The sequence below is a fragment of the Rathayibacter sp. AY1F6 genome (assembly GCF_002932035.1).
Lineage (GTDB): Bacteria > Actinomycetota > Actinomycetes > Actinomycetales > Microbacteriaceae > Rathayibacter.
Genome location: NZ_PSVD01000002.1, coordinates 55678 through 282871 on the forward strand (window position 1 = coordinate 55678; position 227194 = coordinate 282871).

The window sequence follows — 227194 nt, forward strand, 5'->3', positions numbered from 1 at the left end:
ACCGGCGGACTCGTGCACGCCAGCATCCCGGTGGCGCCGCTCTACCAGGTGCCGTTCGCGCGCGACCTGCGGAGGGCGACCGGTGCGCTGGTCGGCGCCGTGGGACTCATCACCACGGCGGAGCAGGCGGAGGGCGTGGTCGCGAACGGCGACGCCGACGTCGTGCTGCTCGCCCGCGAGCTGCTGCGCGACCCGAACGCTCCGGTGCGGATGGCGCACGAGCTCGGCGCGGACCTGCCGGTGCCCCCGCAGTACACCCGGGCCTGGCGCTGAGCCTTCAACCGCGAGATGCCACCTGTGTGCACGCCTCGCGGCGTGTCATGTGCACAAGTGGCATCTCGCGGAGGAGAGCGGTCGGGCCCCCCGGAGGAGAGCGTCAGCTCTCGGAGGGCTCCTCGGGAGCGTCCTCCTCGGGGTTGAAGTGCGAGTCTCCGGAGACCCCCACCGCCAGCCCGTCCTCGGAGTGCGGGATGGTCTCGTCGTCGCCGAGACCGTTCGCCTTCTTCTCGCCCTCGGACGAGGTGGCTGCGTCGGTCACGGCTCAGGCCTCGACGTCGCCGCGCCAGGCACCGTCGGGGGTGCCCTGCTTCTCGATGTACTCCTTGAAGTTGTTCAGGTCCTTCTTCACAGCGTGGCTGCCGGCGCCGACGAGCGAGCCGAGCGTCTCGAGGAAGCCCTTCGGCTCCCAGTCGAGCTGCACGGTGACGCGGGTCTCGGTGTCGGAGAGCTTGTGGAAGGTGACGACGCCCGCGTGGTCGGTCTCGCCGCCGGTGCTGTTCCACGCGACGCGCTCGTCGGGGTGCTGCTCGGTGATGTTCGCCTCGAACTCGCGCTCGACGGGGCCGACCTTCACCTTCCAGACGGTGAGGGTGTCGGTGACCTGCTGGATCGACTCGACCTCGTCGAGGAAGCGCGGGAACTCCTCGAACTGGGTCCACTGGTTGTAGGCGACGGACACGGGGACGTTGACGTCGACGGTCTCGATGATCTGCGGCACGGTGGTGCTCCTTGCTGTCTCACTCGGTGTGCGGCGTTCCGCTGCTGCGGTCGTCACGCTCGACGTTAGGCGGGAGCCGCCTGGGAGCGCACCGGGTTGCGGACTGACCCGAACGTGGTAAGCAGAGGCGGTGCTGCGGTGCGCGCGCCGGGACGGCTCCGTCGGGTGCCGAGACGCCGCCGTGCGCGCCGGGACGTCCGCGGGAGGGCGGCGTCCGGACGGCACGGCGGCGTCTCGGGAGCGGCAGGCCGGAGCAGGCCGTGGTCAGCGGTCCTGCGGGTCCCCGCCGAGCTGGCCGATGGCGGGGAGGGGGCCGCCGTCGTCGGCGCCGGTGCGACGCCAGCGGGCGATGGCGTTGCCCAGGTGGTAGATCACGAGGGCGGCGCCGGCGCCGAGGACGATGCCGCCGAGCTCGAAGCCACCGGAGGAGAACGAGAAGCCGGCGATGGCGATCACGAGGGAGACCGCGGCGGTGTACTGGTTGACCGGGCGCGAGAAGTCGACGCGGTTGTCGATCCAGATCTTGATGCCGATCACGCCGATCAGGCCGTAGAGCGCGGTGGTCGCGCCGCCCAGGACTCCGGCCGGGATCGAGTTGAAGACGGCGCCGACCTTGGGCGAGAGGCTGAGCAGGATCGCGGTGACGCCGGCGACCCAGTAGGCGGCCGTCGAGTACACGCGGGTGGCCGCCATCACTCCGATGTTCTCGCCGTAGGTCGTGGTGCCGGAGCCGCCGAAGGCGCCGGAGAGGGTGGTCGCCACACCGTCCGCGATCAGGGCCCGGCCGGTGCTGGCGTTGGCGGAGGCGTCGGTCATCGTCGCGACGCCGCGGACGTGTCCGACGTTCTCGGCGATGAGGACGAGCACGACCGGCAGGAACATCGCGATGCCCGACCACGTGGATCCGGAGGCGAAGTCGGGGAAGGTGAACGGCGGCAGCCCGAACCAGTCGGCCGCACCGACCGCGGAGTAGTCGATCTCGTTCCGGAGCAGGGCGACGACGTAGCCGATGACCACGCCGAGGAAGATCGAGACGCGGCCGAGGAAGCCGCGGAGGAACACGCTCGACAGGATGATCGCGGCGAGCGTGATCGTCCCGGTGATCGGTGCCTGCTTGAAGCTGAGGTACGCGGTCGGAGCCAGGTTGAACCCGATCAGGGCCACGATCGCGCCGGCGACGACCGGCGGCATCAGCCTGTCGATCCAGCCGAGGCCGACGACCTGCACGAGGACGCCGACGGCGGCCAGGAGGAGGCCCACGGCGACGACTCCGGCGAGCGCCGACCCCGTCCCTCCGACGGCGGTCGCGGCCGTGACGGGCGCGATGAACGCGAAGCTCGAGCCGAGGTAGCTGGGGAGCCGGTTGCGCGTGATCAAGAGGAACAGCAGCGTCCCGACTCCGGAGAAGAGCAGGGTCGTGGCGACCGGGAACCCGGTGAGCACGGGCACGAGGAACGTCGCTCCGAACATGGCGACGACGTGCTGGATGCCGATGGCGATCGTCGCCGGCCAGGCGAGCCGCTCGCCGGGGGCGACGACGGCGCCGGGCTCGACGGTGCGGCCGTCTCCGTGCAGGGTCCAGATGGGCATGGGGCTCCTCGGCGGGGAAGGGAGGCGGGGGTCGACGTTCACAGTAGCGAGGGGTCTGGCCGTGCCGCGGCACCCGACCTACGATCGGGCCATGGACGGAGCGCGGCGTCTCGGCGAGAAGGAGTTCTCCGCGCACCTCGCCGAGCGGGTCGCGCGGATCCGCGGGTCGTTCGGCGACCTCCCGCTCTGGGCGGTCTCGGGCTGGAACGGTCCGCGGCTGCTGGCGGAGTGGACGCTGACGGGCGGCCCGCGGGGGCTCTCGTTCCTCGCCGACGACGCGGTCCCGGGCGGGCCGGGGCCCTCCGTCGAGATCCGCACGACCCTCGGCGATCCGCGGCACGACGTCGCGCTGCTCTGCTGCCGGGAGGAGGCGCCCGTCTCGTTCGTGCAGCCGGAGGCGCTGCCCGCTCCCACGCGGATCGCGGAGATCCCGGTCGACGGGGCTCCGGAGCCCTTCGAGGTGTGGGAGGGAGCCGGGGCCGTGCGCGCGGCCGCCTGGGTGCGGGGGCACGTCCTCACGCTGGAGTGCCGCGGAGTCGACCTGGACGCTCTCGCGTTGAACGAGGTGGACGACATCGAGCCGTTCGTGGCCGGCTGGCTGGAGTTCGTGGGCACCTCGCGGCGTTGAGCGCCGACCCGCGCTCCCGCGGTGCTGGGAGAGCGCGGAGTCCCGCCCGGCGCGCCGGTGAAAGATGTGCGCCGATCCCGGACAGGAGGGAGCATGAGGCACATGCCAGCTCCCCTCGCGGGTCCCGACCGGTTCGCCGCGGTCGCCGCCGCGGTCGCCGATCCCGTCCGCCGCTACCTCTGGCGGCGCACCGACTCCGCCACCGCCGACGACGTGCTCGCCGCGACGCTCTCGGCGCTCTGGCGCCGCAGCGCCGACGTCCCCGAGGACGACCCGGTGCCGTGGGCGATCGGCGTCGCCCGGCTCCAGCTGCAGAACGCCCGGCGGATGCAGCGCCGGCAGGTCATGCTCGCCCAGCGGATCGCGGTCGTCGATCCGCCCCAGGTGCACATCGACGAGGGCGAGGCGTCGGGCGCGGAGGAGACCGTGCGCCTCGTGCTCGCCCGGATGCGCGAGCAGGACGCCGAGCTGCTGCGCCTCTGGGCGTGGGAGGAGCTCGACGTCCGCGGGATCGCCGCGGTCCTCGGAGTCACGGCGAACGCCGTCTCGATCCGCCTCCATCGCGCGCGGCGCCGCTTCGCCGAGCTCTACGACTCCACCGACCCGCACGCGCCCGAAGGGGGACTCCGATGACCGGAACCGACGACGAGGACGTCCGCCGCCTCCTCCGCACGGTCGACCCCGCGCGGAGCCTCCCCGCGCTCGACCGCGACGAGCTCGCCGAGCAGATCGCCGCCGCGACGGGTGAGGGCACGCGGACGGTGCACTCCCGCCGCCGGTCCCCCTGGCTGATCGTGGGAGTCGGCGCGCTGAGCGCCGGGGCCGCCGCCTCCCTCCTGCTGCCCTTCGCGCTCGGCGTGGGCGGGGGCAGCACCTCGACGCTGATCCTGCCGAGCACGGACGGGCCGATGGCCGCGTGCTCGCCGGTGACGGCCGCCGCGCTGGCCCCCGCTCAGCTCGCGTTCCGGGCCGAGGTCCGCTCGATCGACGGGAGCACCGTCACCCTGCACGTGCTCGAGCGCTACGCGGGCGAGGTCGGCGACGGCGTCACGGTCACCCAAGGCAGGGAGACGGCGGTGGACGGGGCCCCCATCGTCTTCGAGACCGGGGTCGACTACCTGGTCGCGGCCGACGGCGACACGATCCTGACCTGCGGCCTCAGCGGCGAGAGCTCCCCCGAGCTCGCGGCGCTGTACCAGGAGGCGTTCTCGCGGCAGTAGGCGGAGGCGGGTAGCGGCCCGGGCGAGCGGTGGCAAGGGCCTCCCCGATCGGGGGGAGCGGCGCGCAGGCTGGGGCATGGGCCTCCCGGCCCTCCCCCTCCGGTCGCCCGGCGGCGCCCGCGGGCCCTCGGCGACACCGCCCCGCCCGCCCCGCAGGAGGCCCGCATGCCGGTGTTCCGGCTCCTCGAACCGCTCCACGCCGCCGGTGTCGCGCTCGCCGACCTCGCGAGCGATCGGCTCCGCCTCCACGGCGACGGCTCCGACGTCCGCATCACCGCGGTGACCGTCGCGCACACCGAGGCGGGCCCCGGCGCCCTCTTCGCCGCGCTCCCCGGGAGGAGGAGCCACGGCGCCCGGTTCGCGGCCGACGCAGCGGCAGCGGGAGCTGTCGCCGTGCTCACCGACGCGGGCGGGCTCGACGAGGCCCGCGCCTCCGGACTGCCCGTCCTCCTCAGCGACGACCCCCGCACGGCTCTCGGCCCGGTCGCCGCGCAGGTGTACGGCACGAGGAGCGGACCGGTGCTCCTCGGCGTGACCGGCACCAACGGCAAGACCAGCACCGTGCACCTCCTCGACGCGGTGCTCCGGCAGCTGGGCGTCGTCTCGGGGCTGAGCTCCACCGCCGAGCGCCGCAGCGCCGACCACGTCGTCGCCAGCCGCCTCACCACGCCCGAGGCCTCCGAGCTGCACGCGCTCCTGGCCCGGATGGCGGAGGACGGCGTCGAGGCGGCGGCGATCGAGGTCAGCGCTCAGGCGCTCGTGCGCTCGCGGATGGAGGGGATCGTGCTCGACGTCGCCGGCTTCACCAACCTCAGCCACGACCACCTCGACGACTTCGGCGACCTGGACGAGTACCTCCGCGCCAAGCAGCGCCTGTTCACGCCCGAGCGGAGCCGCCGCGGCGTCGTGGTCGTCGACACCGAGGCGGGGCGCCGGGTCGCCCGCGAGGCCTCCGTCCCGGTCGTCACGCTCTCGGCCGGGGACGGAGCCGACTGGCGGATCGACGTGCTCGAGACCGCGGTCGACCGCACCCGCTTCCGGCTCACCGCCCGCGACGGCTGGTCGACGACCACCTCCGTCCCGCTCCTCGGACGCCACATGGCCTCGAACGCGGCGCTCGCGCTGGTGATGCTGATCGAGGCGGGCCACGCGCGCGACCGGGTGGCCGCAGCGGTCGGCTCCGGGATCGACGTCACCGTGCCCGGGCGGACGCTGCTCGTGTCCGGCGCCGACGGGCCGCGGGTGTTCCTCGACTTCTCGCACACACCCGACTCGGTCGCGCGCACTGTCGACGCCCTCCGCGAGGTGACGCCCGGCCGCGTGCTCGTCCTCCTCGGCGCCGACGGCGACCGCGACCCGAGCAAGCGCGCGCCGATGGGCCGGGCCGCCGCCGAGCGCGCCGACCTGGTGATCGTCACCGACCACCACCCGCGCTTCGAGGACCCCGCGCGGATCCGCCGCGCCCTGGTCGACGGCGCCCGCCGCGTCGAGCGCTGCGAGGTGCTCGAGATCGCGGAGCCGGCCGACGCCGTCCGCGCCGCGCTGCACCGGGCCGGCCCGTCCGACTCCGTCCTCTGGGTCGGCCCCGGCGACACCGACTACCGCGTGGTCGGCGCCGACGACCTCCCCTACTCCCCCCGCGCCGACACGGCCCGCGCGCTGGCCGAGGCCGGCTGGAGCGTCGACCTGCTTGACTGACCGGGTGTTCTCGACCCTCCCGGTGCGCCGCGTGCAGGCCCGACCCGAGCACCCCGCCGACCTCGCGCGGTGGCCCGCGACGCTCGCGCCCGTGCGGCAAGTGCTCGCCGAGGGCTGGGATCTCGGCCAGGTGACGGTGATCACCGGCGAGAACGGCTCGGGCAAGTCGACGCTGCTCGAGGCGGTCGCCCTCGCCTACGGGCTGAACGCGGAGGGCGGATCCACGGGTGCGATGCACTCCTCCCGCGCCTCGGAGTCGGACCTGGCCGAGCACCTCCAGCTGGTCCGCGGGGCCGGGGCGTCCAAGCGCGGCTTCTTCCTCCGCGCTGAGACGATGCACGGCTTCTTCAGCTACCTGGGGGAGGTGGGGATCGACGGCGGATACCACGAGCGGAGCCACGGCGAGTCGTTCCTCGACATCGTGGCGAACCGCTCCCGGATCAGCGGGCTGTGGCTCCTCGACGAGCCGGAGTCGGCCCTCTCGGTGTCGGGCTGCCTCGCCCTGATCGGGCAGCTGCGCGATCTGGTCGCCGGCGGCTCGCAGGTCGTCCTCTCCACGCACTCGCCGATCCTCGCGGCCCTCCCCGGAGCCGACCTCTACGAGCTCGACGAGACGGGCCTGCGCCTTTGCCGCTACGACGACCTCGACCTGGTGCGGACCTGGCGCGGCTTCCTCGACCAGCCGGCCCGCTTCCTGCGCCGGCTGGAGTAGGTCGGCGGGCGCTCGGCCGCGCCGGAACGGGCCGTTCGTGTTCGCCACGAAGGGAGGTACGTCGGCAGGCCGCCCCGATCTCGCGCATCCCGAGCCGCCCGGGCGAAGCCCTCCTCCGGCACGAGCACTGTCAGGCCGCGGAGGCCGCCGTCGGCCGGGCGACCCGGGGCGCCCAGCCCACCGCGATCGCGGCGCCGGCGAGCGCGAGCTGTCCGAGCGGCGGCAGGACGGCCGAGACCAGGGAGCCGTCGCCGCCGGACGTGACGAAGGTGTCGGCGACCGACATCCCGAAGCCGAACCCGGCGAAGAAGCGGAAGACGACGGCGCCGGCGACCAGGGCGAGCATGAGCACCGCGATCCGCCGCGGAGTGAGCGGCGACCTCCGGCCGACGAGGGCGCCGACCGTCACGACGATCGCGGCGGCCGTCCAGAACGCAGCCCACCCGGTGACCCAGATCGCGTGGGAGCCGAACTCGAAGCCGTCGCGCTCGGACATGGTGGCGTAGATCTCCGCCAGGGCCACGCCGGGGACCTTCGCCTGCGGATTCCAGACCAGCAGATCCACCGCGCCCACCACCGTGACAGCCGCCACGAGCGCGAGGCCCGCGAGGGCGACGGGGAGGCGCTGAGCGCGGGTCGCCGTCCGCGGTGCGAGGGCGATGGTCCGCGAGCCGCCGAGGACGATCGCCCCGCAGACGAGTCCGGCGAGGGAGACGGGCAGGCCGACGAGGGCGAGGGGTCCGGGGAGGAGGAGGCCGGCCGCGGTGAGCACCGGGCCGACGACGGCGGCGACCAGGGAGATCCGCGCGAGCACCGTGCGGGCCGACGCCGCGGCGCCGAGGAGGTGGACCGCGCCGAGGACCGCGACCGCGACGGCGGCGACGAGCACCGCGGTCTGCACGGCGCCGACGGCGGCGAGGGCGGTGTCGGAGGCGGCACCCGGCTCGGGGACGATCCCGCCGCCGGTCAGCGCGATGCCGCTCAGCATGAGCGCGGCCGCGGCGAAGAGCGCGAGTCCGCGGCGGGCGAGGCGGCGCGGAAGCGTGCCCCGCGCTTCGCCGGTGTGCGCGGGCAGGTCGCGGTCGACGCTCACCAGCAGGGCGAGCGCTCCGAGGACGACGCCGCGCCGGGGCAGTCCCAGCTCGGCGGCCCCGGCCAGGTCCGCCCGCCACTCCTCGAGGTAGCGCTCGCGGGCGAGCGGGGGCAGCAGCAGCGACAGGAGCCGCAGGAGCGCGCTCACGCGGTCGCCTCCGCCGCTCGCGGCGCCGTCCGCGCGGTCGACCTCATCCGCTCGACGGCGGCCCGGGCTGCCGGGGCGCCCTCCGCGGTCAGCTCGTAGAGCCGGCGACGCGGGCCGCTCCGCTCGCTCGCGGCCTCCCACTCCGAGACCACCCAGCCCGCTCCCTCGAGCCGCTCCAGGATCGGGTAGACGCTGCCCGCCGGTCGCCCGGTGGCCTTGATCACGACCATGCCCCAGGTCGGGCCGTCGGCATCGAGGAGGGTCCGGAGGACGTCCGCCGTGGCGGGCGTGAGGCGAGGGAGTGGCTGCACACGGATGACGCTACCTATGTAGAGATAGCGGGGTCAATCGGATCGCCTCCGTGCGTACGGGCGATACCACTCCACTCCCCGGCCGCGGTCGGGCCCTCAGTCGTGCGACGACTTCGCCGCCCCCGTCCGAGGAGGACCGGAGTCGGTTCCGGCCCCGCTTCCCTGATCGGCGGGATCGGCGCCTTGAAACTCCGATGACCAGGGCGGGATCAGCTGCCGCATCACCCTTCACGGCGGGGTGGTCGCCGAGCAGATCAGCACAGGCGCGTCCGCCTCGGCGATCCCCACGGCGACCCCGCAGCAGCCGCGGACACTGCCGCTAGCCGGACCCCGCGCGCAGAACGTCGGCCGAGAGCAGCCGCCCTCCACCCTCGGGGGACGGCGGGCACTCTCGGCCGACGGTCTGCGCGCGAGCGCGGGGACTACTTGCGGAACATCCGCGCCGTGGTCTCGAAGAGGCCCTTCACGGGGCGCTGCTGCTCGCCCTGCTGGGCGCCGAGGACGATGATGACGGCGGTCAGCACGGGGATGGCCCACTGGGTGACCTTCTGCACGCGGAGGGCCGTGGTCAGCTCCTGCGAGTTCCGCTCCGACGCCTCGGTCACGCCGGGGGCGCCCTCGTCGGCGTGCTTGGCCTGCGTCACTCCGGCGACCGCGGCGATCACCGAGGCGGCACCGGCGAGCCCGGTCACGACGGTCTTGACGACGGTGTTCGTGCGGCTCTCCTGCTGGTTGGCCAGGCGGGTCTTATTGGCGAGGACGAGTCCGATACCGCCGACGCCGTGGGCGGCGATCGCGGCGAGCTGCACAGGGGTCCAGCGGGCCCAGCCGTTCGAGGAGAGGCGGAGGCGCTCCGCCGGGTCGGACGAGGTGGACGCGGCGCCGTTCAGGCCGACGGCGCCCATGAGCGAGCCGCCGAACCAGGCGGCGGCTCCGAGGTCGTGGAGACTGCGGACGAGGGTGTTGCGGGAGGGCATGTGGGCCTCTTCTCTGCCGGCGGCGGACGCCGGCGGTGGTCGGCTGGTGCGGACTCCTCCGACGCTACGCGCGCCCTGGAACCGCGCACGGGGCTTGACCTCTCCCCCTCCGACACGCTCCGCTGGAGGTCACCGACCGACCCGGACCGACCGACCCGAGGAGCCCCGCGATGCCCACCGACGACGAGAAGCGGACGACCCGCGACGAGTTCCACGACGCCGTGAACATGACCGCGAAGGAGCTCGAGGAGTGGCTCGGCACCGACGAGTCGAAGGAGGTCGGCCAGAAGCCGGAGGGCGGCGGCGAGTCCGTCGGCCACGAGAGCGGGCGCCGCATCGTCGACCTGCTCGGCACGAAGCAGGCCGACCTGAGCGACGACGACTACGCCCACATGACGAAGGTCGTCGGCTACGTGCACCGGCACGCGAAGCAGCGTCCCTCGGGCGATGTCACCGAGACGAAGTGGCGCTACTCCCTGATGAACTGGGGCAACGACCCGCTGAAGGGCTGACCCGGTCCGAGAGCTGCGCTCAGCACATCCCGAAGAGGTTGCAGAGGGCGCCGCGGTCCTGGATCGACTCCATGCCGCCCGGCTTCTGCACCTTCGGCAGCTCGTAGGAGGCGGCGACCGTCTGCACGCCGGCGGACGAGGCGGCCTGCACGGGAGCGGCGGCAGGAGCAGCGGCGGGAGCGAGGACGGCTCCGAGGGCGAGTGCGGCGGCGGCGAGGATCGGGGCCATGGTCGTTCTCCTGTGATCGAGGGGTGCGATCGGCTCGACCGCTCCACCAGCATGGCGACGCCCCGTCGCACCGCTCCTGTACGAAAGACCAGTCCGCCCTTGTACGGAAGGCCGACGGGGCTCGGGGGAGGCTTCGGTACCCTGGTCCCGTGGTGGGGACGACGCGGTGGACGAACGACGTGCGGACGCTGCCCGGCGGGTGGATCACCCGGTCCCTCCTGCTCGGCTCCTTCACGCTCCTCGTCGTCATCGACCTGATGGGCGGCAGCGTCGACCTCACGTCGGTCCGCGGCTGGATCGAGCTGGCGCTCCCCTACCTGCCGCTCCTGGCGCTGCTCGCCGGCGCGATCCCCGCGGCGGTCTCGCTCTACCTCGTCTACGCCGTCGTCCTGATGCTCGGCGCCCCGCCGCTGCTGCTCGCGGCGCTGATCTTCCCGACCATCGTGGTGGTCGGCTTCGTCACCTTCCTCCTCCCCTGGCGCGCGGGGCTCGTCTTCGTGCTCGGCACCCTCGTCCTCCTGCCCGCGGTGCTGCTCGTCGACCGCGCCATGGGCACGGCCGTCTACGTCCTGGGCGCGTTCGTCCTCTTCGGCGGCACCGCCGGGCTGGGCCTGAACGCCTTCCGGGGCCGCAGCGAGCGGAGCGAGCGCCGGGCCGACCGCATCCAGGAGGAGCAGGCGCGGATCCGCAACGAGGAGCGGACCCGGCTCGCGCACGAGCTGCACGACATCGTCGCGCACGAGGTGACCATCATCGCCATGCAGGCCCGCCGCGCGACCTCGGTCGAGGACCCGGCCAAGACCGAGCGCATCCTCGAGAGCATCGGCGACGCGGCGCAGCAGGCGCTGCAGGATCTGCGGAGCCTCGTGACGCTCCTCCAGGACGAGGACGAGGCAGGCGCTCCCGCCCGCGGCGACTCCGACCTGCTCGGGACCCCGGAGGTCTCGGGCGCCACGACCACCGCCGTCGGCTTCGTCCACGACGTGCGGAACGTCGCCGACGCGATCGAGCGCGCGGGCTTCCGAGTCCGCCTCGACGTGGCGGGCTCCGTGGCGCAGGTGCCCGCGAGCCTCCGCCAGGTGCTGCGGCGCACGGTCCGGGAGCTGGGCACGAACGTGCTCAAGCACGGCGACACCGCCGGTGAGGTGCAGCTCCGGCTCGAGGTGTCGGGGGGCGAGGTGCAGCTGAGCTCCTCCAACGCGATCGCCTCCGCGGCTCCGATCGTCTCCTCGCACCTCGGGATCGAGGCGATGTCGGCCCGCTGCGCCGTCTTCGGCGGGCGGCTGGATGCGGGAGCCCGCGGCGGCCGCTGGACTACGACCATGACCATCCCCCTCGAGGGCCGGGCGTCCGGTGCGCTCGTCGCGGGGGCGACCGACGAAGGACGAGAGCGATGACCCGCGTGCTGCTGGTGGACGACGAATCGATGACCCGCGAGATCCTCCGCGACTACCTCTCGCAGGACCCGGCGATCGAGGTGGTGGGCGAGGCCTCCGACGGGAGGATCGCGGTGCAGCAGGCGGCGACGCTCCAGCCCGACCTGATCCTGATGGACATGCAGATGCCGGTCATGAACGGCGTCGCCGCGACCGAGCGGATCCACGCCGAGCACCCGGGCATCGCGATCCTCGGGCTCAGCACGTTCACCACGGACCGCTACGTCGTCGACCTGCTCCGCGCGGGCGCCTCCGGCTACCTGGTCAAGGATACGAAGCCGCGGGAGATCATCGCGGCGGTGCACGCGGTGCTCGCGGGCGAGTCCGTGCTCTCCGCCGAGGTCACGCGCCACGTGGTGAAGGGGCTCGAGGAGTCGGTGCCGGCGGAGACGGTGCCGGACCCCGATCTGCTCGAGGCGCTCACCGAGAAGGAGCTCGAGGTGATCCGCCTGCTCGCCCGCGGGATGAGCAACCGCGAGATGGCGCAGGAGCTGTTCGTCACCGAGTCGACCGTGAAGGCGCGGTTCGTGAAGGTGATGGAGAAGCTGGGCGTGCGCGACCGGGTGCAGATCCTGGTCTCGGCGATCGAGCACGGGCTCGTCGACCTGGGGACGCGTCCCGGCCGGAGCTGATCGAGCCCGCCGGATTCAGCCCCAGCCGACCACGTCGGCGACGGGCCGCACGAGCCCCGCGACCGCCCGCTCGAGCGCACTCTCGTCGACCGCGGCGAGCGCCGGCTCCGGATCGAGCACCAGGGCGCCGCCCCAGCCCATCACCTCGTACTCCACCAGGGTGCGCGCGAGAGTCTCGGGCGACCGCCAGGCGCGGAGGAGGTTCGCCCGCGCGAACGCGTGCGCGGCGCGTGCTCCCTCCCCGTGCGCGGCGCGGCCGTCGAGGACGGTGCGCAGCACGGTCTCGAGGGTCGGGATGCCCTGGCCGGCCGGGGAGACGACCTGCCAGGTGAGGGAGGGGCGGCTCGAGCGCAGGCCCCGCGCGACCTGGGCGACCGCATCGCCGCCGGCGGAGCGCAGTGCGGCGGGGACGAGCGGTTCGGCCCCCGCGGTGAGGCGGCACAGCGCCAGGAATGTCGCGGCGTGGCCGACCTCGCCGGACGGGTCCGCGCCGGTGACGATCGTGCTCTCGTAGCCCTGCTCGCGGGACTGGTGCAGAGCGCTCGGCAGCGGAGCCGCGGCGGGCACGGAGACGGGCCGGGACGTCTCGCAGACGGCGCGTTCGGGCCCGACCACGGCGAGCACCGGATCCCCGGCTCCCTGGGCGCGCTCGAGCGTCAGGGCGGTCCAGGCCGCAGCGCCCTCCGGAGGGAGCACCGCGGTGAGGCTCTGCGCCCCGGCCGTCGCCGTCCACGCGAGCGAGACCGCTCCGGGGGGAACGGCCGAGCGGAGGCGGGCAGCGCGGTCGGGCCCGTCGTCTCCGGCCGGGTCGCGCCAGCCGAGGGCGACGACGGCGAAGCGGGAGCGCTCGTCGACGACGGCGAGCGGGGGTGCGGCGGTCATGGGCTCCTCCTTCCGGGACGGGTGGAGGCGGCGGGAACGCCCAGTGCGGCGAAGGGCTGCTCGGCGAGGCGGGCCGCGGCGTCCGCGAGCAGCGGGCGCGGCGGCCGCGCGGCGAGGGAGTCGACGAGCTCGCCCGCGAAGCCGGGCGCACCGCGCAGCAGGGCATCCCGGGCGACGGTGCGGGCCAGACGCTCGTCGTCGTGCACCAGCCGCTCCGCACGCAGCACCGCGCGGTGCCGGGCGTGCTCGAGAGCGGAGTCGTCGCTCACCGCGAGGGCGCGGAGGCGGTGCCACGGATCGACGGGCACGGCGGTGTCGTCGACCAGCACGAAGAGGTCGTCGGCGACGGTGTCGCCCGGGCCGAAGAGTCCGGCGCTCGCGTCGAGTCCGGCCTGCGCAGCGAGCGCCTCGGCGGCGATCAGGTCGCCGAGCAGCTCGTCGGAGACGCGGGTCGACGGCGCGGCGGCGGTCGCGGCGAGCCGGCGGGCGGCGGGCTCGGCGCGGTACTCGGGGCGGGCCGTCCCAGGTGGGACGGCGATCGGTCCTGCCGCGCGATCGGGCGTCTCCGCGAGGGCCGCGACCAGGCGGTCCAGGAGCCGGGCGGGGTCGTCGGCCGTGACGCCGACCAGCACGGAGCCAGCCGGGCGGTAGTGGCGCCTGTGCAGCGCGCGCAGGACGGGCTCGGTCGCGCGGCCCTCGAGGTCGAGGTCGCCGCTGCCGTCGTGCGCGTTCGGGGCGTCGGCCCAGTAGCGGGCGGTCAGGTGCGGCCACGGCAGCACGCCGCCCGGAGCGGGGGCGAGGCGCGCGGCCCGCTCAGAGGCGACCGCGCGGATCTGCTCCGCGATCTGCTCCGGCCGGAAGGCGGGGCGGAAGACCTGCTCGACGAGCCGCTCCGCGATCACGGCGGCCGACCCGGGAGAACCCGTCTCGAAGAACTCGGAGTAGTCGAGGTGCGTGTGACCGCCGAGGACGCCGCCGCTCTCGGCGACGCGGGTCTGCCGGACGAGACCGGCGACCCCCTCACTGTCCTGGTAGACGAGGTGCTCGATCAGGTGCAGCATCCCCTCCTCGCCGTCGCGCTCGTGGCGCATGCCGGCGGGCACGGCGAGGGCGACCGAGTCGTTGCGGACCTCCGGCCGGTGCACGACGAGCGCGCGGGCGCCGGAGGGCAGGGCGGCGGACAGGGTCGGGACGTCGCGGGCGCTCATTCCGCCCGCTCCCCCAGCTGTGCGGCGGACAGGCGCAGCAGCAGCCGCGCCTGATCGCTGCTGGCGCCCCCGGAGCGGTGCCAGTCGACGGCGTGCTGGGCCAGCCGGAACGCGGTGCCGACGCGCAGCAGCTCGGCGTCGTGGTCCTCCTCGAGCGAGAGTCCGCGGCGGAGCGCGTCGAGGGCCGGGCGGAGCGCGGGGTGGAAGGCGTGCAGCTCTGCGAGCTCCCCGAGCACCCAGGCGGCGTCCCAGACCGGGTCGGCGAGCCCGACGTCCTCGCCCGTGAGCAGAGCGACGCGGGTCCCGTCGACGACGAGGTGGGCGAGGCCGGGGTGGCCGTGGACCACGACCGCGGCCGGCGAGGCGACGACCGCCTCCGCCCAGTCGGCGAGCTCGAGGAGACCGCCGGCGCCGAGCTCCTCGGCGGCGGGCGCCCAGCCACCGGCGAGCCAGCCGCGGGCGCGCTGCAGCGGACGCGGAGGGAGCGGCTCCCCGGCGGGCCGGGCGCCGTGGAGCGCGTCCAGCGCACCCTTCCACTCGCGGCCGACGGAGACGAGCGCCTCCTCCGACAGCTCGTGGAGGAGCGCGGGCAGCAGGGCGCGGGCGGTGGTGCGGTAGCGGCGGATCGACGGGTCGGCGCCTCCCGGCACGATCCGGGGATCGGGCGCTGCGAGGCGGACGGGCACCGGCGAGAACGGCAGCGGCGCCTGCTCTCCGAGGCGGCGGGTCCAGACGGTGGTCCCGTCGGGTCCGGCCGAGAGCTCGGTGACGAGCAGCCCGGTGACGAGGGCCCGCGGAGGGGCGGTGGTGCTCACGCCGACCTCGCCTCCTCCGCGGCAGCCGGTGCCGTGCGCAGCGACTCCAGGTGGCGCAGCACCGCGGGGAACGCGGGCGGCACCCAGGCGAGCGCCGTGTCGCTGGACTCGCTCGGCCCGGGCACGGGGTCGATGACGGTGAAGTTGGCCGGCTCGCGCAGCAGCGCGAGGGTGGACTCGACGACCGGGTTGCCGAGCGCCCGCGGCGGGAGCGACGGAGCGATGCACACCGGCGCCTCCGTCGTGAGGGCCGCGAGCAGCGATGGGGAGTCGGTGATGCCGTGCGCGAGGCGCGAGGCGTAGTCGAGGGTGGCCGGGTAGATCAGGATGAGGTCGGCCCACTCGGCGAGGTCGACGTGGGCGACGACGATCTCGTCGTCCCAGCGGTCGTCCTGGATCCGGCCGCGCAGTCGCGACTCCAGGTTGTGCCGGGTGGTGAAGCGGTAGGCCGAGTCGCGGACGAGCACGCGGAACTCGGTCGCCGGAGCGGCGGCGCGCGCCCACTGGATCCAGTAGGGCATGACCTGGGTCATGGCGGAGCCGGTCAGGACGAGGGCCACCCGGGAGTAGCCGAAGCGGCCGAGCGAGAGGTCGGAGAGTGCGGCGCTCTGCGCACCGGGCGGGGTGGTCATGGCGGTCTCCTCAGAGGGCGGCGGGCGGGAGGGCGGATCGGGTCGCGGCCGGCGGTGAGGACGGCGGCGGACGGGCGGACCGTGCCCGCGGAAAGGGCGGACGGGGATGGGCGGACCGTGCCCGCGGAAAGGGCGGACGGGGACGGGCGGACCGTGCCCGCGGAAAGGGCGGACGGGGATGGGCGGACGGCACGAGCGGACGGCACGCGCCCGGGAGGGGCCGGGGCGACGCGGTCGAGGACCGGTCGCCCCGTGCCCGTCAGCACCCTGCGGTGAGGGTGACGCCGATGATGACGCCGGCGCAGAACGGGGTGGTGGCGGGCGCCTCGGAGGCGGCGTCGGTGCCGATCTCGTCGGCGGCGGTGAAGGTGTCGTGGGCGGTGGCGAGCTCGGCGAGGTCGGCGGGCTGGACGGTCTGGGCGGTGATGGTCGACATGGTGTTCTCCTTGGATGAGTGGTGGCGGCGGATCCGCCGGGTCGTGCGGGGAGTGGTGCGGGTGGTCCGGCCGGAGGGCCGGGGAGCGGGTGCTGCGGGAGCACCCGGGCGGGAGGAGGGCCGGGTCAGCAGCCCGCGCCGAGGGTGGCGCCGACGATGATGCCGACGCACAGGGGCGTGGTGGCGGGCGCCTCGGTCGCGGCGTCCGAGCCGAGCTCGTCGACGGTGGCGAAGGTGTCGTGCGCTCCCGCGAGGGCGGTGAGGTCGGCGGACTGGGCGTCGGTGGAGATGGTGGTCATGATGTGTCCCTTTCGTGGAGTACCTCGGGCTGAGGTGGTGGTCCCCTCGGGATCGAGGGGAGGTTCGTGGGGCCCTAGCGGGCGGTGAGTCCCGGGCGGTCCGGGTCGATGCGCGCGGCGCGGGCGGCGTCGGCCCAGGCGTCGGCGGCGGGGATCGTCTCGGCCGAGGAGCGCAGGATCGCTTCGGCGAGGACGCGGGAGCGGTGCTGGCCGAAGCTCAGTCCGCGGTAGGAGGAGCGCTCGTCGGCCGGGTCCTCGGCGTAGGCGAGGCCGTCGGCGAGCCTCTCGGCGAAGGCCGAGACGGCGGTGCGGGGCGAGGGCCGGGCATCGAGCAGCGGAGTGATCCTCCGGGCGACGTCGTCGGCGGAGTCGGCGGGCAGGTAGACGACGAGGGCGTCGGAGCGGGGGAAGGCCCGCGGGTCCGAGAGCGCCTTGGCCTGGTGGCGGGCTCCGGTGGCGGCGAGCGCCTCCAGGAGCGGGCCCCACAGGGCGAGCGCGTCCTCCGCCGAGTCGGCGACGAGCGAGAGGCGCACGACCCGGTCGGCGGGATCGAGTCCCATCGGGCCGAGGGCGAGGAGGTAGCCGGGAGTGGTGCGGGTGCGCCAGCTCGGCAGCCGGACGCCGGCGACGGCCCCGTCGGCGGAGCGGACGAGATCGACCTCGGGCACGAGGACCCGGACGCGGCCCAGCTCGACGACCCGGCGCTCCTCCCCCTGCACGGTGGCGGAGCCGAGCACCCCGGAGGGAGCGGGCTGCAGGACCGTGCGGTGCGGGATCGCGTCGATCAGCCGGGGGGCGAGGTCCTGGCCGTCGCCTCCGGCGGTCTCGCCGAGCAGCGGGTTCCGGAGGTGCAGGTGGGTGTAGACGGTGGCGGCGAGTCGGGCCCGCAGCTCGATCGGCCCGGTGGCCTCGATCACGGTCCCGTCGACCTCGGCCCGCAGCCGGGCGGCGTCGACGCTGATCACGGCCTCGTCGAGGACGGAGCGGGTGGTGAGGGCGGTCATCGCGGGCTCCTGTCGAATCCGAGGGCGGTGGAGTAGGCGGAGGGGGCGAGCAGGACGCGGCGGCCGATGCCGGCGGCGGCCCGCTCGATCCCGGGGAGGCGGGAGACCATCGAGGCCCGGGCGAGGGTGCGGTCGACGAGGTGCCAGCCCAGGTGGGCGGTGGCGCGGACGGCGAGGGCGTCGTCCGCGCCGGCGGTCTCGGCGGCGTAGGCGAGCCACATCCGCCGGATCCTCGGGACCAGTGCCGCCATCCGCTCCGCGATGCGGGCGTCCGCGGCCGCGGTGTCGAAGGCGAGGGGAGGAGCGGAGGCGCCCTCCCGGGTGGTCACGGTGTCGAGCACCGCGCGGTGGATCCACTCCCCCGCCAGCGTGCCGAGGTCGCGGGCCGGATCCCCGATCCCGAACTCCTCCCAGTCGAGCAGCTGGAGGCGCCCGTCGCGGAGGTGGAACTGGTCGAGGCGGAGGTCGCCGTGGATCGGGGCCGTGCGGTTGCCGCTCTCCCACTCGCGGAGATCCTCCGTGGCCGAGACGAGCTGCTCGTCGTGCTGCAGGTCGCCCCAGAAGGCGAGCTCGGCGAGGGTGAGGTCGACGTAGCGGGTGTGCGGGATGCCGACGCGCAGCATCTCGACGGGAGGGCTGGGGTGCGAGGTCGCGGTGAGGCCCGCCACCGGGCCGGCGTGCAGCCGGGCCAGGAGCCGGCCGGCCTGTTCGGGGAAGTCCGCGGGGACGCGCTCCTCCACGAGCAGGAGGGCCAGGCTGGTGCCGGGGCAGTGCTCGAACACCAGCAGGGAGTCGTCCTCGTCGGCCGCCAGCAGGCGGGGTCCGGCCGGGGCGTGCTCGGGGCTCCGGGCGACGAAGCCGGCGAAGTCCCTGGAGCGGCGGAAGGCCGCGGGGCCCGCCGTCCGGGGCGAGACGTGCTTGACGAAGACGCGGGCGCCGTCGTCGAGGGTCATCGTCCACGACGCGTTCCGGCCGGCGAAGGCGGGGCGGTCGATCGCGGCGACGCGGTGGCGTCCGCCGCCGAGCAGCCGCTCGGTCGAGGCCGCCGCCCGGAGGGCCGCCGGATCCGCGGGGCGGTGCCCGGGGGTCGCGGGGCGGAGCCCGGGAGTCGCGAGGAGAGTCACGATCGTGTCCTTCGGTCGGTCGAGCGGATCAGAAGAGGTAGGTGACGACGAGGTAGGCGCCGCCCGCTCCCCCGACGAGGAGGGCGGTGTTGACGAGCAGCTTCTTGAGGGGCGAGGGGCGGGTCGAGGCGGTGCGCGAGGTGGTCATGGTGGTGTCCTTCCGAGGGGTGGTGGTGGTGGATATCGGGAGCCGGGCCTAGGAGGCGTCGGCGGCCTTGAGGGAGGCGCGGAGCGAGACGCGGGAGCCGGTGCGGAGCGCGTTGTTGCGGTAGACGCGGACGACCAGGCGGAACAGCAGCGGCACCGTGATCGCGGCGACGACGGCGGCGATCACCATCTCGGGGGTGCCGACCGAGTCGAGGCCGAAGCGCATCGGCATCAGGTAGGAGGAGAAGAGGGGGACGAAGGAGAGCGCGTGCACCCAGGCCTCGTCGAGGTTCGCCGGCACCACGTAGAGCGCGATGATCAGCAGCGCCATCTGCACGACGGAGAGCGGCATGGCGGCGGTGCCCAGGTCCTCCTGCCTCGACACGGTCGAGGCGAGCAGGGTGCTGAGGAGCGCGAAGAGCACGTAGCCCTGCAGGAACCAGACGAGGAACCAGACCAGGCTCGGGCCGAGCTCGATCTCGAGGACCGACCACCCGCCGACCACGCTGAACCCGCCGACGACGGCGCCGCCGATCACGAGCAGCTGGGCCAGGGTCACCAGGCCGACGCCGATCATCTTCCCGGCGAGCAGCGGGGCGACGCCGATCTTCGTCAGCAGGATCTCGACGATCCGGGACGACTTCTCCTCGACCACCCCCGAGGCCAGACTCGACGAGGAGTAGACCATCGCGGCGAGCAGGGCGCTGATCATCGCGGTCGCGAACAGGATCCGGGTGTCGAGGACCACGGTCCCCGCCTCCCTCGTCGCGTCGACCAGGAACCAGCCGCCGATCCCGGCGCCGAGGCCGGCGATCGCGGCCAGCGCGAGGGTCGCGGTGAGGATCGTGCGGTTCCCGGTGCGGGTCAGGATCTCGCGGCGGACGATCGTCGCGGCTCCCCGGGCCGGCGTCGGAGGAGCGGAGCTCTCGGCGGTCCGGGCGTGGGCGGCGCGGGGGTGCGTGGTGGTCATCGTCCTGCTCCTTGGATCTCGAGGCGGCGCTCGGCCGCAGGGGTGGAGGCGGCGGTGAGCCGCTCGGACAGCAGCTCGGTCAGCGAGCGCTGCGCGGTGCGGATGCTCCGGAGGCCGCCGTGGCGGGTGAGGGTCGCGAGCACCTGCTCGGGGACGTCCCGGCCGCTGCCCTCGATCGAGACGAGCAGCGACTCCGGCTCACCGGGGACCGGCTCGGCCGACAGTCCCGGTGTGACGCCGAGCTCGGCGACGAGCCGCTCGTCCAGGGGGCGGGAGAACTGCAGCTGCCAGCGGCTGCGGCCGTCGTCCTGCAGCTCGGCCACCGCTCCGCTCGCGGTCACACGGCCGGAGTCGAGCACGCAGACGGTGTCGCAGAGGCGCTCGACCAGGTCGAGCTGGTGGGAGGAGAAGAGCACGCCGACGCCGCGGGCGGACTGCTGCCGGATCAGGCCGGCCATCGTCTCCACGGCGACCGGGTCGAGCCCCGAGAAGGGCTCGTCCAGCACCAGGAGCGACGGATCGCCCACCAGGGACACGGCCAGCTGCACGCGCTGCTGGTTGCCGAGCGAGAGGTCCTGCACCAGCGTGTCGGCCCGCTCGGCCAGGCCCAGCGCGTCGATCACCTCCTCGGCGGTCTCACGGGCTCCCCGGGCGTCGTGCCCCTCGAGCAGAGCGAAGTGGATCACCTGCTCGCGGACCCGCATCTGCGGGTAGAGGCCGCGCTCCTCCGGCATGTAGCCGATCGAGCGGCGGTCCTCGGCGGTGATCGGCGCGCCGTCCCAGGTGATGGTCCCCGTGTCGGGGGTGAGCAGGCCCAGGATCAGCCGCATCGTCGTGGTCTTGCCGGCGCCGTTGCCGCCGATGAAGCCGACGATCTCGCCGCGGCCCACGGACAGGTCCACGTCGTGCAGGACCCGGTGGCCGCCGAATGCACGGCTCACGCCGCTGAGCTGAAGCCCTCGCATGTCATCTCCTCGAAGTCGTTTCTCTTGACTCCTCAGACGCTACGGACGCTCTCGCGACGGGCTCCTGTACTTCGGTACAGCGCCGAGGTGGCCGAAAGTGCAGGTCCCGGATCACCGGACGTGCAGGTCCCGAGGCGGCCGCGCGTGCAGGTCCGGGGGCGGCCCGGGTGCGGGCCGCCGGCGTCCCGAGCACGACGGATGCCCCCGTGCTCGTCCGGTCGGCGACCGGAGCGCACAGGGGCGTCCGTGGAGGAGGAGGAGCGGGGTCAGGCCGTCGCGCAGCTCCCGTCGACCTCGCCGATGACGCCGTCCGTCACCGACACGACCGCGCAGTTCGGGTAGCCCCGCTGCGGCCGGTGCGCGGGGTCGAGCGCGCGGAGGATGCTCCCCAGCACCGCTCCATGGGTCACGACCAGCACGTCCCCGTGCTCCGCCGCCGGCGCGAACCGCGCGATCGCGGCCTCCACGCGGGCGCGCACGGTGGCACCGCTGTCGGCCCGGCCGGAGGGGTCGTGGCGGTGGATCGCGTCGAGCACCGAGTCGAGCCCGGCGTCGGTCATCCGCGGCCAGTCGGCGGAGGAGGGCACGTAGGAGTAGCCGTGGTCGGCGAACACCGGCTCCCAGAGCGAGGCGTTCGGCTGCCCCTCGAAGGCGCCGAAGTGCCACTCGCGGAGCTCGACCATCGGCTCGGCCTCGAGCGACGGGTGCCCGGCGAGCGCCGCCGCCGCCGTGGTGCGGGTGCGGGTGAGGTCGCTCGTGAACGCCGCGACGAGCGGCACGCCGCGCATCCGCTCGCCGAGGGCCGCCGCCTGGCGCTCGCCGCGCTCGGTCAGCGGCGAGTCGCACCAGCCCTGCAGCTGGCCGGCGACGTTGAAGAGGGTCTCGGCGTGGCGGACGAGGTGGATCGTGCCGGTCACGGGCGCGCGCTCGCGGGCGTCGTCGGGCGGGCGGAGGTGGTGCGGTGCATGCGGTTCTCCGGGGTCAGCGCGCTACTCCGGAGCGGCGCGCGCGATGTGGAGGGCCAGGAAGGCGACCTCCTCGTTGGGCAGGGCGGCCTGGTACTCGGCCGCCACGAAGGAGCGGACCCGCTCGGCGGAGGCGATCGCGCGCGGGTAGCGGGCGCTGAGGCTGGTGAAGAGGAAGTCGTCCTCGCTCTCGAGCAGGCCGCCCGAGAAGAAGCGCTCGGCGAAGTACTGCAGGTGCGCCACGAAGCGGGCGGAGCGGAGGTCGTCGCGGTCGAGCGCGGCTCCGCTGGAGTGCTGGATGATCGCGGTCACCGAGCGGATGAGCTGCACGATCCGGAGCGAGTCGATCCCGACCTTGCCGAGCTCCGCGTTGGCGAGGTGGAACGCGACGTTCGCGGCCTCGTCGGCGGGCAGCTCCACGTCCAGGCGCTCGCGCATCCGCTCGACCGCCCGCTCCCCCACCGCGTACTGCACGGGGTAGACCGTCCGCATCTCCCAGGCCAGCCGGTTGGCGACCGAGAGCCCGCGCCGCTGCCGCTCCACCGCGAAGTGCAGGTGGTCGGTGAGCGCGAGGTACACGTGCGGGTCGAGCTTCAGCCCCTCCTCCTCCGCGTCGGCGACGACGGCGCGGGTGAGCTCGACGAACTCCGGCGGGATCTGCGCCAGCAGCTCGACGAGGTTGCGCTGATCCGAGTCGTCCAGCGCCACGAACACCTGGTCGACGCTCGAGGGCTCGATCGCCTCGCCGGCCTTCGCTCCGAAGCCGATCCCCCTGCCCAGGAGCACGCGCTCGACGCCGCGCTCGTCGACGACGAGGACGACGCTCGAGTTGAGCACCTTCTTGATGGTCTGCATGCGTGTCTCCATCGACGGCCGCGTCAGGGCTGGGGTGGGGGTGGCGGGGCCTCTGCCCGGAGAGCCGGACGGCGCCTCCGGGCAGAGGAGGATCATCCCAGATCCGCGCCGTTGGAGGCGATGACCTTCTGGTACCAGAAGAACGAGTCCTTCCGGTAGCGCTCGGTGCTGCCGTGGCCGAGGTCGTCCATGTCGACGTAGACGAACCCGTAGCGCTTCGAGATCTGCGAGCTGGAGGCGCTGATCAGGTCGATCGGTGCCCAGCTCACGTAGCCGAGCAGCTCCACGCCCTCGTCCACCGCCTGGATCATCTGCTCGAAGTGCGCGCGGAAGTAGTCGATCCGGTACGGGTCGTGGACCCGGCCGTCCTCGGTCAGCTCGTCGCGCATCCCGAGCCCGTTCTCGACGATGAACAGCGGCTTGCCGTAGCGGTCGTAGAGGTCGATCAGCGAGATCCGCAGCCCGATGGGGTCGATCTGCCAGCCCCACTCGCTCGACTCGAGGAACGGGTTCTTGACGCCGAGGACCGTGTTGCCGGGGGTGCGCTCGGCGTCGGGGCGGACCGACTCCGTCATCGACATGTAGTAGCTGAACGAGATGAAGTCGACCGGGTGCTCGCGCAGCAGCTCGACGTCGCCCGCCTCGAACGGGATCTCGACCCCGCGGCTCTCGAGCGCCCGCAGCGCCAGGCGCGGGTAGGCGCCGCCCGCCTGGACGTCGGTGCAGAGGTAGAGCATCCGCTCCTTCGCCTGCGTCGCCGCGACGTCGTCGGGGTGGCAGGTGTTGGGGTAGGTGGTCAGCATCGTGAGCATGCAGCCCATCCGCGACTCGGGCCACAGCTCCTTCAGCGTCCTCGTGACCGAGGCGGAGGCGACGAACTGGTGGTGCAGCGCCGTGTAGCAGGCCTGCTCCACGCTGCCCTCGACGGTCTCCTCGATGATCCCGCCCGAGGTGAACGGGTGGCGGATGATGCCGTCGATCTCGTTGAAGGTCAGCCACATGTCGACGAGATGGCCGAAGCGCTCGAAGCAGGTCCGGGCGAAGCGCTCGAACAGCCCGATCGTGCGGCGGTCGACCCAGCCGTTGTGCTTCAGCGCGAGCGCGAGCGGCGGGTCGTAGTGCGAGAGCGTGACCAGCGGCTCGATCCCGAGGCGCCGCATCTCGGTGAAGAGGGCGAGGTAGTAGGCGATGCCCTCCTCGAGCGGCTCCGCCTCATCCCCCGTCGGGTAGAGGCGGGTCCAGGCGATCGAGACGCGGAGGGTGGTGAAGCCCATCTCGGCGAACAGCGCGAGGTCGCCGGGGTAGCGGTGGTAGAAGTCGATGCCGCGGCGCTTGGGGTAGTACTCGGTGTCGTCGTCGGACATCGCCGCCGTGATGCTCTCCACCGTGTTGCGGTGGTGGATCGCGTACTCCTTCGGGTCCGCCTTCGGCTTGTAGGAGGCGACGTCGCTGACCGCCGGGCCGCGCCCGCCCTCGCGCCACGCGCCCTCGACCTGGTTGGCGGCGAGGGCGCCGCCCCATCGGAATCCGTCAGGAAGCGCCATCGGCGAGCTCCTTCTCTTTCTGCGTCACGGTCATGATCCGGTCGCCGGCGGTGATCCGCTCGGCGGCCTCGACGAGCACGGTGTACTCGGCGGAGTTGGTCACGAGCACCGGGGTCGTGGTGTCGTAGCCGGCCGCGGTGATCGCGGCCAGGTCGGCGGTGAGGAGCAGCTGCCCGGCCTCGACCCGGTCGCCGACCGCGACGTGCGCCTCGAACGGCGCGCCGTCCAGCTGCACCGTGTCGATGCCGACGTGGATGAGCACCTCGACGCCGTCCGCGCGGCGCAGCCCCACGGCGTGGCGAGAGGAGAGCAGCGCGATGACCTCGCCCGCGAACGGCGCCCGGACGGCTCCGTCCGTGGGGCGGATCGCCAGCCCCTCGCCGAGCACGCCGGCCGAGAACACGGGGTCCGGCACCTCCGAGAGGGGGATGACGGAGCCGGCGAGTGGCGCCTGCAGCGCGAGCGGGCTCCCGGCGGCGGCCGCCACGTCGCCGAGCGCCTGGACGCTGGCGGAGGCGTCGTCGCGCCAGATGACGAAGGAGACGACGAACGAGACGGCGACCGAGATCAGCAGGCCGATCACGGCGTTGAGCAGGTTCCAGGGGTTCAGCCCGTCGATGAACATCGAGATGCTCGCGACGCCGGGGCTGACCAGCGCGAACGCGGCGACCTGCGTGGCGCCGATGTAGGCGCCTCCGACGACGCTGCCCGTGATGACGGAGACCAGGGCGCGCTTGTTCTGCAGCGTGACGCCGTAGAGCGCCGGCTCGGTGATCCCGAAGAGGGCCGAGAGGCCGCCCGAGAAGGCGGTGGCGCGGAGGGTCGCGCTCTTGGTGCGCAGGGCGATCGCGAGGCTGGAGCCCGCCTCCGCCGCGTTATGGGCGAGCGAGGAGGCGAGGTAGAAGGTGTCCTTGCCCGCGCTGGCCATCGTCGCGATGGTCGGCGGGATGAACGCCTTGTGCATGCCGACCGAGATGATCAGCGGGAGCACGCCGGCCAGCAGCGCGACGGCCACCCAGCCGAGCGCCCCGTAGAGGCCGATCATCGCGCCGGTGAGCATCGAGCCGAGCCAGTAGCCGAGAGGGCCGAGCAGGAAGATCGTGGCCGGAGCGACGATCACGAGGCACATCAGCGGCACGTAGAACGTGCGGATCGGGCCCCACGAGTGCTTCGTGAAGAAGCGCTCGACGACCGAGAGCAGCAGCACGGCCAGGATCGCCGGGAACACCTGGGCGTTGTAGGCGATGACCGGCACCGGGATGCCGAAGAGCGCGACGCCGCCCTCCTGGTTGAGCAGCGTCGTGAACGCCGGGAAGACCAGGACGCCGACGAGCCCGAGCGCGAGCGGCCGGTTCACGTCGAGCTTCTTCGCGCTCGTGTAGGCGACGAGCAGCGGCAGGAAGCCGAACACCGCGTCCGGGATGGCGGACAGCAGCTTGAAGTTGTCGGAGGCCGGGTCGAGCCAGCCCAGCGCCGAGGCGAGGACGAGGAACGACTTGAAGATGCCGGCGCCCGCGATGGCCGGGATGATCGGCGTGAAGACGCTGACCACGAAGTCCATGATCGTCGCGCCGAGGCGCTTGAGGGACCGCGGCTGCTTCGCCTGCTCCACGGATGCGGTGGTGCCGCCGCGCAGCTTCTCGACCGCCGCGTACATCTCGCTGACGCCGCTGCCGACGATGACCTGCGTCTGCGGGCCTGTGACGACGCCGATCACGCCGGGCACCGCCTTCAGCGCCTCGACGTCGGCCTTCGCGTCGTCCGCCAGCGCGAACCGCAGACGGGTCGAGCAGTGCTGCAGCTTCGCCACGTTGGCGGCGCCGCCGACGTGCTCGAGGATCGCCTTCGCGCTCTCCTGGGTACTCATCGGTACTCCTCCGGGTGTGTGGGGACGCGCGCTTCCCTGCGCTGTGCTGCCCGGCCGTCCGTCGCCGTCCCCGCCCCCTCCGGCACCGTCATCGGTGCTCCGGCGGAGCGTCAGGAGGCGTCCGGGCACAAAAAAAGGACCCGACGACGCTCATTACGCGTTTCGTCGGATCCTGCCTGCACGACCAGTCACATGTCCGAGAGCGAACGTAACACGGGGGTGGGTGGGGCGTCAAAGAGGGGGGTGCGCACGGCCATCGCGTATAGGGCGGTCGTTGCACCGGTGTCGGCATGATGGACACGTGGACACTCTCGACGTCGTTGCGGCGGTCATCAGCGATCGCGGCCGTATTCTCGCCTGCCGTCGGCGGGCGGACAAGGCGGCGGGCGGGCTCTGGGAATTTCCCGGCGGCAAGAGAGAACCTGGCGAAACGGCTGAAGGCGCCCTCGAGAGGGAGATCCGCGAGGAGCTGAGCGTGGAGATCGAGGTCGGCCCCAAGCTGACGTCAGACGAAACGGAGGTCGGCGCTCTCACCATTCGGTTGCACTGCTTCCGAGCCGTGGTTCGTGGCCCACGCCCCACGGAGAGCACCGACCACGACCAACTCCTCTGGCTCCTTCCGAGCGAACTCCCCGGACTGGAGTGGGCCCACCCCGATCTGCCGGCCGTTCGGCTTCTTTCCTCTACGGATCGATGAGGTCGAAGCCCTCGTCAGACCTGAACGCTGTGATGATCGAGAGGCTGCGGATGAGATCCAGCATGTCCTCTTCCGGGCGACCGGGAAGCAGGATGACGGGGACTGCCGCGTAGCCCTCGCGCTGCGCAAGATGGGCATAGTCGAGCACCTGCCCGATGGCCATGCGGACGAAGGACCGGGCGGTCGACTTCTTGGCTTCGACAATCCAGCCGCTCGATCGGACGTAGAGGTCCGGCTCGACCCGTGAGCTGCCGACCGGGAGCGTCAGACGACTGGGCGGCGTGCCGTTCTCGGTCAGCCAGAGCCCAAAGTCGGACTGCAGCTCGAACTCGATTCGGGAGACGACCCGGTCATCGAGAGGGCTGACATCCGCACCCGCGATGACGATGTCGGAGTGCTCGGGAGGCGTCCAGTCGCCGAGCGAGGCGGCGGACTCCTGTGTGCCACCGTAGGTCGGCAGCCGAGTGATGTCCGCCGCAAGCGGCAGGAGAGTGAAGATGATGCCGCGTCGCTGCGTCCCTTCGGTGTCCGGGATGATCTCCCACCGGTAGGTCGGAGTCCCTGTCGTGAAGGCACCGATATAGGTCACGCTCGTTCCCTGCACCGTGAACAGCCGAAGCACCCGCCCATCCTGCGCCGCGTCCCGGAGAGCCTTGTTGCCGCGAAGAAAAACCTGGTCACCGACCTGCCCTTCTCCCGTGTAGGAGTAGGACCCGTCCTCGCGAAGTCCCTCGAACCGGTCGTAGCCGTATCGAGCTCCCTTCGCCGGATCGGTGAAGATGAAGATTTCACGGAGCGCTCGCGGCGTCACGATCCCCTGCTGCTGCTGCCCTCCGTAGGCGCGGTGAATATCACGCCGGAGGACCTGGTCGCCCACTTCCAAGGTGAACCGACGCTCGGTGGTGTCTCTTCGAAGCAGACGGGAGCGGACAGCCTCCGCCTGCTCTTCGGTCAGATCCCACCGAGATTCCTCAGCGGGAAGAGTTCCGTAGGAGGAGCGGAGGAGGCTTCGGATTCGACGCTGGGAAACGCCCAGTTCAAGCGAGAGTGTGGCGGGAGTAACGGGAGGCATCTCATGAGACTAAGAATGCTCGACGTACCTTCTGTCGAGATGCACTCGTGTTAGCGACAGAGTTGCTCATTTTGCGGCTGTGCCGGCCGTTCTGCCGCTTGTGTCCCAGAAAAGAGGTCACAAAAAACATCTTTGCTCACTATCCGGAGGGAAGCGAGAAACGCTCATCCGGTCGCATCTGGCGTTATTGCGGCGTCGAAACGACCCTCCGTCGGAGGAAATATGTTCTCCCCCTCACTCCTTCGCACCCCGCCAGCACCGCCTCCGCCGCCGCCCGGTCGCGAATGTCGATACCGAGCCGGTACTCGCTCAGCACTCCCACGAACTGCTCCACGTACCCGCAGCGCAGCTCCGCGGCCGGCGGCAGCCACTCCCCCGGACCGGCGTCGCTCTTCGCGCGGTTGGTCTGCTCGGAGGCGGCGACGAGGTTCGCGGGGTCATTCGCGAAGGCGAGGCGCTGGTACTAAGCCAACTTGTCCTCTTTCAGTTCCCGCCTCACATGCGCAATAAGAGGAATCTGGCTTTAAACGCTCCGGACGTTACCATCGAACCTGAAATGGAGGAACGTCCTTAGGATCCGGTTGTCGACTTCTTTAAAATAAAAAACGCCTCTTTGCGAATAGATTCAGCGTCTTGTAGGAGACCCCTTTGCTCCACTAAGTCAGAAAAACGAGTCAACGCCTCGCTTAATGCCGCTCCATAACGCCTCGGCATACGCGTGTAAAGACCTCGGTAAATAGCGACAGCCCTGCGAAGACTGATCTGCGCATCGTCCAAATCCTCTAGTTGCTGGGCGATTTCCCCTCTTTTAACCAACACCTGCGCCAACTCCGGATCGTACTCAAGAGGCGACCCCGCGGCAAGTTTCTCCAACAAAGAAACTACTTCTCTAGATAATTCGAGACTACGACTCCGCAGTCCAAGCTTCTCGAAGACAGCAATAGCGGATCTTAGAACTCTCGCCGACTCTTCATCAGAAATAGATCCAGATGAACGCAACCTTTCTAAAGCTTCTTCGGCTGCAGAAACTGCTAACTTCTCCTCACCCGACTCCCCACGCAAAAAACTAAGCCGTAGAAGAGCATCCGCAAGCGCGAGCAAATTTTGATCGCTTTCATCGACTTCTCGAAGGAGCGTGACAACTTCGAGACAATCAACGATGGCCGCGTGAAAGTCTCCGCCCTGAATCAATGCGTCACTACGGAAGTTCAGAGCAGAAGCCAACGCCAGGGCTGAGCCCGCTTTCGCGCCATTTGTTGCTCTAACCATTTCGATACTTTGCGACGCGTGCTCAATAGCGAGCGAAAGTTCACCACCATCGAGCTCGGCAGCCGCGAGCCGAAGAATTATGCCCGCGAAGGTCCCAACGTCCTTCTCACTAAGGATGTCAGAATATTTTCTTACAAATTCCGAAGCTGACTGGAGAGTTTTTACTTCAGATGCGGTGTCTCCAAGCAGAGAGTGAATTCTAGCAAGTTCAACGACCGCATTGCTCACTGCTTCAATAGAGGCAGTGTCCCGAATTTCTTTTCCGGTCTCAGCAGAGGCGTCATCCCTCGAGCTGACAGCGTCCATATAAAGCCCTAGCGCCTCGTTTGCAAGCTTCTCACTCTCCGCCAGGTTGCCGACTGCACGATAAGCGACGGCAGAAGCGAGTAAAGCATCAGCTAAACGCTTCTGATACGATCCTACATAAACCGCCTCGAGAAGGCGAAACTCGGCCGCTGCTTTTGCCGCAAGAAGCGCGCTGCGGTGCCATTTTGCTTGACTTGCAGAATTGATACTGGCGTTGTAAAGGCTGGTTGCGAGATAGGTTCTAGCGGCATGTGTCTTCGTTGGTGGAACGCCGGAAAGCACCTCAATTGCCTCCTCGAGGACCTCCAGAGCGTCGCGTACTTTGCCTCCCACGGTCAGCGTTGCACCTAAACGAGAGAGCGAAGCGCCTAACTTATCTACGTATTGGCCTTCAAAACGTGTTTGGGCTTCACGCCATGCCCCAACGGCTTGCCTCGACGCTTCTATAGCAACGTCGAGATCTCCATACTTGGCCTGCTCGATACTCCGAAGGTCAGCTTCTCGCGCGGCCCTCAGAAGACGGTAGTCGTCTCGCCTGTCCTCTACTGAACGATGTCTTGGTTGCTTTATAAATGGATCGCCGCTCCCGGTCAGTCGTTTGTCATAATCGGCGCTCATTCTTTGAGCATCAAGCTTCGATCTGAACGCGTCATTACGAAGAAAAAAGCTTTTATTGTTGTCCGCTTGCAGATTCCCGGAATCCAGAGCGAAGCTAATTAGATCATCGACCGTGTTACCGAGGACCGATTCAGCAAACCTTACGTAATCGGCATGAAGTGACGACGCATTAAATACGGACGTTCGACCCATCGCGAGAAATTCGCCACGAGCAAGTGATGCATCGGTGTGCAACATGAAGGTCGGCAGCTGTCTGAGCGTTTGATTTAGTGGAAATGCTGGTTGAGTCATAAACGTCTGGATTCTTTCCAGCATCGTTGCCTCGGCTGGCGTGGCTTCGAAATCCCCGATGCCCACTCGTCTTCCAAGAACGCGACTAACCACTAAGTTAAGGTTCAGAGGGCCGCCGTTCGATGCTCCGCGTAAGGTAGACAGCGACCTGAGAATCGTTCTTGTACCATCAAGTTGCTCAAGATTATCGAGCGTCAGCGCAACGACGTCATCCGCGAGGACACGAGTCGTTACTGCGTTTGTGTTCGTTATGCCGGTTCGGCTATCTATCAGTAACAGGTCGGGTGCAAAGAGGTCTTCTATCTCGTTTTTAAGCCTCAATAAAAGGTCGATTGCGATATCCTCTTCGAAGATTCCGTTCCGCTGAAGATCTCGCATTTCACGAAGGTATTGCTGAGTCTCCGGGCGACCAGCTGGGAGCATATGCAACTCGCCCCCGGGATTGATCGGAGACGGGATTGCAATATTGACAAAGAATTCTGATAAGTTTGGCGAATAGCGGCTAGTTGTGCGATTTAGCCATGTTGCAAGGCCTTCGGACCGGCTGCTTTTTCGAAGGAGTTTGTACGAAAGACCTGGAGCTTCAAGGTCTAGGTCCACTGCTGCAACCTTTAGCCCAAGACGAGCAGCAAGTATGGCCATGTTTGCGATTAACAGCGTCCGCCCGGTACCGCCTTTGTAGGAGTAGAACGTTATTGTCCGCATGGCTTTACGCTAGAACCATTCTCTCTTTTGCACGAATGTGTTCCCGTGATCTCGGGCCCAGCCGTTGCGTAGAGCGCACTGGTACAACCTCATCGCTCTGGTCGAATAAGAGGTCTGTCATCAATGCTTTTACACGACTCGCACACGGCTCATGCCTCTTGACCACTGGCGCATTGAGCCATAAGTCGATGAGAATATCCAATGCTTCTCTCCAATCGTCCTGAATCTCTTCGAGCGCGAATTGAATGAATCGTTCGGCGTCCTCTAAGGTGAACGAGCCCATGTCAACGTCATAGGTGGCGCTGATCTCCACTGCTGCAGAGTTTTTAATATCCTCATGCTGATCCCAAGTATTGAACGGGACATCAAGCGCAAGCCACGAGTATTTTTGGACAGCCTCGTCCGCAGCCTCCGCCGTCACCTCGTATAGGTCCTCAACGCCGGTGGCCGGGACCATCCAATACTTGCTCTTGCTGTCCTGAATTATCGAGCTCTCTCCACCGAGAGGCATAGCCCGGATGCGATAGTCCATCAATATCCTCAATCGGCGAAAACGTCTAGCGATGAGACGAATCTTTTTGCAGCGTCAAACGCGACAAGTTCGTTACGCTCGACCAACGACAGCTGATCGGCTGAACCTTTCCGTAGCGACTTTCGTGCTTTCCTTTGCAACGCGGTTATCTTTCGTTCATAGTCTTTAGAAATTCGAATAGAGGACACATCGGATTGATCGACGGCACCAGCGACAATTACCTCGATGTAGTTATCGGGGGCGCAAATCAACTGAACCCACTCCACTTGATGATCCTCTTGAACTATTGCGTGCTTCAGCTCCACGGCCAGGTCAGCACGTCCCGCCCACTGGGCGATTGTTTCGGCAAGCTTCTCGTGTAATAAGGTTAGATCATCTTCAACGTACAGTTTGAGTGAGTCGCCAGGTGTCACGGCGACTGATCTTCCGCCCCCCTGAGGATTCGCGACAACAACGCAATAAGGTCCGTATTGTCCCTGCGTGCCAAGATTACCTGCGTTCAGCGCGAAGTAGATAAATTCGACCCCTCTGACGCAGGCCTGCTCGAACGTCTCGCGTCGAGCGTAGTAGCCTTTTTGGGTTTCTCGAAATTTTTCTAAACCTTCCGCCTCGTTACCCGCGACAGAAATTTGAAAAGCCCGCCCATCGACTATGCGACCAATTTTTTCAAAATGTGCCAATTTAAATGCATCAACATTACTACTCGCTTGAGAAGCTTGTAAGAAAGTATGAAATTCGGCTATTCGGCCAGTTTTATCTTGGGCTATCGTGGCAGCCGCTTTTGCCCGCAAGTTGGCTTGGTTCGCGTCAGCAAGGTTTTGCAGATCTAGCAAAGTGTTTCCTACCGCTTCTCAGATCGGCCTACATATTATTTGCTGCCCCTGCATGTCACGGCCTTCCGAAGCCACTCAGGTGTTAGCCCCGGCTTCAGGCCCGGATCGCGCCGCGGCGGGACCACCCCGGGGTCACAACCGTACTGCCGCACCTTGAGAATGACCATGGTCGGTGCGACGACGCAGTGCCGCGAGCGCTCCGGCGTCGGACACTGCTACTGATCGTTCCGCCATGGCTGTCGCAGCTAAGGTCGGCCTTCCGGTGCAGGAGAAAAACGCTGGCCACGGCACGCCTCATCGATCGGCCATTTCCGCAGCTGTCCTTGTGTCCTGAGTCCTCACTCCCCGCACCCCACCAACACCGCTTCCGCCGCCGCACGATCCCGAGCGTCGATCCCCAGCCCGTACTCGCTCAGCACTCCCACCAACTGCTCCACGTACCCGCAGCGCAGCTCCGCAGCCGGTGGCAGCCACTCCCCCGGGCCGGCGTCGCTCTTCGCGCGGTTCGTCTGCTCGGAGGCGGCGACGAGGTTCGCGGGGTCGTTCGCGAAGGCGAGGCGCTGGTCGTCCGTCCACGACCAGGCGCCGTGGTGCCAGGCCCAGCCGAGGGCGACGACGTGGTCGATCTGCACGAGGCGGGACGTGTCGGTCCCGGAGACGAAGGCGACCGAGGTGCCGTCGTAGGGGTCGATCAGGGTGCCGGTGAGGACCTTGCAGTCGCGGGTGCCGGGCTTGAACACGGGGGCGAGCAGGTCACGGCCGAGGACGTCGTTGCGGGTGTCGCAGCCGTTGCGGTCGACGTCCGACCACGCCTGTCCGAAGAGGTCGCGGTCGTAGGGGACGGCGGCGGGGCCCTCGACCGAGGGGAGAGCGGCCAGCGTCGCGAGGGACGGAGCGGACGGCTCCGTTTCCGGAGCGGACGGCTCGACGTCCGCCGAGGGGCTGCTCGGCGCGGGAGCAGCCGGACTGCTCGACGCCGCAGAAGCACCGGCCGAGGAGGACACCGCCTCCGGTCCGCCTCCTCCCGCCGTGTCCGACAGTGCGACGGCTGCGGCGGCGAGCGCCGCGGCCCCCAGCAGAGCGAGGATCGCGCCGGCCCGTCGACGAGGGCGCCGGCGCACGGGGGACGTAGGCCAGTGGCGCATGATCGACCCCTCCTGCCACGAGACCCGCGATGCGGTCGACGCGACGCGCCTCCTCAGTATGCGGAGTGACCCGCTCCGGGCTCGACGGTCGGGCGGAGCGTCGGGAACGGGGCGGCCGCGCGGAGCGACGGCGTCGACGGCCGGGATCGAGCCTCCCGGAGGCCACCTCGTCGCGCCCGCATCGGCGACCCGCGCCTGCTTGACTGCTCCCATGGAGATCTTCATCGGAGTGGTCGGCCTGCTCGGCGGGCTGGTCATCGCCGGGCTCGCGGTCGTCGCGGTGGTCATCGGACGGCGGCGGGCGGTGCCGGCATCGCTGGTCGACGTCGAGGTGCGGCTGACGCACGCCGGGGACGACTGGTGGCGGGTGGGCGCGCGGGTGCGCAACTCCGGCCGGTCGCTCGTGCCGGTGACGAGCTACACCGACGGGCGGCCGATCGCGGTCGATCTCGGCGGGGCCGTGTCGGCGGAGTGGTACGGGTCGGCTCCCCGGTCGGACGCGTGGCGGATCGATCCGGCGGTCGGGCTCCTCCTCGGACCCGTCGCGCTGGAGCGCGGGGCCGACCTGGAGGCGACGATCGTCGTGCGCGGGCGGCCGCAGGTGCGGATCGACGCGCCGCTGCGCTACGTGCCGGTGCGGGAGAACGTGATCGAGTCGCAGACGCCGGACGCCGCTCCGGTCTGGGGCGTGTCCGAGTCCGCGGCCGCTCCGGCAGCAGCGCCGGCGTCGGCTCCCCCTGCGCCGATCCGTCCGCGTCAGCAGCGTCCGATGGACGCCGACCCGTCACGTCCCGAGCGTGAGAGCGTCCTCCGCGGCGGCTTCGGAGTGTGGGCGGCCATGATCGCGGGGGGCGCAGGAGCCGTCGGCGTCGCGATCGGGATCGCCCTCGAGCTGGCCGGCGTCGAGGCGTCGGGGCTGGGAGGCGCGGGCATCATCCTGATCGCGGCCGGCTTCCTCGGCCTGGTCGGCACCCTCGTGATCCGGCTGCTGCGCCGCTGGCTTGAGCCGCCGGCCCTCTGGCGGACGCCTGCGCAGCGCCTCCGCCGTCCCGGTACGATCACCGTCCTCATCCTGAGCTACGCCGGGCTGGCGCTGTTCTGCACCGAGTTCGCGGCGCAGTCATTGACGGGCGACACGACCTGGGTGGCCGGTGTCGCCGTGCTGATGCTGATCGCCGCGCTGATCGGCATGGGACTCGTCGGGTTCCTCCGCCTGGTGGTCCTGCTCGGCGTGCGCCGCGCCTCCCGGGAGACCCCGTGACCCGTGAGGTCGTCGTCATCGGAGCCGGCCTGGTCGGAGCGGCGACAGCCCGCGCCCTCACCGAGCGCGGCGATCGCGTGGTGCTCGTCGAGCAGTTCGAGCGGGGCCACGACCGCGGCTCATCCCACGGCGAGACGCGCATCTTCCGCCGCGGCTACCTCGAGGACGCCTACCGCGCCCTCACCGGACGGGCCGGGCGCGCCTGGGCACGGCTGGAGGCCGAGACCGGCCGCCGCCTGCTGCACCCGGTCGGCGCGATCGACCACGGCGACCCCGCCGTCCTGGCCGCCGTCGAGGCTGTCCTCCTGCGCGACGGGATCACCGTGGTGCGGATCGGGGCGGACGAGGCGCAGCGGCGCTGGCCGGGACTCCGCTTCGAGACCGACGTCCTGCTGCACCCCGAGGGCGGACGCCTCGACGCGGCGGCCGCGATCGACGCGATGCTCGACTCCGCCCTCGGACGCGGCGCCGTCCTCCGGACGCGGACGCGCGTGCTGGGCATCGAGGAGCGCGCCGACGACGTGCGCGTGCTGACCACCGACGGCGCTCTCGACGCCGACGCGGTCGTCGTGGCCGGCGGATCCTGGACGCCGCCGCTCGTGAACGGCCTCGTCCGCGCGGCCGGCCGACGCCTCCCTCCGCTGCGCGTCACGCAGGAGCAGCCCGCGCACTTCGCGACGGACCTGCCCCTCGACTCGTGGCCGAGCTTCGCCCACCATCGCGCCGGCCTGCCCGTCGTCTACGGGCTCGCGACGCCCGGAGTCGGGGTGAAGGTGGGCGAGCACAGCACCGGTGTCGTCGTCGATCCGGACGAGCGCACCTTCGAGCCCGAGCCCCGAGCGCTCGCCCGCCTCGTCGGCTACGTCGCGGAGTGGATCCCGGGCGCGGACGCGGCGAGCGCCGCTCCGATCAGCTGCCTCTACGACAGCACGCCCGACGAGGACTTCGTGCTCGACCGCGTGGGCCGCGTGACTCTGGCGACCGGGTTCTCGGGGCACGGCTTCACGTTCGGCCCGGTCCTGGGCGAGCTGCTCGCGGACCTCGTCGCCGGCGGAGCGGCGCGGGAGCGGTTCCAGCTGCTGTCGGCGTGAGGGGCGGGTGCGTCCGGAGGAGCGGCTTCCGACCGGGGATGAGCGGGTGCTCCCGGGAGGCGGATTCCGATCGAGCAGCGGATGCTCAGTGGCCTGCGGGGCCCGTTCCGCGCTGCTCGCGGCCGTCCGGGTCGAGGAGCACGGCGTCGTCCCAGCCGTTCGCCGCCTCCGTCGTACGGGCCTTCGCCGGCGAACGCCGCGCGACCGCGACGATGATCAGCGCCCCCAGCATCACCAGGGCGGCGGTCTGGAGCGGCGGCGCGACCATCGCGAGCGCCTGCCGCACGTAGAGCTCCGGCGGGACCGTGATCGAGTCGCCCTGGTACTGGTTCGGCAGCAGGAGGACCACGACCGGGAGCGCGAGCACTGCGGCCCAGAGGACGACGGTGACCGCGATCGCGGCGGCCCAGAGCAGGCGGACCCGCGTCATCGGCGGGGAGCCCTCAGCAGCGGCACCACAACCGCCAGGCCGAGCGCGATCAGGCCGACGGTGAGGAACGGTCCGATCGCGTTGTCGCTGAGCACGCGGAGGTACTGCTCGGGCCCGAAGGCGCTCTGCGACGGCGAGTAGTCGTACCAGCTGTGGGAGCTGTTCCAGAGGGCGAGGAGTCCGACGAGGACGCTCACGGCGCCGACGACCGCCAGGGTTCCGGCGATGCGGCGAGTGGAGACAGCGGGGCGGGGATCGGCCTCGGGCGCGTCGCGGCGGTCACCGGAGTCGGGTGCCGCGTCGCCGGGAGCGGAGTCGGGTTCGGTGGGGAGCGGGACGGTCGGCTCGGTCGGGAGTGGGACAGTCGGCTCCGCGGGTCGGGGCGCGGTCGGCTCCGCGGGTGTCGGGACGGCCCGCACCGCCGCTCTCGCGCGCTCAGGAGCGGTCCGTCGGCCGGAGACTCGGGAGCCCGTCGGGCCGTCGACCGATCGCACGTCCTCCTGATCGGGAGCGGACGCGCCGCCTCTCCGGCCGGCCGATCGCCCGATGCCCGAGGTCCCGCCCGACAGGAACGGGGAGCGGAGGCGCTCCTCGCCGCTGCCGCGCCGCTCGGCCTCGCGTCCGTCGTAGCCGCGCTGGAAGCCCGCGTGGTAGCGCGGGTCGGTGCCGCCCTCGTCCGTCCCGCCGCTCTCGCGTGGGGAGCCGTCCGCTCCGGTGCTCCGCGCCATGCCGTCCCCCGCTTTGTGCAGTCGGGCCATCATGTCGCACCTCGCCCGCTGCGGGGAGGTGCCGGACGGAGCTCGGGGTGCGGTCGGCGGAGGCGGGGGTTCAGCGCCCGGCCGCGGTGGTGCGCGACGGGAGGCTGACGATCCCCGCTCCGACGAGCAGCAGGCCGATCGTCACCGCCGTCAGCGCCGGCCAGCCTCCGGCTCCGACGGCCAGGCCGAGGAGCCAGCCGCCGACGGCCGAGCCCGCGTAGAAGGCGATCGTGTAGACCGCGCCGGCGTGCCCGCGGAGTGCCGGAGCCGCGCGCGCTCCCGTCCAGGCGGCGCCGGTCGCGTGCAGGGCGAAGAAGCCGGCCGTGAAGACGAGGAGTCCCGCGATCACCACGGCGACGTTCTCGGCGAGCATCACCAGCAGTCCGACGATCATCAGGGCGACGCCGATCCGCATGACGAGGCGGGGACCGATCCGCGGCCCCCATCTCCCCGCGAGCCGGGAGGAGACGGTTCCCGCGAGGTAGGCGGCGAAGAGGAGGGAGACGAGCGCGGGCGCCAGCGCGAACGGCGGCGCCTCGAGCCGGAACGCCAGGTAGTTGTAGACCGCGACGAACACGCCGACCGCGAGGAACGTCTGCAGCGCGATCGCGACGAGCATCGGATCGCGGAGCACCTGCGCCGTCTTCCCTCGCCAGCCGCCGGGGGCCGCCTCGCGCGCGCCGCCGCCCCGGGGCGCGAGCACGGCGAAGACGATCGCCGCCGCCGCGCAGACGGCCGTCACGACGAGCAGTGCGCCGCGCCATCCGAGCGCCGCCGCGAGCGGTCCGGCGAGCAGTCGTCCGGCGGCACCGCCGATCGTGGTCCCGGAGACGTAGGCGGTCGCGGCGGCCGTCGCTCCGGCGCCTCCGACCCGGTCGTGGATCGCCGCGACGGCGAGCGCCGGGACTGCACCCAGTGCCGCTCCCCCGAGGAAGCGCAGGACGAGGAGGAGCTCGAAGGTCGGGGCGACGCAGGCGAGTAGCGCCAGGACCACGGACGTGAGGACCGCGATCCGCATGGATTCGAGCCGTCCGATGCGCTCGGCCACCGAGGCCCACGGCAGCACCGAGAGCGCCAGCCCGAGGGTCGCGGCCGAGACGGTGAGCGCGGCGTCGGACGGGGCGAGGGCCCATTCCCGCGCGAGCTGCGGGAGGACGCTCTGCACTGCGTAGAGCTCGGCGAAGGTCGCGACTCCGGCGGCGAGGAGGGCGATGGTCAGCCTCCGCTGCGAGAAGGGTGCCGCTGCGCGCATCGGTCGGAGGCGTGCGGCGGTGCTCATGATTCCGACGGTAGACCGCCTACGGTTGCATGACTAATGTCCTTTCTCGTACTGTTCATGCGTTCTGGTCATGTCCGGATCTAGGGTGGTGGCGTGTCCGACGACTGGCCCGCGACCCTCCGCCTCCTGCCCCTGCTCGTCGCGGTCGCCCAGACAGGGAGCGTCACGGTGGCGGCCGCCGAGCTCGGGATCCCGCAGCCGACCGCGAGCCGGTCGCTCGCCCGGCTGTCCGCCCTGGTCGGCACCCCCCTGGTCCGCCGGGAGGGACGCGGGGTGGTGCTGACGGAGGCGGGGACCCGTCTCGCCGAGGTCGCTCAGGACGGCATGTCGGTGATCCGCGCCGGGCTCGCGGAGGTGCGGCAGGCGGGCGACGTGGAGCACGGCCGGATCGACCTCGCCTTCCAGACGCTCCTCGGGGAGAGCTTCGTGCCGGATGTGATCCGCCGGTTCCGCCGCCGCTGGCCGCAGGTCGGCTTCGGGCTCCGGCACGGCTCCCGAGCGCTCTGCCTGCGGGCCGTGGCGGAGGGCGAGTCCGAGCTGGCGATCGTCGCGGATCCGCCCGATCTCCCCGGCACCACCACGACGACTCTCTACTCGGAGCCTCTCCTCGCGGTCGTGGACCCTCGTCATCCGCTGGCCTCGCGCCGCTCGGTCACGGTCGAGGACCTCCGCGGCCTCGACCTGATCATGCTGGCGCCCGGCTACGGCCTCCACGAGTCGGCCCGGCGCCTGCTCGCCGTGGACGGCCGCGACCCGGTGCCGGCGTTCGAGGTCGGCGACTACCGCGCCGCCCGAGGACTCGCGGCGGCCGGCCTCGGACTCACGATCCTGCCGCCGAGCCCGTCCTCGGTCGACGACGACGTCCGCGAGATCCCGATCGACGATCCGGGCGCGAGCCGTGAGATCGGTGTGCTCGCCCGAGACACCGGGAACCCGGTCGTCCCCGAGTTCCTGCGGGCCCTGCACGCCGCGGCGGCCGCCCGGCGCCGGTGACCGCTGCTCGGCTCTGCTGTCAAGCACAGGAAGCGGAGGCCCTTCGTGCAGCAAGCTTCGAGAGGATCCCCCGCACCGCCAGCGACACCCCCCTCCCCCCGCTCCTGCACCACGTCACCGAGGACGGCCCCGGTCATGATCCTTCTCCGCACTCACGCCAACCGCTGGACCGCGCGCGCCCGCCGCAGCGGCGTCGTCCTCGGCATCATCACCCTGGTCTCCGATCTCCCCCGCCCGGCCTACCGGACGGTCCGCCTCGACCCGACGAGCGGCGAGCGCTTCCTGCTCCGCGACACCGCCGAGCTCGAGGAGGCCTTCGCCGTGCTCCTCGCCGGGCTCGAGCGCTCGCGCATCGCGGCCTCGGCATCCCCAGCCGAGTCGGCTCCCCCGTGCGCCCCGGTCGACGCGCCCGTCGCAGTCGAGGACGACCTCGAGGAAGCCGCCTGACCTGACGGCGTCCTTGCGGGGAGACCCTCACCGCGCATCAGGTGCCGAGCTCTCCGCCCGCCTCCTTCACACTCGACGTGTCGGATCGACGTGCCGTGACACCTCGACCGGCGGATCCGTCCTCGGCAGGTCCCGCGGACCGATGACCCGTCGGAGCCGGGCCGACCTGCGCGACCGCAGGAGAGCCCGGCGCCAGCGCGGATCGGTGCGGGCTCGGAGGTGGGGGTCGAGCGGGCGGAAGCCTCCCGCGGTCCGCTCCTCGATCAGCACGATCGTCGCGGTCGCGAGGTGCAGTCTCCGGACCGGCTCCCTCTCGGGATGCGGATGCCCGGAGCGCGTGCGGAGCTGCTGCTCCAGCTGCTCCGGGTCGGCGGACCACCAGGTGCTGACGCCGACGCGTCCATCGGGGAGAGGGAAGCGCTCGGTGATGCGGTACGGGAGGCCGTGCTCGGTCATGCAGTAGTGCCTTTCGAGGAGAAGGTCCGGGAGCCCGGGCCGCGCTGCAGCGGCCCGGGCTCCGGTTCACGAGGTGCGGGTCGAGCGACGGCGCAGCGCCGTCAGGGCGCCGCCGGCCAGGAGCAGAGCGCCGGCTCCGGCCGCGAGGGGCCCGGCCGCCGCTCCCGTCGAGGCGAGGACCGTCGGCACGAGTCCGACCGGAGGCACCGCCACCTGGGCGCAGCTGGCTCCGCCGTCGTCCGCGCACGGGTGCAGGACGGTCGTCGGATCGAAGCCCTCCGGGACCTCGGTCAGGCGCGCCCGGTTGGGGATGATCCACGCGTCCACGCCGTCGGCGACCCGTCCGGTCACGGTGAACGTCGTCGACGCTCCCGGTGCCAGAGACAGGTTCTCGACAGTCAGGTCGGACGACGCCGGGCCGCCGTCCCGGGAGATCGTGACGTCGCTCAGGTGCGCGAGCTCGGGGATGTCGGTGAGGGTCACCCCGTCCGCCGGCCGAGCCCCCTCGTTGGCGACCACGATCCTGAACCCGGCACGCCCGCCGTGGTCGACCTGATTCCCGATCGCCATCTTCTCGATGGAGAGCCTTCCCTCGACGGGCGGCACTGGGATCTCGGCGCAGGACGAGGTCGCATCGTCAGCGCAGGCGTTCTCGACCGTCGGCGGGTCGAAGCCCTCGGGCTGGTGGGTGATCGAGACGCGGTTGGGCAGGGTCGCGGCGTCGTACCCGTCGGCGACCCGGCCGCTGACGTGCAGCGACACCTGGCCGCCGGCGGGGATGTCGAGACCTGTGACGGGCTCCGTGGCCGGCTGCGTTCCTCCGGCGCCGTTCTCGATGGTCGCCTCGAGCAGGTGGTCGAGCGTCGGGACGTCGGTCACGGTCACGTCCGTCGCGTCGACCGTTCCGGTGTTCGCCACGACGATGTCGAAGCCCGCCGTGCCGCCGTGCTCGGCGCTCGCCTGGGACGCGGTCTTCCGGATCAGGAGCGACCCCTCGCCGATGTCGTGCGGGACGGTGGCGCAGGGGTTCGCGTCGGTCCCCGTGCCGGACGAGGCGGGAGCGAAGGGCGCATCGGCGAGGCAGGCCGTGTTCGTCAGCGCACGGTCCCCCTCGCCGGTCACGATCACGTCGAAGGTCAGCTCGGCCGTCGCCCCGACCGGCAGGCTGCCGGCCGCCCAGGAGATGCGGCCCGTCTCCGCGTCGATCGTGGCCGTGCCCTGCGAGGTGCGGAGGGAGTCGGCGTCGAGCTCGGCGTCGTCGAGCACGCCCTTGTCGAGGTAGTCGATGACGGCGGCGTCGGAGTAGTCCCCTGTCCCGTCCGAGGTCAGCGTCACCCGGTAGGGCACGCGGGCGCCGCGGAGCAGCGGAGTGGCGGAGTCGACCGACGAGGTCTTCGCGATGCTCACGTGCGGCGCGAGCGGATCGAGGCGTGCGACCGCGACCGCACCGTCCGAGCCGTAGGCCCAGTCGTCGATCGCCCGCAGGTCGCCGTAGGAGCCGTGCACCGAGTCGTTGGCGTTGGGGACGCGGCCGCGCCCGGAGTCGTCGCCCTCCCAGCGGTGCACCCCGCCGGACGAGTCGGTGCCGCCGTCGCCGGACGTCACCGCGGAGGTGCCGGAGTACCGCTCCGAGTTCGATCCGGCGAGGAGCGAGTCGTCCCAGTGCACCGTCGACGGGTCGTCGCCGCCGCCGGTCGACCTCACGACGGACACGCCGCCGGCGGACGTCTCGGCGTCGACCCGCGTGAAGTGGAACTCGTTCGTGCGGCCGATGGAGGCGCGGAAGGTGACGTCGGGGTCGGTCACGTCGACGGTCCCGCCCTTCGCGTCCCGTCCGTCCCAGTCGACCGAGAAGGGACCGGTCGTCCCCGCGATCCGGGTGAGGTGCACGTCGCGCTCGCTGTCGTAGGAGCCGTCCCCGTCCGCATCGACGTCCACGACGACGGTGCCCGGCTGCGTCCCCAGGACGCCCGTGAGCGTGCCCGCGTCGGAGCCCGCGGACGACCGCCGGAAGGCGAGGCCCTCGATCGTCGGCGCGCGGTAAGCCGGAGCGATCGACTCCGGCAGGTCGGACGACGGCGGGTCCAGGAAGAGCTTGTAGGTCTGCAGGCCGTCGATCCCGGAGCGTCCGGACGCCTGCACGTACTGAGCCCCGATCCCGCCCGCCTCGCTCGACTGCGGCATGGGGACCGAGAGGTAGGACGGATCGGACGACCCGACCTTCACGTTGCCCTTGTTCGTGGCCTGGACCGTCGAGGCGACTCCGTCGTAGCCGCGCAGCCCCAGCTCGTAGCGGGCGCCCGTCTCCGTGACGGCGTGAAGCGTGAAGGAGGAGCGCCGCTCCTCGGGCGAGGAGTAGGACTCCTTCGCCCCGGACTGGATCGCATAGGAGTCGGACCACACCCGGCCCGCGACCGCCGCGCCCCGCGCGTCCTGGACGCCGATGCTCCAGACGAGGTTCACCGGCGCCGTCACGTCGTCGTCGGACACCCGGATCTGGAAGACGCCGGTCTCGTCCGCCACGAACGAGCCGCCGGCGGACACCGAGGGCGCCGCTCCGGGCGCGAAGTCCTGCTCGTCGAGGACGGCTCCGCCCGGAGCCGTCACCCGGGCGGTACCGCCGCCGGTCTCGCCCTCGCCGGTCCCCGAGCCCGCCTGGAGCGGGTGGAGGTCCACCCGGAGCGTCTCGCCCTTCTGGACCCAGGCCGAGACGGTCGTCACGCCGGCGTTCGTCGCGCCTCCCTGCAGGAGGGTGTTCTCGATCGTCGTGTGAGGACCGTCGGCGGCGAGGGCGGGCGGCGGCGCGAGGCCTCCGCCCAGCAGCCCGCTCACGAGCACGCAGCCCGCCGTCGTGCCGACCAGCGCTCGCGCCGTCCGCGCTCGGGGTCGTCCGCGCTCGTCCCGCCCCGACTGTTCCGTTCGACTCATCCGATGTCCTCTCCTCTGCCGACCGAGCGCACTGCGTCGGCGGCGACCGTTCAGCCCCACGGAAGGAGAGTATTGCTCGGTTCGACGTCACCGCGGCCGGTACGGCTGCATCCGTGGAGAACGGCGCGAGATGGGCGCTGTGGAGGAGGAAACGGCGCGCGAGAAGAGCCGAGCGGCATGCTCGCGACGGGTGATCGCAGAGCCTGCGAGGAGTGATCGCGAGCACGGGCGCGGACTGATCGCGGATGCGGGCGGAAGACGGTCGGCGCCGTCGACGGCGCGAAGAGGCGTCCTGCGAGGTGGAGAACCGGCTGTTCCGTCGCCCTGCGCTCTCCGGGAGGCCGACGCCGACAGCCACCGGAACGAGCGACCGTTAAAACGAGAACGGCCCGCCGAAGCGGGCCGTTCTGCTCTGTCTCAACCAGAGTGCGCCCGGAGGGATTCGAACCCCCAACCTTCTGATCCGTAGTCAGATGCTCTATCCGTTGAGCTACGGGCGCAGTCCATCGCGTGGGCCAGAGGCGCACGCAACGAGGTACGACTATACATGCCGGGAGCCCCCTCCGCGAATCGGCGGTGGCGGCGCAGACGGCTCCCTCTCGGGACGCCGCCGTAGCCACCAGAACCCAGGCTCCGTCGCGGTGTCCCGGAGCGCCTCGCAGAGCCTCCGACCGGCGGACGCCGCTGCTCCCCCTCACGGCGTACCGTGGGCTCATGGAGGCCGCCGCGATCGAGCTCGTGGGCTTCGTCGTCTCTCCGCTGCACCGCTACGAGGGCCGCCCCGCCGATGGCCCGGTGCCGTCCGAGGGGAACGAGCAGCCCGAGCGGATCGAGATCCGCGCAGGCCTCGGCATCGTCGGCGACCGCTTCTTCGCCCAGCGCGCGCACCGCCCCGCGGCGATCACGCTCTTCGCGGTCGAGACCCTCGAGCACATCGCCGCCGAGCTCGGCGCAGGGCCCTTCGACCCCGCCGACGCCCGCCGCAACATCATCGTCCGCGGCGCCGACGTCGATGCGCTCGCCGGCCGCACGTTCGCGATCGAGCAGGGCGGGGAGCGGATCGAGTTCCAGGGCGGACGACCGGCCAACCCCTGCGCCTGGATGGACGTCGTGCTCGCCCCCGGGGCGTTCCGGGCGATGCGGAGGCGCGGCGGCGTCCGCACCGCCCCCCTGACGAACGGCGTCCTCCACACCGGGCCGGCCCGCCTGATCCTCCACAGGTCGGACGACATGCTGATCTGAGCCCGGCGGCGAGCGCCTAGGCTCGCAGCGACCGACTCCCCCGATCGAAGGAGGCCCCGTGCTCCGCCCGAGCGACCTCCTCCCCACTCTCGCGACGACTCTCCGGCGCGGGGTCCGCGACGTCTTCGCGACCACGCGCTCCCGGGGGCGGGATCCGCACCGCCGCACCCGCAGCACCGACGTCTCGGTCCAGCGGGTGCACCACCGAGACGTCTGGGCGCGGGTGAGCACAGTGGGGCGCGACGGCGAGCGCACGTTCGTCCTCGTGCCGGGGATCGGAGTCGCGGCCACCTACTTCGAGCGCCTCGCGCCCGCGCTCAACGAGTTCGGTCCGGTGCACGCTCTCGACCTGCCGGGCTTCGGCGGCGTGCCGCACCCGATCGACGCGCGGCGAATGAACATCGGCGACTACGCCGAGCTGGTCGGCGCCGTCATCGACGAGCTCGGCCTCGACGATCCCGTCGTCCTCGGCCACTCGATGGGGACGCAGGTCGTGGCCGAGCTCGCCGCCCGCCGTCCGGAGCTGACCACCATCGTCCTGCTCGGACCCGTGATGAACCGGCACGAGCGCCGCCTCCCGACCGCCGCGCTCCGCTTCGCCCAGTCGAGCGTCCGCGAGCCCCTCAAGGTCGCGATCCTCGCCGCGGGCGCCTACCTCCTCTGCGGACCGCGCTGGTTCTCCCGCGTGCTGCCCGAGATGATGCACTACCGGATCGAGGAGACCGTCCCCCGGATCCGCGCGTCCGCCCTCGTCATCCGCGGCGAGTTCGACCGGCTCGTTCCGCGCGAGTGGGCGGAGGAGATCGCCCGGTCGATGCCGCACGCGCGGGCCTGGGAGATCCCCGACGCCTCCCACTCCGTGATGCACGCGCACGCGGAGGAGGTCGCCCGCCTCTGCGTCGAGCACGCGCGGGCGCCGCAGCCCGACCGGGACGAGGCCGCCCTCCGCCGCTACCCCGACTCGGAGGTCGACCACTCCGAGGAGGACGCGCCCACCGAGGACCCGATCGGCGCTCTCCGGGGACGCATCACCGAGCTGGCCGGGATCCTCGTGGACGACGACTCCCTCATCGCCGAGGGCAAGACCCTCCACGCCGAGGCGAGCGATCCCGAGGCACTGCACCAGGTCGCTGCCGACCCGGGCGACGGCGAGCTCGTCGAGGGCGGCGGACCGAGGAAGGACGGCGAGCAGGACGGCTGACCACCACAGGCCACCACGACCCGCACGTCGCGCGGCGTGAGACGCCGAGCGCAGCAAGAGCAGCCCTCCCGCCGACGCCACTCGGCGCCCGCCCGTCAGGACTCCGCGCCGACGATCTCCTCGCGGATGCGCCGCAGGTCCTCGGCGAGCGCCCCCAGCAGGATCCAGTGCTGCGGATGCGGGGTCGCGATCACGAGCGGCGCGGTGAGAGCGGGCAGCTCGTCCGTGATCGCCTCCGGCTCGGGAACGTCGACCGACGACTGCACGAGGAGCCGCAGATCGTGGGCGGCCCGGTGCAGCTGGACGGCGATGTCGGCGATCGTCGGCTCCCCGACGAGCTCGTCGTCGTAGAGGTCGTGCACGGTCCGCGTCATGCCGCGGACCCGGGTCACGATGCGCCCCAGCCGCGGGACGACGGAGTCGAGGGCCAGCAGCCGGTCCCGGTGGGCGGAGCGGCGCGGGTTGAGGCGGAGGGACTCCTCGCCGGTCGCGATCGCCTCCTCCGCCTTGCTCTGCATGGTCTGCAGCAGCCGGGCGTTGATGAGCAGCTCGTCGAGCCGACGTCGCGGGACGGGGGCCTGGAGGGCATCGCCTAGGTCGTCGAGGGCGGCGGCGAGCTGAGCGGTGAGGTCTCCGATCGCCCGCTCGGCCGGTGCCAGCACGACCGGAGGGACGATGAGCACGTTGATGACGACTCCCACCGCCGCGCCCAGCAGGGTCTCGAAGATGCGGTCGAGCGCGTAGTTCGGCGTGACCGAGCCCACCGAGAGCACGAGCATCGCGCTGATCGGGATCTGCACCGCGGAGGCGGGGGTCAGGCGCACGGCCCACCCGACGGCGATCGCGGCCACGATCGCGAGGAGAACGATGATGCTCTCGCCGCCGAGCACCGTGCCGATCACGGATCCGACGATCACGCCGATGATGACGCCGACCGAGCGCTCGAGGGCCTTGGAGAACGACTGGTTGATGCTCGGCGCGACGACGAGGAGCGCGGCGATCGCGCCGAAGACGGGCAGCGTCCCCGGGAAGACGACGCCGGCGAGGAGCCAGGTGACGACCGTGGCCGCCGCCGTCTTGACCAGCTGCAGCACCGGCGGCCGCGTCGGCACGGTGAAGCTCGAGGTCAGGCGCATGGGACCACGGTAGCGAGCACCCGCTGCCTCGCGGTCCCCGCGCGCATCACCGGCTCGCGGCCGCCTCGACGCTCGCGAGCACCGCGCGGAGCGAGCGCGACGCCTCCGCCCGCAGATCGGCGGGCACCCCCGAGAGCAGCACCCGCTCGGCGTCGAGCACCTCGGGGAAGGCCCGGTCGACCAGCTCCTCCCCCTCGCGAGTCAGCGTGATGAGCGAGCCGCGCCCGTCCGCCGGGTTCGCGGCGCGCCGCACCAGGCCCCGCCGCTCCAGCGAGTGCACGCGCTTGGTGATCGCGGGAGCGGAGGCGAGGGCGATCGTCCGGAGGGTCGTCGGCGACTGCGGAGCGCCGGCGCGACGCAGCGTGGAGAGCACGTCGAACTCGCCGCGGGTCAGCCCATGGGCGGAGAGCAGCTCCTCCGTCGCCCGGACGATCAGCGCGGAGGCGCGGATCAGCCGCCCGACGACGTCGACGGCGGAGGTGTCGAGCTCGGGCCGCAGCACCGCCCAGCCCGCCCTGATCTCGTCGACCGCGTCGCCCGGCTGGCTTTCAGACTGATTCACACGTAAAGTATATCTGCTTCACCCGTGAAACACTTCTCCGGCCGCCGCCGCTCGGACCCCGATCAGAGGACCCGATGGCCGCCACCCCCGTTCTGCCCCACCCCCGCGAGCTCCTCGCCTTCGGCCCGCACGCCGGCGCCCATCGCGTCGCCCTGCGCGCCGGCGTCTCGATCGCCGTCCCGCTGCTCGTCCTCTGGGCGCTCGGCCGCACCGATCTCGCCCTCTACGCGACCTTCGGCGCCTTCACGGCCCTCTACGGTCGCCAGCACACGCACCGGCCGCGCCTGCTGATGCAGCTGTCGGCAGCCGCGTTCCTCGTCACCACCGTGACCCTCGGCACCGTCGTCTCCCTCTCTCCTCACCGCGACTGGCTGATCATCCCCGTCGTGGTCGCCGTGACCGTCGCGGCCGCCTACCTCAGCGACGCCCTGCACTGGCACCCGCCCGGCCCGCTGTTCCCGGTGTTCGCCGTCACGGCGTGCGCGTCCGTCCCGTCCGAGCCCTCGCGGATCCCGCTCGCCGTCGCTCTCGCCGCGGGCTCCGCCGCCTTCTCGCTCGTCGTCGGCCTGAGCGGTCTCGCGCTCCCCCGCGCACGCCGCCTCGCCCCGACGCCGTGGCGCACCTCGTTCCGCGCGGCGGCGGCCCGTCCGGCGACGCGCGCCGCCCTGCTCCGCTTCGGGGCCGTCGTCCTGGTGGCAGGCACCATCCCGACCGCGACGGGCCTGGGCCACCCCTACTGGGCGATGGTCTCCGCCGTCGCAGCCGTCTCGGGAGCGGACGCGGGCGCCCGCCTCGTGCGCGCGGGCCACCGGATGCTCGGCACGATCGTCGGAGTGCTGATCGCGGCCGCGCTCCTGGCCCTGCCGCTCTCCCCGCTCACCGTGATCGTGGTGGTGGTGCTCCTCCAGATGACCGCCGAGCTCGTCGTCGGCCGCAACTACGGCCTGACCCTCGCCTTCGTCACTCCGCTCGCGATCCTCATGGTCGAGCTCGCGCATCCCGTCGACGAGCTCGTGCTGCTGCGCGACCGGGCGCTCGAGACCGCGCTGGGCGTGCTCGTCGGAGTCGTGGCGACGCTCCTGACCCACGCCGCCTCGCAGCGCTCGCGCTCCCGCTCCTAGGCCCAGGAGGATGGACCGCACGATCCCCGCTGTGCTTGCCGAGATCACGGCGGCCGTCGCCGAGGTGCGCGACGTCGCACGGTCGCAGCAGGACGGCGCGCGGGCCCGCGTCGCGGACCGGCTCGACGAGCTGTTCGCCGGAGCGACGACCCGCAGAGAGGTGCGGGCGGCGGCCGCCGACGCGCTCGGGCTCTGGGGCGGGGCGGGCTCCTTCTCGGACGTCGGCTCGGCCGAGGCCGACCACGCGGTCACGCGCCTGTACCGGGCCCTGCGCGCCGGCCGCTCCTGGCTGCTCCGCGCCGGCTGACCCGGACTCGCGCTCGGCCTGGGAACGAGAAAGGCCCCCTGCTCCCGTGCAAGCGGGGCCCTTTCAATGGCGGTACCCGTGGTGATTGAACACCCGGTGGACCCAAGCGAATGGCCTCACTTCGCGACACGTCATCGCCAACGGCACGTTACCGCTAGCTCCCGTCGGGTCGCCTCGCCTCCGCACTCACCTTTCCACCTGCGCGGAGAAATTTACCTTTTTGCTATACCCTGATCACGCCTCATTGAGACATCTGGATGGGGCTTGCACGGCAACGGTGCAGCGCCGTATCTGTTCGGCGCGAGGCAAGTAGCGCAGGGAGGATCGACGAAAGTATGAAAATTACCTCAATCTCAATATCAAATTTCAAAGCAATTAAAAACACCTCTATCAATTTTCATCCGACCATGAACGTTCTGGTAGGCGCGAATGGGTCGGGGAAGAGTTCCGTACTTCAAGCATTGCATTGGATTTTCCAATCGGGCCGTAACGTAAACGTTGAACCCCGAGCTGTTGGACTTGCGTCCACGCTTTCCGAACAGGACGCGATCTTCATGCCTTCGCCGGACTATCGGAGCGCAGGGCACGGGAGTGAGTATGGAAATAATCAAGGCAAACCACAACTCGACCTCAGCGTGGAAGCCTTACACGAGGACGGGACAGCCCTTTCGGCCGACTTATGGTTAAAGTCTGCCCGCAACGAGGGGATCTCGGTCCACATCCCTACGGGCAATCGAATTACGGCTGCGATCCGTGACCGCGGGCGCGAGTTCAGTGCTTACATTCCCGGTGTAGCGGGGATCCCTCTCATCGAGGAGAAGCGCTCGAAGCTCTTGGTGCACCGTTCCGCCGCCGCTGGCGATGCAAACACTGTGCTGCGGAATATGCTCGCCTTGCTAGAGCAGGTAACTGTGAAAGGCCAGAACGGTCTTGCAGTGGTGGAAGAGCTGGTTTCGCAAGTCATGGGCGAATTTTCACTGAAAGTCGAATTTAATGAGGAGAAGCATACCCGCATCGTCGCATCCTTCCGGACCGGAGAGATGAAAAAGACAGATGACCGCTTATACCGACCGCTCGAGCTAGCTGGCATTGGATATCTTCAGGTACTTCAGATTTTTGCCTACCTTGTCTACTTTCAGCCCGTTCTACTTTTGGTCGACGAACCCGACGCACACCTGTACCCGGTCGCGCAGGAACGACTAGTTCGGGTACTTGCAGCGGCAGCAGAGCGCTTCGACTCTCAGGTTCTCCTCTCCACCCACAGCCCGTCCATCGTTCGGTCACTACCAAAAGAATCCAAGGTCACTTGGATGGAGAACGGATCCGTCCATCCGGAGGGGAACGACGAAGGCCGTCGGCTTATGGGCTGGGGTCTGCTCGATCGTAGGGTCTTGGTTTTGACGGAAGACACAGGCACTGAAATGCTTCAACGAATTATCGCTCAGTGGCCCGATATAGAACGCTTCGTAGCAATCTGGCCCTTCCATGGTTCAGCGAAACTTCCGCCACCCGAAACTCTAACTGGACTAAGGAGCCTTCTGGGGAGTGATGTGAAGCTCCTCGTTCATCGAGATCGAGACTTCATGATGCCCCTCGAGGTTGATAAGATTGTCGCCCCTTACGCAGCCCAGGACCACACACTTTGGCCTACCAAGTATTCAGACATCGAGGCCTATTGGATGAGCAACGAGGTCGTAGCTCGCCACTTCGGCTTGACGGATCTTGAGGCGGAGACTTTGCTACAAGACGCTATTAATAAAGCGAACACGGACGGCGTAGCGCTCAAGAAGATGCGAAATAAACGTAGTGAAGCGTTACTAGTTGTAAACAGCAAGGGGTCACTACCTCACTACAGCGACACGGATGTAATCACGGAATATTCAATAGATGGCCCTCAATTCACGGTCCTCGGAAAAACGATGATGGCAGGACTACGCGATCTTACTCAAAGTCGCGGTCTCTTGCAGAGCGCGCAATTCGGAAAGGTAATTCCATCATCTCTTGGCGCTCCTCTCGCAGCGGATCTGAAAAAACTACTCGAAGATCTTCTAGCTTGATAGCCGGCTAATCTAGGGAAGACCAACAGTCGCGCAACGCCAGTCGAATCTTCACTTGCTGTTCGGCGAGAACGGCAAGGAGAGGCTTTGCTGGCGATTTTCGCGCGAGTGGCGAAGGGAAACCGATGTCATAGGCCTCGTCCGAGTGCGGCAGCAAATGCACTTGCCCCGGTATCAACGTCAACGTAAAAATTCGTAGAGCTATCGAGTATTACTGCCGATGACGATTGAGTAAGCATCCGCCGAGTTCAATGTACCGACGCGCCAGCGCTGGTTGCGAAGGGGTTAGGGCCGTCAGGGACGTACGTCATCCACTCCCGCAGGCCCTCCGACCACCTGAGTCGCCCCATCGAGCCAGCCGGCAACGGCGCGCAAAAGCGCTCGCCGAGCCACCGAACGCGGAGACGGTCGTCGTCACGTACCGCGCGCATGTGCTTAGTCAATGTCGTGTCGTGCGGTACTACTTTGAGGAAATTGGCATCCCCGATACGGCGTGGATGCTCGCCAGCGACCCCGACACCAAAACAGCTATCGCCGCTTTTGTGCACAAAGCCGAGCTGCAGATGATGGTCCGCGACCGCCGACAGCCCTTCCGTCCGCACCTTTTCGCGTCGTCATCCTCGACAGTCGGTTAAGACCCGATCGCCGTCGACGCTATTGGTTCGTCGTCCGCATCCGCCGACGATGCAGCACTAGCCCGATAGAAGGGAACGTCCCACACCGACGGTGGCCGCTCGCCGCAACCGCGGGAGCTCGACCACTCGATGACGGCGATGACTGCCGGTAAACCGCATCACCGCTAGGCCACGGCCTCCGAGGAAGGTGCCCGACAAGTCTCTTCCTGCGATCAGCGGCGCTCTGAAGCGGCCTCATATTGCGGTTGCCTGCACGTGCGATTAAAACTCAGTTATTGCTAGGTCGCCGATCAGTCGCCAAGAAAAGCGAAAGAGCCTCAGATGCCCGTCATGACGGGATCTGAGGCTCTTCTCGTTGGCGGTACCGGTGGGATTTGAACCCACGGTGGACGCAAGCCCACACATGTTTTCGAGACATGCTCCTTCGGCCGCTCGGACACGGTACCGGGGTCGAGTGTACGCGACGGCCGGAAGTCGCGCCAATCGAGAGGACGGGCCGCCGTCAGGCGGGGAGGAGGAAGCCGAGCACGCGGTCCCACTCCGGGATCGCGAGCAGGTGGCCGCGGCCGGGCACGACCTCGAGGCGGGAGTCGGGCAGTCGGGCGGCGTACCACTCGGCATGGCGGCGGCCGGCGACCGCGTCCTCGGCGCCGTAGAGGAGGAGCGCGGGCGGCTCGGCGGACTCGACGGCGAAGCCCCACTCCTGCACGCCGTAGCCGATGAGGTCGGCGGCCATGCCGAGGGCGCCCTGGGCGACGGCGCGCTCGAGCATGCGCGAGAGGCGCTCGCGGACGCCGGGGGTCTCGAGCACCGCGGTGTCGGCGTCGCCGGAGCCGAGCATCCCGAGCAGGGCGTCCGGGGCGGGGGTCGGGCCGAAGGCGCCCTCGAGGGTGCGGGTGAGCGAGCGGACGGCCTCGTCGAGCGGGAGGTCGGCCAGGCGGGCGAGCTCGGCGCGATTCTCGTCGCCGACCCACGGCACGGCGCTGTCGGGAGCGGGCGTGCCGATCACGGCGACGCGCTCCACGAGGCCGGGGTAGTTCGCGGCGAGCGCGAGGGCCGCGCGGCCTCCCGCCGACCAGCCGGCGACGCTGACGGAGGCGATGCCGACGGTCGCGAGGTACTCGGCGATGTCGGCGGCGGCCTGCTCGGGGCTGGCGCCGACGCCCGCTCCGGCGGGGTCGAGGTCGGTCAGGAGGGAGGAGGCGCCGTAGCCCGGGCGGTCGAACGAGAGCAGGCGCACCCCGTGGCGCGCGGTCGCCTCCGGGTCGGGGTCGAAGTCCGAGGAGCCGGGAGCGGGATGCGCCAGGACGACGACCCGCTCGGCGCCCTCGGGGCCGGACCAGCTGACTCCGAGCGGGCGGCCGGACTTGAGGACGTGCACTGTCGAGGGCATGTCCCCCAGTCTCCCGCAGACGTCCGACGCCGACGGGGCGGCGCTCGGAGCGGCGTCGTCTTCCGTGGCGCGATCCTCCGCCTCCGCTCCCCCGCGACGACGCTCCTCGACAGACGGCTTCCACGCGACCTCTCCCCCGGTCTGGCGCGCCCCGCTCCCGGCGTCGGTGGTCGACGGTACTGTCGAAGACACGTTCGAACGAGCGGCGGTGTCGGGGGTCCCCCGTAGCGTCGCGCTCGTCCCCCTCCTCCGCCCCGAAAGGACCTCATGGCCTCCTCGAAGACGCGCACCGCCCCGTACCGCTGCTCGGAGTGCGGGTGGACGACCGCGAAGTGGGTAGGCCGCTGCGGCGAGTGCCAGCAGTGGGGCTCCGTGATCGAGAGCACCGAGCGCACCGGCCTCGTCCGCGCGGTCGCCGCTGTGGCTCCGGCCGCCGGCCGCATCGCGCGGCCCATCACCGAGATCGAGACTACGTCGGCGGCGCACCGCCCCACCGGCGTGGGCGAGCTCGACCGCGTGCTCGGCGGCGGGATCGTCTCCGGTGCGGTCGTGCTCCTCTCGGGAGAGCCCGGCGTGGGCAAGTCGACCCTCCTGCTCGAGGTCGCGAGCCGCGCCGCCGCCGAGGGCCAGCGGGTCCTCTACGTCAGCGCGGAGGAGTCGGCCGCGCAGGTGCGCATGCGGGCTGAGCGCACCGGCGCGATGCACGACAGCCTCTTCCTCGCGGCCGAGACCGACCTCGCCACCGTGCTCGGCCAGATCGACGAGGTCCGGCCGGACCTGCTCATCGTCGACTCGGTGCAGACGGTCGCGAGCGACACCGTCGACGGCCTGCCCGGCGGTCCCAGCCAGGTCCGCGAGGTCGCCGCGACCCTCATCCGCGTCTGCAAGGAGCGGGCGCTCCCCCTCGTGCTCGTCGGACACGTCACGAAGGACGGCTCCATCGCGGGGCCGCGCCTGCTCGAGCACCTGGTCGACGTGGTCTGCCACTTCGAGGGCGACCGGCAGACGGCGCTGCGCTTCGTCCGCTCGCTCAAGAACCGCTTCGGCCCGACGGACGAGGTCGGCTGCTTCGAGATGACCGCCGAGGGCATCGCCGAGATCCCCGACCCGAGCGGTCTGTTCCTCAGCCGCACCCGCTTCCCCACCCCGGGCATCTGCGTCACGGTCGCGATGGAGGGACGCCGCGCACTCCCCGTCGAGATCCAGGCGCTCGTGATCGCGAACGACGGCGAGCACCCCCGCCGCGTCACGAACGGAGTCGACGCGTCCCGGGTCGCGATGATCCTCGCGGTCCTCGAGCGGCAGGCGGGCATCCCCCTGCGGCGCTGCGACGTCTACGTGTCGACCGTCGGCGGCGTGAAGCTCATGGAGCCGGCGGCGGACCTGGCGATCGCGGTCGCCATCGCCTCCGCCCACGCCTACACGCCGCTGCGGCCCGGGATCGCCGCGTTCGGCGAGATCAGCCTCTCGGGAGACATCCGGCCCGCCTCCGGAGCGAAGCAGCGCGCCTCCGAAGCGACACGACTCGGGCACTCCTCGCACCTCGACTCCAGCGCCTTCACCCTCTCGAGCGCGATCACCCACGCGCTCGTCCCCGTTCCCGAGCGCATCCGTCCGGAGCGGGTGCCCACGCACTGACGGCCGCGTCCCCGGCACGCTGCACACGCACCCGTCCACCGCTCGGAGCCGCCGGCGCCCCCGTCCACCGCATGGTCGAGGATCGCCACCGGAGGCGAACACGGGCTCGATGGGCACTGCCCGACAGCTCCGCCCGACCACGCGCGCGTCCGCTCCGCCGCGGCCGCCCGTCGCAGCCTGCCCCTAGACGCCGCCCCCGCCGCCGCCTCCGCCGCCCCCGCCCGAGCTGCCACCGCCACCCGCGCCGCCGCTCGAGGAGCTCGACGAGGATCCGACGTAACTCGACGTCGACGACGAGAACGAGGACACGCTGCCGGCGAAGGCCGCCGCGTGGAAGCCGTTCGGTCCGGAGTACCAGACCGGCTCCTCGCCGGTGCGCTCGTAGGCCGACGCGAGCTCCGCCGACCACTCCTTCTCGAGACCGAAGAGCACGGCCCACGGCAGCAGGCGCTCCGTCACCTCGACCACCTCGACCGGTCCGACCGTGCGCCGATCCGCCCCGCGGGGCGACTGCAGCATCGCGATCCGGTCGGCCTCGGCCAGGCGGATGTACAGCTCGAGCCCGCGCAGATGGTCGCGCAGCTCCGCGCCCGCGGCCGTCAGCGGCACCCTCGAGACCAGGATCGTCCCGACGACGGCCGCGACGATCGCGACGAGCATCAGCACGAGCGGGAGCGCTCCGCCGAAGGAGCGGGTCATCAGGAGGATCGCGCCCAGGAAAGCGGCCATGACACCCAGCAGCAGCGGGACGATCACGAGCACGCTGCCGCCGATCGTCCCGGCCTTCTTCAGTCCCGCCTCGGTCACCCGGTTGCCCAGCGCGGTCCGGAACTGTCCGACGGCCTTGCCGAACTCCTTGTCCTTGCCGGAGAGCTCACGCACCGTCCCCGGCACCCGGCCGAGGGCGATGTCGAGGAACTCACGGTCGTCGGAGGCGAGGGGCCGCGGGCGTCCCGCGCGACGCGTCGGCGTCGTCGCAGGGTCGAGCACCCGCACGGCGTACTCCTGCTTCCGCCCCTCCCCCGTCTCCTCGATGCGCACGAAACCGCGGACGGCGGCGTCCAGGAGTCCGGCCGCGGGGGCCTTCGACGTCTTCCGCAGCAGCGCGGCGGAGAGGAACAGCCCCTCCGCGGGCGGATCGTACTCGGCGACGACGGTCGGGCGGCCGGGAGCGTCGCGGAGCACGGTCCGGCGGCGGTGCACGGCGAGCGCGAGGCCGATCAGGACCGCGGCGAGGCCGCCCAGCTGCACCCAGGACCAGCCGGAGGCGAGGTAGCGGTCGTCGCGCGGCGTGAAGGTCCCGGGAGCGAAGCCGATCGCCACGGTCACGTTCTCCCCCGGAGCCAGCGACTCCCCCGACGCCGTGACGACCGCGCCGTCGCGGCCGATCGGGCAGGGCGTCGTCGAGCCCTCCGGCCCCCGGTAGCAGCTGACGGTCCCCGTCGCGGCGGAGGCCAGCGAACCGGCGAGCTCGACGCGCACGTCGTAGCGGTCGAAGGACTGGCGCCAGCCCGTGCCGTTGACGTCCCAGTAGAACTCGTCCTCGCCGCTGCGCGTGCCGGATCCAGGCAGGGTCGTGTTGTGCTGCGTGTAGGTGAAGACATAGGTCTGGCTGCCGCTGACGAACTCGTCCGCCGCGCTGGTGACCAGGAGGAAGCCGTCCTCGCGCTCGGTGTCGACCGGCCGCGACGCCCCGTCGCCGTCGGTGACGGACACCAGGTCGACGTCGGTCGGGTGCCCCTCGTAGTCGAGCGGGATCGCGCGCTGCATGCCGCGGTTCTGCGACGGCGGGAACTCGGCGACGAAGGTCTCGACAGTGGTCAGCGTCGAGCGGCCCTCCTCGTCGCGGTCGAGGCGGAAGTCGGCCGAGTACTCCGAGAACCGGAAGCCGTCCACATCCGCGCGCACGACACCCGCGACGGGCTGCGCAGCCGCGACGGGCTGCGGAGCCGCCACGGCCTGCGCCGCCGCCCCACCGACCAGCAGCGGGACCGCGAGGGCCACGGCCGCCGCGCGCCGCGCGACCACCCCCGCCCGGCCGGTCGAGGCGGACAGGATCGTGCCGAGCAGCCCCCACATGCCTGCGATGCTACGCGCCGACGCACGCCCGGCACGTCCCCCGGGCGGACTACTGGAGCAGGAACTGCGTGGGCGAGCCCGAGGGGATGCCGGCGACCGACACCGACAGGTTGTAGGCGGCGCCGCCCGCCTCGACCGCCTCGCGTCCGCCGGAGCAGGTGTCGGCGGAGGAGCGGGTGCGGTCCCACGTCAGCGCGCTGCCCATCACCGAGCGGCCCGCCTGGAGGAGCACCGGCAGATCGGCCGCGCCGGTCTGGCAGTCCGTGGAGGTCCAGATCTGCTCGGAGCCGCTCGTGATCGTGAAGACCTGCTTGCTCGTGCCCGCGTCGATCACGCAGTCGGTGCTCGAGATGTTGGCCAGCGAGAGCGAGAGCTGCGGATCCTCGCCGGGCGCGTAGCTCGTGGCGTCCGTGACCGCGGTGACGGCGACGGAGTCGGCCGTGCAGGCGGGTGCGGCGCCGGGCGTCGCACGGGGCGAGGTGGTCGGGTAGAGCGTCGGCAGCACGACGGTCGGCGTGGGGCTCGACGCGGCGTCGGAGCCGGTCATCCGCGGGAGCAGCGACAGCACCACCGCCAGGCCCGCGACGATGACGACCAGCGCGAGCAGCACTCCGGCGCGGCGTCGCCGGTAGACCCGGGAGGGCAGGCGGCGGGGCGGCGGAGTCACCGGGACAGGCTACGACGTGGCGGCGGTCAGAGCGTCTTCAGCATGCGGGTGTTGCCCAGCGTGTTCGGCTTCACCCGTGCGAGATCGAGGAACTCGGCGACTCCCTCGTCGGGAGAGCGGAGCAGCTCGGCGTAGATCTCGGGGTCGACGACCTTCTCGCCGATCGGCTCGAAGCCGTGGCGGGCGAAGAAGTCGACCTCGAAGGTGAGGCAGAACAGGCGCTTCAGGCCGAGCTCGCGCGCGTCGTTCTCGAGGCGCTCCAGGATGTGGTGGCCCACACCCCTCCCGAGCCAGTCCTGCGCGACCGCGAGGGTGCGCACCTCCGCGATGTCGTCCCACATCACATGCAGCGCACCGCAGCCGATCGCCGTCCCGTGGCCGTCCTCGGCGATGCGGAACTCCTGCACGGCGCCGTAGAGCACCACGCGGTCCTTGCCCAGGAGGATGCGCTCGTTCACGAGCGGCTCGCTCAGCTCCTGGATGAAGGGGACATCGCTCGTGCGCGCGCGGCGCACCGGGTACTTCCAATCGGCCATTCGACAAGCCTAGGCCGCACCGGGCGCGGGATCCTGCGAGCAGGCGCCCACCCCCGGACGACGACGTGCCCGCCCCCTCGCGAGAGGGGACGGGCACGGGGTCGTTCGGCAGCCTGCTACGACATCAGGTCGGGCGTCGCCGGGCCGGCCGTGGCTGCTCCGGTGGACGCGCCGGCGCTGATCGAGATCAGACGCGGGGTCGTGGTGAAGACGAACCTGTTGTCGGCGAAGTCCACGTGGATGTGGTCTCCGGCGCCGAGCTCGCCGTGCAGTATCCGCTCGGACAGCTGGTCCTCGATCTCGCGCTGGATCGCGCGGCGCAGGGGGCGCGCACCGAGGGCCGGGTCGAACCCGACCTCGATCAGGCGCTCCTTGGCCGGCTGCGTCAGCTCCACCGTCATGTCACGGTCGAGCAGGCGGTCGCCCAGGCGCTTGATGAAGAGGTCGACGATCTGGAGCAGCTCGGGCTTCGACAGCTGCGGGAAGACGATGACGTCGTCCACGCGGTTGAGGAACTCGGGCTTGAAGTGCTTCTTGAGCTCCTCGTTGACCTTGCCGCGCATGCGGTCGTAGCCGGTGGCGTTGTCGCCCTCGATCTGGAACCCGACGGGACCACCGGCGATGTCACGAGCACCGAGGTTGGTGGTCATGATGATGACGGTGTTCTTGAAGTCGACGACACGGCCCTGGCCGTCGGTCAGTCGACCCTCCTCCAGGATCTGGAGAAGCGAGTTGAAGATGTCCGGGTGCGCCTTCTCGATCTCGTCGAAGAGGACCACGCTGAACGGCTTGCGGCGCACCTTCTCGGTGAGCTGGCCGCCCTCCTCGAAGCCGACGAACCCGGGAGGGGCGCCGAACAGCCGCGAGACGGTGTGCTTCTCGCCGTACTCCGACATGTCGAGCGAGATCATCGCGTTCTCGTCGTCGAAGAGGAACTCGGCGAGCGCCTTGGCCAGCTCGGTCTTCCCGACGCCCGTGGGGCCGGCGAAGATGAACGAGCCCGAGGGGCGCTTGGGGTCCTTGAGGCCCGCGCGGGTGCGGCGGATCGTCCGCGAGAGGGCCGCGATGGCCTCCTCCTGGCCGATGACGCGCTGGTGCAGGGCCTTCTCCATGAAGACGAGCCGCGAGGACTCCTCCTCCGTGAGCTTGAAGACCGGGATGCCCGTCGCCTGGGCGAGGACCTCGGCGATCAGGCCCTCGTCGACCACGCCGGTGGCCTTGACGTCGCCCGACTTCCACTGCTTCTCGAGGCGCAGGCGCTCACCGAGCAGCTGCTTCTCCTCGTCGCGGAGCGACGCGGCCTTCTCGAAGTCCTGGTCCTCGATCGCGGCCTCCTTGGCGGAGCGGACCACGGCGATGCGGTCGTCGAAGTCGCGCAGCTCCGGCGGCGCCGAGAGGATCGACAGGCGCAGGCGTGCGCCGGCCTCGTCGATCAGGTCGATCGCCTTGTCGGGGAGGAAGCGGTCGCTGATGTAGCGGTCGGCCAGGTTGGCCGCCGAGACGATCGCGCCGTCGGTGATGGACACCTTGTGGTGCGCCTCGTAGCGGTCGCGCAGCCCCTTGAGGATGTTGATCGTGTGGGGCAGCGACGGCTCCGCGACCTGGATCGGCTGGAAGCGGCGCTCGAGAGCGGCGTCCTTCTCGAAGTGCTTGCGGTACTCGTCGAGCGTGGTCGCCCCGATGGTCTGCAGCTCGCCGCGGGCGAGCAGCGGCTTGAGGATCGAGGCGGCGTCGATCGCGCCCTCAGCGGCCCCTGCGCCGACGAGGGTGTGGATCTCGTCGATGAAGGTGATGATGTCGCCGCGGGTGCGGATCTCCTTCGTGACCTTCTTCAGGCGCTCCTCGAAGTCACCGCGGTAGCGGGACCCGGCGATGAGTGAGCCGAGGTCGAGCGTGTAGAGCTGCTTGTCCTTCAGCGTCTCGGGCACGTCGCCGCGCACGATCGCCTGGGCGAGGCCCTCGACGACAGCGGTCTTGCCGACGCCGGGCTCGCCGATCAGGACGGGGTTGTTCTTGGAGCGGCGGGAGAGGATCTGCATGACCCGCTCGATCTCCTTCTCGCGCCCGATGACCGGGTCGAGCTTGTTGTCGCGCGCCGCCTGGGTGAGGTTGCGGCCGAACTGGTCGAGGATCTGCGATCCCCCCTGAGGCTGCTGCTGCTCACCGCCCACGGCGACCTGCTCCTTGCCCTGGTAGCCGGAGAGCAGCTGGATGACCTGCTGGCGCACGCGGTTCAGGTCGGCACCGAGCTTGACCAGCACCTGAGCGGCGACGCCCTCGCCCTCGCGGATGAGGCCGAGCAGGATGTGCTCGGTCCCGATGTAGTTGTGGCCGAGCTGCAGCGCTTCGCGCAGGGACAGCTCGAGGACCTTCTTCGCCCGAGGCGTGAAGGGGATGTGGCCGGTCGGCTGCTGCTGCCCCTGGCCGATGATGTCCTGCACCTGCTCGCGCACAGCGTCGAGCGAGATCCCGAGGGACTCGAGCGCCTTGGCGGCCACTCCCTCGCCCTCGTGGATCAGGCCGAGCAGGATGTGCTCCGTGCCGATGTAGTTGTGATTGAGCATCTTGGCCTCTTCCTGGGCCAGGACGACGACGCGCCGCGCGCGATCGGTGAATCTCTCGAACATGCTGTCACTCCCTACAGAACCCGCAGGGGTGGGCTCCGATACGTCGACTGTAACCAGCGCTCCCCCCGGTGAGCAGGCCTGTTCGCCCTGGGCGTGCACGCGATCCGGGAGGGGTGCGGGCGGCGGTCCCGTCCACCGGTCCATGCGAAGGCATACACTTCCCGCATGAGCAACCTGGAGGAGCATCCCGACGAGCTCCCCGTCGCCGCGGAGCCGGTCCCTCGCGAGTCCGGCGCGGTCGAGATCCTGGCGGCGCGGCTCGTCCCGCTCGGCGGTCCACGTGCGATCGAGGTGCGCCGCACCCTCCCCCAGCGCTCGCGCTCGACGATCGGCGCATGGTGCTTCGCCGACCACTACGGCCCGGTTCGGCTCGGCGAGGAGGCCGGGATGGACGTCCCGCCGCACCCGCACACCGGCCTGCAGACCGTGAGCTGGCTCTTCGAGGGCGAGATCGAGCACCGCGACAGCGTCGGCAGCCTCGCCGTGGTGCGCCCGGGCGAGCTCAACCTGATGACGGCCGGACGCGGCATCTCGCACTCGGAGGTCTCGACCGGGGGCGCGCCCGTTCTGCACGGGGTGCAGCTCTGGGTCGCGCTGCCCGAGGAGGCGCGGCTCGTCGATCCGTTCTTCGAGCACCACCGCGGCGTGCCCGTGGAGCTGCCCGGCGCGCTGGTGCGCGTCTTCGTCGGAGGGATGCTCGGCGCGTCGGTGCCCGCGAGCGCCTTCACTCCGCTGGTCGCCGCGCAGATCGACCTCGAGCCGGGTGCCCGGGTCGAGCTGCCGGTCGAGGAGTCGTGGGAGTACGGCGTGCTCGTCGACGCCGGCCCGGTGGCGGTCGAGGGCGCGGACGTCCCGCGCTCGGACCTCGCCTACTTGGCGCCCGGCCGCTCGCACCTGATGCTGACCGCCGGGGACGCGGGCGCCCGCGTGGTGCTGCTCGGCGGCGAGCCGTTCGCCGAGGAGCTGGTGATGTGGTGGAACTTCGTCGGCCGCAGCCACGACGACGTGGCGGCCGCCCGCGCGCGCTGGCAGTCCGACGTGATCGCCGGGGCGGATCCCGCGGGACCGTTCGGCACCGTCGACGGGTACGGCGGACGCGCGCTCCCCGCGCCCGTGCTGCCGACCGTGCGCCTGAAGCCGCGCCGCCGGGCCTGAGCCGAGACCGTCAGGCCGAGGCGCTCCGAGGCAGGGCCCACGACGCGGGAGCGCGGAAGTCGCGATGATCCCGCTCGACCACCGCGACTCCCGCGCTCCCACCGGCGCGTCAGGACGCGTCCGGCTCCTTCTTCGCGGCGGCCTTCGCCGCGGCCTCGCGATCGGTGGCCTCGGCCGTCTCGCGGAAGGCGCGGCGCGGATCCTGCAGCGCGCTCATCGGCGAGAGGTCGCGCGGAGTGACGGCGTCGACGAGCCAGCCCGTGATGATCCGCCACTTGCGGTCCAGAGTCGGCATCGCCGCTCCGTGGTAGGCGCGGTGCGCGAGCCAGGCGGGGAGGCCGCGCAGCTTCACGCCCTTGATCAGGCCCGCGCCCTTGCCGATGCCGTACTCGGCGACGGTCCCGACGGAGGCGTGGCGGTACTCCTCCACGGTGCCTCCGGTGAGGTCGGCGATGATGTTGCGCGCCAGGAGCTTGGCCTGCCGGACCGCGTTCTGCGCGTTCGGCGGGTAGTACGCGGGCTGCTTCTCACTGGTGAGGTCCGGCACCTGCGCGCCGTCGCCGGCCGCCCAGGCGCCGCCCACCGGCTCGCCGTCCTCGCGGATGACCCGCAGGCGCGCATCCGCCATGACGTGGCCCTTCGGCCCGCGGGGCGCGTCGGTCGCGTCGAGGATCGGGTTCGGCTTCACGCCGGCGGTCCACACGATCGTGGCCGTCGGGATGCGCTCGCCCGAGGAGAGCTCCACGACGCCGTCCTCGCAGGAGGGCATCGTCGTCTTCAGGTGCACGTGCACGCCGCGCGAGCGGAGGTGGTCGAGCGTCCACTTCGAGAGCTCGGGACCGACCTCGGGGGCGACCCGGTCCAGCGCCTCGACGAGGTGCCAGGTGACGTCGCCCATCGAGAGGGAGGGCTGTGCGGCGAGGGTCTTGCGGCTGAGGTCGAGCAGCTCGCTCAGCGCCTCGACGCCGGTGTAGCCGCCGCCGACGAATACGAAGGTGAGCAGGCGCCGGCGCTCGGCGGGATCGGTGGTGAGCGCCGCCTTCGCGATGTTCTCGATGACGCGGTCGCGCAGGTGCGCCGCCTCCTCCACCGTCTTGAAGCCGATGCCGTGCTCGGCGAGACCCGGTGTGGGGAACGTGCGGGTGACGGCTCCGAGCGCGAAGACGACCTGGTCGAACTCGATCGTGCGGGTGGAGCCGTCCATCGCGGCGACGGTGGCGCTGCGCTCGGCGAGGCTCACGCCGGTGATCGCGCCGCGGATCACGCGGGTGCGCTTGAGCGCGGAGACCAGCGGCACCGTGACGTGGCGCGGCTGGACGTGCCCGCCGGCGACCTCGGGCAGCAGCGGCTGGTAGGTCATGTAGGGGTTCGGCTCGACGACGGTGACGTCGATCGGCGCCTCCCCCCGTCTCTTCTCGAGGCCCCAGGCCGTGTACAGGCCGACGTAGCCGCCGCCGAGGATGAGGATGCGCGTCGTACGGGATGCCGTCATGTCCGTTCCCTTCTCGAACCCGGCGCCGGGCAGGCGGAACCGGATGGTGCTGAGGACGCTCCGACGCTACGCGGGGCGCGGCGGCCCGCACAGGGACTTGCGCGACGAATCGGTCCCGCGCTTCCTCCACCTGCGGGCGGACGGGAGCCGCGCTACTGCAGCGCCGAGGTGAGCCGCGCCAGGTTGTCGAGCAGGGTCGAGCGGAGCGGCTGCTGCCGCCACTCGCGGAGGGTCAGCTCACGGGAGTGCTCGCGGTAGTCCTGCTGCACCTGGCGCAGATCCTCGACGAACTCCGAGCCGCGCACCATGAGCGAGACCTCGAGGTTGAGCGTGAAGGAGCGCATGTCCATGTTGCTCGAGCCGATCACGGCGACGTCGTCGTCGATCGTGAAGTGCTTCGCGTGCAGGATGGTCGGCTTGCGGTACATCCAGATGCGCACGCCCGCGGTCAGCAGCGTCTCGTAGTACGAGCGCTGGGCGTGGTAGACCACGGCCTGGTCGCCGATCTCGGAGACGAAGAGCTCCACGTGCACGCCCCGCCGGGTCGCCGTCGTGATCGCGTAGAGCATCGCCTCGTCTGGCACGAAGTACGGGCTGGTGATGATGATCGACTTCTGCGCCGAGTAGAGCAGCGTCAGGAACAGCCGCAGGTTGTTCTCGCCCTCGAACCCCGGCCCGCTCGGCACCACCTGGCAGTCGATCGTGTCGCGCTGCTGCAGCGCCTCCATCGGCTCCGACTCCCGCAGGAGCAGCTCGTCGGTCTCGCTGTACCAGTCGGTGATGAAGATGGCGTTGATGCCCTGCACCACCGGCCCCTCGAGGCGCACCATCAGGTCGTGCCAGTGCAGGCCGCGACGGATGTTGCCGCGCTTGTTGTAGCTGGAGTCGACGACGTTCTGCGAGCCCATGAAGGCCGCGTTGCCGTCGACGATCAGCAGCTTGCGGTGGTTGCGCAGGTCCGGCCGCTGGTACTGCCCGCGCCACGGCCGCACGGGGAGCATGTACGACCACGAGGCGCCCGCCCGCTCGAGGGCGCGCAGCCGGCGGTGGGTGCCGCTGTAGTAGCCGGGCACGCGGATAGACGCGATGTGGTCGAGGAGGATCCGCACCCGCACCCCGCGGGCCACCGCGCGGTCGAGCGCGTCGAAGAAGGGCGCGGTGGTCGAGTCGGCGGCGAGGATGTAGAACTCGCAGTGCACGTACCGGCGGGCGCGATCGATCTCGGCGGCCATCGCGCGGATGGTCTGCTCGTAGTCGCCCTGGAGGCGCGCGTCGTTCCCGCCGACCAGCGGCATCGCGCCGAGGTTGCGGTTGAGGGTGACCACCGACTCCAGCCACTGCGGCCACGGGTGCTCCCGGGCGACGCGGTCGATGCCGTCGGTCGACTCCAGGATGAACCGGTTGATCTCCTGCTGCTTCCGGCGGCGCTTGCGCGGCAGCCGGTAGCTCCCGATGAAGAGGAACAGCAGGATGCCGACGTACGGGATCAGGAAGATCGCCATCAGCCAGGCGAGGCCGGTGGTCGGACGGCGGTTCCGCGGCACGACGATCACGGCGATCACGCGGACCACGAGCTCGACGACGACGGCCGCGATCGGGAGGATCACGGCCCAGTCGGGTGCGGGCACCGCGCCTCCTCGTTCGTCGTGCGGAGCCGCTCAGCGGGCGCGGGAGGCACCCGCGCGGCGGCGGTGGTCAGGAGGCGTCGCGGGGAGGCAGGCCGCGGCGCTCGCGCTCGCGGGCCTCGATGCGGTCGTACGCGCGGCGCTCGTTGCGGTCCGAGCGGATGAGGGCGCGCATCACGAACCAGAAGATGGCTCCGACCGTGATCGTCGGCACGAGGGCCCACAGCCCCTGGTTCCACAGCTCCCAGTCCATGCGGCGATCCTACCCGCGGCACCGGCGCGGGAGCCGTGAGCCCGGAGGCCCGTGCGCCCAGCGGCCTTCGCGGGCGCTGGGCGCTACTGGCTCTCGACCGACTTGTTCAACGCCGCGGCGTCGGAGTTGAGGCCCTCCAGCTCCGAGCGCAGGCCGTCGTACACGGCGATGTCCGCGTCGATGGCGGCCCGGGTGGCGTCGACGGCCTGGCTGCGGGCGAGCAGATCGGCGCGCTCCGTCTCGAACTCGGCCGTCGATCCGAAGTCGCCGCTGTCGGCGCGCGAGTTGAAGTCGTCGATCTCGACGTTGAGCGCGTCGTACTCGGCGTTGTTCGCGTCGACCCGCGCCGTGAGGTCGGCGTACATCGTCTCGATCCGGGAGACCAGGTCCTCGATGCGGTTCTCGAGATCGGTGAAGACCGCCTCGTAGCGGGCGTTCAGGCCCACGACGACGGAGCGGTCGTCGAAGAACTCGGCGTAGTGCGCCTCGAGCGCCGGCGGCAGGTCGGCCACCTCGGTCCCCAGGATCGAGTGCAGCTCGTTGACGCGCTCGCCGAGGCCGCCGGTGCGGTACAGCTCGAGGCGCTCGGCGATCGTGCCGTCCTGCGGGAGGGTCTCGTACGCGGCCTCGAGCTCGTCGCCCAGCTCGGCCTGCTCCTCCGCGTCGAGCCGCACCCACGCGGCGTGCAGCATCTCGTGGGCCGCCGTGACGTCGCGGATCCCGTCGAGGTCGGGATTGGCGACGTCCGAGATGTAGATGCTGGTGCCGGTGTAGCAGCCGAGGACGATGTCGTCGGAGGCGCCGTAGCCGCAGAGGTCGTTGAAGCCGGCGGTCGGCTCGACCGACGGGCTCGACGCGTAGTAGAGGGCGCGGCCGCGGTCGGACATGGCGGTCCGCTCCGCGAAGCCGGCGATCGTGGGGTCGGGCGTGAACGCCTCGGCCGCCCGCCGGTCGGCCAGCGCGGTGCCGACGTCGCCGGAGGAGGTGAGGACGCTCGCGGCGACCGCGGTCCCCACTCCGAACTGCGCGATCGTGAGGACGCCCGCCGCGACGGCCGCGACGATGCTCGATGCCCTGACCATGTCTCCCCCTCGGCTCCCGCGACCCTACTTGACGAGCGGGAACAGGATCGTCTCGCGGATCCCGAGGCCGGTGATCGCCATCAGGAGGCGGTCGATGCCCATGCCCATGCCGCCGGTGGGGGGCATGCCGTGCTCGAGGGCGCGGAGGAAGTCCTCGTCCAGGCGCATCGCCTCGTCGTCGCCGGCGGCGGCCTGGCGGGCCTGCTCGACGAAGCGCTCGCGCTGCACGACCGGGTCGATCAGCTCGGAGTAGCCGGTGGCCAGCTCGAAGCCGCGGACGTAGAGGTCCCACTTCTCGACGACGCCCGGGATGCTGCGGTGCGCGCGCACGAGCGGCGAGGTGTCGACGGGGAAGTCCATCACGAAGGTCGGACGCGTCAGGCCGCCCTTCACGAAGTGCTCCCACAGCTCCTCGACGTACTTGCCGTGCGTGGGGACGTGCACCTCGACGCCCTCGCGCGCGGCGAGGGTCTCGAGCTCGGCGAGCTCCGTCTCCGGCGTGATCGCGATGCCGGCCGCGAGCGACAGGCTCTCGTACATCGAGATGCGGTCCCACCGGCCGCCGAGGTCGAACTCGGTGCCGTCGGCCCAGGTGACCACGTGCGAGCCCGCGACGGCCTGCGCCGCGTTCTGGATCAGCTCCTGGGTGAGGTCGGCGATCGAGTTGTAGTCGCCGTACGCCTGGTAGGCCTCGAGCATCGCGAACTCGGGCGAGTGGGTGGAGTCGGCGCCCTCGTTGCGGAAGTTGCGGTTGATCTCGAAGACCCGGTCGATGCCGCCGACGACCGCCCGCTTGAGGTAGAGCTCGGGCGCGATGCGCAGGTACAGCTCGGTGTCGAACGCGTTCGAGTGCGTGGCGAAGGGGCGGGCGGAGGCGCCGCCGTGCATCACCTGCAGCATCGGGGTCTCGACCTCGAGGAACTCGTGCGAGGCGAAGGTGTCGCGGAGGGAGGCGTTCACGCGGGCGCGGGTGACGACCGTCTCGCGGGCCTGGGGGCGCACGATCAGGTCGAGGTAGCGCTGGCGCATCCGGGTCTCGTCGCCGAGCTCGTTGTGCAGGTTCGGCAGCGGCAGGATCGCCTTCGCGGCGATCGTCCACTCCGACACCCACACGCTCAGCTCGCCGCGCTTGCTCGAGACGACCTCGCCCTCGACGAAGAGGTGGTCGCCCAGGTCGACGAGCTCCTTCCACGCCGCGAGCGACTCCTCGCCCACGTCGCCGAGCGAGACCATGGCCTGGATCCGCTCGCCGTCGCCGGCCTGCAGCGTCGCGAAGCAGAGCTTGCCCGTGTTGCGCTGGAACACCACGCGGCCCGCGAGGCCGACGCGCTCGCCGGTCTTCATGTCCGGCTCGATGCCCTCGTGGCGCGCCCGGACGGCCGCGATGGTGTCGGTGACTCCGACCGCGACGGGGTAGGCGCCGGCGCCGAGGTCGTCGCCTGCGAGCTCGAGCAGGCGCTCGCGCTTGGCGAGGCGGACGGCCTTCTGCTCGGAGGCCTCCTGCTGCGCGGCCCGCTCGGCGGCGGCCTGCTCGGCGTCGGACTGCTCGGCGGCGGGGGTCGTGGTCTCGGGGGCGTCAGGGGTGTCGGCCATGAGGGGTCGCGGTGCTTTCGGTTCGGGGCGGACGGCCGCGATCAGGCGAGCAGGATCGGGGCGTTGTCGAGGAGGCGGGTGGTGCCGACGATCGCGGCGACGAGCACGAGTGCCGGGCCGCGGTGGTCGGCGTCGACCGGGAGGAGCGTCGCGGGATCCACGACGACGAGGTAGTCCAGCTTAACGAGCGGCTCGGCGTGCGCGACGGCCTCGGCGGCCTCGATCGCCGCGGCGGCACCGCGGTCCGCGGCTCCCGTGGCGGCCGCGAGGAGGCGCGGGAGCACGAGGCCCGCGTGGCGCTGGTCCTTGTCGAGGTAGCGGTTGCGGCTGGAGCGGGCGAGCCCGTCCTCCTCCCGCACGATGCCGACGCCCTCGATCGCGACGGGCAGGTCGAGGTCGCGGACCATGCGGCGCACGAGGAACAGCTGCTGGGCGTCCTTCTGCCCGAAGACCGCGACGTCCGGCTGCGCGATGCTCAGGAGCTTGGCGACGACGGTGAGCATCCCGTCGAAGTGGCCCGGCCGCGCGCGCCCCTCGTAGAGGCCGCCGACCTCGCCCGCGACGACCCTCGTGGAGGACGGCCCGTCGGGGTACATCTCGGCGACTCCCGGAGCGAAGAGGAGGTCGGCCCCGGCCGCGTCGAGCAGGGCGGTGTCGCCCTCGAGGTCGCGCGGGTAGCGGTCCAGGTCCTCGGTCGGACCGAACTGCAGCGGATTGACGAACACCGACACGACGACGACGTCGGCCAGCTCGCGCGCCCGCTCGACGAGGGCGAGGTGCCCGGCGTGCAGGGCGCCCATCGTCGGCACGAGCGCGATGCGCCGACCGGCCCGCCGCGCCTCCTGCAGCCGCTCGCGGAGGTCGCCGATGCGGTGGACGGTGCTGATCACCCGACGATGCTACCGGCGGTCCCGCGGCCGCCGGGGCCCTCGGCACCGGGACGCCGTGCTCCTCCGCGAGGCACCGCCTCCCGAGCGGCGTCCCACCCGGGGAGCGGCGTCACGAGCGGCACCGCGCGTCAGCCCGCCGCGCGGCGCAGGGCGTCGTCGACGGAGGAGCGGACGAGGCTGGAGAGGAAGAAGCCCGGCTTCTCGACGCCGATGCCCGCCAGCAGGCCCGCCGCCTGGTCGACGATCGCGGTCGAGAAGGTCGTGGCGGTCGAGACGGCCTCCGCGTAGGCGGCGCGGTCCGACTCCGCCACGGTCACCGGCTCCCCGCCCATCTCGACCACCAGCGCCTGCGCGATCGGCAGCACCGGGCCCGGCGCCGACACGGCGAAGTAGGTCTCGGCGAGGCGCGCCAGGTCGAGGCTGGTGCCGCCGAAGGCCATCGCCGGGTGGACTGCCAGGGGGATGACCCCGGAGGCGAGCGCCGGCGCGAGCACCCCGTAGCCGTGCTCGGGTGCCGTGTGCAGCACCAGCTGGCCGGGCTGCCACGCTCCGGTCGCGGCGAGACCCGCGACCAGGGCGGCGATCTCGCTCCCGGGGACGGCGACGATCACCAGCTCGCTGCGCTCGATGAGCTCGGGGATCGCGAGCACGGGGACTCCGGGGAGCAGCGCGTCGGCGCGCTCGCGGCCGCTCTCGCTGGTGGTGGCGATACCGATCACGGCGTGGCCGGCCCCGGCGAGCGCGGCACCGAGCACCGGGCCCACGCGTCCGGCACCGATCACGCCGACGCCCAGGCGTCCGTCGCGGCGGTTCTCAGGCATGCGGTTCCCCCTCCGGAGCGGGCCAGTCGGGCAGGGCGGGTGCGGCCGCCCGCCGCCCCCACTGGTGGCTCGCGTCGCGGTCGGCGGCCCGCACTCCGGCCGTCGCGAGGCTCTCGAAGAAGGCGAGTCCGTCGGCTGCGCTCATCACCGGCACGAGCGGAGTGACGGGGCCGGCCACTGTGTGCACGCGCGCCGAGGCCAGCCCGAGCAGGCGCTGGAGCGGTCCCTGCTGGACCCCGACGCTCTGCATCCGCGCCAGGGGCACCACGGCGACCCGCCGCCAGACCGCTCCGCTGCGCAGGATCGCGACCTCGTCCGTCAGCCGGTACCCGGTCCTCCGGAACGAGAAGGGGCGGAGCCACACCGCCGAGCGCGGCGCCCGGGTGAAGCCGGCCGCGTCGCGGTGCCGGAGCGCGTCTCCGACGGGCGTCGACTCCGCTCCCTCGGCAGGTCCGGGCAGCAGGAGGGCGAGGACGCGCTCGACCGCGGCGAGGTCGCCCACGGGCAGGATCGTGGTGTTCGGCTCGCCGTTCGCCCCGCGGGAGGCCGCGTGGCCGGCGCGGTCGATCCGCACCTGCCACCAGCCGAAGGGGCGCCAGAGCAGCGGCTGCGTGATCTCGACGGCGTGGATCCGGCCGGGCGGGATCGTGTCGCTGCTGGTCGAGAGCACGCCGTAGCCGACCCGCACTCCGTCGGGCGTCGCGGCGATCGAGTACCGGAGCGAGCGCACGAACTGGCGGACGTAGTAGCTGCCCGAGCCGATCAGGCCCGGCAGGATCGCGAAGAGCACGTAGGGCGAGCCGTAGACGGCGACGAACACCACGGCGACGACCGAGACGGCCAGGAACAGCGTGAAGCCGCTGAAGACGAGCGAGCCGAGGAGCCGGCCCGGCGGGATCGAGACGACCGACTCGGGCGGCGTCTCGTCCTGAGGCTCGCCGAACTCCTCCAGCCGGCGCGCCAGAAACCCGCCCGCCGGAGCCGCACCGTCGACCGTCGCCTCCCGCTCGCGCACCCCGGACGCGAGCCGCAGGATGTCGCGGCGCAGGGCGTCCACCAGCCGCGAGCCGAGGTACGACAGCTGGACGTTCGCGTCCTGCCCGGCCACGCTCACCTCGAGCTTCGCGGCCCCGAACAGCCGGGCGAACAGCGGACGCTGCACCGCGATGCCCTGGATGCGGTCCAGCCGCGCCCGCCGGTTGGTCCGGAAGAGCACGCCGGAGCGCACCTCGACGACCTCGTCGGTGATGCGGAAGGTGTGCATCCGCCAGGACAGCCAGAACGCGAAGACGGCGACCGCCAGGCCCACCGCGACCGCCAGCAGCGCCCAGCCGACGAGGCCGCGGCGCAGCAGCTCGTCGACCGGATCGCCGCTCTCGAAGCCCTCCGGCCCGGGCAGGAACAGCTCGACCAGGCGCTCGCGGAGGTTCGTGATCACGATGCCGAGGACGACCAGCAGGCCGATCCCGCCCTTGAGGACCGGGGTCGCGGGATGGAGGCGGTGCCACTCCCCGTCGGCCAGGTCCGTCTCGACGGCGCGGAGCTCGGTCACAGGCCGGCCCGGCGCGACTCGGCGAGCTCGACCAGGCGGTCGCGGAGCTCCTCCGCGTCCTGCTCGGCCAGGCCCGGGATGCTGACGCCGGTAGCCGCGGCGGCGGTGACGAAGCGGAGGTCGGCGAGGCCGAGCGCCCGGGCGAGCGGCCCGCGGTTGACGTCGATGAGCTGCATCCGCCCGTACGGCACCGACACGAAGCGCTGGAACATGATGCCGCGGCGGAAGAGGAGGTCGTCCTGGCGCAGGAGGTAGCCGTAGGCGCGCGCACGGCGCGGAGCCACGATCAGGAGGGTCACCGCGAGAGCGGCCGCGGCGGCCAGCGGGATCCAGCCCCACGGCAGGCCGATCAGCATCAGCACCACGGGCACGGCGAGCAGCAGCACGCTCGACACGACGGCCGACACGATCTCGACCGCGACGTACCGGGGCGAGACGCGGCGCCACTCCCCCGTGATGTCGAGGCGGTCCCGCCGGCGTCCCCTCGCGTCGCGGCGGGTCGTCGGCGACGCGTCCTCGGGCTCGGCGGGCATGGCGTCGTCCTCACTGCCCGCGGCGATCCGGGCGTCGGCGTCAGGCGTGGTTCACCTCGCCGACGGCGCTGTCGTCGTCGTCGCTCGGCGGGATGGTGCACAGGTGCTCGGCGACCAGGCCGGCCACCAGCAGGACGAGCGCACCCACGATGGTCGCGACGTCCTGCCACACGGAGCCTAGCGAAGGGATCGCACGGCTCAGCAGGTACACCAGGATGCCGCCGGAGGCTCCGAGCAGCAGAGCACCGACGTGGCTGGACGCCTTCGCCAGCACCACGACGCGCATCGCCCGGAACGGATCGATGGCCCGGCGCAGCGTGCCCTTCGTGGCGCGGTGGATCGGCACGGCGAAGCCGAGCACGAGGGCGGCGACCACGATCAGGGTCAGCGGAACCGTCAGCGGCGGGATGAGCACGGGGCGGCCGGCGGCGGCGATCGCGAGGTCGAGGAGGAACCCCGCGACGGCCCCGGCGAGGCCGAGTCCGAGCAGGGTGCTGATGCGGGTGCGCCTCACGGGGTCCTGCTCTCGGGGTCGGCGGTGCTGCCGCGGGCGGAGTCGCGCCCCGGCCAGGTCAGCCCGGCCGGGTGGTCGGTCACGCGGTCGGTCGCCCGTGCGCGCAGCTCGGCCACGGGTCCGGCTCCGGGAAGGACCGCCGCCGGCTCGGCGTCGAGCCAGGGCTCGAGCACGAAGGCCCGCTCGGCCGCCCGCGGGTGCGGGAGGGTCAGGTACGGGTCGTCGCGGAGCACGCCGCCGACCGCGATCACGTCGATGTCGAGGGTCCGGTCGCCCCAGCGCTCCTCGCCCTCGCCGCGGATCCGGCCGCCGGCCGATTCGATCGCCGCCGTCGCCGCGAGCAGGTCGTCGGGCTCGAGGACGGTCGAGCCGGTCACGACCGCGTTGAGGTACCCGGGCGCGTCCTCGTCGACGCCCTCGGGCTTCCACGCGGGCGACTCGACGACCTTGGACACCGCCTCGATGCGCAGGCCCGGCGTCGTGGCGAGGGCCCGCAGCGCCTCCTCGAGGTGCGCCAGGCGGTCGCCGAGGTTGCTGCCGAGCGCGAGCACGACGTGGCGCACCGGGCGGACGCGCTCCTGCCGCGGCCTCACGAGCGGGTCCTCGTGATCTGCACGGCGACGTCCTCGAACGGCAGCGGAATCGGCGCGTCCGGCTTGTGGACGGTGATGCGGACGACGTCGGCGGCGGCGAAGCCCAGGGCGACCCGGGCGAGGCGCTCGGCCAGGGTCTCGATGAGGTCGACCGGGTCGCGGGTCACCGCGTCGGCCAGGGCGATCGCGAGCTCGCCGTAGTGCACCGTCTCGGCCAGCGCGTCGCCCTCGGCCGCCGGCGCGGTGTCGAGCCAGACCGTCGCGTCGATCACGAAGTCCTGTCCGTTCTCGCGCTCGAAGTCGAAGACGCCGTGGTGCGCGCGCACGCGCAGCCCGGTGAGGGTGATGGAGTCGCGCACGGCGAGGGCGGCGGGGTCGATCGCGGTCACGGGGTCTCCTCCTGGAGTCGGGCGGCGAGGGCCAGGGCACGGGCGGACGAGCGGACGTCGTGGACCCGGACGCCCCAGGCGCCGTGCTCGGCGGCGATGAGGCTCAGCATGGCGGAGACCTCGTCGCGCTCGGCGGCCGGGGCGCCGGCGGGGGCGAACGGAGCGAGGAACCGCTTGCGCGAGTGGCCGACCAGGACCGGGAAGCCCAGCGAGACGATCGCGTCGAGCCCGGCCAGCAGCGCCCAGTCGTGCGCGCCGACCTTCGCGAAGCCGAGGCCGGGGTCGAGCAGGAGGCGGTCATCCCGGATCCCGGCCTCACGGGCGGCGTCGACGCGGCGCTCGAGCTCGCCGCGGACGTCCGCCACCACGTTGCCGTAGGAGGCGAGAGCGGTCATGCCCGCGCTGTGCCCGCGCCAGTGCATCGCGATGTAGACGGCGCCGCGCTCGGCGACGAGCGCGAGCATCCGCGGATCGGCGAGGCCGCCGGAGACGTCGTTGACGACGACGGCGCCGGCATCCAGGGCGGCCTCGGCCGTGGCGGCGCTCATCGTGTCGATGCTGACGCGCACCCCCTCCGCGGCGAGGGCGCGGACGACGGGCAGCACGCGGCCCTGCTCGGCGGCGGAGTCGACGCGCGCCGCATCGGGACGGGTGCTCTCGCCGCCGACGTCGACCAGGTCCGCGCCGAACGCGGCGGGTCCGTCCCCGGCGGGCCGGGTCAGGTCGAGGCCGTGGCGGACGGCGTCGTCGACGGACAGCCAGCGGCCGCCGTCGCTGAACGAGTCCGGAGTGACGTTGAGGATCCCGAGGAGCGCGGCGCGGCCTGTCGGCGTGAGGTCGGCGACGGTGGTGGCCACGTCACTCCCCCCGCGCGGCGCCGATCAGCGCGATGATCTCGGCGCGGGCGGCCGGGTCGGCGAGGGAGCCGCGGGCGGCGACCGTCACGGTCGAGCTCGCGGTCTGGCGCGGCCCGCGCATCCGCACGCAGCCGTGCTCGGCGTCGACCACGACGAGCACTCCCTCGGGAGCGAGGCCCTGCTCGAGCGCGTCGGCGATCTGCTCGGTCATCCGCTCCTGGATCTGCGGTCGCGACGCGACCGTCTCGACCACACGCGGCAGCCGGCCGAGGCCGACGACCCGCTCGCGCGGCCGGTAGGCGATGTGCGCGACGCCGAGGAACGGCAGGAGGTGGTGCTCGCAGACGGAGCGGAAGGCGAGGCCGCGCACGATCACCGTCTGGTCGAGCGGCGACTCCTGGCCGCCCTCCACCACCGCGAACGTCTCGGTCAGCTGGGCCGCGGCGTCGTCGTCGAAACCGCCGAAGAACTCCTCGTACGCCTCGGCGAACCGCCGCGGCGTGTCGAGGAGTCCCTCGCGGCCCGGGTCGTCCCCGATGGCCGCGAGGATCTCGGCGACGGCCGCCTCGATGCGCGCCTTGTCGACGGGCACGCGCGCGCTACGCCGTCGCGGGGCGCGGGTTGATCAGCGGCGGGCGCTTCGGCGCGACCTCGTCGGCACCGGCGGAGGAGACTCCCCCGTCGGTCGCACCCGAGTCGATCGGCGCCTTGGCGACAGGGACCGCGATGGGCGGCAGGTCGGACAGGGGGCGCTTGTCGCTCGAGAGCCACTGCGGGCGCTCGTCGATGCGGCGGACGTCCTTGAAGATCTCGGCCAGCTGGTCGTGGTCGAGCGTCTCCTTCTCGAGCAGCTCCATCGCGAGGCGGTCGAGGATGTCGCGGTTGTCGTTGATGACCTGCCACGCCTCGTCGTGCGCCTGCTCGATGAGCTGGCGCGTCTCGGCATCGACCGTCTCGGCGATCTGCTCGGAGTAGTCGCGCTGGTGGCCCATGTCGCGGCCGAGGAACATCTCGCCCGACGACTGGCCGAGCTTGACCGCTCCGACGTTCGCGGACATGCCGTAGTCGGTGACCATCTTGCGCGCGATGGAGGTCGCCTTCTCGATGTCGTTCGACGCTCCGGTCGTGGGGTCGTGGAAGACGATCTCCTCCGCGACGCGGCCGCCCATCGCGTACGTGAGCTGGTCGAGGAGCTCGTTGCGGGTCGTGGAGTACTTGTCCTCCAGCGGGAGCACCATCGTGTAGCCGAGGGCGCGACCGCGCGGAAGGATCGTGACCTTGGTCACGGGGTCGGTGTGGCGCATCGCCGCCGCCGCCAGAGCGTGTCCGCCCTCGTGGTAGGCGGTGATCAGCTTCTCCTTGTCGCGCATGACCCGCGTGCGGCGCTGCGGCCCCGCGATGACGCGGTCGATGGCCTCGTCGAGCGCGCGGTTGTCGATCAGCTGCGCGTTGGAGCGGGCGGTGAGCAGCGCGGCCTCGTTGAGGACGTTGGCCAGGTCGGCGCCGGTGAAGCCGGGGGTCTTCCGGGCGACGACCTCGAGGTCGACTCCGCCGGCGAGCGGCTTGCCGCGGCCGTGGACCTCGAGGATCCGCTTGCGGCCGAGCAGGTCGGGGGCGTCGACGCCGATCTGGCGGTCGAAGCGGCCCGGACGCAGCAGCGCGGGGTCGAGGATGTCGGGGCGGTTCGTCGCCGCGATCAGGATGACGTTCGTCTTGACGTCGAAGCCGTCCATCTCGACCAGCAGCTGGTTGAGGGTCTGCTCGCGCTCGTCGTGACCGCCGCCCATGCCGGCGCCGCGGTGGCGGCCGACGGCGTCGATCTCATCGACGAAGATGATGGCCGGCGAGTTCTCCTTCGCCTGCTGGAACAGGTCGCGGACACGGCTCGCGCCGACGCCGACGAACATCTCGACGAAGTCCGATCCGGAGATGGAGTAGAAGGGGACGCCCGCCTCGCCCGCGACCGCGCGCGCCAGCAGGGTCTTGCCGGTGCCGGGAGGGCCGTAGAGCAGGACGCCCTTCGGGATGCGGGCGCCGACGGCCTGGAACTTCGCGGGCTCCTTGAGGAACTCCTTGATCTCGTGCAGCTCCTCGATCGCCTCGTCGGCGCCGGCGACATCGCCGAACGTGACCTTGGGCGACTCCTTCGAGACGAGCTTCGCCTTCGACTTGCCGAACTGCATGACGCGGTTGCCGCCGCCCTGCATGCCCGAGAGCATCAGCCAGAAGAACGCGCCGATCAGCAGGATGGGGAGCAGGAAGCCGAGAGCCGAGAGGAACCAGTTGGTCTGCGGGACCTCGTCGTTGTAGCCGGTGCTGCCGAGATCGGCCGCGGACACCGCGTCGACGACCTCCGCGCCGCGAGGGGCCACGTAGTAGAACTGCACCTGCGTGCCGTTGTCTCCGTCGGCCTGCTTGAGCGTGAGATCGACGCGCTGCTCGCCGTCCACGATCTTCGCCGAATCGACCTTGCCGTCCTTCAGGAGGTCGAGACCCTCCTGCGTCGTGACCGGCCGGAAGCCGGACATGGTGATCAGCGAGGAGCCGATCCACACCGCGACGATCGCCAGGACGACGTAGAGGATGGGACCCCGGAAGATGCGCTTCACGTTCATGCTTGTTGCGGGTGCGACACCCGGCGCCTTTCTGACGAGGAGATTGTGCCTGCCAGGCTACCTCCCGCACTCTGAGCGCCGCCCACGCGTTCGCCGTGGGCCGAACCGCCGCGGGCTGTGTGGTCTGGCGGGGATGCGGCGGGCCGCATCCCCGCGCGCGGTCGGCTTCGCGAGATGGTGCGTTTCGCAGAGCGGGGTGCGTCGGACTGCCGGGAAACGCTGGCACGCGTTTCCCGGTCCGCGTCCTCTGCCTTGCGGGTGGAGGTCGCGGGGATCGGCGCTTCGGCGGTGGGGACGCGCCGTGAGAGCGCAGGAGTTGTCGCACTCGAGCTCGACAGCGACGACTACTGCGGTCTCGGGAGGGCGAGGGTGTCCGAGCGGGGCGCGCCGCGAGAGCGCAGGAGTTGTCGCACTCGAGCTCGACAGCGACGACTACTGCGGTCTCGGGAGGGCGAAGGTGTCCGAGCGGGACGCGCCGCGAGAGCGCAGGAGTTGTCGCACTCGAGCTCGACAGCGACGACTACGGCGGTCTCGAGAAGGAGGCGAAGGTGTCCGAGCGGGGCGCGCCGCGAGAACGCAGGAGTTGTCGCACTCGAGCTCGACAGCGACGACTACTGCGGTCTAGGAGGGGGCGAAGGTGTCCGAGCGGGGCCGCCGCGAGAAGGGGCAGCAGGCGCGGACGGACCGGGACCGCCCGGCCGGGTCAGGCCGACTCGAGGAGGGGCTCCGGGTCGCGGAGGGCGGGCACGAGGCCACGGCGGCGGCGGGCGGCGGCCAGCACGGTCACGGCGAGCGCCCCGACCAGCCAGAGCACGAGCACCAGGACCGCGTGCGCGACTCCGATGCTGCCGCCGGCGATCAGCGAGCGGAACGCCTCCACCGTCCAGGTCAGCGGCAGCACCCCGTGGATGGCCTGGAAGAAGGCGGGCGCGGTCTCGACCGGGTAGGTGCCTCCGGCCGAGGACAGCTGCAGCACGATCATCAGCAGCGCCAGGAACCGGCCCGGAGCGTCCAGCAGCGCGATCAGCGCCTGGTTGATCGCCACGAAGGTGAGGCTCGTGAGCACGGCGATCCCGATCAGCCCGAGCAGGTTCGACGCCTCGACGCCCACTCCGAAGCGGATGACGAGCGCGGCCAGGACGCCCTGGGCGACCGCCATCAGCGCGCCGGGCAGGTAGCTGCGCAGTGCGATGACCCAGGCGGGACGGCGCGCGGCGAGGAGGCGGGAGCTGAGCGGGGCGCTCATCAGGTAGAAGGCCAGCGCGCCGACCCAGAGCGCGAGGGCCATGAAGTAGGGGGCGAGGCCGTAGCCGTAGGACGGCACGCGGTTCATCCGCTCGGCGTCGATCCCGACCGGGGCGGCCGCGACGGTGCTGAGCTCCTGCGCCTGCTCGCCGGTGTAGGTGGGCACGTCGTCCGCGCCGTCCGAGAGCTTCGTGTCGAGGGTGCGCGATCCGGAGGCGAGGGAGTCGATCCCGTCGGCGAGGTCCTGCGAACCGGTGGCCGCGTCGGCCGAGCCGGTCGCGGCGGTCTCGGCGCCGTCCGCGAGGTCCGAGGCGCCCGTCGCGAGGGCGGCCGTCCCGGAGGCGAGGTCGGAGGCGCCGGCGGCCGCAGAGGCGATGCCGCTGGTGAGCGGGCCGACCGCGCCGGAGAGGGTGTCCACTCCGCCGGCGACCTGCGCGGCTCCGCCGTCGAGGGTCGCAGCTCCCTGGGCGAGGGCCTGCGCACCGGTCTGCAGCTTCTGGGCGCCGTCTGCGGCGGAGGTCGCCCCGGTGGACAGAGCGGCGGTGCCGGTCGCGAGGTCGGCGGCTCCGCCCGAGACCGTGGCGGCACCGGCGGCGAGCGCCGTCAGTCCGCTGCCGTCGTCGCCGACGAGCGCGGTCGCACCGGAGGCGAGCGTCTGCGCGCCCGCGTCCGCCGAGGCGGCTCCGCCCGCGAGAGCGGCCGCACCCTGCTCGAGGGCGGTCAGTTCGGCCACGCGCTGGGCGTCGGACAGCGAGTCGTACCGCGAGAGCAGGGAGGCGAGGCCGGAGTCGACGCCGGTCGCCCCGGTGGCGAGTTGCGGAGTGGCGGTCGCGAGCGCTCCCGCGCCGGTCGCGAGCTGCTGGGCTCCTGCGAGGGCCTTCCCCGCTCCGTCGGAGAGGGAGGCGGACCCGGTGGCCAGCGCCTCGGCGCCGGACGCCGCCGAGGCCGCGCCGTCCTTCAGGGTCGACGTCCCCGCGGCGAGGTCGGTGGCGCCCGAGGCGAGCGACGCCGCTCCGCCGTCGAGCTGCTGGGCGCCGTCGGCGACCGTGCGGGCTCCCGTGTCGAGCGCCGCCGCCTGGTCGGGCAGCTGCCCGGTCCCGCTCGCGATCCGCTGGAGTCCCGACGAGAGGTCGGACGCTCCGGAGGCCGCGCTCCCCGCGCCCGAGCGGAGGGAGTCGGCGCCGGTCGCCAGCTGCGCGGTGCCGTCCTGCAGCTGCGCGAGCCCGACGACCAGCTCGGAGGAGCCGGACGCGGCGGTCCCGGCGCCGTCCGCCAGCTGAGCGGCGCCGTCGGCCGCCTGCTCGAGGCTCGAGTGCACGTCGGTGAAGCCGAGGTAGACGTTCTCGAGGTAGGTCGCGCCGACCTTCTCCTCCAGCGTCTTCGTCACGGTGGTGCCGATGGTGGAGGCGATGTTGCCGACGATCAGGTTGGCCGCGTCGTTCGTCTCGATCGACAGCTTCGCCTGCACGGCCGCGGCGGGGTCGTCGCCGCCGACCGAGGCGACGTCGGCCGAGAAGCCGGCCGGCACCGTCAGGACGGCGAGGACGTCGCCGGAGGCGAGCTCGCGGGACGCCTCGTCGGCACCGGTCGCCGTCCAGGCGAAGTCCGAGCCGGACGTGTCGGTGGTGAGCTGCTCGGTCAGATCGTCGCCGAGGGCGAGCGCGGAGCCGTCCGAGGCGGTCGCGCCGGTGTCCTCGTTGACGATCGCGGCGGGCACCGTGTCGAGGTGGTGCGTGGGATCGAGGTTGGCCGAGGTCAGCAGTCCCGCGTAGATCAGCGGGATGAGCGCGATCGCGGCGAAGACGACGACGAGGCGCGGGTTCACGGCGCGCAGGGCGCGGCGGAGCGGGGAGGTGGTCATGGTCCTTCTACTTCGTGGAGTGCAGGGCGGCGAGCCGCGGCGAGGCGACTCCGGTGACGAGGAGCTCGGCGATGTCGGCGGAGGCCGAGGCCGCGGGACGGCGGGCGTCGCCGTCGAGGAGCCAGCCGACGACAAGCCAGGTGGTGCCGGCGGCGAGGAGGACGGCGAAGCGCTCGACGCGTGCGTGGTCGCCGCCGCCCGATCCGCGCTCGGCGAGGGGCGAGAAGGCGAGGAGCCGCTGCGCGAGGAACGCGACGACCGACTCCTGCACGGCGCGGGCCGTGCCTCCGCTCAGCACGCGGCGGTAGAAGTCGGCGTGCACGAGCAGGCCCTCGAGGAGCCCGCGGACGATGCGGGGGACCGCGCCCTCCCAGTCGGCGGGGGCGGTGCCGGGAGCGACGTCGCCGAACAGCGCGTGCATCCGCTCCACCGCGGCGGCCTCGATCAGTGACGGCACATCCCCGAAGTGCTGGTAGAACGTGGGGCGGCTGACGCCCGCGGCGCCGCAGAGCTCCGTGATGGAGGGCTGGTCGTCGCCCGGGCGGTCGAGGGCACTCGTGATCGCGGTGAGCAGGAGCTCGCGCGAGCGGGTGAGCCGCGGATCGGTCACGGGGTCCTTCTTCCCGGCGCGAGGAGCGCCTTCTTTACGTCCGTCAGATAACTTACAACCGTAAAGAAGAGCGCGCAAGCATCAGGAGGAGGGCGGCTCCGGGAGCAGCGTCGCGATGGCGGACGTGTCGACGATCACCGAGTCGTGCGGAGTCAGTCCCGGGCTCCGCGGCGTCGGCACCGGCAGGCGCACGAGGAGGGCGCCCGGATCCACGCCGAAGCGCCCGGAGCGGGTGCGGCCGACCGGATCCCCGTCCAGCTCGGCGAGCACCGGCTGGTCGAGCTCGAACGAGAACTCGCGGCCGGGCCACTGCCGGAGGGAGGCGAGCCCGTTGCGGTTGCCGGTCGCGACATCCAGCGCGAGGCCGAAGCGCCGACGCAGCAGCACCAGCTCCAGGTCTCCGTCGTCGAGCACCGCGCCCGCGGCCAGCTCGATGTTCGCCACCACCGAGCTGCAGTTGCAGGCCAGCACCATGAAGCAGCGCTGCGGAGGCTCCTCCGCGCCGTCGATCGTGAGGGTCACCTCGAATCCGGCCTTGAACATCGCCGGCGCCCCCGCCGCGAAGTAGGCGCCCCAGCCCACCCGCTTCTTCAGCTCCTCGTCCGTCTTGTCCATGATCTCGGCGTCCAGGCCCACCCCGCCCATCACCATGAACACCCGCTCCTCGCCGTCGTCGAACGCGGCCGTGCCCACGTCGATGGCGCGGTCCTGCCCGAGCAGGGCGATCTCCACCGCCTCGGGCAGCGAGCCGAGCGGGATCCCGAGGTTCCGCGCGAGGAGGTTGCCGGTGCCGCTGGGCAGCAGGCCGTAGGGGACGCCGGTCCCGCGCAGCACCGTGGCGACGGCGCGGACGGTGCCGTCGCCTCCCATCGAGCAGACCAGGTCCGGGCCCGCCTCGAGCGCGGCGCGGGCCGCGGCGGCACCGGAGTCGCCCGGGCTGGTCTCGAACCAGAGCGGCTCGTTCCAGCCGTGGCGGCGCGCGATCGTCGCGACCAGGTCCTCCGCGGCGCCGACGTCGTCGAACTTGCTCGGGTTGATCACGACGGCGACGGTGCGCTTCTCGGGTGCCTTCACCCCGTCAGTCTGACGGCACCGGCGACCGGTCCAGTCGCGCTGACGCCTCCAGGGCGAGCACGGCGCCGATCTCGGCCGAGAGCGTGGCGGGCAGCGACGGAGGCGCGTCCCAGCGGGGCCCGGCCAGCAGCACGCCGCGGCGGACGCTCGAGCTCTGCAGCGCGGCGACGCTGCCGGCGACGAAGCCGCGGAGGCGGGCGGCCACCGCGGGCGCGACTCCGCTCGTCGTGGCGAGGTCGACGAGGTGCCGGTAGGCGATGCCGCCGAACAGGGCGCCGTCCCCCGAGCCCTGGTCGACGAAGACGCCGTCGGGGGCGAGCCGGTCCAGCAGGTCCTCGGCCGTGCGGGAGGCGTGGGCGACCAGACGAGGGTCGGGCCGCAGGCGGTGCAGGGCGAGCGCCGCGCCGATGTAGACGGCGTGGTTGTAGCTGAAGGCCCAGTCGTCGCGCGCGGAGCCGCCCTCGCGGCCGATGCCGTCGGCGACGAAGCCGGTGTCGTCGTCGCGGAGGCGCACGTGCATCCAGTCGAGGGCGGCGCGCGAGAGCTCCTCCCGGCCGTCGGGCCGCAGCCGCTCCAGGCGCGCGCCGAGGATCGCGAACGGGCCGTTCGCGGGCGCGTTCTTGTAGTCCAGCTGCCGGCGGCGCCAGGCGAGGCTCGCCCCGTGGCGGAGGTTCCAGCCCTTCGCGACGGCGAAGCGCCACAGGCGGTCGGCCCGGTCGAGGAAGCGCGGGTCGCCCGAGGCCTCCCCGAGGCGGGCGAGCGCGCCGCCGAGCCACATCATGTCGTCGAAGTAGCCGTTGACCAGGCGCCCGCCGTTGCGGAGGCGGATCGCGCGATGGATCCGCCGGGCCCGCTCCAGGTGCGCCTCGTCGCCCGTGCGCTCGAAGGCGTCGACGGCCGCGTCGATCGCGTGCGCGAGCCACCAGTAGTTGAACTCGAAGTCGGCCCGCAGAGAGGTCGGGTAGCTCATGTGGTAGCCCAGCAACGGCACCGCGAAGAGCCGCTCGAGGCTCTCCTGCGCGGTGTCCGCGGCGCTACTCGTAGACGTGCGGGGCGAGGACGGCGACATCGCGCAGGTTGCGGTAGCGCTCGGCGTAGTCGAGCCCGTAGCCGATCACGAACTCGTTCGGGATGTCGAAGCCGACATAGGCCACGTCGACCTCGACCTTGGCGGCCGCGGGCTTGCGGAACAGCGCGCAGATCTCGACGGACTCGGCGCCGCGGCTGCGGAGGTTGCCCTGCAGCCACGAGAGCGTGAGGCCGGAGTCGATGATGTCCTCGACGATCAGCACCTTGCGGTTCGTGATGTCGGAGTCGAGGTCCTTCAGGATCCGCACCACGCCGGACGACTTGGTGCCGCTCCCGTAGGACGAGACGGCCATCCAGTCCATGACGATGTCGAGCTTGAGCTCGCGGGCCAGATCGGCCATCACCATCACGGCGCCGCGAAGCACCCCGACGATGAGCAGGTTCTCGCCCGCGTAGTCGCGCTCGATGGCGCGGGCCAGGGCGCGGATCCGCTCGTGGATCTCGGCCTCGGTGTAGAGGACCTCGGTGATGTCGTCGGCGATGTCGGCTGCTTCCACCCGGCCACTCTACGGGTGACCGGCCCCCGTCTCCCCTCCGCGAATGTCCGCTCCGGTACACCCCCGTCGGCGAGTCGCGTGCCGGAGCGGCATCTCGCGGGGAGGGGTCGGGCGTCTCGCGGGGACCGGCGTCGCGGGGACGGGGTCAGGGTGCCGCGGGTGCGAAGACGAGGGTGGCGCCACGGCGGGTGGCGAGGACGCCGGGGAGGTCGACGCCCTTCTGGCCGTGCCAGTCGGTGACCAGCGCGGCGACCGCCAGCGTCTGCGAGCGCGAGAGCGCGACTCCGAACTCGTTCGCCACGACCAGGCGGATGATCCGCTGCCGCAGCGCCGGCGGGTCCGCGGCGAGCCCGCGCGCGTCGACCGTGACGTGCCCCGCCTCGTCCTGGCCCACCAGCTCGAGCGCCCAGTCGAGGGCGAGCGCGTCGAGCGCGTCCCCGTCCTCCCGCAGCTGCTCGGCCGTGCGCGCCAGAGCCTGTGCCACTCCCGGCCCGAGCTCGTCCTCCAGCACGGGCAGCACGCGGTTCCGCACCCGGACCCGCGAGTAGCGGGGGTCGTCGTTGTGCGGGTCGTCCCACGGCACGAGCCCCTGGTCGGCGCAGGCGAGGCGGGTCGTCTCGCGGCGCAGGCCGAGAATCGGCCGCCGCAGCGGTCCGCTGACCGGCGCCATCCCGTGCAGCGAGGCCGCACCGGCTCCGCGGGCGAGCCCCAGCAGCACCGTCTCGGCCTGGTCGTCGAGGGTGTGGCCCAGGAGGATCGCGGCGGCGCCCGTCGCGGTCAGCGCGTCGTCGAAGGCGCGGTAGCGCGCGCTGCGGGCGGCCGCCTCCGGACCGCCCTCGGCGGACACCGTCACCACCTCGCGCAGCACCGGCGCGAGCCCCAGCGCGTGCGCCTGCTCCGCGGCCCGCCGCGCGACCTCCGCCGACGCCTCCTGCAGCCCGTGGTCGACGATCACCGCGCCGGCCCGCCTCCCGCCCCGCGGGGCCTCGAAGGCGACCGCCGCCGCGAGCGCGAGCGAGTCCGCTCCCCCGCTCAGCGCGACCAGCACGAGCGCTCCGGGGTCGAGCCCGTCGAGGCTCTCGCGCACCGCCCGCCGCAGATCGGCGACGGCGGGGGTCAGGCGGGGGCGATCGGGCACATCAAGTAACGTAATGCCAGCGATCCGCCCCTCCCGCGCGCGCACCCGCGCGAGCGTTCCGGAGGCCGATCCGTCCGCCGATGCGCCGCTCACGGCGCCACCGACTCAAGGAGAGAGCATGGCCGCATACGACGTCGTCGTCGAGATCCCCAAGGGGAGCCGCAACAAGTACGAGGTCGACCACGAGACCGGTCGCGTCTACCTCGACCGCGTGCTCTTCACCTCCTTCGTCTACCCGACGGACTACGGGTACTTCGAGAACACCCTCGGCCTCGACGGCGACCCCGTCGACGCGCTGGTGCTGCTCGAGTACCCCGTCTTCCCGGGCGTGGGCGTCTCCGTCCGCCCGGTCGGCGTGCTCAACATGAGCGACGAGGCCGGCTCCGACGCGAAGGTGATCGTGGTCCCCGCGAAGGACCCGCGCTGGCAGCACATCCAGGACATCGGCGACGTCCCGGAGCAGACGAAGAACGAGATCAAGCACTTCTTCGAGCGCTACAAGGACCTCGAGCCCGGCAAGTGGGTCAAGGTCGACGCCTGGGGCGACGCCGCCGAGGCGGAGCAGATCGTCCAGGACGGCATCAAGAAGCTGGCCGAAGAGGGTCACTGACCCCTCGCACCGACGAAGGAACCCCCTCCCGTCGTCTCGACAGGAGGGGGTTCTCTCGTTGCGCGGTGCGGCCGCGGCTCAGGCGGCCGGGCGGCCGACCATGCCGGCGGGCGTGCCCCAGGTGTTCCAGATGCGCACGGGCTTGCCGTAGTCGGCGGCCTCGATGATCTGGTTGTTCCCGAGGTAGATGGCCACGTGGTAGTAGTCCCCGCCGCCGCCCCAGAAGATCAGGTCGCCGCGCTGGCGCTGGCTGTAGGGGACGAGCTTGCCGGCGCCGGCCATGGTGTTGTACTGGTTCGTCGCCGAGTGGGTGCCGATGTAGATGCCCGAGGACGCGTACGAGGCCTTGGTGAGACCCGAGCAGTCCCACTGGTCCGGGCCCATGCCGCCGAGGACGTACTCCTCGCCGAGCTGAGCCATCGCGTACGAGATCGCGTTCTCGACGGCGCCGCTGGTCGGCACCAGGACCGGAGCGGTCACCGGCTGCGGGAGCGGCTGAGCCGCCGGCTGGGCGACCGGCTGAGCAGCGGGCTGGGCCGGAGCAGGAGCGGGCTGCTGCTGCGCGGGCTGCGGAGCGGCGGGCTGCGGAGCGGCGGGCTGCGGGAGGGACGCGGTCTGACGCGACGGGGCGGCGGTGTCGGCCTGCGCCGAGGACTGCTGCTGGGCGGAGCGGGCGGTGGACTGCGCCTGAGCGGCGGCCTCCGCCTCGGCCTGCGCCTGAGCGGCGGCCTCGTCGGCCTGGCGCTTCTGCTCGCCCGCGAGGTACTGGGTCTCGGCCTCGACCGAGGAGTCCTTCAGCAGCGCGAGCTGGGCGACCAGCTCCTGCGACTTCTCCTCCTGCGCCGAGAGCGACGCGCGGGCCGACTCGGCGGCGGCGTCGGCGTCCTTGCGGGCGGCGTCCGCCTCGTCCGAGAGCGCCTGGTGCTCGGTGACGGCGCGGTCGGCCTGGTCGCCGAGCGACTCCGCGTTCTGCTTGTCGGCGAGGGCGTCGGCGTAGACCTTCTGCGACTGCTCCGAGAGCTGCGACATCGCGCCGAGCTGGTAGAGCAGGTCGCCCGCGTCCTTGCCCTTGGCCACGAGGCTGGCGGAGAGGTCACCGCCGGCGGCGCGAGAGAGGTGCGCGGCCAGCAGGCCGGCGCGCATCTTCGAGGTCTGGGCCTTGGCGGAGGCGGTGGTCGCCTTCTCCTCGAGGTCGGCGACGGCCTTCGCAGCGGCGTCGAGCGCCTCCTTGGCCTGGCGCCAGGCCTCGGCCTTCTTCATCGCGGCGATCGACTTCTCGTCGACCGCGGTCTGCAGGCTCGCGATGAGGCCGGTGATCGAGTCGATCTCGGCCTGCTTGCTCGCCTCGTCCTTCTTCGCGTTCTGCACGTCGTCCCACGAGGGGTACTTCGCGTCGTCGGCGAGGGCCGGGGTGATGCCGAGGGACGCGGTGACCGCCGTGACCGCGAAGGCGGCGGAGATGACGAGCGGGAGGCGGCCCTTCCAGGCGCGCTCCCGGGGTGCCGGGGTGAAGGTGCGTGCGGTCGTCTGTGCGTCAGCCAAGGGTGACTCCTCGTTGGGCCATGAAAGGTTGGGCGTCGACGGCGGAGCCGTTGACGCGGGTCTCGAAGTGCAGGTGGCAGCCGGTGGAGGCGCCGGTCGAGCCGACGGCGGCGATCTGCTCGCCCGCCTGGACCTGCTGGCCGACGCGGACGTAGATCCCGCCGGACATGATGTGGGCGTAGCCGGTGCTGATGCCGCTGCCGTGGTCGATCAGCACCCAGTTGCCGTAGGTGCCGTTGGGGCCCGCGTAGGAGACGGTGCCGCTGTGCGCCGCGAAGATCGGGATGCCGCAGCCGCCCGCGAGGTCGGTGCCGCGGTGGTACGAGCCGGAGGACCCTCCGCCGGTCGAGATGCTGTCGCGCGGGCCGAAGGTGCCGGTGATGCGGCCTCCGGCAGGGCGGACCCAGCCGGAGTCGCTGACGGCGCTGGAGCCGCCGCCGCCCGAGGGGGCGACGTACCCGCCACCGCCACCGCTGCCGCCGCTGGATGCGGCTGCGGCCCGAGCGGCCTCGCGGCGCGCGGCCTCGGCCTGGGCGGCGGCCTGACGGGCGGCCTCCTCCTCGGCGAGCTTCCGGAGGCGCTCGGCCTCGCGGGCGGCGACGCCGGCCTCGTACTCGGCCACGGTCTTCGACTCGGTGTCGCGGAGCGCGGCGAGCTGCTGCTCGAGCACGACGCTCTGCTCCTGCTGCTCGGCGAGCGCGGCCTCGGACGCCTCCTGAGCGGCGGTCGCCTCGGCCAGCTTCTGCTCGGCGGCGACGCGGAGGCGCTCGCGCTCCGTCTGCGCGACCTCGGCCTGGTCGGCGAGGGACGACGCGGTGTTCCGGGCGGTGCTGGCCTGCTCGTAGATCGCGGAGGAGCGCTCGACCAGCTTGGTCATGCTCCCGATCTTCGACAGCAGCTGGTCGGCCTGGCCGGCCTTCTGGTCGAGGAAGATGTTGACGGACAGGTCGGTGCCGGTGCTGCGGTAGAGCTGCGCGGCGAGCAGGCCCGCCTGCTGCGAGGCCTTGTCGGCCTCCTCGGCGCTGGCGGCGGCCCGGTCCTCGAGCTTCTTCGACTGGTCCGAGGCCTCGTCGAACGCCTGCTGAGCGGCGAAGTGCTCGTCGCCGCGCTGCTGCGCGAGCTGCTGAGCGGAGGCGACCTCGCTCTGGAGGTCGCCGATCAGGGACGTGATCCGGTCGACCTGAGCGGCCGCGGCGGCGGTGTCGCCCTTCGCCGCCTCGACGTCGGCCCACGACGGGTACTCGACCGCCTGGGCGGGAGTGGCGACGAGCAGGCCGGCGACGAGCGCGACGACGGCGGAGGCCAGGGCAGCACCTCGGAGTCGCCCGAGTCGCGGCGCGCCGGGGAGGCGAGCGGAACGCGGACGGCGCAGGGAGTGGGGCATGGGACCTCGGGGATAGGGGGCCCTCCCTCCGCGGCGGTGCGGCTCCGGCGCGCGGGTGGGGGGAAGAGCGATTCCGCCCCACCCTAACCGCGGCCCTGCCCGATCTCCTAGACCCGGGTCAACCCCGGACGGGGTGCACGCCGCCTGCGGAACCGTCGATTTTGCATCCTGCGCCGCGGCCCCCTATGCTTGCGTGTCGGTAGTCATGGGGGGTCGGCCGCAGGGTCGCCCCGCGAGTCTCCGGCCCCATCGTTTAGTGGCCTAGGACACCGCCCTTTCACGGCGGCAGCACGGGTTCGAATCCCGTTGGGGTCACGGATGGGTCGGTACTACCAGCACCACCAGAAGTACCAGCACCACCGGAAAGTGCATCGGCTCGAGAGGGTCGGGGCGTGAAAATAGAACAGCCTCGAAGGCAGTATGCTTGTCTTCGCAACGAGGCCCTGTAGCGCAGTTGGTTAGCGTGCCGCCCTGTCACGGCGGAGGTCGCGGGTTCAAGTCCCGTCAGGGTCGCAAAGAGGCCCTTCCGAGAGGAAGGGCCTTTTTCAGGAGATCACCTCTCCAGCGACATCACGTCGCAACGGCTCTGTAGCTCAGTTGGTAGAGCGCACGACTGAAAATCGTGAGGTCACGGGATCGACGCCCGTCGGAGCCACTGGAACCCTCGCCTAGCTTCTACATGGCGGGGGTTTCTTCGTACCCGGAGGTCCCCGCCGCCGCGATCCGCTACGTGCGCCCGTCCTGCCGATCCGGACCGCGCCGAGCAGTGACGGCAGCCCGGATCCCGTCCAGGCGGTCTGCGTAGGCTGGCCCGGCCATGCAACCCGACGCCTTCCCGCCGCCCGATCCCGCGACGCTCGCGCCCGACTCCGCTGCGGCGCCCTCGTGGCCGGCCGAGCCTCTCCCCTCGGTCCAGGCGCCCTACTCCTCCCTCCTCTACCTGCCCGATCCTCGGGTCCGCTGGGGCCTGCCGACCGCCGTGCTCACGATCGTCGGGATCGTCCTGCCGCTGGCCGTGCTCATCCTGCTGTTCGGGTTCGGCGTGCTCCCCTACTCCGCCGGACTCGCCTTCGCGGGGGCGCTCGCGAGCTACCTCGTCGCGCTGATCGTCCCGTTCGCGGCGTCTCGGCTGCGCGGGCTGGGCACGATGGCGGCCGACTTCGGGCTGCGGTTCCGCTGGATCGACGTGCCCATCGGGATCGGGCTCGGCATCGCGGTGCGCGTCGTGATCCTGTTCGTGCTCGCCGCGTTCGCTCCGCTCCTCCAGGACGCGCAGGGGAACCTCGACATCGACCCCGACCCGCTGTGGTTCGTGCTGAGCTCGGTCCTCATCCCCGTCGTCGTCGCGCCGCTGGTCGAGGAGGTCCTCTGCCGCGGCGTCGTGATGCGCGCGGTGCGGAACCGGATGCTCCGGGGCTCCGCGGAGTCGGCGCCGCCCACCCGCGGCCGCCGGGTCTGGGCGATGGTGTTCAGCATCCTGGCGTCCACGGCGGTCTTCGCCCTGCTGCACGGGCACCAGATGGTGAACCCGGCGACGATCGTGACGCTCGGCGTGACGACGGTCACCGCGGGACTCGCGCACGGCTGGATCGCGACGATCACCGGGCGGCTCGGAGCGGCGATCGTCTCGCACGCGACGCTGAACGGCTCCGCGGTGCTGCTGCTGGCGCTGCTGCCGCTGCTGACTCCGTAAGGGGGGATCTCGAGACGCCCGCTGCGCGGGCTGCTCGATCGGCAGGAGTCGGAGCGGCCCGATCGGCGGCGTGGGGCGGCCCGTCAGACGTCGTAGGTGCGCGCCCCGGGCAGCGGGCCGCGGACCTGGCGGTGGAGGCGCTCCATGTCGGCGTCGAGGGTGGCAGCGGTGCGGGCCGCGTCGGCGAGGCCGTCGAGGAGCTCCTGCGGGACCTGGCGGTCGTACTTGTAGTAGATCTTGTGCTCCAGGCTCGCCCAGAAGTCCATCGCGATGGTCCGGAACTGCACCTCGACGCAGACGTCGACCGATCCGCCGGAGAGGAACACCGGCACTTCGACGATCGCGTGCAGGCTCTTGTAGCCGTTCTCCTTCGGCTCGGCGATGTAGTCCTTCACCTCGAGCACCGTCACGTCGGACTGCGAGGTGAGCAGGTCGAAGACGCGGTAGACGTCCGAGACGAAGCTGCAGGTGATCCGCACGCCGGCGATGTCGGTGATCGCGTCGGCGATGCCCTCGAAGGTCGTCTCGCAGCCCTTGCGCTCGATCTTCTCGATCAGGCTGTCGGCCGACTTGAGCCGGCTCGTGACGTGCTCGATCGGGTTGTACTCCTGCAACTCGCGGAACTCCTCCTGCAGGATCGACGCCTTCGTGACGATCTCGTCCATCCCGAACTTGTACTGGAGCATGAAGCGCGCGAAGTCGTCGCGCAGTGCGCGGATCTCGGCGACGGTGGTGGCGTCGAGCGCCTCGGCGACGGCGTCCGTCAGCGGAGGGACGGCGTGCGCGGGTTCGGGGATGCGGGATTCCACAGTCGGACACCCTACGCGCGGAGTCGTTCGAGACCGGTGGGAGGCACCCGGCCTAGCCTGGGAGCGTGATCACCGAGCCCCGCCCGCTGCGCTTCTGCGCGTTCGTCATGAACACCGCCTCCCACATCCAGCACGGCCTCTGGCGCCACCCCGACGCCCGGCAGCACGAGTTCGACGACGTGCAGCTCTGGATCGACCTCGCCCGGACGCTGGAGCGCGGCCGCTTCGACGCGATGTTCTTCGCCGACGTGGCGGGGCTCTACGGTCCGGCGGACGGCGACTGGGACGTCAACGCCCGCGAGGGGCTGCAGCTGCCCAGCAACGACCCGTCCGTGCTGCTCTCGGCCCTGGCGGTGAGCACCGAGCACCTCGGCTTCGCGTTCACGAGCTCGGTGCTGCAGTCGCATCCGTTCGACTTCGCCCGGAAGGTCTCGACCCTCGACCACCTCTCGAAGGGGCGGATCGCCTGGAACATCGTCACCAGCGCCCTCGACGGCGCGGCCCGCAACTTCGGCTACGACCGGCTCGAGGAGCACGACGAGCGCTACGCCTGGGCGCAGGAGTACCTCGACGTGGTCTACAAGCTGTGGGAGGGCTCGTGGGACGACGGCGCGCTCCTGCGCGACAAGAGCGGCTCCTTCGCCGACCCGGCGCGCATCCACCGCATCGACCACGTCGGGAAGCGCTACCGCGTGCAGGGGCCGCACCTCTCGGCTCCGTCGCCCCAGCGCACGCCCGTGCTCTTCCAGGCCGGCTCCTCCCCCGCGGGCCGGCGCTTCGCCGCGCGGAACGCGGAGGCGCAGTTCGTGTTCTCGGGGTCGCCGGAGAAGACCCGCGAGCTGATCGAGGACACGCGGGCCCTCGCCGCGGCGGCCGGTCGCGGAGCGGGTGCGCCCTCCTTCTACCTGGGCCTCTCCTTCATCACCGGCGACACGGAGGAGGAGGCGCGCCGCACCGAGCGCGAGATCGACGAGTACCTCTCCTCGGACGCCTTTCTCGTGCACTCGAACCTCGGCTTCGACCCGGCGACGGGCGAGAAGCTCGACCCCGACCTGCCGCTCTCGGCGATCGAGACCTACGCCGGCCAGAGCCACCTGCAGTGGATCCGGGACGCCTCCCCCGACCGCGAGCCGACCGTCCGCGACCTGGCCCGGCTCTCGGCGAAGCTGCGCGGACGGGTCGTCGGCACTCCCGAGCAGATCGCCGACCACCTGGCGGGCTGGCGCGACGCGGGGATCGACGGGATCAACGTCGTCAACTGGATCCTGCCCGGCAGCTACGAGGAGTTCGTCGATCGGGTGATGCCGGTGCTCCAGGAGCGGGGCCTCGCGCAGACCGAGTACGCCGAGGGGACGCTGCGACGCAAGCTGTTCGGGACGGACGAGCTGCCGGCGACGCACCCGGCGCGGGCGTACCGCGGGGCGTTCGCGGGCTGAGCCGTCGCGGGCCGGGCTCTGCGCGTCCACTGCCCCTGCACGGGCCGCTCGCCTCGCCCTGCGCACTCCGTCGGGCGGGGGACGCGAGGGCGGGCGCGGCTCCGTAGCGTCGAGGGATGATCCAGACCTGGGGAGTCCTGACCGCGCTGTACGGAGTCGTCGTGACGGCGGTCGCGGTGCTCGCGATCGTGCTGCTGGTGCTGCTGTGCCGCCTGGTGCTCGCCGCGCGCGAGAACCTGCAGGCCTCGACGCGGCTGCGCGAGCTGCAGATCGAGCGGATGCTTCTCGAGGACGAGTAGCGGACGCGCGTCGCCGGCCGCGACCAGGTCTCCTCAGCGAGGAGCACTCGCGGCCGACGACGCGCGGTCCGGTCAGGGCAGAGCGGGTCGCGCCTCAGGGCGGGGCGCCCGCGGGATGAGCAGGCCGAGGGCGACGGCGACCAGCGCTCCGATCGCGCCGATCACGAACGTGGTCTCGAAGCCCTGCGAGCTCGGCAGCTGCACGTCGCCGACGGACACGGTCAGCTGCGCGAGCACGCCCGCGGTCACGGCGGAGGAGAGCGTCGTGCCGAGGGTGCGCATCAGCGAGTTCAGCCCGTTCGCGGCGGCGGTCTCGGAGGCGGGGACGGCGTGCATGATGAGCGTCGGCATCGCGGCGTAGGCGAGGCCCAGGCCGACACCGATGAGGGCGTTGATCACCAGGATCTGCCACACCTCGCCGCCGAACGGGAGGATCAGCAGGTACGAGACCGCGATCAGCCCGGAGCCGGCGATCAGCACGAGCCGCGGCCCGGACTGCGCCGAGAGGCGGGCGGCGAGAGGGGACGTCGCCATCATCGCCAGGCCCGAGGGCGCGAGCACGAGGCTCGCCACGATCAGGCTCAGGCCGAAGCCGACGCCCGACGCGGCGGGCAGCTCGAGGCGCTGCGGCAGGGTGATCTGGGCGCCGAAGAACGCGAAGCCGACCGCCACCGAGGCGAGGTTGGTGAAGAGGACGGCGGGGCGGGCTGCCACCCGGAGGTCGACGAGCGGGCTCTCCTGCCGCAGCTCGTACCAGCCCCAGAGGAGCAGGACGGCGATGCCGCCGAGGCCGGAGCCGAGGATCGCGGGGCTCGTCCAGCCGGAGTCGTTGCCGCGCGAGACGGCGATCAGCACGCCGCTCAGTCCGAGGGCGAGGCCGATCGTGCCGACCACGTCGAAGGTGCCGGGCGAGCGCAGCGTCGACACCGGCACGACCAGGAGGACGAGGACGATGTCGAGGACACCGAGGCCAGCGGACATCCAGAACAGGACGTGCCAGTCGGTGTTCTGCGCGATGAGGGCGCTGAGCGGCAGGCCGAGCGCGCCGCCGATGCCGAGGGTCGCGCTGACCAGGGCGATCGCGCCGGGGAGCCGGTCGCGGTGGAGTGTGTCGCGGAGGATCGAGATGCCGAGCGGGATGACGCCCATCACTGCGCCCTGGAGAGCCCGGCCCACGACCAGCGTCCACACGTCACCCGCGAAGGCGCAGACGATCGAGCCGATCACGAGCACGACCAGCGCGGCCACGGCCATCCGCCGCTTGCCGTAGAGGTCGCCGAGGCGGCCGGAGACCGGGGTGAGGATGCAGGCGCTGAGCAGCGTCGCGGTGATCACCCACGCGGTCTCGGTGCGGTCGGCGCCGAGCAGCGTCGGCAGCTCGGACTGGATCGGCACGACCAGCGTCTGCATGAAGGAGGCGCTCATCCCCGCGAAGGCGAGGACGGCGGTGATGAGGCGCGGGTCCGGCGAGCGGGTCAGGGAGCGTCTGTCGGAGTCGGGCACGGCTGTCCTTCGTGTCGGCGGCGGACGCGCACCCGGACCGCGGCGGCGGGCGGGCCGTCGTCGGCGGGATCGTATCGCTCGGCTCTGCTTTCGACCGGCTCGGGGCTCAACAGCGCGGGCCGCCGCTTTGTTCCCTCCTCCTCCTTCCCGCGCGCGTCGGGCAGGACGAGGATGGGCGGATGATCGACATCGAGAGCTGGATCACCGGCTACGAGAAGGCCTGGGCCACGGACGACGCGGCCGACGTGGCCGCACTGTTCACCGAGGACGCCGAGTACTTCACGGCGCCGCACCGCGACGCGATCACTCCGCGCGACGCGATCGTCGAGTGGTGGCTGGCGGAGGAGGAGCCCGCCGACCCGACGTTCGCGTGGGGCCTGGTCGCGCTGACGGAGGAGACCGCCGTGGTGGAGGCGCGCACCGTCTACCCGGGCGACCGCACCTACCTGAACCTCTGGGTCATCCGCTTCGCCCCCGACGGGCGGGCGCGCTCATTCACCGAGTGGTACATGGAGGAGCCGGCCGACTCCGTGTCCTGACCCGCGGGGGTCCGCAGGCAGCGGCGAGGAGCCCTCAGCGGCGTCCGGTCAGAGCTGCGCGGCCGCGAAGGTGTCGCAGCGGGTGGCGTCGCCCTCGAAGCCGGCCTGGAACCAGCGCTGGCGCTGCTCGGCCGAGCCGTGCGTCCACCCCTCCGGATCGACGGTGCCGGTGGCCTGCTCCTGGATGCGGTCGTCGCCGACGGCGGCCGCGGCGCCGAGCGCGTCCTGGTACTCCTGCGCCGTCACCGGCTTGAGGTAGGGCGTGCCGGTCTCGTCGGGCACCGTCGAGGCGTCGCCCACCCAGGCTCCGGCGAAGCAGTCGGCCTGCAGCTCGAGGCGCACCGAGTCCGACTCGGGGCCGGTGCCGGAGCGGTCCGCCGACTCCATCGCGCCGGTCAGGTTCTGGATGTGGTGGCCCCACTCGTGGGCGAGGATGTACATCTGCGCGAGCGATCCGCCCGAGGTGTCGAACCGGGTGCGCAGCTCGTCGAAGAAGTCGGTGTCGAGGTAGATCGTCCGGTCCGGCGGGCAGTAGAACGGGCCGACCGCGGCGGTCGCGCTCCCGCAGCCGGTGGTGGTGCTGTCCTCGAACAGGTCGACGCCGGTCGGGGTCGTGTAGGCGACTCCGAGGGTCGGCGTCTGCTCGCCCCAGTAGCGGTCGAGCGACTCGGCCGCACCCTCGAGGCGGCAGTCGACCTGCGTGTTCGCGTCGGCGCCGCTGTCGCAGGCCACCGCGGTGGAGGTGACGCCCTCCGGCGAGGACCCGCCTCCGCCGAACACCTCGCCGAGGCCCGAGAGGTTCACGCCGAGCAGCTGCGAGAGCAGCGCGAGCACGACCACGCCCACCGCGCCCCCGCCGACGGCGATGCCGGTGGTGCGGCCGCGACGGCGGACCTTGCCGCCGCTGAGCTGGGAGTCGTCGTTGAAGGTCATGCCGACGAAGCTAGCGCTCCGCGGACGGGCTCCGCTCGGGCTTGCGGTCAGCCCCAGCGCGACTCGCTGGCCGAACGGATGATCTCGAGCAGCGCCTCGCGCAGGGGGCCGTGCTCGAGCGAGCCCGGGAACATGTCGACCTCGAGGCGGTGCGCCCGGCGCCAGGCCTCGCTGCCCACGTCGGTGAGCGCGACGAGCTGCCGGCGGCGGTCCGACGGATCCGTGGTGCGCGAGACGTGGCCCTCGCGCTCGAGGCGCTCGATGGTGCGCGACATGGTCTGCACCTCGACGTGGGCCGCGGCGGCCAGCTCCTTCTGCGCGACGGGACCCGCCTGCAGGAGGTGCAGCACGATCAGGCCGGCGTGGGTGAGGCCGATCTCGGCGAGGGCGCCGTGCCAGGCGTGCTCGACCATCCGGGAGGCGGTGGAGAGCAGCCGGCCGGTGGGCCAGTCCTCCATCCCGGAGGCGTCGTCCGCGCGCATCTGATCAGGGTAGACCCGCTCCCGGGACACGACGGCACCGGGCGCGGGACGCTCAGGCACGGGCGCCCGGGCATCCCGGCCGCGAGGCGCGGACCGCCCCGCCGTCAGGACGCGAAGCGGTCCGTCGCCTCGATCAGCGCGTCGAGGATCCCCGGCTCGTCGAAGGCGTGGCCCGCGTCGGCGATCATCCGGAAGTCGGCCTCGGGCCAGGCCCGGTGCAGGTCCCAGGCCGTGAAGGCCGGGGTGCACATGTCGTAGCGGCCCTGCACGATGACGGCCGGGATGTCGCGGAGGACGCCGGCGTCGCGGATCAGCTGCCCCTCCTCCAACCAGCCCCTGTGCACGAAGAAGTGGTTCTCGATGCGGGCGAAGGCGAGCGCGAAGACGGGATCGGACCAGTCCGCGATCAGCTCCGGCTTCTGCACGAGGGTGATGGTCGACGCCTCCCAGGTGGTCCAGGCGACACCGGCGGGGCCGTGCACGGCGGGGTCCGCGTCGTGGAGCAGGCGGTAGTACGCCTCGATGAGGCTGCCCCGCTCGCCGGCCGGGACGACGGAGGTGTAGCCCTCCCAGAGGTCCGGGTAGACCGCGGCGGCGCCGCCCTCGTAGAACCACTCGAGCTCGGCGCGGCGGAGGGTGAAGATCCCGCGGAGGACGATCTCGCTGACCCGCTCGGGGTGGGTCTCGGCGTAGGCGAGGGCGAGGGTCGAGCCCCAGGAGCCGCCGAGCACGAGCCAGCGCTCGACGCCGAGGTGCTCGCGGAGGCGCTCGATGTCGGCGACGAGGTACCAGGTGGTGTTGGTCGAGAGGTCGGCCTCCGGCTCGCCGGCGTGCGGGGTCGAGCGGCCGCACATGCGCTGGTCGAACAGCACGATGCGGTACTTCTCGGGGTCGAACAGCCGCCGGTGGGCGGGCGAGGTGCCGGCCCCGGGGCCGCCGTGCAGGAACACGACGGGCTTGCCCTCGGGGTTGCCCGAGACCTCCCAGTAGAGCGAGTGGCCGTCGCCGACGTCGAGCATGCCGGAGTCGTGGGGCTCGATCTCGGGGTACAGAGTGCGCATGGCCCGCACCCTACCGACTGTCAGGGTCGCGGTCCGCGAGGCGGGCGGCCCGGCCCCGGAGTGGGCGGGAGCGCCCGCGTCCACCCGGCGCACCCGCCTCCCGCGGTCGTTACTGTGGATCGGACCTGCACGCCCCCGTCGAAGGAGCCCCCATGCCCACCACTGTGCGCGGCGTCATCGCCCGGTCGAAGGGCGCTCCCGTGGAGCTCGTCGACATCGTCGTCCCCGACCCGGGCCCGGGCGAGGCCGTGGTCGACATCGAGACCTGCGGTGTCTGCCACACCGACTTCCACTACCGCGAGGGCGGGATCAGCGACGACTTCCCCTTCCTCCTCGGTCACGAGGCGGCCGGACGGGTCAGCGCGATCGGAGAGGGAGTCACCCATGTCGCGGTCGGCGACTTCGTGGTCCTCAACTGGCGCGCGGTCTGCGGCGAGTGCCGGGCCTGCACCCGGGCCGAGCCCTGGTACTGCTTCGACACCTTCAACGCGACGCAGCGGATGACCCTGGAGGACGGCACCGAGCTCAGCCCCGCCCTCGGGATCGGCGCCTTCGCCGAGAAGACCCTCGTGCACGCGAAGCAGTGCACGAAGGTCGATCCGGAGGCGGACCCCGCCGCGGTGGGCCTGCTCGGCTGCGGGATCATGGCCGGCCTCGGCGCGGCGATGAACACCGGGAACGTGACGCGCGGCGACTCCGTCGCGGTCATCGGCTGCGGAGGAGTCGGCACGGCCGCCGTGGTCGGCGCCGCTCTCGCGGGCGCCGGCACGGTCATCGCGATCGACCGGGACCCCAAGAAGCTGGTCGCGGCCGAGAAGCTCGGCGCCACGCACGTCATCGACTCCAGCGGCCTCGACGAGGCGGGCGTCGTCGCGGCGGTGCAGGCTCTGACGAACGGCTTCGGAGCGGACGTCGTCATCGACGCCGTGGGCCGCCCCGAGACCTGGCGCCAGGCGTTCTACGCCCGCGACCTCGCCGGGACCGTGGTGCTGGTCGGGGTGCCGACTCCCGAGATGACGCTCGAGATCCCCCTGCTCGACGTCTTCGGCCGCGGCGGCTCGCTGAAGTCGAGCTGGTACGGCGACTGCCTGCCGGAGAGGGACTTCCCGATGCTGACCGGCCTCTACCTCCAGGGCCGACTTCCCCTGGACGAGTTCGTGAGCGAGCGGATCGGGATCGAGGACATCGAGGAGGCCTTCGCCACGATGGCCGGCGGCGACGTGCTCCGCTCGGTGGTGGTGCTCTGATGGGCGCGCGGATCGAGCAGCTCGTCACGAGCGGCACCTTCAGCCTCGACGGCGGCACCTGGGACGTCGACAACAACGTCTGGATCGTCGGCGACGACTCCGAGTGCGTCGTCATCGACGCGGCCCACGACGCGGACGCGATCCTCGCGGCCGTCGGCGAGCGCCGGCTCCTCGCCGTACTGCTGACCCACGGGCACGACGACCACCTCGACGCGGTCGAGGGAGTCCGCGCTGCGACCGGCGCTCCGGTGCTGCTCCACGAGGCCGACCGGATGCTGTGGGACGCCGTGCACCCCGGCACGGCCCCGAGCGGCGGTCTGGTCGACGGGCGGATCGTGCCCGTCGCCGGCGTCGAGCTCGAGGTGCGGCACACCCCGGGCCACACCCCCGGCGCCGTCTGCTTCGTCGCCGAGGCGCTCGGCACGGTGTTCACCGGCGACACCCTCTTCCAGGGCGGGCCGGGGGCCACCGGCCGCTCGTACAGCGACTTCCCGACGATCATCGACTCGATCACGGAGCGCCTGCTGACGCTGCCCGCCGAGACGGTGGTCCGGACCGGCCACGGCGACTCGACGACGATCGGGGCGGAGGCGCCGCACCGCGAGGAGTGGATCGCGCGCGGGCACTGACCGGGCGGGGCCGGCGCAGAGGCTGCCGGCCCTCCCGCTTCGGCGTTCTGCTCGCCCGGATGTCCGACGGGTGTGGGAGTTTCGCAACCGATGGTCGTGCTCCCTTGTTACCGTGAACAATCGCCGGTACCGTGCGATGACCACACCGCAGGCGGGATCCCCCGTCCGCCCACCGGTTCGCTGCAGAACCCGAGAGGACACGTCGACGATGACGTCACGACCCCCGGGCGGAGGCAGGCCCTCGCGCCTGCTCGCCGCCACCCTCGCCGCATCCGCGACGATCGCCCTCGCCGCCGGCGCCGCCGTGCCGGTCGCCGTCGCCGCGACAGCGGCGACCACTCCCGCGCAGAGCCTGCTCGCGGACTTCACCTTCGACACCGCCCCGAGCGGAGGCGCCTTCACCGACAGGTCGACCCGCGCCGCCGTGAAGGGCACGCCGACCCTCGTCGCCGGCCGCACCGGGCAGGGCAGCGCCGTCTCGCTGTCGTCCTCGTTCTGGCTCGACCTCACTGCGACCGACGGGCAGCCGCTGCTGAAGGGTCGCGACTCCGTCACTCTGTCGTACGACTCCAAGCCCGCCGCCGCGGACAACGTCGGCTGGTCGGTCTTCGCCGCTCGCTCGGCCGCGACCCAGGACTACGCCCAGGAGAAGTACGTCGGCGTCCTCGACAGGACGAACGGCATCACCGTCGAGCGGTACGCCAACAGCGGCGCCCGCGACTCCTCGGGCAACCTCACCGGCCCGAGCAGCACGGAGTGGAAGCACGTCGATCTCGTGCTGAGCGCCGGCACCGCCCGCCTCTACGTCGACGCGAAGCCCGTCGCCGTCACGACGGCCGGCCCCTCGCTCGCGACGGTCCTCGGATCGACCGGCGGAGTCCTGCAGATCGGCAAGGCCAACTGGGGCGGCGGGGAGTACTTCACCGGACTCCTCGACAATCTGCGCGTCTACGACCGCGCCCTGACCGGGGCCGAGCTGGGCGCGACGAGCAGCACCGTGGCGACCGACCTGCGCGCCGCCCTCGACGTCCCCACGACCGTGCTCGGCGACCTGCCCGCGCAGGTCCTCGGGAACACCGTGACGTGGACCGCCTCCGGCGCCGGCGCCGCGCGCGTCTCCTCCACCGGCGCCGTGAACCTCTCGGGCCTCACCGCTCCCGTCGCCGTCCGCCTCCAGGCAGCCGTCGCCGGGCAGACCTACGCGTGGGACAGCACCCTCGCCGTGCCCGGCGGGCGCATCGCCACCTCCGTCAAGACCGTCACCACGACGAACGGAGTGAAGGACGACCCGCTGGCGTACAACGACGACCGTCGCGCGGACTCGCTCTTCACGGCCGCACTGCCCGCCGGCGCGACCACCTGGGAGCCGCTGAACCGCTCGCAGTCGATCCTCTCCGTCCTCAAGGACGGCGATCAGGCGCAGCGCCCGAACGCCCAGATGGGCTCGCCGCTGCTGTTCCGCTCGAAGGACGGCTCGCTCGGCGCGGTCTCGTCGCAGAACAACGCCACGGACTCCGTCTACCTCTGGAGCTCCGCCGACGGCCGCACGTTCCGCGACCAGCGCGTCCTCCGGGTCGCGCCGGGCTCGGTCGTGACCGACCCGCGGATCGTCTTCGACTCCGCCCTCGGCGTCTACAAGCTGTTCTGGACCGATCTGCTCACCACCGAGGGCCGCGTGACGCTGTTCACGGACCTCGCCTCCGGCACCGCTCCCGGAGCGACCACCCGCGCCGACGCCCGCGTCCCCGGTGTCCAGGGCTCGGGTCTCCCCGCCGGGTTCACCCAGGGCCAGGCCGGCGAGACGGCGCTGACCTCGACCGAGTTCAGCACGTTCTACCGCGAGTACGTCGACCTGAAGAACACCGGTGTGAAGTCGCTCAGCGGCTCCGTCGACTCCGGCGCCGGATCCGCTGCGATCGCCGCAGCGCTCCCGGGGCAGGCCGTGATGGAGTACAACGACGGCTCGACCAAGTCGCTCAACGTCGACTGGCAGGACGATCTGACCACCGCCGTCGACACCTCGCGTCCCGGGACCTACCGGGTCACCGGCTCCGTCCAGCAGGACCCCGAGGCGATGGTCAACGAGGCCCGCGCGGATCCGCACGTCTTCTTCAACGAGGACGACGGCTACTACTACCTCACGGGCTCGCACTACGGTCAGGACTCGCTCGGCCCGATCGAGGAGAGCTCCAGCTACCGCAAGATCGGCCTCAAGCGCTCGAAGACCATCGCCGGTCTCGACTCCGCTCCCGAGCAGATCGTGATCGACCCCGACGCCGGCACGCCCGGTCGCCAGAGCCAGTACCCGAACACCTTCTACGGCTGGGGCGGATACATCTGGGCGCAGGAGTTCCACAAGATCAACGGCACCTGGTGGATCGTCGCCGGCATGAACAAGGGCTACGCGCCTGTGGGCGGCTGGTGCGACAACACCGTCCTGATCCCCTACACCGGGACCGACGCCTCGATCGCCGAGGGCGGATTCCTCGACCAGACGAAGTGGGGCGAGCCGGTCGTCCTCGAGGGCGCGGCCTTCGACGTCAGCTACATCGACCGCCAGGAGAACGGCGCCACCCAGGGCTACTGGGTCCTGCCCAACGGCAACACGCTCTCCCTCGCCAAGGCGACGATGGGGCCCAAGGGCACCGTCCCGCTGGTCACCGGTGCGGTCACCCGCATCTACGGCGAGAGCCAGCCGTGGGAGTCGGGCAAGCGCTCGCCGACCCCGTCCGACACCACCGAGGGCAACGACCAGGGCGTCGTCGAGGCGCCGTTCATCGTGTCCAAGGGAGGACGCATGTACCTCACCTACTCGGGCGGAACGGTCGACAAGTACTACTCGCTCGGCCTGCTCACGGCCGACGCGAGTGCCGACCTCCTCAACCCCGCGACGTGGACGCAGACCGCGTTCCCCGTGCTGGACACCGAGGACACCTACCTGGGCCGCCTCGGCGCGGACGAGACGCAGTACTTCTCGCGCCAGCAGGCCGGCACCGGGCACAACTCGTTCGTCGAGGACGAGTCGGGCAACCTGCTCCTCGCCTACCACGCCCGCCCCTACCCGGACCCGCACACGGCGACCGATCCGCAGAACGCGGGCGGCCTGTTCGATTCGGACCGCAACACCTGGTTCAAGGGCGTGAACATCCGCGCGAGCGGCCGGCTCGACCTCTCGCTCTCGAAGGAGCAGGAGGTGGCCTCGGCCAACCGCACCGTCACGGCGACGATCACCGTGAAGGCGCCGGCTGTGCCCGTCACCGCCACTGCAGCGGCTCGCTGCGTCGCGGGCAAGGTGGTGGTCACGCTGACCACCGTCAACAAGGCCGCGTCGACCGCCGACCTCCGCTGGAACACCCTGTGGGGCGCGAAGACCCAGCAGATCGATGCGGGCCGGACCGCCTCGCTGGCCGTGACCACGCGGGCCGCCTCGGTCGCCGCCGGCACCGTCCAGGGGGTCGCCACCGTCGGCAGCGCCTCCGCTCCCGTGAGCGCCGCCTACCCGGCGCTCCGCTGCGGCTGACCTGACCGGGTCCTCCGACCGACGACGCCCGGCCGCCTCTCACCTGAGGGCGGCCGGGCGTCGTCGTTCCGGTCTGCGGTGATGTGCCGGGCGACCGGGTCGCGACCCTCGATGATCTCGGCGGTGCAGCCGGCATCGCGGGAGAAGACCCACCGGATGACGCGGCCGCGTCGGACGACCGGACCGTTGCGATCCACGAACGACTCCCCATCGAGGGGAGGTCGTCGGTCGGCGACGTACGGGGTGTCGTGAGTCGGACGGGAAGAGGCGAGCCGGTCTGCCGCTGCTGCACGAACCGGCCCGCCCCTTCGGCATCGTCTCAGTGGACGAGGGCGGCCTCCGCCTCGTCCCAGGCGGGGTTCAGGTCTTCCTTCTTCCCTCGGATGAGGAGGAATCCGGTGAGAGAGGCCGCGACCATGGTCACTGCTGCGGCCAGGAACACGGCCTTGTAGCCGTCGGTGAATGCGGTGACCTCGGCCGTTCCGGACGCGATGGCGGAGTCCGCGGTGCTCGCGTAGAACACGGTGAACACCGCGAGACCGATGGACCCGCCGATGTGGAAGACGGAGTTGACGACGGCGGAGGCCACTCCGGCGTCCTCGTTCTCGACCCCGAGAAGGGCGAGGTTCTGGACGGGCACGAAGAGCATGGAGAGTCCGATTCCGAGCACGACCAGGGCGGGCAGGACCTGGAGGAAGTAGTTCCCGTCCGGGGTGATGCCGAGGAGCAGGAAGAGCCCTGCTGCCGAGACGAGCGGCCCGACGATCATCAGGGGTCGGGGGCCGAACGTGTTGAGGATCTTCGTGGTGACGGGCGAGAACGCCATGATCGCGACGGTCATGGCGAGGTTCGCGAGTCCTGCCATCAGCGGTCCCATTCCGAGCACGATCTGGAAGTAGAACGCGAGATAGAGGATGGCCCCGATCATCACGGCGCCATTGGCGGCCTGGATCAGGATCGCGCCGCCTCGCACACGACGCAGGATGACGCGCAGGGGCAGCAACGGCTGGTCGACCGTGCGTTCGATGAGCACGAAGACGGTCAGCAGGACGATGCCGAGTGCGAGGAAGGCGACGGTGTCGATCGCGCCCCATCCGTGCTCGGCTCGGGTGAACCCGTAGACGATCGCGCCCAGTCCCAGGGTCACGGTGACGGTTCCCCAGACGTCGTAGCGGTTGTCTCCTTCTGCCTTGCTCTCGCGAAGCACGAGAGCCCCGCCGACGAGGCCGAAGGCGACGAAGATGAGGTTGACGAAGAGGCACCAGCGCCAGTCGGTGAATTCGGTGAGCACGCCGCCCAGGATCAGGCCGATTGCGGCTCCGGATCCGGCGACCGTGCCGAAGACGGCGAAGGCGAGATTGCGCTCCTTGCCGTGGGCGAACGTCACGGTGAGCATGGCGAGTGCGGCGGGGGCGAGCAGTGCCGCGAAGGCGCCCTGGACGCCGCGAGCGATGACGAGTTCCATGCCGCTCTGCGACAGTCCGGCCCAGAGCGAGGCCGCTCCGAAGCCGATCATTCCGACCATGAAGGTGCGCTTGCGGCCCCAGTAATCGGCGATCCGACCGCCCAGAAGGAGAAGTGCTCCGAAAGCGAGGGCGTAGGCGGTGACGACCCACTGGCGCAGGCTGTCGCTCATCCCGAGATCCAGTTGGGCCTGAGGCAGGGCGATGGTGACGATCATCGTGTCGAGGACGACGACGAGCTGGGTCATGGCGAGAACGGCGAGCGCCCACCAGCGGGCGTTCGGCTTGTCCGCGATTCTGGACATGAAGAAACCTCCAGGCTTCTGAGGAATGAAGTCGCTGGAGGTTTTCAGCCTCGGATCCCGCACCGGCAGTGCATCTGACCGCCCGCAGCTCCGAAGCTGGGCAGGCCGTTACCGTACCACAACTGTACAATCATGAATGTACAGTTGCTTTCTGATTCGTCGACCGTGACAGCCGTCCCTCCGGCTGCAGTCCGTCGGCAGGACGGCTCGACACCGAGGGGGTCGAGCCTCACCTTCCGACGTCGGCAGGAGAGGATGGCAGACTGGCGGCCGACGCTGTCGCACCCGCTCGTGCGGTGACGCGTCGACACCCTCCGGGCGCCTCAGCACCCGCCATCCCTAGCCGCTCACTCGGACCGAGGGAGCGGCGGAATCGATCACGACATGGAACCGAACCCGCCCAGCGGTGAGGGGGTCCTGGCTTCTCCTCGGACGTCTCCTCGCGCGACGCGACCCAACAACCGGACTCGGATCCTCGACGCCGCGGTACGCGTCGCGGCGCGGGAAGGATCTGTCCGCGTCACGCTCGAAGCGACTGCCGACGAGGCTGGGCTGACACGCGGCGGAATGATGTACCACTTCCGCGATCGAGCCGATCTCGCCCATGCTCTCCAGGAGCACGTCGCGGCCGGCTGGGAAGCCCAGCTGATCGACGTCGCGGGGAAGACGGCGGACGAGGCCACCTTGACGGAGCGCGTGAGTGCCTACGTCGCCGTCGCCCTGACGCCGTCGACGCGCATGCAGATCGGACTCCTCCAGGCCACGGGCAGCGACACCGCTCTCCGAGCGCCGGTAGCGGAGGTGCGCCGAAGGTGGACGCCCTCCGCAGAGGAGACCGCGACCGATCCGATCGCTCTCCGCCAGTTCATCGCCTGTCTTGCCGCTGACGGCCTGTGGTCGCACCACTCCCTCGGAGGCGATCGGATACCGGACGACACTCGAGCCGCGGTGATCTCCGAGATCATCCAGCTCTCCAGCCCGGGGTGATGCACGAAGGGCGCGTTCCGGCGTGAGGCGGATCCCGGTCGGAGGAGCTCGACCGGGACCGAGACTCTTCCTTCTGCGGTCGAGGATCAGGACAGGCCTGTCCCCGGACCCGGCTCCTGGGTCGAGGCGAGCCCCAGGCCGGCCTCGCACTGCTGAGGATGCAGCAGCGACGGCGTCCTCGAGGAGCGCCGCCACCGCCTCGCGCCGCGGCAGCACGGTCGCGAGCGCGGCGCCCATGACGGTCGGCGATGCCTCGTGCTACCCCGGAGCGCTCGGGACGCGGTCGGAGGCGACGCACGTGTCGAAGTCGCTCCACCTGGAGCGTCACCGACACGACCGGTCCGACGACGGCGAACCAGGAGACGTCCCGCGTGCGCCCGCACTGGCACTCCGCTCGTCAGCGGGACAGCAGCGCGACGTGGATCTCCTCGGCGAGGAGGTCCAGCGCTCTCGCGTGGGACGCCAGGAAGGCCCGGCCGTCGCGCGTGATCGAGAAGCGCTCGATGCGCTGCAGTGCGGTCCTCCTGCCTCTCTCCAGGAGCACCAGGCCCCGGCGGGAGAGCCGGAGGAGCCGCTTGCGCACCTCGAGGACCTCGACACGGTCGCCGGAGCGGAGGTCGAGGACTGCTCGCAGGCGGGTCTCGTCGCGGTTCTCTCCGGTCGCGAGCGCGATCAGGATGAAGACGTCGATGCTGCAGTCGAGCCCGCAGGCTCCGCAGCGGTTCGTGCACCGCGCAGAGCGTGCCAGGGACACGAGGAATCGATCGAGGCGCATCACGGGTATCTCCTGGGGAACGGCGGTCTCCTGCTGCAACGAGAGGAACGGGCCGGACCGGTCACGGTCGGCCCGCATCCGGGAGTCCGCTCAGGAGAGGTTCGCACATCAGCGATCGGTCCGGACAGCAGGATACGGCCCGATCGCCGCCCCGGTCCGCAGCCGGTGGTGATGCCGCCGCGGCGGGATCGTCGGGCGATCAGGGTCGAGGACCCGTCCGAACGGCGCAGGGGGGCTCAGGAGAGAGGGAGGGCGTTGCCGTTGATCAGCAGGAGGTCGTGTCCTCCGACCGCAGCTGCGCTGCCGGCCGCTCCGTCGTCCTTCTCCTCGGTGAGGGTGTGCGACTGCGCGACCTTCGTCAGCACGGGCCCGATGGTCGGGACCGTCCCGGTTCTCACTCTGTGGTGCATCTCGTCGGTCGTCCTTCTGAGGTGGCGGCACTGCAGGGCGGCGCAGTGCCGGTCGGGGGCGGGGCGACGAGGGAGCGGGCGATCGTGGCACCCGCTCCCTCACCGTCTCAGCGGCAGCTGCGCGCCGGGTAGTCGACGCTCGTCTGCGTGCTGACCGTCTTCCCGTCGACGACGGCCTTTCCTGTCGCGGCCACCGACCCCGCGGGGATCGAGACCGCGCGGGTGGTGACGGCGCTCGAGGCGGACGCTCCCGGCGCGACTCCGGTCACGGTCTTCGAGCCGAAGGCGGTGACCGTCGTGATGTCCATGATCGAGCGGCTGTCGTTCTTGACCGCAGTGGTCAGGACGACCTTCCCGCTGACGCAGCGGGTCGACGCCGTGGCTGTCACGGTCAGCGGCGACGTGACGGTGACCTTCGCGGTCACAGTCCGGTTCGCGGGTGCGACCTCCTCCGTCGGCGTCAGATCGAAGACCGGCCGGCCGTCGGCGGCGTAGTGGATGCGGGCGAGACGGGTGTCGCGGCCGTCACCCCCGACTCCGTTGCCCCAGGTGTGGTAGACGTACACGTCGTTGCCGTCCTCGTCCTGGGTGACGGCTCCGTGGCCGGGACCCTGCTCGTAGGTGCGGTAGTCGAGGACGCCGTCGGGCATGGGAACGCTCTGCAGGAGCGGGGCGTCGTACTTGGTCCAGCTCGCGATGTCGGTCAGGTCACTGCCCTCCTTCGCCCAGGCGCCGCCCACGATGTACTTCGGGCTGACGCCGCTGCTGGAGTAGACGAGCGTGATCCTCCCGTCGCGCTGGATCGCGAACGCTCCCTCGGACAGGTGGTCCTCGAACGTCAGCGAGGGCACGATGATCGGGGTCGGCTCGCCGATGACGCGGGTGGGGTTCGCGGGATCGACCTTGGCGATCCAGGTCGCCGGGTCGCTCACTCCGTTGTCGACGTAGCGCTGGGACCAGGCGTAGTACGCAGTTCCACCGGACTCGAAGTAGGTCATGTCGAGGCTGATGTTGCGTCCCGTGCCGGGGCGTCCGAGGGCGCTCCCATCGCTCTTCACGACGGCGCGCGGCGCGCTCCAGTCGGAGGGGTTCGCGGGGTCCCCGCCGTCGCGCAGCTGCATGATGTGCGCCTGCACCGTGAACCACTGACCGTTCTGGTTCGACTGGTCGTTGTCCGGGTTGAAGCACGGGGCGAACAGGATGGAGAGCTTGCCGCCGATCTCGTGGATCTCGGGGGCCCAGTAGCAGCCCGCGATCACCTTGCCCTCGGCGGTGCGGTCCATCCGCGTGGTGCGATTGAGGAGGTCCACCTCACGGGCTCGTCCGCCGTTGTCGTCGCTGAGCTGGTCGATGCTGTCGGCGACCCGGATCGGCAGGTGCTGCGAGGCGACGTTGTTGTTGTTCGTGTCGTCCGTGGCGGTGAAGAGGTACTGCGTCTTCCCGTTGCGCTCGTAGCGGTAGATCGTCGGATCCGCGCGGTTGTAGGCGAACGGCTCGTTGTACTGCCGCTGGCGGACGGTCCCGGAGAGGTCGTACGTTCCCGGGCCCTTCGCGGCGAGGTCGGCGAGCTGCTGCTGGTTCCAGTCGATGCCGAGGCTGCCGGTCGAGCCGTCGTTGTAGGAGAGCTGCGCCTTCACTCCGGACAGGGCGGAGGTGTCGCCCTGATCGATCGTCTGCGGTGCGACCGAGGATCCGGTGTTGACCGTGCGGCCGAACTTCTTCACGAGCGAGTCGGCGACGGAGCCGGAGACCGTCAGCGCGCCGCCCGGCAGAGCGTCGGCGACGCGGCCCGGGACTCCGGAGAGGTCGGGAGCGGCGACGGTGGCGGGGCTTCCTCCGAGGACCGCACCGCGGTTCCCGTCGGTCACGACGACGCTGCGACGGCCGCCGTCCTTCGGCCAGAACGCCTGCGCGCGGAGCTCGGTGCGGGCGAGGTCAGTGACGGTCGTGTACTTCGCCGCCCCGGAGGAATCGGTCCAGGAGACGAGGTAGCGGTTCTGGTCCGTGTCGAAGACGGCCTTCGGCGCGACGACGCCGCCGGTGGTGCCGAGGTCGATGAGGCCGAGCTCGGTGAAGTCGGACGCGGTGGCGTCCGTGGCCTTGAAGATCAGAGCGCTCGAGGCCCCGGTGCCGTCGGACGCGCCCGACTGCAGGACGCGCGTGGCGATCACGCCGACGGTGCCGTCGGCGAAGGTGAACAGCGAGGGGTTCGCGAGGCCGCGGTTGTCGGCCTTGTCGGTTCCGAGGAAGACCCCGTCGGCGAAGAGGACTCCCGAGTTGCCCGAGAGCGGTGCTGCGTCGGCGACGGACGAGCCGAGTGCCAGGTGGAGGCCGCGGGCGATCGTGTCCTGGTTCGCCTTGTCCTCGCCGGTCGGCGTCCGGGTGTACGACACCACGGTCTTCGCCGTGGAGGCGCTGAGGACGGTGGTGCGGAAGGTCTTCGTCAGCGTGGTGGCGCCGACCTTCACGGAGGCGGTGAGCGTGAGTGCCCGGTCGGTCGCCGAGTCGTTCACGAGGCGGCTGCCGGACAGGCCGGCACCGTCCGCGCTCCACGACACGGTGTAGCCGGCGACCGTGGGAAGAGCGGTTCCGGAGGCGACGGTCGGCGGGACGACGAGGGCGGTGCGCAGGCGCGCCGTGGCGTCGGCCTCGGTGTCGGCGGCGACGGTGACGGTTCGCGCGGTGCCGGTGGCGGCGGATCCGGCGAACGTCGCGGTCGGGGTCAGGGTCACGGTGGCGTTCGCCGAGCCGGGTGCCGGGCGGCGCACGGAGCCGTCGGTGCCGATCACTGCGGGGTCGCTGCTCGCCCAGGTGAGGACGGAGCCGCCCGCGCCGCGGGTCGGGAGGGAGAGGTCGCTGGTGACGGGTCCGGTCACGGCGATGGTCGCCGCGGCGGCGTCCGATGCAGCGATCGCGGCAGCGGCCGGAGCCGCGTCCTCGCGCACCTGGTCCTGGGTCAGTGCGGAGGAGTAGACGTGCACGTCGTCCATCGCCCCGGCGAAGAGAGGGTCGGGGCCGTAGAACGACTTGCCGAGGAGGCCGGAGAAGGCGGAGGTGCCGACAGTCGCCGCTCCGGTCGCGGAGGTCGGGGTGGTCTGGGCGAGCCGGCCGTCGACGTAGGTCGAGACGCTGACGCCGCTGCGCAGGACCACGGCGACGTGGCTCCAGCGGCCGGTGGCGGCGGGACCGGAGTCGGCCGCGCGCTGCTCCGAGCCGTTCTTCACGGCACCGATCAGGCTGCTTCCGCACTGGGGCGTGGTGAAGAGGTACCGCTCGGTCGACTGCCCGAGCGCGTACGCCCAGCTGCAGTTCTGGTTCCCCTCCCAGCGCAGCCAGGCCGACATGGTCACGTCGGTGGTGGCCGCCGTGGTCAGTCCCGGCGCGATCTCGGCGTAGGCGGCGGAGCTGCCTGCGGCGCCGCCGGGGAGGCGGAGTGCGCGGTCGGTGCCGCCTCGCGGACCGGCGACGGTCGTCGCTCCGGTCCCGCGCACGGTGGCGGAGCGGCCCGCAGCGGAGTCGGTCAGGGTCGTGCCCGCGCCCACGGCGGAGCCGACGGCGGCGGACGAGGAGAAGTCGTAGGAGAGGACCGGGCTGGGCACCGCGGCCTGTGCGGGTGCCGCGCCGAGCGCAGCCCCTCCCGCTGTCAGGCTCGCGGCGACCAGGAGGGCCGTCGTGCGTCGGAACCGCATTGTTCGTCTACTTCCGTGGGAGAGGTGGATGCGGGGAGCACGGACCCAGGGTCCATGCTCCCCTGCTCCGGTGGCCGGAGGCCCCGGAACGGAGGAGGTCAGGGGAGGGGTGGCTGGACGCCGCCCCTCCCCTGTCACCGGCCTAGCGGCAGGTGAGCGCCGAGTACGGCGCGGTGGCCGTCCTGGTGCCGTTCGCGTCCTTCGAGGCGACGCTCACCTCGCCCGCGGTGACCGAGGTCGCCCGTGTGGTGAAGGCGGCGGACACGGACTTGCCGGGAGCGACCCCGGCGAAGGTCCTGCTCCCCCACTGCGAGCCGACGGTCATCTCGACCGTGGAGCCGCTCGTGTTGGTGCCGGTCGCGGTGACCGTCACCTTGCCGGCGACGCAGCGGCTCGCGGCCGAGGCCGTCAGCGACGGTCCGGGAGGAGCCGTGGCGGTGATGGTGGCGATGGCCGGCGTCGCTGCCGAGTTGGCGAGCTGTCCGCGCACCTGCACGGTGTCGCCCGCCTTCTTCAGCGAGCTGAGATCGGCGGTCGCCCACGTCACGGCGACCGTCTCACGGTGGCCGTCCTTGAACGTCGCGCCCACCGTGGCGGGCAGGTCGACGGTGGTCGATCCGGCCTGCACGGTCCGCGCCACGGCGTCGATCGAGGTCACCAGGAGCGACGGGTTCCACTTCGCGGCGAGCCCGTCGCGCTCCTTCGCGGTGATGGAGACGACGGATCCGTGGCGGGGCGACGTCGGCAGCGAGAAGCTGCTGGGGATCGTCCACTGGATGTCGCCCTCGAGCGAGTTCGTGCCGAGCGGGATGTAGCCGCGTCCGCCGTAGTTGTCGGTCCAGAGGAAGTACTTGTACCCCGCCCGGTCGCCCTCGTTGGTCTTGAAGATCTCGGGACCCTCGACCTCCGGCGTTCCGGCGGTGCGGCCGATGCAGGTGTCGATGAGGCTCCACGCTCCGGAGGCGGTGGTGGCGCGGAGGTTCGTCGACTTCTGTCCGATGATGTCGGGCGAGGGGCAGCCGCTGGTCTGGGTCGCCTTCGTGAAGCGGTAGTAGGTGTCGCCGTCCTTGAGCATCGTGGCGTCGATCAGTCCGTTGCTCTTGTTGAGCGAGGGGACGTCAGCGGCCTTGAACCAGACCTCGGGGGTGGTGAAGTCGCGGAAGTCGCGCGTGGTGGACGTGAGGATCTGCGGTCCGTTGCCGTCCTCGACGTTGCGCGTGCTGTCGGTGAAGAGGGCCGAGGTCCAGTAGACGACGTAGGCGTCGATGGTGGGGTCGTAGGTGGCCTCCGGTGCCCAGGTCATGCCCGCGTTGGGCAGGTTGACCTCGACGTGGCGCTGCTGGCCCCAGTTGACGAGGTCGGTGGACTCCCAGATCTCGAGGTAGCGGCTGCCGCGGTTGGTCGATCCGCCGAAGCCGGTGGTGCCGACGGAGAGGTCGGTGGCCATCAGGAAGAAGCGGTCGCCCTCCTTCGAGCGGAAGACGAACGGGTCGCGCAGCCCCTTCGTGCCCATGGTGGAGGTGAGGATCGGCTGGGCGTCGTTCAGGGTCTTCCACGTGAGCGAGTCGTTGCCGTCGGAGGTCGCGAAGCGGATCTTCTCGCCTTCGATGCTGTCGCCGGTGAAGTACGCGAACAGGTACGCGTCGAGGTCGCTCGCGGCCACGGGAGCCGCGGCCGGAACGGTGCGCGTGAGGGTCCGCACGAGGGGCGTGGTGCCGGCGACGGTGACCGTCGCGGTGAGGGTGACGGTGGTGTCGGCGGACGGACGCGTGAGCGAGCCCTTCGCGACGACGTTCGGCGCGGTGCCCTTGTCGGCGGAGGTGATGACGGCCTCGTTCGACGAGGTCCAGCTGACCACGGCGCTGGAGCTGTTCGCGCGCGCGGCGGTGGCGGCGACGTCGGCTCCGGTCGAGGGCAGGTTCAGGCTGCCGCGCACCGGTCCGGCGAGAGCGGGATCGTTGCTGATGCCGTCGGCTACGGCCCGGGCGAGCTCGGCCTCGGCGCTGTCACCGGCGGCGTACGCCGGGACGAACACGGTGGTGGCACGGCCGACGACGGTGATGCCGCCGTGGACGGCGGTCGGGGTCAGCGTGACGGTGGCGTCCGGGCTGCCCGCGGCGGGCCGGGTGACGACGCCGCTGGTGCTGACGACGCCGGGGGCGCTCGACGTCCAGGTGATCGTGGAGCCGTTGGCGCCGGTCGTGGGGAGGGCGAGGTTCGAGGTCACGTTCGAGGTGTCGCCGAGCGAGACGGCGGCGTCCTGGTTCGCGAGAACCGAGTGCACGGATGCGGCGCTCTGCTGCACCTGGCCGGCGGTGAGCGCGGAGGTCCAGACCTGCATGTCGTCGATGGCACCGGCCCAGTAGGCGTCCGCGCCGTAGAACGATTTGCCGAGGAAGCCGGAGAACGTGGACGTGCCGATCGCGGACGCGGCGGTGAAGGTCGTGCTGCCCTGGCCGACGAGAGCTCCGTCGAAGTAGGTCGAGACCGACTGGCCGCCCTTGACGACGACCGCCATGTGCACCCAGCGGTTCGCGGCGACCGGAGTGTTGCCTGCGGCCCGCACCTCGGAGCCGCTCTTGATCGCGCCGAAGCCGGCCGGTCCGCACTTCGTGGTGGAGAGGACGTGGGAGTCGACGCTGGAGCCGAGCGTGAAGGGCCAGGTGCAGTCCGGAGCACCGCTCCAGCGCAGCCAGGCGGACATCGTGACGTCCTGCGTGCCGGCGGGGATCAGGCCCGGGGCGATCCGGACGTGCGGCGCGGCCGACGTGCTCGATCCGCCCGGGAGCGAGAGAGCGCGGTCGGTGGAGGCGCCGGAGGGACCCGCGACGCTGGTCGCGCCGGAGTTGATCAGGGTGCCGGGGTGGTTGCCCGGAGCGGAGTCGGCGACGACGGCTCCATTGGCGAGCGTCGCGCCGATGCCGTCGAACGAGTACTGCAGCGCGGGAGCGGGGACGGTCTCTGCGGCGCCGGCGGCGCCGATCGGTCCGAGGACGCCGCCGAGGCAGGCGATGGCGAGCGTCAGCGCAGCGCCCGCTCGAGGGAGGCGTGAGCGCCGGGTGCGCTCCTGCCGGGGGGTTCGTGACATGGGGGGTCCTTCAGGTGAGGGGTCGGAGGGGGAGGACGGAGCCCGCGCGATCGGCCGGCGGAGTGGTGAGACCGGCGTCCGTCTGGCGGGGAGGGAATCGCCGGAAGGCGGCCCGGGACGCGGGCCTGGCGACCCGTGATCGGGAGGCGGAGGTCGACGTGGGTGCGAGGACGAGACGTCGCGCGCTGCGGGCGCCGACCGCGGTCACCGCGTTGAAGGTGTCGGCCGGGCCGACAGTCATCGGGGCCGGGCGTGGGCCTGCGGCGGGAGGGTGCGGCGGGAGGGTGGTGCTGTCGTCATCATCGACGTTCCTCTCAGGTTCGCCTTCGAACCGGTCGGAGTGGGACGCGAGGCGCGAGGACGCGCTTGCCCACTTCAGGTGACACCGTACCGACTTTTGTTAACGGTAACAATGGCGGATTCCCGGGCGATGCCGCAGCGACGGCGGGTGTGAGCGCTCTCTCCCTGCGAGCACGGGGATCCGCGTGGACGGATCACCCTCGCCCGGCGGGGCTCGGACCGGATCCGCTCGAGACCGGCACTTGACACCGGCTCCGCGACCGGTCGATGGTTGTCCACGTCAACATGCAGGTCGTGATCAGCTTCCCATCCCACTCGGAGCGTCGGCGCTGACGCGTCCCGCGGCGGGACGACCGGATCACCATCCCGGTCGCTCCGGCGCATCCTCTGCCGTGCTCCGATCCCTTCGGACACGGCTCCTTCCTGCGACCCTCATCCGCGTCCCTTCGGGGACGCCGGATGTCTGTGAAAGGCACTCATGTCCCGGACAACGAAGTCCCACCCCTCCAAGCGCCTGATCGGCGCCCTGATCGCGGCCGTCGTCGGCATCACGACCTTCGGCATCAGCTCGCCCGCCTCTGCAGCCACCGCCCCGGTCGGCCTCGGATCGGCGCAGGAGATCCGCAACCAGCACAGCAGCATGTGTCTCGACGACTTCGACTTCGGCACTCAGCCCGGAGCCGAGGTGCGGCAGTGGAGCTGCACCGAGGGGAGCAACCAGCGCTGGCAGGTCACCGACCTCGGCACAGGCTACGCCGAGATCAAGAACACCTTCAGCAACCTCTGCCTCGACAACTTCGACTTCGGCACCACCCCGGGCTCGGAGGTGCGGCAGTGGAGCTGCAACGGCAGCACCGCCCAGCAGTGGCGGATCACCTCCGTCGGCGGAGGCTACGCCGAGATCGCCAATCGGCACAGCGACCTCTGCCTCGACAACAAGGACTTCCGCCAGCTCGACGGCTCCCCCATTCAGCAGTGGACCTGCACCGGCTCCAAGGCCCAGCGCTGGGCACTGACCGATCCGACCGTGCAGAAGATCACCTGGACGTTGAACCGCGTCGCGAGCCCGACCGCTGACGAGGCCGACGCCTACGCCCGCATCACCGACGCGATGGACCGCGCCGTGGCCCGCTACAACCGCCTCAGCAACATCTCCCGCTCCCTGACCGTCTCGTACAGCCCCGGAACCCCGACGGCCGATGCGAACATCTACGGCCAGATCCGCTTCGGCAAGGAGCGCGTCTACATGGTGGAGGGCACCGCCATGCACGAGATCTCGCACACCGTGGGCTTGGGCACGTCGACCACCTTCAACACGAACTGCGAGAACAGCAGCTGGGACTCGGCCCTGGCACTGCTGCGCACCTGGGACGGACCGGACGCGACAATCCAGTGCACCCCGGGTCACATCTTGAACTACGGCCTCAACTACAACAGCGAGTTCAGCCAGCTGAACCTCGAGCGCCACGTGAAGCTGGTGCAGTCCATGCTCAGTGACGGCATGTAGCCGTCACTCGAGGCACGCCCGAACGAGCATCCTCGCCGCCCCTCGCGGGCGGCCGGCGCCGGCGGGGCGGGGAACCAGAGCCTTCCCCCCCCGCCGGCGCCGCATGCCCCGATGTCTCCCTCCGGAGGCGCGGGGCAGCGGAGCGCTCGGGAGTCGAGGAGGGCCCCTCGACCGGGTGGTCGCAGCCGACGTGCCGGACGCCGCACCCTGGGGAGGGGGCGTCCGGCACGTCTTCCTCGTGTCCGCGCCGTCCGGTCCGCCGGACCCCCCGGAGGCGCATGACGGGCGGCGTCTGCGGGCGCTAGCGGTTCTGCTCGACGGTGCTCGGCGCGGTCCGGTGCGTCTCCGGCGCCTCCGTGCCGACGGGCTCCGCCTCCCCGCTCGCCGCGGCCTCCCGCAGGTACTGCGCCGACATGACGCGGTAGGAGCGGGTGAGCATCGCCGCGCCGGCCGCGATGATCATGACGACTCCGCCGACCAGGAACACCAGCGCGATCCCCCGGCCGATGCCGTCGCCGAGCAGCCCGCCGAACGCCGAGCGCCCGGCCGGCGACTCCATGTACGGGATGAGCGCGAACTCGGCGATCGGGGCGATGAGGAACGACGTGATCGGAGCGGCGGCCGACTCGAACGCCGCCGCGAAGCCGAAGACGCGCCCCTGGGTCTCGAAGGGGACGACCTTCTGGATCACCGTCTGCTCGGCGGCCTCGACCGCCGGGATCAGGGTCATGTAGATCCAGATGCCGCCGGCGTAGAGCCACCACCAGTCGCGGAGGGTGAAGACCGCGCCGATCAGGCCCATCGCCATCACGAGCAGCAGCATCGTCCGGATCGGGTTCCTCCCGAGACCGAACCTCGCGACGAGCAGACCGCCGATGACGAAGCCGGTCGCCGTCACTCCGAGCACCACGCCCCACAGCTCGACCGGGAACAGCTCGAGGCCGTACGGGTCCATCAGCGCCATGTAGACGCCGCCGATCAGGTTGTTGAACGTCGAGAAGACGATGAGCGCGAACAGCCCGGTCGCCGCCCGCACCGCGGTGATGCTGCCGCGGAGATCGATCATCGGCGCCCTCTCCCCCGTCGGCGCGGGCCGGTCCTCCGGGATGCGCAGGAAGAGGAGGTGCAGGAGCGCGGCGGTGGAGAGGCCGATCGCGATCACCAGCGTCCACCCCATGCCGAGCAGGCCGATGGCGAGCCCGCTGAAGACGCTCGTCACCACGAAGGCGAGGCCCTGGACCGTGCCGACGAGGCCGTTCGCGCGGGCGTGCCCCTCCACCGGGACCAGCAGGGTCACCGTCGTGGACAGGGCGATGTTGCGCATGTTCTCGATGACGGCGCCGAAGAGGATCGTGCCCGAGAACACCCAGAACCACGGGGCGCGGAAGTCCAGGAGCGCCGCCTCGGGCAGCGCGAGGAAGAGACCGCCCGCGACGCCGAACGACACGAGCGTGACCGCCCCGGCGAAGACCATGACGCGGAACTTGCGGTGCCGGTCCACGATCGTGCCGAAGGCCATCGCGAAGACCGCGACGAGCAGCATGTAGGCGCCGCCGATGATCCCGGTCGCCAGGACGGAGCGCGTCTCGAGGTACACCCAGAATGTGAGCGCGGACCAGAGGAAGCTCGTCGTCACGTTCGCGACGGCGGTGTTGAGGAGGATCTGGTGGAAGTCGCGGAGCTTCGTCGAGGTGTCGACGGCGGCTCCGGGCACGGGGGCGGTCGAGGACACGGCTTCCCTCCGCTCGCGACGGCGCCGTCGGTCCCGCGGCGGGAGTCGAGGGTCGTCGCAGCCACTGTAGGACCGCGCCGTCGGCGAGTCGAGAGGGGCCGGGCGTCCGGCGGGGATGCGCTGCCGCCGCCCGCGCGGACGCGGGCGCCGCCGCCCTCGCGGTATCTTCCGCTCCTCCTGGACGTGTGCTCCGTCGGCGCCGCGGCCTCACCGGAGGCATCCGAAGCGCCGACGAACCGGCGGTGCGGATCCGGGCGGGGCGGCGAGCGCCGCGCACAGCGCGACGCCGGCCCCTCGGGAGGGAGCCGGCGTCGTGCCCTCGCGGATCCTGCTACTCGAGCAGCTTGCCCGCGGTGGCGACCTCGCCGCTGATCAGCGCCTGGATCTCCTCCGGCACCGCGGGGATCTCCTCGCGCGTGATCCCCGTGGAGGGCGACCAGACGAGGTTCACCTGGAGGGCCGGGTCGATGTCCGGGTAGTCGCTGCGGTTGTGGCAGCCGCGGCTCTCCCGGCGCTCGAGCGCTGCCTCGAGGGTGGCACGCGCGGCCATCGCGGCCGACTTGAGGTCGAAGGCGTGGGCGAGGTCCTGGAAGCCGGCGATGTCCGGGTGCACGCCGATGTCGGCGATGCGCGCCTCGATCGCGTCCAGCTCGGCGAGCCCGGCGAGCAGGCCCTCCTCGTCGCGGACGACTCCGGCGTGCTCGGTCATCGTGTTGCGGATCGCGCGTTGCAGGGCGCGGACGTTCTCGGTGCCGTCGGCCGCGAGCAGGCCGGCGATCTCGTCGCGGGCGACCCGGACGGACGCGGCCGAGCGGGTCTGGGCCGTCAGCGAGGCGGAGTACTCCGCCGCCGCCTGCCCGACGATCCGGCCGAAGACCAGCAGCTCGATCAGCGAGTTGCCGCCGAGGCGGTTGGCGCCGTGCAGTCCACTGGAGGCCTCTCCGATCGCGTAGAGCCCGGGGACGTCGGTGCTGTGGTCGTCCGAGCGCACCCAGACCCCGCCCATCGAGTAGTGCGCCGTGGGCGCGATCTCGATCGGGTCCTTCGTGATGTCGAGCATCTGCAGCTCGAGCATCGTCTGGTACACCCGCGGCAGCCGGGTCATGATCGTCTCGCGCGGCAGGTGCGAGACGTCGAGCCAGACCCCGCCGTTCGGCGTGCCGCGACCCTCCTTGATCTCGGTGTAGCAGGCGAGGGCGACGCGGTCGCGGGTCGAGAGCTCGAGGCGCTCGGCGTCGTACTTGCCCATGAAGCGCTCGCCGAGGCCGTTGCGGAGGATGCCGCCCTCGCCGCGCGCGGCCTCGGAGATCAGCGTGCCCGCCGCGTTCTCGGGCTCGATGATGCCCGACGGGTGGAACTGGACCAGCTCCGGGTCGCGCAGGCGGCCGCCGGCCTCGACGGCCAGGCGGAACGAGTCGCCCGTGTTCTCGTCCCGGCGGGAGGAGGTGCGGCGCCAGATGCGGTTGTGGCCGCCCGCGGCGAGGATCACCGCATCCGCATGGATCAGGTAGCGGGTGCCGTCGACGAGGTCGAAGCCGTAGGCGCCGAACACTGCTCCGTCCTCGTTGACGAGGATGCGGGTGACGTACACGGTGTCCAGGATCGGGATCTCGAGCTGGGCGGCCCGGTTGACGAGCGTGCGCTGGATCTCGAGGCCAGTGTAGTCGCCCGCGAAGGCGGTCCGGCGGTAGGTGTGCGCGCCGAAGAAGCGCTGCGAGATGCGGCCGTCGTCCTCGCGGGCGAACGGCATGCCGTAGCGCTCGAGGTCCTGGATGCCGCGGGCGGCGTTGGAGGTGACGATCTCGACCGTGTGCGGGTTGGCGAGCTGGTAGGACTCGGTGATGGTGTCGGCCGCGTGCTGCTGCCAGCTGTCGTCGGGGTCCATCGTGGCGAGGGCGGCGTTGATGCCGCCGGCGGCGAGGGAGGTGTGCGCGTCCGACTTCGAGCGCTTGCCGAGCGCGAGGACGTCCACGCCCGCCTCGGCGAGCTCGATCGCGGCGCGCAGGCCCGATCCGCCGGTGCCGATGACGAGGACGGAGGTGGAGATCCGGCGCTCCGGTGCGGTGGTCTCTGAAGTGGTCATGCCTCCACGCTAGGCACGGCGCATCGATTACTCCAATGCATAATGCTGGGCACAGCCATGCGCATATGGTATGCATGTGGATCTCGAGCAGCTCACCGGATTCGTCGAGGTCGCCCGCCTCGGCAGCTTCACCCGCGCCGCCGAGGAGCTGCATCTCGCGCAGCCCTCGCTGAGCCGCCGGATCGCCGCGCTGGAGCAGGACCTCGGCTCCGAGCTCTTCCACCGGGCGCGCTCCGGCAGCACCCTCACACCGGCCGGGGAGCTGCTGCTGCCGCTCGCCCGGCGCATGCTCGCCGACGCCGGATCGGTGCGCCGCGAGCTGGCCGAGCTGGCCGGACTCGAGCGCGGCCGGGTGCGGTTCGGCGCGACGCCGACGCTCTGCATCAGCCTCGTCGCGGAGGTGCTGCACGCGTTCCACTCCGCGCATCCCGCCGTGGAGCTGCACCTCGCCGAGGACGGGTCGCGGAGCCTCTTCGACCGGCTGGCCCGGGGCGAGCTCGACCTGGCGCTGGTGACGACCTCGACCGCGGCCGCTCCCGGCGCCTTCACGGTGACCCCGCTGCTCGTCGAGGAGCTCGTCGTGGTCTCCTCCGCCGCAGAGCCTCCCCTCGCCGCGACCGGCGCGCTCGACCTGGCCGCGGTCGCCCGCCTCCCGCAGATCGTCTTCAACTCCAGCTACGACCTGCGCCGCACGACCGACGCCGCGTTCGCCGCCGCGGGCCTGGAGCCGGACGTGGTGCTGGAGGGCGCCGAGATGGACGCGGTGCTGCGCTTCGCCGAGCGGGGCCTGGGCGTCGCGGTCGTCCCGGCGATGGTGCTGCAGGGGCGCCCGGGGCTGCGCTCGATCCGCATCGAGGAGCCGACGCTCGAGAAGCCCACGCTGACCCGGACGATCAGCCTCGCGCGCCCGGCGGACCTCGCGCCGACCGCCGCGGCGCGGGTCATGCAGCGCACCATCGCGGCGACCGCCCGCGCCTTCGCCGCCCAGGCCGGCGGCACGATGCGCCTGGCCGACACCCGCTGACCCAGCGGGGTCTCATCACCCCGCTGCGCGGCCGGCACATGCTGATCGAGCAGCCCCGGAGGGCGCATCGAGATCCCCCCGCACGCGCAGGAGCGCCCCCGGGCCCCGCAGGGCCGGGGGCGCTCCCCGGTGGTTCAGCCGTGCGCTACGAGCACGGGCGCGCCGCGTACGGAGCGCTCACCTCCGTCTCGACGGGGGCGCCGTTCATCGTGGCCGTGGCCTCGACGGTCACCGCACCGGCGGGCAGGTTCGCCTGACGGGTGGTGAAGGCGTGCGACACGGTCTTGCCGGGCGCCACCGAGGTGAACGACTTCGTGCCGGACGTCGACGTGAAGGTCACGCCGACGGGGACGTCGGAGCCGTTGCTCGCCTGGACGGTGACGATCGCCTTGCCCGCGATGCAGCGGGTCGCCGCGCTCGCCGTGATGTCGAGCGCCGGAGCCGCCTCGCCCTCGGTGAAGGCGAAGGTGTCGAGCTCGAACAGGTCGCCGGAGGGTCCGGAGTAGCTGAAGAACACGTCGTGCACTCCGGTCGCTCCGGTCAGCGCGGCGCTGACGTCGGTCCACTCACCGGTCGTCCCGTTCACCGCGACGGTGCCCGCGACGGGCCCGGTCTCGGAGTCGAGGCGGACGGTGACGGTGCCGCCGGCCTGCAGCGCCTTGGCCTTCGCGGTGAACGTCGCGGCTCCGGTGTCCCCGAAGTCGACGGCGGACAGCGCGGTCCAGTCGCCGTTGTCGAGGTCCTTCAGCACGAGGTTCTGCGTCGCGCCCGCGGCGGGGGTGCCGAGCGGCGCCGTCGCGATGCCCTTGCTCCAGCCGATGGTCTCGGCCGGGAAGGTGCGGTACGGATCGAAGTCCTTCACCTGGTCGACGCCCTTGTAGTCGCCGACCACCTGCTGCACCGTGCCGTCGGCGTTGAACTGCAGCTCCTGGATGTGCGGGCTGCGGTACCCCTGGGTGGTGTCGCCGTTGATCCGCTTGTTGAGCGTCGGCGCGTGGTAGGTGAAGTAGTACTTGCCGCCCAGCTCGAAGACCGACTGGTGGTTGTTGCCGCCGGTGCCGGCTCCGAAGAAGCGGCTCTGGTTCGGGAACATCACGCCGGCGTAGTTCTCCTTGGGCCAGGACATCGGGTCGTCCGAGATCATGTAGCCGATCTCGCCGCCGCCCGGGTAGCCGGGCTCGCGGGTCTGGTTGCCGCCGAAGTCGTTGCCGCCGAAGTGGGACGAGTACGAGAGGTAGTACTTGTCCTGGCGCTTGAACACCTGGGCCGCCTCGAACGCGACGGGCGCGTCCACGACGGCGGAAGTGCCCTGGGTCGAGATCATGTCGTCGCCGAGCTCGATCACGCGGATGTTCTTCGGGTTGTTGAAGCGCTCGGCCGCGGGGAGCGCGGTCGAGGCGGGTCCGCCTCCGAAGAACAGGTAGCCCTGGCCGTCGTCGTCGACGAGCGGTGCCGGGTCGAACTTCCACGCGACCGCCTCGGCGCCCGGGGTGGACGCGTTGATGAGCGTGGAGGTGCGCTGGCTGGTCCACGGACCCACCGGCGAGTCGCCGGTGATCACGTTGCTGGAGCCGCCGCCGTTGGCGTAGTAGAGGAAGTACTTGTCGACGCCGTTCACGGTCTTCTTCGCCATGCCGGGAGCCCACGAGTTGCCGGTGTAGGGCGCGACTCCGGTGGAGCCGGCGACCTGGATCTCGCCGTGGTCGGTCCAGTTGACGAGGTCGTCCGAGGAGATCACGGTGATCTGGTTGATCTTGCCGTAGTCGATGCCCGCCGAGACGCCCGTGGCGGGGTTCGGAGCGTAGCCCTGGGTGTCGTTCGTCATGTACATGTACACGCGGCCGTTCTCGACGAAGCCGAAGCCGTCGGCGCCGAACTTCCAGCCCATGAGCGGGTTGTGGTCGCCCGGGATCTTGCCCACGACCTCGATGGTGCGCGAGGCGGGCGCGGGCGGCGCCGCTCCGACCAGCGAGACGTCGTCGAGCTTGTAGTCCATGAGGTGCGTCTCGGGCGCGGCCGAGGGAGTCGCGGTCCACGGCGTCTCGAAGAAGAGGCGCGCGGTCGCGACGCTCTGCCCGGCGGGGATGGTGAACGATCCGTTGATCGTCGCCCACTGCCCCTTCGTGGCGGTGACGCTTGCGAGGTTCGTGTAGGTGCCTCCGCCGTAGTGCATGGTGGCGAAGAACTGCTTGGTCGCGGGGCTCGCGGCGTTCTCGTACTTGATCTGCGCCTTGACCTGGTAGGTCTGGCCGGCGACGACCTTGCCGCTGAGGTCCTGCATGGCGCCCGCGCCGGTGGTCGTGCGGCCGGTGACGAGCGCTGCGGCGGTGCCGGTGCGCGCGTCCGTGGTCGTCGCGATGGCGCCGGCGTCGGCGGCGTTGCCGTTGTTGACGAACCAGCTGCTGATGCCGCTCTCGAAGCCGCCGTTGACGATGAGCTCCGCCTCAGCGGCGGACGAGGTCTGGGCGGCGAAGGGTGCCACCAGGAGCGCGGTCAGCGCGGCCGTGGCCAGCAGCCTCAGCCGCAACCGCCCCTTCGGAGCGGCTTCTCGTTGTGGTGATCTCACGGATCCTCCTTGATCGTGTCGTGCAGGAGATCGTCGGCGACGGGTGCCGCTGACGCGTTCGGGGGCGGGGGCGGCCGCGCGGGCCGCCCCCGGAGTGCTCAGCCGCAGGACGCGGCCGGGTGGGGCGCTCTCACCGTGGTCGTCACCGGCTCGCCGTCGAGGGTGGCGGTCGCGGTCACGACCACCTCGGCGGCGGGGACCGAGGCCGCCCGCGTGGTGAAGGCGTGGCTCGTCGTGGCGCCGGGTGCGAGCGCGGCGACCGTCTTCGTGCCGGAGGCGCTCTCCATCCGGAGGGCGACGGGCACGTCGTCGGCGTTGGTCGCCCGCACGGTCACGACGACCTTCCCCGCGATGCAGCGGGTCGCGGCGGCGGCGTTCACATCGAGCGACGCCTCCTTCAGCGTCCCGAGGCGGGCCAGCTGGTAGCTGAGCGCGCGCTCCGGGGCGTCGATCTGGTTCTGCGTTCCCGCGGTGCCGACCGCCTGCGCCTTCGCGAGGACCGACTGGAGGTCGGACCAGGCGTCGGCCGGGTAGTCGTCGGAGCGGAGCGTCGCCGCGTGAGCGACGGCCGCGTCGAGCTGCGAGCGGTCGAGCGCCTTCCCCTCCGAGGAGAGGGTGTCGCTCAGGAGGAACTCGTCGACGTCGACGTGGCCGCCGGCGGTCTTCGTCGCGTAGCTGAACAGCCCGAGGCGGTGGCCCATGAAGTGCGTGAGCTGACCGTCGAGGGTCTGCGGGCCGACGCGGCTGCCGAGCTTCGTCCAGCTCGTCCCGTCGAGGCTGTACGAGAAGGTCGTCCAGAGCTGTCCGGCCGGGGCCGAGAGCTCGAGGTCGGCCTTCAGGCGCACCTGCGAGGCGTCGCCGAGGGCGGCGGTGGTGCCGGGGAGGAAGGACTCCACGGCCGCCTGGTCGAACGTGGTCGCGAACGGCTGGCTGCGGTTCACGACGCCGACGGTGGTGACGCCGTCCACGCGCTTGACCGCGACGTAGGAGAAGCCGCGGTTGTAGGCCGCGAGGCCGGCGACGTCGCCGTCCTTCATCCCGGAGACGTCGAACGCCGCCTCCGCCGACTGCTTCGGAGCCACGATGCGCTGGGAGAGCGTGTTGCGCGCCTCCTCCAGGTACGTCATCTCGGGCGAGCCCGAGAGACGCGTGTGCGCGGCCGTTCCGCTGAGCACCTTCCCGTTGGTGAGGCGGAGCCAGCCCTCGCGCTCGGTCAGCGACCAGTAGCGGTTGTCGGGGGCGTGGTTCCACTGCCAGGGGAGGGCGAGGGTCGAGCCGTTCGGCTCGATCTCGGCGGCCGTCGGGCGCTCGAGGGTGGGAGCGGCGCCGACGAGCGAGACGTCGTCGAGCAGGTACTCGGTGCTCGAGGACGCCGGCTGCGGATTGCCCCACGGCGTCTCGACGGCGAACTTCACGCTGCCGACGTTCGCGGTCTCGGGCACCGTGTAGGTCCCCGTGATCGTCGTCCACTGCCCCTGCGTGACGGCGGCGGAGGCTATCGTCACGGGTCCCGCGCCGAAGTCGGCGCAGAGGTTGAAGCGGACCGACGCGGGGCCGGTCGTGTACTTCACCTTCGCGGACACGGTGTAGGTCACGCCGCGCTGCAGCTTGTTCGCGAGCACCTGGCTCGGGCCTGAGCCGTTGAGCGTGCGGGTGCCCACGCGGAGCGCGGCGGTGCCGGACGCCGGGTCGGTCGTGTCGGCCGACAGCGTCGCGCCGAACTGGCCTGCCCACGGCGCCGTCCCCGACTCCGCTCCCGGGTTCTGGAGCAGCTGCACGCCGAGCAGCGACGCGTCGTAGGAGGGCGCGGGCGGGATCGTCCACGACTCGTCCTGGTAGGCCTTCGCCGGGGCGTCGTTGTCGAAGTCGTCCGAGACGACGATGCTCTTCTGCCGCTCGAACAGCTCCTCCTCGGGGCTGAGGCGGATCGGCTTCGGGAAGCTCCCGCCCACCGGCACCGAGCCGTTCGTCCCGAACGTCGGCCAGCCGTCCTTCCACGTCGCCGGGATGAGCCCGGGGATGCGGCCGGTCGGGAAGCTGTCGCGGAAGAACATGCCGTGCCAGGCGGTCGAGCCGTCCTCCTTCGCGATCGGCACGAGGCTCCCCTGGGCGAACCCGCTGGAGTTCAGCACGCCCCTGCCCTCGTAGGGGTTGCTGCCGTCGGCGGTCGCGTAGCGGCCCAGCAGCTCGGACGAGCGGAACAGCGCCACCTGGCGGCCCTGGCCCGAGGGCCACGTGATGATGACGATGTAGTACTGCCCGTCGATGTACTGCACCTGCGCGCCCTCGAACAGGCCGCCGAGGTAGCCGGCTCCCGGGTAGTCCGAGGTGCGGAGGATGTTCGGGTACTCGGCGACGACGGTCGTCAGGTCCTCGCTCAGCTTCACGGCGCTGGTGGATCCGGAGCCGTAGAAGATGTACGGCGTGCCGCCGTCCGCGTCGTCGAAGAACAGCGACGGGTCGTGGAAGGCGCGGCCGAGGGCTGTGCGGGTCCAGGCCCCGTCCTCGATGTCGTCGGTCGAGTAGAGGTAGGAGCCGCCGAGGTTGTTGGTGTTGAAGACCGCGTAGTAGCGGCCGTCGTGGTACCGCAGCGACGAGGCCCACTGGCCGTTGCCGTAGGAGTTCTGCCCGTTCCGGAGCGAGAAGCGGTCGCCGATCTCGAGCCGGTCGAAGACGTAGTTGACGATCTCCCAGTTGACGAGGTCGTAGGACTTCATGATCGGGGCGCCCGGGCTGAGGTGCATCGTGGTGCTGATCATGTAGTAGATGTCGCGGCCCTCGTCGTTCTCGGACGCGGGCACGCGCTCGACGCTGACGTCGGGCACGTCGGCGTTCAGCAGCGGCACGGAGTAGGTGCCGTCGCCGCGGTCCGTCGACGTGTAGGAGGCCTTCGGCGACCAGGCGCCGGCCGCGGTCGCCGGAGCCGCGCCGGAGGCGAGCAGGCCCGCCGCGAGGAGGGCGCCGATCGCCGTGGAGGCGACTGCGCGCATCGGGGTCATTCGAACAGCGACAGCGTCAGGACGGAGGAGTAGTCGCCGGGGGCGACGTCGGCCTCGGTCTTCAGGGTGAGGCCCGCGGACACGGTCCAGGACCCGTCCGTCGCGGTCTCCTGCGAGTCGAGCGACAGCGCGAGCAGCTCCTGGTCGAACAGGCCCACGGCGTCGGCACCCTCGTCGAGGATCGTGTCGACCGGGTCGCCCTCGGACACGAGGCCCGACTCGCCGCCGTCCACGAGGACCGGCGTCCAGCCGAGGTGGTCGGAGGAGATGTCCTCCTGGTCCGCGTCGCCGGTGAAGGCGCTCGCCGAGCCGAGGACGTACCAGCCGGCTCCGGCCGGGATCTCGTCGACGGTCCGGGTGTCCGTCACGGTCACGTCGGGCAGCTGCCCCGTGAAGGCGCGCACGGTCGGGGTGGAGCCCTCCTCGGCGAGCGTGGCGGAGGTGCCGTCGATCGACATCGAGAGGGCGCCGGGCTGCTCCAGCTCCTCGATGCTGACGTTCACGTCGACGTCGTCGGAGCCGTACTCGGTGTCGGCGGCCGCGGCCGCGGCGGCGACGCCGGACAGGAGCAGGCAGCCGGCGAGAGCGGCGCCCGAGCGGACGAGCCAGAGGGGTCGGGGGGTGCGTCGCGTGGACATGGTGTTCCTCACTCGATCGGCATCGTCGCCGATCAGGTCGAGCGCCGGACGGCGCGGAGTGGTGGCGCGGCCCGAGGCCGCGAGAGGACGGAGCGCGGCGCAGCCCGAGGGGCGTTCGGCCGCGTCTGGAGCGCAGGACGCGCGGAGAGCGGCGGACGGCTCGTGCGCGGCGGCTTCCACAGCGTGGCCACGCGAGCTCCAGCTCTCGACCCCCTCAGCACTGAGGGGAGAAAGGCTGTCCGACACTCGTCTCTCTCGACTGCTGAGCTTTCCCTCAGCTAGTCTTGCGGGCAATGTTACCGGGAACATTCCCGATTGCAAGGACGTGTTCTCAACCGTCCGGAGCAGCGCAGCGAGGCGATCACCGCGTTCCGCCGCGGCCGGGCGGGGACGGCGGGAGGGGACGAGGATGTCCGCAGGGGCGGCGACGGCGGAGGCCGAGCAGGAGGTCGTGACGACGGAGTGCGCGGAGCGCTCGGGCGTCATCGGCGTGCTCCTGGGCGACTTCGAGCCGTTCGGCACGGAGGTGCTGCAGGGAGTGGCGACGGCGCTCCGGGGGACCCGGTTCGACCTCCTCGCCGGCAGCGGGGCGAGCCGCCGGGGCCGGGCGGGCTGGGAGCAGGAGTCCCTGCGGCGCCTCACCGAGGCGCACGTAGCGGGAGCGATCCTGGTGACTCCCTCCGGCGTGATCCCCTCGTCGGACCTGCCGCTCGTCGTCGTGGATCCGCTGACCGCGCAGACCGAGCTGCATTCGGTGGCGACCGACGACTTCGGCGGAGCGCAGCTGGCGACGAGCCACCTGATCGGGCTCGGCCATCGCCGCATCGGCTTCGTCGCGGGCCGCCCCGACCTGGAGTCGTCGCACCGGCGCGGCGCCGGCTACCAGCGGGCGCTCGCGGACGCCGGCCTCCCCTACGACCCCGCGCTCGTACGGGTCGGCTACTACCGGCACGACCCCTCCCTCGCCGCCGCCCACGAGCTGCTGCTGCTGCCCGACCGCCCGACGGCGGTCCTCGCCGCGAACGACGCCTCCGCCATCGCCGTGATCGAGGCGGCCCGGGCGCTGGGCCTCTCGGTGCCGGGGCAGCTTTCGGTCGTGGGCTACGACGACGTGCCCGACGCCTCCCGGGTGGTCCCCGCGCTCACGACGGTGAGGCAGCCGCTGCACCGCGTGGGGCGCGCGGCCGCCCGGGCGCTCCTGACGCTGATCGACGGCGGGAGCGTGGCCGAGCAGCACGTGCGGCTGCGCAACAAGCTCGTGCTCCGCGGGTCGACGGCGCCTCCCGCCGAGGGCCCGCCGTCCGGCTGACTCCTCCCCCTCCCCCAGCCGGCGGGAATACGCTCGGCGCATGAACCAGCAGCCCACTCCGGTCACGGTCACGGTCACGGGAGCGGGAGGCGCCATCGGCTACGCGCTCCTTTTCCGCATCGCCTCGGGTCAGCTCCTCGGGCCGGACGTCCCCGTCCGCCTGAACCTGCTCGAGATCCCCTCCGGCCTCCGCGCGGCCGCGGGCACGGCGCTCGAGCTGCAGGACGGCGCCTTCCCCCTCCTCCGCGGGATCGAGGCGACGGACGACCCGGCCGCGGCGTTCGACGGCGCGAGCGTCGCCCTCCTCGTGGGCGCCCGGCCGCGCAGCGCGGGCATGGAGCGCGCCGACCTGCTCGCCGCGAACGCGGGCATCTTCGGGCCCCAGGGCGCCGCGTTGAACGCGCACGCCGCCTCCGACATCCGCGTGCTGGTCGTCGGCAACCCGGCCAACACCAACGCCTGGATCGCGCGGCGCAGCGCCCCGGACATCCCCGCCGGCCGCTTCACCGCGATGACGCGCCTCGACCACAACCGGGCGGTCGCGCAGCTCGCCGCGAAGCTCGACGCCCCCGTCGACGCGATCGAGGGCGTCGCGATCTGGGGCAACCACTCCGCCTCGCAGTACCCCGACGCGACGCACGCCACCGTCGGCGGACGGCCGGTGCCCGAGCTGGTCGACGCGGAGTGGCTGCACACGGAGTTCGAGCCGCGGGTCGCCAAGCGCGGCGCCGAGATCATCGAGGTCCGCGGAGCCTCCTCGGCCGCGTCCGCCGCCTCCGCCGCGATCGATCACGTGCGCGACTGGGTCGACGGCACGTCGTGGACCTCGGCCGCCGTCGAGTCGGACGGCTCCTACGGGGTGGAGGAGGGGCTGATCTCCTCGTTCCCGGTCCGCTCCGTCGACGGCGAGTGGCGGATCATCGAGGGGCTCGAGATCGACGCGCACTCCCGCGCGCGGATCGACGAGTCCGTGCTCGAGCTGCGCGCCGAGCGCGACCAGGCGCTGGCGTTCCTCGCGTCCTGACGCGCCCCTCCCCGTCCTGTCGCCACGGGATGCCACTCCGGTGCGCCTCGCGCGACGTGTCGCGTACCGGAGCGGCATCTCGAGGAGGGGCTCAGCGGCGCTTCTCCGGAGTGGGGAGGGTGCCGGAGGCGCGGGCGGCCTCGTACCAGGCGTGCGCCTCCTCCTGGCGCTCCGCCTCGGCGCCGGTCGCGATCGCCGCGCGCACGTGCTCGGGCCCGTAGCCGAACGACGCGACCAGGTCGGCGGCGTGCGGGCGGATGCGGGCGAGCAGCCGGTCGATGTAGGACGTCACCGCGACCGCTCGCTGCGACGACAGGCGCCCGTGGATGAGGTACCAGTCGAGGTGCTTCTCGATCAGGCCCAGGCCGAACAGGTCGCGGAGCCAGGTGAGGACGGTGCGCGTGCCCGCGTCCTCGACGCCGGCGAGCGCCTCCGTGAACGCCTCCCACTGCAGCAGCTCGGCGTGCGCGCGCGCCGCCTCGATGAGCTCGCTCTGGTGCGCGTTGAACAGGCGGGCCGCCTCGTCGGAGGGCAGCTTCGACGCCGGGCGCAGCCGTGAGGCGATCCCCGCGACCATGCTCTCGACGCGGCCGGTGAGCAGCTCGCGCTGGTCCTCCCGCAGCTGGCCGACCGAGCGGGCCGTCGATCCGCGATCGGCGACGACCTGGGCCAGACGGCGCAGACCCGAGTTGTCGACGGTCGCCCCCGCGACCTGCGAGGCGGCGTACCGCGCGAGCTCCGCGGGCTGGGCGCCCTTGAAGCGGCGTCCGACGTCGGTCAGCAGGCGCTTGGCGACCAGCTGGAGGAGCACGGTGTTGTCGCCCTCGAAGGTCGCGTACACGTCGAGGTCGGCGCGCAGCTGCGTGAGCCGATTCTCCGCGAGGAAGCCCGCGCCTCCGCAGGCCTCGCGCGCCTCCTGCAGCGTGTCGAGAGCGTGCCAGGTCGAGAGCGCCTTCAGCCCCGCGACGAGGGTCTCGAGGTCCTGCCGCGACTGCTCGGTGTCGTTAGCGCCGGAGAAGACCTCGTCGAACGCCGTCAGCAGCTTCTCGTGCGCGAAGGCGGCGGCGTAGGTGGTGGCCAGGCGCGGCAGGAGGCGGCGCTGGTGCCGCTGGTAGTCGAGCAGCACCTCCTCCCGCTCGCCGCCGCCGGTGAACTGGCGGCGCTGGTCGCCGTAGGTCACGGCGACCGTCAGCGCGATCTTCGCCGCGGCGACCGAGGCTCCGTCGAGCGAGACACGGCCCTGCACGAGCGTGCCGAGCATGGTGAAGAAGCGGCGGCCCGGGCTCGCGATCGGCGAGGAGTAGGTGCCATCGGCGGCGACGTCGCCGTAGCGGTTCAGCAGGTTCTCGCGCGGGACGCGGACGCCGTCGAAGTGGAGGCGGCCGTTGTCGATCCCGTTCAGACCGCCCTTGAGGCCGTCGTCCTCCCCGCCGACGCCGGGCAGGAACGCGCCCTGCTCGTCGCGGATCGGGACGAAGAAGGCGTGGACGCCGTGGTTCACCCCGCGGGTGACCAGCTGCGCGAAGACGACCGCCGCGCGCCCGTCCACCGCCGCGTTGCCGAGGTAGTCCTTCCACGCCGCGCGGAACGGAGTCCGCAGCACGAACTCGCCGTCCTCGTAGGTGGCGGTCGTGGCGATCGACGCGACGTCGGAGCCGTGCCCGGTCTCGGTCATCGCGAAGGCGCCCGGGATCTCGAGGCTCATGATCCCCGGCAGCCACTTCTCGTGGTGCGGGCGGGTGCCCAGGTGCAGGACCGCGGCGCCGAAGAGTCCCCACTGCACGCCGGACTTGATCTGCAGCGACGGGTCGGCGGTGACCAGCTCCTCGAAGCCGGCGATGTTGCCGCCGTGATCGGCCTCGCCGCCGAGGTCGACCGGGAAGGCGCGGTGCACGCCGCCCTCGGCCGCGAGCACGCGCATCTGCTCCGAGACGCGGAGGCGGTGCTCCTTCATCGGGAGGCCGTCGGTGCGGTGCAGCTCGGGGCGGGCGGTCAGAGCGCGGCTGGCGAGGCGCTGCTCGCGCCAGGCGCCGAGGAGGGTCTCGCCGAGGGCGGCGACGTCGACGGCGGGGGCGCCGTCCTCGTCCAGGCGCGCATCGACCTCGGAGCCGAGGGAGTCCACCGGCGGCGTGGGCGCGATGGAGCCCGAGCGGGAGCGCCGGGCCCGCGTGCGCCCGGTGGCCGCCCGGTCGGCGGCGTCGGCGGCGGAGCGGGGGTGGGGAGCGGTGCTGACCATGGTGTTCGTGTCCCTTCGACCGTCTGCGGTTCGGGCCGCTCCCGGTGCGTCGTGCGCCGACGGGCGCGGCAGCGGAGGCGGTCCTCGCACGGTAGGTCGCGCGGCGGCGCGGCGGAAACGTTCCGTCGCCCGGGCACAAACGGCGCCGGGCGGAGGCGGAAGCGCGTTGTCGGAACCGACCAGGCGGAGGCGGGGCGCCTCGTCTGTGCGCTGGACGGGCTGTCCCTGCCGACGGGAGCGGAGGAGGGGGCGGCTCGTCCGTGTGCTGAACGGACTGTCCCTGCGGGCTGCTTCTGCGGAGGAGGGACGCCGCACCGGAGGACGCCTCGCTATTCTCTCGGCATGAGCGAGCCGCCGCTGCCTCCCCCTCCGCCCGCCCGACAGCCGGCGGCCGGGCCGCCCGCGGACGTCGCGGCAGCGCCTCCCCGGACTCCGGGTGCGCCGCCCGTGGACGTCGCGGCCGCGCCTCCCGCACCTCCGGCCGCGCCGGGATCCGGGGTGCCGCATCGGCGCCCGGTCCGCGTCTGGGACCTGGTGCTGACCATCGTGCTGATCCTCGTGGCCTCCGCGGTGACGCTGCTGCTGTCGTTCTTCGGGCTGTTCTTCGCGATGGCCAGCGACTCGTGCGGCGGATCGAACGCCTGCGACATCGGCCTGATCGAGGGCGGGATGGTCCTCGCCGCAGGAGGAGTGTGGGTCCCGTTCGTCGCGGCGCTGGTCGTCTCGATCGTGCTGCTGGTGCGGCGGCGCATCGCGTTCTGGGTGCCGGTGGCGGGTCTCGCGGTGTCGTTCTGCTGCACGCTGCTCGGCGGGTGGATGGCGTCGACGGGCGCGAACGGCTGAGGGCGCTCGTCGGTGCGTCGGGCCGAGGACGCTCGCGTCGGTGACGAGGTGGGCACGATCGTCGACGCGGACGCCGGAACACGATCGCCCGCGCCGGCGCCCGCCTCCGTCGCGGGCGGTGAACCGCGCGCCTCAGCGACGGATCAGTAGCTGTCCCAGCCTGGCTCCCAGTCGGGCTCGTCCGGCGGCACCCAGTCGTCCTCCGGCGGCTGCGCGGCGGACACGGGCGGACCGGACGACTCGCGGCCGAACGAGGGCTTCGCCCCTTGCGAGCGGGACGACCCGCCACGGGCGGCCGGCGCGCGGCGGGGAGCGGGAGCCTCCTCACCGGGTTCCGGGACGGCGATCTCGGGGCTCTCCCCCGCGACGACGGCGAGCACGGCCTCGCCGTAGGTGAGCAGCTTCTTCTGGCCGACGCCGCCGATGATGCTGAGCGCGTCCATCGTCGCCGGCTCGGCGGTCGCGATCTCGCGGAGAGTCGCGTCGTTGAAGACGATGTAGGCCGGGACCGCCTGCGCGCGGGCCTGCGCGGCGCGCCACTCCCGGAGCCGCTCGAACAGCGGCTGAGCCTCGCCCGACAGCTCGGCCACGGTGGACCGTCCGGAGCGGGAGGATCCGCTGGAGCGAGCCGGCTTCTCCGGCTCCTGCCGCAGCTCGACCTTCCGCTCGCCGCTGAGGACGGAGCCGGACGCGGGCGTGAGCACGAGCGTGCCGAAGCCGTCGTCGTTCACGCCGAGAAGGCCCTGCGCGAGGAGCTGGCGGGCGACTCCGCGCCACTGGGTGTCGCTGAGCTCGGCGCCGATGCCCCAGGTGGCGAGGCCGTCGTGCTGGTGCTGGGTGGTGCGCGGCGTGGTCTTGCCGCGGAGGACGTCGATGATGTGACCGGCGCCGAACTGCTGGTTGCGCTCCCGCTTGAGGCGGACGACCGTCGACAGGAACTTCTGCGCCGCGACCGTGCCGTCCCAGGAGGCGGGCGGCTCGAGGCAGGTGTCGCAGTTGCCGCAGGCGGTGCTCTCCTGGCCGAAGTAGGCGAGCAGGTTCACCCGGCGGCACTGGACCGTCTCGGAGAGCGCGAGCATCGCGTCCAGGTGCGCGGACATCCGCCGACGGTGCGCCAGGTCTCCCGGCGACTCGTCGATCATCCGGCGCTGCTGCACCACGTCCTGCAGGCCGTAGGCGAGCCAGGCGGTGGACGGCAGTCCGTCGCGGCCGGCGCGACCCGTCTCCTGGTAGTAGCCCTCGACCGACTTGGGCAGGTCGATGTGCGCGACGAACCGCACGTCCGGCTTGTCGATCCCCATGCCGAAGGCGATGGTCGCGCAGACGATGACGCCCTCCTCGCGGAGGAACCGCGACTGGGCGGCGGCGCGCACCCGCGAGTCGAGGCCCGCGTGATACGCGACGGCGTCGAAGCCCGCCGAGCGCAGCGCCTCGGCCGTCGCCTCGACGCTCTTGCGGGAGAGGGCGTAGACGATGCCCGCGTCGTGCGCGTGCTCGCGCCGCAGGAAGTCGATCAGCTGCTTGCGCGGCTCGACCTTGTTGACGATCCGGTACTGGATGTTCGGGCGGTCGAAGCTCGAGACGAAGTGGCGGGCGGCGCCGAGGTGCAGGCGCGAGGTGATCTCGCGGTGCGTCGCCTCGGTGGCGGTCGCGGTGAGGGCGATGCGCGGGACGTCGGGCCAGCGCTCGGCGAGCTCGCCCAGTGCGAGGTAGTCGGGGCGGAAGTCGTGGCCCCACTGGCTGACGCAGTGGGCCTCGTCGATCGCGAAGAGGGCGATCCGGCCGCGGGCGAGGAACTGCTTCATGCCCTCGTTGCCCAGGCGCTCCGGGGCGACGTAGAGCAGGTCGAGCTCGCCGTCGAGGTAGGCGCGCTCGACGCGGCTGCGCTCGCCCGCGTCCTGGGTGGAGTTGAGGAACTCGGCGCGGACGCCGTTCGCGCGGAGGGCGTCGACCTGGTCCTGCATCAGCGCGATGAGCGGGGACACGACCACGCCGGTGCCGGGGCGCACGATGGCGGGGATCTGGTAGCAGAGCGACTTGCCGCCGCCGGTGGGCATCAGGACGACGGCGTCGCCGCCTCCGATGACCTGCTCGACGATGGCCTGCTGCTCGCCGCGGAAGGAGCCGTAGCCGAAGACCTTCTCGAGGATCGCCTGCGCCTCGGAGGATCCGGATCCCGGGGCGCCGCTCGCCGCGTCGCTCCGGACGCCGCCGCGGGACTCCGCCGAGGGGTCGGCGAGCGGCGGGGCGGGGAGGGCTGTCGCGGTGGGCTCTGTCACCCGGGGAACTCTACCCGCCGCCTCCGACGCCGCCCCGGGGGTCCGGGGAACTGTGGAGAAGGGCCGCAGGGAGGGAGCTGGGGAGGCGGCTGCGGGGAGGTCGGGGGTCTTCTGCGGCGCCCGGATCAGAGGTCGGTGAGGGTGCGGGTGTCGCCGTCCCAGAAGCGGACGCCCGCGAGGCCGACGGTGAACGGCTCGCCGAGGAGGGGGACGGCGTCGCCGAGCTGCTCGGCGCGGAGGCGGCGCGAGACGCTGATGTGCGGCGTCCAGGCGTCCGGCAGCGAGGTGTCGACGCCGCCCGGCACGAGGCGCGTGGCCCGGTCGTGCAGAGCGTCGAGGGCGGGCGAGCGGACCACTCCCCAGGCGAGGACGAAGCGCCCGGCGTGCGGGAAGAGGAGGACAGCACCCAGGTCGACCGTCGCCGGAAGCGGACCGAGCGCGCCCGGCTCCGGGGCGGTCAGCTCGAGCCCGGCGACCAGGGTGAGGTGCGGGCGGTTGCTGGCGGACGTGTGCAGCGCGAGGCTCGGGATGCCGGCCGCCTCGAGCGCCTCCCACTGGCTGCGGACGCGAGCCTCCGACTCCGGATCGAGGAGGACTTCGAGGCTGCGCATGTCCACATTCTGCCGCGGCTCCCGTGTGCGGGCCTTCGCGGGCGCGCGGCCACTCGCGGGGTGCGCGCGGTCCTCGCCGGCTCCCGCGAGTGTGCAGGAGTCGTCGCACTCGCAAGCACGCAGGAGTTGTCGCACTCGAGCTCGAGTGCGACGACTTCCGCGCACTCGCGGAGGCGGTGACCGGGGGCGGGGAGCGGGGCGGAGACGGGGAGCGGGCGGGCACCGCCCACCCGCGCCCCGCCACCCGCGTCAGCCGATCGTCACGAGGGCGGCGAACAGCTCCGGCGCTCGGCGGTCGACGATCCGACCGCCGACGCGGATGCCGACCAGCGCGAAGACGGCGCCCAGCACGAGGGCGGCCGCCAGTCCGATCAGGCCGAAGGCCGGGTCGCCGCCGATGAGCGAGATCGCGCCGAGGACGATCGACGGGAGCGCCAGCAGGCCGGTCGCGGCCATGCTCCCCAGCATCACGACGCTCGAGATCATCCCGGAGCCCGGCGGAGTCTTCAGCGGGCTGTCCCCCGGCCCGGGCACGGGGTAGACGACGAGCGACGAGGCGACGCTCGACACCCCGAACCCGCTGAGCACGAGGGCCAGCGCCATGCCCAGCACGGCCGGGATCGCGTCGGCGCGTCCCGCGTACAGCGCGGTGCCCACCGCCACGACGACCACCGCAGGGACGCCGATGATCGCGGCGGCGACGACGCGACCGGCGCGGTCGGCCGACCCCGTCACTCCGGAGCTGACGTGCGCCGCCCAGGCGGTGCCGTCGTACGACACGTCGGCGCAGAGGGTCACGCCGAAGATCAGGCCGACGAGCACGGCCGAGAGCAGCACGAAGGTGTCGCCGCCGCTGCCGATCGCGGAGTAGAACACCGCGAGGACGACGACGGCGGGGATGACGAGGAGCCCGCGGCTGTAGCGCGGGTCGCGCCACCAGTAGCCGAGGGCACGCGCGGCGACGGCGCCGGTCGGGGTGCCGGGGAAGCGCCCGAACAGGCCGAGGCCCGCGGATCCGGAGGCGGAGTGCGCGCCGGACGCGGCGGGCTCCGCGAGCGCGTGCCGCAGCGCCCGGGCCCACGCCCAGACGAGGACGGCCAGCGTCGCGAGCCCGATCAGCAGGCGCGCGATCGCCGCGACCCAGTCGCCCGCGACGACGGATCCGGGGACGGCCCAGATCGCGCCGAGCGGCGACCAGCCGAGGGCGCCCGCGATCACGGGCAGGACGTCCAGGCCGTCGCGGATCACGTTCGTCAGGCCGAAGAAGAGCGGTCCGAGCAGGATGACGACGACGAGCACGACGCCGCCGATCACCTCGCGGTAGCGGCGGCTCGAGCCCAGGCCCGTGGTGAGCGCGCCGATCAGGCGGGACGCGACCACGCAGGTCGCGACGCCGATCACCGCGGCGACGAGGCCGGGCAGGATGCCGATGGGCCGACTCCACCAGGCGGCGGCGGAGGCGAGCGCGCCGAGCGAGGTCACCACGCCGGGGATGCCCGCGAGGCCCGCGGCGGCGAGCCCGAGGAGGAGGGTCCGCAGCGGGATCGGGAAGGTCGCGAGGGTGGGCAGGTCGAGGCTCTGGTCGGAGCCGGACAGGAAGATCGGCCCGAGCACCCAGCCGAGGATCAGAGCGGAGCCGCCGAGGACGATCGCGACGTTCGCGAACGCCGGGTCCGTGCCTCCGAGCGCGACCAGGCCGGCCGCGACCAGGCCGAGCACCGCGATCGCGTAGAGACCGCCGAGGATCACGCCGATCAGCTGCCACACGTTCCGCGTCAGCGAGTTGCGGAGCAGGAGCAGCCGCAGCCTCAGGAGATGCGCAACCATGCCGGTCCCTCCTGGTGGGTGCGGCCGCCGACCAGCTCGACGAAGCGCTCCTCGAGGCTGGACCCGGCGCGGACCTCCTCGAGGGTGCCGGAGGCGAGCACGCGGCCGTCGGCGATGACGGCGACGCGGTCGCACATCCGCTCGACGAGGTCCATGGAGTGGGACGAGACGATGACCGTGCCGCCCGACGCGACGAAGCCGGTGAGGATGTCGCGGATGTTCGCCGCCGAGACCGGGTCGACCGACTCGAACGGCTCGTCGAGCACCAGGAGGCGCGGGGCGCGCACGAGCGCGCAGGCGAGCGCGATCTTCTTGGTCATGCCCGCGGAGTAGTCCACGACGAGCGTGCGGTCGGCCGGATCGAGGCCGAGCAGGGCGAGGAGGTCGTCGGTCCGCTCGACGACGACGGAGCGCTCGAGCCCGCAGAGCAGGCCGTAGTAGGTGACGAGCTGGAGACCGGTGAGGCGGTCGAACAGCTTGACGCCGTCGGCGAGGACGCCGATCAGCCGCTTCGCCTCGAGGGTGTCCTTCCAGACGTCGACCTCGTGGATCGTGACGACGCCGCTGTCGGGGCGGAGCAGGGCCGTGGCCATCGAGAGGGTCGTCGTCTTGCCCGCGCCGTTGGGGCCGACGAGCCCGAAGAAGGAGCCGGCGGGGACGTCGAGGTCGATGTCCTTCACGGCCTCCTTGTCGCCGAAGCGCTTGCGGAGGCCGCGGATCCGCAGGGCGACCTCGCCGTGGCGGCCGGAGGCCTCGGGGGCGGCCCATGCGGGGGTCGCGGAGTCGGTGTGCGCGGAGTCGGTGTGCTCGGCAGCGGTGCCGTCGGCGGCGGTGCGCGCGGCGGGGCTCTCGGTGTCCGTGCCGTCCTGGGGAATGCCGGGGGGCGTCGTCCCGTCCATGTGTGTCCCTTCCGGGCCGCGGTGGGCGGCCGCCCCTCCACCCTAGGCAGGCGCTGCGGCCGGGGCATCCGTCCCGCGATGGAGTCGCGCGGCCCCGGCCCCTCGGCGGGGCGGGGCGGGAGCACGGCCGCCTACGCTGGCCCCATGCCCACGCTCCTCCTCGTCCGGCACGGACGCACCACCGCGAACACCGCGGGGATCCTCGCCGGACGCACCGCCGGAGTGCGGCTCGACGACGTCGGACGCACGCAGGCGGCGCGCACCGGGGAGCGGCTGGCGGCGGTCGAGCTCGCGACCGTGGTGTCGAGCCCGCTCGAGCGGTGCCGGCAGACCACGCGCTTCGTCCTCGAGCGGCAGACAGGATCGCCGGCGACGGTGATCGACAAGGGCATCACCGAGTGCGACTACGGCGACTGGTCGGGGCGCTCGCTGCGGGATCTCGCGACGGAGCCGCTCTGGGCGACGGTGCAGAACCAGCCCTCCGCGGTGGTGTTCCCCGGCGGCGAGGGGATGCTCGCGATGCAGGCCCGGGCCGTGTCGGCGATCCGCCGGCACGACGCGGCGGTCACGGAGGAGCACGGGGCCGGCGCGGTGTGGGCGGCGGTCAGCCACGGAGACACGATCAAGGCGATCCTCGCGGACGCGCTCGGCATGCACCTCGACCTGTTCCAGAGGCTCAGCGTCGGACCGGCGTCGGTGTCGATCATCCGCTACGGCGCGGGGCGACCCGAGGTCGTCGCGATGAACACGGACGCCGGGGACCTGGGCTGGCTGCGGAAGGCGGCACCCGTGGCGGACGCCGCCGTGGGTGGCGGGGCGGGGCACGAGTAGGCGCGGGTTCGGGAGGGCCGCTTCAGGGCTCGATCGAGCGGCAGGGATGCGGGTGCTCGGCGGCGGTGGATCTCGATGCGCCCGCTCCGCGGGGGGCTCGGTCAGCAGGAGGGGCGGGCCGCTCGATCGGCAGACCGCCCGAGGCCGACGCGCGCAGCCACTGCGGAGGCGGGCGCTCGTAGACTGGGGGCATGCCTCCGATCGTGCACGGATTCGACTGGCCCGATCGCGTCGTCGTGGGGACCGTCGGCTCACCCGGCTCGCGCTCCTTCTACCTCCAGGCCAAGACCGGGCCCCGCGTGGTCAGCGTCGGCCTCGAGAAGCAGCAGTCGGCCCTCCTCGCCGAGAAGATCGACGAGATCCTCGACCAGCTGATGACCGCCCAGGGCAACCCGGTCAGCGTCCCCGCCGGCACTCCCCCGGAGCTCGTCGACAACGACCCGCTCGACCAGCCCGTGGAGCCCGAGTTCCGCGTCGGCGGGCTCAGCCTCGGCTGGGACCCGTCCACCGCGCAGATCGTGATCGAGGCCTACCCGCTGACCGAGGCGGACGACGACTCCGAGGAGGAGCCCGAGCCCACCGAGATGCTGCAGGTGAAGATCCCGGTCGGGACGGCGCGCGCCTTCGCGAAGCGCACCCTCGAGGTCGTCGGCGCCGGACGTCCGCTCTGCCCCCGCTGCGGCGAGCCGATGGATCCCGACGGGCACGACTGCCCGCTCGCATGAGCGACCCGGGCGGGCTCGACGGCGAGCTGGAGCTGGCCGGCCGGATCACGATCGCCTCGAACGCGACGTTCCTCGCGCAGCTCGGCGAGACGTCCGTCGTCTACAAGCCGATCTCGGGCGAGAAGCCGCTGTGGGACTTCCCGGACGGCGTGCTCGCGGGCCGCGAGGTCGCCGCCTACCTCGTCTCGGAGGCGCTCGGCTGGAACGTGGTGCCGCGCACGTGGCTCCGCGACGGTCCGCTCGGGCCGGGCATGGTCCAGCTCTGGCAGGACATCGATCCGGACCAGGACGCGGTCGACCTGGTGCCCGCCGACGCCGTGCCCGACGGATGGCGGCACGTCCTCGACGGCAGCGACGAGGAGGACCGCGACATCTCCCTCGTGCACGAGGACTCGACGGCGCTGCGCCGGATGGCCGTGTTCGACGTGGTCGCCAACAACGCGGACCGGAAGGGCGGGCACGTGCTCGCGCTGCCCGACGGCCACCGCTACGGGGTCGACCACGGCCTCACCTTCCACTCCGAGCACAAGCTGCGCACGGTCCTCTGGGGCTGGATCGGCGAACCGCTGCTCGAGGAGGAGCTGACGGCGCTGGCGCTCCTGCGCGCGCAGATCGACGGACCGCTCGGCGAGGCGCTCTCGGAGCTGCTCACCGAGGACGAGGTCGCCGCGTTCGCGAAGCGCTGCGAGCGGCTCGGCTCCTTCGGCCGCTTCCCGGGCCCGCGGGGCGGGATGCCCGCGGTGCCCTGGCCGCTGTTCTGAGCAGGGCGCGGTCGGAACTCAGGACGAACGCCTCCGGAGCGGCGGGGACGCGCTGATCCTCAGGCGCGGGAGCGGATCCCTCCTGCATCGTGAGCGGCTCAGAAGCTCCAGCCGCGGCCGAACAGCTCCTCGCCCGGCGTCCCGCCGCCTCCCGGACCCGCGCCGCGAGCGCCGAGGTAGGAGGAGACGACGGCCGCTCCCAGGTCCTCCGCCTCCGGGTTCACCACCGAGCCGCCGACCCGGCGGGCGAGCGAGTCGATGAAGCGCGCGAGGCCCGGGTCGTCGCCCAGGCGGAAGAACGTGGTGTGCGCGCCGAGGCGGAGCGACGCGTCGAGCTCGCGGACCGAGACGGCGACCGTCAGCGGGTCCGGCGGGTAGTCGAAGAAGACGCCGCCGTCGGGCTCGAGGTGCGCGGTCGGCTCGCCGTCGGTGACGATGAGCAGCACCGGCTGCGCGTTCGGGTGCTTGCGGAAGTGCCGGTTGGCCAGCAGCAGCGCGTGGTGCAGGTTCGTGCCCTTGTCCCACTCCGCGTCCAGGCCCACCAGCTGCTCGACGTCCATCACCTCGGCGCGTCGGCCGAAGGCGACGAGCTGCAGCGCGTCTCCGCGGAACCGGCTGCTGATCAGGGTGTGCAGGGCGAGCGCGGTGCGCTTCATCGGCACCCAGCGGCCGTCCATCGCCATCGAGAACGACGTGTCGACGAGGAGCGCGACACAGGCCTGCGTGCGCGCCTCCGTCTCCTGCACCTCGACGTCGTCGATCAGGATGCGCACCCCCGAGCCGACCGGTCGGCCCTCGCCGGCGCTGCGGGTGAGGGCGTTGGTCACCGTGCGGGGGATGTCCCAGGCCTCGGTGTCGCCGAACTCCCACGAGCGCGTCGCTCCGGAGCGCTCGCCCGCCGCGCCCGCACGCCGGACGTCGCGGGCGCCCTGACGGCCGGAGACGGTCTCGGCGATGTCGCGCAGGAGCGCCTTGCCGAGCTGGCGCATGGCCTTCGGGCAGAGGGCGAGGCGGCCGTCGGAGCCGCGGCGCAGGGTCCCGGAGTCGCGCAGGGCCCGCTCCAGGCGCTTCAGCGTCTGCGCGTCGACGGAGGCGTCCTCGCCGAGGCGCTTCGCCAGCAGGTCGAGGTCGAGGTCGTCGAGGGAGGAGCGGTCCGTCTGCGCGAGCTGGTCAGCGAGGGCGTCGAGGTCGGCCAGCTCCTGGAACACGCCCGTCCCGTCGCCGAGGCCGAGCCCCTGCTCGCCGTCCATCCGCTCGGAGCCGCCCCAGTCCTCGCCGGGACGGAGCCCCCGCAGGGTCTCGTCGAGGCGGCCGAGGGAGTGCATGAGCTCCGGCGTGCCGAAGGCCTCCTGGGCGAGGGCGTCGAGCTCGGCGCGCTGCTCGGCGGTCATCGAGTTGCGCATCCGCTGGGCCGCGGCCGCGCGGGCGGCGAGCGCGTCGATCAGCTCGTCCACCGACTCCGGGCCCTCGGGGAAGTACTCGCCGTGCTGCTCCATGAAGGCGTCGAACTGCTCGGGGGTGTCCTCCCCGCGCGCGTGCGCCTCGAGCAGCTCGTTCAGGTCGCGGAGCATCGCGTCGATCGCGGCGCGGTCCTCGTCGCTCGCGTTCTCGAGGGCCTGCTTCATCCCCTCGAAGCGCTGATCGAGCATCTCGCGGCCCAGGAGCTCGCGGATCCGCTCGAAGTCGGCGCGCGCCTCGGGGCTCTGCCAGCGGTAGTCGCGGAGCTCCGAGACGGCCGCGGCCGGTGAGGGCGGGAGGCTGTCGAGCTGGATCTCTGCGAGCGCGCGGTCGCCGTCGTCCATCTGCGTGTCGCGGGCGAGCTGCTTGCGCTCGGCGAGGACGGCCCTGTCGAGGAGCTCGCGGATCTCGCGGAGCGTGCCGTCGAGGTTGTTCCTCTGCGTGAGCTCGCGACGCCGCTCGGCGACGCGGGCGGCCAGGTCGTCCAGGCCCTCGCGGTCGCGGGTGCCCCGGCGGAGGAACTCGCGCAGGGCGCGCTCGGGCGAGGTGCCGCCCATCACGTCCTCGCCGATCGCGTCGAGGGCCTCCTTCAGGTCGACCGGAGGAGCGAGCGGATCGGGTCCCCCGTCGTACTTCGCGTAGCGCGCGTCGCGCTTCAGCCGCCGGTTGCCGCGCGGAGCATCAGCCATAGACGGCCTCGCCCCCGCCCGTCTCCTTGCTCAGCTTGCGCGAGAGGTAGAGGCCCTCGAGGGCGAGCTCGACCGCTCCGGCGCGGCGCCCCTCCCCCACGGCGTCGAGGCGCTCGGCGACCTCGTCGTACACGCGGGCCTCGCCCAGCAGCGGCAGGCCGGCCAGGAACTCGCGGGCGGTCACCTGCTCGCCGGTCGTGATCATCGCGCCGTTCTCGACCGCCTCGACGAGCGGCCCGAGGTCGACGCCGCGCAGGTGGGCGCGGACGGTCTCGGCGGTGGCCTGACGGAGCAGGTGGTCGAGGATCTCGTCCTCGCGGCCCTCCTCCCCCGACTCGAACTCGATCTTGCCGCCGAGCACGTCGACGGCGGTCTCGAGGTCGATGGGGCGGGCGACCGCCTCCTCCTCGCCGCGGCGGGTGGCGCGGTGCAGGGCGGCGGCGGCGATCGTCTCGGCGCCGGCGATGGCGAAGCGGGCGCTGACGCCGCTGCGCTGGTCGACGGAGCTCGACTCGCGCAGGGCCCGCGTGAAGCGGGCGAGGATCTCGATGAGCGCATCGGGCACGGTCGCGACGAGGTCCGCCTCCTGCCGGATGACGGCGACCTCGTCGACGAGAGCCGTCGGGTAGTGGGTGCGGATCTCGGCGCCGAAGCGGTCCTTCAGCGGCGTGATGATCCGGCCGCGGTTCGTGTAGTCCTCCGGGTTCGCGCTCGCGACGACGAGGACGTCGAGGGGGAGGCGGAGGACGTAGCCGCGGATCTGGATGTCGCGCTCCTCCATCACGTTGAGCATGGCGACCTGGATCCGCTCGGCCAGGTCCGGCAGCTCGTTGATCGCGACGATGCCGCGGTGGCTGCGCGGGATGAGGCCGAAGTGGATGGTCTCCGGGTCGCCCAGGCTGCGGCCCTCGGCCACCTTCATCGGGTCGACGTCGCCGATGAGGTCGGCGACGCTGGTGTCGGGGGTGGCCAGCTTCTCGACGTAGCGCTCCTCGCGGGGCTTCCACGCGACGGGCAGGTCCTCGCCCAGCTCCTCCGCGCGGCGGCGGCTCTCCGTGGTGATCGGCTCGTAGGGGTGCTCGCCGAGCTCGGACCCCTCGATGACGGGCGTCCACTCGTCGAGCAGGCCGACGAGGGTGCGCAGGAGGCGGGTCTTGCCCTGGCCGCGCTCGCCCAGCAGGACGATGTCGTGGCCGGCGATGACGGCGCGCTCGACCTGCGGGATGACCGTCTCGGCGAAGCCGTGCAGGCCCGGCCAGGGGTCGCGGCCCTCGCGCAGGGCGTCGAGCAGGTTGTCGCGGATCTCGGTGCGGAGGCTCTTCTGCACGTGCCCGGAGGCACGGAGCTGGCCGAGGGTCTGGGTCGTCGGGCGCATCACCTCGGCAACGCTACGCCGCAGGTCCGACACGTGGTGGAGGTGCGGCGGATTCGCGGCGCGGGCTTGCGCGGGGGGCGCGCCGCGGACGGCTCAGCGCTCGAGGCGCGGGGCGGCGGCGAGCAGGCGGCGCGTGTACTCCTCCTGCGGCGCGGCGAGGAGCGACGCGGCCGGCCCCGCCTCGACGATCCGACCCTCGCGCATCACGGCGATGCGATCGCTCATGTGGGCGATCACGCCGAGGTCGTGCGAGATGAGGAGGAGGGCGAGGCCGTGATGGCGCTGCAGGTCGTCGAGCAGGTCGAGGATCTGCGCCTGCACCGACACGTCGAGGGCCGAGACGGGCTCGTCGCAGATCAGCACGTCGGGGCGCGTCGCCAGCGCCCGGGCGATCGAGACGCGCTGGCGCTGACCGCCGGAGAGGGTCCGCGGCGAGCGCCGCTCCAGGGCGGGGTCGAGCCCCACGCTCTCGAGCAGCGCGGGCACGGAGGCGGCGCCGGCGTCGCGGAGGAGGCGGCCGACGTTCCAGCGCGGGTCGAACGAGGAGAGGCTGTCCTGGTAGACGGCGCCGATCCGCGGGCGGCGGGGACGGCGGGAGCGCTCGGTCGCTGCCGACCACGGCTCGCCGAACAGCTCGACGGCGCCCGCGTCCGGACGCCGCAGCGCCAGCACGAGCCGGGCCACCGTGCTCTTGCCCGACCCGGACTCGCCGACGAGCCCGACGGTCTCGCCGCGCCGCAGCCGGAGGTCGACGTCGTCGACCGCGACCCGCACTCCTCCGCCGGGCAGCGGGAAGCGGGCGGCGAGTCCGCGGGCCGCGACCACGACCTCGCCGGGGGTCTCGGGCGGGGTCGCCGGTGCGGTCGGGTCGGTGAGCCGGGAGCCGCGCGGGCGCCCGGCGGGGACAGCGGCCACGAGCGCGCGGGCCTCGGGGCTGCGGGGCGCGCGCAGCACCTCGGCCGCGGTCCCCTCCTCCACCACGCGGCCGTCGGCGAGCACGAGGATGCGGTCCGCGAGGCCCGCCACCACCGCGAGGTCGTGCGAGACCAGGACGAGCGCCCGGCCGCGCGCCTTCTGCTCGGCGAAGAGCTCGAGCACGCGGGCCTGGACGGTGACGTCGAGCGCGGTGGTCGGCTCGTCGGCGACGAGCAGCGGCGGATCGAGCGCCACGGCCGCCGCGAGGAGGGCGCGCTGGCGGAGCCCGCCGGAGAGGTCGCCGGAGCGCTCCCGCATCCGCTCGGCCGGCTCCGGCATGCCGACGCTCGCCAGGGCCTCGACCGTCCGCTGCGCGCGCTCGGCCGCGGGGAGGCGGCCGTGGAGGCGGAGCACGTCGCCGATCTCGCGGCCGATCGGGCGCAGCGGGTCGAGCGAGAGCAGCGCGTCCTGCGGGACGAAGCCGACGGATCCGCCGCGCAGCCGCCGCAGCTCCCGCTCGCCCGCTCCGACCACCTCGGTCCCGCCGACGCGGACGCTCCCGGTCACGGCGCCTCCGCTCAGCCCCAGCAGCGCTCGCGCGGTGACGCTCTTGCCCGACCCGGACTCGCCGACGATCGCGACGCACTCCCCCGGCTCCACGCGGAACGAGACCCCGTGCACCACCTCGACTCCGTCGAAGGCGACCCGGAGCCCCTCGACGACGACCGCGCTCACCGCGCACCCCTCAGACGCCCGCCGAGGACCGTCGTCGCGATCGTGGTCAGCACGATCGCCAGTCCCGGGAACACGGTCAGCCACCACGCGCTCGCGAGGTAGGTGCGGCCCGCGGAGAGCATCGCGCCCCACTCCGGCGCGGGCGGCTCGGCGCCCAGGCCCAGGTAGCTGAGAGCCGAGGCCCAGACGATCGCCTGGCCGACGCCGAGGGTCGCCAGCACGGCGAGCGGCCCGAAGGTGTTGGGGAGGACGTGCCGGACGAGCATGCGGACGGGTCCGTGCCCCAGCACGCGCGCCGCCTCGACGTAGCCGGAGTCGCGGATGCCGAGCAGCTGCGTGCGCAGGATGCGGGCGTACCCCGGCGCGGTCGAGAGGCCGACCGCGATGGTGGCGGGGACGACTCCGGGACCCGTGACCACGATCACGAGCAGCGCGAGCAGGAGCGCGGGGAAGGCGAAGAGCACCTCGAGTACGCGGCCGATCACGCCGTCGACGACGCGGCCGCCGAAAGCCGCGACCACCCCGAGCACCGCGCCGAGGACGAGGCCGATCGCGGTGGCGCTGGCGCCGATCAGGAGGGACGCGCCGGCCCCCGCGATGAGGCGGCTGAGGACGTCCCGACCGGACTCGTCGGTGCCGAGCAGGTGCGCGGCACCCGGTGGGGTGAAGGCGTCGCGCGGGGCGACGGCGAGCGGATCGGAGGGGGCGAGCAGCCCGGGCGCGACGGCGGCGAGCAGGAGCAGCACGACGAAGACCGCGGCCAGCACCTCGCCGGCGCGGAGGCGGGAGGGACCTCGGCGGAGCGGGCGGGCGGCGCGCAGCTCGAGCTCGCTCACGCGACCGCCTCCCGCCGAGCCAGCCGCGGGTCGATCACGCGCGTCAGCAGATCGGTGGCGAGGGTCACGACGATGTACGCCAGCGCCGTGACCAGCACGACACCCGTCACCACCGGCACGTCACGGACGGTCACCGCCGCGAGCAGAGTCCGGCCGAGCCCCGGCCTCGCGAAGATCGTCTCGACCACCACGGCCCCGCCGATCAGGTAGCCGAACGCCCAGCCCGAGAGCGAGACCCCTGGCAGCACCGCGTGGCGCAGGGCGTGGCGGGCGCGGACGCCGAACTCGCCCTCGCCGCGCGCCCGAGCGGCGAGCACGAACGGCGACTCCAGCGCGTCGAGGAGGGAGCGGCGCATCACCTGGCCGAGGAAGCCCGCCAGCGGGATCGCGAGGGTGAGCGTCGGCAGCACCAGCCCGGCGGGCGACCCGGTGCTGACCGGGGGCAGCCAGCGCAGCGCGGTCGCGAAGACGGCGATCAGCACGGTCGCCAGCCAGAAGTGCGGGAGCGCGGCCGCCGTGAGCTCGAGGCCGGACCCGACCGCGGCGGCGAGGCGGCCGCCCCGGGTCGACCAGAGGGCGGTCGCGAGCGCGAGGATCCATGCGGCGGTGAGCGCGAGCACGGCGAGCAGGAGGGTGCCGGGCAGCTGCTCGCCGAGGATCTGCGCGACGGGAGTGCGCAGGGAGTAGGAGGTGCCAAGGTCGCCGCGCGCGAGCCTGCCGAGCTGCACCAGGTACTGCACGAGGAGCGGCTGGTCGAGGCCGTACTGCTCCCGCACCGCGGCGAGCGCCTCGGGCGACGCCTGCGAGCCCGGACCGCCGAGGATCGCCTGCGCCGGATCGCCGGGGACGAGGCGGATGAGGACGAAGACGGCGGTCGCGACGGCCCACAGCACCACGAGGGCGCCGCCGAGGCGGAGGAGCACGCGGCGGATCATGCGGGCGGGCGTCCTCTCTGGTCGGGGCGATGGAGGGGCGGGGCTTCGTCGAGGTCCGCTCCCTCCGGAGCACGGGGTCTCGATGCGCGACCGTCGGCGGCTACTCGACCAGCATGGAGGACGGATCCCTGCTGATCGAGCAGCCCGCGGAGCGGGCGCATCGAGATCCGCCCGTCCCGATCGCGGGGTCTCGATGCGCCACCGCGGCGACTACTCGACCGGCACGCGTCCGCTCATCGATCGGTGCAGGCGGCTCGCCGGGGCCGGGTCAGACCCAGGCGTCGGCGAACCAGGGGGTCGACACGGTGTCGAGGGCGACGAGGCCCTGGACGGCCGCCCGGTGCAGGTAGTGGTTCTGCTGGTCGTAGAGCGGCAGGATCCAGTAGCCCTCGAGGACGATCCGCTGCGCCTGCTCGTACAGGTCGGCGCGGGCGTCCTCGTCGGTCGTGGCGCTCGCCTGCTCGAGCAGCGAGTCGAGCGCGGGGTCGGCGATCTGCGCGTGGTTGGCGAAGTAGCCGCTCGGCGCGGGGGTGATGCCCGAGGAGGAGTAGAGGATCCGCAGCACGTCGGGTCCGACCTTCGTGTACGGGGCGCTCACCAGCTCGTACTCGTTCGACGCGAGCGCGGTGTACCAGCTCGACAGGTCGAGCAGGCTGATCCGCACGTCGAAGCCGAGGGTCTTCGCCGAGGCCTGGATCTGCTCGAACAGCGACTGCTCAGCCGGGATCGACTGGTTGGTGCTGACGGGGAAGCGCAGCGTCAGCGGCGTGCCGTCCTTCTCGCGGATGCCGTCGCCGTCCGAGTCCACCCAGCCGGCCTTCTCGAGCAGGTCCTCGGCGGCGGCCGTCTCGGAGTCGGACCCGGCGTCCTCGAAGAGCGACGGGTCGGAGTACGCGGTCGCCTCGCGGCTGGACAGCGGGGAATAGGAGCGCTCGGCGGTGCCGAAGAAGAGGGAGTCGATCGCGTCGTTCACGCCGACGCCGCGGACGAACGCCTCGCGGACGGACTCGTCGTCGAACGGCGCCTGGCCGGAGTTGAGCTCGAGGCGGTTGACCGAGCCGGGCCGGGGCGCGTCGAGCTCGACGAGGTCGGTGGCTCCGGTCGCGGCCTTCAGTGTGTCGGGCTGGGCGTTGTCGAGCACGTCGACCTCGCCCGACTGCAGCGCCGCGTAGCGGGTGGCGGAGTCGGGGATGAAGCGCCAGGTGATGCTCGCCAGGTGCGCGGGGCCCTCGTGGCCGTCCCCGGTCGGGCCGGTCGACGCGTCGTAGGCCTCGTTGCGGGTGAGGGTCACGTGGTCCTGCTTGACCCACTCCGAGACGGTGAAGGGGCCGGTGCCGACGGGCGCCTCGCAGTTCGCCTCCTCGCCGCGGGCGATGCCGGCGGGCGACTCGATCGCGGTCCACGGCTGCGCGAGCGACTCGAGCAGCGCACTGTCCGGCGCGGTCAGGGTGAAGCGGGCGACGGTCGGCGAGACCGCGGTGACGGAGGCGACCTTCGCCACGGCGAGGTAGCCGGTGGAGGACTTGGTCGCCGGGTCCTGCAGGTGCGCGATGTTCGCGGCGACCGCCTCCGCGTCGAGGGCGGTGCCGTCGGTGAAGGTCGCGCCCTCGCGCAGGGTGAAGTCGTAGCTGAGCGCGTCGTCCGAGACGGTCCACGACTCGGCCAGCCACGGCGTGATGGTGCCGTCGGCGTCGCGCGAGACGAGCGACTCGAGCACCTGCGTCGCGAGGAGCGCCTGCGGGTAGTTGCCGCCGACGTGCGGGTCGAGGCAGGTGGGCTCGGCGTCGCCGGACGCGTAGGTCAGCGTCCCGCCGTCGACGGGGGTGCTGGAGGCGTCCGGCGTCTCGGCGGTGCAGCCGCTGAGCAGGAGCGCGGCGGCCGCGACGGCGGCGGGGAGGGCGAGGAGGCGGGAGCGCAGCGGCATGACGTCTTTCGTGGAGGGGTCGGGGGTGCACGCGTTTCTTGGACGCGACCCAGGAAACGCTAGCAGGGCGTGGAGGCGGCGGACGGGGATCGCTCGGATCCGTGGAGGAGCGCCCGGATCCCGCGCTGGGGAGGGACAAACCGCGCTGTCAGAGGCCCCTGATGCGCCGGGCGGTCGAGAAGGGCCTCTGCTCTCCTACTGTCGACGCATGACCTCCGCCGTGCTCGCCCTCCTGTTCGGCTCCGCCGTCGCCCTCGTGGGCCTCGTGCCCTGGGCCGCCCTGCAGTACCGGCGGCGCGGCGTCCTCGGGATCGGCAACGCGGTGCTGGCCTTCGCCGCCGTGGTCTACGCGCTCGCCCTCGTCACCTACACGCTCCTCCCCCTGCCCGACGAGGCGACGGTCGCCGCCGCCTGCCGCACCGGATCGGGTCCGCAGCTGCGCCTGTTCGCCTTCGTCGGGGACATCGCGAAGGAGGGCGGGATCGACGGGCCCCGCGCGCTGCTGACGAACCCCGCGTCCGCGCAGGTGCTCCTGAACGTGGTCTTCTTCGTCCCCCTCGGGATGCTCGTCCGCCACCTCGCTCTCCGCGGGCGCCTCGTCGCCGGGATGATCGGCGGCACCGCCGTCGGCTTCGCCGTCTCGCTCCTCATCGAGGTCACGCAGCTCACGGGCGACTGGTTCCTCTACCCGTGCGCCTACCGGCTCTTCGACGTCGACGACCTGCTGGCCAACACGGCCGGCGCCCTGCTCGGCACCCTCCTCTCCCCCGTCCTCCTCCTCTTCACCCGCCGGACCGAGGGCGCGGTGCCGGAGCTGGCCCTCCCGGTCACGATCCGCCGCCGCGCCTTCGGCATGTTCTGCGACGTGCTCGCGCTGAGCCTCATCACGGGCGCGCTCGTCTCGATCACCGGGGTCGGCCTCGTACTCGCGGGGGTGGACACGCGCTCGAGCCCCGGGGACGTGGTTCTCGGAGCCCTGCCGTTCGTCGCTCCGCTGCTCCAGCTGGTGATCGTGCTGCGGTCCGGGCGGACCCTCGGCGAGACGGTGGTGCGCCTGCGTCCCGAGCCGCGACCGTTCCTCTGGCAGCGGCTCGTGCGCTGGGCGGCGGGATCGGGCGGCTGGTCGACCCTGCTCGCCGTCGAGGGCGGGTTCTGGTCGCTGCTCGCCTTCGTCCTCGCGGCGGCCGCGATGATCGGCCTGGTCGCGACGCGGGGCCGCCGGGGGACGGCGAACGCGCTGGCTCGCCTCGACGTCGTGGACGAGCGGGCGGAGGCGCCGTCCGCCGTCCGGAAGACGGACTGAGAGGAGCCTGCCGGACGCCCGGGCGAGCCTCCGATCAGACCGCCGCGCGGAGCCCCTCGACCAGGTCGTGCTGCGCCTCGCGGCCGGCCCGCGTGGGCACGAGCGGGTACACGTGGACCTGCCCGACGGCCTCGTGGAGCTCGAACGGGACCCCGGCGGCCGCCGCCCGCTCGGCCAGCACGTGGGCGTCCGGATTGAGGACGTCACGCGTGCCCGTGAAGACGGTGAGGGGGCCGAGGCCCGCCAGGTCGCCGAACAGCGGGCTGACCACGGGATCGAGCAGGTCGAGGGCGCCGCGCCAGCTCTCGGCGAGGACGCGACCGCCCGGGGTGCCGAGCCAGGGATCGGTCGGCTGCACCTCGGGGATCCGCGGGTTGCTCCAGGAGAGGTCGAGCGCGGGCGAGACGAGGGTCGTGCGCGGCAGGACCACCCCCTCGTCGCGCAGGGCGAGGGCCGTCGAGAGGGCGATCTGGCCGCCCGCAGAGTCGCCGGCGAGGCAGGTCGCCCCGTGCCGCTCAAGACTCCGCAGCACCAGGGCGCGGACACCGTCGCGCGCCTCGAGCGCCGTGCCGAAGGGCACGAGCGGGTAGATCGGGAGGGTCACCGCGACCAAGGCCTCGTCGGCGATGCGGGCGGCGAGCCACCAGTGCTGGGGCGCGATCTCGTTCACCCAGCCGCCGCCGTGGACGTAGACGACGCCGCCGCGGATCACCCGCGGGCGGATCGTGTAGACCGGCCAGGAGCCGACCTGCTCCACGTCGACGCGCACGCCGGGCCGGAGGCGGGGCGGCGGGCCGTAGGAGGCGGGACGGAGCGCGCGCTCCCGGATGCGGCGACGGGCTCCCTCCGCGCTGACGAAGGTGCGGTTCGCACGGGCGAGCCGGAGCGCGAGCGGGACGAGGGCATCGGGGACGACGAGCGGCATCGCCCGAGCATCGCGCACCCCGGTGCGCGGCGGCTGGGCGGCGACGGACTGCGCGGCTGCGGACTCTGCGGCGACGGCCTCGGCAGCCACCGACGCGACAGTCACGGACTCCGCCGCTGATCCGCGGAGGTCGGAGGACGCGGCGCGGGCTCCGCGGACGGAGCGTCGGCACCCGCGGACGCAGCGTCGGAGACCGCGGACGACGCCCGGGCACCCCGCGGACAGCACGACGGCCCGGCCCGTGGAGGGAGCCGGGCCGGGGCCGCCGGTCAGCGTGGTGCCTGCACGCCCGCGGAGCGCGGGTCGGCAGCCACCTCGCTGTCGCCGTGCGCTGCGGGTCAGCGGCGCGCGGCGGAGCGGCCGGCGAAGCGGGTGTAGACGAGCAGGACGATGATCGCTCCGATGATCGAGCCGATGATGCCGGCGGGCTGGAAGAAGCCGTCCATCGGGTCGTGCTGGAAGATCAGGAAGCCGAGGAAGCCGCCGACGAACGAGCCGACGATGCCGAGCACGATGGTCATGCCGATGCTGATGCTCTGCTTCCCGGGGACGATGAGGCGGGCCAGCGCTCCTGCGATGAGTCCGACGACGATGAGGCTGATGATGAGACCGAGCATGGCGGTCGTCCTTCCGTTGTGCGGGCGGGGGCCCGCTGATCGGTTCCGCGGTTGCGGGACCGGTGGCTACGCAACCACCCCGGAGGAGGCGGCGGTACACCCCTGGGGGTGTGCTCGCCCCGACGGGCCGTGCGGTAGCGTCCGACCATGACCCGCCGTGCGCCCCTCACCGTCGCGCTCGTCGACGACTACGACGTCGTCCTCACGGGCCTCGCGCACATGTTCGACCACTACCGCGACCGGGTGGTCGTCGCCGAGATCGACGCGAACGCCTCCCTCTCCGATCGGATCGACGTCGTCCTCTACGACTCGTTCGCCCAGCCGGAGTCGGACCACCACGAGATCGCGGAGCTGGTGCGCAACGAGCGGGCCGAGCACGTGGTCGTCTACACCTGGAACTTCGCGCCGACGCTCATCGCGGACGCCCTCGAGCAGGGCGTCCACGGCTACCTCTCCAAGACCCTGCCGGCGCGGGAGCTGGTGGCCGCGCTCGAGCGGGTGGCGGCGGGCGAGGTCGTCGTCAGCGATCCTCCGCGGCGGGCGGGCAGCGCACCGGGCCTCGACTGGCCGGGCCGCCACGAGGGCATCACCGACCGGGAGTCGGAGATCCTCGCGCTCATCACGCAGGGCAAGAGCAACGCCGACGTCGCCGCGCTCACCTACCTCAGCCCCAACACGGTGAAGTCCTACATCCGCAGCGTCTACGGCAAGATCGGCGCGACCAGCCGCACGCAGGCCGTCCTCTGGGGCGTCGACCACGGCTTCACCCCCGACCACCACCGCATCGACCACTGGCTCGGCGGCCCCTGACCCGCGCCCGCGGGACGCCGCACCGGTACGCGACCCGCCGACGAACGCGCACCCGGGAGGCGTCTCGCGGGAGGGGGGGCGGGGGCGCACGCACCGCTACGGTGTGGCCATGCCCCTCGACCGCGCGCCGACCATCCGCGACGTCGCGGTGCGGGCCGGAGTGTCGTACCAGACGGTCTCGCGGGTGCTCAACGACAGCCCCCAGCTGCGGCCGCGCACCCGGGAGCGCGTGCTCGCCGCGATCGAGGACCTCGGCTTCCGCCCCAGCGCCGCCGCCCGCGCCCTGGCGACGAGCCGCTCCGGCCTGATCGGGATCCTCGCCGCCGAGAGCCACAGCTTCTACGGCACCGCCACCGCGATGGCCGCGATCGAGCAGGCGGCGCGCGACGCGGGCTACCGGGTCCCGGTCGTGAACGCGGCGCCGGACGCGGAGTCGCTGGCCGACGGTCTCGCCCACCTGCAGCGGGAGTCGGTGGAGGCGATCGTGGTCCTCGCCCCGCAGGAGCGCGCGCTGGAGGCGATCGAGAGCCTCGCGATCGGCGTCCCCTCGGTGACGCTCGGCGCGACGGACCGCGGCGCCGACTCCCTGCTCCTCGTCGACCAGGCGGCCGGAGCGCGACTGGCGACCGAGCACCTCGTCGGCCTCGGCCACACCCGCATCGCGCACCTCGCCGGTCCGCAGCACTGGGTGGAGGCGCAGGCGCGGCTCGAGGGCTTCGGCGCCGGGATGAGCGCGGCCGGCCTCGACCCCGTCGCCGTCGTGGAGGGCGACTGGAGCGCCGAGTCCGGCTACCGCGCCGGCCTCCGCCTCCTCGGAGCCGCGCTTCTGCCGACCGCGGTGTTCGTCGGCAACGACCAGATGGCCCTCGGACTCCTGCACGCCTGCACCGAGCGGGGACTGCGCGTGCCCGAGGACCTCAGCGTCGTCGGCTTCGACGACGTCCCCGAGGCGGCGCACTACCAGCCGCCGCTGACCACCATCCGCCAGGACTTCGCGGAAGTCGGCCGCCGCACGATCGGCGTCGTGCTCGCGGAGCTGCGCGGCGAGGAGCCCGCCGTCGACCGCCCGGTGCCGCCGGTGCTGGTGGAGCGGGCGTCGACGACTCAGGCCTGAGCAGCACCGGCCCCCGCCTCACCCCGCGTGCGGCAGCAGCACCTCCACGCGCCCCTCGCGCACCCGAGTCTGGAACCGCGGCTGCGGCGAGGTGGCCGGCCCCCGCAGCACCTCGCCGGTCTCGAGCGAGAAGGCGCTGCCGTGCCACGGGCAGGCGACGCACGCCTCCCCCGAGCCGTCCGCCGAGACCTCGCCCTCGTCGAGCGGGCCCGAGAGGTGGCTGCAGACGTTCGAGAGCACGTCGATCCGCTCGCCCCGCCGGAAGGCGAGCAGGGGGAGGCCCGCGACCTCCCTCCTCACCGGCGTGCGCTCCGGCAGGTCCGCCAGGGCGCCGAGCTCCTGCCAGCCCGAGGGGAAGCGGTGCGGCACGTCCTCCGCGTGGTTCGCCCCCGCCGCCTGCCGGTAGCTGAGGTGGCCGCCCAGGTAGCCGCCTCCCGAGACGACGGCGAGCCCGAGCATCCCGAGCACCTTCCCGCTCGTGGTGCGCCCGCGGCGGCGCTGCACCCACGACGCGGCGTAGAGGCCCGTCGCGACCACGTTGGCCGCCGAGTGCACCAGCCCGACGCGGGTCTGCTGCTCGTGCAGCTCCGACCAGTCGGTGAAGCCGGAGGCGGCGGTCGGCAGGACGCTGATCACGCCGACGCCGACGAGGGTCCTCGCCGCCCGCTGGTTCCCCGGCAGCAGGTCGAGCACCGCCGCCGACACCCAGGCGCCGGTGGGAACGAGGACGAGCAGCGGATGGACGGGGTGGCCGACCGGGACGCCGTGCAGCACGTCCCGCACCGGCTGCGGCCGGACCACCGCGTTCACGGCCCGCTTCACCCGGCCGACGAGCGGATCGAGGGCGGCGGCGTTCTCGAGGCGGGTGACGAGTCTGACGAGTCTGATCTCACGCATGCCTCATGCGACCAAGCGGGCGGCCCCGGCGGAAGGGGCTTGCGGCGGAGGAGGAGCAGTCGGACCCCGTCGGGCGGCCCCTCGCTTGCCGACCCCGAGCCGTTTCGCCTACGCTGACCCGGGGCTTTGTGAACGGTCACATCGCCCGAGCGAGGAGCATGATGGACCAGCGCAGGCCCACCCCCGCCGACGTGATCACGAGCGGCGCCACCGCCCTCGGCATCGAGCTCGGCTCCACCCGGATCAAGGCGTGCCTGGTCGACGCGGCCGACCCGTCCGTGGTCCTCGCCGTCGGCAGCCACGAGTGGGAGAACCAGTTCGTCGACCGCCGCTGGACCTACTCCCTCGACGCCGTCCACGCGGGCCTCCAGGCCGCCTACGCGGACCTCGTCGCCGACGCCTCGTCGCGCCACGGCGTGCAGCTCTCCTCCGTCGGGGCGCTCGGCGTCTCGGCGATGATGCACGGCTACCTCCCCTTCGATGCGGACGGCGGGCTGCTCGTCCCCTTCCGCACCTGGCGCAACACCAGCACCGGCCCCGCGTCGGCCGAGCTCACCGAGCTGTTCGGCGCCAACATCCCGCTGCGCTGGTCGCTCGCGCACCTGCACCAGGCGGTCCTCGACTCCGAGCCGCACGTCGAGCGGATCGACTTCCTCACCACCCTCGCCGGCTACGTGCACTGGCGCCTCACCGGCGAGAAGGTCCTCGGAGTCGGCGACGCCTCCGGGATGGTCCCGACCGACCCGGCGACCCGCGACTACGACCAGCGCGTCGTCGACCTCTACGACGAGCGCGCGGCCGGCGCCGTGAAGCCGCTGCGCGAGCTGCTGCCCGCCGTGCTCCCCGCGGGCGCCGACGCCGGCTCGCTCACCGCCGAGGGCGCGCTCCTGCTCGACCCCACCGGCTCCCTCCGACCCGGCGCCCCCGCCTGCCCGCCCGAGGGCGACGCCGGCACCGGCATGGTGGCGACCAACTCCGTCGCCCCGCGCACCGGCAACGTCAGCGCCGGCACCAGCATCTTCGCCATGGTCGTCCTCGAGGGCCCACTGGAGAGCGTGCACCACGAGCTCGACCTCGTCGCGACCCCCGCCGGCGACCTCGTCGCGATGGTCCACTGCAACAACGGAGCCAGCGAGCTCGCCGGCTGGGTCGGCCTGTTCTCGCGGTTCGCCGCCGCGTCCGGCGGACCCTCCGACAGCGACGCCGTCTACGGCACCCTCTTCGCCGAGGCGCTCGAGGGCGAGGCGGACGCGGGCGGACTGCTCGCCTACAACCACCTCGCGGGCGAGCCGATCGCCGGCCTGGTCGAGGGCCGCCCGCTCGTCGTGCGCACCCCCGACTCGCGCCTCACGCTCGCCAACTTCATGCGCGCGCAGCTCTACGGCGTGTTCGGCACCCTGGCGCTGGGCATGCGCGTCCTCGCAGGCGAGGGCGTGCGGATCGACGAGATGTTCGCGCACGGAGGCATGTTCCGCACCGCCGGGGTCGCCCAGCGCTTCCTCGCCGGCGCGCTCGACGCCCCCGTCTCGGTCGCCGCGACCGCCTCCGAGGGCGGCCCGTGGGGCATGGCGGTGCTCGCCGCCTACCGCCTGCAGAGCGGAGTCGCGCTCGACGCGTACCTCACCGATCAGGTCTTCGGCGACTCCGGCTTCGAGACCGTCGCCCCCGACGCGGACGACGTCGCCGGCTTCTCCGCCTACCTCGAGCGCTACCGCGCCGGCCTCGCCGTCGAGCAGACCGCCGTCGAGACCCTCACCGACCCGCAGAACCAGGGAGCCACCGCATGACCACCCAGACCCCCGCCGTCGAGGAGGCGATCGCCCGCGTCCGCGAGGACGTCGCGCGGCTGCACTCCGAGCTCGTCCGCTACGGCCTCGTCATCTGGACCGGCGGCAACATCTCGGGCCGCGTGCCCGGCGCCGACCTCTTCGTGATCAAGCCCAGCGGCGTCTCCTACGACGACCTCGCGCCCGAGAACATGATCCTCTGCGACCTCGACGGGAACGTCGTCCCCGGCACCCCCGGCAGCGACCGCAGCCCCTCCAGCGACACCGCGGCCCACGCCTACGTGTACCGCGAGATGCCCGAGGTCGGCGGAGTCGTGCACACGCACTCCACCTACGCGACCGCGTGGGCGGCCCGCGCCGAGTCGATCCCCTGCGTCATCACCGCGATGGCCGACGAGTTCGGCGGGGAGATCCCCATCGGCCCGTTCGCGATCATCGGCGACGACTCCATCGGCCGCGGCATCGTCGCGACCCTCAGCGGCCACCGCTCGCGCGCGGTCCTGATGCAGAACCACGGCGTCTTCACCATCGGCAAGGACGCGAAGGACGCCGTCAAGGCGGCCGTCATGGCCGAGGACGTCGCCCGCACCGTGCACCTCGCGCGCCAGGGCGGCGAGCTCGTCCCCATCCCGCAGGAGTCGATCGACGCCCTGTTCGACCGCTACCAGAACGTCTACGGACAGAACCCCACCGGAGCCATCGCATGAGCGTGTACCAGAGCATCATCCCCGACCTCGCCACCCGCACCGTCTGGTTCCTGACCGGCAGCCAGGACCTCTACGGCGAGGACACCCTCCGCCAGGTCGCCGAGCAGTCGCAGGCCGTCGTCGCGCAGCTCAACGAGGCGAGCGCGATCCCCGTGACCGTCGAGTGGAAGCCGGTGCTGAAGAGCTCCGACGCCATCCGCCGCACCATGATCGAGGCGAACTCCGACGACTCCGTGGTGGGCGTCATCACCTGGATGCACACCTTCAGCCCCTCGAAGATGTGGATCCACGGCTTCGACGCGCTCGCCAAGCCGCTGCTGCACTTCCACACCCAGGCGAACGTCGCCCTGCCGTGGCAGGACATCGACTTCGACTTCATGAACCTCAACCAGGCCGCGCACGGCGACCGCGAGCACGGCTACATCCTCAGCCGGATGAGCGTGCCCCGGAAGACCGTCGTCGGCCACGCGAGCGACGCTCGCGTCACCGAGGCCATCGGCACCTGGTCGCGCGCGGCCGCAGGCTGGTCCGCCTCGCAGAGCATGAAGGTCGCCCGCTTCGGCGACAACATGCGCAACGTCGCCGTCACCGAGGGCGACAAGACCGAGGCCGAGATCCGCCTCGGCGTCAGCGTCAACACCTGGGGCGTGAACGAGCTCGTCGAGCGCGTCGACGCCGCCACCTCCGAGCAGATCGACGCCCTCGTCGCGGAGTACGTCGAGAGCTACGACGTGGTCCCCGAGCTGCTCCCCGGCGGCGAGCGCCACGAGTCGCTCCGCTACGGCGCCGCGGTCGAGATCGGCCTGCGCTCGTTCCTGGAGGAGGGCGGCTTCGAGGCGTTCACCGACAGCTTCGAGGACCTCGGCGGGCTCCGCCAGCTCCCCGGACTCGCCGTGCAGCGCCTCATGGCGGACGGCTACGGCTTCGGCGGCGAGGGCGACTGGAAGACGGCCGTCCTCATCCGAATCGCCGCCGTCATGGGCGCCGGCCTCCCCGGCGGCACCAGCCTGATGGAGGACTACACCTACGACATGACGCCCGGCGAGGAGCTCATCCTCGGCGCGCACATGCTCGAGGTGTCGCCGTCCCTGTCGTCGAAGCGCGCCTCGCTCGAGATCCACCCGCTGGGCATCGGCGGCCGCGAGGACCCGGTGCGCCTGGTCTTCACCGCCGACGCCGGACCCGCCGTGGTGGTCGCCCTGAGCGACGTCCGCGAGCGCTTCCGCCTGGTCGCGAACAAGGTCCAGAACGTCGAGCCGCCCCAGACGCTCCCGCACCTGCCCGTCGGCCGAGCCGTCTGGCAGCCCGCCCCGGACTTCGGCACCAGCGCCGCCGCCTGGATCACCGCCGGTGCCGCGCACCACACGGTCATGACGACGCAGATCGGCCTGGAGGCGTGGGAGGACTTCGCCCGCATCGCCGGCGTCGAGCTCCTGGTGATCGACGAGTCGACCACCCTCCGCGGCTTCGAGTCCGACATCCGCTCGAACGCGGCGTACTACCGCCTCTCCCAGGGCCTGTAGATCCTGCGAGGCCGGACGGCCGGCTCCCTGCGGGGGGCCGGCCGTCCGTCGTTCCCGGCGAGCCGCCGGGTCGGGGCGGGGGCCCGCCGCCGAGACCGGCCTGGATCGCGTCCGCGATCGAGGGCGGATCGCCCTCTCCGGCCCGTTCGGCGCCCGCTGCAGCGTCCCGGCCCCGGTTGCGGACGCGCTCGCAGCACGACGGAGGCAGGGAGGCCCGGACGGCCCTCGCGGGCAGTCGGTCCTTCCGGCCTCCGGGATGCAGGCGTGCGGCGGGCGGTCAGTCGCGCGAGGTCGAGAACGCCGCGTCGAAGGCGTCGGCCGGCGGCGTGATCGCGTTGAGCTTCCGCACGAAGGCCAGGGCCTCGGGGGCGCCGTCGAGGCGGTCCATGCCGGCGTCCTCCCACTCGACGCTGGTCGGGCCGGTGTAGCCGATCGCGTTGAGCGCGCGGAACACCGGCTTCCACGGGACGGCGCCGTGCCCGGTCGAGACGAAGGTCCACCCTCGGCGCGGGTTCGCCCACGGCAGGTGCGAGCCGAGGACGCCGTTGCGGCCGTCGAGGTTGGTGACCGACTCCTTCACGTGCACGTGGAAGATGTGGTCGGCGAAGTCGAGCACGAACGCGACGCTGTCGAGCTGCTGCCAGACGAAGTGCGACGGGTCGAAGTTGAAGCCGAACGAGGCGCGGTGGCCGATCGCCTCGAGGGTGCGCTTGGCGGTCCAGTAGTCGTAGGCGATCTCGCTCGGGTGCACCTCGAGCGCGTAGCGGACGCCGACCTCCTCGAAGACGTCGAGGATCGGGTTCCAGCGGTCGGCGAAGTCCTGGTAGCCGGCGGCGATCCACTCGTCGGAGGCGGGCGGGAACATGGCCACGCCCTTCCAGATCGACGAGCCGGAGAAGCCGTTGACCTGCGTCACGCCGAGCGCGGCGGCGAAGCGGGCGGTGTCCTTGAGGTCCTGGGCGGCGCGCTGCCGGACGCCCTCGGGGTCGCCGTCGCCCCAGACGCGGTCGCTGAGGATGTCGCGGTGGCGCTCGTCGATCGGGTCGTCGCAGACCGCCTGGCCGGTGAGGTGGTTCGAGATCGCGAAGACCTGGAGGCCGTTGCGCTCGAGGATGTCCTTCCGGCTCTGCACGTACTCCGCGTCGTCCCAGCGCGCCACGTCGATGTGGTCGCCCCAGCAGGCGATCTCGAGGCCGTCGTAGCCCCACTCCCCCGCGAGGCGCGCCACCTCCTCGAAGGGGAGGTCCGCCCACTGGCCGGTGAAGAGGGTGATCGGTCGCGTCATCGCGGATTCCTAACTCTCGACTCCCGCGCGCCGTCGCACCGGGAGAGGTAATTTGAGGGTTCACGCAACATATCAGGCACTCCCGCGAGCCCGAAAGGAACCGATCATCGCCCCGATCGCCGGCGCACTGTCGCGCACGCCCACCCTCGTCACCGCCACTGCGGCCCCGACCTGGGAGGAGGGCCTGATCGTCGGCAGCGGCCGCGTCGGCGCCGTGGTGCACGGCCCGGCCCACTCCCTGACCGTCCCGCTCGCCCACGAGCGCTGGTTCCTCCCCGTCAATCCGCGCCCGGACGCGCCCGACCTCGCCGGCGTCCGCGACGAGCTGCGCGGCGCCCTGCTGGCCGGCGACTCCGACACCGCCACCGCCCTGCTCGCCCGCGCCGCCCGCGACAGCGGCTACGACGGCTGCCTGATCTGGACCGACCCGCTCGGCCTCTGCGCGACCGTCACGCTGCGCACCCCCGGCGGTGTCGCCTCCGCGGTCCGCCTGATCGATCCGCTCGGCGGCGAGGCCGCGGTGGAATGGACCGACGAGGACGGCGGCCGCCACGCCGTGCGCCTGCTCGCCCCGCACGGCGGCGAGGGCGTCCGGCTGGCTCTGGAGTCCTCCGCGGACACCGTCGTCACCGTCGAGCTCGCGCTCGGGGCCGGCGAGGCGACCTCCTTCGACACCGGCGTGCCCGACGCCTCGGCCGTGGTCTCGTCGCACGTCGAGGGCGGCGCCTCCGCGGTGCTCACGGCCGAGGCGGGCGAGGGCCCGACCGCGATCCGCGCCGTGACGCGGGCGACGAGCGGAGCGACGTGGCGCGTGGCCGGGGGCGCCGCCGTCTCGGACGTGGAGATCTCCGCGGGGGTCGCCCGCGTGCTCCGGCTGGACGTCGCGATCGGCGCGGCTCCCGACGCCTCCGCCGACCTCTCCTGGGAGGAGCTGCGCGACGCCCAGCGCGAGGGGCACGGCCGGCTGGTCGGCGCCTCCGTGCTGGATCTCGACGGCGCCTCCGACGCCGAGCTGACCGAGGACCTGTGGGACGCCGCCCGCTCCGGCGACGCGGGCGCCCGTCGCCGCGTGGTCGAGCTGGCCTGGCTGAGCGGCCGGGCCAACATCGTCGCGTCGACCGGCGAGCTGCCGCCGACGCTGCAGGGCGTCTGGCAGGGCACCTGGCGGCCGGCGTGGTCGGCCGACTACACGCTGAACGGCAACGTCCAGAACGGAGCGATGGCGGGGATGATCCCGACCGGCACGCCCGAGCTGGCGCTGTCGATCCTGGAGCTGGTGCTGCCGCACCTCGACGACTACCGCGACAACGCGCGCCTCGTCTACGGGTCCGAGGGGATGCTCCTTCCGTCGCGGATGTCGACCCACGGCCGCGCCGACCACTTCGCGGCGAGCTACCCGCACCTCTTCTGGACGGGCTGCGGCGGCTGGGTGCTGCGCCTGGCCGCCGACGCCGTCGCGGCCACGGGAGACCGCGGCATCGTCGACGACCGGCTGTGGGAGCTGGCCGAGGGCGTGCTGCGCTTCGCCGAGACCGGGACGACCGTGGTCGACGGGGTGCGCCGGATCGTCCCCTCCTACTCCCCCGAGAACACACCGGGTGGTGCGCGCTCGCCGATAGCGGTCGATGCGACGATCGACGTCGCCGTGCTGCGGGACGCCGCGCGGGCGACGGCGCTGCTCGGCCGGGCCCGCGGCGACGACTCGCTCGACGAGCGCTGGGCGCGGGTGGTGGCGGAGCTGCCGGAGTACCGGGTCGCCGAGGACGGCACGCTGGCGGAGTGGATCGACCCGCGGTTCGCGGAGGAGATCGCGCACCGGCACGCGTCGCAGCTGTACCCGCTCTGGTACGGAGGCGACGCTGCCTTCGAGGGCCCCGGCGCCTCCGCGGTGCGGCTGCGGGCCGCCGCGGCGGCGACGGTGGCGGCGAAGATCGCGTGGCGGGCCGAGGCGCCGACCGCTCCTCCCGGGCGGATGGAGATGGCGTTCGGGCTGGTGCAGGTGGGCGTCGCGGCGGCGGCGCTGGGTGACGCGGAGGCGGCGCTGACCTGCGCGGAGTGGCTCGCGGTCGAGCACTGGTCACCGACGCTGACGACCCGGCACGACGCGGGGCGGATCTTCAACCTCGACGCCAGCGGCGGACTGCCGGGGCTCGTGGCGGCGATGCTGCTGGGATCGGATGACGAGACGCTGACGGTGCTGCCGGCACTGCCGTCCGCGTGGGCGCGGGGTGCCGTGACGGGGCTGCGCGCGCGCGGCGGGGTGGTCGTGGACCGGCTGGAGTGGTCGCCGGGACGGGCGTCGCTGTGGGTGCGGCGGGTGCCGAGCGCGGAGTGGCTGGCACCGGCGGGCGGGACGCGGGTGCGCACGCTGCGCGACGCGGTGCTGCGGGTCGACGGGCGCGAGGTGTCGGGCGGGCTGGAGCTCGGTGCGGAGGCGGTGCGCGTCGACGTGGAGTGGCGCGGCTGAGGGCGCTGCGGAGGGTCCGGCTGCGGCACGCGGAACGAGCTCCGGTCCGCCGACTGAGGCGGAGCAGCGCACCGGGCGTCGTCCCCGCTGGCCGCCGGACCCGCCGTGTGGCCGCGTCGACGTGAGAACGAGACGCGAGCAGGATGCGGTGGGGGGTCGGGTCAGCTCCGCGAGTGCCCGTAGCGGTCGTAGACGCGGTTGCGGGCCGCCCGCTCGGCGGCGGGCAGGCGCTGCGCGTCGGCGATCTCGTAGACGCCGAAGGTGTCGCGCAGGCGCGAGGCCGGGTCGACCTCGACGAAGGTGCACCAGGGCAGCCAGTGGTGGTGGCTGCGCAGGGTCTGGGTCGCGAAGTCGCCGCTCTCGTGGCCGAGGCCGGGCATCGCGTAGCCGATGCTGCCGTCGACGTCGGTCGACTGGCGGGTGTTGCGGTGCAGGAACTCGGCGAAATCGAGGTAGTGCTCGTCGCCCGTGATCAGGTGCAGTCGGTAGTAGCTGTACGAGCAGGCCGCCATGTAGACGTCGGCGCCGCCGCCGAGGGTGATGATGCTCTGTCCGCTGATCGAGTACCGGTTGAAGGGATGCGCCCAGGGCGCGCGGACCGGGAAGGACCACGCGTAGGTCCAGGTCTCCGTGTAGTCGGCGGCGCGGACGGCGCCCTCCAGCCAGCGCGGCTCCTCCGTCAGGTCGTACAGCGCGAGGAAGCCGAACAGCCCGTAGATGCCCGCCTCCTTGTCCTGGATGTCGGCGTTGTCGCAGGTGCCGCCGCGGTACTCCAGCGTGCGGTGGATGTTCGCGAACGACCACTCGCCGGCGCGCACGGCGGACGCGCGGTAGCGCCCCTCCCCCGTCACGAGGTGCAGCTGCACGAGGAAGCGGATCACGCTCGGGGTGTTCGAGCGCGAGTCCATCCGCACCGACCCGTCGGCGTTGTAGGCGCGGTGGAAGCTGCCGTCGGCGTCCTGCACCTCGAGCAGCCAGTCGGCGGTCCGCCGGCAGAACTCGAGCCAGAGCGGGCGCTCGTCGCCGAGGTCGCGCAGGTGCAGGTAGGCGTCGAGGATCGCCTCGACGCCGTCGGCGAGCATCCGCAGGTAGTGCGGGTACGGCTCGAAGCCGCCGAGCGAGGGGTTGAAGCACATCCGCGGCGGGCCCGACTCGGGCAGCGCGGTCCGCGCCCAGAAGTCGACGATGCCGACGCCCTGCTCGAACGCCTCGGGCACGCCCTCGCGGTCCCCGTAGCGCAGCAGCTGGTAGCCGATGCCGGGCTGCTGCCCGACGAAGCCGAACTGGAACGAGACGCTCGAGACGTCCAGGTCCGGCAGCTGGCAGGCGAACGGCAGGCCCCAGGAGTCGCCGTAGCGGCGGGTGAGGCGCTGGAGGATCGCCATGCCGTGGTGGAAGTGCCGCTCGTTGTCGACCTCGAACAGGTCGTCGCGGAGCCGGGCGTAGGTGCTGCGCCAGGTGGCGCGCATCATCGTCGCGAAGTCGTCGTACCGGCCGAGGTCGACCGCGACGGCGTAGCGCTGGCGGAAGCCGACCTCGACCGGGTGGTTCACCCGCTGCAGGGCCTTCGGGGCGGCGTCGTAGTCGAGGCCGGAGTAGGGGTTGTCGATCGTGCGCTCGCCGTCGGCGCCCGGGTGGACGTAGTCGATCGACAGGCCCGCGGGCGGCACGTCGAGCGGGGTCCGCACGCCGAAGCCGTAGTAGAGGTAGTTCAGCGTCGTGCCCTGCGGGCGGCTCAGGCCGATCGAGCCGACGGTGCAGTCCGGGTCGGTGAAGTTCTCGGAGCGGACCACGTCCAGGCGCGGCAGCGTCGCGTCGGCCGCCCAGCGCGAGAGCGCCACGGTCTCGCCGGTCGCGAGGCTCTGCGCGGCGAACAGCGGCAGCGCGTAGTGCGTCTCGGTGCGCCAGAAGTACTCGCTGCCGGGGTCGCGGCCCATCGCGTCGGCGGGCCCGAAGGCGTTGTCGCGGTACCAGGCGCCGGGGGCGAAGCACTCGTAGTCGCGGAGGTCGTCGGACCCGGTCAGCCCGAGCGAGACGGCGGTGGAGAAGCCGAGGTCGCCGCCGGCCGCCAGCACCTCGACGTCGCGGTGCACGGAGAAGCCGTCGCCCGCGACGCGCCAGACGTCGGTGACGGCGAAGGCCGACCCGGAGCGGACGGTGATCGTCCCGCTCGCGGTGATCGCCCCCTCCGACAGCGAGACGTCGTCGAAGGGCGCGCCGGAGTACTCGCTGATCGCGGCGACGGTCTTGACCGTGACGCGCAGCGGCCGGTCGTTCGCGTAGAGGACGCGCTCGCCCGCGAGCACCTCGAGGCCGCCCGCCTCGACGCGGAGGGTGTAGTCGCCGGAGCGCAGTTCCACGGTGGTTCCTTCCCGGAGGGTCATCTCAGCTCTTCTCGTCGTGCGCGCGGGGGCCGGCCGATGGGGCGGCCCCCGCCGGCTCGTCCTCGAGCCGCTGCGCCCCGGGATCGAAGCGCCGCGAGCCCGGCCGGAACAGCAGCGCCACGCCGCCCTCGACCAGGCCCGCGAGCAGCAGCAGGATCGCGAACGGGATCAGCGAGATCTCGGCCCACGCGCCCATCACCGGCATCACCAGTCCGGCCGCCGTGAAGCTGACCGTGCCGAGGATCGCCGTGACGCTGCCCGCCTCGCTCGACGGGCCCTGCAGCGAGAGGTACTGCACCGGGGCGAAGCCGAGCGAGCGGCCGGCCAGCGCGAACGTCAGCGCGCCGACGACGACGAGCAGCGGCTGCGTGCCGGTGAGCGCGAGCACCGCGACCACGACGGCGCCGAGCGCCGTGACGATCGCCGAGGCGAACATCGCGAACCGGGGTCCGAACCGCGGCACGATCACCCGTCCCGTCGTCTGCCCGACCGCGATCGTCACGAGCGAGGTGACCAGGAACAGCAGCCCGTACAGGTCGGGACCGACCGCGTAGACGTTCGTGTAGAGGAAGGGAGCGGTCGCGAGATACGCGAAGCCGACCGACCAGCCCGCGGCCGAGGCGGCGGCGAGCGCCAGCACGCGCGGCCGGCGGAGCATCCCGAAGGAGTTGCGCAGCGACGGGCCGAGCCCGCCCTGGTGCCGCCGCTCGCGGGGCAGCGTCTCGGGCAGCACCAGGAGCGCGATCACGGTCGCGAGCGCTCCCCAGGCGGCGACCGCGAGGAAGGAGCCGCGCCAGTCGATCACCTTGGTCAGCTGCGCGCCGACGGAGGGCACCAGGATCGGGAAGACCGAGACGATCACGGCGAGGTTCGCGAGCATCGTGACGAGCCGCTTGCCGCTGTAGAGGTCGCGGACGATGGCGGTGACGACGACGCCCGCGGCGGTGCAGGCGGCGCCCTGGACGAAGCGGGCCGAGAGCAGCACGGCGGTGTCGGAGGTCATCGCCGCGACGAGGCTCGCCGCGATGTGCAGCGCCGCCGAGACGCCGAGCGGCCACTTGCGGCCGACCGCGTCGCTGAGCGGTCCGGAGACGAGCTGGCCGGCCGCGAAGCCGAAGGTGGCGCCGGTGACGACCAGCTGGGCGGTCGCCACCGAGACGCCGAGATCGTCCTGCAGCGTCGGCAGGAACGGCAGCACCAGGTCGATGGTGAGCGGCCCGAAGCCGACGAGCATCGCGAAGATCGGCAGCAGGAGGCGGCCGCGGGGCATCGCTTGGACGGCGGGGGAGGCGGTCATGAGCGCGGAGCGCAGGTCACGGAGGGGATCCTGTCCATCAGCTCCCGGCCGAGACCGGGAAGTAGAGCGAGAAGGGTTCGTCGACGACCTCGTGCAGAGGCCGGAAGCGGACGGCGGCGGGCTGGCCGACGGCGCGGTAGCCGCGCAGCCACTGGGTCCACTGCCGCTCGTTGTCGGGGGCGAGCAGGGCGGGGGCGTCCTCGAGGCGCCCCCGCAGCGCGATCTCGCGGTCGACGAGGCCGGCCAGCACGATCGGGCCCTCGACGAAGGCGACCGTGCCCGGCTCGTCCGGGATCGGCACGGCGCGGATCTCGGTGCCGAAGGCGAGGTCGACGCTCGTGCGGCCGCCGGGGTGCTCGATCAGGAGCGCGCCGTCGCCCGCCCGAACGCGCTCGGCGTCGCCCGCGACCCCCGGCTCGCCGACGGTCCACTCCGGCACCCGCAGCCGCACCTGCAGCGCGACCCCCTCCTCCGAGACGATCTCGACCCGGATCCGCGAGGCGGTGGGGCGGTGCACGTCGCCCGCGGCACCCGCGTTGGCGTCCGGGCCGACGTAGCCGGCGGTGTCGAGCACCTCGACCCGCACCGCCGCGTCGCCGGCGGCGGTCGGCAGGCGCAGGCTCGCGTCGACGTGCTGCGCGATCGTCAGCTCGGCGTCGCCGCCGCGGTAGAAGACAAGCCCGGAGTGGCGCGTGTGCGCCTGCACCAGCGTGCCGTGGCAGCACCAGAAGTCCTCGGTCGGGCTGCCCCAGTCCTTGCGGGCGCCGCCCTCGAGCGGCAGGAAGTAGGCGACCATCCCGGTCCGCGGGTTCTGCTGGGCGAGGAGGCCGTTCCAGAGGTTCCGCTCGATGTAGTCGGCGTAGGCGAGGTCGCCGGTCCAGCGCAGCAGCACGTCGGCCAGCCGGATCATGTTGTAGACGACGCAGTGCTCCTGCGTCTTCTCGCCGCGGCGAGCGGCGAACGCGAAGGGCGGCGTCCAGATCTCGCCGGAGGTCTGACCGCCCGTGCAGAAGGTGCCGCGGAGGGTGACCGCCTGCTCCCAGTAGGCCTCGACGATCCTCCGCCAGCGCTCGTCGCCGGTGACCTCGTAGGCGCGGGCGGCGCCGAGGACCTCGGGGATCGTGGTGTTGGCGTGCATGTTGGTCAGCACGTCGCGGCCCTCGAGCAGGCCCTCGAAGAGGGAGCGGCGGTCGTAGCGGCCCAGTAGCTCGGTGTAGACGGGGTCGCCGGTGATCGCGAGGAGGTCGGCCCAGACCTCGAGCATGCCGCCGGTCTCGACCTCGAGGATCTCCTGGAACGCGGCGTCGTCGAATCCGCGGACCCACTCCAGCAGCGGGACCGTGGCGGCCCGCGCCATCCGCAGCGCCCGCTCGTCGCCGAGGTTGAGGTGCAGGTCGACGAGGCCCATCAGCAGCTTGTGCATCGCGTACTGCGGCGCCCAGATGGGGCGGCCGGTCGCGAGGCGGTCGAGGTAGCCGCGCGGGATCGCCCAGATCCAGCCGCCGCCGTTCTCCTCCTGGCAGCGCTCGAGTCCGTCGAGCACGGAGTCGATCCGGACGCGCAGCAGCGGGTCGCCGGTGACCGCGACCTCGCGAGCCGCTGCGGAGAGCCAGTGGCCGAGGAAGTGCCCGCGCAGCTGCGAGCCCGGCGTCTCCCAGCCCCAGTGCCGGTCGAGGCCGCGGGCCTCGCGCGAGTCCTGCGAGGGGTGCAGGTGCCAGCCCTGGTCGCCGATCCCGGCCTCGATCAGGAAGTTCTGCAGCAGCCCCTCGTCGGTGAGCGAGAGGAGGTAGTCGCGGTTGAGCCGCCGCCGCGCGTCGAGCACCCCGCGCTCCAGGCGGGTCTCGTGCGGGGCCGGGTGGGTCAGCGGCATGGGTGCTCCTCGTCGAGGCGGTGGGTGGTGGGGATGAGCGGTGCGAGCGGTGGTCGATCGGCGCGGGTCGATCCGCGCGGTGGTCCATCCGACCGAGGGTCGAGATCGATCTCTCGCTGTACTCAGACCAGGATCGACGATAGGAATGGGGACATGCAATCCCCGAGAGTGATCCATCTCGTCGCCGATGACGTGTCCGCCCTCCTCACTCAGTCGGGAGGCGACCTGCCCGTGCTGCTGCACTGGGGTCCGCGACTCGACGCGAGCGACGACGATCTCGCAGCTTTCGCAAGAACTCCCGCGCGGACGGGGATCGAGGGCTCCTCCGACGTCCCCTACGAGCCCGGGATACTGCCCGAGCACACCTTCGGCTGGGCCGGCCTGCCGGGTCTCCGGGTGCACCGGGAGGGCGCCGGCTGGTCGCCGAGGCTGACCGTGGACGCCGTCTCGGTGGACGGGGAGGCCCTCGCGGAGGGCGCGGTCGCGCAGGCCGGCAGCGCCGCTGTGACCGTCGAGGCGCACGACGCGCAGGCCCGGATCGGGGTCGTCGTAGAGATCGTTCTCTCTCCTGCCGGACTGCTCAGGACCCGCGTCTCGGTCCGCAACGACGGCGCCGGGCACCTGGAGGTGATCGGCGTCGACCCCGCCCTCCGGATCCCGACCGAGGCCCGCGAGATCCTGGACTTCTCCGGCCGCTGGGGCACCGAGAAGATCCCCCAGCGCCACCCCGTCGTCACCGGCACCCACTCCCGCTCCTCGCGGCGCGGCCGCACCGGCCTGGACGCGACGACGGTCGTCGCGGTCGGCACCCCCGGCTTCGACTCCGCCGACGGCCGGGTCTGGCTCTGCCACGTCGGCATCGGCGGCAACCACGAGCACGCGGTGGAGCGCGGCGACGGCTGGCTCGCCTTCCGGGGCGGCGAGCTGCTCCTGCCCGGCGAGGTGCGCCTCGCGAGCGGCGAGAGCTACTCCTCCCCCTGGATCTCCGGCAGCTTCGGCCACGGCCTCGACGCCGCGGCCGCCCGCTTCCACGCCCACCTCCGCGGGGTCTCCCGCTCCTCGCGCCGGCCGCGCCCGGTGACGCTCAACGTCTGGGAGGCGGTCTACTTCGACCAGGACCTCGCCGTCCTCGCCGAGCTGGCCGACCGCGCCGCCGCCCTCGGGGTCGAGCGCTACGTGCTCGACGACGGCTGGTTCCTCGGCCGCAGCGACGACCGCGCCGGCCTCGGCGACTGGACGCCCGACCCCGTCGCCTGGCCCGACGGCCTCCTCCCCCTCGCCGAGCACGTCCGCGGCCTGGGCATGGAGTTCGGTCTCTGGGTCGAGCCCGAGATGATCAACGAGGACTCCGACCTCGCCCGCGCGCACCCCGACTGGATCCTGCGGGCCCGCGAGGAGCTGCCGCCGCGGTTCCGCTTCCAGCAGGTGCTCGACCTGACGAACCCCGACGCGTTCGCGCACATCCTCGCCGTGCTCGACGGCCTGGTCGCCGACCTCGGCGTCGCGTACCTCAAGTGGGACCACAACCGCGACCTGATCGACGCGGGCCACCCCGCCACCGGGACGGCGGCGGTGCACGAGCAGACGCTCGCGCTGTACCGGCTGATCGACGAGCTGCGCGCCCGGCACCCGGAGCTCGAGATCGAGAGCTGCGCCTCCGGCGGCGGCCGGGTCGACCTGGGGATCCTCGAGCGCACCGACCGCGTGCACACCTCCGACAACCAGGACCCGCTGGACCGCTCGCGGATGCTGCGCTGGACCGGGCTGCTCGTGCCGCCAGAGATGCTCGGCTCGCACGTCGCCTCGCCGGTCAACTCCGTCACCGGTCGCACCAGCGACCTGCACACCCGCTGCGCGATCGCCTTCCTCGGCCACTTCGGGATCGAGTGGGACCTCCGCGAGCTGGACGCGGAGGAGGAGCCCGTGCTGGCGGGCTGGATCGCGGCGTACCGCGAGCACCGCGGCCTGATCGCGACCGGCCGGGTCGTCGGGGGCGACGACTCCGACCCCGACGCGCCGTCGCTGCGCGGCGTCGTCGCGCCGGACGGCTCGGAGGCGCTGTACACGCTGGTCACGCCCGCGCTGACCGCGGACTCGCGCCGCCGCGTCCGCCTCCCGGGCCTGGATCCGCGGGCGCGCTACCGGATCGAGACCGCGCGCCCCGGCTCGCTCGGCCCGCCCTGGCAGAGCCCGCACTGGCTGGAGTCGACGGTGCCGCTGGACTCCGACGACCCGGCCCCCGCCTACCCGGGGAGCCTGCTGGGCGAGGCGGGCCTGGACCTGCCGACCTTCCACGCCGACCGCGCGATCGTCCTGCGGCTCGTCCGCGAGACCGCGTGAGCACCGCCGCCGATCCCGGCGTCCTCGACACCGCCGCCGCCGGAACCGCCGCCGCCGATTCGTCCGCCACCACCCTGGAGCACCCCGTGAACAGCACCGTCACCGTCGACCTCGACCGCCCCGGCGCCACCATCAGCCGCCACCTCTACGGCCACTTCGCCGAGCACCTCGGCCGGTGCATCTACGACGGCTTCTGGGTCGGGGAGGACTCGCCCGTCCCGAACGAGGGCGGGATCCGCCTGGACGTCGTCGAGGCCCTCCGCGCCCTCGACATCCCCAACCTCCGCTGGCCCGGCGGCTGCTTCGCCGACCGCTACCACTGGACCAACGGCATCGGCCCGCGCGAGGAGCGCCCCGGCCTGATCAACACGCAGTGGGGCGGAGTCGCGGAGGACAACTCCTTCGGCACCCACGAGTTCATGGCGCTCTGCGAGCTGCTCGGCGCCGACGCCTACATCTCGGGCAACATCGGATCCGGCACCGTGCAGGAGATGGCGGACTGGGCCGAGTACCTCACCGGCGCGGGGAAGTCGCCGATGGCCGATCTGCGCCGCTCCCACGGCCGGGAGGAGCCGTGGACCGTCCGCTTCTGGGGGCTCGGCAACGAGACCTGGGGCTGCGGCGGCAACATGCGCGCCGGCGCCTACGCCGACCTGGCGCGGCAGTTCGGGACCTTCGTGCAGAGCGGCAACGACACTCCGCTCTACCGCGTGGCGGCCGGAGCCGACGGCGCCGACACCCACTGGACGCAGACGCTGATGGAGGTGATCCCCGAGATCGAGGGACACCCCTTCTCCTCCGTGCCGTGGGAGTCGGTCTCGGTGCACTACTACACGATCGGCGGCAGCTGGCACGCGAAGGGCAGCGCGACCGACTTCGACGCCGACACCTACTGGAGCACGATCGTGGCCGCGCAGGGGATCGAGGAGCTGCTCCGCTCGCACGCCGCGGTGATGGACGTCCACGACCCCGAGAAGAAGTACGGGATGGTGCTCGACGAGTGGGGCACCTGGTGGGACGTGGAGCCGGGGACCCACCCGGGCTTCCTCTTCCAGCAGAACACGATCCGCGACGCGATGGTCGCGGCCTGGCACTTCGACGTCTTCCACGGCTTCGCCGACCGCCTGACGATGGCGAACATCGCGCAGACGGTGAACGTGCTGCAGGCGATGCTGCTGACCGACCCGGACGGCGGCGAGATGGTCCGCACGCCGACGTACCACGTGTTCGAGATGAACAAGGGGCACCACGACGCGACGGTGCTGCCGACCACGGTCGCCGGCCCGACGCACGCGGTCGACGGCCGCGAGATCCCGGTCGCCTCCGCCTCCGCCTCCACGAAGGACGGCCGCGTCCTGGTCTCGCTGACCAACGTCGACCTGGAGGAGCCGCTCGAGGTCTCCCTCGACTTCCGCGGCGGGACCGTGACCGGCGCGACCGGCCGCCTCCTCACCGCCGACCGCCCCGACGCGCACAACCGGCCCGGCGCCGCCGACGAGGTGAGCCCCGTCGCCCTCGAGGGCATCGAGACCACGGCGACAGGCCTGCGCGTCACGCTTCCCCCGCACTCCTTCGCGACCGTGACGCTGGAGCTGTCGTGATCGCCGCACGCACGGAGGCCGCCCGCCGCCCGCCGATGGGCTGGAACAGCTGGGACTGCTTCGGCGCCTCGGTGACGGAGGAGGAGGTGCTCGCGAACGCCGAGTACCTCGCCGAGCACCTCCTGCCGCACGGCTGGGACACGGTCGTCGTCGACATCCAGTGGTACGAGCCCGATCCCGGCACGAGCGACTACCAGGAGGTGTCGGAGCCGGTGCTCGACGACTGGGGACGCCCGCAGCCCGCCGTCGGACGCTTCCCCTCCGCGGCGACGGGCGGGTTCACGGCGCTGGCCGCGCGCGTGCACGCCCTCGGCCTCCGCTTCGGCGTGCACCTGATGCGCGGCGTCCCCCGCCGAGCGGCCGAGCTCGACCTGCCGGTGCTCGGGTCGGAGGCGACCTGCGCCGACATCGCCGACCGCGGGAACGTCTGCCCGTGGAACCCCGACAACTACGGAGTCGACATGAGCGCGCCCGGCGCGCAGCAGTACTACGACTCCGTGATGGCGCAGCTGGCCTCGTGGGGCGTCGACTTCGTGAAGCTCGACGACGTGCTCTACCCGCCGATCCAGGCGGAGGAGATCGCCGCCCTCTCCCGCGCGATCGACGCGACCGGCCGTCCGATGGTGCTGAGCCTCTCCCCGGGCAAGCAGCTCTCGCTCGAGAACCTCGAGGTGCTGCGGTCGACCGCGCAGATGTGGCGGATCTCGGACGACTTCTGGGACGACTGGGCGCACCTGCACGAGCAGTTCCAGCGGGCGGCGCGCTGGGCGCCGCACCAGCGCCCCGGCGCGTGGGCCGACGCCGACATGCTGCCGCTGGGGCGGATCGGCGTGCGCGCGCACGTGGGCGAGGACCGGCTCTCGCGGTTCACGCCCGCGGAGCAGCGGACGCTCGTGACGCTGTGGTGCCTGCTCCGTTCGCCGCTGATGATGGGCGGGCACCTCCCGGACACGCCCGCCGACACGCTCGCGCTGCTGACGAACGGCGACGTCCTCGCGCTTCTCGGCAGCGACGGCAGCCGCGAGATCGTCCGCGACGGCGACCTGGTGGTGTGGTCGGCGTGGCGCGGCGACGAGCAGTGGCGCGGAGTGTTCTGGCTGGGCTCGTCGGCGCGGTCCTACTCGGCGCATCTGGCCGACCTGGGCTGCTCCGGCGCGACCTCGGCCGTCGAAGTGTGGAGCGGCGCCGAGCTGCCGATCGTCGGCGGCGCCGTCGAGCTCGAGCTCGAGCCGCACGGCTGCCGCCTGCTGCGCCTGGCCTGACGCGCGGGCGCCGGCCGGAGCGGGCGGGGCCCGCCCCGGCCCGCCCCGGCCCGCCCCGGCTCGCCTCGGCGAGAAGCCAGGAGTCGTCGCACTCGAGACCGACCGCGACAACTCCTGCGCACTCGCGACCGGCCTCGGGACGCCGGACGCCCGTCGCTCCTGTGCCGAGCACCCCGAGACTCCAGGAGTTGTCGCACTCGAGACCGACTGCGACAACTCCTGCGCACTCGCGGAACCGCGATCGGAGGAGTCCGGCGAGAAGCCAGGACTTGTCGCACTCGACTTCGAGTGCGACAACTCCTGCGCACTCGCGAGCGGAGTCGGCGGCGGAGGCGGCGGCGGATGCGAAGAGACGCAGGAGGCCGTCAGGAGCGGGCGGCCGCGGGTCAGGACTCCGTGTCGACGAGCGAGTCGAGGTGGGCGAGGTCCTCGGACGAGATCTCGAAGTCGACGTCGGCGTTCTCGACGATGCGCGAGGGCGTCGTCGACTTCGGCAGCGGCAGCACGTCCTTCTCGAGCAGGTAGCGGATGCAGAGCTGCGCCACCGACTTGTCGTACTTCGCGGCGATCTCGCCGATGTCGGAGTTGGCGAGCAGGCCGCCCGTCGCGAGCGGCGAGTAGCCCTCCACGAGGATGCCGTGCTCCTTGCAGTACGCGGTCGTCTCGTCCTGGGTGTTGCCGACGAACCAGCGGATCTGGTTGGCGTGCGGCACCACGTCGGTCGCCGCGATCAGCGACTCCAGATCGGCGACCTGGAAGTTCGAGACGCCGATGGCGCGCGAGCGACCGGCCTCGAGGATCTCCTCCATCGCCTTCCACGCCGCGATGTTGCCCTCGCGGTGGTCGGAGCCCATGTCCTGCCAGGGCCACGGGGCGTGGATGAGGTACAGGTCGACGTGGTCGAGCTCGAGCGCCGCCATGGTGGTCTCGAAGCTCGCCTTCGCGCCCTCGTAGTCCTTCACCTCGGCCGGGAGCTTGGTGGTGATGAACACCTCGTCGCGCGGGACGCCGCTGTCGCGCAGTGCCCGGGCGACGCTCGCCTCGTTGCCGTAGGCGCGGGCGGTGTCGATGTGGCGGTAGCCGGCCTCGAGCGCGGCGGTCGTCGCGTCGTAGGCCTCGGGGCCATCGGGGATCTGCCAGGTGCCGAACCCGATCTTCGGGATGGCGACTCCGTTGGACAGCGTGAACGTGTCGGTCAGGGCGGGCATGACTCTCCTCTGCATCGGTCTTCTCCGCGGGCCGCCACCGGCGGCGCCGCTCCTTCCACGCTAGGCCGGGCCCCCGGCTCGCGCGGGCCCCTTGCGCTTGGCGCCTCCGGTGCTACGCGGCCGTCGCGCTCCCCGCCGCCGACCCCGCAGAAGTCGCAGGTCTCGCGCGCGAGTACCGCGACTTCCGCGGGGTCGCGAGCCGGCACCGCCGGCCCGCCCCAGCGAGCGGCCGGCGCCTCCCCCCTGAGGCGCCGACCGCTCAGCCTCGCGCCACCGACCAGGGGGTCCGCAGCGCCCGCTCGGCGAGCAGCCGCCGCTCCCCCGTGATCGACACCTCCGCCGTCACTGCCGCGTCCGCCGCCGAGGCGCCGGCCGTCAGCCGCAGCGGCCCCGGGTCCACGGCGAGCCGGCCGTCCTCCCCCGTCACCGCGAGCCGGGCCGCGTCGACGTGCAAGTGCACCGTCAGCGTCTCGCCCGCCGCGATCGGCACGCGCGCGAAGCCGATCAGCTGCGCGACCGGCCGCACCACCGCCGAGGTCGGGTAGCCCGCGTAGAGCTGCACCACCTCGACCGTGTCGGCGCCGTCGTTCCGGAGCGATACCGCCACGTCGAGCGATCCGCCGACCGGCAGCTCCGCCGCCGTCGCCAGCTCCGTGTACGTCACCGCGCCGCGGGTCAGCCCGTAGCCGAACGGGTAGAGCGGAGTCGCGTCCAGCGCCGTGATCCCGGGGTTCGAGAGCCCGAGCGACGGCTGCAGGTACGTGGTCGACGCGGACGGGAGCCGCGGGATCTGCACGGGCAGGCGCCCGGTCGGAGCCACACGGCCCGAAAGCACGCCGGCGACCGCGGCCGCCCCGTCCGCTCCCGGGAAGAACGCCTGCACGAGTCCGCGCGCCGCTCCGAACGCCCCGAGCGCGTAGGGCCGGCCCGAGAGGACGACCACCACGGTGGGCACGCCGGTCTCGAGCACGGCCGTCACCAGCGGCTCCTGCGCTCCGGGGAGGCGGAGGTCGGCCGCGTCGCAGCCCTCGCCCGAGGTGCCGTCGCCGAAGAGCCCGGCGATGTCGCCGACCACGACGACCGCCGCGTCGGAGCCGCGGACGAGGTCCACCGCCTCCTGCACGCCGTCGGTCGACGCGGAGGTGATCGAGCCGCCCTCCGCGAAGCGCACGCGCGACGCTCCGAACTCCTCCTGCAGCGCCGTCAGCACCGTCGGGATCGACAGGCCGAGGTCGTGCCCGGGGTGCTTGGAGAGCACGTGGTTGGGGAACGCGTAGCAGCCGACCAGGCTGCGGAACTGGTCCGCGGCCGGTCCCACGACGGCGAGCGAGCCGGAGGACAGCAGCCCGACGACGTCCTCGTCGCGCAGCAGCACGACCGACTCCTCCGCGATTCGCGACGAGATCGCGCGGTTGCGGGCGCTGTCGAGGTCGACCTCCTCGGCCCCCTCGGGCACCAGCGGGCCGCCGTCGAGCAGGCCCGCCTCGAACTTGTGGCGGAGGTGCCTGTCGACGGAGCGGTCGAGGTCGGCCTCGTCGACGACGCCCTCGCGGATCAGGCGCGGCAGCTCGCCGTACGCCGCCGTCTGCGGCAGCTCGACGTCGACCCCCGCGTGCAGCGCCAGGCGCCCCGCGTCGGCCGCATCGACCGCCACGTGGTGCATGGCCTGGAGGAACGGCACCGCCCAGTAGTCGGCGACGACCGTGCCCTCGAAGCCCCAGCGATCGCGGAGCAGCGTCGTCAGCAGGTGCCGGCTGGCGCTGCTGGGCACGCCGTCGATGTCGGTGTACGAGGTCATCACGCTGCGGGCGCCGCCGTGCCGCAGGGCGGCCTCGAACGGTGGCAGCACCGTGTCGGCGAGCTCGCGCGGCCCCATGCTGACGGGTCCGTGGTTGCGGGCGCCGCGGGAGGCGGCGTACCCGGCGAAGTGCTTCAGCGTCGCGACGACGCCGGTCCCCTCCAGCCCCGCGACGTAGGCGGCGCCGAGCTGCGAGACCAGGTACGGGTCCTCGCCGAGGGTCTCCTCGACGCGGCCCCAGCGGTAGTCCTTCACGACGTCGACGACCGGGGCGAGGCCCTGGTGGATGCCGAGGGCGCGCATGTCCGAGCCGATCGCCTCCGCCATCTCGCCCACGAGCTCCTCGTGGAAGGTGGCCGCCCAGGCGAGCGGAGTGGGGAACGCGGTCGCGCCGTACGCGGCCAGGCCGGTGAGGCACTCCTCGTGCGCGATGGCCGGGATGCCGAGGCGGCTGCCGGCGACCACGCGCTCCTGCAGCTCGCGGAGCCGGCGGACGCCCTCCGGGACGGTGACCGGCTCGGTGCCGAACACGCGGGTCAGCTGGCCTAGGCCGCCGGTGAAGAGGTCGTCGCCCGCGGCGGGCCCGTTGTCGAGCTTCGGGGCGAAGTCGTCGGCGGAGTCGGTGAGCCAGACGGAGCCGAGCTGCGCCGCCTTCTCCTCGAGGGTGAGTTCCTGGGTCAGGAGGCGGGCGCGCTCGGCCGGAGGCAGAGCGCGGTCCCGCCAGTCCCGCCCGGGAGGACGCGCGGCGTCCGTCCCGGGCAGTGCTGGGGAAGCGTCGTGCATCAGCCCTTGAACGCCCCGTCCATGATCCCGGACACCATCCGGCGGCCGACGAAGAAGAACGCGATCAGCAGCGGGAGGGTGGCCATGAACGATCCGCCCATCGCCAGGGCGACGTCGATCGAGCGGTTGGCCTGCAGCTGCTTCAGCGCGATCTGCACCGTGAACAGCTCCGGCGACTTGAGGACGATGAACGGCCACATGAAGTCGTTCCAGACCGCGGTGAAGGTGATCAGTCCGAGGACGAACGCCGCGGGGCGGACCACCGGGAAGGCGATGCGCCAGAACAGCTGCCACGAGTTGGCGCCGTCGATGCGGGCCGCCTGGATCAGCTCGTCGCTGACCGTCGTGGACATGTGCTGCCGCATCCAGAAGATGCCGAAGGCGCTGGCCAGGCCCGGCACGATGATCGCCTGGAGGGTGTCGACCCAGTCGAGCGCCGAGACGATCAGGTACTGCGGGATGATGCTCAGCTGCGCCGGCACCGTCATCGTCAGCAGCACGATCAGGAACAGCACGTTGCGGCCCGGGAACTGCAGCTTCGCGAAGGCGAAGCCGGCCATCGCGCAGAGGATCGCCGAGATGACGGCGATGCTCAGCGACACGATGAGGCTGTTCAGCATCGAGGCGATGAACGGGACGGTGTCGAACACCTTCTCGGCGATCGCCATGAAGTTCGTGCCCGGGTACAGGCGCGGCGGGATCGACGTGACGGCGGTCGCTCCGACCGACGCGACGACGAACATGTAGTAGAGCGGGAAGATCGAGACGAGCACCGCGATCACGAGGAAGACGTAGGTCGGCCAGCCGACTCCGCCGCCCTTCCCGCGCCGCTTCGGCAGCTGTGCCTTCTGGACCGTGGGGGCCAGCGTCTGCGGGACGGCCTGGTCGATCACATCCGACATCAGACGGCCTCCTTCCGGGTGCGGGTGGAGAGGTAGAAGTTGAGGAGGGAGACGAGGACCACGATCACGAACAGCACGACGCCGATGGCGGATCCGTAGCCGAACTTGAACTGGCCGAAGCCCTGCTCGTAGAGGAAGAGCGCCAGCGTCTGGCACTGCCGGCCGGCGCCGCAGGTGAGGCCCGATTCGGGAGCCACCAGGAGCGCCTCCGTGAAGATCTGCAGACCGCCGATGGTCGACATGATCACGGTGAAGACGATGATCGGGCGCAGCGCCGGGATCGTCAGGTGGCGGAACTGCTGCCAGCTGGACGCGCCGTCGACGGAGGCCGCCTCGAACATCTCGCGGGGCAGCGACTGCAGGCCCGCCAGGTAGAGGAGCGTGTTGTAGCCGAACCAGCGCCAGAAGACCATCGTCGAGATGACGATCCAGGAGCCGTAGTTCGTGGCGAGGAAGTTGATCGACGGCAGTCCGAAGATGCCGAGGAACCAGTTGATCAGGCCGAAGTTCTTGTCGAAGATCTGCGCGAACACGATCGCGGTCGCCGCGACGGAGGTGATGTACGGCACCAGCAACGCCATGCGGAAGAAGTTCGCCCAGCGGAGGCGGGCGTGGTTCAGCAGGTGCGCGAGGAAGAGGGCGAACAGCAGCTGGGGCACCGTCGAGATGATGAAGATGCCGAAGGTGTTGACCAGCGCGTTCCAGAACCGGGAGTCGGCGAAGAGCTGCTGGAAGTTCGCGATGCCGACGAAGGTCTGCTCGCCGATCGGGTTCCAGTCGAAGAGCGAGACGTAGAACGTGAACAGGAGCGGGAAGAGCCCGAAGACGATGAAGATGATGAAGAAGGGCGCGACGTACGCGTAGGGGGCGATCCGCTCCGAGAGGGAGTTGCGGATCCGCGCGGCCTTCTGGACCGGCGCGCTGGGCTGCTTGCGCTGCTTGCGGGGTGGTGCTGCTGTCACCGTTGACACGGGAGTACCTCCGTCGAGAAAGGGGGGAGGGGCCCGGCGCGCGAGGCGCCGGGCCGCTCGGGTGGGTGGGGCGATCAGCCGCCGATGGCCTGCTTGGCCGTGTCGAGTGCGGTCGACCACGCCTTGTCGGAGGTCACGTTGCCGGCCTCCAGCTCGACGAGGGTGTTGAGGAGCGCCCCGTTGATCGGGGTGGTGTCCGGTCCGTTGTAGAAGGACGGGAACTGCTCGACGGAGGTCGCCATGACCTCGCCGATCTTCGAGTCGCCGAAGAACGGGTCGGTGTACGACTGGACTTCTTCGCTGGCGACCGCCTCGGTGGCGGCGGGCAGCGTGCCCGAGGCCTTGAAGTGGTCGGTCTGGCCCTCAGCCGACATCATCGTCTTGATGTACTGCCAGGCGGCCTCGGGGTGCTCGGCGCGGGCGGGGATGGCGATGACGCTGCCGCCCCAGTTGCCGCCGATGCCGGGGACGCTGGTGACGCGCCAGTTGCCGGCGGTGTCGGGGGCGTCGGTCTTGATGCCGGCGAGGATCCACGAGGGGGCGATCGTCACGGCGAAGGCGCCGTTCGCGCGGCCCGGAGCCCAGCCCGAGGACCAGGCGGCGATGCCGGCGCTGATGCCGGCGTCCTTGGTGTCCACGGCGACCTGGAACGCGTCCTTCACCTGCGGGTTGGTGTCGTAGACCAGCTCGCCGTCGGGCGAGTAGTACTTCTCCGAGACCTGGTTGACGGTCGAGAAGAAGACGCTGGTCTCGATGTTGTCGACGAACGGCTTGCCGGTCGCCTCGGTGTACTTCTTGCCGGTCTCGATGAAGGACGGCCAGTCCTTCCAGAGCTCGGCGACCTGGTCGGGCTCGGTCGGCAGGCCGGCCTGCTCGAAGAGGTCGGCGCGGTAGGCGAAGCCCAGTCCGCCGACGTCGGTCGGGACGCCCACGACGGAGCCGTCGTCGGCGGTCGCGGCGGAGGCGGCCCACGGGAGGTAGGTCGAGGCGACGTCGTCGCCGCCGAGGGTGCGCAGGTCGAGGAAGTTCGAGCTGTTGGCGACGAACTGGGGCAGGTCGTCGTTCTGGATCATGACCAGGTCGGGCACCTTGCCGCCGGCGAGGGCCGCGGTGAGGGCGGTGGCGGTCTCGGTCGTGCTGCCGACCTCGGAGAGCTTGATCTTCGCGTCGGGCATCTTCGCGAGGTACTCGTCGACGCTGTCCTTGGCGTTGATGCCGGTGAAGGACCAGAAGGTGGCTTCGGCGTTCGGGTCGTCCGAGGCGCCTCCTCCCCCTCCGGACGAGCACCCGGTCAGTGTGAGCGCGACTACTGCTGCTGCGGCGGCTACGGCCGTCAGGCTTCTTTTCACGACAATTCCTCTTCGTTGGGGATTCGCAGGGTTTCGGTGAGGGCGGGCCTCAGAGAACGATCTCTTGGCGGCCAACCTAACCCGCCCGCGAGCACGATGCAAGCGAGAACCGGTCTCCGCGAGATAACGATCTCCGCCTAGTATCAAAGGGAAGTTTCGCAAATCGAGCAGTTCCGGACGGCCGCCCGCCGACCCGTGCGAGTCTTCACTCCGACGTTCTCCCCACCGTGCTCCGCGGGGAGGCGCGGAAGCCGGAACCTCCCCTCGCAGAAGGAAGCAGCATGACTCGACCCACGCTGGTGGACGTCGCCCAGGCCGCGGGCGTCTCGCGCGCCACCGCCGCCCGGGTGCTCGCAGGCGGCACCAATGTCGACGTCCGGATGACCGCCGCGGTCGAGCGCGCCGCGAAGTCCCTCGGCTACGAGGCGAACAGCGCCGCCCGGATGCTGCGCGGCGGGCGGGCCGGGGCCATCGCCCTGATCGTCGCCTTCAACGAGCTGGACAGCCTCACCGGGACGTTCTTCACCTCGGTGCTGAAGGGCGCCGCGAAGGGCCTCTACGCCGGCGAGGTGCAGCCCGTGCTGCTGCCCGCCGACCACGACGACAGCGACCGCATCCCCCGCTTCCTCCGCTCGCGGGCCGTCGACGGCGCGATCGTGATCCTCCAGCACGAGATCACCCACCTCGCGCAGGCGCTGGCCGACTCCCCCGTGCCGATCGCCTGGGTCGGCCGCCCGCGCGTCGCCCTGCCCGAGGACGCCATCGTCATCGACTCCGACAACTACGGAGGCGGCCGCCTCGCCGCCCGCGCGCTCGCCGACTCCGGCCGCCGGCGCCTGGGCATCATCGCCGGCCCGCACGACATGGAGCCCGCCCGCGACCGCATCCGCGGCTGGCGCGACGAGCTGACCGAGCTCGGCCTCGACTCCAGCCCGATCGTGCACGGCGAGTTCACCCACGAGAGCGGTTCCGCCGCGATGGCGCGCCTCCTGCAGCGCCACCCCGACCTCGACGGCGTCTTCGCCTCCTCCGACCTGATGGCCAACGGCGCGATCCGCGTCCTGCAGGCGTCCGGCCGCCGCGTCCCCGCCGACGTCTCCGTCATCGGCTTCGACGACGTCGTCATCGCGACCACCTCGGATCCGACCCTCACGACCATCCGGCAGCCCCTGGAGGACATGGGCCGCGTCGCCGCCGAGACCGTCGTCGCCGTCGTGCAGGGCCGCCCGGTCGACCGGCAGCCGATCCTCGCGACGACCCTCGTGCAGCGCGAGTCCGCATGATCCCGCCTCCCGCGCACCGCCTGATCGTCAGCACCGACGCCGCGAACGAGGCCGACGACCAGTTCGCGATCGTCCAGGCGCTGCTGACCGAGACCCTCGACGTCCGCGGTCTGGTGGCGGCGCACTTCGGCCGGCCGGGGAGCATGCCGGAGTCGCGCGCCGAGATCGACCGCATCGTGGAGTTGGCGGGATCGACGGTGACCGTCGTCGACGGCGCCGAGTCGGCCCTGCCCGCCGAGGCGTCGGACGGCGCCCGCCTGATCGTCGCGGAGGCTCTGCGCGACGACGGCCGGCTGTGGATCGCCGTGCTCGGGCCGCTGACCGACGTCGCCGCCGCCCTGCTGCTCGAGCCGTCGATCGCCTCCCGCGACGTCGTGGTCGTCTGGGTCGGCGGCCCGCCCTACGACGAGATCCCCGCCTACAGCCCCGAGTTCAACCTGATCAACGACGTCGGCGCCGCGAATCTGGTGCTCGAGTCGGGCATCGCCCTGTGGCAGATCCCGATGCCCGTGTACTCCGGAGTCGGAGTCGGGCACGCCGAGCTGCGGACGCGCCTGCGCGGCACGAGCCCGCTCGGGGACTACCTGGTGGACCAGCTGATCGCGTTCAACGACACCATCCCGTACGGGCCGCTCGACTTCCGGTCGCTGGGTGACAGCCCGGCGATCGGCGCCGTGATGAACCCCGCCGGCGGACGCTGGCGGAAGCGCCGCGCACCGCGGTTCTCCGCGGACGGCGAGCTCCTGCCCGACTCCGGGCCGTACACGATCCGGGTCTGCGAGGCGTTCGACACCCGCTGGCTGATCGAGGACCTGTTCGCGAAGCTCGTGGAGTTCGGGGAGCGGGCGGGCGCTGGGCGCTAGCAGTTCCCCCGGCGAATACTTCACTGCGAGAGTCCGGTAGACGAACCGGGGCCTCGTGCCGGCGGACACGCCTCCGTGCGCCGCGGCCAGGCTCCTGCGACTAGGCGTAGAGACGCAGATCGCTTTCGAAGAGCGACTCCGCTCTCAGTTCCTCTATGAACTTCTGGAGAGCCTCCACCGCGAGCGTCTCGGAGTCCTCAGAGTTCGCCGCTGCGCGCGCGGCTCTCAGCACCGCTTGATATCTGGCATAGATCGCATGCTGGGCATAGACGGCCTCGAGCACGTCTCCTAAATCCAGGAAATATCGGTAGAGAGTTCCAACCCGACACCCGCACGTGCGGCCACCTCGGCAGTCGTCGCCCGATCTCGGCCGACGTCGATGACGACGTCCCGTGCCGCCGCGACGATCGCCGCTCGTGAGCGACGATCCCGATCCTGAAGAGGTTCCGCCGGTCTTCTGCGACAGTTCGAACTTGTCATGAGCACAACAGTGCGACCTCTCCCTTAGAACGTGAAACATACTCATGTGGTCATTTCGAGATCGTTCGGCGCGGATTCCGGCTACCGCACCGCTTCTGTCCTTCATCTCGGAGCGAAGCCCGCCGCTTCCGCGCAAAATGAGCCCGCAAGCCGGGTCCGATTTGGCTTTCAAGTACAACCAGAGTCGCACTCACTGAAAGGCGAGTACAACTCCATATCCGAGTGCGCCACTTATCCCGCCACTCGGACGATGACTCTTGACACTCACGAGCCTCAATGAGACGGTTCTGCGACTGCGGATGCAAGCCTGCGTCCGTCGAGAACCCGCCGATTGAAGGGAAGTACAACATGTCGTCGATCGAACTCAAAACCCTCTCCGAAAAGATCCGAGGTCTTGCATGCGTGGTCGCAGTACTTCTTGGCGCCGGAGCAGCCGCACCGCTCTCGACAGCAGCCCCGACAGAAGATCCGTGGGCGGATATGCGCGCCGGCTATGCATCACTCGGTACCGAACCTGCCACCGTCGAAGCGCTGGTCTCCAAACTCGAAAGCGGACAGCCCGTGGACGCATTCTTGGGCGCGGAACCCGTTTCGTCTCACTCCTACGTTCAAATAGGAGATGGCCCGCTAGCCGACGATGGAGACCTCGTGACAGTGTCGATCTTTCCGGACGGTTCCGCGAACACTGTTGCAGTGGAGAGCCCATCCGGCACTCCTGGAGGAGTCGCCACAATGGCTCAGATCGGCGGTTGCTCCGTGCAGACGGGCTCGGGATACCAGAACTCGAATGGGTGCTCGGTCACAGCGACATGGTCGGCCGGCGCGATCCAGGCCGGGTTCGTAGCCAGCTACTCACTTATTCAGGGCGGCTACGATCAGATCATCGGAACAGGCATGACGTGGCAGCGATGCAGCCCGATGACGTGCTCGAGCCCAACTTTCACGGTCAAGAAGATGAGTGAGGGGTTCTCCGGCCCGGCAGTACTCCGAGGACAGCGCGACGTGACGGCTCCTTGGGGAAGCTGGAACGTCTGGGTTGCTCTGAATGTCGGCGGAGACCGCGCCTGGGCGACCCAGTCCTAAGGAGAACATCAATGAGTAACGTGACAGATGAGATCAGCCCAGGGCTTGGACTCGACATCGCAAGCTATGCCTGGATCACATTGTATGTAGCACTGACCACGCTGGCTCTCGTGGTCAACTGGAGGCGCTCCGCTCCACGTGGTGAGAAGTTGGCCTGGCTCCTGGTCACTGTTCTGATTCCGCTTGTCGGCGCCGTGACTCTCCTTGTTTATTCTGTTATCCGTTCGCGTCGAGATTTTGGCGAGTAATAGTTCTAGACAATAAACGCACTTATCGATGATAGCCGCAGGGAAGCACCTGATGAGGTGTTCCCTGCGGCTCTCATCCATGTTGCGCCCCACCCCCTTGCGAGCAAAGTATCCACACGACCCGAAGCCGCCACCTAACGCTTCAGTTCCTTGATCTTGGAAGCCAAAACGCCATGTGAAACCCGGAAGATGTTTATCGTTCTGGTCGTTTCATCTCAGACCTTGAAGAATTCGAGGGGAGAGGGAGCTCGCGCGACACAAGTACCTACTCCTCACAGCGGAGGACTGGCGCCGGCTGGAGTGCCTGGTCGCACGAGACCTCGGGCGGCTTGCACGAACGGCACTGTCCGCGACACGGGTATAGGCAGCTCTCGCGGACTGGCCCAGTGACGCCCGAAAAGCAGAACTCTGCGACGTATCCCTCCCCGCCGCCCACGACGCGGCGTCGACGGGCATCGGCTCCACGGCCGTCTCCGGTCGACACCGTGACCACTTGCACCCGCTGAACCGATCCGAGAAGGCGGCTCGCACGGTCCGCTCGCGGCTACGAGCATTACTCTGCCAGGCTAGGTTTGCGCCGCACAGAACAGGGCGACGGGCCGGGAGTGGACGACTGCTGGAAACAAGACGGCCGCCCTTTCCCTCTGCTTGGAGATACCCCTGATGGCACAGACGCTGACTCTGATCGATGATCTGAACGGCTCCGCGATCGCCGCCGGTGGAACCGTGAAATTTTCGATCGAGGGCGTGAACTACGAAATAGATCTGTCCGCGGAGAACGCGGCCGAGCTGCGCGGTGTTTCCGAGAAGTACGCGACCGCCGGCCGCCGCGTGCGCCGGGAACGCTTCGCGGCGCCGTCCACGTCCTCTGCCCGAACGCAGAACGGTAGCCGGAGGGGCGCTCGATGCGCAGCAGCGCGTGCGCAAGGTCGCTGCCGCCCGTCATCCCGGAGGACACGGCGAACCGGTGAGCGGTGAGACCGAGGGCGATGACGCGATCCGCGTCCTTGGGGAGGGTCTTGCGAGCGAGGAACGTCGCGATCCACTCGCGGCGCACCTTCTCGGCCGCGTTCCACGCCTTGTTGTTGGCGATGAGAACCTTCCGCTCCGCGGACTTCTCAGCACGCTCCTCCTCGGTCTGCGGTTGCTCGGGGGCTCCGTAGGCGTAGGTGAATCCGGCGGCGGTCGGGCCTGGACGAGGAGCGTGACCTCGACCTCGCCGCGCCAGCTGGTGTCGATGAGCACTCCGCGGCCGGAAGCGACGGCGACCTGCTCGGGGGTGACGCTCTTCCCGTCCTCGCCACGCAGCTGCCGCACCGGCGTCCACGTCGCCTGGTCGCCGTAAGCGTCGGAGCGGGTGAGGATCTGGAAGACGTTGCCGGTGTACTCGGCGGCGGTCGCCGCGAGGAGCCCCTGGTGCGCGGCCTCGTCGCGGAGGGTCTGCGCGGTGTGCTCGAACCGGGCCGGGTCGTGTATGGCGACCTCGATCAGGGTCGCGCGGGCGTCGGCGTCGTCCTCGAACTCCAACAGCACCGCCGCCTGGTCCAGGGTCAGCTCGTGCTCGTGCAGAACGGACGTGACGGTCGCGGACTCCGCGACCGCGAGGCCCTTCTACACCGCGTCGGTCTTGGTGCCGGTGCGCTTGGCGATCGCAGCGGCGGAGACGCCCTCGAACGCGAGCTGCGCCCACGCGGCGGTGCGATCCGCGACGCTCAGCTCGGCGCGCTGGTCGTTCTCGATGATCTGCTGAACGATCCGGTCGGCGGTCGTCTCGTCGCCCTCCACGACGTAGACCGGGATCGTGGGCACTCCGGCCTCGCGGGCGGCGAGAGTGCGGCGCTGTCCGGCGCGGACGATGACGTTTCCGTGCTCGTCGCGGCGAGCGAGGACCGGGGTGATGACGCCGTTCTCGCGGATCGACGCGATGAAGTCCTTCGTCAGCGGGGCGCTGGTGCGGACGTTCGCCTCGATCACGAGGACGGTCGGGTCGATGTGCTGAACGGTCCCGGTTCCGGTGGTGATAGTCACGATGGTTTCTCCTTGATCGGTGTGCGACCATGAAGGTGACGAGTCCCGTGGTGTTAGCCGCACTACGGGGCTTTTGTCGTCTTCCTGATCGTTTTTCTTTGCCTCTCCGGCGAGTGAAAACCAATTGAGTGGAGTCGGCGGAGTGACGGCTCTCTTGGGCGAAATAAGGGAGCGTGCGACCGCGTCCGAGAGAGACGGCACGTAGCCGACGGAGCGAGATAGGTTGAAACCGCGGAGAGGTGAAGAAAACGGGTAATCCGGCCGCGTAGCGGCTCCCGCCGGCGGTGCTCCGTCACCGCTGCGCGTGCGAAGCTCGCGCCCCACCGGAGAAACGACGTCGGTAGGCTTCGGCTAGGTGACGCTTGATCACCCCGGACGGGAGAACGACATGAACGCCGTGATCTACCGCATTCGATCCATCGCCGCATTGCTCCGCGCGAAGTTCACCACAGCGCCGGCGGCGCTTCCGACGGATCCGTTCGGGGAGCCGCCTCGCGAGGCTCACGACCCGCGCTCGTACCAGGAGGAGTCGTGGAAGGCACCTGCGCCTTCCACGCTCAACTTCCACTGAAGCCGTGCTCCCTAGGGGAGCATGAGGGGTTCGCCCCTCACAGGCTGGCCTGCACCGTTCACCGACCTGAGCGGTTGCTCGATGCTTTCGGCGCGGAACTCAGATCGACTGCGGTCGGATCTGTACGCGATTGACGGCGTAGGCGGCGCCACCTGCGATGATCCCGGCGACGAGGAAGGCCGGGAGCGGAACGAACCCGAACGCGGGGACGTACGTAGGTTCGGTGAGGCCCGCGGGAAGCAGCGGGACGCTGACCGCGATAGAGCTACCGAGTGCGGCCCCGATCGACTCGCGCGTGACGGTCAGCCGGCGGCAGGCGCGGCGGACCACCGCTCGGCTTGCGAGTGCACCGACTGCGCTGTAGGTGCCCACGATCGCCCCGAGGATGACTGTCACGATGAAGAAACCGACAAAACCGACGACGCCAATGGCGATTTGGTTCCCATCGCTGAAGTCGTTGTACTGGAACAGCAAGGAGACGAAAGGGGCGCTGTAGAGGATCGCGACGATGGCTCCGAGGAACGCGCCCACACAGACGGGGTGTCTTTTCATCCACAGGGGCACGTGTACTCCTTCGTTCTGAGGCTCACAGTAGCCCTGTCACAGCGGCCCTGCGCCTCCTAATCGGCCACTACACCCGCGGCGCTCGGTGCTCGAGCGATCGAACGGTCACGCGACGGGCCTTCACCTGAAAACTCACAAGCCCGCCTGACGACGTGGAAGGCGCCCGCGGCCTCCACGACGATCCGATTCCAGGAAGATCGCGCTCCCGATGAGGTGAAGAAAACCTAGAATCGCGCCGCGTAGCGGCTCTCGCCGGCGGTGCTCTGGCGCCGCTGCTCGAGCGGAGCTCGCGCCCCCGAACGGGGAGACGGGTGAGGCTTTGACCGTCTGCGCGACCGCAGTTCCGTCCGGCGCGAGAAAGCGGCCTGTGGCACTGTGTGCAGATGATGATGTGGCGTGAGACGGCGTCAGCCGAAGCGCAAGAGGATCTCGACGGCCTGCTCGATCTGACGATGACCCGCGCCGTTGAGGCTCTCGGAAAGCGCGGTGAGCTCGGCCCGTTCTCCGCCTCGATCGACACCGACGGGCGCAGCGTTCTGAGCATGGTGGAGCCGGAGCCGGGTCGCGGGAACAACTCGTCCCAGGCGGACCTCGACGAGCTCCGGCGTGCGAGCAGAGAGAATCGGCAGTCGTTACGGGCGGTCGCGTACGTCAGCGTGGTCACGATCAGCGGGAGCGGTGATGCCATCCGAGTCGAGTCGGAACATCGGGAGGGCATCGCGCTGGTGGTCCTGGTTCCCTACACCCGGCTTCGTCTTCGCAAGCAACTGAAACTCGGCGAGATGCGCCTGCAGGCCGGCGTAGTCGACATCTGGGCGCCGGAGGTCTGACTTCCTCGCAACCGATGACCACGCATGACCGCGTGTCCCACGAGGAACGCGATGCCGAGCGTGAGCCAGGCCAGTAACCAGGCGAGCAAAGGACTCGCCGCGTAGCGGCTCCCGCCGGCGGTGCTCCGTCACCGCTGCGCGTGCGGAGCTCGCGTCCCGCCTCCGGCGGAACACGGGGGAGCGCGAGGGGATCGCCCCTCGTGGCCGGCCCGAAGGCCGGCCCCTCCCCCGCGCTACTCGGCGGGCGTCAGGAACGCGATCAACGCGGCGGCCTCGGCGGTGCCGTCGTCGTAGACGGGCATCCCGCCGGGTCCGCACTCCCCCGGCAGTCCGAGCGTGTTGCGGGTGTGCGTGAGGATCTCCGCGTCGGTCGCGGTGGCGTTCTCCGGGTCCTCGTCGCGGCTGGTCGCGAGGATGAGGGCGAGCTGGTCGGCGCTCGCGCGGCCGGTGTCGGTGCGGGTCATGGTGTGGTCCTCTCAGCGGTTCAGGAACGGGGCGACGCGGCGGATCGCTGCGCGGCGGGCGTGAGTGATGCAGTGGCGGAACGAGCCGCTGGTGATGCCGTGCAGCTGGTCGGAGTGCCACGCTTCCCAGACGCCGGACTTGCGGCGGGTGACGTGTACCGAGGGCGTCGTCTTGGGGTCGGTGCCCACGACGCGGACGTCGACCGCGCGGGTGTTCGCGAGCGTGAGGTAGGTCTTCGCGGTGGTCTGCAAGTCGGTGGCGGTCTGCATGGTGTGGGTGCTCCCTCTGGCTGATCGTTTTTCTTTGCCTCTCCGGCGGGGAAAACCGTTTGAGTGGAGGCGGCGCAGTGACGCCGATAGCGGGCGAAATAAGCCCGCAGGGCGCGTCCGCTATCGGTGGCACGGAGCCGGTGGAGCGAAATAGGTTGAAACCGCGGAGAGGTGAAGAAAACGGGTGGAACGGGCCGCATCGCGGCCTCCCGTGAGCGGTGCTCCGTCGCCGCTGCGCGAGTGCAGCTCGCGCCCCGGAACGGGACACCGGGGAGCGTGAGGGGGCCGCCCCTCACGGGCGGGCGGCGCCGGCCCGCCCGCTTGGTTCCTTGGCTGGTATGCGGCGCTGGCGGATACGGTGGGCGGATGAACCGCCTGACGGTAGCTGCGATCGCGATCGCGGTGCTTACTCTGGCCAGCGGTTGCTCCGCGACTGCGCCTGAACCTGCGTCGAAAGCGCCGAACGGCGATCCGATCGTCGCCGCTCGCAACCTTCCTGATGCTGGTGGCGTCGTCGCCGTTAGCGACGCCAGTTCAAGCTGCGGCGAATACGTTCTTGAGCAAGGAAGTGACCTGCCTAGCGAGGCTCGAGCCTGCCTCGCGACGGCCGCCCTCGCAGGAGAGGATGCGGAACTGGCTTGGAGCACACCGACCACCGAAGGTGACCCGATCGTCTCGTTCGCGTTCGTCGGTGGCTCGATCGACGGCGTCGACGTGTACACGACGACAGCGTTCGATCGCCACAACGGTCTTGAAGAGCCCACGGGCGTGGGTGCCAGCTGGTCACTCCTGCACTGCGCCGATCCGGCAGATGTGCACGGTTCCGGCGACTGCGCACGCTACGTCGAGGGATGAACCCCGAGCCGGAGGCTTCGGAGACTGGGCCGCATCACGGCTTTCGACGTGCGGTGCTCCGTCACCGCCGCGCGCGCGCAGCTCGCGCCCCGCAACGGGGCACTCGGGGACCCTTCTATGGCTTCGAGTCAAGACCCAACACGCGATGAAGCGGTCGGTCGTCGTCTCGGCCTGAGACCCCACGGCGCCGGTCAGGGAGTCGACGGGGTCCCGGTGGATACTGGACGCCGCAGCGAGCCCGACGGGCCGCGTGTTCTGAAGCGAGGTCGTAGGACATGCCACAAGACAAGAACCTTCCCCCGTTCCTGAAGTACGCCAACAGGGTGATCGTGTTCCTCAACAACATCGGTATCACCACCGGTCCTCCGCATGTTCTGACCGTGGTCGGCCGAGTCTCCGGCGAGCCGCGCTCCACACCCGTCTCGATCGTTGTCGTGGACGGGGCTCGGTACGTGGTCGCCGGACAGAAGATGTCCTGGGTCAAGAACGTGAGGGCTGCCGGCCGTGGCGAGATCCAGCGCGGCCGACGACGAGAGGCAGTGAATTTCACCGAGATGACCCTTGAACAGCGCGGCCCGATCCTCAGCGCGTACTGGCATCAGCACAGCCAGGGCCGAAAAGTCGCCGCTCAGATCTTCGAAGTCGGCCCGGAGGCGAGCGCTGCCGATTTCGCAGCGGCCGCGCCGCGCTGCGCAGTGTTCCGCTTAGATGATCAGGACTCCACGACCCTCGCGTAAGACTCGTCACCCCTGACGCCCCGTAGACGGCCGAACAGGCGCCCTCGTATCGTGCTCGGCGTCGACTCACACGGCTACGTGCCCAACACCATGCGGACCTGTAGCGCCTTGAATAGTTCACGTGCGATGTATCGCTTGACGCTGCGCCTGATCTCGCGGACAGTTCGGCCCTCTGACGTTCGTCGCTCGACGTATGCGCGAGTGCGCGCCTCGGAGACCATCCGTACGCGAGCGATCACGTCGAGCGCGCGATTGAGCTGACGGTCACCGCCACGGTTGAGCCGGTGACGTGTCGTGTTCCCCGATGACGCCGGAATCGGGTTCACTCCGGCGAGAGCTGCGAAAGCAGCCTCGCTCCGCACCCTGCCCGGGTGGGAGTATGCCGCGACTGCCACTGCGGCGGTGACCGGGCCGACGCCGTAGATCTGCTGCAGCCCGGGCGCGAGAAGCTCGACCAGCTCAGCTAACGCTTCGCGGTTGTGTCGCATCTGCCGTCCAAGATCGATCACGGTCGAGGCCAGCCGGACAGCTTCAGCGCGGATGATGCGCTCAGCCACGTCGGAACGATTAGCGTCCAGATTGGCGAGCTGCTGCACACCACGATCGGTGAGTGCCCGCCTCGTGTCGAGCCCGAAGTCCGCGGTACGAATCAACGCGTTGAGCTGGTTCCGGGCGCTCGTGCGACGAACTTCCATATCTCGGCGGGCGTCAAGCGTCACTCGGAGTGCATTGCGCAGCCCGTCGGCCTTCGGCCGAGTCAGCGCCTCGAGCTCGATCCCCATAGCCGAGGTCGCGGCAGCGATCGCGTCGATTTCATCAGTCTTGCCGCGGACGCGGCTCGACTTCTTCGGCGGCCGGACCTCGCAGAACACGATCTCGTCACGCAGCAGCGCTCGACCCAACGACGCACCGTAGGAGCCAGTGCCCTCCATCGCGAACAGAACCGACCCGCCCGCGATGCCTCGCACCCAGGCGATCGCTCTGTCGATCGCCGTCGCCGTGACCGGGAAGGCTTTCGTTCCGAGGATCTCGCCGGTCTTGGTAGCGACGATTGCGTAGGTGTGGGTGCGGGCGTGGGTGTCGACTCCGACGACGTGGTCATAGCGGTGGGCGACGATCATGCGGCCTCTTCTCCTCAGGGGTCATCCGGGTGGGATGCGCCGCGGAGGCATCTCTCTAACGAGTCACGCGGCCGAAGTCGCGGACAACCTTCTATCAAGCCATCGCAGCGTCACGCCGGAACTAGCTCGCTCGGACGGACAGGTCCCCAGCAAGACACAGCGGTCAAGAGTGTGATGAGTCACGCCCGAGCAAGCCAGGACCAGCCTGACAGCCGGCACCAGGCCAGCCGCGACCATTAGAGAGTGTGAGGGGATCGCCCCTCGCGGGCCGGCTGGAAGGCCGGCCCTCCCCCACCTGCGACCCCTGCATGTGAGACCGAGATCCGACTGCTGGACGCGGCGGATCTGGGGCACACCGAGATCTGATCGTCGCTGAAGGCCGGGGTCCCGCCCCCGGCCTTCGTCATTTCTGGTCCCCACCCGGAAAGGGGCCGCCGCGGAGGGACATCTGCCCGTTCCTGCACGGATGTTCACGGTAACGTCAGCCGACTCCTCAGCGGCGAGGAGGTCGGCGGGAGCTCGTGCCCCCGCCTGCTGCCGCTCGGGGCACTCAGCGAGGACCGACCCAGAGGACGACCATGCGACGACGACACGCCCTGCTCCCTGGAGCGCTCACCGGACTGCTGCTGGCCTCCGGGCTCGTCGCCGGAGGGCCCGCCGCGGCTCCAGCGGCGGCCGCTCCGGTGGCCCCCGCTCCCGCCGCTCCCGCTCCCGCTCCGGACCGCCCCGTCGCGGCTCCAGACGCCGAGCCCACCGTGATCGAGCCGGAGGCGGACGCGACGACGCAGCAGGCCGCCCTCGCCCTCGACGCCGACTTCGTCGACGTCGAGATCCCGGCGCGCGCCCAGGTGCAGACGCACCGCGTGACGATCGCGCTCGTCGCTCCGCAGGGCACCGTCCCGGGCGGGTACACGACCGCCGACGCCGTCCGCGCCCTCGACCTCGTCGACCGGTTCTACTCCCGCGAGACCAGCGGGGCGATCCGCTTCGAGCTCGACCAGGTCGTCGACTGGCAGGTCGTCGACCAGCCGATCGGCTGCACGAACACGGGCGGACTGCAGGACTGGATCGCGCAGAGGACCGGCTGGCAGCGCGGACCGGGCAAGCACCTGGTCGCCATGGTGCCTGAGGGTGACCCGTGCCCGAACTGGGCCAACGGCGAGCAGTCCGGCGATCCCGATGACGGCGGACGCGCGTTCCAGCCCGGACCGGACGCGTACTTCCTCGCGCACGAGCTCGGCCACAACCTCTCGCTGCCGCACGCCTACAGCGTGAACTGCGCCACGACCCGCGACTACGCCTCCACCCCGCTGCCCGCGGACTGCCGCCGCGAGGAGTACGGCAACCGGACCGACGTGATGGGCGGCGCCTGGTCGTTCCTGCCGCTGTCGTCCCCGTCGCTGGCGCGCCTGGGCACGCTGCCGAACACCCGCCAGCCGGTCTGCGGCGCACCCCGCACCACGACGCTCGACACCCTCGGAGCCGGACCCGCCGGCCGGCGTGCGCTCACCTGGAACGACCCGCAGGACACGGGCATCCGCTACTGGGCGCAGTACAACGACCGCGCCGACACGACGTCCGACGGCGGCGCGTACACGAGTCCCTTCCAGGTGCGCCGCGACGTCTCGGGCGTGCAGATCCTGCGCTCGAACCCGGGCCAGCCGTACGCCGGCGACCTGCTCGAGCGTCCGGGCGACGCGAGCGAGGCGAACGAGTTCGTGCTCGCCGGAGAGAGCGCAGTGCTCAACTCCGGCATGTCCGTGCGGGTCGACCGGATCGACGAGCTCACCCGGACCGCGACGGTCACCGTGACCGTGCCGTGCACCGACTACGTCGGCGACATCGCTCCGCTCGCCTCGTCGACGAGCGCTTCGTACACCTCGCCGTGGACCTCGGTCGGAGCGGTCGCCGACGGCGCCGCCTCGACGATCTGGGGCTCCTGGCCCCGGGTCGGAGAGCAGCACGTCGAGCTGCGCTGGCCGAGCGCCGTGACCGTCGACAGCGCCTCGGTGCTGTTCGCGAGCGACGCGGCCGACGCCGACGGACGCGGGCTGATCCCCGCGCGGTCGTGGCGGGTCGAGCACCTGGTCGGCGACGTCTGGACTCCCGTGAGCGGAGCGGCTCCCGGCCGCGAGCGCGACGTGCTGAACCGCGCGACGTTCGCTCCGGTGACCACGACGGCGCTGCGGCTCGTGTTCACGGCGTGGGGAGCCGGCGAGTACGGCGGGTCCACGGGCGTGGCCGAGATCGAGGTGAACGGCATCGCCCTCGCGGCCTCGGCGGAGGCGCGCGGGACGCTGCAGAGCGTGCCGACCGCGACGACGCGCGACCTCGCGCAGTCCGTGCTGGTGCGCGATTCCTCTGGTCGCGCCCTCGCGGGCCGCTCGGTGGGCTTCGCGATCACCGGGCCGGCGGCCTTCGAGAGCGGAGCGACGACCGCCGCGGTGCTGTCGGGCGCCGACGGCGTCGCCGCGCTCCCCCGGATCCGCACCGGCTCCACCGCCGGCACCGTCTCGATCACCGCGCGCGTCGACGGCGTGACGACGGCGCTGGCCGGAGCGAGCGTTGCGCCCGGCGCCTCCGTCACCGCGAAGGCGACCTCGCGGCTGATCCTCGGGAAGGTCGTCGTCACGGTGACGGCGACGAACACCGGCCGCGCGGCCGCCGATCTGACCGTCGTGACGCCCTACGGCACGGCGTCCTCGGCCGCGGTCGCCCCGGGCGCCACGGTGACCAAGGTGTTCCGCACGGGCAAGAGCTCGATCGCCGCCGGCACCGGCACGGTCACGGCCGTCTCGGGCGCCTCGCGCGCGAGCGTCTCGGTGGTCATCCCGCGCGCGTGACCGGGACGGGGGCTGCCCGCCCGCCAGGACGACTCCGTCCGGGCGGGCGGCTGCTGTTGGCGTCGAGGTGACGCGCCCGGCGACGTGCCGCGGCGGAGTGATCGGGGGACACGATGAGGCGGACGACCGCAGGGATCGCACTGGCAGGAGCACTGCTGCTCGCCCTGACGGGATGCGCGGGCGGAGGCGGGACGGTGGGCGAGGTCCGACTTGTAAGCATGACAACAAGTCAGCGCGGCCCGCTCGTCAGAACAGAGGAGGGAGCTGCCCTGAGGTGAGGATCAGCCGCAGCCCGACCGCGAGAAGAGCGCCCGTCGCGATGACGACTCCGACGATGAGCCGCCGCTCAGCGGCGCTGTCCGCCGCGGCGATCCGGTTCGCTCGGATCGCCTCCTCCTGCTCGATCAGGCGGCGGCTCGTCTTCCGACTCAGCCCCGTCAGCCGCTCGCCGTGCAGGCGCACACGGTCGGCCTCCTGCTGGAGTCGGCCGCTGGACAGGCGCGAGAGCTGATGAGCCGCGCGCGCGGCCCCGAGCCGCTCATCGACACGGCTGCGCTCGATCACGTAGTCACCGCCGGGATGAGGAACGCGATCAGCGCGGCGGCGTGGTCGGTGCCGTCCTCCCGGACGGGGAACCCTCCGAGCACCCACACCCCGGGGAGGGTGAGCGTGTTGCGGACGCCCGCGAGCAGCCGTTCGGTGCTGTAGCTCTCGTGCTCCTCGTAGTAGTTGCGCTCGAACGCGACGATGAGGCCGATCTGCTCTGGCGTCGCGCATCCGGTGTCGGCGTCGATGACCGGTGCGGTGCGGGCGGGGTCCGGGGTGAGGAACGCGATCAGTGCGGCGGCGAGGGCGGAGCTGTCGTCCTCGACGGGCTCGGCGCCCGGCAGGGCGTGGGCGTTGCGGACGGCGGCGAGCATCACGTCGTCGCTGTCGTCGGCGTTCTGGTCCCAGTGAGCGCGCTGGTCGGTGATGATGAGGGCGACCTGATCGGGGGTCGCGAGGCCGGTGTCGGTGTCGGTGCGGTACATGGTCTGTTCCTCTCAGCGGGTTGCGGCCAGCGCGGTGTTGATGTCGACGGTGATCCCGCGCTCCGCGAGGCGGTCGAGGGTGGCGGGCTCCTTCGCGATCTGCTGCCAGCCCTCGGGCGAGATGACGACCGCGGGATCCCCGTCCGCGTCGTTGAAGACGACACAGGTGCGCGAGTCGAGAACGGCCCCGGTGCGCGGGCAGAGGATGTTCTTGCTGACGAGGTAGGTGACCGTCTGGTCACGGAGGATCGCTTCGAGGGTGTCCATGTGTGTTGCTCCTGCTCCTGGCTGATCGTTTTTCTTTGCCTCTCCGGCGGGGAAAACCGTTTGAGTGGAGCCGGCGGAGTGACACCGATCACGGGCGAAATAAGCCCGTAGGGCGCGTCCGGGATCGGTGGCACGCAGCCGGTGGAGCGAAATAGGTTGAAACCGCGGAGAGGTGAAGAAAACGGATGGAACGGGCCGCATCGCGGCCTCCCATTGGCGGTGCTCCGTCGCCGCTGCGCGAGTGCAGCTCGCGCCCCGGAACGGGACACCGGGGAGCGTGAGGGGGTCGCCCCTCACGGGCCGGCGCCGCCGGCCCCCACGCCCGAGCGGGTCGTGTCAGCGTCGGATGCGACGATGGAGGCATGTGGGAACTGGCACACCGGACGCGCGCGGAATCGGCATCAACGGTGGTGCGCAGCAACGCGGCGACGAGCGCCCCGGCGATCCCGGAAGTGCGCGCAGCGATCCCGGAGGATCACGTCATCCTCTACGTGCTCCGCGTCGAGAACTGCTGGGAGTAGAACCCACCGGGATTCGCTCGGAACCACTAGCGTTGCGATCAGTTCCGGAAAGCGATGGTCTCGTGATGGCAAACGTGTTGAAGTTCGTCGGAAAGGCATTCGTGATCGTCTTCCGCCTTCTGGGCGCGGCGGTGTCCGCGGGACTCGCCGCTCTGGGCGTGGGCAGCTTCCAGCAGCCCAACCCCGGACCGCCTCCGTCCTCTACGGAGAACCGCGAATATAGGCCGTAGAACGGCGAACTCTGCGGCGGATGGCGGAGTATCTCGGAGGACCGAGTCCTACTCAGCCGCGGAGGCGGCGCGGCGGCGGGGTGCGCGTTGGGTGGTCGTGGTGACGACGGCGGTCGCGCGGGTGAGGTTGGGGCCGATGGCGTCGGCTTCGAGGACGCGGCCGGTGCGGCGGTTCTCTCCTTCTCCCCAGGCGACGGTGCGCTCGTAGCCGACGACGATCACGGCGTCTCCCTTGTGGAGGGAGGCGAGGACGTGCTCGCCGAGTTCGAACTTCGCTTCCACGTAATGCGTGGTCGGGGCGTCGTGCGGGGTCCACTCCCCCGCGCGGTATTCGCCGGTGTTCTCGATGACGCGCAGCTTCACGATCTGCACGCGGCCCGCCTGCACGGCCTCGGGGTCGGCGGCGAGGTTGCCGGTGATGGTCCTGGTGCTCATCTGTCGTCTCCGTAAGTTTGGTGGCGGCCCGAGGGGGCCGGATGTGGCTTATCTGTCGTCGCCGATCGTGTGGCTCAGCAGGAGTGGCCGTCCGGTCCTCTGGGGTGCCCCTGGCCGCTAATTGAGATGTGCGTTTCGGTCGCTGTTTACGGAGATGACGGTTGGGTGCTCCTCGGGCTTACACGAGGCAGATCACGACTGAGGAGGACGGGTTGAACGATCGACAAGCTCACATCTGGGTGGGCATCGATGCAGGAAAGGCGCATCACTGGGTGACAGCGATCGACGACCAGGGCGCGATGCTCTGGTCGCGCAAGGTCAGCAACGACGAAAGTGCGATCCTCGACCCGCTCGCCGAAGTGCTTACTCTCGGCGAGAACTTCACCTGGGCAGTCGACATCGTCGGCACCACGTCTGCGCTGCTTCTCGCGCTGCTCGCAAGCCACGGACAGTCCGCGCTGTACGTCCCCGGACGGATCGTCAACCGGATGGCCGGCGCATACCGAGGCGAAGCGAAGACGGACGCCCGCGACGCCTACGTGATCGCCGAGACGGCGCGGCACCGGCACGACCTGACCCCAATCAGGCTGCCGGTCGAGATCATTGCCGACCTCAAGCTCCTGATCGCACATCGCGGCGATCTCGTCGCTGATCGCGTCCGCATGCTCAACCGGCTCCGCGACGTCCTGACCGGCATCTTCCCCCGCCTCGACCGCGCGTTCGACTACGCCAAACACAAGGGCGCTCTCACCCTCCTCACCGGCTACCAGACGCCCACCGCGCTTCGCCGGATGGGGCAGGTGCGCCTGACGAAGTGGCTGGCTCGCCGCGGCGTGCAAGGCGCGCCGGCGGTCGCGGAGGCTGCTCTCGAGGCCGCGAGCGGACAACAGACGCAAATCGGGAACGAGACGATCGCGGCGCAGATCATCGCCGACATCGCAACGCAGATCCTCGCCCTCGACAAGCGTCTCCGAACGCTGGAGAACCAGATCACCACGATGTTCCACGCGCACCCGCAGGCCGAGATCATCGAATCGATGCCCGGGATGGGTCCGATCCTCGGAGCCGAATTCCTCGCCGCAGCCGGGCCACTCGACAACTACGCCGACGACGGCCACCTCGCCGCAGCGGCCGGGCTGATACCCGTTCCGCGCGACTCCGGACGCCGGACCGGGAACATGCACCGGCCGAAGCGGTACAACCGACATCTGCGCCGCTCGCTCTACCTCTCAGCGCAGACCTCCGTCATCCGCGAAGGACCAAACCGCGACCTTTACCTCAAGAAACGTAGCGAAGGGTACAAGCACACGCAGGCGCTCCTCGCTCTCTCCCGACGACGCGTGAGCGTGCTTTGGGCCCTGCTGCGCGACAACCGCACGTTCACCCCGGCGCCTCCGATTCGCTCTGCACAGATGAGCTGAACCGAGGTGATGAGCACTACGCCTCGTCAAACCCGATCGCCGCTTCGAGCGCCCACTGACCGATCCCCGTATCTAACGGTTTCTGCGATCGCTCCGTGTCGCCGTCGGCAACGTGTGGCTCCACGGCGGCCCCTGACAGCGTTCTCCCACCACTGCACGGCGAACGGCGGACTAAAGATCTGGCGTCAGCGGGCGAAGGTGCGCCCGTAGACCGCCACGTCCAGTCGTTTGTCCCCTAGAGGCAGCGCGCTGGTGAGGACGCCTTCCCGGGTGAACCCGAGCCGCTCAGCAACGCGCCAGCTGCGCACGTTCTCGACCGCCGTTCGTATCTCGACTCGACGGATTCCGCGGGCTGGGACCTCAGTCAGCAGCGCGGTGCAGGCGCGAGTCACGGCACCGCGACCCTCGGTGGCGGCGTCGATCCAGTACCCGAGTTCCGCTGTCTGCGTGTAGGAGTTCATTCGAAGAGACGCTGAACCGATGATGGAATCGCCCGACATGATGACGGTCGGCAACACGGATTCTGCGATGAAGTCCGACAGCTGAGCACGAGTGAAGGCAGCAGTGCCATCGAGAGTTTGGTCGTAGAAGGCCCATGGCTCCCACTGCCTTAGACGCTCAAGATTGGCCACCGTCAGAGCGTGCATCTCCTCGACGGTGTCGAGGGTGCGTAGCGCGAGTCGGAATCCATCGCCGAGTTCGTGAGTGAAACGCATGCAATCAGCATCTCGTACACGGGCTGGTCCGTGCAGGAGCCCGGTCCTCCAAGGCTCGACAACCAGTCCCCTATCGGGACGATCGAGATAGGCGCGCTGTGGGACGGCCCCGGCCACGACCCCCTCGGAGGTCCCCGTCGACGCTCAAACGAAAGTAGGGCGCCTTGACGTCGTCATTGAGACTCCTGCTCGTGCGGTTGGTGGGTCCCGTCGGCGTCGACGGGTTCTCGTTCGCGGCCGCGGCCGCGGGGGTGTCGGTGGCGGGTGTCTCGATGCCCCAGGACGCCAGAGCGTCGCGGCGGGTGACCTCGACCGGCGGCTCGGACAGCGCTCTGCGCTGTTCGAGCTCGGCGCGTGTGACGGTGAGGTCCTGGACGCGGCACTCGTCGCCGTAGGCGAGGCGGTAGAGCCGGTCGGCCTCGTTCTCCAGCCAGTCGACTTCGCCTTGCCGGTCGGCTTGTCCGGCGAGGTACCCGGCCCGGTAGTCGTCACCGGTGATGTTCGGGCCGGTCATGCGGCGTGCTTCTCGATGAGGTCGGGGCGGAACCCCGACCAGTGGTCCTGGTCGCTCGCGACGACCACGGGGGCGGCGGAGTAGCCCAGCTCCTCCGTGACGTACGCGAGCGCTGCGGGGTTGGTGGTGATGTCGACGGTGGTGTACTCGATGCCCTTCTTCTCGAGCACCCGGTAGGTCATGGTGCACTGCACGCATGACGGTTTCGATTAGACGGTGAGCATCAGTCGTCCCACCGGTCGCCGCGGTGCGGGTCGTGCTCGTCGTTGACCGGGGACCAGGCGTGCAGCTCGGCCCACTTCTCGGCGGCGTCGGTGTGTCCGGTCTGGGTAAGGATTCTCAATCAGATTTGTCAAGCCAGCGGGGGTGGTCTGGCTCGGTTGTTCTTCCTTCTCTCCCAGCGTTTTTTTGCCTGGATGGCACGTAGTGCCGAGCAGGGTCGGAGGTGGGAGCGCAACCCGGAGGGAGGCGGAGGAGAGGTTGTCGGCGCGATGTGAGGGAGCGCAGCGACCGCGTGCCGAGAACCTCGGAGGAGCCGGCCGCGCAGCGGCTTTGCGTGGACGCCGGAGGCCCGTACGTTGCCGAAGGCTTCCAGGCAAAAACTGCGCGCAGCGCACAACACCGCGCCGACTGCAGGTCGGCGTCCATGTCGGTGCCCGCGTCCGAGATCGTCTGCGCACCAGGGGCGTGCTGCTCCATCGGGCCGCACGTGCTGCCTTTGTATGCAGTGCGTACCGCTGAGAAGCCGCATATCTCCGCGGAGTAGGCCGGTTCCGCCGCGCCACGGGTGCGAGCATGACCGTAGGAGGCCTGGATGCGTGACGCGGTGATGGTCGTCGAAGACGACGTCGAGATGGGCGAGCTCATCAAGCGGGGCCTCACCGGCGACGGCTACGACGTCGACCTGTTCTCGAACGGGGTCGACGCGCTCAATTCGGCGCGCGAAGCGGACTACTCCGCGGCGATCCTCGACGTGATGCTCCCGGGGATGAGTGGCTTCGAGATCTGCCGGCACCTGCGCGCGAGCGGTGCCACGCTCCCGGTGATCATGCTCACCGCCCGCGACGCCCTGCAGGACCGCGTGTTCGGCCTCGACGCGGGCGCCGACGACTACCTCGCGAAACCGTTCCACTTCGAGGAGCTCTCCGCCCGCCTCCGAGCGATGATCCGCAGAGAGCACCTCACGAACCGGGCACCGGTCGTGCTGGGAAATCTGCGCGTCGACCCCTACGCGCACGCCGCGACGGTCGACGGCGCCGTCCTGCCTCTGAGCCCCAAGGAGTTCGGCGTCCTCCGCGCGCTCGCGGCGCGCGCCGGGGACTTCGTGCCGCGGGAGGAGATCCTGCTCGAGGTGTGGGGGTCGGCGGAGTTCGTGGACCACAACATCGCGGAGCAGTACATCAGCTACCTCCGCCGCAAGCTGGCCGCGGGCGGGGCGTCGGTCGAGATCCTCACCCGACGGGGTGCGGGCTATCGCCTCGGGGTGACGCCGTGAGCTGGCGGTCCCTGTCGATCCGGGTGCGGATCACGGTGTCGAGCCTGCTGGTCGCGATGCTGTTCTTCGGGATCGTCGCGGTCGTCGTGCGCGAGCAGCTCGATCACATCCTCGATGCCTCCACGATCGAGCTGGTCCGCTCGGGAGCGTCGCAGGCGCTGATCGAGGAGAGCCGCGACACCGCCGAGGCCGTCGTCGGCGGCGTCAGCACGACGCTCCTGATCGCCCTCGCGATCCTGTTCGTCGCGTTCGCTGTGACGTCCTGGGTCCTGGTCGGCCTCGCGCTGCGCCCCGTCGGCAGGATGCGCGCGATCGCCGACCGGCTGCGCCAGGGACGCTCCACCGAGCTGCTCCCGGTCGGGCCCGCCCGCGACGAGCTCTCCGACCTCGCCTCGACCCTGAACGCGCTGATCGCGGACCTGCGGGAGTCGGCGGACCGGGAGCGGCGGCTCGTCGCCGACGCGAGCCACGAGCTGCGCACCCCGCTCGCCGCGCTGCGCACCCGGCTCGAGCTCGCTGAGCGGGTCCGTGACGATCCGGCGGCTCTCTACGCCGATGTCGTCGACGCGCGCCGCTCGATCGACCGCCTGCAGTCCCTGACGGACGGGCTGCTGATCCTGTCGAGGATCGACGCGGGCATCGCTACCGGCGACGCCTCCTCGGCGGCTCTGCGGGAGGAGGTAGCCGACAGCGTCGACCGCGCCCGGATGCTCGCCCGCGAGCGGGACCTCGCGATCGACTTCGTCGCCCCCGCCTCGATCGTCGCCGCCCGGTACCCGATCTCCCCGACCGATTTCGGCCGGATCCTGGACAACCTGCTCGCGAACGCCGTCACTGCGACGCCCGACGGCGGCAGCGTCAGCGCGACCCTCGTCGAGCGCGCCGAAGAGATCGTCGTCTCCGTCGACGACGACGGCCCGGGCGTTCCTGACGCGTTCCTCGCGGTCGCGACTGACCGTTTCACCCGCCCGGATGCCGCCCGCTCCCGCGACGGCGGCGCCGGCCTCGGGCTCGCGATCGTCGCCGGTCTCAGCCGCGCCGCCGGCGGCGAGCTCCGACTCCGCAACCTCGCCCCCCACGGCCTCGGTGTCGACGTCCGCATCCCCGCGACGCAGCCCCACCCGACCTCTCGCAAGGAGAACCGATGATCGACGCCCAATCCCTCCTCGACGGCGCCGGCCCCTGGGCGATCGCCCTGGTCTGCCTGATCGCCTTCGTCGAGACGGGCCTGCTGATCGGGTTCTTCCTCCCCGGTGACACCCTCCTCTTCTTCACCGGTGTCTTCGTCGCGACCGGCGTGATCTCCCTGCCGGTGCCGCTGGTGATCCTGATGGTCGCCGCCGCCGCGTTCCTCGGCGACCAGCTCGCGTTCGTCATCGGCCGCGCGAGCGGGCCGCGGATCTTCGAGCGCAAGGACAGCGGGCTCTTCAGCCGCTCGAGCGTCGCCCGCACCCAGTCGTTCTTCGACCGGTTCGGCGGCTGGGCGGTCACCATCGCCCGCTTCGTGCCGGTCGTGCGCACCTTCGCCCCCGTCGCCGCGGGCGTCGGGAAGATGCACTACGGCCACTTCGTCGGCTTCAACGCCCTCGGCGCCGCCGTCTGGTCCACCGGCGTGATCCTCCTCGGCTTCTTCCTCGGGCAGATCCCCGGCGTCGCGGACTTCGTGGGGAAGTACATCGACATCGTCCTCGTCGGCATCGTCGTGATCAGCCTCGCCGGCATCGCCCTCACCTACTGGCGGCAGAAGAACCGCGCCGGACGCGACGCCTGAGCCCAGCGCTCAGGGGGTCGCCGTGACGGCCGCGCGCGGTCGGCGGAGCGCGATCACCGCGACCAGCAGCAGGAACACCCCGAGGGCCGCGAGCGTGACCGGGCCGGTGCCCAGGCCCAGGCCCTTCTGGGCGACGGGATCCGCGAGCCAGTCGCAGACCGAGGCGCCGAGCGGTCGCGTGACGACGTAGGCGGCCCAGAACGCGAGGACCGCGTTCCGCCCCGTGAACCGGTGTGCGAGAGCGGGGATCGCGATGATCGCCGCGAACAGGACGGCGGAGGGCAGGTAGCCGAAGCCGAGGGTCGACGCGGTCAGGTCGCCCGCTGCGGTGCCGAGTGCGAACGTCCCCGAGACGGCGAGCCAGTAGAACGCGGCCCGGCGCGGCGTCGTGATCGAGTGGATCGACAGCGTCCGCTCCACCCGCCACCACACGAGGAAGACCGCCGCGAGAGCCACCGCGAACCCGAGGGTGGAGACGAGGTACGGGACACCGGCGACCACGTGCAGCACGTCGGCGGCCATCGTGCCGAAGACACTCACCATCAGCACCGCCAGCCAGTACACCCAGGGGACGTACCGGCGGGCTGCGAACTGCAGCGCCAGCGCGGCGAGGAACGCGAGCCCGGTCACTCCGACAACGATCACCGGGTCGAACGCGGTCGCGAGGAAGTCCGACGCCGTCTCGCCCATCCCCGTCGTCAGCACCTTGAGGACCCAGAACAGCGCCGTCGCCTCGGGCACCGTCGAGGCGGCGTAGCGGCCGGCGAGGAGGCGGGAGCGGATCCGAGGGAGCGGAGGGCGGCGCTGATCGGTGAGATGCGTCATGCCGCCATGGTCGGGCAGTCTGCGGCACCCGGGGCTGGGGGCTTCGCCGGGTCCGTTGAACAAGCGCACAGCGACCCGCTCACCGGCAGCGCTGCCCGCTGCCTTCCGCCGTCATCTGGTCGGACGGTGCCCGGAGAAGCGCCGCCAACGGAACGACGGTGATGCAGCACGTTCGGTGTGCAGCCTGACCGCGAGCGGCGCCCAGACGATCAACGCCACCCCGGCGCCCAGGAGCAGCCCGCCGACGGTGTCGGAGATCCAGTGCGCACCGAGGTAGGTGCGGCTGAGCATCATTGCCACCGTGTAGAGGGCACCGGCGATCCGGACCCACCACAGGGGGAAGACGATCGCGAGGACCACCGCGGTCGTGGCCGCGTTCGCGCTGTGTCCGGAGGGGAAGGAGCCGAAGTCGGCGTTCACGAGGATCTCCAGCGGCCGTGGACGCCCGACCGCGTTCTTGAGGATCTGCACCAGCAGCCCGCTGAGCGGCGCGGCGATCGCGAAGTACGTCGCAGCCCAGCGACCGCGCCAGAGCAGCAGCGCCGCGAAGACGACCAGAGGAATCACGATCGTCCCGAGGATCCCGCCGCCGAGGCTGTTCATCACCAGCGACGGGACCAGCCAGAACGTGGACCGGTGCTCGATGATCTCGTTCATCCAGGCGGTGTCGAACCCGAACGGCTTGTCGTGCTCCCGGTAGAAGATCAGCGCGGCCAGAAGTCCCGTGAGCAGCACCGCGAGGCCCGCCGAGATCAGCGGCCAGCGTCGCGCCGCCCGATAGGCGATCGCACCATCGGCCAGGGGTCCGCTGTTCGGCATCAGTTCCGTCCTCCTCGCTCGGCGCGCAGCACGCCGGAGGAGTCCACGCTACGAATGCGCGGGCTCCGGGTGCGGAGGATTCCCCCGCATCCGTTGTGAAAGCACAGAACCTGAGCCCATCGGCTCGGTACCGACCTGGTCGAACCGCGGAGCTTCGGGTCGTTGTGAGCAAACACAACGCAGCACGGCGCATCCCGAGCCGCCGCCCACGTCCCGGCTGGGACTCTGCGGGCATGGACATCTCAACGACGGCAGCACCGTCCCGCGGCCGGCGGCTGCTCAGCAAGGTCCCCGAGGTCACGATCTGGTTCTGGATCATCAAGATCCTCTGCACCACGGTCGGTGAGAGCTTCGCCGACTGGATCAACATGGTCCTCGGCGTCGGCCTCATCGCGACGGCTGTGATCTTCATCATCGTCACCGCGGTCGTGCTCGCCGTGCAGATGCGGCTGCGACGCTACGTGCCCGCCGCGTACTGGCTGACTGTCGTGGTGATGAGCGTCACCGGCACCCTGCTCACCGACATCCTCACCGACCAGCTCGGAGTGCCTCTCTGGGCCAGCTCCCTCGTCTTCTCGCTGCTGCTCGTGATCGTGTTCGGCGTCTGGTATTCGAAGGAGCGCACCCTCTCGATCCACAGCATCGACACCACCCCGCGGGAGGCGTTCTATTGGGTCACCGTCCTGGTCACCTTCGCGCTCGGCACCGCCCTCGGCGACTGGACTCTCGAGCTCACCGGCTGGGGCCCTGGCGTCTCGATCCTCCTGCCCCTCACGCTGCTCGCGATCGTCACCGGCCTCTGGCGCTACGGCGCGAACCCGGTCCTCGCGTTCTGGATCGCCTACATCCTCACCCGCCCCCTCGGCGCCAATATCGGCGACTGGCTCGGCCTGTCCCCCGACGAGCAGGGCCTCGGGCTCGGCACCTTCGTCACCAGCATCATCTTCCTGCTCGCGATCCTCGCCACCGTCGTCTACCTCTCCCTCAGCAAGGCCGATGTCGACAAGGGCGCATCCGAGCACTACACCACGCCAGTCGCCCGCGAACGCCGTTCACTCGTCGCCTTCGCGGTCCTCGCCGTCGCCGTCGTCGGGCTGCTCGCCTTCACCAACAGCCAGCCGCACACCAGTCCGGCACCGGAAGGCGCAGCCCCGGCCTGCGATGCGTCGGGAACGCTGTCCGCAGCTGACGCGAAGGCATCCGTTCAGACCGACTTCCCCTCCGCCGACGTGCAGAACTTCCAGACGATCACCGCCGACACCCTCGCCCTCGTCACCAGCGGCGATCAGGCCGGCGCGAAAGCCCGCGCCACCGACCTTGAGACCGCCTGGGACGACGCGGAGCCCGCACTGAGCGCCGCGAACTGCCAGACGTGGACCTACGTCGACCAGCAGATCGACCCCGTTCTCTCCTCCGTCCGCGCCGGCAGCCCCGACCCGGTTGTCGAGAAGACGAGCATCCAGGACCTGCTGACCACTCTCGCCGGACGCTGACATGAGGCGTCAAGGTCTTCTTTTGCGACCCGCATCTGGCCTCCTCCGACCAATTGATCACTGCCGCCCTGCCCTGCCGCCGCCGCAGCGGCATCAGCGCGACTCAACACATCGATCGGAACCGGTCGGTGACAAATCGGTCCGCTACTGAACCCATGCTCGAGCTCGTAGACGCACTCCGAGCACACGGGGCTGCCGACCAGGCCGGCGTCCGCGAGGTGCTCCACCCAGGGGTGCGAGCACTCACCACAAACCTCAGCGAGCAGAACCCGGAACCGGGCGCGGCGCGAACGGCGAGCGTCAGCTCGCCGGCGCCACTGCGAGAGGCCGACCATCACGTGAGCGTAGCGAGCGCGCCACCAAGCAATCGCGCGCTTCGCCTCATCCGCATCGCCTCTGGCGTCCCGTTTGGGGATTCCCATACGGACGGTAACTAAGGATCGACCCGGCGGTGATCAGCTCGCCGGGCGCACCGAGAGACGCGAGGTCGACATCGCCCTGTGACGTCAGGAGCTCTCCGCTGATCCCGTCGTAGACGGCGGTGAAGACGTCCACCCGATGGAGGTCGAAGCCATAGGGCACGTCTGTTCTCTCCGCGGGCGCGTGCACGGTCAGCGCCCAGACCGGCTCGTCCTGTGCGACCCAGTAGTGGTCCGCGAGAGCGGGGTCATAAGCGGCGAGCTCCTCGTACGTTGTTCCGACCGCGTAGATCGGGTACTGCTTCTTCTCCTCCGCACTGAGCGTCGAGAGCTGGACTCCGGTGCCGTTAGCCAGGTCGAGCGCCGGGTTCGTCAGCTGCTGGACGTCGATGATCGGCCCCTCAGAGGCGGCGGTGGCGATGGGGGTGCCCGGTGGGCCCTCCGTCGGGACGGTGGGTGTCAGGGACTCCGTCATCTCTGTTGGTTCGGCAGGCGTCTCGGTGGAGATGGGGGTCGTGCTGGCGGTGGCGTCGATGGTGACGGGGCCGGAGCGGATGCGCATCGTCGTGGAGGTCTGGGTGAGGCTGACGGCCTCGGCGCCCAGCACGTCCATGAGCCACTGCTCTCGTTCGTCGGCGGCGTCGAGGCAGCCGACGTACGTCGTCGCGGGGCCTCCGGTGACCACCCATACGGAGGTCTGCAGGCCGGCGGACTGGAGGTCGTAGGTGAGCGTGTTGCAGGGACCGTCGACGCTGAGCTGCGACCGGCCGTCGGTGCCGGTGATGCGAAGGCTGACGGGGTGATCGAGCAGCCATCCGCCTGATCCTTGATCGCCGATGACAGCGGTGGTCTCGTAGACGGGCTTGGTCGCGTCTTCGGCGCTGAGCAGTTCACCCGGCAGCTGCGCCGTCGACGGCGACCCGGGGCTGCTGGCGCTCGTCGCGCATCCACTGGCGAGGAGCGCCGCGGAGAGGCAGAGGATTATGAGGGGGAGGACTCTCGCCCGCCTGACGGTCACTGGTCCACTCCGGTCTGCGTCGCGGGCGGGTTGGTGCAGTCGACCGCGGTGGTCAGTCCCGTGAATATCTCGATCCGGCCGCCCTTTTGGCACACCTGCGTTCCTGCGAGGGAGAACAAGGCGGCGTCCGTCCCGTCTGCGTCGGTCCCAGCGAGCGCAGCACACGCCGCTGCGAGCGACGCAGTGGACTGCTTCGCGGGCGTCTGAATCTCGCCCGACAGGGCGACGCCCTGCCCGTCCTGTTCCCAGCAGGTGACGGGCGCTGCGACCGGAGTGCCGCGCTCCGTCGTCACCGCCGTGAGGACAGCGACGCTGAGAATCGCGCCCGCGATGCCGGCGAGGGTCACCGCCGCGGCCTGGCCGAGACGTCGGCGGCGGCGGATGCGGTGCGCGAGGCGTGCGCTGATGCGCTCGAGCTGCTCGTCGCTCAGGTCAGGATCGTCCATGGTCTTCTGTCCGTTCCGTCAGGGTTCTCGCCAGTGATGTCCGCACCCGCGAGAGGCGGTTGCGGACAGTCCCGTGGGACAGGCCGAGGGAGCGAGCGGCATCGCTGTAGCTGAGGTCGTCCTCGATGCACGCCGTCCAGATCGCCCGGTCCGTCGCGCTCATCTGCTCGACCAGACGCCGCACGTCGAGCAGCCGGTCGCTCGTCTCCGCGTCGACGCCGCGAGAGGCGGTGTCGTCGGAGAGGGGCAGGTGGCGTCGGCGCTGCTCGCGGCGGTTGGTCGAGAAGCTGAGGTTGCGTACCGTGACCAGCAGCCAGGGCAGCACCGACTCCCCCACGATGCGCACGCCCGAGCGGCGCTGCCAGAGCAGGAAGAAGCTCTCCTGCACGACGTCCTCGGCATGACCGGCGTCCGCGAGGAAGCTTCCCGCGGCCCGGTAGACCGCGCGGCCGTGCATCCGGAAGAGAGCATCCAGCGCCGAAGGGTCACCGCCGCGAAGACGATTTACCAGCGTCACCTCAGCAGCACCGACCATCCGACATCACCCCCTCAGTAGTGAATGCCCTCAGAGCACGGTTTCGTCTCAAACTTCACGAACGAACATCGCCGGTCCCGCAATGCGTCTGTGAACGATCGCCTTGCGGACGCTCTCGGTCGCGAGCCGGTTGCTCCTCGTGGTGAGAGCCGCATCACGCCTACTCTTCTCCCGTGGGCGGACTCGAGCTGGGCAGCGGTCGAGGCCGTTTCTCGCCCATTGAGGGGAGACGCCGTGGTTGAAGGTCTAGACAGTTGGGATCCGAGCGGGCTCTCGCCGGACCGGCAGACGCCACCCCGCCAACGACGGTCGGTGAGACTGTCGATCGCGCTGGGCGCTCTAGCCGTCGTGGCGGCCGCGGTTCTGTGGGTAGGTGATCTGCTGTTCGGAGTGCATGGCCCTTCCCACTACGTCAGCATCACCAACGACACCGGAGCCTCACTCACCTGGTCCTGCTCCTGGTCCGATCTTCACCTCGCCGCCGGGGAGACGGGTCAGCTGCGCATCCTCGACCAGCCCGACCAGGACTACGGCTGCGTCCCACAAGCAGCGACCCCCTTCGTAGCGGCGGCGCACAACAACGACATCTGCCCGTCACTGAACTCCATGACCGAGGGAAGGCAGTTCACGGCAACCGACTTCGCGAAGACATACCGCTGCCCGTAGCTGATGCGCGCTTGCGGCGTCGTTCCGAGCTGGCTCGACAGCTGTTCGGGATCATCGCGTCGGGCGGGCGCACCGAGAGCAGCTGTCGGCACGTCCCCCTCGGTCCGGAGGACGGCTAGACCGGCGTCGTACACGGGAGCGCAGAGAACGGCTGCAGCCGCGATCGTCGCTCCCGCGACGACGAAAGGGCGTCCGCGCTCTCTGGGCTCATCCACGAGCCCGGCCACGAGCAATGCGCTGTGGCCCCTGAGGGAACTGCGGCCACTCCATCCGGTCGCGCCAACCTCACGAGAAAGGGAGGAGCGGGGATGACGGCGGATGACCTGCTCTCCCTCAACCCGTTCCGCTTCCCTTCGGACGAGATTCTGCGTGTCGGTGAAGTGCTGAAGTCCTCTGTCGCTGCGCGATGACCTCCCTGCGGGGCGCTCGCAGCCGCCTCTGTTGTTCCGGTTCTTGATCGATCCCGTGGAGTGCAGTGCATGATGTCCCGATGACCGTTGGAGAGCCCCCGCGACCGAGTGCAGCGACGCCCGTCGTTCTCGCCTTGGTCTTCGGCGGTCTCGCAGCCGTCATGGGAGCGGTTGCCTCCATCTACATGTGGGACCCGAGCGAGACGTGCCGGACCCGCGGCGGAGGCAGCCTGACGGGAGAGGGGTTCCTCTGGAACCCGCTGTGCTCGGACGGTTCGACCGTTCAGCCGACATGGATGACGTTGACGACTGCTGCGGCGTTGATCGTGACTGTGACATGCGTCGTCCGACGTTCTGCACGACTTCTCGCGCCAGACCCTGCCGGAGGACAACCGGCTCCGCAAGCTGGGCGACGAATGGTGAGAGACGGCGGCTCCCAGGGGTTCTATCGTCCCGCCGTCGCGATGCGGCGTGCGTCGGTCCACGAATCGGCGTTCAGGTGATCGCTCGACGATCCCCATACGGGACGCGCACAAGGCGCTCGGGTTCGCGAGACTGAAATGATGTCGGGGTTGCTGGTCATCGATCTCGTGTCGCGCGTGATCAGAGCCCGCTGCGGCCGAGCCGCGGCGCACGAGAGGTGACGCGCCCGACGTCTGGAATCAGCACGCCTCATGATTCACGGCGACGGAGAACAGGACATCAACCGGCCGATCTGCGGCGTCGGCTCAGTGCCCAGACGAGCGCGCCCGCGAGGAGCACCGCGCAGGTCAGCCCGGCGACGTGCAGGACGAGCGACGGCATTCCGTTCTCGGGGAGCAGGAAACCGTACGGCACCCACCCGTCGGTCGCTCCGCGGACGAGCACGACGACGACCCAGACGATCGGGTAGGGCAGGACCACCCACAGCCGGCGCCAGGAGAGCGGTCCGCGGTCGGCGACGACGATCCAGTCGAGGAGGACGAGCGCGGGGAGCACCACATGCAGGACGGCGCTGACCCAGGGCGGAGCCGTCCCGGTACCGGGTACGAGGGTGTTGTAGATCACGGCGACGACGATCGAGTAGGCCGTCGCCGCGCCGCGGACGTAGCTCAGCCACACCGGCGTCGGACGGCGGGCGAGCGCGACCGATCCGGCGACGATGAGCACCGCGCTCGCGAGGAGGCTGGTCTGGTTCGTGAAGTAGCCGAAGTAGTCGAACGGATTCGGGTCGCCGGCCACGATGCTCAGCGCGTAGGTGTGGAGGACCACCGCGACCGCGGCTGCACCGACGGCGATGCGCGCTACACCCACGAATGGGCGGGTCGGTGCCGGGGAACTCATCGGGTCAGCCTAGGAGCCGTCGGGCTTCCTGATGACCCGCAGCAGACACTCCTTTTCGGAACGGCGCTGAGTCGCTCAGGCCGAGAGGCGACCACCAGGAAAGTGGTGACGTCGCTCAGCCTGATCCGGTGGGGACGTTCTCGAAAGTGCGCAGCACGGTCGCGATCGCGGCATGCCTGATGGTCGTGACGGGGTGCACGGCGCAGCCTGCACCGTCGGCCCGCCTCTGGCGACGAACACGGACGACGGCTTCGCCACGTCACTGGCCGGCGACCTAGGCGTAGCGACGTTCACCGGGAGCGACGGGACCACCGGCGAGCGGGTAGAGGCGCTGCGAGCATCCGGCTCGTATGCGGTCGGTGACCGGTTGCGACCAGCCGAGGACGCCAGAACCGTGCGCGTGCGTGGAGGGGAACGCATCGTCGTCGACGGGCCGTCCATCGACGGTTCCGGGCAGGTGGCCGGTTTCGACATCGTCGAGGCTGATGATCTCGACGCGGCGATCGCGATTGCCTCCGATGGCGCGTTTCGGGCTCGTCGAAGTGCGACCGGTGTGGCCCTTCTAGAGGGTGGGCTGACGGCGTCGGCGCCGGCGTCATCCGCGCGCCCTGCGACGCTCCGCGGGCCTTCCAGCAGAAGGCGCAGCAGCTGCGCCCCGACCTGAGCATCCTCGCCCCCGACATCCTGGAACGCCGTCTCCTCTTGCCAGACGTCGAGTAGTGGCCGCGGAAGTGTCCAGCCGCACGTGCGGCGCGGCGCTCCCCATGAACACGATGACCGGACACGAAGTGCCCGGTCTGGCGTGTCAGGCGAGGGTGAGGAAGAGCTTCTCGAGCTCTTCCACGGTGAGCTTGCGCGGAGAGGCGTCAGCCGCGACGTCGTCGGCGGAGTCCGCGTCATCGGTGATGAGGCATTGACGCATGGCGGTGGAGATGATCGCGAAGCCGGCCCGATCCAGAGCGCTGGAGACGGCGGAGAGCTGGGTGACGACGTCTCGGCAGTCACCGCCGCTCTCGACCGCGCTGATCACGGCGGTGAGCTGCCCCTGCGCGCGCTTGAGGCGGTTCGCGATCTTCCGGATGGCGTCCGTGTCGTGGAGTTGGCCAGCGGTGTCGGTCATGCTCGTTCTTCCTGTTCGCGGCGCGAGGTGCGCGTCGAGTGCTCTGATGCTGCGGGTGCGCGGTAGCTTCCGGATCAGAGTACCCCTGGGGGTATCGGCGTGGAGGCTGTGGGCGATTCTTGATCGCTTGGCGGCCCGTTGCGAGAGCGTCAGCGGGTGAGTAGTCCCGCGATGCTGACGGACGCGACGAACACGGCGACGAGGAGGACCATTACGGCGAACACGATCTTGACGGTTCTGTCCGGGAGGCGGGAGGCGTAGCGGGAGGCGATGAGGGATCCGGCGATCGCGGCGCCGCTGAACAGGAGGATGACGGGCCAGTCGAGGGTGGCACCGGGGAGGTGGGCGCTGAGGCCTGCGAGGGAGTTGATCACGATGATGACCAGCGAGGTGCCGACCGCGGTGCCGGCGGACAGGCCGAGAAGGAGGATGAGGGCGGGGGTGATGAGGAATCCCCCGCCGATGCCGAGCAGGCCCGTGAGGAATCCGACGACCAGGCCGACTCCGATCGCGCGGAGCGCGTAGAGGCGGACCCGGTGATCGTGTCCGGTGGGTGGGGCGGTGAGCATGCGGATACCGCCAGCGACCATGAGGGCAGCGAAGACCAGCATCAGCACGTCCGGGTCGAGGACCTTGTTGACCTGGGAGCCGACCCACGTGGCAGGGATTCCTGCGGCGCCGACGAGGGCGGCGGTGCGCCGGTCGATCGCGCGGCGCAGTCGAGGAATCACGGCGGTGAGCGCGGCCAGTCCGACCACGATCAGGGACGCGGGGACGGCCACGTCGGTCGACAGACCGACGCCGTAGACGAGCGCAGGGACGGCGATGATCGATCCTCCGGCGCCGACCAGGCCGAGGACTGCTCCGATGAGGAGTCCGAGAGGGAGGGAGATGAGGCTCATGCGCTCTTCCGGATTGTCGGGTGGATGAGGGCACTCTCCGCGAGGTCGGCGAGGGCCGCAGCGGCGAGGACGCCCGAGTGGCGGCGCACCACCTCGCCGCGGCGCAGGAGGAGGACTGTAGGGATCGACCGGATTCCGGCTGCTCGAGCGAGAAGCGGTTCGGCTTCGATATCCACGGCTGCGAAGAGGATCGACGGGTAGTGCTCGGAGAGGCTCGCGAACACGGGCGCAAGGGCTCGGCAGGGACCGCACCAGCTCGCCCCGTAGCTGATGAGGGCGACGTCGTGCGCTGTCGTCTCGGCGTCGAACGTGCCGGTGGTGAGGGTGTGGACGGTCATCGATCCGAAGTCAGGTGGTGGGGAGGCCGGCGAGGGTCCAGGCGTCCATCCCGCCGACCATCGTGTCGGCGGTGAAGCCGGCGCCGGCGAGTGCGGCCGCGGCGGCGGCGCTGCGGCGGCCGCTGCGGCAGACGACGATGATCGGCTGAGTGGGCGAGAGCTCGGAGAGGCGCTGCCCCAGCTGTCCCATCGGCACATGCAGGGCGCCGGGGATCATGCCGGTGGCGACCTCGTCGTTCTCGCGGACGTTGAGGATATGACTCGTCGGACGCCGACGGTCGGCTTCGATGACGGTGATCTCGTTCATCGGTTCTCCTTCAAGTGGTGAGCGGGGTGATGCCTCGCTGGGAGGGTTCAGCGAAGGGGTTCGCCGGCGGAGCGCCAGGCGGTGATCCCGCCGCGCAGGGAGTGGGTGGTGTAGCCGCGGTCGGCGAGAAGACGTGACGCGGAGGCGGAGCGGACGCCGGATCGGCACATGAGCACCACGGGACGGTCCTTCCGGACACCTGCGCTCGTGCTCTGCAGCGTGTCCAGCGGCACGTGCTCGGCTCCTGCAGCGTGGCCGGTGCGCCACTCCTGTGCGGTGCGGACGTCGACCAGGGTCGCGCCGAAGAGCACGAGCTCCTTCGCCTGCGCGACGGAGACAGTGTTGTAGGAGCGACGGAGCAGGCGGTCGAGAAGACCCATCAGGCTGCGCTCCGGACCGGGATCTTGGTGATGGCGCCGGTGGCTGTCGGCTCGACGGCGGCCTTGTTCCACGGCAGTCGTCCGAGGACGGAGGCCATCGGGCAGCTGTTCACCGCGGCCGAGAACGTCAGGCCCGCGCCGATCGCGTCGGGCAGCAGACGCAGCGGAGAGCCGATGACGCGTCCGCCGACAAGACCCAGGAGGACGAGGACGCCGGCGGCGAAGCGGACCTGGCGATCCATCGCCCATCGTTCAGCGCCTCGGACGACGTCGCCGCCGGCGGCGGCGTAGCCGGGCACTCCGTCGGCGAGGACGTAGGCGCCGGTGAGGCCGGTCGCGGCCAGGCGCTGTCGAGCCTGCTCCGCACGGACCCCGGACTGGCAGGCCAGCACGACGCGGCTTCCGAGGCGCTCGGCGAGCTGGTCGGTGTGCTCGGACAGCAGCGGCAGGGGCACGTTGAAGGAGCCGCGGATGTGCAGCGACTCGAACTCCGCTGCGGAGCGCACGTCGATGACGAGCAGGTCCTCGTGCTCGCTCACCCACTCCTGGAGAGTGCTCGAGTCGACGGTGAGAGGGGAAGAAGTGGTCGTCATGGTTGCCCTTTCGAGAGCGCGGAAACACCGAAGGCGGGCGTCGCCGATGGTGGGAAGCGAAGAGGTAGGCCGTGGCCAGCACGGGTGAGATGCCGGGCGGCGGGGCCCGGCAGCCCGGCGAGGGGACACTCGCGCTCGGGCCGGTGTCCGCCCGCCGCGCCCGAGTTCGGGCGCGTGAGTAGGACGCGCCAGGGTGGGGCGCGGCGGGCGGGACGCCGTGAGGAGGGTGTGTCAGGCGGTGGGTGCGTCGGCGTTCTGCTGGGCGCGGGAGTAGCCGAGGTAGCTGCCCTCGATCTCGATGACGGGGAACCCGGCGCGGCGCAGCGCCTGGCTGGCGATGATGTTGCGGGCGCCGCTCTGGCAGTAGCTGATGATCGTGCGGTCCTTCGGGAGCCGGTCGGTCTCCCACAGCACGCGTCCTGCGCCGATCCGGGTCGCTCCGGGGACGTGGCCGGCGGCGTACTCGCTCGCTTCGCGCACGTCGAGCACGAAGGCGTCCTCGATGTCCGCGACCTCGTCGGGGGCGATGGTGGCGGAGGGTCGCGTCTCGAGCCCGTCGAGGGTGGTGAGGTAGCCGGCGTAGGAGTCGATTCCGACGCGGATCAGGTGATCGCGCACGTGATCGGCCTGCTCCGGCCCGTCGACCAGGAGAAGAAGGGGGCGCTTCTCCTGCTCCGGGTCCACCGCCCAGGCACCCCACGCGGCGGTCTTCCCTGTCACGGGGATCGCCAGGGCACCGGGTACCGAGCCGGCGCGCACGTCGGCCGGGGCGCGGGTGTCCACCAGGATCACCTCGTCGTCGCGGAGCAGCTCGGCGGCGTCCTCGGACGTCACCGCCGCCAGTTCGGACAGGGGTCCGAGCACGGCCGGGCCGTCGCGGTTCTCGCGCTTCATGCGGGCGAAGTAGGCGTGCGCGTCGGGCTGCCCGTCGAGCAGCTCGCGGACGAACCCGTCCCGGTCATCCGCCGCGAGGTAGGGACCCCACCAGGTGTAGAGGCGCTCGTAGCCGACGGTGGTCGACGCGATCGCTCCGAGCGCCTTGCCGCAGGCGCTGCCCGAGCCGTGCGCGGGGTGGATCTGCACATGATCGGGAAGGGCGAGGAGGACCCGCCTGAGGCTGTCGAAGAGATCCTGAGCGCCCTGGAACCGCGTGTCCTGACCGCCCGCAGCCTCATCCAGCAGATCGGGGCGGCCGAGGTCGCCGACGAACACGAAGTCGCCGGAGAGCAGGTAGCCGGGATCTTGAGTGAGGGCGCCGTCGGTGACGAGGAACACGAGGTGCTCCGGAGTGTGACCCGGGGTGTGGCGGGCCTGCAGGCGGAGGTTGCCGATGGGGATGACGTCGCCGTCGTGCAGCCGGGTCGCGTCGAAGCCGTACTGCCAGTCGACGCCGCCCTCCCCCGATACGAAGATCTCTGCGTCGGTGGCGCGGGCGAGCTCGCGCGTGCCGGAGAGGTAGTCGGCGTGGATGTGGGTCTCGGTCACCGCGACGATGCGCATGCCGTTGCGGGCGGCGGTGTCGAGGTAGATCTGGACGTCCCGTCGCGGGTCCACGACCACCGCGTCTCCGGTGGCCTGGCAGCCGATGAGGTAGCTCGCCTGGGCGAGGTCGTCGTCGTACAAGCGTTCGAGCAGCATCACTTCCCCTTTCAGTAGGAGCTCGTGACCAAATTATACCCCCGGGGGTATTTTGTCGAGCGTGCTCAGGTGGGGGCTGGCCCTTCGGGCGAGCGAGCGCCGTCCGGCTGACAGCGGTCAGCCCGCCGGCACCGTCCGCATCTCCTCACCCACCGAGGTGTGCAGATCGCCGCTTCGACTGGAGCCCTGCGCCATCGATGAATCTGTCCGAGTGCGAATGACGGGGGTCCGTGTCACCATGACTGCATGGTTCCCACCCTCGAGGTACTGACGATTTCGAAGATCAGCGCTCGTCTCGCTGAACTTGAGGCACGCGCAGGGGCTTCGGTTGATGAGCTGCGCCAGCGCGCCGACCGGTACGAGCTGTCCCAGGAGGGACAGTCGATCCTGCGCAAGCTCGAGGACCTGACGTACCTGCGGGAGCATGCCGAGCGTTGACCCTGGCGGTCAGTCCGACGGGGACCTCGAAGAGAAGGTCTTCGACTTCATGCTCGAAATCATGGAGATGCTCGCGAAGATCATCCCCAACGGACTCGTCGGCCTAGAAAGCAGCGTGGTTCGCATGCGCGGCGGCGGTGTCGCCGTCACTGTCGAGCCCACCGAGGAGCTCGGGCTTCGTCTGGACATCGAGGGCACCGAGACCTTCCGTCTCGTCGTCCAGTATCGGCTGGTCCTGAGTCCGGTGAGCCACCTCGTCTCTGTGGAACGCTCGACGTTCAAAGTGAACGTGCGCGGCTCGGCCCGGCCGCTCTTCACCGTCGACTACCTCCGAGACAGCGGCAGCGACGTCCCCTCGGCGCACTACAACGTGCATGCCGAGCGGCAGGACATGACGGACGCCCTCGCCGCCACAGGAGCTCGACGTCGCGGCAAGATCTACCAGAAGCGCGTAGCGAAAGGTGACCCGCCGCGATTCGGCGATGTTCACTTCCCGACTGGCGGCCATCGGTTCCGACCGTGCCTCGAGGACGTGCTGGAGATGATGATCATCGAGTTCGGTATCGACACCATCAGTGGCGCGGGCGCCGCCCTTCACGAGGGTCGCCTTCGGTGGCGCAAGCGTCAACTCGCCGCCGCGGTGTCCGACGATCCGATGACCGCCGTGGCAGAGCTGGAGCGGCTGGGGTTCACTGTCGTTCCGCGCGACAGCGCCGAAATACTCCCGCGTTTCGATCGGCTCACCGCACTCTGAGGCTCACCCCCTCACCGCAGGTACGCTGGCAGCGCTCCTCCGCCGAGCCTCACCGTCAAGCGCTCCCGGGCGCCGCGAGCTCGCCGGTGATGTATTGCGCTCGGCCGAAACCGAAGGACCAGTCGGCCGCGGTGTTCTCGATGAAGCCGATGACGAGGTCGGCGCCGTCGATGCCGATCGCGTCCAGCGCGGCGGCGAGGGCGGCGAAGAACGCCTGCTTCTCCTCGGTGCTGCGGCCGGTCTGGGTGAAGATCTGGATGATGACGATCTGCTCGGACCTCTCGATGCCGAGTCCGACGTCCAGGGCGGTGAGTCGGCCGGGCTTGTGCTCGGTGACGATCTGGAAGCGGTCACGCTCCGGGAGGCCGTAGACCTCGACGAGGGTGCGCATCAGCGCGTCACCGAGTGCGGTGATCTGCTGGTCGGAGCGGCCCTCGATCAGGTCGATGCGGATGAGTGGCATGGTGACTCCTTCAGTCCGGGGCGTGCTCGCACCGTAGCTCCCGGCCAGCGCTGGGCTCTGCCTCTCCCCTGCGTCTCTTCTCAGCCGGTGCAGCACCGACGGGATTGGGCAGGCTCTCCTGGCTAGCGCTCCCGCGGGGCGGGTGCTTGCATGGCCCTCATGTCGACCCCGTCCACGCCTCCGCCCTCCTCGCCCCGCGCGGAACCGCACGACAGCGCGATCTCAGGTCGGCTGAACTGGTTGCGAGCGGGCGTGCTGGGCGCGAACGACGGCATCGTCTCGGTCGCCGCTCTCGTCGTGGGTGTCGCCGGTGCGACGACCGCGACGGCACCGATCCTGACGGCGGGTGTCGCGGGTGTCGTCGGCGGTGCGATCTCGATGGCGCTGGGCGAGTACGTGTCGGTGAGTAGCCAGAGCGACAGTCAGCGTGCGCTGATCACAAAGGAGCGCGTCGAGCTGGCCGAGGATCCCGACGGGGAGCTCGAAGAACTCGCCTGGCTGTACCAGGCGCGCGGTCTGACCCCGGAGACAGCGCATCAGGTCGCCCGCGAGCTGACCGAGAACGACGCTCTGACCGCACATCTGGAAGCGGAACTGGGGTTGAACGAGGAAGCGGTCGCCAGCCCGCTCGCCGCCGCCGGCGCCTCGGCGCTGGCGTTCCTCCTGGGAGCCGTGCTGCCGCTGCTGGCGATCCTGCTCCCTCCGCCGGACTGGAGGGTTCCGGTGACCTTCGCCGTGGTGCTGATCGCCCTCGCCGCGACCGGATACATCAGCGCACGGGTCGGCGGCAGCCCGGCTCTGCGCCCGATGATCCGCATCGTCGTCGGCGGCGCGCTGGCCCTCGCCGCGACGTTCCTGATCGGGTCGCTGCTCGGCACGTCCGGCGCGATCTGATGTCCCGGATCCTCGTCGTCGAGGACGACCCGCAGATGGGCGCCCTCGTCGAGCGAGGACTGCGGGAGGACGGCTACGACGTGCAACTCGTCGACAACGGTGTCGATGCGCTGATCGCCTTCACGGCGGAAGATGTCGACGTCGCCGTCGTCGACGTCATGCTGCCGGGGATGACCGGGTTCGAGGTCTGCCGTCGGATGCGCGAGTCGGGCAGCACCGTCCCGGTCGTGCTGATCACGGCGCGGGACGCCGTCGAGGACCGGATCTTCGGGCTGGACTCGGGCGCCGACGACTACGTCACCAAGCCGTTCCACTTCGGCGAGCTGAGCGCCCGGATCCGCGCACAGATCCGGCGCCGAGCCAGCGGCCCGCAGCCAGTGGTCCAGATCGGAGCGCTGCGCCTGGATGCCCTGTCCGTGCGCGCGACGGTCCGAGAGCGTCCCTTCGCGCTGAGTGTCAAGGAGCTCACGCTGCTGCGCTTCTTCGCCGTGCATCTCGATGAGGTACTGACCCGGACGGAGATCCTCGCCGAAGTGTGGGGGTCTACGGAGACGTTCGAGCCGACCCTCGTGGATCAGTACGTCAGCTACCTCCGCAAGAAGCTCGCCCTAGCCGACACAGGCCTCCGGATCACGACCGTCCGCGGCGCCGGATACCGGCTGGAGCGCGCCGAGTGAGGCTGCTGCGCTCCCTGTCGATCCGCTCCCGGATCACCCTCGGCAGCCTCCTCGTCGCGCTGATCGGGGTCGGCGTGATCACCCTCGTGCTGCACGGGCAGTTCCGCAGCATCGTCGTCGCGTCCGAGGTGACCCTCGCCGAGGGCGACCTCGCCCCGTATCTCGCCGATCTGGGATCGGACCCGACCGAGACCCCCGACCCTCCGGCCGAGGGGATCCTGATCTTCGCGCGCGCTCCCGGCGGGGCGGTCCCCGTCGATACGATGCCGCACGACGTCCACGAGGTTCTGGAGCGCAGCACCGGCAGCGACGGCACCTCGACGGTGATGACCGACGAGGACGTCCGGTTCACGATCGTCTCCCGGACCCTGGACACGAGTGCGGGTACGTGGGAGCTGTGGGCGGCTCGCAGCGGCGCCGGCAGCGACCTGACCGTCGCGGCCCTGGACCGGACGCTGCTCGTCAGCGCCGCGGCCCTCGTGATCCTGTCCGCCCTCGCCGCATGGCTGCTCACCGGCGCCGCCCTGCGTCCGGTCGAGCGGATGCGCCGCACCGCCGCGTCGCTCGGCGACCGGCACGGCGGCGAACTTCCCGTAGGCCCGGCGACTGATGAGCTGTCGGATCTGGCGGAGACGTTGAACGCGTTCATCGCCCGGACGCGGGACACCGCCGATCGGGAGCGGCAGATGGTGTCCGCGGCAAGCCACGAGATCCGCACGCCGCTGGCAGTCGTCATCACCCAGCTCGAACTCGCGCACCGGCACTTCGGCGACGCGGACGCCCTCGAAGAAGAGATCCGCGCCGCCGAGGGGTCCCTCGCCCGCCTGTCCCGCCTGGCGACGAACCTCCTGGAGCTCTCCCGGCTGGACGCCGCCCCGCCCGTCACCGCGCGCGCGACGGCGAGCGAGCTGGAGACCGAGCTGATGGACTCCGTCGACCGGCTGAGGACGATCACCGGCGGCACCGGCCCCGACATCGAGCTCGATACCGCGATCGAGCGCGCCGACGCGCCCTACCCGCTCTCGGTGAGCGCGTTCTCGCGGATCCTCGACAATCTCGGCGCGAATGCGATCGCCGCAACACCTCCTGCCGGACGCATCACCCTCCTGCTCGAGCAGCACGATTCCACCCTCGAGCTGAGCGTCCGGGACACTGGGCACGGCATCCCGGAGGAGTTCGTGCCGCACGCGTTCGAGCGCTTCTCTCGACCCGACGAGGCGCGCACCAGCCGCGACGGCGGCAGCGGGCTCGGGCTCGCCCTCGTCGCAGCTCTCGTTGACACCGCGGACGGATCGGTCACCATCGAGAACTGTCGACCCGCCGGAGTGAGGGTGACGGTCGTGCTGCCCGAGCGGTGACATGTGAGACCTCGAACACGAATCGGACTCCGGCGGGGAATCGGCACGCATCCCTCATAGTCGACACCAAGACTCCCCCGCGACGGTAGGAGCGCGCCCCCGGAAACCCGAGGTCGGCGCATGCGACACCGACCGGAGGGCGCCGCCGTGAGCACCACGATCCGACCGACCAACGCACCCGCACCCCACGCGCCGACCACGCTGCGGCGGTCGCAGGCCGACCGCGAGCGATCCCTGCGTCGGCGCCTGCGTTCCGCGGACGCGCTCGTCACCGCCAGCTGGGTCTCGGTCGCCCTCGCCATCGCGCTCTACCTCGCAGCCGGCGGGCCCGCGGAGGCCACCGATATCGCCGGAGCTCTCACGGCCGCAGGGATCGTCGCCGGCCTCGTCGGCACCGACCTGATCCTGGTCATGCTCGTCCTCGCCGCCCGGATCCCCTGGATCGATCACACCTTCGGCCAGGACACCGCGATGGCGCTGCACCGTCGCCTCGGCAAGCCCGCCCTGTCTCTGATCCTCGGGCACGGTGCCCTGCTCACCGTCGGCTACGCCCTCACCGATGGGCTGACGCTGTGGAACGAGACACTCACTCTGTACTCCGGCGCCGACATGCTCCTGGCGCTGCTCGGCAGCACCCTGCTGGTGCTCGTCGTCGTCACCTCCCTCGTCGCCGTGCGCCGCCGCTTCGCGTACGAGGCGTGGCACGCGATCCACCTCCTCAGCTACGCGGCGGTCCTCGTCGCCGTCCCCCACCAGCTCTCCGCCGGCCAGGTCCTCGCCGGGAGCACCCCGCAGCGCGTCTACTGGCTCGCCCTCTACGTCCTGGCGTTCGGAGCGATCGCCAGGTTCCGGTTCGCGGTGCCCGTACTCGCCACCCTGCGGCACCGGATCCGGGTCGAGGCCGTCGAGACGATCGCCCCCGGCGTCTTCTCGCTCCACCTCTCCGGCCGCGACCTCTCCCGCCTCGGCGTGATCGGCGGGCAGTACGCGATCTGGCGGTTCTGGAGCCGCGGCACCTGGTGGCATGCGCACCCGATCTCCTTCTCCGCCGTCCCGACCGACACCCGCGCTCGGATCACCGTCCGCGCACTCGGAGCCGGGACCGACCGTCTCGCACGACTGCGCCCCGGGACCGCGGTCTCGATCGAGGGGCCCTACGGGATCTTCACCGACGTCGCCCGCACCGCCCCGCGGCTCGCGATCATCGCCGCCGGCATCGGCATCACCCCCGCCCGAGCGCTCCTCGAGCACGGCGGCCTCCGACCCGGCGAGGCCACCGTCCTGCTGCGCGCCACCGACGACTCCCAGACCTACCTCTGGGACGAGACTCGGATACTGGTCCGCAGCAGCCGCGGCGCGCTGTTCGGGATGATCGGCCGGCGGCCCGCAGGGCTGGCGACGTGGATGTCCGCCGAGTCCGTCGCCCGAGGTGTGACGATCACCTCGGCACTGCCGGGCCTGCTCGAATCCGACCTGTTCGTCTGCGGTCCGACCGCCTGGGCCGACCTCGTCGTCCGCGACGCGCGAGCGGCAGGCCTGCCCGACCGGCAGATCCACGTGGAGAGGTTCGACTGGTGAGAACACGAGCAGCAGTCGCCAGCGTCCTCGCCTCCCTCGCCGTCCTCGTCGTCGGCTGGCAGATGGGATCCGCCGGCGCCACCGGGTCCCCGCTCGCCACCGGGACGAGCGACACCACAGCCACGGAAGGAGCGGCTCCCGCGGTGACCACGCCGACCCCGGCCGGCGCCCCCGCCTCGACGACGCCCTCCGCCGGCGCGCCCACCGACCCGTCGGCCGGTACGAGCTCGACGGCCACTGCGAGCCCGTCCGCCTCGGCCGACGGCACGTGGACCGGCTCATCTGTTCCGACTCGCTTCGGCGCTGTGCAGGTCGCGATCACCGTCGCCGGCGGGCAGATCACCGACGTCACGGCCGTGCACCTCACGGACAAGGACGGCCGGTCCGTGTCGATCTCGCACCGGGCCGCGCCGATCCTGCGTCAAGAAGTCCTCGCCGCCCAGTCCGCGAACGTGCAGGCGGTCAGCGGAGCGACCTACACCAGCGACGGGTACCTCACCTCCCTGCAATCGGCGATCGACCAGGCCGGACTCTGACCGTGCACACGTTCACGACGATGGGCACCGTCGTCAGCCTGCGCGCCGCCGACGACACCCCGGTCGGCGACGTCGAAGCCGTCTTCGCCGACGCCGACGCCCGCTTCAGCCTGTACCGGCCGGAGTCGGAGGCGTCCCGGATCGCCCGCGGCGAGCTCGCGCTGACGGCCGCGTCCGAGCAGATGCGGACCGCCTACACCGAATCGCTGCACTGGCGAACGGCGACGGACGGCGCCTTCACCCCGCACCGGCCCGACGGGGTCATCGACCTCGCCGGAACCGTCAAAGCGACCACCATGGCGCACGCGGCCCGGCTGCTCGGCGACGGCGAATGGCTCCTCGATGTCGGGGGAGACGTCCTCACCTCGCCCGCCGACAGCTGGACGATCGGGATCGTGGATCCCGGCGACCGGCAGGCGCTGCTCTGCATCGTCCCCCTCGGCGACGGTCGCCGCGCGATCGCCACCTCCGGGACCCCCGAACGCGGAGAGCACGTCTGGCGCCGACCTGCCGAGCCCGGTGACGTCCCCTTCGTGCAGGTGTCCGTGATCGCCGAGGACATCGTCACCGCCGACGTCCTCGCGACCGCGATCCTCGCCGGCGGCGTCGGGACGCTCGACACCGTCACCGACCGCTTCGAGGTCGACGTCCTCACCATCGACGCCGCCGGTGCCCTTCTCGTGACCGACCGGCTCCGCCGCCTGATCGCACCGGCGAGCCGGCACACGTCCTGACTCCGCTCGTTCGGCTCCTCGCATATCGGCGGTGAAGCGGGGAGTCGGCTCGGAGGACGGGCGAGTGATCGTTCGAGGACTCACACGAACACGTCCAACGGCAGAGCGCGCAGGGCGGGGCGCGTTAGCGTCACGAGGACAGCCCCCCTCTCGACCGAAGGCGCCCCCGATGAACGACTGGCAGATCAACGGCCTCCCCCTCCACCCGCTCCTCGTGCACGCCGTCGTGGTTCTGCTCCCCCTCGCCGCACTGATGCTCATCCTCGGCAGCCTCTGGCCGGCCGCCCGCCGCAAGTTCGGGATCCTCACCCCGATCATCGCCCTCGCCGCGCTGATCGCCGTCCCGCTCACCACGCAGGCCGGTGAAGCGCTCGAACGACAGACGGAGCCGTCCGCGATCCTCGAGAAGCACACCGAGCTCGGCGACCACCTGCTCCCCTGGGCTGCCGGCCTGTTCCTCGTCGCCCTAGTCCAGTGGCTCTGGTTCCGCCGCACGCGACGAACCGAGGACCGAGCCGCCACCACGCGCCGCCCCCTCGTCGGAATCGTGCTCGCCGTCGCAGCGATCGCCATCTCCGTCGGAGCGACCATCGACGTCATCCGCATCGGCGACTCCGGCGCACAAGCAGTCTGGTCCGACTCCACCTCGAGCACCAGCACCGATCAGGCACCCGCGCCCGACAGCGACGACGACTGACCCACCCGCTCTCGGGCACTGCCCTCTCCGGCTGACACCGCCCCCTCTTCGCAGGAGGATGGTGCGAGTGCCTCAGCACTCGACGCCATCTGCGAGGTCCTCGGCTGCCAGGTGGGCGACATCCTGACTCACGTGCCGGACGACGTCGGGAGCAGTACGGATCGGCTCGGTGACCGAGCGGCCCGCTGACACGTCGCACCTCGGTGGTCGACTGGTCACCGCGGGCGTCGTCCAGCTGGTGGCCGTCGTCGCGCTCAATGTGCTGGGGCCGATCGTGCCCGTCTGAAGGATCTCCGGCCCGAGCGCTCAGGGTCCACTGCGGTCCCCGATCTGTCGCCTCTGCTCGGCTGGGCGATCGCCGCGGCGGTGTTCCTCGTCTGGGCCTGGTCGACGGCGTGGCCGGCCGGCCCGGAACGCACCCGCGACCTCGCCCGCCACGAGGACCGGTCCCGGAAGCTGGTCGACTCGCTCATCATCGCCGCCACCTTCTTCAGCCTCGTCCTCGTGGTCGTCGCACTCCTCCGCAGCCAGCAGAAGGACCCCGTCGGATCCGCGGCCGCGATCCTCGCGGTCGTCGGGGTCGTCGCGGCCTGGGCGCTCGTCAACACCGTCTACGCCTTCAAGTACGCGCGCATGTACTACCTCGACGACCGCCACCGCTTCGACTTCGACCAGGACGAGGACCCGTCCTACAGCGACTTCGCCTACACCGCGTTCTCGATCGGGATGGCCTACAGCGCGAGCAACATCACCCAGTCCTCCACCCCCTCACGCCGGATCGCCCTGGCCCACGCCCTGGTGTCCTACTTCTTCGGCACCTTCGTCGTCGCCGTCGCCATCAATCTGATCATCGGCCTCACCCAGGGAGGGTGAGGATCGCCGCACATCCGCAGGCAGGAGTGTCGGAGCTCGATACTGATGTCATGGCATCACCGCTCGTCTCCGACGTCGCTCACTCCGGTCTCACCGTGGCCGACCTCGACGACGCGCTGGTGCTGTGGTGCTCCGGTCTCGGGTTCGTGCTCGAGCGCACCTTCACGCTCGACGTGGAGGTCACGGCGGCGACCACCGGCGTTCGTGGAGCCGTGATCCGCGCAGCGACGGTGACCCTCGGCCCCCACCGGGTGGAGCTGCTGCAGTACGACCCGCCCCGACAGCTCGAGTCCGCCGGCTCGCCCGCACAGGTCGGCACGGTGCACATCGCGCTCACGGTCTCGGACCTCGATCGTGTCCTCGAGCTCTGCGCTGGACACGGTTGGAGACCGGTCGGGACACCTCACCGGATGACCGCTGGCGCCCGAGCCGGCACGCGCATCATCTACCTCGAAGGTGCCCTCGGCGGGTTCCTCGAACTGATCGCGCCCCCGCAGCTCCCGTAGGCCGCGTCGGCCGATCGCGTCGACGGCCCGACCTCTCAGCCCGCCAGCCTCGCCATCCACTCCTCCACCGCGTCGGGCGTGCGCGGCATCGCCGCCGAGAGCAGGATCGACGACGTCTCCGTCACGACGAGGTCGTCCTCGATCCGGATGCCCAAGCCCCGCAGCTCGGCGGGGACCGTCAAGTCGCCGGGTTGGAAGTAGAGGCCCGGTTCCACGGTGAGCGTGTGGCCGGCCGCGAGCACTCCGCCGAGGTACGTCTCGTGCGGAGCGTGGTTGCAGTCGTGCACGTCCATCCCGAGCATGTGCCCGGCGCGGGAGATGCTCCACCGGCGGTGGTACGACGCGGACGGGGCCATGGCCTCGTCGACGGAGCAGCGGATCAGGCCGAGGTCGATCAGCCCCTCGGTGAGGGCTTGCCCGCACGCGTCCTGGTAGTCCTGGAAGCGCACTCCTGCGCGCAGGGAGTCGATGCCGGCCTGCTGCGCGCGCAGCACGATCGAGTACACGTCCCGCTGCAGCGGGGTGAACTCTCCGCTGACCGGGACGGTGCGGGTGATGTCGGCGGCGTAGAGCGAGGGCAGCTCCACTCCCATGTCCATCAGGACGAGATCGCCGTCGGCGAGGGGCCCGGTGTTCCGCGTGTAGTGCAGGGTCGTGGCGTGCGCTCCCGAGGCGACGACCGATCCGTAGGCCGGCCCCTGTCCCTCGACCAGGGCGCGGCGGGCGAAGGTGCCCTCGAGGTAGCGCTCGCCGCGGGGCATCACGCGGGCGACCGGCCACGCCTCGAGGCAGTCGTCGAATCCCCGCGCCGTGCCGTCGACGGCGAGCTGCAGCCGTCCGATCTCCCAGTCGTTCTTGATCAGGCGCAGCTCGTCGAGCGTCGCCTTGAGCACGAGGTGCGGTCCGAGCTCCGGTCCGCAGATGCTCCGCACCAGCTCGTCGACGCTCTCGTCGAGGGTGGGCAGGACCCGGATGCGCCGGGCCCGCCGCGCGGCCCGCTCCACGTCGCGGGTGAAGTCGGCCAGCGGCCGGGTCTCGATGCCCAGTGCCGCCTGCGTCTCGGCGAGCGACGGCCGCGGACCGACCCAGAGGTCGCCGAGCGCGTCGTTCTGCCAGAACTCGTCGCCGTCGCGGCCGGAGGGAGCACGCAGGTACAGGATCGAGCCGGCCTCCCCTCCCGTCGTGTCGACGACGAGCACGCTCTCGGCGACTCCGTTGCCCGTCAGCCACACGTGGTCGGTGCCCGGGCGGAAGCGGTGGTCGCTGTCGTTCGAGCGCACCCGCGGCAGGCCGGCGGGGATGATCAGCAGCTCGGCGGGCAGCGCCTGCGCCAGTCGCGACCGGCGCTCCGCGGTGTAGGCGAGCACCGGCTCGTCGGGGTCGATCACCGGCTCCGGATCGGCCCAGCCGGCGGTCATGAACGCGCCGTCCCCGGGGAGCGGACTGCGGTTCACGGCCCTCGGCATGCTCCAGAGTGCGGACTCCTCGGCCCGGGCCTCCTCCACCGCGCTCACGCGCCCGTCCGCTCCAGCGCGTCGGGCAGCTCCTCGAGCCAGGCCGCCCGGTCGGCGTCGAGTGGAGCCAGCGGCAGCCGCCCCAGGCCGTCCGGCAGCGGGATCGCCGCGAGCAGCGCTCGCGTGTACGGATGCAGCGGGCTCTGCCACACCGTCTCGGTGTCCCCCGACTCCACGACCCGGCCGCGGTACATCACGAGCACCCGGTCGGCGATGCGCCGGACCACCGAGAGGTCGTGCGAGATGAACAGCATGCCCGCGCCGGCCTCGACGCTGAGCGAGCGCATCAGCGCGGCGACGCTCGTCTGGGTCGAGGCGTCGAGGGCCGAGATCGGCTCGTCGGCCACGAGCATCCGCGGCCTCGCCGCCAGTGCCCGCGCGATGGCGATGCGCTGCTTCTGGCCGCCGGAGAACTCGTGCGGGAACCGGCTCGCCATCGCCGGGTCGAGCCCGACGCGGCGCAGCCAGTCGGCCGGGTCCGAGCCCTCGGCGCCCCGGGCGAGCGCCGCCCGGACGCCGTCGCCGATCTGCTCGCCGATGCGGCGACGGGGGTTCAGCGAGGAGTTCGGGTCCTGGAAGACCATCTGCACACCGGTCATCGCCGGACTGCGCCGACGGAGTCCGAGCGCGGGCACGTCGACGCCGTTCAGGCGCACGTCGCCACCGCGGCGCTTCTCGATGCCGACCACGGCGCGCGCGAGGCTCGACTTGCCGCAGCCGCTCTCGCCGACCAGCGCGACGACCTCGCCCGCCGCCACCCGGAAGCCGACCCCGTCGACGGCACGCAGCGGCGGTCGCCGCCCGTACTCGACGACGATGCCGTCGGCCTCGAGAACCACACCCGCGCTCATCGCGCACCCCTCTCGACGTCGCCTGCCGTGGCCGCGCCCGGATCGTCCGCGGCGGCGGCCCTCTCGTGCCCCTCGACGAGCTCGGCGACCAGCTCCTCCGGGCTCTCCTCGAAGCTCGAGCCGGGCAGAGCCGCGAGCAGCGCCCGCGTGTACTCGTCCTCGGGTGCGGTGAACAGCCGCTCGCGCGGAGCCGACTCCACGACGAGCCCCTGGCGCATCACCGTCACCTCGTCGGCCACGGCGCTCATCACGCCGAGGTCATGGGTGACGAGCAGGATGCTCAGCCCGCCGTCGTCGACCAGCTCCCGCAGCAGCTGCAGCACTCCGGCCTGCACGGTCACGTCGAGCGCGGTCGTCGGCTCGTCGGCCAGCAGCACCGAGGGCTCGCACGCGAGCGCCACCGCGATCGCGATGCGCTGCCGCTGACCTCCGGAGAACTGGTGGGGGTAGCGCCCGAGGGAGGCCCGGGCGTCCGGCACCCGCACCCGCTCGAGCAGGGCCTCGGCCCTGGACCGCGCGGCCTCCTTGCCGAGACCGAGGTGGTGGCGCAGGTGGTCGGTGAGCTGGCGGCCCACGGTGAGCTGCGGATGCAGGCTCGTCGACGGGTCCTGGAAGACCATGGCGACCCGGCGTCCGCGCACCGCGCCGAGCACCTGCCGGGACGCGCCGACGAGCTCCGTCGTGCCGTCGCCGGTGTCGTCGGCGAGACGGATGCTCCCGCTGGCCGTCATCGATCCGGGCAGCAGTCCGAGCACCGCCAGGGCGGTCATGGTCTTGCCCGAGCCCGACTCGCCGGCGAGACCGTGGATGCCGCCGCGGCGCAGCGCCAGATCGATGCCGTCCACGACGGCGTGGCTGCGGGTGCGGATGCGCAGCCCGCTGATGGTCAGTGCGTCGCTCACAGCGTGGCGCCTCCTCCGCGGATCGTCTGCGACCGCGGGTCCAGGGCGTCGCGCAGGGCGTCGCCGACGAAGTTGAACGCGATGACGACGGTGAGGATGGCCAGGCCCGGGAAGACCCCGATCCACCACGCGTCGAAGTTCTGGATGGCGTCCGACACCATCGAGCCCCACTCCGCGGTCGGCGGCTTCGCGCCGA

206 protein-coding genes, 5 tRNA genes and 1 pseudogene (2 of these 212 running past the window's edge) are annotated in these 227194 nt (G+C 71.5%); 80 read left to right on the forward strand and 132 right to left on the reverse strand.

Translation table 11 applies throughout. The features are described from left to right. A protein-coding gene (locus tag C5C44_RS02420; protein WP_104335205.1) for an NADH:flavin oxidoreductase/NADH oxidase crosses the window boundary here: on the forward strand, window positions 1-273 show its 3' portion. 795 nt of this gene lie to the left of the window's left edge; only the last 273 of its 1068 coding nucleotides appear in the window; the start codon falls outside the window, past its left edge; it ends in the stop codon at window positions 271-273. Between the two features lie 103 nt (window positions 274-376). On the opposite strand, the gene C5C44_RS16870 is transcribed toward C5C44_RS02420, so the two are convergent. The 3 genes from C5C44_RS16870 to C5C44_RS02430 form a co-directional block, all read right to left on the reverse strand. Continuing rightward, entirely contained in the window at window positions 377-538 is a 162-nt protein-coding gene (locus C5C44_RS16870; protein WP_167299017.1) for a hypothetical protein, read from the reverse strand. Between the two features lie 3 nt (window positions 539-541). Continuing rightward, window positions 542-997, reverse strand: coding sequence for an SRPBCC family protein (locus C5C44_RS02425; protein ID WP_104224157.1), 456 nt, complete (start codon window positions 995-997; stop codon window positions 542-544). A 264-nt stretch (window positions 998-1261) separates the two neighbouring features. Beyond that, complete coding sequence (locus tag C5C44_RS02430; RefSeq protein ID WP_104225956.1) at window positions 1262-2587, reverse strand: uracil-xanthine permease family protein; 1326 nt, start codon at window positions 2585-2587, stop codon at window positions 1262-1264. 91 nt (window positions 2588-2678) lie between these two features. Here C5C44_RS02430 and C5C44_RS02435 point away from each other — a divergent pair, with 91 nt between their 5' ends. From C5C44_RS02435 to C5C44_RS02455, 5 genes are all read left to right on the forward strand, one after another. Beyond that, window positions 2679-3215: a hypothetical protein gene (locus C5C44_RS02435; RefSeq protein WP_104335206.1), complete on the forward strand. Its 537-nt coding sequence runs from the start codon at window positions 2679-2681 to the stop codon at window positions 3213-3215. Window positions 3216-3317: 102 nt separating this feature from the next. Next, window positions 3318-3848 carry an RNA polymerase sigma factor gene (locus C5C44_RS02440; RefSeq protein WP_181132669.1) on the forward strand — a complete coding sequence of 177 codons (531 nt, stop codon included), beginning with the start codon at window positions 3318-3320 and terminating at the stop codon, window positions 3846-3848. Next, on the forward strand, window positions 3845-4435 hold the full coding sequence (locus C5C44_RS02445) for a hypothetical protein (protein ID WP_104335208.1): 591 nt from the start codon (window positions 3845-3847) through the stop codon (window positions 4433-4435). Before C5C44_RS02440 ends, C5C44_RS02445 begins: the two co-directional genes overlap by 4 nt. A 165-nt stretch (window positions 4436-4600) precedes the next feature. Further along, a complete protein-coding gene (locus tag C5C44_RS02450; RefSeq protein WP_104323588.1) occupies window positions 4601-6133 on the forward strand; it encodes a Mur ligase family protein in 1533 nt (510 codons plus the stop codon). A gap of 4 nt (window positions 6134-6137) precedes the next feature. Then, complete coding sequence (locus C5C44_RS02455) at window positions 6138-6845, forward strand: AAA family ATPase (protein WP_258066631.1); 708 nt, start codon at window positions 6138-6140, stop codon at window positions 6843-6845. A gap of 130 nt (window positions 6846-6975) precedes the next feature. On the opposite strand, the gene C5C44_RS02460 is transcribed toward C5C44_RS02455, so the two are convergent. The 3 genes from C5C44_RS02460 to C5C44_RS02470 all read right to left on the reverse strand — a co-directional run bounded on the left by C5C44_RS02460 (window position 6976) and on the right by C5C44_RS02470 (window position 9373). After that, on the reverse strand, window positions 6976-8085 hold the full coding sequence (locus C5C44_RS02460) for a hypothetical protein (protein WP_104335209.1): 1110 nt from the start codon (window positions 8083-8085) through the stop codon (window positions 6976-6978). Beyond that, window positions 8082-8396 carry a PadR family transcriptional regulator gene (locus tag C5C44_RS02465; protein ID WP_104225962.1) on the reverse strand — a complete coding sequence of 105 codons (315 nt, stop codon included), beginning with the start codon at window positions 8394-8396 and terminating at the stop codon, window positions 8082-8084. The genes C5C44_RS02460 and C5C44_RS02465 overlap by 4 nt, the downstream gene beginning before the upstream one ends. Before the next feature lie 422 nt (window positions 8397-8818). Then, window positions 8819-9373 (reverse strand): hypothetical protein, encoded by a 555-nt coding sequence (locus C5C44_RS02470; RefSeq protein ID WP_104335210.1) that lies wholly within the window; start codon window positions 9371-9373, stop codon window positions 8819-8821. 170 nt (window positions 9374-9543) lie between these two features. On the opposite strand from C5C44_RS02470, the gene C5C44_RS02475 reads away from it, so the two are divergent. Continuing rightward, window positions 9544-9885, forward strand: coding sequence for a DUF3140 domain-containing protein (locus C5C44_RS02475; protein WP_104246984.1), 342 nt, complete (start codon window positions 9544-9546; stop codon window positions 9883-9885). Window positions 9886-9904: 19 nt separating this feature from the next. Here C5C44_RS02475 and C5C44_RS02480 read toward each other — a convergent pair whose 3' ends face one another. Continuing rightward, window positions 9905-10114: a hypothetical protein gene (locus C5C44_RS02480; protein WP_104225965.1), complete on the reverse strand. Its 210-nt coding sequence runs from the start codon at window positions 10112-10114 to the stop codon at window positions 9905-9907. 149 nt (window positions 10115-10263) lie between these two features. Here C5C44_RS02480 and C5C44_RS02485 point away from each other — a divergent pair, with 149 nt between their 5' ends. Beyond that, on the forward strand, window positions 10264-11511 hold the full coding sequence (locus C5C44_RS02485) for a sensor histidine kinase (protein WP_258059356.1): 1248 nt from the start codon (window positions 10264-10266) through the stop codon (window positions 11509-11511). Continuing rightward, complete coding sequence (locus C5C44_RS02490) at window positions 11508-12182, forward strand: response regulator transcription factor (protein WP_104225096.1); 675 nt, start codon at window positions 11508-11510, stop codon at window positions 12180-12182. The genes C5C44_RS02485 and C5C44_RS02490 overlap by 4 nt, the downstream gene beginning before the upstream one ends. Window positions 12183-12197: 15 nt before the next feature. Here the strand turns inward: C5C44_RS02490 and C5C44_RS02495 are convergent, their stop codons facing one another. The 14 genes from C5C44_RS02495 to C5C44_RS02550 form a co-directional block, all read right to left on the reverse strand. Next, entirely contained in the window at window positions 12198-13064 is an 867-nt protein-coding gene (locus tag C5C44_RS02495; RefSeq protein ID WP_104225097.1) for a hypothetical protein, read from the reverse strand. Further along, the gene (locus C5C44_RS02500; protein ID WP_104335211.1) at window positions 13061-14272 is read right to left on the reverse strand and encodes a pitrilysin family protein; all 1212 of its coding nucleotides are present in this window, start codon (window positions 14270-14272) and stop codon (window positions 13061-13063) included. The genes C5C44_RS02495 and C5C44_RS02500 overlap by 4 nt, the downstream gene beginning before the upstream one ends. Beyond that, entirely contained in the window at window positions 14269-15087 is an 819-nt protein-coding gene (locus C5C44_RS02505) for a hypothetical protein (RefSeq protein WP_104225099.1), read from the reverse strand. The genes C5C44_RS02500 and C5C44_RS02505 overlap by 4 nt, the downstream gene beginning before the upstream one ends. After that, window positions 15084-15719, reverse strand: coding sequence for a flavoprotein (locus C5C44_RS02510; RefSeq protein ID WP_104225100.1), 636 nt, complete (start codon window positions 15717-15719; stop codon window positions 15084-15086). Before C5C44_RS02510 ends, C5C44_RS02505 begins: the two co-directional genes overlap by 4 nt. Window positions 15720-15978: 259 nt before the next feature. Next, window positions 15979-16155, reverse strand: coding sequence for a hypothetical protein (locus C5C44_RS16875; RefSeq protein WP_181028725.1), 177 nt, complete (start codon window positions 16153-16155; stop codon window positions 15979-15981). Window positions 16156-16280: 125 nt separating this feature from the next. Beyond that, window positions 16281-16454, reverse strand: coding sequence for a hypothetical protein (locus C5C44_RS16880; protein WP_181027122.1), 174 nt, complete (start codon window positions 16452-16454; stop codon window positions 16281-16283). Window positions 16455-16528: 74 nt separating this feature from the next. After that, window positions 16529-17458, reverse strand: coding sequence for a T3SS effector HopA1 family protein (locus tag C5C44_RS02515; RefSeq protein ID WP_104335212.1), 930 nt, complete (start codon window positions 17456-17458; stop codon window positions 16529-16531). Then, a complete protein-coding gene (gene lxmK, locus C5C44_RS02520; RefSeq protein WP_258066632.1) occupies window positions 17455-18582 on the reverse strand; it encodes a class V lanthionine synthetase subunit LxmK in 1128 nt (375 codons plus the stop codon). Before lxmK ends, C5C44_RS02515 begins: the two co-directional genes overlap by 4 nt. A 196-nt stretch (window positions 18583-18778) precedes the next feature. Then, window positions 18779-19699 carry an ABC transporter permease gene (locus C5C44_RS02525; RefSeq protein WP_104225127.1) on the reverse strand — a complete coding sequence of 307 codons (921 nt, stop codon included), beginning with the start codon at window positions 19697-19699 and terminating at the stop codon, window positions 18779-18781. Further along, window positions 19696-20640: an ABC transporter ATP-binding protein gene (locus C5C44_RS02530; protein WP_258066633.1), complete on the reverse strand. Its 945-nt coding sequence runs from the start codon at window positions 20638-20640 to the stop codon at window positions 19696-19698. The genes C5C44_RS02525 and C5C44_RS02530 overlap by 4 nt, the downstream gene beginning before the upstream one ends. A gap of 290 nt (window positions 20641-20930) precedes the next feature. Further along, complete coding sequence (locus tag C5C44_RS02535) at window positions 20931-21581, reverse strand: histidine phosphatase family protein (RefSeq protein WP_104266689.1); 651 nt, start codon at window positions 21579-21581, stop codon at window positions 20931-20933. A 72-nt stretch (window positions 21582-21653) separates the two neighbouring features. After that, the gene (locus tag C5C44_RS02540) at window positions 21654-22484 is read right to left on the reverse strand and encodes a PRD domain-containing protein (protein WP_104335214.1); all 831 of its coding nucleotides are present in this window, start codon (window positions 22482-22484) and stop codon (window positions 21654-21656) included. A gap of 92 nt (window positions 22485-22576) precedes the next feature. Beyond that, entirely contained in the window at window positions 22577-24028 is a 1452-nt protein-coding gene (locus C5C44_RS02545; protein WP_104335215.1) for a glycoside hydrolase family 1 protein, read from the reverse strand. After that, window positions 24015-25895, reverse strand: coding sequence for a beta-glucoside-specific PTS transporter subunit IIABC (locus tag C5C44_RS02550; protein WP_104335216.1), 1881 nt, complete (start codon window positions 25893-25895; stop codon window positions 24015-24017). Before C5C44_RS02550 ends, C5C44_RS02545 begins: the two co-directional genes overlap by 14 nt. A 301-nt stretch (window positions 25896-26196) precedes the next feature. Between C5C44_RS02550 and C5C44_RS02555 the strand changes: the two genes are divergently transcribed. Continuing rightward, entirely contained in the window at window positions 26197-26592 is a 396-nt protein-coding gene (locus tag C5C44_RS02555) for a (deoxy)nucleoside triphosphate pyrophosphohydrolase (protein WP_104249724.1), read from the forward strand. Here the strand turns inward: C5C44_RS02555 and C5C44_RS02560 are convergent. The 5 genes from C5C44_RS02560 to C5C44_RS02575 all read right to left on the reverse strand — a co-directional run bounded on the left by C5C44_RS02560 (window position 26579) and on the right by C5C44_RS02575 (window position 33363). Continuing rightward, window positions 26579-27469, reverse strand: coding sequence for a hypothetical protein (locus tag C5C44_RS02560; protein WP_258063190.1), 891 nt, complete (start codon window positions 27467-27469; stop codon window positions 26579-26581). The genes C5C44_RS02555 and C5C44_RS02560 overlap by 14 nt on opposite strands. Window positions 27470-28234: 765 nt before the next feature. Next, window positions 28235-30853, reverse strand: coding sequence for a KGGVGR-motif variant AAA ATPase (locus tag C5C44_RS02565; protein WP_104335328.1), 2619 nt, complete (start codon window positions 30851-30853; stop codon window positions 28235-28237). Window positions 30854-30857: 4 nt separating this feature from the next. Then, window positions 30858-31385: a hypothetical protein gene (locus C5C44_RS02570; RefSeq protein WP_104335217.1), complete on the reverse strand. Its 528-nt coding sequence runs from the start codon at window positions 31383-31385 to the stop codon at window positions 30858-30860. Between the two features lie 8 nt (window positions 31386-31393). After that, window positions 31394-32218 carry a hypothetical protein gene (locus C5C44_RS16630; RefSeq protein ID WP_146084288.1) on the reverse strand — a complete coding sequence of 275 codons (825 nt, stop codon included), beginning with the start codon at window positions 32216-32218 and terminating at the stop codon, window positions 31394-31396. Window positions 32219-32556: 338 nt separating this feature from the next. Then, the gene (locus C5C44_RS02575) at window positions 32557-33363 is read right to left on the reverse strand and encodes an HNH endonuclease family protein (protein ID WP_104335218.1); all 807 of its coding nucleotides are present in this window, start codon (window positions 33361-33363) and stop codon (window positions 32557-32559) included. Between the two features lie 211 nt (window positions 33364-33574). On the opposite strand from C5C44_RS02575, the gene C5C44_RS02580 reads away from it, so the two are divergent. Next, window positions 33575-34624, forward strand: a complete 1050-nt coding sequence (locus C5C44_RS02580; protein ID WP_104335219.1) for a hypothetical protein — start codon at window positions 33575-33577, stop codon at window positions 34622-34624. Continuing rightward, entirely contained in the window at window positions 34621-35715 is a 1095-nt protein-coding gene (locus tag C5C44_RS02585) for an FAD-dependent oxidoreductase (RefSeq protein ID WP_104335220.1), read from the forward strand. The genes C5C44_RS02580 and C5C44_RS02585 overlap by 4 nt, the downstream gene beginning before the upstream one ends. Window positions 35716-35800: 85 nt before the next feature. Here the strand turns inward: C5C44_RS02585 and C5C44_RS02590 are convergent, their stop codons facing one another. The 3 genes from C5C44_RS02590 to C5C44_RS02600 all read right to left on the reverse strand — a co-directional run bounded on the left by C5C44_RS02590 (window position 35801) and on the right by C5C44_RS02600 (window position 38182). Further along, on the reverse strand, window positions 35801-36145 hold the full coding sequence (locus C5C44_RS02590) for a hypothetical protein (RefSeq protein ID WP_104335221.1): 345 nt from the start codon (window positions 36143-36145) through the stop codon (window positions 35801-35803). Further along, window positions 36142-36906: a hypothetical protein gene (locus C5C44_RS02595; protein ID WP_146084289.1), complete on the reverse strand. Its 765-nt coding sequence runs from the start codon at window positions 36904-36906 to the stop codon at window positions 36142-36144. Before C5C44_RS02595 ends, C5C44_RS02590 begins: the two co-directional genes overlap by 4 nt. Before the next feature lie 67 nt (window positions 36907-36973). Continuing rightward, window positions 36974-38182 carry an MFS transporter gene (locus C5C44_RS02600; protein ID WP_104335223.1) on the reverse strand — a complete coding sequence of 403 codons (1209 nt, stop codon included), beginning with the start codon at window positions 38180-38182 and terminating at the stop codon, window positions 36974-36976. 93 nt (window positions 38183-38275) lie between these two features. Here C5C44_RS02600 and C5C44_RS02605 point away from each other — a divergent pair, with 93 nt between their 5' ends. Both C5C44_RS02605 and C5C44_RS02610 read left to right on the forward strand, forming a co-directional pair. After that, the gene (locus C5C44_RS02605) at window positions 38276-39175 is read left to right on the forward strand and encodes a LysR family transcriptional regulator (protein WP_104335224.1); all 900 of its coding nucleotides are present in this window, start codon (window positions 38276-38278) and stop codon (window positions 39173-39175) included. Between the two features lie 135 nt (window positions 39176-39310). Continuing rightward, on the forward strand, window positions 39311-39622 hold the full coding sequence (locus tag C5C44_RS02610) for a hypothetical protein (RefSeq protein WP_104249716.1): 312 nt from the start codon (window positions 39311-39313) through the stop codon (window positions 39620-39622). A gap of 66 nt (window positions 39623-39688) precedes the next feature. On the opposite strand, the gene C5C44_RS02615 is transcribed toward C5C44_RS02610, so the two are convergent. From C5C44_RS02615 to C5C44_RS02625, 3 genes are all read right to left on the reverse strand, one after another. After that, on the reverse strand, window positions 39689-40078 hold the full coding sequence (locus C5C44_RS02615; protein ID WP_104239289.1) for a hypothetical protein: 390 nt from the start codon (window positions 40076-40078) through the stop codon (window positions 39689-39691). A gap of 66 nt (window positions 40079-40144) precedes the next feature. Continuing rightward, window positions 40145-43006 (reverse strand): DUF11 domain-containing protein, encoded by a 2862-nt coding sequence (locus tag C5C44_RS02620; protein WP_146084290.1) that lies wholly within the window; start codon window positions 43004-43006, stop codon window positions 40145-40147. A gap of 427 nt (window positions 43007-43433) precedes the next feature. Next, a tRNA-Arg gene (locus C5C44_RS02625) sits at window positions 43434-43506 on the reverse strand. Between the two features lie 214 nt (window positions 43507-43720). Here C5C44_RS02625 and C5C44_RS02630 point away from each other — a divergent pair. Together C5C44_RS02630 and C5C44_RS02635 are read left to right on the forward strand one after the other, a co-directional pair. Then, on the forward strand, window positions 43721-44248 hold the full coding sequence (locus C5C44_RS02630; RefSeq protein ID WP_104248232.1) for an MOSC domain-containing protein: 528 nt from the start codon (window positions 43721-43723) through the stop codon (window positions 44246-44248). 58 nt (window positions 44249-44306) lie between these two features. After that, window positions 44307-45449 carry an alpha/beta fold hydrolase gene (locus tag C5C44_RS02635; protein ID WP_181132671.1) on the forward strand — a complete coding sequence of 381 codons (1143 nt, stop codon included), beginning with the start codon at window positions 44307-44309 and terminating at the stop codon, window positions 45447-45449. Window positions 45450-45544: 95 nt separating this feature from the next. Here the strand turns inward: C5C44_RS02635 and C5C44_RS02640 are convergent, their stop codons facing one another. Both C5C44_RS02640 and C5C44_RS02645 read right to left on the reverse strand, forming a co-directional pair. Then, a complete protein-coding gene (locus tag C5C44_RS02640; protein ID WP_104335227.1) occupies window positions 45545-46585 on the reverse strand; it encodes an aromatic acid exporter family protein in 1041 nt (346 codons plus the stop codon). Window positions 46586-46631: 46 nt separating this feature from the next. Next, on the reverse strand, window positions 46632-47147 hold the full coding sequence (locus C5C44_RS02645; RefSeq protein WP_104335228.1) for a MarR family winged helix-turn-helix transcriptional regulator: 516 nt from the start codon (window positions 47145-47147) through the stop codon (window positions 46632-46634). A gap of 74 nt (window positions 47148-47221) precedes the next feature. On the opposite strand from C5C44_RS02645, the gene C5C44_RS02650 reads away from it, so the two are divergent. From C5C44_RS02650 to C5C44_RS02660, 3 genes are all read left to right on the forward strand, one after another. Then, window positions 47222-48268: an FUSC family protein gene (locus C5C44_RS02650; protein WP_104335229.1), complete on the forward strand. Its 1047-nt coding sequence runs from the start codon at window positions 47222-47224 to the stop codon at window positions 48266-48268. Window positions 48269-48278: 10 nt separating this feature from the next. Further along, entirely contained in the window at window positions 48279-48575 is a 297-nt protein-coding gene (locus C5C44_RS02655; protein WP_104225999.1) for a hypothetical protein, read from the forward strand. A 335-nt stretch (window positions 48576-48910) separates the two neighbouring features. Beyond that, window positions 48911-50632: an ATP-dependent endonuclease gene (locus tag C5C44_RS02660; protein WP_181132673.1), complete on the forward strand. Its 1722-nt coding sequence runs from the start codon at window positions 48911-48913 to the stop codon at window positions 50630-50632. A 991-nt stretch (window positions 50633-51623) separates the two neighbouring features. Here C5C44_RS02660 and C5C44_RS02670 read toward each other — a convergent pair. Both C5C44_RS02670 and C5C44_RS02675 read right to left on the reverse strand, forming a co-directional pair. Next, window positions 51624-51713: transfer RNA gene (locus C5C44_RS02670), tRNA-Ser, on the reverse strand. A gap of 56 nt (window positions 51714-51769) precedes the next feature. Further along, entirely contained in the window at window positions 51770-52660 is an 891-nt protein-coding gene (locus C5C44_RS02675) for an alpha/beta fold hydrolase (RefSeq protein WP_104335232.1), read from the reverse strand. A gap of 267 nt (window positions 52661-52927) precedes the next feature. Between C5C44_RS02675 and radA the strand changes: the two genes are divergently transcribed. Continuing rightward, window positions 52928-54298: a DNA repair protein RadA gene (gene radA, locus C5C44_RS02680; RefSeq protein WP_104224086.1), complete on the forward strand. Its 1371-nt coding sequence runs from the start codon at window positions 52928-52930 to the stop codon at window positions 54296-54298. A 183-nt stretch (window positions 54299-54481) separates the two neighbouring features. Here radA and C5C44_RS02685 read toward each other — a convergent pair whose 3' ends face one another. The 4 genes from C5C44_RS02685 to C5C44_RS02700 form a co-directional block, all read right to left on the reverse strand. After that, on the reverse strand, window positions 54482-56377 hold the full coding sequence (locus tag C5C44_RS02685; RefSeq protein ID WP_104335233.1) for a DUF2207 domain-containing protein: 1896 nt from the start codon (window positions 56375-56377) through the stop codon (window positions 54482-54484). A 49-nt stretch (window positions 56378-56426) separates the two neighbouring features. Further along, the gene (locus tag C5C44_RS02690; protein WP_104335234.1) at window positions 56427-57044 is read right to left on the reverse strand and encodes a hypothetical protein; all 618 of its coding nucleotides are present in this window, start codon (window positions 57042-57044) and stop codon (window positions 56427-56429) included. A gap of 26 nt (window positions 57045-57070) precedes the next feature. Continuing rightward, a complete protein-coding gene (locus tag C5C44_RS02695; RefSeq protein WP_104335235.1) occupies window positions 57071-57580 on the reverse strand; it encodes an amino-acid N-acetyltransferase in 510 nt (169 codons plus the stop codon). Window positions 57581-57696: 116 nt separating this feature from the next. Continuing rightward, window positions 57697-60207, reverse strand: a complete 2511-nt coding sequence (locus C5C44_RS02700; RefSeq protein WP_104234294.1) for an ATP-dependent Clp protease ATP-binding subunit — start codon at window positions 60205-60207, stop codon at window positions 57697-57699. A 165-nt stretch (window positions 60208-60372) separates the two neighbouring features. Between C5C44_RS02700 and C5C44_RS02705 the strand changes: the two genes are divergently transcribed. Further along, entirely contained in the window at window positions 60373-61362 is a 990-nt protein-coding gene (locus C5C44_RS02705; RefSeq protein ID WP_104335236.1) for a pirin family protein, read from the forward strand. 109 nt (window positions 61363-61471) lie between these two features. On the opposite strand, the gene C5C44_RS02710 is transcribed toward C5C44_RS02705, so the two are convergent. The 21 genes from C5C44_RS02710 to tilS all read right to left on the reverse strand — a co-directional run bounded on the left by C5C44_RS02710 (window position 61472) and on the right by tilS (window position 83685). Next, a complete protein-coding gene (locus C5C44_RS02710) occupies window positions 61472-62854 on the reverse strand; it encodes an NAD(P)/FAD-dependent oxidoreductase (RefSeq protein WP_104335237.1) in 1383 nt (460 codons plus the stop codon). Between the two features lie 152 nt (window positions 62855-63006). Further along, complete coding sequence (cls, locus tag C5C44_RS02715; RefSeq protein WP_104224093.1) at window positions 63007-64482, reverse strand: cardiolipin synthase; 1476 nt, start codon at window positions 64480-64482, stop codon at window positions 63007-63009. Window positions 64483-64549: 67 nt separating this feature from the next. Continuing rightward, window positions 64550-64732, reverse strand: a complete 183-nt coding sequence (locus C5C44_RS02720; protein WP_104224094.1) for a hypothetical protein — start codon at window positions 64730-64732, stop codon at window positions 64550-64552. A gap of 83 nt (window positions 64733-64815) precedes the next feature. Next, entirely contained in the window at window positions 64816-65814 is a 999-nt protein-coding gene (locus C5C44_RS02725) for a hypothetical protein (protein ID WP_104255539.1), read from the reverse strand. A gap of 24 nt (window positions 65815-65838) precedes the next feature. After that, entirely contained in the window at window positions 65839-67407 is a 1569-nt protein-coding gene (gene lysS / locus C5C44_RS02730) for a lysine--tRNA ligase (protein WP_104335238.1), read from the reverse strand. A gap of 41 nt (window positions 67408-67448) precedes the next feature. Continuing rightward, window positions 67449-68297, reverse strand: a complete 849-nt coding sequence (gene panC, locus C5C44_RS02735; protein ID WP_104335239.1) for a pantoate--beta-alanine ligase — start codon at window positions 68295-68297, stop codon at window positions 67449-67451. A 128-nt stretch (window positions 68298-68425) separates the two neighbouring features. Beyond that, complete coding sequence (locus tag C5C44_RS02740; RefSeq protein WP_104335240.1) at window positions 68426-69118, reverse strand: Rossmann-like and DUF2520 domain-containing protein; 693 nt, start codon at window positions 69116-69118, stop codon at window positions 68426-68428. Beyond that, window positions 69111-70670, reverse strand: coding sequence for a PH domain-containing protein (locus C5C44_RS02745; protein WP_104335241.1), 1560 nt, complete (start codon window positions 70668-70670; stop codon window positions 69111-69113). The genes C5C44_RS02740 and C5C44_RS02745 overlap by 8 nt, the downstream gene beginning before the upstream one ends. After that, on the reverse strand, window positions 70667-71203 hold the full coding sequence (locus C5C44_RS02750; RefSeq protein WP_104234302.1) for a PH domain-containing protein: 537 nt from the start codon (window positions 71201-71203) through the stop codon (window positions 70667-70669). The genes C5C44_RS02745 and C5C44_RS02750 overlap by 4 nt, the downstream gene beginning before the upstream one ends. Window positions 71204-71243: 40 nt before the next feature. Further along, a complete protein-coding gene (locus C5C44_RS02755) occupies window positions 71244-71717 on the reverse strand; it encodes a DUF3180 domain-containing protein (RefSeq protein ID WP_104226009.1) in 474 nt (157 codons plus the stop codon). Continuing rightward, window positions 71714-72310, reverse strand: coding sequence for a 2-amino-4-hydroxy-6-hydroxymethyldihydropteridine diphosphokinase (gene folK, locus C5C44_RS02760; protein ID WP_104335242.1), 597 nt, complete (start codon window positions 72308-72310; stop codon window positions 71714-71716). The genes C5C44_RS02755 and folK overlap by 4 nt, the downstream gene beginning before the upstream one ends. Beyond that, a complete protein-coding gene (gene folB / locus C5C44_RS02765) occupies window positions 72307-72699 on the reverse strand; it encodes a dihydroneopterin aldolase (protein WP_104347803.1) in 393 nt (130 codons plus the stop codon). The genes folK and folB overlap by 4 nt, the downstream gene beginning before the upstream one ends. Further along, entirely contained in the window at window positions 72696-73556 is an 861-nt protein-coding gene (gene folP / locus C5C44_RS02770) for a dihydropteroate synthase (RefSeq protein ID WP_104335243.1), read from the reverse strand. Before folP ends, folB begins: the two co-directional genes overlap by 4 nt. A 1-nt stretch (window position 73557) precedes the next feature. Next, window positions 73558-74148 carry a GTP cyclohydrolase I FolE gene (gene folE, locus C5C44_RS02775; RefSeq protein WP_104269133.1) on the reverse strand — a complete coding sequence of 197 codons (591 nt, stop codon included), beginning with the start codon at window positions 74146-74148 and terminating at the stop codon, window positions 73558-73560. A 7-nt stretch (window positions 74149-74155) separates the two neighbouring features. Next, window positions 74156-76171 (reverse strand): ATP-dependent zinc metalloprotease FtsH, encoded by a 2016-nt coding sequence (gene ftsH, locus C5C44_RS02780; protein WP_104224104.1) that lies wholly within the window; start codon window positions 76169-76171, stop codon window positions 74156-74158. A gap of 703 nt (window positions 76172-76874) precedes the next feature. After that, on the reverse strand, window positions 76875-79277 hold the full coding sequence (locus C5C44_RS02785; RefSeq protein ID WP_104335244.1) for a YhgE/Pip domain-containing protein: 2403 nt from the start codon (window positions 79275-79277) through the stop codon (window positions 76875-76877). A 7-nt stretch (window positions 79278-79284) separates the two neighbouring features. Beyond that, window positions 79285-79887: a TetR/AcrR family transcriptional regulator gene (locus C5C44_RS02790; RefSeq protein ID WP_104224106.1), complete on the reverse strand. Its 603-nt coding sequence runs from the start codon at window positions 79885-79887 to the stop codon at window positions 79285-79287. Between the two features lie 81 nt (window positions 79888-79968). Then, window positions 79969-80961 (reverse strand): diacylglycerol kinase family protein, encoded by a 993-nt coding sequence (locus C5C44_RS02795; RefSeq protein ID WP_104234307.1) that lies wholly within the window; start codon window positions 80959-80961, stop codon window positions 79969-79971. Window positions 80962-80965: 4 nt separating this feature from the next. Beyond that, entirely contained in the window at window positions 80966-82030 is a 1065-nt protein-coding gene (locus C5C44_RS02800) for a glycoside hydrolase family 76 protein (RefSeq protein ID WP_104296198.1), read from the reverse strand. Then, the gene (hpt, locus tag C5C44_RS02805; protein WP_104238400.1) at window positions 81996-82547 is read right to left on the reverse strand and encodes a hypoxanthine phosphoribosyltransferase; all 552 of its coding nucleotides are present in this window, start codon (window positions 82545-82547) and stop codon (window positions 81996-81998) included. Before hpt ends, C5C44_RS02800 begins: the two co-directional genes overlap by 35 nt. A gap of 145 nt (window positions 82548-82692) precedes the next feature. Further along, window positions 82693-83685 (reverse strand): tRNA lysidine(34) synthetase TilS, encoded by a 993-nt coding sequence (gene tilS / locus C5C44_RS02810; protein WP_104335245.1) that lies wholly within the window; start codon window positions 83683-83685, stop codon window positions 82693-82695. Between the two features lie 118 nt (window positions 83686-83803). Between tilS and ppa the strand changes: the two genes are divergently transcribed. Beyond that, on the forward strand, window positions 83804-84295 hold the full coding sequence (gene ppa / locus C5C44_RS02815) for an inorganic diphosphatase (protein ID WP_068255683.1): 492 nt from the start codon (window positions 83804-83806) through the stop codon (window positions 84293-84295). Between the two features lie 78 nt (window positions 84296-84373). On the opposite strand, the gene C5C44_RS02820 is transcribed toward ppa, so the two are convergent. After that, window positions 84374-85837: an NlpC/P60 family protein gene (locus tag C5C44_RS02820; protein WP_104335246.1), complete on the reverse strand. Its 1464-nt coding sequence runs from the start codon at window positions 85835-85837 to the stop codon at window positions 84374-84376. Further along, complete coding sequence (locus C5C44_RS02825) at window positions 85830-87221, reverse strand: peptidoglycan DD-metalloendopeptidase family protein (RefSeq protein WP_104226018.1); 1392 nt, start codon at window positions 87219-87221, stop codon at window positions 85830-85832. The genes C5C44_RS02820 and C5C44_RS02825 overlap by 8 nt, the downstream gene beginning before the upstream one ends. Window positions 87222-87463: 242 nt before the next feature. On the opposite strand from C5C44_RS02825, the gene C5C44_RS02830 reads away from it, so the two are divergent. From C5C44_RS02830 to C5C44_RS02845, 4 genes are all read left to right on the forward strand, one after another. Then, window positions 87464-87536, forward strand: a tRNA-Glu gene (locus C5C44_RS02830). Window positions 87537-87660: 124 nt separating this feature from the next. Further along, window positions 87661-87734 (forward strand) — tRNA-Asp (locus C5C44_RS02835). Between the two features lie 69 nt (window positions 87735-87803). Continuing rightward, window positions 87804-87876: transfer RNA gene (locus C5C44_RS02840), tRNA-Phe, on the forward strand. 162 nt (window positions 87877-88038) lie between these two features. After that, window positions 88039-88914, forward strand: a complete 876-nt coding sequence (locus tag C5C44_RS02845; protein ID WP_104262338.1) for a CPBP family intramembrane glutamic endopeptidase — start codon at window positions 88039-88041, stop codon at window positions 88912-88914. An 83-nt stretch (window positions 88915-88997) separates the two neighbouring features. On the opposite strand, the gene C5C44_RS02850 is transcribed toward C5C44_RS02845, so the two are convergent. Next, window positions 88998-89600, reverse strand: a complete 603-nt coding sequence (locus C5C44_RS02850) for a GTP pyrophosphokinase family protein (RefSeq protein WP_104335329.1) — start codon at window positions 89598-89600, stop codon at window positions 88998-89000. 230 nt (window positions 89601-89830) lie between these two features. Between C5C44_RS02850 and C5C44_RS02855 the strand changes: the two genes are divergently transcribed. Both C5C44_RS02855 and C5C44_RS02860 read left to right on the forward strand, forming a co-directional pair. Further along, entirely contained in the window at window positions 89831-91159 is a 1329-nt protein-coding gene (locus tag C5C44_RS02855; RefSeq protein WP_374953966.1) for an NtaA/DmoA family FMN-dependent monooxygenase, read from the forward strand. Window positions 91160-91275: 116 nt separating this feature from the next. Beyond that, window positions 91276-91458 (forward strand): hypothetical protein, encoded by a 183-nt coding sequence (locus tag C5C44_RS02860; RefSeq protein WP_104224402.1) that lies wholly within the window; start codon window positions 91276-91278, stop codon window positions 91456-91458. 72 nt (window positions 91459-91530) lie between these two features. Here C5C44_RS02860 and C5C44_RS02865 read toward each other — a convergent pair whose 3' ends face one another. Beyond that, window positions 91531-92961, reverse strand: coding sequence for an MFS transporter (locus tag C5C44_RS02865; protein WP_244230520.1), 1431 nt, complete (start codon window positions 92959-92961; stop codon window positions 91531-91533). A 179-nt stretch (window positions 92962-93140) separates the two neighbouring features. Between C5C44_RS02865 and C5C44_RS02870 the strand changes: the two genes are divergently transcribed. Then, a complete protein-coding gene (locus tag C5C44_RS02870; protein ID WP_104249695.1) occupies window positions 93141-93500 on the forward strand; it encodes a nuclear transport factor 2 family protein in 360 nt (119 codons plus the stop codon). A gap of 48 nt (window positions 93501-93548) precedes the next feature. Here C5C44_RS02870 and C5C44_RS02875 read toward each other — a convergent pair whose 3' ends face one another. The 3 genes from C5C44_RS02875 to pip form a co-directional block, all read right to left on the reverse strand. Next, window positions 93549-94433, reverse strand: a complete 885-nt coding sequence (locus tag C5C44_RS02875; protein WP_104335247.1) for a neutral zinc metallopeptidase — start codon at window positions 94431-94433, stop codon at window positions 93549-93551. A 47-nt stretch (window positions 94434-94480) separates the two neighbouring features. Further along, window positions 94481-94915: a MarR family winged helix-turn-helix transcriptional regulator gene (locus C5C44_RS02880; RefSeq protein WP_104247849.1), complete on the reverse strand. Its 435-nt coding sequence runs from the start codon at window positions 94913-94915 to the stop codon at window positions 94481-94483. A gap of 104 nt (window positions 94916-95019) precedes the next feature. Next, window positions 95020-95976, reverse strand: coding sequence for a prolyl aminopeptidase (gene pip / locus C5C44_RS02885; protein WP_104224398.1), 957 nt, complete (start codon window positions 95974-95976; stop codon window positions 95020-95022). 152 nt (window positions 95977-96128) lie between these two features. Here pip and C5C44_RS02890 point away from each other — a divergent pair, with 152 nt between their 5' ends. From C5C44_RS02890 to C5C44_RS02900, 3 genes are all read left to right on the forward strand, one after another. Beyond that, window positions 96129-97223, forward strand: a complete 1095-nt coding sequence (locus C5C44_RS02890; protein ID WP_104226021.1) for an S-(hydroxymethyl)mycothiol dehydrogenase — start codon at window positions 96129-96131, stop codon at window positions 97221-97223. Further along, window positions 97223-97852 carry an MBL fold metallo-hydrolase gene (locus C5C44_RS02895; protein WP_104226022.1) on the forward strand — a complete coding sequence of 210 codons (630 nt, stop codon included), beginning with the start codon at window positions 97223-97225 and terminating at the stop codon, window positions 97850-97852. Before C5C44_RS02890 ends, C5C44_RS02895 begins: the two co-directional genes overlap by 1 nt. Window positions 97853-98060: 208 nt before the next feature. Continuing rightward, window positions 98061-101372 carry a family 43 glycosylhydrolase gene (locus tag C5C44_RS02900; RefSeq protein WP_104261158.1) on the forward strand — a complete coding sequence of 1104 codons (3312 nt, stop codon included), beginning with the start codon at window positions 98061-98063 and terminating at the stop codon, window positions 101370-101372. Between the two features lie 319 nt (window positions 101373-101691). On the opposite strand, the gene C5C44_RS02905 is transcribed toward C5C44_RS02900, so the two are convergent. Beyond that, window positions 101692-103140: an MFS transporter gene (locus tag C5C44_RS02905; protein WP_104335248.1), complete on the reverse strand. Its 1449-nt coding sequence runs from the start codon at window positions 103138-103140 to the stop codon at window positions 101692-101694. A 384-nt stretch (window positions 103141-103524) separates the two neighbouring features. Between C5C44_RS02905 and C5C44_RS02910 the strand changes: the two genes are divergently transcribed. Then, on the forward strand, window positions 103525-104127 hold the full coding sequence (locus C5C44_RS02910; protein ID WP_104335249.1) for a TetR/AcrR family transcriptional regulator: 603 nt from the start codon (window positions 103525-103527) through the stop codon (window positions 104125-104127). A 397-nt stretch (window positions 104128-104524) separates the two neighbouring features. On the opposite strand, the gene C5C44_RS02915 is transcribed toward C5C44_RS02910, so the two are convergent. From C5C44_RS02915 to C5C44_RS02925, 4 genes are all read right to left on the reverse strand, one after another. Continuing rightward, window positions 104525-104905 carry a hypothetical protein gene (locus C5C44_RS02915; protein WP_104249689.1) on the reverse strand — a complete coding sequence of 127 codons (381 nt, stop codon included), beginning with the start codon at window positions 104903-104905 and terminating at the stop codon, window positions 104525-104527. Window positions 104906-105138: 233 nt separating this feature from the next. After that, window positions 105139-105300: a hypothetical protein gene (locus C5C44_RS16885; RefSeq protein ID WP_181067898.1), complete on the reverse strand. Its 162-nt coding sequence runs from the start codon at window positions 105298-105300 to the stop codon at window positions 105139-105141. Window positions 105301-105419: 119 nt separating this feature from the next. Next, entirely contained in the window at window positions 105420-109001 is a 3582-nt protein-coding gene (locus C5C44_RS02920) for a family 43 glycosylhydrolase (protein WP_104335250.1), read from the reverse strand. Between the two features lie 142 nt (window positions 109002-109143). Beyond that, window positions 109144-112089, reverse strand: a complete 2946-nt coding sequence (locus C5C44_RS02925) for an immunoglobulin-like domain-containing protein (protein ID WP_104226028.1) — start codon at window positions 112087-112089, stop codon at window positions 109144-109146. A 778-nt stretch (window positions 112090-112867) separates the two neighbouring features. On the opposite strand from C5C44_RS02925, the gene C5C44_RS02930 reads away from it, so the two are divergent. Beyond that, window positions 112868-113896 carry an RICIN domain-containing protein gene (locus C5C44_RS02930; RefSeq protein WP_104233666.1) on the forward strand — a complete coding sequence of 343 codons (1029 nt, stop codon included), beginning with the start codon at window positions 112868-112870 and terminating at the stop codon, window positions 113894-113896. A 301-nt stretch (window positions 113897-114197) separates the two neighbouring features. On the opposite strand, the gene C5C44_RS02935 is transcribed toward C5C44_RS02930, so the two are convergent. Together C5C44_RS02935 and C5C44_RS02940 are read right to left on the reverse strand one after the other, a co-directional pair. Next, the gene (locus C5C44_RS02935; protein WP_104335251.1) at window positions 114198-115628 is read right to left on the reverse strand and encodes an MFS transporter; all 1431 of its coding nucleotides are present in this window, start codon (window positions 115626-115628) and stop codon (window positions 114198-114200) included. A 331-nt stretch (window positions 115629-115959) separates the two neighbouring features. Then, window positions 115960-117711 carry an L-aspartate oxidase gene (locus C5C44_RS02940; RefSeq protein ID WP_104335252.1) on the reverse strand — a complete coding sequence of 584 codons (1752 nt, stop codon included), beginning with the start codon at window positions 117709-117711 and terminating at the stop codon, window positions 115960-115962. Between the two features lie 70 nt (window positions 117712-117781). Here C5C44_RS02940 and C5C44_RS02945 point away from each other — a divergent pair, with 70 nt between their 5' ends. Next, window positions 117782-118735, forward strand: coding sequence for a LysR family transcriptional regulator (locus C5C44_RS02945; protein ID WP_104261150.1), 954 nt, complete (start codon window positions 117782-117784; stop codon window positions 118733-118735). A gap of 145 nt (window positions 118736-118880) precedes the next feature. Here C5C44_RS02945 and C5C44_RS02950 read toward each other — a convergent pair whose 3' ends face one another. From C5C44_RS02950 to C5C44_RS02960, 3 genes are all read right to left on the reverse strand, one after another. Continuing rightward, on the reverse strand, window positions 118881-121301 hold the full coding sequence (locus tag C5C44_RS02950) for a family 43 glycosylhydrolase (RefSeq protein ID WP_219812464.1): 2421 nt from the start codon (window positions 121299-121301) through the stop codon (window positions 118881-118883). A 98-nt stretch (window positions 121302-121399) separates the two neighbouring features. Continuing rightward, window positions 121400-124291, reverse strand: a complete 2892-nt coding sequence (locus tag C5C44_RS02955; RefSeq protein WP_258066634.1) for a family 43 glycosylhydrolase — start codon at window positions 124289-124291, stop codon at window positions 121400-121402. A gap of 5 nt (window positions 124292-124296) precedes the next feature. Continuing rightward, a complete protein-coding gene (locus tag C5C44_RS02960) occupies window positions 124297-124938 on the reverse strand; it encodes a hypothetical protein (RefSeq protein ID WP_104233676.1) in 642 nt (213 codons plus the stop codon). Window positions 124939-125347: 409 nt separating this feature from the next. Here C5C44_RS02960 and C5C44_RS02965 point away from each other — a divergent pair, with 409 nt between their 5' ends. Together C5C44_RS02965 and C5C44_RS02970 are read left to right on the forward strand one after the other, a co-directional pair. Next, window positions 125348-126247, forward strand: coding sequence for a LacI family DNA-binding transcriptional regulator (locus C5C44_RS02965; protein WP_104226034.1), 900 nt, complete (start codon window positions 125348-125350; stop codon window positions 126245-126247). Window positions 126248-126287: 40 nt separating this feature from the next. Further along, window positions 126288-127271 carry a malate dehydrogenase gene (locus C5C44_RS02970; RefSeq protein ID WP_104335254.1) on the forward strand — a complete coding sequence of 328 codons (984 nt, stop codon included), beginning with the start codon at window positions 126288-126290 and terminating at the stop codon, window positions 127269-127271. A 91-nt stretch (window positions 127272-127362) separates the two neighbouring features. Here the strand turns inward: C5C44_RS02970 and C5C44_RS02975 are convergent, their stop codons facing one another. Beyond that, window positions 127363-129507, reverse strand: coding sequence for an acyl-CoA dehydrogenase (locus C5C44_RS02975; protein WP_104335255.1), 2145 nt, complete (start codon window positions 129505-129507; stop codon window positions 127363-127365). A gap of 342 nt (window positions 129508-129849) precedes the next feature. Between C5C44_RS02975 and C5C44_RS02980 the strand changes: the two genes are divergently transcribed. Further along, on the forward strand, window positions 129850-130350 hold the full coding sequence (locus C5C44_RS02980) for a DUF6264 family protein (protein WP_219813884.1): 501 nt from the start codon (window positions 129850-129852) through the stop codon (window positions 130348-130350). A 143-nt stretch (window positions 130351-130493) separates the two neighbouring features. Here the strand turns inward: C5C44_RS02980 and recQ are convergent, their stop codons facing one another. From recQ to C5C44_RS03000, 4 genes are all read right to left on the reverse strand, one after another. Further along, on the reverse strand, window positions 130494-132629 hold the full coding sequence (recQ, locus tag C5C44_RS02985; protein WP_181132675.1) for a DNA helicase RecQ: 2136 nt from the start codon (window positions 132627-132629) through the stop codon (window positions 130494-130496). Window positions 132630-132754: 125 nt separating this feature from the next. Beyond that, window positions 132755-133240 carry a 2'-5' RNA ligase family protein gene (locus C5C44_RS16890; RefSeq protein ID WP_104272953.1) on the reverse strand — a complete coding sequence of 162 codons (486 nt, stop codon included), beginning with the start codon at window positions 133238-133240 and terminating at the stop codon, window positions 132755-132757. A gap of 249 nt (window positions 133241-133489) precedes the next feature. Next, window positions 133490-135067, reverse strand: a complete 1578-nt coding sequence (locus tag C5C44_RS02995; protein WP_104335257.1) for a transporter — start codon at window positions 135065-135067, stop codon at window positions 133490-133492. Next, complete coding sequence (locus C5C44_RS03000) at window positions 135049-135966, reverse strand: ABC transporter ATP-binding protein (protein ID WP_104225053.1); 918 nt, start codon at window positions 135964-135966, stop codon at window positions 135049-135051. Before C5C44_RS03000 ends, C5C44_RS02995 begins: the two co-directional genes overlap by 19 nt. 144 nt (window positions 135967-136110) lie before the next feature. Here C5C44_RS03000 and C5C44_RS03005 point away from each other — a divergent pair, with 144 nt between their 5' ends. The 3 genes from C5C44_RS03005 (at window position 136111) to C5C44_RS03015 (ending at window position 138283) form a co-directional block, all read left to right on the forward strand. After that, window positions 136111-136797 carry a histidine phosphatase family protein gene (locus tag C5C44_RS03005; protein ID WP_104262322.1) on the forward strand — a complete coding sequence of 229 codons (687 nt, stop codon included), beginning with the start codon at window positions 136111-136113 and terminating at the stop codon, window positions 136795-136797. Between the two features lie 191 nt (window positions 136798-136988). After that, a complete protein-coding gene (locus tag C5C44_RS03010; protein WP_104262321.1) occupies window positions 136989-137522 on the forward strand; it encodes a DUF3090 domain-containing protein in 534 nt (177 codons plus the stop codon). Continuing rightward, on the forward strand, window positions 137519-138283 hold the full coding sequence (locus C5C44_RS03015) for an SCO1664 family protein (protein WP_104226043.1): 765 nt from the start codon (window positions 137519-137521) through the stop codon (window positions 138281-138283). Before C5C44_RS03010 ends, C5C44_RS03015 begins: the two co-directional genes overlap by 4 nt. 98 nt (window positions 138284-138381) lie before the next feature. Here C5C44_RS03015 and C5C44_RS03020 read toward each other — a convergent pair whose 3' ends face one another. The 6 genes from C5C44_RS03020 to C5C44_RS03045 form a co-directional block, all read right to left on the reverse strand. After that, complete coding sequence (locus C5C44_RS03020) at window positions 138382-140430, reverse strand: VWA domain-containing protein (RefSeq protein ID WP_104335258.1); 2049 nt, start codon at window positions 140428-140430, stop codon at window positions 138382-138384. Further along, window positions 140423-141805 carry a magnesium chelatase gene (locus C5C44_RS03025; protein WP_104262318.1) on the reverse strand — a complete coding sequence of 461 codons (1383 nt, stop codon included), beginning with the start codon at window positions 141803-141805 and terminating at the stop codon, window positions 140423-140425. The genes C5C44_RS03020 and C5C44_RS03025 overlap by 8 nt, the downstream gene beginning before the upstream one ends. Window positions 141806-141898: 93 nt before the next feature. Next, window positions 141899-143455, reverse strand: coding sequence for an ABC transporter ATP-binding protein (locus tag C5C44_RS03030; protein WP_104335259.1), 1557 nt, complete (start codon window positions 143453-143455; stop codon window positions 141899-141901). After that, window positions 143452-144291: an ABC transporter permease gene (locus C5C44_RS03035; protein WP_104335260.1), complete on the reverse strand. Its 840-nt coding sequence runs from the start codon at window positions 144289-144291 to the stop codon at window positions 143452-143454. Before C5C44_RS03035 ends, C5C44_RS03030 begins: the two co-directional genes overlap by 4 nt. Continuing rightward, entirely contained in the window at window positions 144288-145226 is a 939-nt protein-coding gene (locus C5C44_RS03040) for an ABC transporter permease (protein WP_104226048.1), read from the reverse strand. The genes C5C44_RS03035 and C5C44_RS03040 overlap by 4 nt, the downstream gene beginning before the upstream one ends. Window positions 145227-145494: 268 nt before the next feature. Further along, complete coding sequence (locus tag C5C44_RS03045; RefSeq protein ID WP_104308063.1) at window positions 145495-147150, reverse strand: ABC transporter substrate-binding protein; 1656 nt, start codon at window positions 147148-147150, stop codon at window positions 145495-145497. Between the two features lie 208 nt (window positions 147151-147358). On the opposite strand from C5C44_RS03045, the gene C5C44_RS03050 reads away from it, so the two are divergent. Then, entirely contained in the window at window positions 147359-148453 is a 1095-nt protein-coding gene (locus C5C44_RS03050) for a VanZ family protein (RefSeq protein WP_181132677.1), read from the forward strand. Between the two features lie 34 nt (window positions 148454-148487). On the opposite strand, the gene C5C44_RS03055 is transcribed toward C5C44_RS03050, so the two are convergent. Together C5C44_RS03055 and C5C44_RS03060 are read right to left on the reverse strand one after the other, a co-directional pair. Further along, window positions 148488-149468: an alpha/beta hydrolase gene (locus tag C5C44_RS03055; protein ID WP_258063412.1), complete on the reverse strand. Its 981-nt coding sequence runs from the start codon at window positions 149466-149468 to the stop codon at window positions 148488-148490. Between the two features lie 248 nt (window positions 149469-149716). Further along, window positions 149717-149995 (reverse strand): GlsB/YeaQ/YmgE family stress response membrane protein, encoded by a 279-nt coding sequence (locus C5C44_RS03060; protein WP_104225042.1) that lies wholly within the window; start codon window positions 149993-149995, stop codon window positions 149717-149719. Window positions 149996-150142: 147 nt separating this feature from the next. Here C5C44_RS03060 and C5C44_RS03065 point away from each other — a divergent pair, with 147 nt between their 5' ends. Continuing rightward, window positions 150143-150805: a response regulator transcription factor gene (locus C5C44_RS03065; RefSeq protein WP_104225041.1), complete on the forward strand. Its 663-nt coding sequence runs from the start codon at window positions 150143-150145 to the stop codon at window positions 150803-150805. A 109-nt stretch (window positions 150806-150914) separates the two neighbouring features. Beyond that, the gene (locus C5C44_RS03070) at window positions 150915-151919 is read left to right on the forward strand and encodes a LacI family DNA-binding transcriptional regulator (protein WP_104335331.1); all 1005 of its coding nucleotides are present in this window, start codon (window positions 150915-150917) and stop codon (window positions 151917-151919) included. An 18-nt stretch (window positions 151920-151937) separates the two neighbouring features. Here C5C44_RS03070 and C5C44_RS03075 read toward each other — a convergent pair whose 3' ends face one another. Then, window positions 151938-152816: a Rieske 2Fe-2S domain-containing protein gene (locus C5C44_RS03075; RefSeq protein ID WP_104308061.1), complete on the reverse strand. Its 879-nt coding sequence runs from the start codon at window positions 152814-152816 to the stop codon at window positions 151938-151940. Window positions 152817-152977: 161 nt separating this feature from the next. Here C5C44_RS03075 and C5C44_RS03080 point away from each other — a divergent pair, with 161 nt between their 5' ends. From C5C44_RS03080 to araA, 3 genes are read left to right on the forward strand one after another with little or no spacing between them, the layout of a single operon-like run. Beyond that, window positions 152978-154603 (forward strand): xylulokinase, encoded by a 1626-nt coding sequence (locus tag C5C44_RS03080; RefSeq protein WP_104248018.1) that lies wholly within the window; start codon window positions 152978-152980, stop codon window positions 154601-154603. Next, window positions 154600-155310 (forward strand): L-ribulose-5-phosphate 4-epimerase, encoded by a 711-nt coding sequence (locus C5C44_RS03085; RefSeq protein ID WP_104224687.1) that lies wholly within the window; start codon window positions 154600-154602, stop codon window positions 155308-155310. Before C5C44_RS03080 ends, C5C44_RS03085 begins: the two co-directional genes overlap by 4 nt. Next, window positions 155307-156833, forward strand: a complete 1527-nt coding sequence (gene araA / locus C5C44_RS03090; protein WP_104233641.1) for an L-arabinose isomerase — start codon at window positions 155307-155309, stop codon at window positions 156831-156833. Before C5C44_RS03085 ends, araA begins: the two co-directional genes overlap by 4 nt. Before the next feature lie 277 nt (window positions 156834-157110). Here the strand turns inward: araA and C5C44_RS03095 are convergent, their stop codons facing one another. Then, window positions 157111-158118, reverse strand: coding sequence for a sugar phosphate isomerase/epimerase (locus C5C44_RS03095; protein ID WP_104327220.1), 1008 nt, complete (start codon window positions 158116-158118; stop codon window positions 157111-157113). Between the two features lie 52 nt (window positions 158119-158170). Here C5C44_RS03095 and C5C44_RS03100 point away from each other — a divergent pair, with 52 nt between their 5' ends. Further along, the gene (locus C5C44_RS03100; RefSeq protein ID WP_146084291.1) at window positions 158171-160585 is read left to right on the forward strand and encodes a glycoside hydrolase family 95-like protein; all 2415 of its coding nucleotides are present in this window, start codon (window positions 158171-158173) and stop codon (window positions 160583-160585) included. 161 nt (window positions 160586-160746) lie between these two features. On the opposite strand, the gene C5C44_RS03105 is transcribed toward C5C44_RS03100, so the two are convergent. From C5C44_RS03105 to C5C44_RS03115, 3 genes are read right to left on the reverse strand one after another with little or no spacing between them, the layout of a single operon-like run. Continuing rightward, window positions 160747-162945 carry a hypothetical protein gene (locus C5C44_RS03105; protein ID WP_104335332.1) on the reverse strand — a complete coding sequence of 733 codons (2199 nt, stop codon included), beginning with the start codon at window positions 162943-162945 and terminating at the stop codon, window positions 160747-160749. A 25-nt stretch (window positions 162946-162970) separates the two neighbouring features. Continuing rightward, complete coding sequence (locus tag C5C44_RS03110) at window positions 162971-164266, reverse strand: multidrug effflux MFS transporter (RefSeq protein WP_104335263.1); 1296 nt, start codon at window positions 164264-164266, stop codon at window positions 162971-162973. A 37-nt stretch (window positions 164267-164303) separates the two neighbouring features. After that, window positions 164304-166136 (reverse strand): beta-L-arabinofuranosidase domain-containing protein, encoded by a 1833-nt coding sequence (locus C5C44_RS03115; RefSeq protein WP_181132679.1) that lies wholly within the window; start codon window positions 166134-166136, stop codon window positions 164304-164306. 153 nt (window positions 166137-166289) lie between these two features. On the opposite strand from C5C44_RS03115, the gene C5C44_RS03120 reads away from it, so the two are divergent. From C5C44_RS03120 to C5C44_RS03130, 3 genes are read left to right on the forward strand one after another with little or no spacing between them, the layout of a single operon-like run. Beyond that, window positions 166290-168476, forward strand: coding sequence for an alpha-galactosidase (locus tag C5C44_RS03120; RefSeq protein WP_104335264.1), 2187 nt, complete (start codon window positions 166290-166292; stop codon window positions 168474-168476). Continuing rightward, complete coding sequence (locus C5C44_RS03125; RefSeq protein ID WP_308471033.1) at window positions 168473-170077, forward strand: alpha-L-arabinofuranosidase C-terminal domain-containing protein; 1605 nt, start codon at window positions 168473-168475, stop codon at window positions 170075-170077. The genes C5C44_RS03120 and C5C44_RS03125 overlap by 4 nt, the downstream gene beginning before the upstream one ends. Beyond that, entirely contained in the window at window positions 170074-171339 is a 1266-nt protein-coding gene (locus tag C5C44_RS03130; protein ID WP_258066640.1) for a glycoside hydrolase family 27 protein, read from the forward strand. Before C5C44_RS03125 ends, C5C44_RS03130 begins: the two co-directional genes overlap by 4 nt. Before the next feature lie 386 nt (window positions 171340-171725). Here C5C44_RS03130 and C5C44_RS03135 read toward each other — a convergent pair whose 3' ends face one another. The 5 genes from C5C44_RS03135 to C5C44_RS03155 form a co-directional block, all read right to left on the reverse strand. Next, on the reverse strand, window positions 171726-172547 hold the full coding sequence (locus tag C5C44_RS03135) for an aldo/keto reductase (RefSeq protein WP_104335265.1): 822 nt from the start codon (window positions 172545-172547) through the stop codon (window positions 171726-171728). A 259-nt stretch (window positions 172548-172806) separates the two neighbouring features. Next, window positions 172807-175128, reverse strand: coding sequence for a glycoside hydrolase family 3 N-terminal domain-containing protein (locus tag C5C44_RS03140; protein WP_104335266.1), 2322 nt, complete (start codon window positions 175126-175128; stop codon window positions 172807-172809). Next, window positions 175128-176030: a carbohydrate ABC transporter permease gene (locus C5C44_RS03145; protein ID WP_104224678.1), complete on the reverse strand. Its 903-nt coding sequence runs from the start codon at window positions 176028-176030 to the stop codon at window positions 175128-175130. The genes C5C44_RS03140 and C5C44_RS03145 overlap by 1 nt, the downstream gene beginning before the upstream one ends. Further along, window positions 176030-176992, reverse strand: coding sequence for a carbohydrate ABC transporter permease (locus C5C44_RS03150; RefSeq protein ID WP_104224677.1), 963 nt, complete (start codon window positions 176990-176992; stop codon window positions 176030-176032). The genes C5C44_RS03145 and C5C44_RS03150 overlap by 1 nt, the downstream gene beginning before the upstream one ends. Window positions 176993-177075: 83 nt before the next feature. Next, complete coding sequence (locus C5C44_RS03155; protein WP_104226495.1) at window positions 177076-178350, reverse strand: extracellular solute-binding protein; 1275 nt, start codon at window positions 178348-178350, stop codon at window positions 177076-177078. 281 nt (window positions 178351-178631) lie between these two features. Between C5C44_RS03155 and C5C44_RS03160 the strand changes: the two genes are divergently transcribed. Both C5C44_RS03160 and C5C44_RS03165 read left to right on the forward strand, forming a co-directional pair. Further along, complete coding sequence (locus C5C44_RS03160) at window positions 178632-179633, forward strand: LacI family DNA-binding transcriptional regulator (RefSeq protein ID WP_104335267.1); 1002 nt, start codon at window positions 178632-178634, stop codon at window positions 179631-179633. After that, window positions 179630-180496 (forward strand): nucleoside hydrolase, encoded by an 867-nt coding sequence (locus C5C44_RS03165; protein WP_104335268.1) that lies wholly within the window; start codon window positions 179630-179632, stop codon window positions 180494-180496. The genes C5C44_RS03160 and C5C44_RS03165 overlap by 4 nt, the downstream gene beginning before the upstream one ends. 100 nt (window positions 180497-180596) lie before the next feature. Here the strand turns inward: C5C44_RS03165 and C5C44_RS03170 are convergent, their stop codons facing one another. Beyond that, window positions 180597-180779: a hypothetical protein gene (locus tag C5C44_RS03170; RefSeq protein ID WP_104335269.1), complete on the reverse strand. Its 183-nt coding sequence runs from the start codon at window positions 180777-180779 to the stop codon at window positions 180597-180599. Between the two features lie 473 nt (window positions 180780-181252). On the opposite strand from C5C44_RS03170, the gene C5C44_RS16635 reads away from it, so the two are divergent. The 3 genes from C5C44_RS16635 (at window position 181253) to C5C44_RS03180 (ending at window position 183285) form a co-directional block, all read left to right on the forward strand. Continuing rightward, the gene (locus tag C5C44_RS16635) at window positions 181253-182059 is read left to right on the forward strand and encodes a hypothetical protein (RefSeq protein WP_146084292.1); all 807 of its coding nucleotides are present in this window, start codon (window positions 181253-181255) and stop codon (window positions 182057-182059) included. An 11-nt stretch (window positions 182060-182070) separates the two neighbouring features. Next, window positions 182071-182307, forward strand: coding sequence for a PLDc N-terminal domain-containing protein (locus C5C44_RS17510; protein ID WP_104335270.1), 237 nt, complete (start codon window positions 182071-182073; stop codon window positions 182305-182307). A 663-nt stretch (window positions 182308-182970) separates the two neighbouring features. Beyond that, window positions 182971-183285, forward strand: coding sequence for a histone-like nucleoid-structuring protein Lsr2 (locus C5C44_RS03180; RefSeq protein ID WP_104335271.1), 315 nt, complete (start codon window positions 182971-182973; stop codon window positions 183283-183285). Between the two features lie 633 nt (window positions 183286-183918). Here the strand turns inward: C5C44_RS03180 and C5C44_RS16895 are convergent. Both C5C44_RS16895 and C5C44_RS03200 read right to left on the reverse strand, forming a co-directional pair. Next, window positions 183919-184335 carry a ParB/RepB/Spo0J family partition protein gene (locus tag C5C44_RS16895; protein WP_181132681.1) on the reverse strand — a complete coding sequence of 139 codons (417 nt, stop codon included), beginning with the start codon at window positions 184333-184335 and terminating at the stop codon, window positions 183919-183921. 670 nt (window positions 184336-185005) lie between these two features. Then, window positions 185006-185470 carry a hypothetical protein gene (locus C5C44_RS03200; protein WP_146084293.1) on the reverse strand — a complete coding sequence of 155 codons (465 nt, stop codon included), beginning with the start codon at window positions 185468-185470 and terminating at the stop codon, window positions 185006-185008. Between the two features lie 383 nt (window positions 185471-185853). Here C5C44_RS03200 and C5C44_RS03205 point away from each other — a divergent pair, with 383 nt between their 5' ends. Then, entirely contained in the window at window positions 185854-186300 is a 447-nt protein-coding gene (locus tag C5C44_RS03205) for a hypothetical protein (protein WP_104335276.1), read from the forward strand. A gap of 233 nt (window positions 186301-186533) precedes the next feature. On the opposite strand, the gene C5C44_RS03210 is transcribed toward C5C44_RS03205, so the two are convergent. After that, window positions 186534-186764, reverse strand: a complete 231-nt coding sequence (locus tag C5C44_RS03210; RefSeq protein WP_104335277.1) for a hypothetical protein — start codon at window positions 186762-186764, stop codon at window positions 186534-186536. Window positions 186765-186776: 12 nt separating this feature from the next. Continuing rightward, window positions 186777-187034 (reverse strand): hypothetical protein, encoded by a 258-nt coding sequence (locus C5C44_RS03215; protein ID WP_104335278.1) that lies wholly within the window; start codon window positions 187032-187034, stop codon window positions 186777-186779. 366 nt (window positions 187035-187400) lie between these two features. Between C5C44_RS03215 and C5C44_RS16640 the strand changes: the two genes are divergently transcribed. Then, a complete protein-coding gene (locus C5C44_RS16640) occupies window positions 187401-187889 on the forward strand; it encodes a hypothetical protein (protein ID WP_146084294.1) in 489 nt (162 codons plus the stop codon). Between the two features lie 275 nt (window positions 187890-188164). Beyond that, on the forward strand, window positions 188165-188626 hold the full coding sequence (locus C5C44_RS03220) for a nitroreductase family deazaflavin-dependent oxidoreductase (RefSeq protein ID WP_104225209.1): 462 nt from the start codon (window positions 188165-188167) through the stop codon (window positions 188624-188626). Window positions 188627-188700: 74 nt separating this feature from the next. Here C5C44_RS03220 and C5C44_RS03225 read toward each other — a convergent pair whose 3' ends face one another. Beyond that, window positions 188701-189747, reverse strand: a complete 1047-nt coding sequence (locus tag C5C44_RS03225) for an IS110 family transposase (RefSeq protein ID WP_104335279.1) — start codon at window positions 189745-189747, stop codon at window positions 188701-188703. Window positions 189748-190325: 578 nt separating this feature from the next. Here C5C44_RS03225 and C5C44_RS16900 point away from each other — a divergent pair. Beyond that, window positions 190326-192590, forward strand: a complete 2265-nt coding sequence (locus tag C5C44_RS16900) for an Ig-like domain-containing protein (RefSeq protein WP_181027133.1) — start codon at window positions 190326-190328, stop codon at window positions 192588-192590. A gap of 246 nt (window positions 192591-192836) precedes the next feature. Here the strand turns inward: C5C44_RS16900 and C5C44_RS03235 are convergent, their stop codons facing one another. The 3 genes from C5C44_RS03235 to C5C44_RS03245 are packed head-to-tail and all read right to left on the reverse strand — an operon-like array spanning window position 192837 to window position 193888. Then, complete coding sequence (locus C5C44_RS03235; protein WP_104335280.1) at window positions 192837-193154, reverse strand: hypothetical protein; 318 nt, start codon at window positions 193152-193154, stop codon at window positions 192837-192839. Further along, window positions 193151-193621, reverse strand: coding sequence for a hypothetical protein (locus C5C44_RS03240; protein WP_104223236.1), 471 nt, complete (start codon window positions 193619-193621; stop codon window positions 193151-193153). The genes C5C44_RS03235 and C5C44_RS03240 overlap by 4 nt, the downstream gene beginning before the upstream one ends. Before the next feature lie 12 nt (window positions 193622-193633). Then, window positions 193634-193888, reverse strand: a complete 255-nt coding sequence (locus C5C44_RS03245) for a hypothetical protein (protein ID WP_104223237.1) — start codon at window positions 193886-193888, stop codon at window positions 193634-193636. Between the two features lie 362 nt (window positions 193889-194250). On the opposite strand from C5C44_RS03245, the gene C5C44_RS16905 reads away from it, so the two are divergent. Further along, window positions 194251-194409, forward strand: a complete 159-nt coding sequence (locus tag C5C44_RS16905; protein ID WP_181132683.1) for a hypothetical protein — start codon at window positions 194251-194253, stop codon at window positions 194407-194409. Window positions 194410-194687: 278 nt separating this feature from the next. Here C5C44_RS16905 and C5C44_RS03250 read toward each other — a convergent pair whose 3' ends face one another. Further along, on the reverse strand, window positions 194688-195074 hold the full coding sequence (locus C5C44_RS03250) for a single-stranded DNA-binding protein (RefSeq protein WP_104226503.1): 387 nt from the start codon (window positions 195072-195074) through the stop codon (window positions 194688-194690). Between the two features lie 212 nt (window positions 195075-195286). Here C5C44_RS03250 and C5C44_RS03255 point away from each other — a divergent pair, with 212 nt between their 5' ends. Beyond that, a complete protein-coding gene (locus tag C5C44_RS03255) occupies window positions 195287-196495 on the forward strand; it encodes an IS110 family transposase (RefSeq protein ID WP_104226504.1) in 1209 nt (402 codons plus the stop codon). 185 nt (window positions 196496-196680) lie between these two features. On the opposite strand, the gene C5C44_RS03260 is transcribed toward C5C44_RS03255, so the two are convergent. The 3 genes and pseudogenes from C5C44_RS03260 to nrdH form a co-directional block, all read right to left on the reverse strand. After that, on the reverse strand, window positions 196681-197211 hold the full coding sequence (locus C5C44_RS03260; RefSeq protein WP_104247073.1) for a GNAT family N-acetyltransferase: 531 nt from the start codon (window positions 197209-197211) through the stop codon (window positions 196681-196683). 70 nt (window positions 197212-197281) lie between these two features. Next, window positions 197282-197725 (reverse strand): hypothetical protein, encoded by a 444-nt coding sequence (locus tag C5C44_RS03265; RefSeq protein WP_104335281.1) that lies wholly within the window; start codon window positions 197723-197725, stop codon window positions 197282-197284. Next, a pseudogene (nrdH, locus tag C5C44_RS03270) lies at window positions 197722-197934 on the reverse strand (glutaredoxin-like protein NrdH); the annotation flags it as partial. The gene C5C44_RS03265 and the pseudogene nrdH, both read right to left, overlap by 4 nt. Window positions 197935-198539: 605 nt before the next feature. On the opposite strand from nrdH, the gene C5C44_RS03275 reads away from it, so the two are divergent. Genes C5C44_RS03275 through C5C44_RS03285 form a run of 3 tightly spaced genes read left to right on the forward strand, consistent with a single transcriptional unit; the run spans window position 198540 to window position 200991 of the window. Next, window positions 198540-199220, forward strand: coding sequence for a response regulator transcription factor (locus C5C44_RS03275; RefSeq protein WP_104223238.1), 681 nt, complete (start codon window positions 198540-198542; stop codon window positions 199218-199220). Continuing rightward, window positions 199217-200368 (forward strand): cell wall metabolism sensor histidine kinase WalK, encoded by a 1152-nt coding sequence (locus tag C5C44_RS03280; protein WP_104335282.1) that lies wholly within the window; start codon window positions 199217-199219, stop codon window positions 200366-200368. The genes C5C44_RS03275 and C5C44_RS03280 overlap by 4 nt, the downstream gene beginning before the upstream one ends. Then, window positions 200365-200991, forward strand: coding sequence for a DedA family protein (locus C5C44_RS03285; RefSeq protein WP_104335283.1), 627 nt, complete (start codon window positions 200365-200367; stop codon window positions 200989-200991). Before C5C44_RS03280 ends, C5C44_RS03285 begins: the two co-directional genes overlap by 4 nt. A 9-nt stretch (window positions 200992-201000) precedes the next feature. On the opposite strand, the gene C5C44_RS03290 is transcribed toward C5C44_RS03285, so the two are convergent. Continuing rightward, window positions 201001-201816 carry a hypothetical protein gene (locus C5C44_RS03290; RefSeq protein ID WP_104223241.1) on the reverse strand — a complete coding sequence of 272 codons (816 nt, stop codon included), beginning with the start codon at window positions 201814-201816 and terminating at the stop codon, window positions 201001-201003. A 111-nt stretch (window positions 201817-201927) separates the two neighbouring features. Beyond that, window positions 201928-202635: a phosphatase PAP2 family protein gene (locus C5C44_RS03295; protein ID WP_104233955.1), complete on the reverse strand. Its 708-nt coding sequence runs from the start codon at window positions 202633-202635 to the stop codon at window positions 201928-201930. A 233-nt stretch (window positions 202636-202868) separates the two neighbouring features. Between C5C44_RS03295 and C5C44_RS03300 the strand changes: the two genes are divergently transcribed. Beyond that, window positions 202869-204128 carry a hypothetical protein gene (locus C5C44_RS03300; protein WP_104226509.1) on the forward strand — a complete coding sequence of 420 codons (1260 nt, stop codon included), beginning with the start codon at window positions 202869-202871 and terminating at the stop codon, window positions 204126-204128. 381 nt (window positions 204129-204509) lie between these two features. On the opposite strand, the gene C5C44_RS03305 is transcribed toward C5C44_RS03300, so the two are convergent. The 3 genes from C5C44_RS03305 to C5C44_RS03315 are packed head-to-tail and all read right to left on the reverse strand — an operon-like array spanning window position 204510 to window position 206546. Continuing rightward, window positions 204510-205565, reverse strand: coding sequence for a hypothetical protein (locus C5C44_RS03305; RefSeq protein ID WP_104335284.1), 1056 nt, complete (start codon window positions 205563-205565; stop codon window positions 204510-204512). Further along, complete coding sequence (locus C5C44_RS03310; protein WP_104260259.1) at window positions 205562-206011, reverse strand: hypothetical protein; 450 nt, start codon at window positions 206009-206011, stop codon at window positions 205562-205564. The genes C5C44_RS03305 and C5C44_RS03310 overlap by 4 nt, the downstream gene beginning before the upstream one ends. Beyond that, window positions 205998-206546, reverse strand: a complete 549-nt coding sequence (locus C5C44_RS03315) for an RNA polymerase sigma factor (RefSeq protein WP_104308041.1) — start codon at window positions 206544-206546, stop codon at window positions 205998-206000. The genes C5C44_RS03310 and C5C44_RS03315 overlap by 14 nt, the downstream gene beginning before the upstream one ends. A gap of 390 nt (window positions 206547-206936) precedes the next feature. On the opposite strand from C5C44_RS03315, the gene C5C44_RS03320 reads away from it, so the two are divergent. Beyond that, window positions 206937-207212, forward strand: coding sequence for a hypothetical protein (locus tag C5C44_RS03320; RefSeq protein ID WP_146076568.1), 276 nt, complete (start codon window positions 206937-206939; stop codon window positions 207210-207212). 1112 nt (window positions 207213-208324) lie between these two features. Here the strand turns inward: C5C44_RS03320 and C5C44_RS03325 are convergent. Further along, the gene (locus tag C5C44_RS03325; protein ID WP_258066641.1) at window positions 208325-208915 is read right to left on the reverse strand and encodes a Pr6Pr family membrane protein; all 591 of its coding nucleotides are present in this window, start codon (window positions 208913-208915) and stop codon (window positions 208325-208327) included. Window positions 208916-209117: 202 nt separating this feature from the next. Here C5C44_RS03325 and C5C44_RS03330 point away from each other — a divergent pair, with 202 nt between their 5' ends. Beyond that, a complete protein-coding gene (locus C5C44_RS03330) occupies window positions 209118-209609 on the forward strand; it encodes a YciI family protein (RefSeq protein ID WP_104335286.1) in 492 nt (163 codons plus the stop codon). Window positions 209610-209750: 141 nt separating this feature from the next. Here the strand turns inward: C5C44_RS03330 and C5C44_RS03335 are convergent, their stop codons facing one another. The 7 genes from C5C44_RS03335 to C5C44_RS03365 all read right to left on the reverse strand — a co-directional run bounded on the left by C5C44_RS03335 (window position 209751) and on the right by C5C44_RS03365 (window position 214223). Then, window positions 209751-210065 carry a metal-sensitive transcriptional regulator gene (locus C5C44_RS03335; RefSeq protein WP_104268943.1) on the reverse strand — a complete coding sequence of 105 codons (315 nt, stop codon included), beginning with the start codon at window positions 210063-210065 and terminating at the stop codon, window positions 209751-209753. 149 nt (window positions 210066-210214) lie between these two features. After that, on the reverse strand, window positions 210215-210967 hold the full coding sequence (locus C5C44_RS03340) for a sulfite exporter TauE/SafE family protein (protein ID WP_104335287.1): 753 nt from the start codon (window positions 210965-210967) through the stop codon (window positions 210215-210217). Continuing rightward, on the reverse strand, window positions 210964-211305 hold the full coding sequence (locus C5C44_RS03345; RefSeq protein WP_104335288.1) for a co-chaperone YbbN: 342 nt from the start codon (window positions 211303-211305) through the stop codon (window positions 210964-210966). Before C5C44_RS03345 ends, C5C44_RS03340 begins: the two co-directional genes overlap by 4 nt. Window positions 211306-211315: 10 nt before the next feature. Then, window positions 211316-211612, reverse strand: coding sequence for a rhodanese-like domain-containing protein (locus C5C44_RS03350; protein ID WP_104335289.1), 297 nt, complete (start codon window positions 211610-211612; stop codon window positions 211316-211318). A 47-nt stretch (window positions 211613-211659) separates the two neighbouring features. Next, window positions 211660-211992: a rhodanese-like domain-containing protein gene (locus C5C44_RS03355; protein ID WP_104335290.1), complete on the reverse strand. Its 333-nt coding sequence runs from the start codon at window positions 211990-211992 to the stop codon at window positions 211660-211662. Continuing rightward, the gene (locus C5C44_RS03360; RefSeq protein ID WP_104335291.1) at window positions 211992-212585 is read right to left on the reverse strand and encodes a rhodanese-like domain-containing protein; all 594 of its coding nucleotides are present in this window, start codon (window positions 212583-212585) and stop codon (window positions 211992-211994) included. Before C5C44_RS03360 ends, C5C44_RS03355 begins: the two co-directional genes overlap by 1 nt. 231 nt (window positions 212586-212816) lie before the next feature. Further along, window positions 212817-214223: a rhodanese-like domain-containing protein gene (locus tag C5C44_RS03365; RefSeq protein ID WP_104335292.1), complete on the reverse strand. Its 1407-nt coding sequence runs from the start codon at window positions 214221-214223 to the stop codon at window positions 212817-212819. A 246-nt stretch (window positions 214224-214469) separates the two neighbouring features. Here C5C44_RS03365 and C5C44_RS03370 point away from each other — a divergent pair, with 246 nt between their 5' ends. Together C5C44_RS03370 and C5C44_RS03375 are read left to right on the forward strand one after the other, a co-directional pair. Then, the gene (locus tag C5C44_RS03370; protein ID WP_104268950.1) at window positions 214470-214661 is read left to right on the forward strand and encodes a hypothetical protein; all 192 of its coding nucleotides are present in this window, start codon (window positions 214470-214472) and stop codon (window positions 214659-214661) included. Then, window positions 214648-215415 (forward strand): hypothetical protein, encoded by a 768-nt coding sequence (locus C5C44_RS03375; RefSeq protein WP_104273010.1) that lies wholly within the window; start codon window positions 214648-214650, stop codon window positions 215413-215415. The genes C5C44_RS03370 and C5C44_RS03375 overlap by 14 nt, the downstream gene beginning before the upstream one ends. Before the next feature lie 55 nt (window positions 215416-215470). Here C5C44_RS03375 and C5C44_RS03380 read toward each other — a convergent pair whose 3' ends face one another. Then, on the reverse strand, window positions 215471-215878 hold the full coding sequence (locus tag C5C44_RS03380) for a tautomerase family protein (protein ID WP_104268952.1): 408 nt from the start codon (window positions 215876-215878) through the stop codon (window positions 215471-215473). A gap of 150 nt (window positions 215879-216028) precedes the next feature. On the opposite strand from C5C44_RS03380, the gene C5C44_RS03385 reads away from it, so the two are divergent. The 10 genes from C5C44_RS03385 to C5C44_RS03430 all read left to right on the forward strand — a co-directional run bounded on the left by C5C44_RS03385 (window position 216029) and on the right by C5C44_RS03430 (window position 223731). Beyond that, window positions 216029-216772, forward strand: coding sequence for a VIT1/CCC1 transporter family protein (locus tag C5C44_RS03385; RefSeq protein WP_104268953.1), 744 nt, complete (start codon window positions 216029-216031; stop codon window positions 216770-216772). Next, window positions 216772-217449: a response regulator transcription factor gene (locus C5C44_RS03390; protein WP_104273009.1), complete on the forward strand. Its 678-nt coding sequence runs from the start codon at window positions 216772-216774 to the stop codon at window positions 217447-217449. Before C5C44_RS03385 ends, C5C44_RS03390 begins: the two co-directional genes overlap by 1 nt. Continuing rightward, window positions 217446-218807, forward strand: a complete 1362-nt coding sequence (locus tag C5C44_RS03395) for a cell wall metabolism sensor histidine kinase WalK (RefSeq protein ID WP_104226517.1) — start codon at window positions 217446-217448, stop codon at window positions 218805-218807. Before C5C44_RS03390 ends, C5C44_RS03395 begins: the two co-directional genes overlap by 4 nt. A 147-nt stretch (window positions 218808-218954) precedes the next feature. After that, window positions 218955-220385 carry a ferredoxin reductase family protein gene (locus C5C44_RS03400; protein ID WP_258066642.1) on the forward strand — a complete coding sequence of 477 codons (1431 nt, stop codon included), beginning with the start codon at window positions 218955-218957 and terminating at the stop codon, window positions 220383-220385. Continuing rightward, on the forward strand, window positions 220382-220921 hold the full coding sequence (locus C5C44_RS03405; RefSeq protein WP_258063405.1) for an FMN-binding protein: 540 nt from the start codon (window positions 220382-220384) through the stop codon (window positions 220919-220921). The genes C5C44_RS03400 and C5C44_RS03405 overlap by 4 nt, the downstream gene beginning before the upstream one ends. Window positions 220922-220923: 2 nt before the next feature. Beyond that, window positions 220924-221655: an FAD:protein FMN transferase gene (locus C5C44_RS03410; protein ID WP_258066643.1), complete on the forward strand. Its 732-nt coding sequence runs from the start codon at window positions 220924-220926 to the stop codon at window positions 221653-221655. A gap of 169 nt (window positions 221656-221824) precedes the next feature. Further along, window positions 221825-222352 carry a DUF2231 domain-containing protein gene (locus C5C44_RS03415; RefSeq protein WP_104226519.1) on the forward strand — a complete coding sequence of 176 codons (528 nt, stop codon included), beginning with the start codon at window positions 221825-221827 and terminating at the stop codon, window positions 222350-222352. 18 nt (window positions 222353-222370) lie between these two features. Further along, entirely contained in the window at window positions 222371-222541 is a 171-nt protein-coding gene (locus C5C44_RS17515; protein WP_104335336.1) for a helix-turn-helix transcriptional regulator, read from the forward strand. A gap of 150 nt (window positions 222542-222691) precedes the next feature. Beyond that, entirely contained in the window at window positions 222692-223225 is a 534-nt protein-coding gene (locus C5C44_RS03425; RefSeq protein WP_258066651.1) for a DUF1345 domain-containing protein, read from the forward strand. Between the two features lie 50 nt (window positions 223226-223275). Continuing rightward, window positions 223276-223731: a VOC family protein gene (locus C5C44_RS03430; RefSeq protein ID WP_104223254.1), complete on the forward strand. Its 456-nt coding sequence runs from the start codon at window positions 223276-223278 to the stop codon at window positions 223729-223731. A gap of 35 nt (window positions 223732-223766) precedes the next feature. Here the strand turns inward: C5C44_RS03430 and C5C44_RS03435 are convergent, their stop codons facing one another. The 4 genes in view from C5C44_RS03435 to C5C44_RS03450 are tightly spaced (each overlapping or abutting the next) and all read right to left on the reverse strand, a layout consistent with a single transcriptional unit that may run on beyond the window. Then, on the reverse strand, window positions 223767-225245 hold the full coding sequence (locus C5C44_RS03435) for an aminopeptidase P family protein (protein ID WP_219827822.1): 1479 nt from the start codon (window positions 225243-225245) through the stop codon (window positions 223767-223769). Further along, on the reverse strand, window positions 225242-226096 hold the full coding sequence (locus tag C5C44_RS03440; RefSeq protein ID WP_104239496.1) for an ATP-binding cassette domain-containing protein: 855 nt from the start codon (window positions 226094-226096) through the stop codon (window positions 225242-225244). Before C5C44_RS03440 ends, C5C44_RS03435 begins: the two co-directional genes overlap by 4 nt. After that, entirely contained in the window at window positions 226093-226998 is a 906-nt protein-coding gene (locus C5C44_RS03445) for an ABC transporter ATP-binding protein (protein WP_104223256.1), read from the reverse strand. Before C5C44_RS03445 ends, C5C44_RS03440 begins: the two co-directional genes overlap by 4 nt. Beyond that, window positions 226995-227194, reverse strand: the final stretch of a protein-coding gene (locus C5C44_RS03450) for an ABC transporter permease (RefSeq protein WP_258066644.1). Its footprint extends 766 nt past the window's final position; 200 of the gene's 966 nt are visible here — the last part of the coding sequence; its start codon lies beyond the right edge, outside the window; it ends in the stop codon at window positions 226995-226997. The genes C5C44_RS03445 and C5C44_RS03450 overlap by 4 nt, the downstream gene beginning before the upstream one ends.

Coding starts and splice junctions, on each gene's coding strand:
- C5C44_RS02430 (WP_104225956.1), bottom strand. CDS start 2,587: ATGCCCATCTGGACCCTGCACGGAGACGGCCGCACCGTCGAGCCCGGC.
- C5C44_RS02435 (WP_104335206.1), top strand. CDS start 2,679: ATGGACGGAGCGCGGCGTCTCGGCGAGAAGGAGTTCTCCGCGCACCTC.
- C5C44_RS02440 (WP_181132669.1), top strand. CDS start 3,318: ATGCCAGCTCCCCTCGCGGGTCCCGACCGGTTCGCCGCGGTCGCCGCC.
- C5C44_RS02445 (WP_104335208.1), top strand. CDS start 3,845: ATGACCGGAACCGACGACGAGGACGTCCGCCGCCTCCTCCGCACGGTC.
- C5C44_RS02450 (WP_104323588.1), top strand. CDS start 4,601: ATGCCGGTGTTCCGGCTCCTCGAACCGCTCCACGCCGCCGGTGTCGCG.
- C5C44_RS02470 (WP_104335210.1), bottom strand. CDS start 9,373: ATGCCCTCCCGCAACACCCTCGTCCGCAGTCTCCACGACCTCGGAGCC.
- C5C44_RS02475 (WP_104246984.1), top strand. CDS start 9,544: ATGCCCACCGACGACGAGAAGCGGACGACCCGCGACGAGTTCCACGAC.
- C5C44_RS02480 (WP_104225965.1), bottom strand. CDS start 10,114: ATGGCCCCGATCCTCGCCGCCGCCGCACTCGCCCTCGGAGCCGTCCTC.
- C5C44_RS02490 (WP_104225096.1), top strand. CDS start 11,508: ATGACCCGCGTGCTGCTGGTGGACGACGAATCGATGACCCGCGAGATC.
- C5C44_RS02495 (WP_104225097.1), bottom strand. CDS start 13,064: ATGACCGCCGCACCCCCGCTCGCCGTCGTCGACGAGCGCTCCCGCTTC.
- C5C44_RS02500 (WP_104335211.1), bottom strand. CDS start 14,272: ATGAGCGCCCGCGACGTCCCGACCCTGTCCGCCGCCCTGCCCTCCGGC.
- C5C44_RS02510 (WP_104225100.1), bottom strand. CDS start 15,719: ATGACCACCCCGCCCGGTGCGCAGAGCGCCGCACTCTCCGACCTCTCG.
- C5C44_RS16875 (WP_181028725.1), bottom strand. CDS start 16,155: ATGTCGACCATCACCGCCCAGACCGTCCAGCCCGCCGACCTCGCCGAG.
- C5C44_RS16880 (WP_181027122.1), bottom strand. CDS start 16,454: ATGACCACCATCTCCACCGACGCCCAGTCCGCCGACCTCACCGCCCTC.
- C5C44_RS02515 (WP_104335212.1), bottom strand. CDS start 17,458: ATGACCGCCCTCACCACCCGCTCCGTCCTCGACGAGGCCGTGATCAGC.
- C5C44_RS02525 (WP_104225127.1), bottom strand. CDS start 19,699: ATGACCACCACGCACCCCCGCGCCGCCCACGCCCGGACCGCCGAGAGC.
- C5C44_RS02540 (WP_104335214.1), bottom strand. CDS start 22,484: ATGCAGACCATCAAGAAGGTGCTCAACTCGAGCGTCGTCCTCGTCGTC.
- C5C44_RS02545 (WP_104335215.1), bottom strand. CDS start 24,028: ATGGCGCTTCCTGACGGATTCCGATGGGGCGGCGCCCTCGCCGCCAAC.
- C5C44_RS02550 (WP_104335216.1), bottom strand. CDS start 25,895: ATGAGTACCCAGGAGAGCGCGAAGGCGATCCTCGAGCACGTCGGCGGC.
- C5C44_RS02565 (WP_104335328.1), bottom strand. CDS start 30,853: ATGCGGACAATAACGTTCTACTCCTACAAAGGCGGTACCGGGCGGACG.
- C5C44_RS02570 (WP_104335217.1), bottom strand. CDS start 31,385: ATGGACTATCGCATCCGGGCTATGCCTCTCGGTGGAGAGAGCTCGATA.
- C5C44_RS02575 (WP_104335218.1), bottom strand. CDS start 33,363: ATGCGCCACTGGCCTACGTCCCCCGTGCGCCGGCGCCCTCGTCGACGG.
- C5C44_RS02580 (WP_104335219.1), top strand. CDS start 33,575: ATGGAGATCTTCATCGGAGTGGTCGGCCTGCTCGGCGGGCTGGTCATC.
- C5C44_RS02590 (WP_104335221.1), bottom strand. CDS start 36,145: ATGACGCGGGTCCGCCTGCTCTGGGCCGCCGCGATCGCGGTCACCGTC.
- C5C44_RS02595 (WP_146084289.1), bottom strand. CDS start 36,906: ATGATGGCCCGACTGCACAAAGCGGGGGACGGCATGGCGCGGAGCACC.
- C5C44_RS02600 (WP_104335223.1), bottom strand. CDS start 38,182: ATGAGCACCGCCGCACGCCTCCGACCGATGCGCGCAGCGGCACCCTTC.
- C5C44_RS02610 (WP_104249716.1), top strand. CDS start 39,311: ATGATCCTTCTCCGCACTCACGCCAACCGCTGGACCGCGCGCGCCCGC.
- C5C44_RS02615 (WP_104239289.1), bottom strand. CDS start 40,078: ATGACCGAGCACGGCCTCCCGTACCGCATCACCGAGCGCTTCCCTCTC.
- C5C44_RS02620 (WP_146084290.1), bottom strand. CDS start 43,006: ATGAGTCGAACGGAACAGTCGGGGCGGGACGAGCGCGGACGACCCCGA.
- C5C44_RS02630 (WP_104248232.1), top strand. CDS start 43,721: ATGGAGGCCGCCGCGATCGAGCTCGTGGGCTTCGTCGTCTCTCCGCTG.
- C5C44_RS02640 (WP_104335227.1), bottom strand. CDS start 46,585: ATGCGCCTGACCTCGAGCTTCACCGTGCCGACGCGGCCGCCGGTGCTG.
- C5C44_RS02650 (WP_104335229.1), top strand. CDS start 47,222: ATGGCCGCCACCCCCGTTCTGCCCCACCCCCGCGAGCTCCTCGCCTTC.
- C5C44_RS02655 (WP_104225999.1), top strand. CDS start 48,279: ATGGACCGCACGATCCCCGCTGTGCTTGCCGAGATCACGGCGGCCGTC.
- C5C44_RS02660 (WP_181132673.1), top strand. CDS start 48,911: ATGAAAATTACCTCAATCTCAATATCAAATTTCAAAGCAATTAAAAAC.
- C5C44_RS02675 (WP_104335232.1), bottom strand. CDS start 52,660: ATGCCCTCGACAGTGCACGTCCTCAAGTCCGGCCGCCCGCTCGGAGTC.
- radA (WP_104224086.1), top strand. CDS start 52,928: ATGGCCTCCTCGAAGACGCGCACCGCCCCGTACCGCTGCTCGGAGTGC.
- C5C44_RS02685 (WP_104335233.1), bottom strand. CDS start 56,377: ATGTGGGGGCTGCTCGGCACGATCCTGTCCGCCTCGACCGGCCGGGCG.
- C5C44_RS02695 (WP_104335235.1), bottom strand. CDS start 57,580: ATGGCCGATTGGAAGTACCCGGTGCGCCGCGCGCGCACGAGCGATGTC.
- C5C44_RS02700 (WP_104234294.1), bottom strand. CDS start 60,207: ATGTTCGAGAGATTCACCGATCGCGCGCGGCGCGTCGTCGTCCTGGCC.
- C5C44_RS02705 (WP_104335236.1), top strand. CDS start 60,373: ATGAGCAACCTGGAGGAGCATCCCGACGAGCTCCCCGTCGCCGCGGAG.
- C5C44_RS02710 (WP_104335237.1), bottom strand. CDS start 62,854: ATGACGGCATCCCGTACGACGCGCATCCTCATCCTCGGCGGCGGCTAC.
- C5C44_RS02720 (WP_104224094.1), bottom strand. CDS start 64,732: ATGGACTGGGAGCTGTGGAACCAGGGGCTGTGGGCCCTCGTGCCGACG.
- C5C44_RS02725 (WP_104255539.1), bottom strand. CDS start 65,814: ATGGTCAGGGCATCGAGCATCGTCGCGGCCGTCGCGGCGGGCGTCCTC.
- lysS (WP_104335238.1), bottom strand. CDS start 67,407: ATGGCCGACACCCCTGACGCCCCCGAGACCACGACCCCCGCCGCCGAG.
- C5C44_RS02740 (WP_104335240.1), bottom strand. CDS start 69,118: ATGCCTGAGAACCGCCGCGACGGACGCCTGGGCGTCGGCGTGATCGGT.
- C5C44_RS02750 (WP_104234302.1), bottom strand. CDS start 71,203: ATGCCCGCCGAGCCCGAGGACGCGTCGCCGACGACCCGCCGCGACGCG.
- ftsH (WP_104224104.1), bottom strand. CDS start 76,171: ATGAACGTGAAGCGCATCTTCCGGGGTCCCATCCTCTACGTCGTCCTG.
- C5C44_RS02785 (WP_104335244.1), bottom strand. CDS start 79,277: ATGACCACCTCCCCGCTCCGCCGCGCCCTGCGCGCCGTGAACCCGCGC.
- C5C44_RS02800 (WP_104296198.1), bottom strand. CDS start 82,030: ATGTCGCCGTCCTCGCCCCGCACGTCTACGAGTAGCGCCGCGGACACC.
- ppa (WP_068255683.1), top strand. CDS start 83,804: ATGGCCGCATACGACGTCGTCGTCGAGATCCCCAAGGGGAGCCGCAAC.
- C5C44_RS02825 (WP_104226018.1), bottom strand. CDS start 87,221: ATGCCCCACTCCCTGCGCCGTCCGCGTTCCGCTCGCCTCCCCGGCGCG.
- C5C44_RS02845 (WP_104262338.1), top strand. CDS start 88,039: ATGCAACCCGACGCCTTCCCGCCGCCCGATCCCGCGACGCTCGCGCCC.
- C5C44_RS02850 (WP_104335329.1), bottom strand. CDS start 89,600: ATGCTCCAGTACAAGTTCGGGATGGACGAGATCGTCACGAAGGCGTCG.
- C5C44_RS02855 (WP_374953966.1), top strand. CDS start 89,831: ATGAACACCGCCTCCCACATCCAGCACGGCCTCTGGCGCCACCCCGAC.
- C5C44_RS02860 (WP_104224402.1), top strand. CDS start 91,276: ATGATCCAGACCTGGGGAGTCCTGACCGCGCTGTACGGAGTCGTCGTG.
- C5C44_RS02870 (WP_104249695.1), top strand. CDS start 93,141: ATGATCGACATCGAGAGCTGGATCACCGGCTACGAGAAGGCCTGGGCC.
- C5C44_RS02875 (WP_104335247.1), bottom strand. CDS start 94,433: ATGACCTTCAACGACGACTCCCAGCTCAGCGGCGGCAAGGTCCGCCGT.
- C5C44_RS02880 (WP_104247849.1), bottom strand. CDS start 94,915: ATGCGCGCGGACGACGCCTCCGGGATGGAGGACTGGCCCACCGGCCGG.
- pip (WP_104224398.1), bottom strand. CDS start 95,976: ATGCGCACTCTGTACCCCGAGATCGAGCCCCACGACTCCGGCATGCTC.
- C5C44_RS02890 (WP_104226021.1), top strand. CDS start 96,129: ATGCCCACCACTGTGCGCGGCGTCATCGCCCGGTCGAAGGGCGCTCCC.
- C5C44_RS02895 (WP_104226022.1), top strand. CDS start 97,223: ATGGGCGCGCGGATCGAGCAGCTCGTCACGAGCGGCACCTTCAGCCTC.
- C5C44_RS02900 (WP_104261158.1), top strand. CDS start 98,061: ATGACGTCACGACCCCCGGGCGGAGGCAGGCCCTCGCGCCTGCTCGCC.
- C5C44_RS02905 (WP_104335248.1), bottom strand. CDS start 103,140: ATGTCCAGAATCGCGGACAAGCCGAACGCCCGCTGGTGGGCGCTCGCC.
- C5C44_RS02910 (WP_104335249.1), top strand. CDS start 103,525: ATGGAACCGAACCCGCCCAGCGGTGAGGGGGTCCTGGCTTCTCCTCGG.
- C5C44_RS02920 (WP_104335250.1), bottom strand. CDS start 109,001: ATGCGGTTCCGACGCACGACGGCCCTCCTGGTCGCCGCGAGCCTGACA.
- C5C44_RS02925 (WP_104226028.1), bottom strand. CDS start 112,089: ATGTCACGAACCCCCCGGCAGGAGCGCACCCGGCGCTCACGCCTCCCT.
- C5C44_RS02930 (WP_104233666.1), top strand. CDS start 112,868: ATGTCCCGGACAACGAAGTCCCACCCCTCCAAGCGCCTGATCGGCGCC.
- C5C44_RS02940 (WP_104335252.1), bottom strand. CDS start 117,711: ATGACCACTTCAGAGACCACCGCACCGGAGCGCCGGATCTCCACCTCC.
- C5C44_RS02945 (WP_104261150.1), top strand. CDS start 117,782: ATGCATGTGGATCTCGAGCAGCTCACCGGATTCGTCGAGGTCGCCCGC.
- C5C44_RS02955 (WP_258066634.1), bottom strand. CDS start 124,291: ATGCGCGCAGTCGCCTCCACGGCGATCGGCGCCCTCCTCGCGGCGGGC.
- C5C44_RS02960 (WP_104233676.1), bottom strand. CDS start 124,938: ATGTCCACGCGACGCACCCCCCGACCCCTCTGGCTCGTCCGCTCGGGC.
- C5C44_RS02965 (WP_104226034.1), top strand. CDS start 125,348: ATGTCCGCAGGGGCGGCGACGGCGGAGGCCGAGCAGGAGGTCGTGACG.
- C5C44_RS02970 (WP_104335254.1), top strand. CDS start 126,288: ATGAACCAGCAGCCCACTCCGGTCACGGTCACGGTCACGGGAGCGGGA.
- C5C44_RS02975 (WP_104335255.1), bottom strand. CDS start 129,507: ATGGTCAGCACCGCTCCCCACCCCCGCTCCGCCGCCGACGCCGCCGAC.
- C5C44_RS02980 (WP_219813884.1), top strand. CDS start 129,850: ATGAGCGAGCCGCCGCTGCCTCCCCCTCCGCCCGCCCGACAGCCGGCG.
- C5C44_RS16890 (WP_104272953.1), bottom strand. CDS start 133,240: ATGCGCAGCCTCGAAGTCCTCCTCGATCCGGAGTCGGAGGCTCGCGTC.
- C5C44_RS02995 (WP_104335257.1), bottom strand. CDS start 135,067: ATGGTTGCGCATCTCCTGAGGCTGCGGCTGCTCCTGCTCCGCAACTCG.
- C5C44_RS03000 (WP_104225053.1), bottom strand. CDS start 135,966: ATGGACGGGACGACGCCCCCCGGCATTCCCCAGGACGGCACGGACACC.
- C5C44_RS03005 (WP_104262322.1), top strand. CDS start 136,111: ATGCCCACGCTCCTCCTCGTCCGGCACGGACGCACCACCGCGAACACC.
- C5C44_RS03010 (WP_104262321.1), top strand. CDS start 136,989: ATGCCTCCGATCGTGCACGGATTCGACTGGCCCGATCGCGTCGTCGTG.
- C5C44_RS03015 (WP_104226043.1), top strand. CDS start 137,519: ATGAGCGACCCGGGCGGGCTCGACGGCGAGCTGGAGCTGGCCGGCCGG.
- C5C44_RS03020 (WP_104335258.1), bottom strand. CDS start 140,430: ATGGCTGATGCTCCGCGCGGCAACCGGCGGCTGAAGCGCGACGCGCGC.
- C5C44_RS03025 (WP_104262318.1), bottom strand. CDS start 141,805: ATGCGCCCGACGACCCAGACCCTCGGCCAGCTCCGTGCCTCCGGGCAC.
- C5C44_RS03040 (WP_104226048.1), bottom strand. CDS start 145,226: ATGATCCGCCGCGTGCTCCTCCGCCTCGGCGGCGCCCTCGTGGTGCTG.
- C5C44_RS03045 (WP_104308063.1), bottom strand. CDS start 147,150: ATGCCGCTGCGCTCCCGCCTCCTCGCCCTCCCCGCCGCCGTCGCGGCC.
- C5C44_RS03050 (WP_181132677.1), top strand. CDS start 147,359: ATGACCTCCGCCGTGCTCGCCCTCCTGTTCGGCTCCGCCGTCGCCCTC.
- C5C44_RS03060 (WP_104225042.1), bottom strand. CDS start 149,995: ATGCTCGGTCTCATCATCAGCCTCATCGTCGTCGGACTCATCGCAGGA.
- C5C44_RS03065 (WP_104225041.1), top strand. CDS start 150,143: ATGACCCGCCGTGCGCCCCTCACCGTCGCGCTCGTCGACGACTACGAC.
- C5C44_RS03070 (WP_104335331.1), top strand. CDS start 150,915: ATGCCCCTCGACCGCGCGCCGACCATCCGCGACGTCGCGGTGCGGGCC.
- C5C44_RS03075 (WP_104308061.1), bottom strand. CDS start 152,816: ATGCGTGAGATCAGACTCGTCAGACTCGTCACCCGCCTCGAGAACGCC.
- C5C44_RS03080 (WP_104248018.1), top strand. CDS start 152,978: ATGGACCAGCGCAGGCCCACCCCCGCCGACGTGATCACGAGCGGCGCC.
- C5C44_RS03085 (WP_104224687.1), top strand. CDS start 154,600: ATGACCACCCAGACCCCCGCCGTCGAGGAGGCGATCGCCCGCGTCCGC.
- araA (WP_104233641.1), top strand. CDS start 155,307: ATGAGCGTGTACCAGAGCATCATCCCCGACCTCGCCACCCGCACCGTC.
- C5C44_RS03095 (WP_104327220.1), bottom strand. CDS start 158,118: ATGACGCGACCGATCACCCTCTTCACCGGCCAGTGGGCGGACCTCCCC.
- C5C44_RS03110 (WP_104335263.1), bottom strand. CDS start 164,266: ATGACCGCCTCCCCCGCCGTCCAAGCGATGCCCCGCGGCCGCCTCCTG.
- C5C44_RS03115 (WP_181132679.1), bottom strand. CDS start 166,136: ATGCCGCTGACCCACCCGGCCCCGCACGAGACCCGCCTGGAGCGCGGG.
- C5C44_RS03120 (WP_104335264.1), top strand. CDS start 166,290: ATGCAATCCCCGAGAGTGATCCATCTCGTCGCCGATGACGTGTCCGCC.
- C5C44_RS03135 (WP_104335265.1), bottom strand. CDS start 172,547: ATGCCCGCCCTGACCGACACGTTCACGCTGTCCAACGGAGTCGCCATC.
- C5C44_RS03140 (WP_104335266.1), bottom strand. CDS start 175,128: ATGCACGACGCTTCCCCAGCACTGCCCGGGACGGACGCCGCGCGTCCT.
- C5C44_RS03145 (WP_104224678.1), bottom strand. CDS start 176,030: ATGTCGGATGTGATCGACCAGGCCGTCCCGCAGACGCTGGCCCCCACG.
- C5C44_RS03160 (WP_104335267.1), top strand. CDS start 178,632: ATGACTCGACCCACGCTGGTGGACGTCGCCCAGGCCGCGGGCGTCTCG.
- C5C44_RS03165 (WP_104335268.1), top strand. CDS start 179,630: ATGATCCCGCCTCCCGCGCACCGCCTGATCGTCAGCACCGACGCCGCG.
- C5C44_RS16635 (WP_146084292.1), top strand. CDS start 181,253: ATGAGACGGTTCTGCGACTGCGGATGCAAGCCTGCGTCCGTCGAGAAC.
- C5C44_RS17510 (WP_104335270.1), top strand. CDS start 182,071: ATGAGTAACGTGACAGATGAGATCAGCCCAGGGCTTGGACTCGACATC.
- C5C44_RS03180 (WP_104335271.1), top strand. CDS start 182,971: ATGGCACAGACGCTGACTCTGATCGATGATCTGAACGGCTCCGCGATC.
- C5C44_RS03205 (WP_104335276.1), top strand. CDS start 185,854: ATGATGATGTGGCGTGAGACGGCGTCAGCCGAAGCGCAAGAGGATCTC.
- C5C44_RS03210 (WP_104335277.1), bottom strand. CDS start 186,764: ATGACCCGCACCGACACCGGCCGCGCGAGCGCCGACCAGCTCGCCCTC.
- C5C44_RS03215 (WP_104335278.1), bottom strand. CDS start 187,034: ATGCAGACCGCCACCGACTTGCAGACCACCGCGAAGACCTACCTCACG.
- C5C44_RS16640 (WP_146084294.1), top strand. CDS start 187,401: ATGAACCGCCTGACGGTAGCTGCGATCGCGATCGCGGTGCTTACTCTG.
- C5C44_RS03220 (WP_104225209.1), top strand. CDS start 188,165: ATGCCACAAGACAAGAACCTTCCCCCGTTCCTGAAGTACGCCAACAGG.
- C5C44_RS03225 (WP_104335279.1), bottom strand. CDS start 189,747: ATGATCGTCGCCCACCGCTATGACCACGTCGTCGGAGTCGACACCCAC.
- C5C44_RS16900 (WP_181027133.1), top strand. CDS start 190,326: ATGCGACGACGACACGCCCTGCTCCCTGGAGCGCTCACCGGACTGCTG.
- C5C44_RS03240 (WP_104223236.1), bottom strand. CDS start 193,621: ATGTACCGCACCGACACCGACACCGGCCTCGCGACCCCCGATCAGGTC.
- C5C44_RS03245 (WP_104223237.1), bottom strand. CDS start 193,888: ATGGACACCCTCGAAGCGATCCTCCGTGACCAGACGGTCACCTACCTC.
- C5C44_RS16905 (WP_181132683.1), top strand. CDS start 194,251: ATGTGGGAACTGGCACACCGGACGCGCGCGGAATCGGCATCAACGGTG.
- C5C44_RS03250 (WP_104226503.1), bottom strand. CDS start 195,074: ATGAGCACCAGGACCATCACCGGCAACCTCGCCGCCGACCCCGAGGCC.
- C5C44_RS03260 (WP_104247073.1), bottom strand. CDS start 197,211: ATGCGTTTCACTCACGAACTCGGCGATGGATTCCGACTCGCGCTACGC.
- C5C44_RS03265 (WP_104335281.1), bottom strand. CDS start 197,725: ATGACCGGCCCGAACATCACCGGTGACGACTACCGGGCCGGGTACCTC.
- C5C44_RS03275 (WP_104223238.1), top strand. CDS start 198,540: ATGCGTGACGCGGTGATGGTCGTCGAAGACGACGTCGAGATGGGCGAG.
- C5C44_RS03285 (WP_104335283.1), top strand. CDS start 200,365: ATGATCGACGCCCAATCCCTCCTCGACGGCGCCGGCCCCTGGGCGATC.
- C5C44_RS03290 (WP_104223241.1), bottom strand. CDS start 201,816: ATGACGCATCTCACCGATCAGCGCCGCCCTCCGCTCCCTCGGATCCGC.
- C5C44_RS03295 (WP_104233955.1), bottom strand. CDS start 202,635: ATGCCGAACAGCGGACCCCTGGCCGATGGTGCGATCGCCTATCGGGCG.
- C5C44_RS03300 (WP_104226509.1), top strand. CDS start 202,869: ATGGACATCTCAACGACGGCAGCACCGTCCCGCGGCCGGCGGCTGCTC.
- C5C44_RS03310 (WP_104260259.1), bottom strand. CDS start 206,011: ATGGACGATCCTGACCTGAGCGACGAGCAGCTCGAGCGCATCAGCGCA.
- C5C44_RS03315 (WP_104308041.1), bottom strand. CDS start 206,546: ATGGTCGGTGCTGCTGAGGTGACGCTGGTAAATCGTCTTCGCGGCGGT.
- C5C44_RS03330 (WP_104335286.1), top strand. CDS start 209,118: ATGCCTGATGGTCGTGACGGGGTGCACGGCGCAGCCTGCACCGTCGGC.
- C5C44_RS03335 (WP_104268943.1), bottom strand. CDS start 210,065: ATGACCGACACCGCTGGCCAACTCCACGACACGGACGCCATCCGGAAG.
- C5C44_RS03340 (WP_104335287.1), bottom strand. CDS start 210,967: ATGAGCCTCATCTCCCTCCCTCTCGGACTCCTCATCGGAGCAGTCCTC.
- C5C44_RS03345 (WP_104335288.1), bottom strand. CDS start 211,305: ATGACCGTCCACACCCTCACCACCGGCACGTTCGACGCCGAGACGACA.
- C5C44_RS03350 (WP_104335289.1), bottom strand. CDS start 211,612: ATGAACGAGATCACCGTCATCGAAGCCGACCGTCGGCGTCCGACGAGT.
- C5C44_RS03355 (WP_104335290.1), bottom strand. CDS start 211,992: ATGGGTCTTCTCGACCGCCTGCTCCGTCGCTCCTACAACACTGTCTCC.
- C5C44_RS03360 (WP_104335291.1), bottom strand. CDS start 212,585: ATGACGACCACTTCTTCCCCTCTCACCGTCGACTCGAGCACTCTCCAG.
- C5C44_RS03365 (WP_104335292.1), bottom strand. CDS start 214,223: ATGCTGCTCGAACGCTTGTACGACGACGACCTCGCCCAGGCGAGCTAC.
- C5C44_RS03370 (WP_104268950.1), top strand. CDS start 214,470: ATGGTTCCCACCCTCGAGGTACTGACGATTTCGAAGATCAGCGCTCGT.
- C5C44_RS03375 (WP_104273010.1), top strand. CDS start 214,648: ATGCCGAGCGTTGACCCTGGCGGTCAGTCCGACGGGGACCTCGAAGAG.
- C5C44_RS03380 (WP_104268952.1), bottom strand. CDS start 215,878: ATGCCACTCATCCGCATCGACCTGATCGAGGGCCGCTCCGACCAGCAG.
- C5C44_RS03385 (WP_104268953.1), top strand. CDS start 216,029: ATGGCCCTCATGTCGACCCCGTCCACGCCTCCGCCCTCCTCGCCCCGC.
- C5C44_RS03390 (WP_104273009.1), top strand. CDS start 216,772: ATGTCCCGGATCCTCGTCGTCGAGGACGACCCGCAGATGGGCGCCCTC.
- C5C44_RS03415 (WP_104226519.1), top strand. CDS start 221,825: ATGAACGACTGGCAGATCAACGGCCTCCCCCTCCACCCGCTCCTCGTG.
- C5C44_RS03430 (WP_104223254.1), top strand. CDS start 223,276: ATGGCATCACCGCTCGTCTCCGACGTCGCTCACTCCGGTCTCACCGTG.
- C5C44_RS03440 (WP_104239496.1), bottom strand. CDS start 226,096: ATGAGCGCGGGTGTGGTTCTCGAGGCCGACGGCATCGTCGTCGAGTAC.